The organism is Rhizobium rhizogenes NBRC 13257 (genome assembly GCF_000696095.1).
In the GTDB taxonomy this organism is placed as follows: Bacteria; Pseudomonadota; Alphaproteobacteria; order Rhizobiales; family Rhizobiaceae; genus Rhizobium; species Rhizobium rhizogenes.
In genome coordinates, this window is sequence record NZ_BAYX01000007.1 from 55,975 (window position 1) to 281,210 (window position 225,236).

At 60.8% G+C, this 225,236-nt stretch carries 219 protein-coding genes, 1 tRNA gene, 1 other RNA gene and 1 pseudogene (2 of these 222 only partly in view); 91 read left to right on the forward strand and 131 right to left on the reverse strand.

The genetic code is table 11. The features are described from left to right. Window positions 1–895, forward strand: the 3' portion of a protein-coding gene (preA, locus tag RRH01S_RS16605; protein ID WP_007689890.1) for an NAD-dependent dihydropyrimidine dehydrogenase subunit PreA. Its footprint begins 419 nt before the window's first position; only the last 895 of its 1,314 coding nucleotides appear in the window; its start codon lies off the left edge, out of view; its stop codon occupies window positions 893–895. Between the two features lie 62 nt (window positions 896–957). Here preA and RRH01S_RS16610 read toward each other — a convergent pair whose 3' ends face one another. After that, window positions 958–1,602: a TetR family transcriptional regulator C-terminal domain-containing protein gene (locus RRH01S_RS16610; RefSeq protein ID WP_007689892.1), complete on the reverse strand. Its 645-nt coding sequence runs from the start codon at window positions 1,600–1,602 to the stop codon at window positions 958–960. A gap of 301 nt (window positions 1,603–1,903) precedes the next feature. Here RRH01S_RS16610 and RRH01S_RS16615 point away from each other — a divergent pair, with 301 nt between their 5' ends. Together RRH01S_RS16615 and hydA are read left to right on the forward strand one after the other, a co-directional pair. Beyond that, window positions 1,904–3,157, forward strand: coding sequence for a Zn-dependent hydrolase (locus tag RRH01S_RS16615; RefSeq protein ID WP_034517747.1), 1,254 nt, complete (start codon window positions 1,904–1,906; stop codon window positions 3,155–3,157). A 49-nt stretch (window positions 3,158–3,206) separates the two neighbouring features. Next, complete coding sequence (gene hydA / locus RRH01S_RS16620; protein WP_012652095.1) at window positions 3,207–4,661, forward strand: dihydropyrimidinase; 1,455 nt, start codon at window positions 3,207–3,209, stop codon at window positions 4,659–4,661. A 30-nt stretch (window positions 4,662–4,691) separates the two neighbouring features. Here hydA and RRH01S_RS16625 read toward each other — a convergent pair whose 3' ends face one another. Further along, a complete protein-coding gene (locus RRH01S_RS16625; protein ID WP_012652096.1) occupies window positions 4,692–5,105 on the reverse strand; it encodes a cupin domain-containing protein in 414 nt (137 codons plus the stop codon). Window positions 5,106–5,228: 123 nt separating this feature from the next. On the opposite strand from RRH01S_RS16625, the gene RRH01S_RS16630 reads away from it, so the two are divergent. The 7 genes from RRH01S_RS16630 (at window position 5,229) to RRH01S_RS16660 (ending at window position 14,342) form a co-directional block, all read left to right on the forward strand. Continuing rightward, window positions 5,229–6,020, forward strand: coding sequence for an ABC transporter ATP-binding protein (locus RRH01S_RS16630; protein WP_007689899.1), 792 nt, complete (start codon window positions 5,229–5,231; stop codon window positions 6,018–6,020). Between the two features lie 9 nt (window positions 6,021–6,029). Beyond that, window positions 6,030–6,365 carry a membrane protein gene (locus RRH01S_RS16635; protein WP_012652098.1) on the forward strand — a complete coding sequence of 112 codons (336 nt, stop codon included), beginning with the start codon at window positions 6,030–6,032 and terminating at the stop codon, window positions 6,363–6,365. Window positions 6,366–6,367: 2 nt separating this feature from the next. Continuing rightward, window positions 6,368–7,255, forward strand: coding sequence for an ABC transporter permease (locus tag RRH01S_RS16640; protein ID WP_012652099.1), 888 nt, complete (start codon window positions 6,368–6,370; stop codon window positions 7,253–7,255). Further along, window positions 7,252–8,385 (forward strand): ABC transporter permease, encoded by a 1,134-nt coding sequence (locus RRH01S_RS16645; protein ID WP_042473180.1) that lies wholly within the window; start codon window positions 7,252–7,254, stop codon window positions 8,383–8,385. Before RRH01S_RS16640 ends, RRH01S_RS16645 begins: the two co-directional genes overlap by 4 nt. A 57-nt stretch (window positions 8,386–8,442) precedes the next feature. After that, the gene (locus tag RRH01S_RS16650; protein WP_012652101.1) at window positions 8,443–9,411 is read left to right on the forward strand and encodes an ABC transporter substrate-binding protein; all 969 of its coding nucleotides are present in this window, start codon (window positions 8,443–8,445) and stop codon (window positions 9,409–9,411) included. A gap of 396 nt (window positions 9,412–9,807) precedes the next feature. Beyond that, the gene (locus tag RRH01S_RS16655; protein WP_012652102.1) at window positions 9,808–10,998 is read left to right on the forward strand and encodes an efflux RND transporter periplasmic adaptor subunit; all 1,191 of its coding nucleotides are present in this window, start codon (window positions 9,808–9,810) and stop codon (window positions 10,996–10,998) included. Between the two features lie 14 nt (window positions 10,999–11,012). Then, window positions 11,013–14,342, forward strand: coding sequence for an efflux RND transporter permease subunit (locus tag RRH01S_RS16660; protein ID WP_034517742.1), 3,330 nt, complete (start codon window positions 11,013–11,015; stop codon window positions 14,340–14,342). 39 nt (window positions 14,343–14,381) lie between these two features. Here the strand turns inward: RRH01S_RS16660 and ureG are convergent, their stop codons facing one another. The 15 genes from ureG to urtA all read right to left on the reverse strand — a co-directional run bounded on the left by ureG (window position 14,382) and on the right by urtA (window position 27,884). Then, on the reverse strand, window positions 14,382–14,993 hold the full coding sequence (gene ureG / locus RRH01S_RS16665; RefSeq protein ID WP_012652104.1) for an urease accessory protein UreG: 612 nt from the start codon (window positions 14,991–14,993) through the stop codon (window positions 14,382–14,384). Between the two features lie 106 nt (window positions 14,994–15,099). Beyond that, on the reverse strand, window positions 15,100–15,786 hold the full coding sequence (locus tag RRH01S_RS16670; protein ID WP_037221157.1) for an urease accessory protein UreF: 687 nt from the start codon (window positions 15,784–15,786) through the stop codon (window positions 15,100–15,102). A gap of 6 nt (window positions 15,787–15,792) precedes the next feature. Next, entirely contained in the window at window positions 15,793–16,296 is a 504-nt protein-coding gene (gene ureE, locus RRH01S_RS16675; protein ID WP_012652106.1) for an urease accessory protein UreE, read from the reverse strand. Window positions 16,297–16,375: 79 nt separating this feature from the next. Further along, complete coding sequence (locus RRH01S_RS16680; RefSeq protein WP_012652107.1) at window positions 16,376–17,233, reverse strand: GGDEF domain-containing protein; 858 nt, start codon at window positions 17,231–17,233, stop codon at window positions 16,376–16,378. 339 nt (window positions 17,234–17,572) lie between these two features. Then, the gene (locus RRH01S_RS16685; RefSeq protein ID WP_042473186.1) at window positions 17,573–18,247 is read right to left on the reverse strand and encodes a TIGR02117 family protein; all 675 of its coding nucleotides are present in this window, start codon (window positions 18,245–18,247) and stop codon (window positions 17,573–17,575) included. Between the two features lie 7 nt (window positions 18,248–18,254). Next, window positions 18,255–19,964 (reverse strand): urease subunit alpha, encoded by a 1,710-nt coding sequence (gene ureC / locus RRH01S_RS16690; protein WP_007689915.1) that lies wholly within the window; start codon window positions 19,962–19,964, stop codon window positions 18,255–18,257. A gap of 3 nt (window positions 19,965–19,967) precedes the next feature. Further along, a complete protein-coding gene (locus RRH01S_RS16695; RefSeq protein ID WP_012652109.1) occupies window positions 19,968–20,591 on the reverse strand; it encodes a glycosyltransferase family 29 protein in 624 nt (207 codons plus the stop codon). A 43-nt stretch (window positions 20,592–20,634) separates the two neighbouring features. After that, entirely contained in the window at window positions 20,635–20,940 is a 306-nt protein-coding gene (locus tag RRH01S_RS16700) for an urease subunit beta (protein WP_007689919.1), read from the reverse strand. Window positions 20,941–20,962: 22 nt separating this feature from the next. After that, window positions 20,963–21,265: an urease subunit gamma gene (locus RRH01S_RS16705; protein ID WP_007689920.1), complete on the reverse strand. Its 303-nt coding sequence runs from the start codon at window positions 21,263–21,265 to the stop codon at window positions 20,963–20,965. Between the two features lie 31 nt (window positions 21,266–21,296). Then, complete coding sequence (locus tag RRH01S_RS16710) at window positions 21,297–22,118, reverse strand: urease accessory protein UreD (RefSeq protein WP_012652110.1); 822 nt, start codon at window positions 22,116–22,118, stop codon at window positions 21,297–21,299. A gap of 165 nt (window positions 22,119–22,283) precedes the next feature. Beyond that, window positions 22,284–22,979, reverse strand: a complete 696-nt coding sequence (urtE, locus tag RRH01S_RS16715) for an urea ABC transporter ATP-binding subunit UrtE (RefSeq protein WP_012652111.1) — start codon at window positions 22,977–22,979, stop codon at window positions 22,284–22,286. 1 nt (window position 22,980) lies between these two features. Beyond that, entirely contained in the window at window positions 22,981–23,736 is a 756-nt protein-coding gene (urtD, locus tag RRH01S_RS16720) for an urea ABC transporter ATP-binding protein UrtD (protein ID WP_007689924.1), read from the reverse strand. Window positions 23,737–23,740: 4 nt separating this feature from the next. After that, entirely contained in the window at window positions 23,741–24,901 is a 1,161-nt protein-coding gene (gene urtC, locus RRH01S_RS16725) for an urea ABC transporter permease subunit UrtC (RefSeq protein WP_012652112.1), read from the reverse strand. Further along, window positions 24,898–26,523, reverse strand: coding sequence for an urea ABC transporter permease subunit UrtB (urtB, locus tag RRH01S_RS16730; RefSeq protein ID WP_012652113.1), 1,626 nt, complete (start codon window positions 26,521–26,523; stop codon window positions 24,898–24,900). The genes urtC and urtB overlap by 4 nt, the downstream gene beginning before the upstream one ends. Before the next feature lie 71 nt (window positions 26,524–26,594). Further along, window positions 26,595–27,884, reverse strand: a complete 1,290-nt coding sequence (gene urtA, locus RRH01S_RS16735) for an urea ABC transporter substrate-binding protein (RefSeq protein ID WP_042473189.1) — start codon at window positions 27,882–27,884, stop codon at window positions 26,595–26,597. 229 nt (window positions 27,885–28,113) lie between these two features. Between urtA and RRH01S_RS16740 the strand changes: the two genes are divergently transcribed. Both RRH01S_RS16740 and RRH01S_RS16745 read left to right on the forward strand, forming a co-directional pair. Continuing rightward, complete coding sequence (locus tag RRH01S_RS16740; RefSeq protein ID WP_042473192.1) at window positions 28,114–31,503, forward strand: hybrid sensor histidine kinase/response regulator; 3,390 nt, start codon at window positions 28,114–28,116, stop codon at window positions 31,501–31,503. Continuing rightward, the gene (locus RRH01S_RS16745) at window positions 31,496–32,419 is read left to right on the forward strand and encodes a response regulator transcription factor (RefSeq protein ID WP_012652115.1); all 924 of its coding nucleotides are present in this window, start codon (window positions 31,496–31,498) and stop codon (window positions 32,417–32,419) included. The genes RRH01S_RS16740 and RRH01S_RS16745 overlap by 8 nt, the downstream gene beginning before the upstream one ends. A 139-nt stretch (window positions 32,420–32,558) precedes the next feature. Here RRH01S_RS16745 and RRH01S_RS16750 read toward each other — a convergent pair whose 3' ends face one another. From RRH01S_RS16750 to RRH01S_RS16800, 11 genes are all read right to left on the reverse strand, one after another. Beyond that, on the reverse strand, window positions 32,559–33,680 hold the full coding sequence (locus RRH01S_RS16750; RefSeq protein WP_007689933.1) for a branched-chain amino acid ABC transporter substrate-binding protein: 1,122 nt from the start codon (window positions 33,678–33,680) through the stop codon (window positions 32,559–32,561). A 179-nt stretch (window positions 33,681–33,859) separates the two neighbouring features. After that, window positions 33,860–34,213, reverse strand: coding sequence for a DUF6867 family protein (locus RRH01S_RS16755; protein ID WP_012652116.1), 354 nt, complete (start codon window positions 34,211–34,213; stop codon window positions 33,860–33,862). 24 nt (window positions 34,214–34,237) lie between these two features. Then, window positions 34,238–34,966: an ABC transporter ATP-binding protein gene (locus RRH01S_RS16760; protein ID WP_007689938.1), complete on the reverse strand. Its 729-nt coding sequence runs from the start codon at window positions 34,964–34,966 to the stop codon at window positions 34,238–34,240. Continuing rightward, a complete protein-coding gene (locus RRH01S_RS16765) occupies window positions 34,966–35,838 on the reverse strand; it encodes an ABC transporter ATP-binding protein (RefSeq protein ID WP_007689939.1) in 873 nt (290 codons plus the stop codon). The genes RRH01S_RS16760 and RRH01S_RS16765 overlap by 1 nt, the downstream gene beginning before the upstream one ends. Continuing rightward, on the reverse strand, window positions 35,838–37,229 hold the full coding sequence (gene livM, locus RRH01S_RS16770; RefSeq protein ID WP_007689940.1) for a high-affinity branched-chain amino acid ABC transporter permease LivM: 1,392 nt from the start codon (window positions 37,227–37,229) through the stop codon (window positions 35,838–35,840). Before livM ends, RRH01S_RS16765 begins: the two co-directional genes overlap by 1 nt. A gap of 4 nt (window positions 37,230–37,233) precedes the next feature. Continuing rightward, window positions 37,234–38,136, reverse strand: coding sequence for a branched-chain amino acid ABC transporter permease (locus tag RRH01S_RS16775; RefSeq protein WP_007689941.1), 903 nt, complete (start codon window positions 38,134–38,136; stop codon window positions 37,234–37,236). A gap of 306 nt (window positions 38,137–38,442) precedes the next feature. After that, window positions 38,443–40,869, reverse strand: a complete 2,427-nt coding sequence (locus tag RRH01S_RS16780) for a GcvT family protein (protein ID WP_012652119.1) — start codon at window positions 40,867–40,869, stop codon at window positions 38,443–38,445. 217 nt (window positions 40,870–41,086) lie between these two features. Then, window positions 41,087–41,641 carry a sarcosine oxidase subunit gamma gene (locus tag RRH01S_RS16785; RefSeq protein WP_034517732.1) on the reverse strand — a complete coding sequence of 185 codons (555 nt, stop codon included), beginning with the start codon at window positions 41,639–41,641 and terminating at the stop codon, window positions 41,087–41,089. A 7-nt stretch (window positions 41,642–41,648) separates the two neighbouring features. Continuing rightward, complete coding sequence (locus tag RRH01S_RS16790; RefSeq protein WP_034517730.1) at window positions 41,649–44,606, reverse strand: sarcosine oxidase subunit alpha family protein; 2,958 nt, start codon at window positions 44,604–44,606, stop codon at window positions 41,649–41,651. Then, on the reverse strand, window positions 44,603–44,878 hold the full coding sequence (locus tag RRH01S_RS16795) for a sarcosine oxidase subunit delta (protein ID WP_012652121.1): 276 nt from the start codon (window positions 44,876–44,878) through the stop codon (window positions 44,603–44,605). The genes RRH01S_RS16790 and RRH01S_RS16795 overlap by 4 nt, the downstream gene beginning before the upstream one ends. Before the next feature lie 13 nt (window positions 44,879–44,891). Then, entirely contained in the window at window positions 44,892–46,145 is a 1,254-nt protein-coding gene (locus RRH01S_RS16800) for a sarcosine oxidase subunit beta family protein (RefSeq protein ID WP_012652122.1), read from the reverse strand. Window positions 46,146–46,472: 327 nt separating this feature from the next. Here RRH01S_RS16800 and cysQ point away from each other — a divergent pair, with 327 nt between their 5' ends. The 3 genes from cysQ (at window position 46,473) to RRH01S_RS16815 (ending at window position 48,399) form a co-directional block, all read left to right on the forward strand. Continuing rightward, complete coding sequence (gene cysQ, locus RRH01S_RS16805; protein WP_042473196.1) at window positions 46,473–47,267, forward strand: 3'(2'),5'-bisphosphate nucleotidase CysQ; 795 nt, start codon at window positions 46,473–46,475, stop codon at window positions 47,265–47,267. A 231-nt stretch (window positions 47,268–47,498) separates the two neighbouring features. Next, window positions 47,499–47,774, forward strand: a complete 276-nt coding sequence (gene sciP, locus RRH01S_RS16810) for a CtrA inhibitor SciP (RefSeq protein ID WP_007533628.1) — start codon at window positions 47,499–47,501, stop codon at window positions 47,772–47,774. A gap of 343 nt (window positions 47,775–48,117) precedes the next feature. Next, on the forward strand, window positions 48,118–48,399 hold the full coding sequence (locus RRH01S_RS16815; protein ID WP_007703797.1) for a GNAT family N-acetyltransferase: 282 nt from the start codon (window positions 48,118–48,120) through the stop codon (window positions 48,397–48,399). Window positions 48,400–48,590: 191 nt separating this feature from the next. Here RRH01S_RS16815 and RRH01S_RS16820 read toward each other — a convergent pair whose 3' ends face one another. After that, complete coding sequence (locus RRH01S_RS16820) at window positions 48,591–48,947, reverse strand: hypothetical protein (RefSeq protein ID WP_007703800.1); 357 nt, start codon at window positions 48,945–48,947, stop codon at window positions 48,591–48,593. A gap of 440 nt (window positions 48,948–49,387) precedes the next feature. On the opposite strand from RRH01S_RS16820, the gene ctrA reads away from it, so the two are divergent. Continuing rightward, window positions 49,388–50,089 carry a response regulator transcription factor CtrA gene (gene ctrA / locus RRH01S_RS16825; RefSeq protein ID WP_007703801.1) on the forward strand — a complete coding sequence of 234 codons (702 nt, stop codon included), beginning with the start codon at window positions 49,388–49,390 and terminating at the stop codon, window positions 50,087–50,089. A gap of 136 nt (window positions 50,090–50,225) precedes the next feature. Here ctrA and RRH01S_RS16830 read toward each other — a convergent pair whose 3' ends face one another. Further along, on the reverse strand, window positions 50,226–50,588 hold the full coding sequence (locus tag RRH01S_RS16830) for a response regulator (protein ID WP_007703802.1): 363 nt from the start codon (window positions 50,586–50,588) through the stop codon (window positions 50,226–50,228). A gap of 207 nt (window positions 50,589–50,795) precedes the next feature. Beyond that, window positions 50,796–51,443 (reverse strand): histidine phosphotransferase ChpT, encoded by a 648-nt coding sequence (gene chpT / locus RRH01S_RS16835; protein ID WP_042473201.1) that lies wholly within the window; start codon window positions 51,441–51,443, stop codon window positions 50,796–50,798. Window positions 51,444–51,749: 306 nt separating this feature from the next. Between chpT and RRH01S_RS16840 the strand changes: the two genes are divergently transcribed. Together RRH01S_RS16840 and RRH01S_RS16845 are read left to right on the forward strand one after the other, a co-directional pair. Then, window positions 51,750–52,364, forward strand: a complete 615-nt coding sequence (locus RRH01S_RS16840) for a DUF1134 domain-containing protein (protein ID WP_229202536.1) — start codon at window positions 51,750–51,752, stop codon at window positions 52,362–52,364. A gap of 186 nt (window positions 52,365–52,550) precedes the next feature. After that, entirely contained in the window at window positions 52,551–53,717 is a 1,167-nt protein-coding gene (locus RRH01S_RS16845) for a hypothetical protein (protein WP_012652127.1), read from the forward strand. Between the two features lie 27 nt (window positions 53,718–53,744). Here RRH01S_RS16845 and RRH01S_RS16850 read toward each other — a convergent pair whose 3' ends face one another. Together RRH01S_RS16850 and RRH01S_RS16855 are read right to left on the reverse strand one after the other, a co-directional pair. Further along, a complete protein-coding gene (locus tag RRH01S_RS16850; RefSeq protein ID WP_012652128.1) occupies window positions 53,745–54,575 on the reverse strand; it encodes a TrmH family RNA methyltransferase in 831 nt (276 codons plus the stop codon). Window positions 54,576–54,585: 10 nt separating this feature from the next. Then, window positions 54,586–54,963: a hypothetical protein gene (locus tag RRH01S_RS16855; RefSeq protein WP_012652129.1), complete on the reverse strand. Its 378-nt coding sequence runs from the start codon at window positions 54,961–54,963 to the stop codon at window positions 54,586–54,588. Between the two features lie 49 nt (window positions 54,964–55,012). Between RRH01S_RS16855 and RRH01S_RS16860 the strand changes: the two genes are divergently transcribed. Together RRH01S_RS16860 and rpoH are read left to right on the forward strand one after the other, a co-directional pair. Further along, window positions 55,013–56,038: an RluA family pseudouridine synthase gene (locus tag RRH01S_RS16860; RefSeq protein WP_034519263.1), complete on the forward strand. Its 1,026-nt coding sequence runs from the start codon at window positions 55,013–55,015 to the stop codon at window positions 56,036–56,038. A 366-nt stretch (window positions 56,039–56,404) separates the two neighbouring features. Continuing rightward, window positions 56,405–57,313 (forward strand): RNA polymerase sigma factor RpoH, encoded by a 909-nt coding sequence (gene rpoH / locus RRH01S_RS16865; RefSeq protein WP_007703821.1) that lies wholly within the window; start codon window positions 56,405–56,407, stop codon window positions 57,311–57,313. 94 nt (window positions 57,314–57,407) lie between these two features. Here rpoH and RRH01S_RS16870 read toward each other — a convergent pair whose 3' ends face one another. The 4 genes from RRH01S_RS16870 to RRH01S_RS16885 all read right to left on the reverse strand — a co-directional run bounded on the left by RRH01S_RS16870 (window position 57,408) and on the right by RRH01S_RS16885 (window position 63,555). Further along, entirely contained in the window at window positions 57,408–59,708 is a 2,301-nt protein-coding gene (locus RRH01S_RS16870; protein ID WP_034517727.1) for a hypothetical protein, read from the reverse strand. Between the two features lie 61 nt (window positions 59,709–59,769). Beyond that, complete coding sequence (locus RRH01S_RS16875) at window positions 59,770–61,065, reverse strand: adenylosuccinate synthase (protein ID WP_007703827.1); 1,296 nt, start codon at window positions 61,063–61,065, stop codon at window positions 59,770–59,772. A 223-nt stretch (window positions 61,066–61,288) separates the two neighbouring features. Further along, on the reverse strand, window positions 61,289–62,140 hold the full coding sequence (locus RRH01S_RS16880) for a GNAT family N-acetyltransferase (protein WP_034519261.1): 852 nt from the start codon (window positions 62,138–62,140) through the stop codon (window positions 61,289–61,291). Window positions 62,141–62,256: 116 nt separating this feature from the next. Next, window positions 62,257–63,555, reverse strand: a complete 1,299-nt coding sequence (locus RRH01S_RS16885; RefSeq protein ID WP_042473206.1) for an amidohydrolase family protein — start codon at window positions 63,553–63,555, stop codon at window positions 62,257–62,259. A 280-nt stretch (window positions 63,556–63,835) separates the two neighbouring features. Here RRH01S_RS16885 and RRH01S_RS16890 point away from each other — a divergent pair, with 280 nt between their 5' ends. Together RRH01S_RS16890 and RRH01S_RS16895 are read left to right on the forward strand one after the other, a co-directional pair. Beyond that, on the forward strand, window positions 63,836–65,158 hold the full coding sequence (locus RRH01S_RS16890; RefSeq protein ID WP_012652134.1) for a UDP-glucose dehydrogenase family protein: 1,323 nt from the start codon (window positions 63,836–63,838) through the stop codon (window positions 65,156–65,158). A gap of 14 nt (window positions 65,159–65,172) precedes the next feature. Continuing rightward, window positions 65,173–66,177, forward strand: coding sequence for an NAD-dependent epimerase (locus tag RRH01S_RS16895; protein WP_042473210.1), 1,005 nt, complete (start codon window positions 65,173–65,175; stop codon window positions 66,175–66,177). A gap of 10 nt (window positions 66,178–66,187) precedes the next feature. On the opposite strand, the gene rutF is transcribed toward RRH01S_RS16895, so the two are convergent. After that, window positions 66,188–66,727, reverse strand: a complete 540-nt coding sequence (gene rutF / locus RRH01S_RS16900; protein WP_034517724.1) for an NADH-dependent FMN reductase RutF — start codon at window positions 66,725–66,727, stop codon at window positions 66,188–66,190. A 336-nt stretch (window positions 66,728–67,063) separates the two neighbouring features. On the opposite strand from rutF, the gene RRH01S_RS16905 reads away from it, so the two are divergent. Further along, on the forward strand, window positions 67,064–67,861 hold the full coding sequence (locus RRH01S_RS16905; RefSeq protein ID WP_012652137.1) for a creatininase family protein: 798 nt from the start codon (window positions 67,064–67,066) through the stop codon (window positions 67,859–67,861). On the opposite strand, the gene RRH01S_RS16910 is transcribed toward RRH01S_RS16905, so the two are convergent. Next, complete coding sequence (locus RRH01S_RS16910; protein ID WP_007703849.1) at window positions 67,849–68,817, reverse strand: LysR family transcriptional regulator; 969 nt, start codon at window positions 68,815–68,817, stop codon at window positions 67,849–67,851. The two genes, RRH01S_RS16905 and RRH01S_RS16910, sit on opposite strands and share 13 nt — an antisense overlap. Window positions 68,818–69,001: 184 nt before the next feature. Between RRH01S_RS16910 and RRH01S_RS16915 the strand changes: the two genes are divergently transcribed. The 6 genes from RRH01S_RS16915 to RRH01S_RS16940 all read left to right on the forward strand — a co-directional run bounded on the left by RRH01S_RS16915 (window position 69,002) and on the right by RRH01S_RS16940 (window position 75,156). Then, window positions 69,002–70,018, forward strand: coding sequence for an ABC transporter substrate-binding protein (locus tag RRH01S_RS16915; RefSeq protein ID WP_007703851.1), 1,017 nt, complete (start codon window positions 69,002–69,004; stop codon window positions 70,016–70,018). A 145-nt stretch (window positions 70,019–70,163) separates the two neighbouring features. Continuing rightward, the gene (locus tag RRH01S_RS16920) at window positions 70,164–70,988 is read left to right on the forward strand and encodes an ABC transporter ATP-binding protein (RefSeq protein WP_042473213.1); all 825 of its coding nucleotides are present in this window, start codon (window positions 70,164–70,166) and stop codon (window positions 70,986–70,988) included. After that, window positions 70,988–71,854 carry an ABC transporter permease gene (locus RRH01S_RS16925; protein ID WP_034517720.1) on the forward strand — a complete coding sequence of 289 codons (867 nt, stop codon included), beginning with the start codon at window positions 70,988–70,990 and terminating at the stop codon, window positions 71,852–71,854. Before RRH01S_RS16920 ends, RRH01S_RS16925 begins: the two co-directional genes overlap by 1 nt. Next, window positions 71,854–73,167, forward strand: coding sequence for a cytosine deaminase (locus RRH01S_RS16930; protein ID WP_034517718.1), 1,314 nt, complete (start codon window positions 71,854–71,856; stop codon window positions 73,165–73,167). Before RRH01S_RS16925 ends, RRH01S_RS16930 begins: the two co-directional genes overlap by 1 nt. A gap of 1 nt (window position 73,168) precedes the next feature. Beyond that, window positions 73,169–74,578: an FAD-binding oxidoreductase gene (locus tag RRH01S_RS16935; RefSeq protein ID WP_042473218.1), complete on the forward strand. Its 1,410-nt coding sequence runs from the start codon at window positions 73,169–73,171 to the stop codon at window positions 74,576–74,578. Continuing rightward, a complete protein-coding gene (locus RRH01S_RS16940) occupies window positions 74,575–75,156 on the forward strand; it encodes an NAD(P)H-dependent oxidoreductase (RefSeq protein ID WP_042473222.1) in 582 nt (193 codons plus the stop codon). Before RRH01S_RS16935 ends, RRH01S_RS16940 begins: the two co-directional genes overlap by 4 nt. A gap of 18 nt (window positions 75,157–75,174) precedes the next feature. Here the strand turns inward: RRH01S_RS16940 and RRH01S_RS16945 are convergent, their stop codons facing one another. Next, window positions 75,175–75,594 (reverse strand): cupin domain-containing protein, encoded by a 420-nt coding sequence (locus tag RRH01S_RS16945; protein ID WP_042473224.1) that lies wholly within the window; start codon window positions 75,592–75,594, stop codon window positions 75,175–75,177. Between the two features lie 59 nt (window positions 75,595–75,653). Here RRH01S_RS16945 and RRH01S_RS16950 point away from each other — a divergent pair, with 59 nt between their 5' ends. Then, a complete protein-coding gene (locus RRH01S_RS16950; RefSeq protein WP_007703504.1) occupies window positions 75,654–76,145 on the forward strand; it encodes a MarR family winged helix-turn-helix transcriptional regulator in 492 nt (163 codons plus the stop codon). A gap of 12 nt (window positions 76,146–76,157) precedes the next feature. Here RRH01S_RS16950 and RRH01S_RS16955 read toward each other — a convergent pair whose 3' ends face one another. From RRH01S_RS16955 to RRH01S_RS16970, 4 genes are all read right to left on the reverse strand, one after another. Beyond that, window positions 76,158–76,886, reverse strand: a complete 729-nt coding sequence (locus RRH01S_RS16955; RefSeq protein ID WP_034517713.1) for a class I SAM-dependent methyltransferase — start codon at window positions 76,884–76,886, stop codon at window positions 76,158–76,160. Between the two features lie 35 nt (window positions 76,887–76,921). Continuing rightward, a complete protein-coding gene (locus tag RRH01S_RS16960) occupies window positions 76,922–77,404 on the reverse strand; it encodes a VOC family protein (RefSeq protein WP_042473229.1) in 483 nt (160 codons plus the stop codon). 17 nt (window positions 77,405–77,421) lie between these two features. Further along, window positions 77,422–77,814 (reverse strand): RidA family protein, encoded by a 393-nt coding sequence (locus RRH01S_RS16965; RefSeq protein WP_042473496.1) that lies wholly within the window; start codon window positions 77,812–77,814, stop codon window positions 77,422–77,424. A gap of 62 nt (window positions 77,815–77,876) precedes the next feature. Beyond that, the gene (locus tag RRH01S_RS16970) at window positions 77,877–78,773 is read right to left on the reverse strand and encodes a DMT family transporter (protein WP_042473233.1); all 897 of its coding nucleotides are present in this window, start codon (window positions 78,771–78,773) and stop codon (window positions 77,877–77,879) included. A 218-nt stretch (window positions 78,774–78,991) separates the two neighbouring features. Between RRH01S_RS16970 and RRH01S_RS16975 the strand changes: the two genes are divergently transcribed. Together RRH01S_RS16975 and RRH01S_RS33155 are read left to right on the forward strand one after the other, a co-directional pair. Further along, window positions 78,992–79,417 (forward strand): hypothetical protein, encoded by a 426-nt coding sequence (locus RRH01S_RS16975; RefSeq protein ID WP_034517707.1) that lies wholly within the window; start codon window positions 78,992–78,994, stop codon window positions 79,415–79,417. A gap of 400 nt (window positions 79,418–79,817) precedes the next feature. Then, window positions 79,818–81,122 carry a COG3904 family protein gene (locus RRH01S_RS33155; protein WP_131597841.1) on the forward strand — a complete coding sequence of 435 codons (1,305 nt, stop codon included), beginning with the start codon at window positions 79,818–79,820 and terminating at the stop codon, window positions 81,120–81,122. Window positions 81,123–81,166: 44 nt separating this feature from the next. Here RRH01S_RS33155 and RRH01S_RS16985 read toward each other — a convergent pair whose 3' ends face one another. From RRH01S_RS16985 to RRH01S_RS17010, 6 genes are all read right to left on the reverse strand, one after another. Next, window positions 81,167–81,778: an alpha/beta hydrolase gene (locus tag RRH01S_RS16985; RefSeq protein WP_034517705.1), complete on the reverse strand. Its 612-nt coding sequence runs from the start codon at window positions 81,776–81,778 to the stop codon at window positions 81,167–81,169. 15 nt (window positions 81,779–81,793) lie between these two features. Further along, window positions 81,794–82,726 carry a VOC family protein gene (locus tag RRH01S_RS16990; RefSeq protein WP_042473237.1) on the reverse strand — a complete coding sequence of 311 codons (933 nt, stop codon included), beginning with the start codon at window positions 82,724–82,726 and terminating at the stop codon, window positions 81,794–81,796. A 143-nt stretch (window positions 82,727–82,869) separates the two neighbouring features. Then, window positions 82,870–83,571, reverse strand: a complete 702-nt coding sequence (gene ung / locus RRH01S_RS16995) for a uracil-DNA glycosylase (RefSeq protein WP_012652154.1) — start codon at window positions 83,569–83,571, stop codon at window positions 82,870–82,872. Between the two features lie 98 nt (window positions 83,572–83,669). Further along, on the reverse strand, window positions 83,670–85,211 hold the full coding sequence (locus RRH01S_RS17000; protein ID WP_034517703.1) for an FAD-dependent monooxygenase: 1,542 nt from the start codon (window positions 85,209–85,211) through the stop codon (window positions 83,670–83,672). 255 nt (window positions 85,212–85,466) lie between these two features. Next, window positions 85,467–87,914 (reverse strand): GcvT family protein, encoded by a 2,448-nt coding sequence (locus RRH01S_RS17005; RefSeq protein ID WP_034517701.1) that lies wholly within the window; start codon window positions 87,912–87,914, stop codon window positions 85,467–85,469. A 9-nt stretch (window positions 87,915–87,923) separates the two neighbouring features. Then, window positions 87,924–88,802 carry a choline/ethanolamine kinase family protein gene (locus RRH01S_RS17010; protein ID WP_034517700.1) on the reverse strand — a complete coding sequence of 293 codons (879 nt, stop codon included), beginning with the start codon at window positions 88,800–88,802 and terminating at the stop codon, window positions 87,924–87,926. Between the two features lie 332 nt (window positions 88,803–89,134). Between RRH01S_RS17010 and RRH01S_RS17015 the strand changes: the two genes are divergently transcribed. Next, window positions 89,135–89,938: a DeoR/GlpR family DNA-binding transcription regulator gene (locus RRH01S_RS17015; protein ID WP_007703447.1), complete on the forward strand. Its 804-nt coding sequence runs from the start codon at window positions 89,135–89,137 to the stop codon at window positions 89,936–89,938. A gap of 7 nt (window positions 89,939–89,945) precedes the next feature. On the opposite strand, the gene RRH01S_RS17020 is transcribed toward RRH01S_RS17015, so the two are convergent. Beyond that, complete coding sequence (locus RRH01S_RS17020) at window positions 89,946–90,827, reverse strand: LysR substrate-binding domain-containing protein (RefSeq protein WP_034517698.1); 882 nt, start codon at window positions 90,825–90,827, stop codon at window positions 89,946–89,948. Between the two features lie 115 nt (window positions 90,828–90,942). On the opposite strand from RRH01S_RS17020, the gene RRH01S_RS17025 reads away from it, so the two are divergent. Next, complete coding sequence (locus tag RRH01S_RS17025; protein ID WP_034517696.1) at window positions 90,943–91,965, forward strand: YeiH family protein; 1,023 nt, start codon at window positions 90,943–90,945, stop codon at window positions 91,963–91,965. Here the strand turns inward: RRH01S_RS17025 and RRH01S_RS17030 are convergent. The 7 genes from RRH01S_RS17030 to RRH01S_RS17060 all read right to left on the reverse strand — a co-directional run bounded on the left by RRH01S_RS17030 (window position 91,928) and on the right by RRH01S_RS17060 (window position 103,325). Continuing rightward, a complete protein-coding gene (locus tag RRH01S_RS17030) occupies window positions 91,928–93,805 on the reverse strand; it encodes a bifunctional diguanylate cyclase/phosphodiesterase (protein WP_153510598.1) in 1,878 nt (625 codons plus the stop codon). The genes RRH01S_RS17025 and RRH01S_RS17030 overlap by 38 nt on opposite strands. A gap of 101 nt (window positions 93,806–93,906) precedes the next feature. Beyond that, window positions 93,907–95,691: an IlvD/Edd family dehydratase gene (locus RRH01S_RS17035; RefSeq protein ID WP_034517695.1), complete on the reverse strand. Its 1,785-nt coding sequence runs from the start codon at window positions 95,689–95,691 to the stop codon at window positions 93,907–93,909. 7 nt (window positions 95,692–95,698) lie between these two features. Beyond that, the gene (locus RRH01S_RS17040) at window positions 95,699–96,583 is read right to left on the reverse strand and encodes an NAD(P)-dependent oxidoreductase (protein WP_034517694.1); all 885 of its coding nucleotides are present in this window, start codon (window positions 96,581–96,583) and stop codon (window positions 95,699–95,701) included. Next, window positions 96,580–97,566: a D-erythronate dehydrogenase gene (gene denD / locus RRH01S_RS17045; protein ID WP_034517692.1), complete on the reverse strand. Its 987-nt coding sequence runs from the start codon at window positions 97,564–97,566 to the stop codon at window positions 96,580–96,582. The genes RRH01S_RS17040 and denD overlap by 4 nt, the downstream gene beginning before the upstream one ends. A gap of 253 nt (window positions 97,567–97,819) precedes the next feature. Continuing rightward, the gene (locus RRH01S_RS17050; RefSeq protein ID WP_012652163.1) at window positions 97,820–101,017 is read right to left on the reverse strand and encodes an efflux RND transporter permease subunit; all 3,198 of its coding nucleotides are present in this window, start codon (window positions 101,015–101,017) and stop codon (window positions 97,820–97,822) included. Window positions 101,018–101,147: 130 nt separating this feature from the next. Next, complete coding sequence (locus tag RRH01S_RS17055; protein ID WP_034517690.1) at window positions 101,148–102,332, reverse strand: efflux RND transporter periplasmic adaptor subunit; 1,185 nt, start codon at window positions 102,330–102,332, stop codon at window positions 101,148–101,150. A 180-nt stretch (window positions 102,333–102,512) separates the two neighbouring features. Next, window positions 102,513–103,325: an alpha/beta hydrolase fold domain-containing protein gene (locus tag RRH01S_RS17060; protein WP_007703431.1), complete on the reverse strand. Its 813-nt coding sequence runs from the start codon at window positions 103,323–103,325 to the stop codon at window positions 102,513–102,515. 233 nt (window positions 103,326–103,558) lie between these two features. On the opposite strand from RRH01S_RS17060, the gene RRH01S_RS17065 reads away from it, so the two are divergent. Then, complete coding sequence (locus tag RRH01S_RS17065) at window positions 103,559–104,470, forward strand: LysR family transcriptional regulator (RefSeq protein WP_012652165.1); 912 nt, start codon at window positions 103,559–103,561, stop codon at window positions 104,468–104,470. Window positions 104,471–104,526: 56 nt separating this feature from the next. Here RRH01S_RS17065 and RRH01S_RS17070 read toward each other — a convergent pair whose 3' ends face one another. Next, window positions 104,527–104,985: a carboxymuconolactone decarboxylase family protein gene (locus tag RRH01S_RS17070; protein ID WP_034519248.1), complete on the reverse strand. Its 459-nt coding sequence runs from the start codon at window positions 104,983–104,985 to the stop codon at window positions 104,527–104,529. Window positions 104,986–105,102: 117 nt separating this feature from the next. Between RRH01S_RS17070 and RRH01S_RS17075 the strand changes: the two genes are divergently transcribed. Then, complete coding sequence (locus RRH01S_RS17075) at window positions 105,103–105,987, forward strand: sigma-70 family RNA polymerase sigma factor (RefSeq protein WP_034517687.1); 885 nt, start codon at window positions 105,103–105,105, stop codon at window positions 105,985–105,987. Between the two features lie 5 nt (window positions 105,988–105,992). On the opposite strand, the gene RRH01S_RS17080 is transcribed toward RRH01S_RS17075, so the two are convergent. Beyond that, complete coding sequence (locus tag RRH01S_RS17080; RefSeq protein WP_042473243.1) at window positions 105,993–106,769, reverse strand: AraC family transcriptional regulator; 777 nt, start codon at window positions 106,767–106,769, stop codon at window positions 105,993–105,995. A gap of 113 nt (window positions 106,770–106,882) precedes the next feature. Between RRH01S_RS17080 and RRH01S_RS17085 the strand changes: the two genes are divergently transcribed. Both RRH01S_RS17085 and RRH01S_RS17090 read left to right on the forward strand, forming a co-directional pair. Further along, the gene (locus RRH01S_RS17085; RefSeq protein WP_042473246.1) at window positions 106,883–107,854 is read left to right on the forward strand and encodes a DMT family transporter; all 972 of its coding nucleotides are present in this window, start codon (window positions 106,883–106,885) and stop codon (window positions 107,852–107,854) included. 128 nt (window positions 107,855–107,982) lie between these two features. After that, complete coding sequence (locus RRH01S_RS17090) at window positions 107,983–108,162, forward strand: hypothetical protein (protein WP_034517681.1); 180 nt, start codon at window positions 107,983–107,985, stop codon at window positions 108,160–108,162. A gap of 129 nt (window positions 108,163–108,291) precedes the next feature. Here the strand turns inward: RRH01S_RS17090 and RRH01S_RS17095 are convergent, their stop codons facing one another. Next, window positions 108,292–108,807, reverse strand: a complete 516-nt coding sequence (locus tag RRH01S_RS17095) for a MarR family winged helix-turn-helix transcriptional regulator (RefSeq protein WP_034517679.1) — start codon at window positions 108,805–108,807, stop codon at window positions 108,292–108,294. 324 nt (window positions 108,808–109,131) lie between these two features. Here RRH01S_RS17095 and RRH01S_RS17100 point away from each other — a divergent pair, with 324 nt between their 5' ends. The 3 genes from RRH01S_RS17100 to RRH01S_RS34440 are packed head-to-tail and all read left to right on the forward strand — an operon-like array spanning window position 109,132 to window position 110,241. Next, window positions 109,132–109,638, forward strand: a complete 507-nt coding sequence (locus RRH01S_RS17100) for a MarR family winged helix-turn-helix transcriptional regulator (protein ID WP_034517677.1) — start codon at window positions 109,132–109,134, stop codon at window positions 109,636–109,638. A gap of 31 nt (window positions 109,639–109,669) precedes the next feature. Next, window positions 109,670–109,942 (forward strand): hypothetical protein, encoded by a 273-nt coding sequence (locus RRH01S_RS17105; protein ID WP_034517676.1) that lies wholly within the window; start codon window positions 109,670–109,672, stop codon window positions 109,940–109,942. A 50-nt stretch (window positions 109,943–109,992) separates the two neighbouring features. Beyond that, window positions 109,993–110,241, forward strand: coding sequence for a hypothetical protein (locus RRH01S_RS34440; RefSeq protein ID WP_042473250.1), 249 nt, complete (start codon window positions 109,993–109,995; stop codon window positions 110,239–110,241). A 16-nt stretch (window positions 110,242–110,257) separates the two neighbouring features. Here RRH01S_RS34440 and RRH01S_RS17115 read toward each other — a convergent pair whose 3' ends face one another. From RRH01S_RS17115 to RRH01S_RS17125, 3 genes are all read right to left on the reverse strand, one after another. Then, on the reverse strand, window positions 110,258–111,469 hold the full coding sequence (locus RRH01S_RS17115; RefSeq protein WP_007703388.1) for an adenylate/guanylate cyclase domain-containing protein: 1,212 nt from the start codon (window positions 111,467–111,469) through the stop codon (window positions 110,258–110,260). Window positions 111,470–111,625: 156 nt separating this feature from the next. After that, a complete protein-coding gene (locus RRH01S_RS17120) occupies window positions 111,626–112,528 on the reverse strand; it encodes an SDR family oxidoreductase (protein WP_034517672.1) in 903 nt (300 codons plus the stop codon). Window positions 112,529–112,608: 80 nt separating this feature from the next. Further along, window positions 112,609–113,349, reverse strand: coding sequence for an SDR family oxidoreductase (locus tag RRH01S_RS17125; RefSeq protein WP_012652174.1), 741 nt, complete (start codon window positions 113,347–113,349; stop codon window positions 112,609–112,611). A 122-nt stretch (window positions 113,350–113,471) separates the two neighbouring features. On the opposite strand from RRH01S_RS17125, the gene RRH01S_RS17130 reads away from it, so the two are divergent. The 3 genes from RRH01S_RS17130 (at window position 113,472) to RRH01S_RS17140 (ending at window position 116,449) form a co-directional block, all read left to right on the forward strand. Continuing rightward, window positions 113,472–114,383: a LysR family transcriptional regulator gene (locus RRH01S_RS17130; protein WP_012652175.1), complete on the forward strand. Its 912-nt coding sequence runs from the start codon at window positions 113,472–113,474 to the stop codon at window positions 114,381–114,383. Window positions 114,384–114,525: 142 nt separating this feature from the next. After that, on the forward strand, window positions 114,526–115,872 hold the full coding sequence (locus tag RRH01S_RS17135; protein ID WP_012652176.1) for an LLM class flavin-dependent oxidoreductase: 1,347 nt from the start codon (window positions 114,526–114,528) through the stop codon (window positions 115,870–115,872). A 10-nt stretch (window positions 115,873–115,882) separates the two neighbouring features. Then, window positions 115,883–116,449 (forward strand): carboxymuconolactone decarboxylase family protein, encoded by a 567-nt coding sequence (locus tag RRH01S_RS17140; RefSeq protein ID WP_012652177.1) that lies wholly within the window; start codon window positions 115,883–115,885, stop codon window positions 116,447–116,449. A gap of 5 nt (window positions 116,450–116,454) precedes the next feature. On the opposite strand, the gene RRH01S_RS17145 is transcribed toward RRH01S_RS17140, so the two are convergent. Next, window positions 116,455–116,883, reverse strand: coding sequence for an OsmC family protein (locus RRH01S_RS17145; RefSeq protein WP_007703190.1), 429 nt, complete (start codon window positions 116,881–116,883; stop codon window positions 116,455–116,457). 154 nt (window positions 116,884–117,037) lie between these two features. On the opposite strand from RRH01S_RS17145, the gene RRH01S_RS17150 reads away from it, so the two are divergent. Beyond that, window positions 117,038–118,303, forward strand: a complete 1,266-nt coding sequence (locus RRH01S_RS17150) for a glycerate kinase type-2 family protein (protein ID WP_034517669.1) — start codon at window positions 117,038–117,040, stop codon at window positions 118,301–118,303. A 2-nt stretch (window positions 118,304–118,305) separates the two neighbouring features. Here RRH01S_RS17150 and RRH01S_RS17155 read toward each other — a convergent pair whose 3' ends face one another. Beyond that, window positions 118,306–118,503 carry a hypothetical protein gene (locus RRH01S_RS17155; RefSeq protein ID WP_012652180.1) on the reverse strand — a complete coding sequence of 66 codons (198 nt, stop codon included), beginning with the start codon at window positions 118,501–118,503 and terminating at the stop codon, window positions 118,306–118,308. 345 nt (window positions 118,504–118,848) lie between these two features. Between RRH01S_RS17155 and ggt the strand changes: the two genes are divergently transcribed. After that, the gene (gene ggt, locus RRH01S_RS17165) at window positions 118,849–120,594 is read left to right on the forward strand and encodes a gamma-glutamyltransferase (protein ID WP_012652181.1); all 1,746 of its coding nucleotides are present in this window, start codon (window positions 118,849–118,851) and stop codon (window positions 120,592–120,594) included. Between the two features lie 5 nt (window positions 120,595–120,599). On the opposite strand, the gene RRH01S_RS34445 is transcribed toward ggt, so the two are convergent. After that, entirely contained in the window at window positions 120,600–120,743 is a 144-nt protein-coding gene (locus RRH01S_RS34445; protein ID WP_153510596.1) for a hypothetical protein, read from the reverse strand. A gap of 191 nt (window positions 120,744–120,934) precedes the next feature. Here RRH01S_RS34445 and RRH01S_RS17170 point away from each other — a divergent pair, with 191 nt between their 5' ends. Next, on the forward strand, window positions 120,935–122,389 hold the full coding sequence (locus RRH01S_RS17170) for a DHA2 family efflux MFS transporter permease subunit (RefSeq protein WP_042473257.1): 1,455 nt from the start codon (window positions 120,935–120,937) through the stop codon (window positions 122,387–122,389). A gap of 72 nt (window positions 122,390–122,461) precedes the next feature. Here the strand turns inward: RRH01S_RS17170 and RRH01S_RS17175 are convergent, their stop codons facing one another. Next, a complete protein-coding gene (locus RRH01S_RS17175; protein ID WP_034517663.1) occupies window positions 122,462–122,896 on the reverse strand; it encodes a hypothetical protein in 435 nt (144 codons plus the stop codon). 408 nt (window positions 122,897–123,304) lie between these two features. Then, window positions 123,305–123,514 carry a cold-shock protein gene (locus tag RRH01S_RS17180; protein ID WP_007703204.1) on the reverse strand — a complete coding sequence of 70 codons (210 nt, stop codon included), beginning with the start codon at window positions 123,512–123,514 and terminating at the stop codon, window positions 123,305–123,307. 509 nt (window positions 123,515–124,023) lie between these two features. On the opposite strand from RRH01S_RS17180, the gene RRH01S_RS17185 reads away from it, so the two are divergent. Then, window positions 124,024–124,248 (forward strand): hypothetical protein, encoded by a 225-nt coding sequence (locus RRH01S_RS17185; protein WP_007703207.1) that lies wholly within the window; start codon window positions 124,024–124,026, stop codon window positions 124,246–124,248. Between the two features lie 139 nt (window positions 124,249–124,387). Further along, the gene (locus tag RRH01S_RS17190) at window positions 124,388–125,941 is read left to right on the forward strand and encodes a VOC family protein (protein ID WP_047524994.1); all 1,554 of its coding nucleotides are present in this window, start codon (window positions 124,388–124,390) and stop codon (window positions 125,939–125,941) included. A gap of 51 nt (window positions 125,942–125,992) precedes the next feature. Here the strand turns inward: RRH01S_RS17190 and RRH01S_RS17195 are convergent, their stop codons facing one another. The 3 genes from RRH01S_RS17195 to RRH01S_RS17205 form a co-directional block, all read right to left on the reverse strand. Beyond that, a complete protein-coding gene (locus tag RRH01S_RS17195; RefSeq protein ID WP_042473262.1) occupies window positions 125,993–126,742 on the reverse strand; it encodes a dienelactone hydrolase family protein in 750 nt (249 codons plus the stop codon). Between the two features lie 93 nt (window positions 126,743–126,835). Continuing rightward, window positions 126,836–128,113: an L-fuconate dehydratase gene (locus RRH01S_RS17200; protein WP_012652188.1), complete on the reverse strand. Its 1,278-nt coding sequence runs from the start codon at window positions 128,111–128,113 to the stop codon at window positions 126,836–126,838. A gap of 40 nt (window positions 128,114–128,153) precedes the next feature. Next, window positions 128,154–129,314 (reverse strand): CaiB/BaiF CoA transferase family protein, encoded by a 1,161-nt coding sequence (locus RRH01S_RS17205; RefSeq protein ID WP_042473264.1) that lies wholly within the window; start codon window positions 129,312–129,314, stop codon window positions 128,154–128,156. Between the two features lie 241 nt (window positions 129,315–129,555). On the opposite strand from RRH01S_RS17205, the gene RRH01S_RS17210 reads away from it, so the two are divergent. Further along, the gene (locus RRH01S_RS17210) at window positions 129,556–129,969 is read left to right on the forward strand and encodes a carboxymuconolactone decarboxylase family protein (RefSeq protein WP_037221179.1); all 414 of its coding nucleotides are present in this window, start codon (window positions 129,556–129,558) and stop codon (window positions 129,967–129,969) included. Between the two features lie 64 nt (window positions 129,970–130,033). Here RRH01S_RS17210 and RRH01S_RS17215 read toward each other — a convergent pair whose 3' ends face one another. Beyond that, window positions 130,034–130,423 (reverse strand): BRA0787 family protein, encoded by a 390-nt coding sequence (locus tag RRH01S_RS17215; RefSeq protein ID WP_012652191.1) that lies wholly within the window; start codon window positions 130,421–130,423, stop codon window positions 130,034–130,036. Between the two features lie 338 nt (window positions 130,424–130,761). Between RRH01S_RS17215 and RRH01S_RS17220 the strand changes: the two genes are divergently transcribed. The 4 genes from RRH01S_RS17220 (at window position 130,762) to RRH01S_RS17235 (ending at window position 134,151) form a co-directional block, all read left to right on the forward strand. Further along, complete coding sequence (locus tag RRH01S_RS17220) at window positions 130,762–131,250, forward strand: cupin domain-containing protein (protein ID WP_012652192.1); 489 nt, start codon at window positions 130,762–130,764, stop codon at window positions 131,248–131,250. Window positions 131,251–131,463: 213 nt separating this feature from the next. Further along, window positions 131,464–132,300: a MetQ/NlpA family lipoprotein gene (locus RRH01S_RS17225; RefSeq protein WP_034517656.1), complete on the forward strand. Its 837-nt coding sequence runs from the start codon at window positions 131,464–131,466 to the stop codon at window positions 132,298–132,300. Between the two features lie 119 nt (window positions 132,301–132,419). After that, on the forward strand, window positions 132,420–133,505 hold the full coding sequence (locus tag RRH01S_RS17230) for a methionine ABC transporter ATP-binding protein (protein ID WP_042473267.1): 1,086 nt from the start codon (window positions 132,420–132,422) through the stop codon (window positions 133,503–133,505). Next, window positions 133,495–134,151: a methionine ABC transporter permease gene (locus RRH01S_RS17235; RefSeq protein ID WP_042473270.1), complete on the forward strand. Its 657-nt coding sequence runs from the start codon at window positions 133,495–133,497 to the stop codon at window positions 134,149–134,151. Before RRH01S_RS17230 ends, RRH01S_RS17235 begins: the two co-directional genes overlap by 11 nt. 3 nt (window positions 134,152–134,154) lie before the next feature. Here RRH01S_RS17235 and RRH01S_RS17240 read toward each other — a convergent pair whose 3' ends face one another. After that, window positions 134,155–135,525 (reverse strand): LLM class flavin-dependent oxidoreductase, encoded by a 1,371-nt coding sequence (locus RRH01S_RS17240; RefSeq protein WP_042473273.1) that lies wholly within the window; start codon window positions 135,523–135,525, stop codon window positions 134,155–134,157. A 221-nt stretch (window positions 135,526–135,746) separates the two neighbouring features. On the opposite strand from RRH01S_RS17240, the gene tauA reads away from it, so the two are divergent. Genes tauA through RRH01S_RS17255 form a run of 3 tightly spaced genes read left to right on the forward strand, consistent with a single transcriptional unit; the run spans window position 135,747 to window position 138,448 of the window. Further along, complete coding sequence (gene tauA, locus RRH01S_RS17245) at window positions 135,747–136,754, forward strand: taurine ABC transporter substrate-binding protein (RefSeq protein WP_012652197.1); 1,008 nt, start codon at window positions 135,747–135,749, stop codon at window positions 136,752–136,754. A gap of 60 nt (window positions 136,755–136,814) precedes the next feature. Beyond that, window positions 136,815–137,612, forward strand: coding sequence for a taurine ABC transporter ATP-binding protein (locus RRH01S_RS17250; RefSeq protein ID WP_034517654.1), 798 nt, complete (start codon window positions 136,815–136,817; stop codon window positions 137,610–137,612). After that, window positions 137,609–138,448 carry an ABC transporter permease subunit gene (locus RRH01S_RS17255; protein WP_042473275.1) on the forward strand — a complete coding sequence of 280 codons (840 nt, stop codon included), beginning with the start codon at window positions 137,609–137,611 and terminating at the stop codon, window positions 138,446–138,448. Before RRH01S_RS17250 ends, RRH01S_RS17255 begins: the two co-directional genes overlap by 4 nt. A gap of 20 nt (window positions 138,449–138,468) precedes the next feature. On the opposite strand, the gene RRH01S_RS17260 is transcribed toward RRH01S_RS17255, so the two are convergent. The 4 genes from RRH01S_RS17260 to RRH01S_RS17275 form a co-directional block, all read right to left on the reverse strand. Beyond that, a complete protein-coding gene (locus RRH01S_RS17260; protein WP_012652200.1) occupies window positions 138,469–139,464 on the reverse strand; it encodes a prohibitin family protein in 996 nt (331 codons plus the stop codon). A gap of 94 nt (window positions 139,465–139,558) precedes the next feature. Next, window positions 139,559–140,590 carry a hydroxyacid dehydrogenase gene (locus RRH01S_RS17265; RefSeq protein ID WP_034517651.1) on the reverse strand — a complete coding sequence of 344 codons (1,032 nt, stop codon included), beginning with the start codon at window positions 140,588–140,590 and terminating at the stop codon, window positions 139,559–139,561. Window positions 140,591–140,647: 57 nt separating this feature from the next. Beyond that, a complete protein-coding gene (locus tag RRH01S_RS17270; RefSeq protein WP_042473281.1) occupies window positions 140,648–141,343 on the reverse strand; it encodes a DNA-3-methyladenine glycosylase I in 696 nt (231 codons plus the stop codon). Between the two features lie 121 nt (window positions 141,344–141,464). Further along, window positions 141,465–142,667: a multidrug effflux MFS transporter gene (locus RRH01S_RS17275; protein ID WP_012652203.1), complete on the reverse strand. Its 1,203-nt coding sequence runs from the start codon at window positions 142,665–142,667 to the stop codon at window positions 141,465–141,467. Window positions 142,668–142,890: 223 nt separating this feature from the next. On the opposite strand from RRH01S_RS17275, the gene RRH01S_RS17280 reads away from it, so the two are divergent. The 5 genes from RRH01S_RS17280 to RRH01S_RS17300 all read left to right on the forward strand — a co-directional run bounded on the left by RRH01S_RS17280 (window position 142,891) and on the right by RRH01S_RS17300 (window position 147,875). Continuing rightward, entirely contained in the window at window positions 142,891–143,559 is a 669-nt protein-coding gene (locus RRH01S_RS17280; RefSeq protein ID WP_012652204.1) for a TetR/AcrR family transcriptional regulator, read from the forward strand. Between the two features lie 141 nt (window positions 143,560–143,700). Beyond that, entirely contained in the window at window positions 143,701–143,961 is a 261-nt protein-coding gene (locus tag RRH01S_RS17285; RefSeq protein ID WP_007703267.1) for a DUF982 domain-containing protein, read from the forward strand. 283 nt (window positions 143,962–144,244) lie between these two features. Beyond that, window positions 144,245–144,544 carry a hypothetical protein gene (locus RRH01S_RS33515; RefSeq protein ID WP_080515863.1) on the forward strand — a complete coding sequence of 100 codons (300 nt, stop codon included), beginning with the start codon at window positions 144,245–144,247 and terminating at the stop codon, window positions 144,542–144,544. 993 nt (window positions 144,545–145,537) lie between these two features. Continuing rightward, entirely contained in the window at window positions 145,538–146,626 is a 1,089-nt protein-coding gene (locus RRH01S_RS17295) for a porin (protein WP_034517647.1), read from the forward strand. Window positions 146,627–146,921: 295 nt separating this feature from the next. Continuing rightward, window positions 146,922–147,875, forward strand: a complete 954-nt coding sequence (locus RRH01S_RS17300) for a glycosyltransferase family 92 protein (protein ID WP_034517646.1) — start codon at window positions 146,922–146,924, stop codon at window positions 147,873–147,875. A 196-nt stretch (window positions 147,876–148,071) separates the two neighbouring features. Here RRH01S_RS17300 and RRH01S_RS17310 read toward each other — a convergent pair. From RRH01S_RS17310 to RRH01S_RS17345, 8 genes are all read right to left on the reverse strand, one after another. Then, a tRNA-Met gene (locus RRH01S_RS17310) sits at window positions 148,072–148,148 on the reverse strand. A 164-nt stretch (window positions 148,149–148,312) separates the two neighbouring features. Further along, entirely contained in the window at window positions 148,313–149,512 is a 1,200-nt protein-coding gene (gene mnmA, locus RRH01S_RS17315; RefSeq protein WP_012652237.1) for a tRNA 2-thiouridine(34) synthase MnmA, read from the reverse strand. Window positions 149,513–149,702: 190 nt separating this feature from the next. After that, window positions 149,703–150,353: a CDP-alcohol phosphatidyltransferase family protein gene (locus tag RRH01S_RS17320; protein WP_034517641.1), complete on the reverse strand. Its 651-nt coding sequence runs from the start codon at window positions 150,351–150,353 to the stop codon at window positions 149,703–149,705. Window positions 150,354–150,356: 3 nt separating this feature from the next. Continuing rightward, entirely contained in the window at window positions 150,357–150,743 is a 387-nt protein-coding gene (locus RRH01S_RS17325) for a hypothetical protein (RefSeq protein ID WP_012652239.1), read from the reverse strand. Next, window positions 150,740–151,690 (reverse strand): phosphatidate cytidylyltransferase, encoded by a 951-nt coding sequence (locus tag RRH01S_RS17330; protein WP_007703294.1) that lies wholly within the window; start codon window positions 151,688–151,690, stop codon window positions 150,740–150,742. Before RRH01S_RS17330 ends, RRH01S_RS17325 begins: the two co-directional genes overlap by 4 nt. Then, complete coding sequence (locus tag RRH01S_RS17335; RefSeq protein WP_042473289.1) at window positions 151,687–152,376, reverse strand: lysophospholipid acyltransferase family protein; 690 nt, start codon at window positions 152,374–152,376, stop codon at window positions 151,687–151,689. Before RRH01S_RS17335 ends, RRH01S_RS17330 begins: the two co-directional genes overlap by 4 nt. A 135-nt stretch (window positions 152,377–152,511) precedes the next feature. Next, window positions 152,512–154,107 carry a phosphoglycerate dehydrogenase gene (gene serA / locus RRH01S_RS17340; RefSeq protein ID WP_012652241.1) on the reverse strand — a complete coding sequence of 532 codons (1,596 nt, stop codon included), beginning with the start codon at window positions 154,105–154,107 and terminating at the stop codon, window positions 152,512–152,514. 146 nt (window positions 154,108–154,253) lie between these two features. Next, on the reverse strand, window positions 154,254–155,432 hold the full coding sequence (locus RRH01S_RS17345; RefSeq protein WP_012652242.1) for a phosphoserine transaminase: 1,179 nt from the start codon (window positions 155,430–155,432) through the stop codon (window positions 154,254–154,256). A 280-nt stretch (window positions 155,433–155,712) separates the two neighbouring features. Between RRH01S_RS17345 and RRH01S_RS17350 the strand changes: the two genes are divergently transcribed. Continuing rightward, window positions 155,713–156,465, forward strand: coding sequence for a glycosyltransferase family 25 protein (locus RRH01S_RS17350; RefSeq protein WP_012652243.1), 753 nt, complete (start codon window positions 155,713–155,715; stop codon window positions 156,463–156,465). Window positions 156,466–156,473: 8 nt separating this feature from the next. Here the strand turns inward: RRH01S_RS17350 and RRH01S_RS17355 are convergent, their stop codons facing one another. Together RRH01S_RS17355 and RRH01S_RS17360 are read right to left on the reverse strand one after the other, a co-directional pair. After that, window positions 156,474–157,304 carry an outer membrane protein gene (locus tag RRH01S_RS17355; RefSeq protein ID WP_012652244.1) on the reverse strand — a complete coding sequence of 277 codons (831 nt, stop codon included), beginning with the start codon at window positions 157,302–157,304 and terminating at the stop codon, window positions 156,474–156,476. A 251-nt stretch (window positions 157,305–157,555) separates the two neighbouring features. Continuing rightward, complete coding sequence (locus tag RRH01S_RS17360; RefSeq protein ID WP_007703312.1) at window positions 157,556–158,410, reverse strand: outer membrane protein; 855 nt, start codon at window positions 158,408–158,410, stop codon at window positions 157,556–157,558. 359 nt (window positions 158,411–158,769) lie between these two features. Between RRH01S_RS17360 and RRH01S_RS17365 the strand changes: the two genes are divergently transcribed. Then, entirely contained in the window at window positions 158,770–159,285 is a 516-nt protein-coding gene (locus RRH01S_RS17365) for an SH3 domain-containing protein (RefSeq protein WP_007703315.1), read from the forward strand. A 22-nt stretch (window positions 159,286–159,307) separates the two neighbouring features. Here the strand turns inward: RRH01S_RS17365 and RRH01S_RS17370 are convergent, their stop codons facing one another. The 13 genes from RRH01S_RS17370 to ybgC form a co-directional block, all read right to left on the reverse strand. Then, window positions 159,308–159,658, reverse strand: coding sequence for a hypothetical protein (locus RRH01S_RS17370; RefSeq protein WP_012652246.1), 351 nt, complete (start codon window positions 159,656–159,658; stop codon window positions 159,308–159,310). Window positions 159,659–159,734: 76 nt separating this feature from the next. Next, window positions 159,735–160,193: a MarR family winged helix-turn-helix transcriptional regulator gene (locus tag RRH01S_RS17375; protein ID WP_042473295.1), complete on the reverse strand. Its 459-nt coding sequence runs from the start codon at window positions 160,191–160,193 to the stop codon at window positions 159,735–159,737. 170 nt (window positions 160,194–160,363) lie between these two features. After that, window positions 160,364–161,716: a phosphoglucosamine mutase gene (gene glmM / locus RRH01S_RS17380; protein WP_012652248.1), complete on the reverse strand. Its 1,353-nt coding sequence runs from the start codon at window positions 161,714–161,716 to the stop codon at window positions 160,364–160,366. A gap of 240 nt (window positions 161,717–161,956) precedes the next feature. Then, window positions 161,957–163,900, reverse strand: a complete 1,944-nt coding sequence (ftsH, locus tag RRH01S_RS17385) for an ATP-dependent zinc metalloprotease FtsH (protein ID WP_007703330.1) — start codon at window positions 163,898–163,900, stop codon at window positions 161,957–161,959. A 125-nt stretch (window positions 163,901–164,025) separates the two neighbouring features. Then, complete coding sequence (gene tilS / locus RRH01S_RS17390; RefSeq protein WP_034517635.1) at window positions 164,026–165,348, reverse strand: tRNA lysidine(34) synthetase TilS; 1,323 nt, start codon at window positions 165,346–165,348, stop codon at window positions 164,026–164,028. Between the two features lie 5 nt (window positions 165,349–165,353). Beyond that, on the reverse strand, window positions 165,354–166,424 hold the full coding sequence (gene ybgF / locus RRH01S_RS17395; RefSeq protein WP_012652250.1) for a tol-pal system protein YbgF: 1,071 nt from the start codon (window positions 166,422–166,424) through the stop codon (window positions 165,354–165,356). Window positions 166,425–166,585: 161 nt separating this feature from the next. Next, on the reverse strand, window positions 166,586–167,119 hold the full coding sequence (pal, locus tag RRH01S_RS17400; protein WP_007703336.1) for a peptidoglycan-associated lipoprotein Pal: 534 nt from the start codon (window positions 167,117–167,119) through the stop codon (window positions 166,586–166,588). A 155-nt stretch (window positions 167,120–167,274) separates the two neighbouring features. Further along, window positions 167,275–168,579: a Tol-Pal system beta propeller repeat protein TolB gene (tolB, locus tag RRH01S_RS17405; protein ID WP_034519245.1), complete on the reverse strand. Its 1,305-nt coding sequence runs from the start codon at window positions 168,577–168,579 to the stop codon at window positions 167,275–167,277. A 20-nt stretch (window positions 168,580–168,599) separates the two neighbouring features. Then, complete coding sequence (gene tolA, locus RRH01S_RS17410) at window positions 168,600–169,019, reverse strand: cell envelope integrity protein TolA (RefSeq protein ID WP_012652252.1); 420 nt, start codon at window positions 169,017–169,019, stop codon at window positions 168,600–168,602. Window positions 169,020–169,033: 14 nt separating this feature from the next. After that, window positions 169,034–170,266: a cell envelope integrity protein TolA gene (gene tolA / locus RRH01S_RS17415; protein ID WP_012652253.1), complete on the reverse strand. Its 1,233-nt coding sequence runs from the start codon at window positions 170,264–170,266 to the stop codon at window positions 169,034–169,036. Between the two features lie 9 nt (window positions 170,267–170,275). Next, window positions 170,276–170,734, reverse strand: a complete 459-nt coding sequence (gene tolR, locus RRH01S_RS17420; RefSeq protein WP_007703344.1) for a protein TolR — start codon at window positions 170,732–170,734, stop codon at window positions 170,276–170,278. A 27-nt stretch (window positions 170,735–170,761) separates the two neighbouring features. Next, window positions 170,762–171,484 carry a protein TolQ gene (tolQ, locus tag RRH01S_RS17425; RefSeq protein WP_007703346.1) on the reverse strand — a complete coding sequence of 241 codons (723 nt, stop codon included), beginning with the start codon at window positions 171,482–171,484 and terminating at the stop codon, window positions 170,762–170,764. Between the two features lie 417 nt (window positions 171,485–171,901). Further along, window positions 171,902–172,357, reverse strand: a complete 456-nt coding sequence (ybgC, locus tag RRH01S_RS17430) for a tol-pal system-associated acyl-CoA thioesterase (RefSeq protein WP_007703348.1) — start codon at window positions 172,355–172,357, stop codon at window positions 171,902–171,904. A 136-nt stretch (window positions 172,358–172,493) separates the two neighbouring features. On the opposite strand from ybgC, the gene RRH01S_RS17435 reads away from it, so the two are divergent. The 5 genes from RRH01S_RS17435 to bioB all read left to right on the forward strand — a co-directional run bounded on the left by RRH01S_RS17435 (window position 172,494) and on the right by bioB (window position 177,395). Beyond that, window positions 172,494–173,714: an NAD-dependent epimerase/dehydratase family protein gene (locus RRH01S_RS17435; protein ID WP_012652254.1), complete on the forward strand. Its 1,221-nt coding sequence runs from the start codon at window positions 172,494–172,496 to the stop codon at window positions 173,712–173,714. Beyond that, window positions 173,714–174,577, forward strand: a complete 864-nt coding sequence (locus tag RRH01S_RS17440) for a glycosyltransferase (RefSeq protein ID WP_042473507.1) — start codon at window positions 173,714–173,716, stop codon at window positions 174,575–174,577. The genes RRH01S_RS17435 and RRH01S_RS17440 overlap by 1 nt, the downstream gene beginning before the upstream one ends. After that, a complete protein-coding gene (locus tag RRH01S_RS17445; RefSeq protein ID WP_042473305.1) occupies window positions 174,574–175,494 on the forward strand; it encodes an NAD-dependent epimerase/dehydratase family protein in 921 nt (306 codons plus the stop codon). Before RRH01S_RS17440 ends, RRH01S_RS17445 begins: the two co-directional genes overlap by 4 nt. A gap of 342 nt (window positions 175,495–175,836) precedes the next feature. Continuing rightward, a complete protein-coding gene (locus RRH01S_RS17450) occupies window positions 175,837–176,412 on the forward strand; it encodes a biotin transporter BioY (RefSeq protein WP_042473308.1) in 576 nt (191 codons plus the stop codon). Further along, window positions 176,409–177,395 carry a biotin synthase BioB gene (gene bioB, locus RRH01S_RS17455; protein ID WP_012652258.1) on the forward strand — a complete coding sequence of 329 codons (987 nt, stop codon included), beginning with the start codon at window positions 176,409–176,411 and terminating at the stop codon, window positions 177,393–177,395. The genes RRH01S_RS17450 and bioB overlap by 4 nt, the downstream gene beginning before the upstream one ends. A gap of 4 nt (window positions 177,396–177,399) precedes the next feature. Here bioB and RRH01S_RS17460 read toward each other — a convergent pair whose 3' ends face one another. The 8 genes and pseudogenes from RRH01S_RS17460 to ruvC all read right to left on the reverse strand — a co-directional run bounded on the left by RRH01S_RS17460 (window position 177,400) and on the right by ruvC (window position 182,467). Then, window positions 177,400–177,963 carry a DinB family protein gene (locus RRH01S_RS17460; protein WP_012652259.1) on the reverse strand — a complete coding sequence of 188 codons (564 nt, stop codon included), beginning with the start codon at window positions 177,961–177,963 and terminating at the stop codon, window positions 177,400–177,402. Between the two features lie 14 nt (window positions 177,964–177,977). Beyond that, window positions 177,978–178,487: an NUDIX hydrolase gene (locus tag RRH01S_RS17465; RefSeq protein ID WP_042473311.1), complete on the reverse strand. Its 510-nt coding sequence runs from the start codon at window positions 178,485–178,487 to the stop codon at window positions 177,978–177,980. Continuing rightward, window positions 178,474–179,394: a metallophosphoesterase gene (locus tag RRH01S_RS17470; RefSeq protein ID WP_042473315.1), complete on the reverse strand. Its 921-nt coding sequence runs from the start codon at window positions 179,392–179,394 to the stop codon at window positions 178,474–178,476. Before RRH01S_RS17470 ends, RRH01S_RS17465 begins: the two co-directional genes overlap by 14 nt. Beyond that, on the reverse strand, window positions 179,391–180,434 hold the full coding sequence (gene ruvB / locus RRH01S_RS17475; RefSeq protein WP_007701367.1) for a Holliday junction branch migration DNA helicase RuvB: 1,044 nt from the start codon (window positions 180,432–180,434) through the stop codon (window positions 179,391–179,393). Before ruvB ends, RRH01S_RS17470 begins: the two co-directional genes overlap by 4 nt. Before the next feature lie 164 nt (window positions 180,435–180,598). Continuing rightward, window positions 180,599–181,213 carry a Holliday junction branch migration protein RuvA gene (ruvA, locus tag RRH01S_RS17480; protein ID WP_007701364.1) on the reverse strand — a complete coding sequence of 205 codons (615 nt, stop codon included), beginning with the start codon at window positions 181,211–181,213 and terminating at the stop codon, window positions 180,599–180,601. A gap of 12 nt (window positions 181,214–181,225) precedes the next feature. Further along, a complete protein-coding gene (locus RRH01S_RS17485; RefSeq protein WP_012652263.1) occupies window positions 181,226–181,639 on the reverse strand; it encodes a type II toxin-antitoxin system VapC family toxin in 414 nt (137 codons plus the stop codon). A 2-nt stretch (window positions 181,640–181,641) separates the two neighbouring features. Continuing rightward, a pseudogene (locus RRH01S_RS17490) lies at window positions 181,642–181,892 on the reverse strand (AbrB/MazE/SpoVT family DNA-binding domain-containing protein). Between the two features lie 62 nt (window positions 181,893–181,954). Further along, window positions 181,955–182,467 carry a crossover junction endodeoxyribonuclease RuvC gene (ruvC, locus tag RRH01S_RS17495; RefSeq protein ID WP_012652264.1) on the reverse strand — a complete coding sequence of 171 codons (513 nt, stop codon included), beginning with the start codon at window positions 182,465–182,467 and terminating at the stop codon, window positions 181,955–181,957. 196 nt (window positions 182,468–182,663) lie between these two features. Between ruvC and RRH01S_RS17500 the strand changes: the two genes are divergently transcribed. Then, a complete protein-coding gene (locus tag RRH01S_RS17500; protein WP_012652265.1) occupies window positions 182,664–183,662 on the forward strand; it encodes an LLM class flavin-dependent oxidoreductase in 999 nt (332 codons plus the stop codon). Window positions 183,663–183,783: 121 nt separating this feature from the next. On the opposite strand, the gene RRH01S_RS17505 is transcribed toward RRH01S_RS17500, so the two are convergent. The 8 genes from RRH01S_RS17505 to RRH01S_RS17540 form a co-directional block, all read right to left on the reverse strand. Continuing rightward, entirely contained in the window at window positions 183,784–184,530 is a 747-nt protein-coding gene (locus RRH01S_RS17505; protein WP_007701343.1) for a YebC/PmpR family DNA-binding transcriptional regulator, read from the reverse strand. 134 nt (window positions 184,531–184,664) lie between these two features. After that, on the reverse strand, window positions 184,665–185,507 hold the full coding sequence (locus RRH01S_RS17510) for an MBL fold metallo-hydrolase (RefSeq protein ID WP_012652267.1): 843 nt from the start codon (window positions 185,505–185,507) through the stop codon (window positions 184,665–184,667). A 127-nt stretch (window positions 185,508–185,634) separates the two neighbouring features. Next, window positions 185,635–186,459, reverse strand: coding sequence for a TIGR00282 family metallophosphoesterase (locus RRH01S_RS33985; RefSeq protein ID WP_007701336.1), 825 nt, complete (start codon window positions 186,457–186,459; stop codon window positions 185,635–185,637). A gap of 3 nt (window positions 186,460–186,462) precedes the next feature. After that, the gene (locus RRH01S_RS33990; protein WP_012652268.1) at window positions 186,463–187,050 is read right to left on the reverse strand and encodes a 5-formyltetrahydrofolate cyclo-ligase; all 588 of its coding nucleotides are present in this window, start codon (window positions 187,048–187,050) and stop codon (window positions 186,463–186,465) included. A 103-nt stretch (window positions 187,051–187,153) separates the two neighbouring features. Next, window positions 187,154–187,831: an HAD family hydrolase gene (locus tag RRH01S_RS17525; RefSeq protein WP_042473320.1), complete on the reverse strand. Its 678-nt coding sequence runs from the start codon at window positions 187,829–187,831 to the stop codon at window positions 187,154–187,156. A gap of 193 nt (window positions 187,832–188,024) precedes the next feature. Then, the gene (locus RRH01S_RS17530; protein ID WP_012652270.1) at window positions 188,025–189,422 is read right to left on the reverse strand and encodes a virulence factor; all 1,398 of its coding nucleotides are present in this window, start codon (window positions 189,420–189,422) and stop codon (window positions 188,025–188,027) included. Next, window positions 189,419–192,028: a bifunctional lysylphosphatidylglycerol flippase/synthetase MprF gene (gene mprF, locus RRH01S_RS17535; protein ID WP_012652271.1), complete on the reverse strand. Its 2,610-nt coding sequence runs from the start codon at window positions 192,026–192,028 to the stop codon at window positions 189,419–189,421. The genes RRH01S_RS17530 and mprF overlap by 4 nt, the downstream gene beginning before the upstream one ends. 342 nt (window positions 192,029–192,370) lie before the next feature. Continuing rightward, complete coding sequence (locus RRH01S_RS17540) at window positions 192,371–192,853, reverse strand: SRPBCC domain-containing protein (RefSeq protein WP_042473325.1); 483 nt, start codon at window positions 192,851–192,853, stop codon at window positions 192,371–192,373. Between the two features lie 73 nt (window positions 192,854–192,926). On the opposite strand from RRH01S_RS17540, the gene RRH01S_RS17545 reads away from it, so the two are divergent. Continuing rightward, on the forward strand, window positions 192,927–193,250 hold the full coding sequence (locus RRH01S_RS17545) for an ArsR/SmtB family transcription factor (RefSeq protein WP_034517616.1): 324 nt from the start codon (window positions 192,927–192,929) through the stop codon (window positions 193,248–193,250). A gap of 35 nt (window positions 193,251–193,285) precedes the next feature. Here the strand turns inward: RRH01S_RS17545 and RRH01S_RS17550 are convergent, their stop codons facing one another. Further along, window positions 193,286–194,149 carry a helix-turn-helix transcriptional regulator gene (locus tag RRH01S_RS17550; RefSeq protein WP_042473327.1) on the reverse strand — a complete coding sequence of 288 codons (864 nt, stop codon included), beginning with the start codon at window positions 194,147–194,149 and terminating at the stop codon, window positions 193,286–193,288. Window positions 194,150–194,250: 101 nt separating this feature from the next. On the opposite strand from RRH01S_RS17550, the gene RRH01S_RS17555 reads away from it, so the two are divergent. Together RRH01S_RS17555 and RRH01S_RS17560 are read left to right on the forward strand one after the other, a co-directional pair. Beyond that, window positions 194,251–195,069 carry an SDR family NAD(P)-dependent oxidoreductase gene (locus RRH01S_RS17555; protein ID WP_042473510.1) on the forward strand — a complete coding sequence of 273 codons (819 nt, stop codon included), beginning with the start codon at window positions 194,251–194,253 and terminating at the stop codon, window positions 195,067–195,069. A 46-nt stretch (window positions 195,070–195,115) separates the two neighbouring features. After that, window positions 195,116–195,832, forward strand: coding sequence for an SDR family oxidoreductase (locus RRH01S_RS17560; RefSeq protein WP_042473330.1), 717 nt, complete (start codon window positions 195,116–195,118; stop codon window positions 195,830–195,832). A gap of 42 nt (window positions 195,833–195,874) precedes the next feature. On the opposite strand, the gene RRH01S_RS17565 is transcribed toward RRH01S_RS17560, so the two are convergent. After that, a complete protein-coding gene (locus tag RRH01S_RS17565; protein WP_234711710.1) occupies window positions 195,875–196,312 on the reverse strand; it encodes a MarR family winged helix-turn-helix transcriptional regulator in 438 nt (145 codons plus the stop codon). A 130-nt stretch (window positions 196,313–196,442) separates the two neighbouring features. On the opposite strand from RRH01S_RS17565, the gene RRH01S_RS17570 reads away from it, so the two are divergent. Next, window positions 196,443–198,242, forward strand: coding sequence for a chloride channel protein (locus tag RRH01S_RS17570; RefSeq protein ID WP_012652279.1), 1,800 nt, complete (start codon window positions 196,443–196,445; stop codon window positions 198,240–198,242). A gap of 75 nt (window positions 198,243–198,317) precedes the next feature. Here RRH01S_RS17570 and ssrS read toward each other — a convergent pair. The 3 genes from ssrS to RRH01S_RS17580 all read right to left on the reverse strand — a co-directional run bounded on the left by ssrS (window position 198,318) and on the right by RRH01S_RS17580 (window position 199,252). Then, window positions 198,318–198,476: non-coding RNA, 6S RNA (ssrS, locus tag RRH01S_RS33525), on the reverse strand. A gap of 71 nt (window positions 198,477–198,547) precedes the next feature. Then, window positions 198,548–198,925 (reverse strand): cell division protein ZapA, encoded by a 378-nt coding sequence (locus RRH01S_RS17575; RefSeq protein WP_007701295.1) that lies wholly within the window; start codon window positions 198,923–198,925, stop codon window positions 198,548–198,550. 51 nt (window positions 198,926–198,976) lie between these two features. Beyond that, window positions 198,977–199,252 (reverse strand): DUF4164 domain-containing protein, encoded by a 276-nt coding sequence (locus RRH01S_RS17580; protein WP_007701292.1) that lies wholly within the window; start codon window positions 199,250–199,252, stop codon window positions 198,977–198,979. Between the two features lie 401 nt (window positions 199,253–199,653). Here RRH01S_RS17580 and tkt point away from each other — a divergent pair, with 401 nt between their 5' ends. The 7 genes from tkt to RRH01S_RS17620 all read left to right on the forward strand — a co-directional run bounded on the left by tkt (window position 199,654) and on the right by RRH01S_RS17620 (window position 209,374). Further along, window positions 199,654–201,636 (forward strand): transketolase, encoded by a 1,983-nt coding sequence (gene tkt / locus RRH01S_RS17585; RefSeq protein ID WP_042473336.1) that lies wholly within the window; start codon window positions 199,654–199,656, stop codon window positions 201,634–201,636. A gap of 64 nt (window positions 201,637–201,700) precedes the next feature. After that, the gene (gap, locus tag RRH01S_RS17590) at window positions 201,701–202,711 is read left to right on the forward strand and encodes a type I glyceraldehyde-3-phosphate dehydrogenase (RefSeq protein ID WP_007701286.1); all 1,011 of its coding nucleotides are present in this window, start codon (window positions 201,701–201,703) and stop codon (window positions 202,709–202,711) included. 2 nt (window positions 202,712–202,713) lie between these two features. Continuing rightward, window positions 202,714–203,298, forward strand: a complete 585-nt coding sequence (locus RRH01S_RS17595; protein ID WP_012652281.1) for a putative glycolipid-binding domain-containing protein — start codon at window positions 202,714–202,716, stop codon at window positions 203,296–203,298. A 337-nt stretch (window positions 203,299–203,635) separates the two neighbouring features. Beyond that, a complete protein-coding gene (locus RRH01S_RS17600; protein WP_012652282.1) occupies window positions 203,636–205,465 on the forward strand; it encodes a potassium/proton antiporter in 1,830 nt (609 codons plus the stop codon). A gap of 16 nt (window positions 205,466–205,481) precedes the next feature. Further along, the gene (locus tag RRH01S_RS17605) at window positions 205,482–206,741 is read left to right on the forward strand and encodes a phosphoglycerate kinase (protein WP_042473339.1); all 1,260 of its coding nucleotides are present in this window, start codon (window positions 205,482–205,484) and stop codon (window positions 206,739–206,741) included. 211 nt (window positions 206,742–206,952) lie between these two features. Beyond that, window positions 206,953–207,975: a class I fructose-bisphosphate aldolase gene (locus RRH01S_RS17610; protein WP_012652284.1), complete on the forward strand. Its 1,023-nt coding sequence runs from the start codon at window positions 206,953–206,955 to the stop codon at window positions 207,973–207,975. 481 nt (window positions 207,976–208,456) lie between these two features. Next, window positions 208,457–209,374: a PhzF family phenazine biosynthesis protein gene (locus RRH01S_RS17620; RefSeq protein WP_042473344.1), complete on the forward strand. Its 918-nt coding sequence runs from the start codon at window positions 208,457–208,459 to the stop codon at window positions 209,372–209,374. Between the two features lie 431 nt (window positions 209,375–209,805). On the opposite strand, the gene RRH01S_RS34450 is transcribed toward RRH01S_RS17620, so the two are convergent. Further along, window positions 209,806–209,967 (reverse strand): hypothetical protein, encoded by a 162-nt coding sequence (locus RRH01S_RS34450; protein ID WP_007701280.1) that lies wholly within the window; start codon window positions 209,965–209,967, stop codon window positions 209,806–209,808. A 225-nt stretch (window positions 209,968–210,192) separates the two neighbouring features. Between RRH01S_RS34450 and RRH01S_RS17625 the strand changes: the two genes are divergently transcribed. From RRH01S_RS17625 to RRH01S_RS17640, 4 genes are all read left to right on the forward strand, one after another. Next, window positions 210,193–211,467 (forward strand): MFS transporter, encoded by a 1,275-nt coding sequence (locus tag RRH01S_RS17625; RefSeq protein WP_012652287.1) that lies wholly within the window; start codon window positions 210,193–210,195, stop codon window positions 211,465–211,467. Window positions 211,468–211,496: 29 nt separating this feature from the next. Next, the gene (locus RRH01S_RS17630) at window positions 211,497–211,688 is read left to right on the forward strand and encodes a DUF1192 domain-containing protein (protein ID WP_042473347.1); all 192 of its coding nucleotides are present in this window, start codon (window positions 211,497–211,499) and stop codon (window positions 211,686–211,688) included. Between the two features lie 425 nt (window positions 211,689–212,113). Further along, window positions 212,114–212,626: a protease adaptor protein RcdA gene (rcdA, locus tag RRH01S_RS17635; protein WP_007701272.1), complete on the forward strand. Its 513-nt coding sequence runs from the start codon at window positions 212,114–212,116 to the stop codon at window positions 212,624–212,626. Window positions 212,627–212,734: 108 nt separating this feature from the next. Then, complete coding sequence (locus RRH01S_RS17640) at window positions 212,735–213,103, forward strand: YybH family protein (RefSeq protein WP_042473513.1); 369 nt, start codon at window positions 212,735–212,737, stop codon at window positions 213,101–213,103. A 61-nt stretch (window positions 213,104–213,164) separates the two neighbouring features. On the opposite strand, the gene rpmE is transcribed toward RRH01S_RS17640, so the two are convergent. Beyond that, a complete protein-coding gene (gene rpmE / locus RRH01S_RS17645) occupies window positions 213,165–213,386 on the reverse strand; it encodes a 50S ribosomal protein L31 (protein WP_007701269.1) in 222 nt (73 codons plus the stop codon). 174 nt (window positions 213,387–213,560) lie between these two features. Here rpmE and RRH01S_RS17650 point away from each other — a divergent pair, with 174 nt between their 5' ends. The 4 genes from RRH01S_RS17650 to RRH01S_RS17665 all read left to right on the forward strand — a co-directional run bounded on the left by RRH01S_RS17650 (window position 213,561) and on the right by RRH01S_RS17665 (window position 217,515). Further along, window positions 213,561–215,381 (forward strand): ABC transporter transmembrane domain-containing protein, encoded by a 1,821-nt coding sequence (locus RRH01S_RS17650; protein ID WP_374188757.1) that lies wholly within the window; start codon window positions 213,561–213,563, stop codon window positions 215,379–215,381. 108 nt (window positions 215,382–215,489) lie between these two features. Further along, window positions 215,490–215,678, forward strand: coding sequence for a YegP family protein (locus RRH01S_RS17655; RefSeq protein ID WP_007701263.1), 189 nt, complete (start codon window positions 215,490–215,492; stop codon window positions 215,676–215,678). A gap of 252 nt (window positions 215,679–215,930) precedes the next feature. Beyond that, entirely contained in the window at window positions 215,931–216,269 is a 339-nt protein-coding gene (locus RRH01S_RS17660; protein WP_012652291.1) for a YciI family protein, read from the forward strand. A 7-nt stretch (window positions 216,270–216,276) separates the two neighbouring features. Continuing rightward, window positions 216,277–217,515, forward strand: a complete 1,239-nt coding sequence (locus RRH01S_RS17665) for an RNA polymerase sigma factor (protein WP_042473350.1) — start codon at window positions 216,277–216,279, stop codon at window positions 217,513–217,515. Between the two features lie 43 nt (window positions 217,516–217,558). Here RRH01S_RS17665 and RRH01S_RS17670 read toward each other — a convergent pair whose 3' ends face one another. The 5 genes from RRH01S_RS17670 to RRH01S_RS17690 form a co-directional block, all read right to left on the reverse strand. After that, entirely contained in the window at window positions 217,559–218,590 is a 1,032-nt protein-coding gene (locus tag RRH01S_RS17670) for a peptidoglycan -binding protein (protein ID WP_034517588.1), read from the reverse strand. A gap of 3 nt (window positions 218,591–218,593) precedes the next feature. Next, window positions 218,594–219,640, reverse strand: a complete 1,047-nt coding sequence (locus RRH01S_RS17675) for a hypothetical protein (protein WP_007701252.1) — start codon at window positions 219,638–219,640, stop codon at window positions 218,594–218,596. 133 nt (window positions 219,641–219,773) lie between these two features. Continuing rightward, window positions 219,774–220,577, reverse strand: coding sequence for an inositol monophosphatase family protein (locus RRH01S_RS17680; RefSeq protein WP_007701243.1), 804 nt, complete (start codon window positions 220,575–220,577; stop codon window positions 219,774–219,776). Between the two features lie 225 nt (window positions 220,578–220,802). Continuing rightward, complete coding sequence (locus RRH01S_RS17685; protein ID WP_012652294.1) at window positions 220,803–221,450, reverse strand: NrsF family protein; 648 nt, start codon at window positions 221,448–221,450, stop codon at window positions 220,803–220,805. Continuing rightward, window positions 221,447–222,031, reverse strand: a complete 585-nt coding sequence (locus RRH01S_RS17690) for a sigma-70 family RNA polymerase sigma factor (protein ID WP_042473354.1) — start codon at window positions 222,029–222,031, stop codon at window positions 221,447–221,449. Before RRH01S_RS17690 ends, RRH01S_RS17685 begins: the two co-directional genes overlap by 4 nt. Before the next feature lie 173 nt (window positions 222,032–222,204). Between RRH01S_RS17690 and RRH01S_RS17695 the strand changes: the two genes are divergently transcribed. Further along, window positions 222,205–222,984: an alpha/beta fold hydrolase gene (locus tag RRH01S_RS17695; protein ID WP_042473356.1), complete on the forward strand. Its 780-nt coding sequence runs from the start codon at window positions 222,205–222,207 to the stop codon at window positions 222,982–222,984. 76 nt (window positions 222,985–223,060) lie between these two features. Here the strand turns inward: RRH01S_RS17695 and RRH01S_RS17700 are convergent, their stop codons facing one another. Together RRH01S_RS17700 and RRH01S_RS17705 are read right to left on the reverse strand one after the other, a co-directional pair. Further along, window positions 223,061–224,290 (reverse strand): tetratricopeptide repeat protein, encoded by a 1,230-nt coding sequence (locus RRH01S_RS17700; RefSeq protein ID WP_042473358.1) that lies wholly within the window; start codon window positions 224,288–224,290, stop codon window positions 223,061–223,063. Between the two features lie 9 nt (window positions 224,291–224,299). Then, window positions 224,300–224,953, reverse strand: coding sequence for a thiamine phosphate synthase (locus RRH01S_RS17705; RefSeq protein ID WP_042473361.1), 654 nt, complete (start codon window positions 224,951–224,953; stop codon window positions 224,300–224,302). 245 nt (window positions 224,954–225,198) lie between these two features. Here RRH01S_RS17705 and RRH01S_RS17710 point away from each other — a divergent pair, with 245 nt between their 5' ends. Then, window positions 225,199–225,236 carry the start of an ArsR/SmtB family transcription factor gene (locus tag RRH01S_RS17710; RefSeq protein ID WP_007701221.1) on the forward strand. 223 nt of this gene lie beyond the right edge of the window, so 38 of the gene's 261 nt are visible here — the first part of the coding sequence; it begins with the start codon at window positions 225,199–225,201; the stop codon falls past the right edge of the window.

Sequence of the window (225,236 nt, forward strand, 5' to 3'; positions counted from 1 at the left end):
GCACGGCATGTCGGAACGCGGCATGGGCGCCGCCGTCGGACAGGTGCCGGAATATATCGAAATGGTCGTGCGCTGGTGCAAGCAATATACCCGCATGCCCGTCATCACCAAGCTGACGCCGAATATCACCGACGTCCGCATGCCTGCCCGCGCCGCCAAGGCCGGCGGCACCGATGCCGTGTCGCTGATCAACACGATCAACTCGATCGTCTCCGTCGACCTCGACAATTTCGCACCGAACCCGACGGTCGGCGGCAAGGGCAGCCATGGCGGCTATTGCGGCCCGGCAGTCAAGCCGATCGCACTCAACATGGTGGCCGAGATCGCCCGCGATCCGCAAACCCAAGGCCTGCCGATCTCCGGCATTGGCGGTATCACTACCTGGCGTGACGCGGCCGAATTCCTGGCGCTCGGCGCCGGCAACGTGCAGGTCTGCACGGCGGCGATGACCTACGGATTCAAGATCGTTCAGGAGATGATTACAGGTCTCTCCGACTGGATGGACGAAAAGGGACATCGCACGCTGGACGACATTATCGCCCGCGCCGTGCCGAACGTCTCCGATTGGCAGTATCTCAACCTCAACTACATCGCCAAGGCCAAGATCGACCAGGACGCCTGCATCAAGTGTGGCCGTTGCTACATCGCCTGCGAAGATACCTCGCACCAGGCGATCACCAACATGGTGGATGGCGCCCGGCATTTCGAGGTGATGGACGAGGAATGCGTCGGCTGCAATCTCTGCGTCAGCGTCTGCCCGGTCGAAAACTGCATCACCATGGAAGAACTGCCGGCCGGCAGCCTCGACAAGCGCACCGGCAAGATCGTCGACCCGAACTACGCCAACTGGACGACCCATCCGAATAACCCGATGGCGCAGCAGGCGGCGGAGTAACACGGGGTCAGTTCCAAAGAGAGCCTTCGCACTTATGTCGACATAAGTGCGAAGGCTAAGAACTAAGGCCTCCGAATGCCGAGCCCGTCGACAAATAGCTTTTCCAGATAGCGCGCCGCATCCTCGAAGCGCCCTTCTCCCGAATGTTCCTGCCCAAGCACAGCGCGCACCTGCACATCGAAATCGGCATAATGCTGCGTCGTCGACCAGATGGAGAAGATCAGGTGGTAGGGGTCGCATTTGGCGATCTTGCCAGCCTTGGCCCAGGTGCGGATGACCTCGGCCTTTTCATCGACGAGACTCTTCAGCGGACCGCGAAGCTCGTCCTCGATATGCGGCGCGCCCTGCAGCATCTCGTTGGCGAACAGGCGGCTTTCGCGTGGGAAGTCGCGGGCCATTTCGAGCTTGCGGCGGATATAGGAGCGGATCTCGCTTTCGGGATTGCCATTGGCGTCAAAGGCACGCAACGGCTCCAGCCAGGTGAACAGCACGCGGTCGATCAGCGCGCGGTGCATGGCCTCCTTGGTGCGAAAATAATAGAGCACATTGGGCTTCGACATGCCGGCGACATCGGCGATCTGATCGATGGTCGAGCCGCGGAAACCGTGGACGGAAAATACGTCCAGCGCGGCCTCGAGTATCACTTCCTCTTTTTCTTCCTGGATGCGGGTGCGGCGCTGGGTCCTGGCGGCTCTGGGAATGGCCATGTCTGCTCTGTTTCTCCTTGAAATCCAAGCCCTTCGGCCAAGTTCTCATTGCACCCTGCCCGCGCTGTAAATTTGGGCAATTGCCTGAAATTTTATCGGGAATTTTCGCGCTTTTCGTCTTGAGCGCCGCCACGGAAGTTGTAATGTTTACCAATCGGTCAAATTATCTGTCAGATGTCTTACAAAGGCAACCGGCGATTTTCCGGGGCAAGAAAAACAAGCAAACGCTCCGGCAACGACCATCGGGAACAATTGGGCATGCGCCTTGCATGACCCGGCATAAACAGGTGAGGATTGCATCATGGTGGCAGCGCCAGGAGAAAACATGCGTATCAACGGCGATCGCCTTTGGGACGCATTGATGGACATGGCGAAAATCGGCCCCGGCATTGCCGGCGGTAATAATCGTCAGACGCTGACGGATGCCGACGCCGAAGGCCGCAGCCTTTTCAAAACCTGGTGCGAAGATGCCGGTATGAAAGTCGGCGTCGACAAGATGGGCACGATGTTCGCCACCCGCGCCGGCACCGATCCGGACGCGCTGCCGATCTATGTCGGCTCGCATCTCGACACCCAGCCGACCGGCGGCAAGTATGACGGCGTCCTCGGTGTCCTCGGCGCCCTCGAAGTCGTTCGCACGATGAACGATCTCGGCATCAAGACCAGGCATCCGATCGTGGTCACCAATTGGGCCAATGAAGAGGGTGCGCGCTTTGCTCCCGCCATGCTCGCCTCCGGCGTCTTCGCCGGCATGCATACGCTGGATTACGCCTATGGCCGCAAGGATCCAGATGGCAAGACCTATGGCGAGGAACTGAAGCGCATCGGCTGGCTTGGCGAAGAGGAAGTCGGCGCCCGCAAGATGCACGCCTATTTCGAATATCACATCGAACAGGGTCCGATCCTCGAGGCCGAGGACAAGACGATCGGCGTCGTCACGCACTGTCAGGGCCTTTGGTGGCTGGAATTCACGCTGACCGGCAAGGAAGCCCATACCGGCTCGACGCCGATGAACATGCGCGTCAATGCCGGGCTTGCCATGTCGCGGATCATCGAGATGGTGCAGGGCGTCGCCATGGAAAATCAGCCGGGCGCCGTCGGCGGTGTCGGACAGGTGTTCTTCTCGCCGAATTCGCGCAATGTCCTCCCCGGCAAGGTGGTCTTCACCGTCGACATCCGCACGCCCGACAAGGACAAGCTTGATCGCATGCGCGCCAAGATCGAAGCTGAAGCGCCAAAGATCTGCGACGCCCTCGGCGTTGGCTGCTCCGTCGAGGCCATCGGTCATTTCGAGCCGGTGACCTTCGACCCGAAGCTGGTAACCGCCGTGCGCAACGCCGCCGAGAGGCTCGGCTATAGCCACATGAACATCATCTCCGGCGCCGGCCATGACGCGTGCTGGGCCGCCAAGGTAGCACCCGCCACCATGGTCATGTGCCCCTGCGTCGGCGGCTTGTCGCATAACGAGGCGGAAGAAATTTCAAAGGAATGGGCGGCTGCCGGCGCCGACGTCCTGTTCCACGCGGTCGTGGAGACGGCGGAGATCGTGGCGTGATACCCGTCTTCGCCGAGCACCAGAATCTCACATATCGGGAGCAGACACCATGAGCACTGTCATCAAGGGTGGAACCATCGTTACAGCCGATCTGACCTACAAGGCCGACGTCAAGATCGAGGGTGGGAAGATCGTCGAGATCGGGCAGAACCTGTCCGGTAGCGAAGTGCTCGATGCCTCCGGCTGTTATGTCATGCCGGGCGGCATCGACCCGCACACCCATCTCGAAATGCCGTTCATGGGCACCTATTCCTCTGACGATTTCGAGAGCGGCACGCGAGCGGCACTCGCCGGCGGCACGACGATGGTAGTGGATTTTGCGCTGCCCTCGCCCGGCCAGTCGCTGCTCGAAGCGCTGACCATGTGGGACAACAAGTCGACACGGGCGAACTGCGACTACTCCTTCCACATGGCGATTACCTGGTGGGGCGAGCAGGTCTTCAACGAGATGGAAGCCATCGTCCGCGACAAGGGCATCAACACCTTCAAGCATTTCATGGCCTATAAGGGCGCGCTGATGGTGGATGACGACGAGATGTTCTCGTCCTTCCAGCGCTGCGCCGAGCTCGGCGCGCTGCCGCTCGTCCATGCCGAAAACGGCGACGTGGTGGCGCAGATGCAGGCAAAGCTGCTGGCCGAGGGCAATAACGGCCCGGAAGCGCATGCCTATTCCCGCCCCGCCGAAGTCGAGGGCGAGGCAACCAACCGCGCCATCATGATCGCCGACATGGCGGGCAGCCCGGTTTACATCGTCCACACCTCCTGCGAACAGGCCCATGAAGCCATCCGCCGCGCCCGCCAGAAGGGCATGCGCGTCTATGGCGAGCCGCTGATCCAGCATCTGACGCTGGACGAAACCGAATATGCCAATGCCGATTGGGACCATGCCGCCCGCCGTGTCATGTCGCCGCCCTTCCGCAACAAGCAGCATCAGGACAGCCTCTGGGCCGGCCTCGCCTCCGGCTCGCTGCAAGTGGTCGCGACCGACCATTGCGCCTTCACCACCGAACAGAAGCGTTTTGGCCTTGGCGATTTCACCAAGATCCCGAACGGCACCGGCGGTCTCGAAGACCGTATGCCGATGCTCTGGACCTACGGCGTCAACACCGGCCGCCTGACCATGAACGAATTCGTGGCGGTGACCTCGACCAATATCGCCAAGATCCTCAACTGCTACCCGAAGAAGGGCGCGATCCTCGTCGGTGCCGATGCGGATATCGTCGTCTGGGATCCGAAGCGCTCGAAGACCATTGCCGCCAAGACGCAGCAGTCGGCAATCGACTACAACGTCTTCGAGGGCAAGGAAGTGACCGGCCTGCCGCGTTATACCCTGACCCGCGGCGTAGTCGCCATCGAGGACGGCACGGTGAAGACGCAACAGGGCCACGGCGAGTTCGTCAAGCGCGAGCCCTTCACCGCCGCCAACCGGGCACTTTCGACCTGGAAGGAAGTCACCGCGCCGCGCAAGGTGCAGCGCAGCGGTATCCCCGCGAGCGGGGTGTAGCGCATGGCTCCGGCATTTCTGCCCATCAGCTCAAAGCGGCACCAATCGCTCCAGATCCGGCAGCAGGACGACGCTTTCCTGCTCGTTCGGGTCTGTGCGAGCGATGATGGCCGTCGCCGGCTGATCGCTGAGATTGGCGGGCAGATGCGGCACGCCGGCCGGAATGTAGAACATCTCGCCTTCGCGAACGATAACGTGCTCTTCCAGCTGGTCCCCAAACCAGCAATGTGTCTCGCCGGAGAGCGCATAGATCGCCGTCTCATGCGCGGCATGCAGATGCGCCTTGGCGCGGCCGCCCGGCGGGATGGTCAGAAGATGCATGCAGATGCCTGTCGAGCCAACCGTCTCGGCGGCAATCCCCTCGAAATAGCTAAAGCCCTGCTTGCCGGCATAGGTGCCGCCAGGCCGCACGACACGGCAGGTGGGCTTCGATGACATACTCATGGCATTGCTCCTCTGGATCGGGCAGCCGCGCCGCGGCCTTGCCTTCCAAAGTTACCGCAATGCCAAACAGGATAACAAGCAATCCGCCGCTCTACGCGGTGAAAACATGACTGGTAGGTGTTAATGACGTCGCCCGCTTCCTCCGTCGTCTCTGCGCGGAACCTCTGTCTCACCTACGAGACCAATGACGGGCCGGTGCACGCGCTGAGCAATGTCGATCTCGAGGTGAGCAAGGGCGATTTCGTTTCCTTCATCGGACCCTCCGGCTGCGGCAAGACCACGTTCCTGCGCGTCATCGCCGATCTCGAGCGCAAGACCTCCGGCGATATCACGGTCAACGGCATGACGCCGGACGAGGCTCGCGAGGCCCGCGCCTACGGCTATGTCTTTCAGGCGCCCGCCCTTTATCCCTGGCGCACCATCGAAAAGAACATCGCCTTGCCGCTGGAGATCATGGGCTATGCCAGGGCCGAACAGGCCAAGCGCATCGCCCAGACGCTCGATCTGGTCAATCTCACCGGTTTCGAGAAGAAATTTCCCTGGCAGCTTTCGGGCGGCATGCAGCAGCGCGCGTCGATCGCCCGCGCGCTCGCCTTCGATGCCGACCTGCTTTTGATGGACGAGCCCTTCGGCGCCCTCGACGAGATCGTTCGCGACCACCTCAACGAACAGCTGCTGAAGCTCTGGAAGCGCACGAACAAGACCATCTGTTTCGTGACACACTCAATCCCGGAGGCGGTCTATCTCTCCACCAAGATCGTCGTCATGTCGCCCCGCCCCGGCCGCGTCACCGACATCATCGAATCCACGCTGCCGCTGGAGCGCCCGCTCGACATTCGCGAAACGCCGGAATTCCTGGAGATCGCCCATCGTGTCCGCGAAGGGCTGAGAGCGGGGCATAGTTATGAGGAATAGGATCGCACCATGACCCCGCAATTCCTCCTCTGGCTCGTCGGCGCCATGGCGATCTTCATCGGCGGGGCAACCGCCTCGCGAACCTATATCGCCAACAACAACATCCTGGTCCTAGTATTCGCGCTCGTTCTCTATTGCATCGGCAATCTGATGATGATCCGGCTCATGCGCGAGGGTGGGTTGGGGCTGGCGATATCAGCCTCCTCCATCGCCCAACTCGTGGTCGTCAACATTGTTGCCTTCGTCGTCTTCGGCGAGCGGCTGAGCCTGCCGCAACTGGCCGGCGTCGGGCTCGGCATCGTCGCCATGGCGCTGATGCTGTTTCCAGCGCAAGGGAGGGCGTGAGCATGGAGAAGGAGCAGTTCTTCAAGCACAAGTTCCTGCCGGTGACGACCATCGTGCTGGCGATCGTCCTGCTGTGGTACGTCTTCGCCGTCATCCTCAATGCGCCGTTCCAGCGCGATCTCGACCGGCGCGGCAACGTCACCTCGACGACGATAGAATTCATCGGCAAGACGCTGGCGCAGCCGAAACCGATCCTGCCGGCGCCGCATCAGGTGGCGCAGAACGTCTTCGAAAACACGTTTCTGCGAGCCCCGACCAGCAATCGCAGCCTCGTCTACAATGCCTGGGTAACGCTCGCCCCCACCGCTGTCGGCTTTGCCTTCGGCACCGTGCTCGGTATTCTCTTTGCCGTTGGCATCGTGCATATGGTCGCGCTCGACCGCAGCCTGATGCCTTGGATCATCGCTTCGCAGACGATCCCTATCCTGGCAATCGCGCCGACGATCATAGTCGTCTTCAGTGCCTTGGGCATCGACGGGCTGATCCCCAAGGCACTGATTTCCACCTACCTGTCCTTCTTCCCCGTCACCGTCGGGATGACCAAGGGGCTACGCTCGCCGGAGGTCATGCATCTGGACCTGATGCGTACCTATAACGCCAGTGCGTCGCAGACCTTCTGGAAGCTGCGCGTGCCGGCCTCGATCCCCTTCCTCTTCACGTCAATGAAGGTGGCGATTGCCGCAAGTCTGGTTGGCACCATCGTCGGCGAACTTCCGACCGGAGCCGTCGCTGGCATCGGCGCCAAGCTGCTCGCAGGCTCCTATTACAGCCAGACGATCGACATCTGGGCGGCACTCGTCGCTGGCTCGGTACTTGCGGCGATCCTTGTCGCCATCGTCGGCATTGCCGCCCGCATCGTCAATCACTCAATGGGAGGGAGACCGGCATGAAACTACTCCAGCTCTCCTGGCAGGGTCTTCTTGCCCTCCTGCTCTGCCTTGCCGCCGCGCTCACGCTACCGCTGTTTGCGGATGGCGCGCCGGAGCCGATCCCTTCGAGCGTTGTAGTACTCGTCTTCTTTCTCATCGTCGTCACTGCGATTTTTTCCCAATCTACTCTGCCGGCGCCTATCACTGCGGCCATCCTGTTTCTGGGCGCGCACGAAACCGCCTGGCTGCTGTTGTCCCAGATCACCGGCAACGAGGGCAAGGCTCAGCCCTCCTTCTTCCTGCTGGTCGCGGCCGGCTGGCTTCTCGCCTGGCGCTGCGTCTCCGTGCTGTCATCAACCCGGCCGCACTCCACCGTCGGCAATTATGGGCTGCGGTTGCTGATTCCGGCGATTTTCGGCGTCTGGATTCTGATCATCTGGGAGGCGGTGACGCGCGGCGCCGGCGTCTCCCTGGTTCTGCTGCCGCCGCCGAGCGCCATCGGGGCAAGGATTGTCAGCTCGCTTCCAACACTTTGGACCGATATACAGCAGACCATCTTCAAATCGGTCCTGATTGGCTATATCATCGGCTGCGGCAGCGGTTTTATCGTCGCCATCCTCGCCGACCGCTTCGCTTTCCTGCGTCGTGGCCTGCTGCCGATCGGCAATTTCGTCTCGGCGATGCCGATCATCGGCGTCGCGCCGATCATGGTCATGTGGTTCGGCTTCGACTGGCAATCCAAGGCCGCCGTCGTCGTCATCATGACCTTCTTCCCGATGCTGGTGAACACCGTCGCCGGCCTTACCGCCGCCGGCAACATCGAGCGCGACCTCATGCGGACCTATGCGTCGAGCTATTGGCAAACGCTGTTCAAACTGCGCCTACCGGCTGCCGCTCCCTTTATTTTCAATGCGCTAAAGATCAACTCGACGTTGGCCATGATCGGTGCCATCGTGGCGGAGTTCTTTGGTACACCCATGTCGGGTATGGGGTTTCGCATCTCGACCGAAAACGGTCGGCTGAATCTCGACATGGTCTGGGCGGAAATAGCGGTCGCCGCAATTGCGGGGTCCGTCTTCTACGGCATCTTCGCCATTCTCGAGAGGATGACGACGTTCTGGCATCCGTCTATCCGCGGTGGAAAGACGTAGACTAAGATCCTGGGCAAGGGATCAGGGCATAACTTCAGAGGGAAAAGGGTGAAGATTATGAAAAGACTGATGCTTACACTGATGGCGAGCGCCATGGCGCTGACCATGGCTCAGGCCGCCAACGCCGCCGACAAGGTGACCCTGCAGCTGAAATGGGTGGCACAGGGCCAGTTCGGCGGCTACTTCGTTGCCAAGGACAAGGGCTTCTACAAGGAAGAAGGCCTCGACGTCGACATCAAGCCGGGCGGCCCGGATATCGCTCCGGAACAGGTGATCGCCGGCGGGGGCGCTGACGTGATCGTCGACTGGATGGGTGGCGCTCTGGTTGCCCGCGAAAAGGGCGTGCCGCTGATCAACATCGCCCAGCCCTTCGAAAAGTCCGGCCTTGAGCTGATTTGCCCGAAGGACGGCCCGGTCAAGACAGAGAAGGATTTCAAGGGCCATACGCTTGGCGTCTGGTTCTTCGGCAACGAATATCCCTTCTTCGCCTGGATGAACAAGCTTGGCCTGAAGACCGATGGCGGCAAGGATGGCGTTACCGTCTTGAAGCAGAGCTTCGACGTCCAGCCGCTCGTTCAGAAGCAGGCCGACTGCATCTCGGTCATGACCTACAACGAATACTGGCAGGCGATCGATGCCGGCTTCAAGGCGGAAGACCTCACCGTCTTCAATTACTCCAAGCTCGGCATCGACCTTCTGGAAGACGGTCTTTACGTCAACGAGGACAAGCTGAAGGATCCGAAGTTCAAGGCCGACATGGTCAAGTTCGTCCGCGCTTCGCTGAAGGGCTGGAAATATGCCGTCGAGCATCCGGATGAAGCCGCCGAAATCGTCATGGACAATGGCGGCCAGGACGAAAACCATCAGAAGCGCATGATGGGCGAAGTCGCCAAGCTGATCGGCAGCGGCAAGCTCGACACCAAGCTCTATGATCGCACGGTCGAGGCCCTTCTCGACCAGAAGATCATCAACAAGAAGCCGACCGGCGCGTACACGCACGAGATCACCGACGCCGCGCTGAAATAGTCTCGGCGCAAACAAATGACCGGAACGCGCGGGTTTCTTTACTCGCGCGTTTTTTTCATTTTGTAACAACCATCACAAAAAGCTGGCTTTATCCTCGCGCTTGCATGAAAAGCCAGACGTCGATCAAGTATCTGAATGCAGACATCACAATGCCGTGATTGATCCATAGCGTCTCTACCATTAGTATCATCCGACGATGGAAATCATTTTCTCGTGATCTTGCAGGATTTGGAAAACGTTCCCATGTAATGGGACAAATTGAGGATGAGGGGCTTTCTGGCATGACAGACGGATGTTGATCCGCCGGACGAAGCCGGCCCGCATGCATATCCCCCGTGTTCGCGACGGAAACAGCGAAATCCCCGTTACCCAAAATGCCGAACTGGAACCGGACGCATGGCCCTCACGCCGCATAGATTTCTGAGCACGACCGCAATCCTGCTTGCCCTTTTGTCAGCGCCCGCGGCCTTCGCGGAAGAGCCAGCCGTAACCGCTCCGAAACAGAATCTACCGGCCATCGTCGTCACACAGGCGCAAACGCGAAAGCTGGTCGACAAGGTGGTCGCCACCGGCACGGTGAAAGCCGTGGAAGAGGTTTATATTCAGCCGCAGGTCGACGGCCTGTCGGTTCGCTCGCTCAATGCCGATGTCGGCGACAAGGTCGAGGCTGACAGTACGCTCGCCACGCTGAACGACGACGCGCTGATCCTGCAGAAGAGCCAGATGGCGGCGACGAAGGCCAAGGGTCAGGCGACGCTTGCACAGTTACACGCGCAACTCACCGAAGCGCACGCCAATGCGGAAGAGTCTGAATTGCAGCGCCTGCGCGCCGTCTCCATGGGCGCCAAGGGCACTGTCTCGACCTCCTCGGTCGAGCAGGCGAACGCGACGGCCGCCGCCAACAAGGCGCGTGTGGCCTCGGCCGAACAGGCGATCGCCGTTGCCGAAGCCGATCTCAAGGTCACTGACAGCCAGATTGCCGATACCGATCTGAAACTTGCCCGCACCGGTATCAAGACGCCGGTTGCCGGCACCGTCGCCTCGCGCAACGCCCGCATTGGCGCCATCGCCAACGGCAGCAGCGATCCGCTGTTCACCATCATCCGCGACAGCAAGCTTGAGCTTGTGGTCGATGTTTCCGAAAGCGACATCACCAAGATCAGTATCGGGCAGAAGGCATTGATTTCACTGTCCGGCAGCCGCGAAAAGCTCTCGGGCACAGTGCGTCTGGTTGCGCCGATCGTCGATTCGGTGACCCGTCTGGGCGCTGTCCATATTTCCATCGATGAGGGCGACAAGGCTCGCGCCGGCATGTATGGCAGCGCCGAGATCGTCATCCGCGAGACCCAGGGCGTCGCCCTGCCATTGACCGCCGTCAACAGCGATGAGAATGGCTCCTCCGCCCGCAAGGTCGAGAGCGGCGTGGTCAAGTTCGTCAATGTCGAGACCGGCATCCAGGACGGCGCCTATGTCGAGATCGTCAAGGGCCTGCAGGATGGTGAGGAAGTCGTGGCCAAGGCTGGCGCCTATGTCCGCGACGGCGACCACATCACGCCCGTCAAACAAGCGCCGCAAGCGTCCAACTGAGCGAGAACGGCAAGATGAACTTTTCCGCCTGGTCCATCCGAAATCCGGTCGCGCCGCTTCTGGGCTTTTTCCTGCTGATGGTGGTGGGCGCGCACGCCTTCTTCAATCTGCCGATTACCCGTTTCCCGAATATCGACGTGCCGGTCGTCAACGTGACCGTGACGCAGAGCGGCGCATCGCCCGCCGAGCTCGAAATGCAGGTGACGAAGGAGATCGAAGACGCCGTTGCCAGCATCAACGGCATCGACGAGATCCAATCGACCGTCACTGACGGCCAGTCGCAGACCGTCGTGGTCTTCCGCCTCGAAGTGCCGACTCCGCAGGCTGTTCAGGATACCAAAGACGCGATCGACCGCATCCGCGGCAACCTGCCCTCTACCATCGATGAACCGATCGTCTCCAAGGTCGATGTCGAGGGACAGGCGATCCAGAGCTTCGCCGTCTCCTCACCGAACATGACGCTCGAGGAAATGTCCTGGTTCGTCGACGATGTCGTCAAGCGCGCACTGCAGGGCCAGTCCGGCATCGGCCGCGTCGATCGTTACGGCGGCGCCGACCGCGAAGTCCGCATCGAGCTCGATCCGAACAAGCTGAACGCCTATGGCATTACCGCGCTTTCGGTCAGCCAGCAACTGCGCGGCACCAATATCGATCTCGGTTCCGGCCGTGGCCAGGTTGCGGGCAGCGAGCAGGCAATTCGCGTCCTTGGCGACGCCCGCGAGGTTGCCCAGCTTGCCGACACCACGATCGCGCTGACCAACGGCCGCTTCGTCAAGCTCTCCGATCTCGGCGTCATCAAGGACACCTATCAGGAGCCGAAGTCCTTCTCACGCTTCAACAGCACGCCCGTCGTCACCTTCGGCGTGTTCCGCGCCAAGGGCGCCAGCGAAGTGACCGTCGCCAAGACAGTGGGCGATACGCTGGACAAGGTGCGCGCCGAAAACCCGAATGTCTCCATCGAGCTGATCGACGACTCCGTCTATTATACCTACGGCAACTACGAAGCGGCGATGCATACGCTGCTCGAGGGTGCGCTGCTGGCGGTCATCGTCGTCTTCCTGTTCCTCAGGAACTGGCGAGCGACACTGATCTCGGCCGTCGCCCTGCCGCTCTCGGCGATCCCGACCTTCTGGATCATGAACCAGATCGGCTTCTCGCTGAACCTCGTCAGCTTCCTGGCGCTGACGCTGGCGACCGGTATCCTCGTCGACGACGCCATCGTCGAGATCGAAAACATCGCCCGCCATATCAAGATGGGCAAGACGCCGTATCGTGCCGCGATCGATGCCGCCGACGAAATCGGCCTCGCCGTCATCGCCACCACCTTCACCATCATCGCCGTCTTCGTTCCGGTCTCCTTCATGCCGGGCATTCCTGGCCAGTATTTCATCCAGTTCGGCCTGACGGTCGCCTTCTCGGTATTCTTCTCGCTGCTGGTCGCGCGACTGATCACGCCGATGATGGCCGCCTATCTGATGCGTCCGGAAGACGCCGTTGACGACCATCACGATAATGATGGCCGCTTCATGCGTGGCTATAGCTGGCTGGTTCGGTTGACGACAAGAAAATGGTACACGCGCTACCCGACCCTGCTCGCGGCCTTCGCATTCTCCATCGCCTCCGTCTTCGCACTGATCATGTTCGTGCCCGGCAGCTTCATCCCCCCGGAAGATGCGTCCCGCATCGTGCTCTCGGCAGAGCTGCCGCCCAATGCCCGGCTCGACGACACAGAGCGCGCAACCAATGAAATTTACAGCCGCGTCAAGGACATCAACGGCGTTGCAAGCGTCTTCGTCCTCGGCGGCGCCTCGCCCAAGGGCGATCTGGAACTGCGCCGCGCAACGATTACACTGACGCTCGGCAAGCTCGACCAGTCACTCGTCAAGAAGCTGGTCAACGATGTGCTCGGCTCGTTGCCGGTCATCGGCCCCTATCTGCCGAAAGTGACCGTCCATGGCCGCGAGCGCCCACAATGGGATATAGAAAAGGAAGTCTTCGCCAAGCTGCGTTCGCTTCCCGACGTCCGCATTACCAAGCTCAACGATCGCGGCGATCGCGACCTAACCTACAACTTCCTCTCCCGCAACGAGAAGGATCTGAACCAGGCCGTCGGCATTCTCGAAGCCAAGCTGCGCAGCGATCCGGCCCTTGCCAATGTCAGCGCCGACGGTGCCTTGCCCCGGCCGGAGCTGCAGATCTATCCGCGCAAGGATGAAGCTGCCCGCCTCGGCATCACGCCACAGATGATTTCCGATACGGTGCGTGTCGCAACCATCGGCGATATCGACGCCTCGCTGGCCAAGATCTCGCTTGATGATCGCCAGATCCCGATCCGGGTGCAGGCATCGCTCGGCCTGCGCCGCGACCTCGCCTCGATCCGGGCATTACGCATCAAGACTGCCTCAGGTGCTTCCGTTCCGATGTCGAGCGTCGCCGACATCGACTATTCCGAAGGCCTGTCCTCGATCAAGCGCAACAACCGCTATCGCGTCGTCGCGATTGGCGCGGATCTGCCGCAGGGCGTGGCGCTGGATACGGCCTCGAGCCACTTCCTCAGCATCGTCAACAGCGCCCAGATCCCGGCCAGCGTCCATCTGGCGGAAAGCGGCGACACCAAGATCCAGAAGGAAATGCAGACAAGCTTCGGCAACGCCATGCTGATGGGCCTGCTGCTGGTACTGACGGTGCTGATCCTGCTGTTCAAGGATGTGATCCAGCCCTTCACCATCCTGCTGTCACTGCCTCTGGCGATCGGCGGCGTGGCACTGGCGCTGATCATGACCGGCAATGCCCTGTCCATGCCCGTCATGATCGGCATTCTGATGCTGATGGGCATCGTCACCAAGAACGCTATCCTGCTGGTCGATTTTGCCATCGAAATGATGCATCACGGCATGCCGAGGCTGGAGGCCGTGGTCGAGGCCGGCCGCAAGCGCGCCCGACCGATCATCATGACCTCGATCGCCATGTCCGCCGGCATGCTGCCATCGGCGCTTGGCGTCGGCGAAGGCGGTTCGTTCCGCGCGCCGATGGCAATCGCGGTAATCGGCGGCATCATCGTCTCCACCGTGCTCAGCCTGGTGGTCGTGCCGTCCTTCTTCCTGATCATGGACGACCTGTCGCGCCTGCTTGCCTGGCTCTTCGGCCGTCTGGTCGGCAAGAGGGATGCCGATGACGAGGTTTTGACGAAGGAAAGCCTAGCGGTCGCCGTCAACGAGAACCGCAAGTCGCTGACTGCGTTGGAAGAGCGCATCGACGCCGTAGAGCACAAGGACGCGCCGCAACATGGCAGCGCGCCGGCAAGGACGAATATCCTGAAGCTGCCGCCATTTGCCGCTGAATAGCCGCGGCCTGGCAGTAGAATTAACGAACGGCGGGGCGGCTTAAAGGCCGCCCTGTTCCTTTAGGAAGTCGACGATCGTTCCGACACCGTCACCGCGCTTCATGTCGGAGAAGACGAAGGGACGAGCCTGACGCATCCGCGTCGCATCGCGGTCCATCACGTCGAGATCGACGTCGACGAAAGGCGCGAGATCCTTCTTGTTGATGACGAGAAGATCGGACTTGGTAATCCCCGGACCACCTTTGCGCGGAATTTCCTCACCCTGGCAGACCGAGATCACATAGATGGTGATATCAGCGAGATCCGGCGAAAACGTCGCCGCCAGATTATCGCCGCCGGATTCGATGAAGACGACATCGAGATCGGGAAGCCGCTCGTTGAGGCCGGCGATGGCCTGCAGGTTGATCGTCGCGTCCTCGCGGATGGCGGTGTGCGGGCAGCCGCCAGTTTCGACGCCGACGATGCGATCCGACGTCAGCGCCTGCATCCGCACCAGCGCCTCAGCGTCTTCCGTCGTGTAGATATCGTTGGTGACGACGGCGACGGAATAATCGTCCCGCATCGCCTTGCACAGTTTCTCCGTCAGCGCCGTCTTGCCCGAACCGACAGGCCCGCCGATGCCGACGCGCAGAGGTCCATTTCTCGATTTCATGCTCAAAACTCCAATGAAAAATCAGGATAGCGAAGCGCGGTCCTGCCGCACAGAGGCGAATGACGTAGGAATGGCTTCGAATATAACATTTCCTCCCGCCGTTTCTTCATGAGCGAAAGAGGCGCGTGCCCTGCGTTTCATGACGAAGGCTCGCAATATCGGCCTGAACCGTCGCAGCGCCGAGATCATCGAGGCTTGAGCGCGCGGCACGTTTCGCCACATCGGCGATGACATCCTCCAGCGCCGCCAGGATTGCGACACCGTCCTTCTGCCCGCTCACCCCGAGACGGATGCCAGCAGACATCATCTGCGACGCCAAGGCATGCAGGAAGGCCGCCAGCGCTTCCTCGCAGGCGATCCCATGCGCGCGGGCAACGGCACCGACCGCGACAGGATAGGCCGTCTTTACGGGCAGTATCGAAAAGACCGGATGCGGCCAGGCAACGGCTGCGGAAAGAAAGGCCTCGCCGAGCAGCATGGTTTCCTGATGCCGCTCCTTCGAACCGGCGAGCGCCTCAGCAAGCTCGGCCACGTCTGCCAGCCGCACCGCATCCTCACCGGCGCCATGCGCCTCGGCCAGCAGGACGGCATCGTTCCAGGCAGAGCCATGGCGTATCAACGCTGTAATCCAGTCCTTGAGGCTTTCCGCATCCTGCACCAGCCCATCATGAGCGGCACGCTCCAGGCCGCCTGAATAAGCAAAGGAGCCGATGGGAAAAGCCGGTGACAGCCATGCCATCAGCCGCAGGAGCGCCTGCAGATCGCGATTGCCTGTCGCTGGAACCTCGGTCATCGACGGTCAGTCGTGCGAATGATCATGATGGTCGTGGCCATGGCTGTGCCCATGGTCGTGACCATGCGAATGACCGCCATGCGCGTGATAGGCGCCGCGTGCAGGCTGGAAGGGCTCGCTAACCTCCGTCACGGTAGCACCAAGACCTTCGAGCATGGCGCGGATGACGTGATCGCGCAGGATGAGGATGCGCTCCTCTTCGATCTGCGCCGAAAGATGCCGGTTGCCGAGATGCCAGGCGAGCTCGATCAGATGCAGGCGGTTACGCGGCTTGATCTCGAACAGCTTTTCCGGGGCGGCGACGATCTCGATCAACTCGCCGTCCTCGCGCACCAGCAAGTCGCCATTGGCGAACAGAACCGGCTCCTTGAGATCGAGCATGACCATCTCGCCATTTTCGAGATGCAGCAGCTTGCGGCGCAGATGGCGCAGATCATGCGGCAGCTCGACACGATCGATCGGATTGGAGGAAGGGGTGCCGGCTGGCAGATAGGAAGTGACGCGTTGCATGACGGATCCAATTCAAAGCTTTGTCAGACCATGCAAAATAGTCGCTTTCCGCGCAAGGACCAATGCCGGTTTCGCAGGCCTATATCCGGGTGCCGTATCGATATTGCTCGACATGATCCGGCACCGTCTCCTGCTCATCGGTCGAACAGCGATGCCAGGCCTGGTTCATCCATTCGCTCTCATGGACGATGCGATTGCGACCAAGCGCCTTGGCGAGATAAAGCGCCTTGTCGGCGGCGGCATAGGCGGCCTCTTTCCTGCGTGGCCCCCATATGTCGGCGATCCCTGCCGAAATGGTGATCGTCACCGCGCCACCTTCGACGGCAATGGCGTGTTCCGCAATCAGCGCCTTCACGTCCTCGATGCGGGCGATGCGCTCAGCCATATCATGGCCATGGACGATGGCGCCGAACTCCTCGCCGCCCAGACGGGCGACCACATCCCTGCCTCCGAAAATGCTGGAAAAGATCTGCGACACGGCGATGATAACGGCATCGCCCGAGGCGTGCCCGTAACGGTCATTGATCGTCTTGAACCGGTCGACATCGAAGATCACCAGCGAAGCATCGGCCTCAACCCTGTCCAGAGCCTCGGTAAAGGCGCGGCGATTCAACAGGCCGGACAGCATGTCCGTGCGGCTCAGTCGTTCGAATTCGGCATTGGAGAGCGCGAGCTTGTGAATTGCATGGCCGGCCAACAACGCCAACGCGGCGGACACAATGCCACCGATGAACGACGCGAGGAGAATGCAGAGGCGAACGGCATCCAGCATCGGCAACGGCAACAGACCAAACCACTGCACGGCCGGCAGCATCAGGAGAATGATAGCAACGGACAGAACGATGGCGGCGCAACTCATCTTTAGCGCGAAAAAGTATATCGTGCGGCGGCACTGAAAATCACCCAGTTCGGCCTGCAGCGAAATCCATTGTTTCATGCGAATCACCTTCCTCAGCCCACCGTGCCCATGAGGTGAGATAGGGGTGAAGGCTCTTCCAGGTCTTTAAGGCAATGATTAAAATGCGTAGCATTTCCCAACTTGTGAACGATTAGAAATAACTGCCGACGGCATGCACGGTACCGGGTGAGACAACGACTCCTGAGCTTGATTACGCAAGTCTCTGATAATGCTTCATTAGTTCGGCGGCCTTATAGAAAACCCCTGAAATCCTAGGGATGCAGCACTGGTCAATCGATAAAACGCAATGGGAGCGGCAGAAAACTGAGGATAAAAGTGGGCGACGGCCTGTAATCGCGCTCATCAATCGGAGACAGCTTAATTGTAAAGAGCGAGCGACAGTTTCAGCGTCTCCGGAACCGGATTCCACAGGCCGGTTTTGATCCCCGCGGTTCGCAAGGCAGCCGCCGTCCAGGTATTGCAGCCGAAGAGTAAATTGAAATGACCCTTCGCCTCGAAGAAGCGATCGGTAACACCATAGGCTGCATCGGCGACAGGCATAACCTCCCCGCTTTGTTCCTCAAAGCTACCCGCAACGAAGCCCAGTAGAGCCTTGAATTCCCCGGAGTTGATATCGAATGCCTGCACGGCAGGATGCTGCTCGGGAAGGTGTCCTGCGACATCGACGTGCAGCACCGAGCTATCCAGCGTCAGCGCCCGCAGCACCGGCATCGGCTTCAGGTCGGCCCAGTGTGGCGTTTCCAGATAAAAGGCGCGACCGCCCCAGCCGAAGATCAGCCATTCGGCATCAGGCGACGCCAGCGGAACGCCGGCCTGTCCAAGAAAGGAAAACGCCGCCCGGGTCTCGTCATTGAGCGGCACCGCAATGTCGGTGTGGATCGGGTTGGAAAGCACCAGAATGCGTCGCGTAGCCGCAACTTCGTCGGCCGCCTTGGCAGGCGTAAATAATGGTCTCGGAATGAAAGTTCCGCCCGCCACGGCCAGCACAGCCAGCAGCACCAGGCGAAACAACCAGCGGATGGCTTCCCCCATCAGGCGCTTAGAACAGGAAGTAACGCTGCGCCATCGGCAGCACTGTCGCCGGTTCGCAGGTCAGAAGCTCGCCGTCAGCCCGCACCTCGTATGTCTCAGGATCGACCTCGATATGCGGCGTCAGGCTGTTATGGATCATCGACGCCTTGGAGATGCCGCCACGGGTATTCTTCACGGCAAGGAGCTTTTTGGCAACGCCGAGCCTGCCGGCGAGACCGGCATCGAGCGAGGCCTGCGACACGAAGGTGACCGAAGAATTCGTCAGGCTCTTGCCATATGCGGCAAACATTGGGCGGTAATGCATCGGCTGCGGCGTCGGGATCGAGGCATTCGGATCGCCCATGGGCGCCGCCGCGATCGAACCGCCGAGCAGAACCATCTCCGGCTTGACGCCGAAAAAGGCCGGGTTCCAGATCACCAGGTCGGCACGCTTGCCGACTTCGATCGACCCGACCTCATGGCTGAGGCCCTGGGCGATCGCCGGATTGATCGTATATTTGGCAATGTAGCGCTTGACGCGGAAATTGTCGTTGTCGCCGGTTTCCTGGGCCAGACGGCCACGCTGGCGCTTCATCTTGTCGGCAGTCTGCCAGGTGCGGATCGCCACCTCGCCGACGCGGCCCATGGCCTGGCTGTCGGACGAGATGATCGAGAAGGCGCCGATATCGTGGAGGATATCTTCCGCCGCGATCGTCTCTTTGCGGATACGGCTTTCGGCGAAGGCGATGTCTTCCGGGATAGACGGCGACAGATGATGGCAGACCATCAGCATGTCGAGATGCTCGGCAATCGTGTTAACCGTATAGGGCCGCGTCGGATTGGTCGAAGACGGAATGACGTTCGACTGACCGCAGATCTTGATGATGTCAGGCGCATGGCCGCCGCCGGCACCTTCGGTGTGGAAAGCATGGATGGTGCGGCCCTTGATGGCGCCGATCGTGTCTTCGACGAAGCCGCTTTCATTCAACGTATCCGTGTGAATCATCACCTGCACGTCATACTCGTCGGCGACGGACAGGCAGCAGTCGATCGCGGCTGGCGTCGTGCCCCAATCCTCGTGGAGCTTCAACGAGCAGGCGCCGGCAAGCACCATTTCCTCAAGGGCGGCCGGCAGCGACGCATTCCCCTTGCCGGCAAGCGCGAGGTTCATGGGAAAGGCATCGAAGCTTTCGATCATCCGTTCGATATGCCATGCCCCGGTGCAGGTGGTAGCAAGCGTGCCATGCGCAGGCCCGGAGCCGCCGCCGAGCATGGTCGTCACGCCGCTCATCAGCGCCTCTTCGATCTGTTGCGGGCAAATGAAGTGGATATGTGCGTCCATGCCCCCCGCAGTCAGGATCTTGCCTTCACCGGCAATGATTTCCGTCGAAGGACCGATGATGATCGTGATCCCTGGCTGGGTGTCCGGGTTGCCGGCCTTGCCGATCGCGGCGATGCGGCCATTCTTCAAACCGACATCCGCCTTGACGATGCCCCAGGTGTCGACGATCAGCGCGTTGGTGATGACGGTATCGACGGCGCCGTTTGCCCGCGTCACCTGGCTCTGCCCCATACCGTCGCGAATGACCTTGCCGCCGCCGAACTTCACCTCTTCGCCATAGGTGGTGAAATCCTTCTCCACCTCGATGAAGAGCTCGGTGTCGGCAAGCCGTACCTTGTCGCCGGTAGTCGGCCCGAACATGTTGGCATAGGCGGCGCGGGAGATCTTGTAGGACATGAATCAGGCTCCTTGGGAGGAAAGAATGGATGTTGTGCTGGCGATGCGCCTGAGGCGGCCAAGGGAAATATAAAAGTCGACCAATCGCTTCTCAGCCGCGAAGGGGTGACCGTCCCAGCCGGTGTGGCTGAAGCCGGTGATGGCGATGTCGTCGTTGGGGTGGAGCAAAAGCAGCGCGCCGATCGCGACCAGGCCGCTGCTTGGTACGATATAAGAACCCGGTTCATGCGCAGAAAGCGCCTCGTCAAGACGCTCATGAACGGATTGGTCGATCACGACATGGCGCTTGCCGGTTGCGCGGCAAAAGGCGGTGAACTGATCGGTGTAATCGTCGCAGAAATCATTGAGTTCCGGATGCGACAGGGCAAGCGGCGCACGCAATACAGCGAACTTGCGGGGATCGCGCGCACTCCAGATCTCCGATGCTGCCGCAACTGGCGGGCTTTTGCGCCATTCGGCGGAGCCGAGCATGGCACGGGCGGGCCTGCCGGTATTGCAGACGGCGACGATATCGGTGCGGCTGCCACCTGCTCCGAAAGAACGGCAATCATTGAAGCGCACGACCATGTCGGCGGCGTCGATCTCACTCGCCGCCCCCTCAGCAACCTCGCCGTTGCCGACGATCATGATCCTGCGTTTCGCGCTCACTGTGCGCCCTCCCCGGCAAGCCTCAGAGCTTGCCCATGACCTGCTGGCGGAAGCCGTAGACCTCGCGTTTGCCGGACAGCGGGATCAGCGTCACCGAGCGCGTCTGGCCCGGCTCGAAACGCACGGCGGTTCCCGCTGGAATATCGAGCCGCATGCCCCTCGCCTTGTCCCGATCGAAGGACAGGCCGCCGTTCGTCTCGGCGAAATGATAATGGCTGCCGACTTGCACCGGCCGGTCGCCGGTATTGGAGACCTCCAACGTTACGGTTGGCGCGCCGACGTTGAGTTCGATATCGCCGCTCGCGGCAATGATTTCACCTGGGATCATGGTCTTTCTCCTCTGCCGTCGCTCAGCGGATCGGCTCGTGCACGGTCACCAGCTTCGTTCCATCCGGAAACGTCGCCTCGACCTGCACGTCATGGATCATCTCGGCAATCCCTTCCATCACCTGATCGCGGGTGATGACATGGGCGCCGGCCTCCATCAGCTCGGCGACCGGGCGGCCATCGCGGGCGCCTTCGACGACGAAATCGGAGATCAGCGCGATGGCTTCGGGATAGTTGAGCTTGACGCCGCGCTCCAGCCGCCGCCGCGCCACCATCGCCGCCATGGAAATCAACAGCTTGTCTTTTTCTCTCGGAGTGAGGTTCATCGCCTACCTATGTGATTGCTATGTTCTTGAACTAGAGATTCCAGACTTTCGGCACAGGCGCTCCGTTGCGCAAGGCGGAAATGACCGGGATCAGGATTTTTCTGAGTGCGAAGCCATCGGACGCCGCCAGCCGCACCACCAGCTTGTCGCGCCATTGGCTGGCACCGCCCATGTGCCCCTCGACGAGCGGCCGCACCTGGGCGAGATAAGTTTCCGCCAGCGGCCCGGCGTAAAGCAAAGTCGTAAAGGCGACCTGTCCGCTCAATACGGCATGCTCGGCGGTCAGGGCCGCGACATCACCATCGAGCCGCAATTCCTCGGCATGGATCAGCCGCCCAGCGCGACGGATACGCCAGCGATCGCGGAACAACCCCTGCCTCATCGCCTCGCCCATGGCCTTGCGGCCTAACAGGATCGCCTCCACAGCCAGGAATTCGGCCGTTTCATCGAGATCGACATCCAGCCTGCGGGACAGCGAGGCGCGATCAAACAGAATGGTCTCCTGCGGCAACCAATCGACGCGCGCGCCGGCGCCGGCTCTGATCGAGGTCACGACCTCGGCGGTGCTGGCGGATGCCTTGTAGATCTTCTCGCAGGCCTGCGTGGTCACGTCGATGCGTGTACCCGGCCCGGCGACGATACTCCAATCCATGCGGTCACCGCCGGTCAGGCCGCCGGCTGTGTTGATAATGACCGCTTCCATGGAATTGTCGAAGGTTGCGGGCAAGCGGATCTTCGCCGACCCCTCCTGAAAAAGCTCGGCAAGACGCGTACGCCCGTCAAGCGCCCTGGCCGCCAGATGGCCGCGTCCGCGCGCCCTCTGCGGTCTCGTGCTCGCCGCCGCCACTGTCATCCCGTTTCTCCACTCAACCCATCATGTCGTCGCAGGTCATTGAAACCCGCCAGGGAACAAACGCAAGCAATTTCTGTGCCTTATGCGATCGCCCTGAACCCCGGCTCGGAGCATCCCGGTAGCCGCCGCATTTTTCGCCAGACGATGAAAAGAACGGCAGCGGCCTCAGACCGTCAGATGCCGGCGTGCCTCGGGCGTGTCCAGCGTCTCCGCCAGCCCCTCATGGACGATCTCGCCACGGTCCATAATGTAGACGTAGTCGGCGAGCTCGCGGCAGAAATCGAGATATTGCTCGACCAGCAGGATCGCCATGCCGGTGGAATCCCGGAGGTAGCGGATCGCCCGGCCGATATCCTTGATGATCGAGGGCTGGATGCCTTCCGTCGGCTCGTCCAGCACCAATATCCTCGGCCGCGTCACCATCGCCCGGCCGATCGCCAATTGCTGCTGCTGGCCACCTGAGAGATCACCGCCACGGCGCGACAGCATGGATTTCAGCACCGGAAACAGGCTGTAGATGTCATCGGGAATAGTGCGATCACGGCGAGGCACGGGCGCAAAGCCGGTCTCCAGATTTTCCTTGACCGTCAGCAGCGGAAAGATCTCGCGGCCCTGCGGCACATAGCCGATGCCCTGCTTGGCGCGGGCAAACGGCGCCATGCCGTTCAGCGTCACGCCGTTGAAAGCAACGGTGCCCGCCGACAGCGCATGCTGGCCGGTGACGGCGCGCAGCAGCGAACTCTTGCCGACACCGTTGCGCCCGAGCACGCAAGTGATCTTGCCCATCTCGGCCTTGATCGAGATGCCACGCAACGCCTGTGCGGCGCCATAATGCAGATTTGCGTTTTCGACTGTCAGCATCTCATCGCCCCAGATAATTCTCGATTACCTTCGGATCGCTGCTGACGAAATCGATCGATCCCTCAGCCAGCACAGACCCTTCCGCCAAGCACGTCACCTTGACGCCGAGGTCGCGGATGAAGCCCATATCGTGCTCCACCACCACCACCGACCTCGTCTTGGCGATTTCCTTCAGCAGCAACGCCGTCTCCGCCGTCTCGGCGTCCGTCATACCGGCAACGGGCTCGTCGACCAGAAGCAGCTTCGGCTCTTGTGCGAGCAGCATGCCGATCTCCAGCCATTGCTTCTGCCCGTGCGAGAGATTGGCGGCCAGTTCATCGCGGCGATGCGAAAGCCGCACAGTGTCGAGGATTTCGTGGATGCGGTCGCTATCGGCCGGTGTCAGACGATAGAACAGCGTCGAGAAAACGCCGCGCTTGCGGTTGAGCGCCAGCTCCAGATTGTCCCAGACCGTATGGCTTTCGAAGACGGTCGGCTTCTGAAATTTGCGACCGATGCCGAGTTGGGCGATATCAGCCTCATCCTTCTTGGTGAGATCGACCTGGCCGTTGAAGAACACCTCGCCCTCATCGGGCCGCGTCTTGCCGGTGATGATGTCCATCATCGTCGTCTTGCCGGCACCGTTCGGGCCGATGATGGCGCGAAGCTCTCCCGGTTCGATGACGATCGACAACGAATTCAGCGCCTTGAACCCGTCGAAGGAGACGGAGACGTTGTTGAGATAGAGCATGCTGTTGGGTTTGATATCCGGGATCATGCTCTTACTCCGCCGCCTGAATGGTCTTGCTGGCTTCGTCTTCCTCGGCCTTCGGTTTCGGGCTGACGGGCTTGCGGCCATTGCCGATATACTGCGCCGCCGTCCCAACGATGCCCTTGGGCAGGAACAGCGTCACCGCGACGAAGAGGCCGCCGAGCGCAAAGAGCCAGAAACTCGGGAACAGGCCGGTAAAGATGGTCTTGCCGCCATTGACGAGGATGGCGCCGATGATCGGGCCGATCAGCGTTGCCCGGCCGCCGACCGCCGTCCAGATGACCACTTCGATGGAATTGGCCGGCGCGAATTCGCCAGGATTGATGATGCCGATCTGCGGCACATAGAGCGCGCCGGCAATGCCCGCCATCATCGCCGATACCACGAAGACGAAGAGCTTCATGTGCTCGACACGGTAGCCGAGGAAGCGCGTCCGGCTCTCCGCGTCACGCACGCCGACCAGCACCTTGCCGAATTTTGAGCGCACGATCGCCGAAGACAGCATCAGCGCCAGCGCCAGGAGCAGCGCCGTGATGGCAAAGAGCGTGGCACGCGTACCATCGGCCTGGATGTTGAAGCCGAGAATGTCCTTGAAATCGGTGAGGCCATTATTGCCGCCAAAGCCCATATCGTTGCGGAAGAAGGCAAGCAGCAGCGCATAGGTCATCGCCTGCGTGATGATGGAGAGATAGACGCCGTTGACGCGTGAGCGGAAGGCGAACCAACCAAAGATGAAGGCGAGCAGGCCGGGGGCCGCCAGCACCATGATCATCGCGAACCAGAAATGATCGAAGCCGTACCAGAACCAGGGCAGCTCCTTCCAGTTCAGGAAGACCATGAAGTCCGGCAGGATGGGGTTGCCATAGGTGCCGCGCGTGCCGATCTGCCGCATCAGATACATGCCCATCGCATAGCCGCCGAGCGCGAAGAAGGCGCCATGGCCGAGCGAGAGAATGCCGCAATAGCCCCAGACCAGATCGAGCGCCAGGGCGAGCAGCGCATAGGTCAAATACTTGCCGAACAGCGACATCAGATAGGTCGGCACATGCAGCGCGCTGGTTTCCGGCAACAGCAGGTTCGACAGCGGCACGAGAAAGGCGATCGCAATCAATATCGCGATGGCGATGCTGATGCGGCGGTCGAGCGAGCGGAGGATAAAGGCCGTGATCATGCTTCCACCGCCCTGCCCTTGAGGGCAAAGAGCCCGCGGGGACGTTTCTGGATAAAGAGGATGATGAGGACGAGCACCAGGATCTTGCCAAGCACCGCGCCTGCATAGGGCTCGAGGAACTTGTTGAGGATGCCGAGCGAGAAGGCGCCGACCAGCGTGCCCCAGAGATTGCCGACACCGCCGAACACCACGACCATGAAGCTGTCGATGATGTAGCTCTGGCCGAGGTTCGGTGAAACATTGTCGATCTGCGAAAGCGCGACGCCCGCCATGCCGGCAATGCCCGAGCCGAGCGCAAAGGTGAAGGCATCGACCCAGGGCGTACGAATACCCATCGAGGATGCCATGCGCCGGTTCTGCGTCACCGCGCGCATCTGCAGCCCGAAGGCCGAGCGCTTAAGCAGCAGCAACAGGGCGACGAAGACGCCAAGCGAAAAGACGATGATCCAGAGGCGGTTCCAGGTAAACGAGAGATAGCCGATATCGAAGGAGCCGGACATCCAGGAGGGATTGCCGACTTCCTGATTGGTCGGCCCGAAGATCGAGCGCACCGCCTGTTGCAGGATCAGTGAAATGCCCCAGGTGGCAAGCAGCGTTTCCAGTGGCCGGCCATAGAGAAAGCGGATAACGCCGCGCTCGATGACAAGGCCGACGGCACCCGTCACCACGAATGCAACGGGCAAGGCGATCGCCAGCGACCAATCGAAGAGTTCCGGATAGGACGTGCGAATAACGCTTTGCACCATGAAGGTGGAGTAGGCCCCGAGCATCACCATCTCGCCATGCGCCATGTTGATGATGCCCATGACCCCGAAGGTGATGGCAAGGCCGATGGCAGCCAGCAACAGCACCGAACCGAGCGACAGGCCGTACCAGACATTCTGCACCGCATCCCAGATCTGCAATTGATCCTGGATGCCGGCAATGGCGGCGGCAACATCGGGCTTCAGGCTGTCATCGACGGAAACGGAGGAAAGGATGCCGATGGCGTCACGTCCGCCCTCGGTCTTGATCGTTTCGATCGCGGCTCTCTTCTGCTCCAGCGGACGATCGGAGCTAAGGACGGCAACTGCGCGCGCCTTTTCCAGCACGCCGCGAATTTCGCCGTCCTTCTCATTCTGAAGGGCTGCCTCCAGCACTTCCAGCGAATCCGGGCTCGGCGACTTCAGCACCGATTGCGCCGCTTCCAGCCGGACGCCGCGATCCGGGCTCAACAGCGTCAAGCCGCCGAGTGCCGCGCGGACCGAGCGACGGAGATTGTTGTTGATCTTGATTTTCGTGAGGTTGCCCTTGGCTTCCTCGCCGGCCGCCTGCCCGGTGACCGGGTCGATCAGGCTCATGGCATCGCCGGAGGATTTGGCAATGAAGACCTGGTTGTCGGATTTCCTGACGTAGAGATCGCCATCCGAGAAAGCCTGCAAGGCCGGCACCACCTTGGGATCGCCGGTCTTGGCCAGGTTCTTGACGATCTCGTCGGCCTGCTGGAAGTTTGCCGGACCAAGCGCGTTGATGAGGCTATGTGCATCCTCCTCAGCGCGCAGCGCCGTGGCGGTCAGCACCAGCATCAGGCAAAAGCCGGCAACGAGCGCCAAGGCTATACGGTAAGCGAATTTGTCGATCATCGCGCTTGTCCCCTCAAGCTGTCGCGGGCAGAGAAGCCTGCCCGCGACGGTCTCACATCAGCAGGCGGAACTCAGGAACCCTTGCCGCCGCACTTGCCAGTGGCAACGTTGAAGTTGCCGCAGTTCATTGGCAGGCGCCAATCCGAGATCAGGTCCTTGCTGTCGGGCAGAAAGTCGGACCATTCGTCACCGACGACTTCCGGAGTCTGCGAAACGACGTCGAATTGACCGTTTTCCTGCACTTCACCGATCAGCACAGGCTTGGTGATGTAGTGGTTCGGCATCATGGTGGCGTAGCCGCCCGTGAGGTTCGGAACCGAGACGCCGACGAGCGCGTCGATCACCTTGTCCGGATCGGTCGTACCGGCCTTTTCGACAGCCTTCACCCACATGTTGAAGCCGATATAGGCGGCTTCCATCGGGTCGTTGGTGACGCGCTTGTCGTTCTTGGTGTAGGCGTGCCATTCCTTGATGAAGGCGGCATTGGCAGGCGTATCGACGGACTGGAAGTAGTTCCAGGCGGCGAGATGGCCGACCAGCGGCTTGGTGTCAACGCCGGCCAACTCTTCTTCGCCGACCGAGAAGGCGACGACCGGAATGTCTTCAGCCTTGACGCCCTGGTTGCCGAGTTCCTTGTAGAAGGGAACGTTGGCGTCGCCGTTGATGGTGGAGACCACGGCGGTCTTCTTGCCGGCGGCGCCGAAAGCCTTGATCTTCGAGACTTCCGTCTGCCAGTCGGAGAAGCCGAACGGCGTGTAATTGGTGATAATGTCTTCGTCCTTGACGCCCTTGGACTTCAGATAGGCTTCAAGGATCTTGTTGGTCGTGCGCGGATAGACGTAGTCGGTGCCTTCGAGCACCCAGCGCTGCACGCCTTCGTTCTTCATCAGGTAGTCGACGGCGGGGATCGCCTGCTGGTTCGGAGCAGCGCCCGTGTAGAAGACGTTGCGCTCGGACTCTTCACCTTCGAACTGGACCGGGTAGAACAGGATCGAATCCAATTCCTTGAACACCGGCAGGACCGACTTGCGCGATACCGAGGTCCAGCAACCGAAGACGGCCGAGACCTTGTCTTTCTGGATCAGCTCGCGCGCCTTTTCGGCAAACAGCGGCCAATCGGATGCCGGGTCGACGACGACAGGCTCAAGCTTCTTGCCGAGAACGCCACCCTTCTTGTTCTGCTCGTCGATGAGCATCAGCATGGCGTCTTTCAGCGTCGTTTCCGAAATCGCCATGGTGCCCGAAAGCGAGTGGAGAACGCCGACCTTGATGGTGTCGTCGGCAGCAAAGGCTCCATGGAATGCCGTTGTCGACATGATGGTGCCCAAAAGTGCGCCGGAGACGAGAGTCTTCAATTTCATGTTTAGTTCCCCTCTTTTTATCTGCCGCAACGGCTCGTAAACGAAGATTAACCGTTGCCTGCCCGGAATATCCGGCAGCAGCGGGGGAAACCACATACGTAATATGACGTAGATGCCGGGGCGAAATGTGCAGTCTATGCCCCTATCATGCCCTTAAGTGCCGTATCGATCCGTGTTACGACATCTCTGGACCGCCGGAATACTGTGGCGGAACTGCTGAAGGGTTGGCATGGCAGCGCGGCAACGCATCATCCCGGTAAGACGCGAATATAACCGCTGGGTCGCGAACCAGACGCTGGAAGACTATGCCCTGCGTTTTACCGCCAAGAGCGCCCGGCAATTTTCCTCGCAGCGCATCTCGCAGACGGCGATCGGCGCCATTTCCTTCCTGGCGCTGGAAGCGATCGGTGGCGCCATCACGCTCTCCTACGGCACCACCAACGCCTTTTATGCCATCATCGTCGCCAGCATCGCCATGCTGGCAATCGGCCTGCCCATCAGCCGCTATGCCATCCGTCACGGCGTCGACATCGATCTGCTGACCCGCGGTGCAAGCTTCGGCTATATCGGCTCGACCATCACCTCGCTGATCTATGCCAGCTTCACCTTCATGCTGTTTGCGATCGAAGCCTCCATCATGTCGGGCGCCTTGGAGCTGACTCTCGGTATCCCCTTGTGGATCGGCTACATCATCAGCGCCGTCATGGTCATCCCGCTGGTCACGCACGGCGTTAGTCTGATCAGCCGGTTCCAGCTGCTGACCCAGCCATTCTGGATCGTCCTCAACATCCTGCCCTTCGTCTTCATCGCCTTTTCCGACTGGGGCAAGTTCGACCTCTGGCGCGCTTTCGCCGGCATCCACCATGCCTCGGGCGTGCCCGGAAGCGCTGCTCCCTTCAATCTCGTCGAATTCGGAGCGGCCTCCGCCGTGATCCTGGCGCTGATGTCGCAGATCGGCGAGCAGGCCGACTTCCTGCGCTTCCTGCCGCCGGAAGGCCATCGCAAGTGGCGGCATCGTCTGGTCATCTTCCTCGCCGGCCCCGGCTGGGTGATCATCGGTGCGCCGAAGCTGCTGGCTGGCTCGTTTCTCGTCGTCCTGACCTTGAGCTCGGGCGTGCCTGCCGATCGCGCCGCCGACCCAGCGCAGATGTATCTCACCGCCTTCGGTTACATGATCCCCTGGCACAATGCGGCGCTGCTGCTGATGGCCGCCTTCGTCATGATCTCGCAGTTGAAGATCAATGTGATGAACGCCTATGCGGGGTCGCTTGCCTGGTCGAATTTCTTCTCCCGGCTGACCCATAGCCATCCCGGCCGCGTCATCTGGCTGATCTTCAACGTCGCCATCGCCCTGCTCCTGATGGAGCTTGGCATCTACAAGCTGCTGGAGGAGACGCTCGGCATCTTCTCGATCATCGCCATGGCTTGGCTCTGCACCATCTCTGCCGATCTCTTCATCAACAAGCCGCTCGGCCTTGCCCCGCCCGGCATCGAGTTCAAGCGCGCCCATCTCTACGACATCAACCCGGTTGGCCTCGGCACCATGGCGCTGTCGGCAACAATCTCGCTGATCGCCCACTTTGGCGTCTTCGGCGCGGTCGCCGCCTCGCTCGCCCCCTATATTACCCTAGTCATCGCGCTGATCGCCTCGCCCACCATCGCCTGGGCGACCAAGGGCAAGTTCTATCTCGCCCGCAAGCCTCGCCAGAGCTGGAAGAACCTCAGCACCATCACCTGCTCGATCTGCGAACATCCTTTCGAGCCGGAGGACATGGCCTGGTGCCCGGCCTATGCCGCGCCGATCTGTTCGCTCTGCTGCTCGCTCGACAGCCGCTGCCATGACATGTGCAAGCCGAAGGCGCGGCTCAACACGCAGGTCGGCACCGTCGCCAAGACATTGCTGCCAGCGACCATCGTCGCCAAGCTCGCCACCCGCCTCGGCCGCTACGGCATCGCTGTCGCCTTGGCCCTCACGGCTGTCGGCGCCATCCTCGCGATGATCGCGCATCAAGTGGGCTCTGCCTCGCCCGAGACCGCGCAAGTGGTCGACCGCACCATCCTGATCGTCTTCTTCGTATTTGCCGTCATCGCCGGCGTCGTCTGCTGGTTCTACGTACTTGCCCATGACAGCCGCGTCGTCGCAGAGGAAGAATCCTCGCGCCAGAACACGCTACTGCTCAAGGAAATCGCCGCACACAAGAAGACGGACGCCGCCTTGCAGAGCGCCAAGGAGGCGGCTGAGGCCGCCAACCGCGCCAAGAGCCGCTATGTCGTCGGCCTCAGCCACGAATTGCGCACGCCGCTCAACGCCGTGCTCGGCTATGCCCAGATCCTCGAGCGCGACGAGACCATTCCCGCGCCACGGCAATCCTCGCTGAAAGTCATCCGCCGCAGCGCCGAGCACCTGTCGGGGCTGATCGACGGGCTGCTGGACATTTCCAAGATCGAGGCCGGTCGCCTGCAGGTCTATTCCAACGAAATCAACATCAAGGACTTTCTCGACCAGATCGTCGACATGTTCCGCCCGCAGGCGCAGGCCAAGGGTCTTGCCTTCGTCTACGAGCCCACCGCTGCCCTGCCCGACTATGTCCGCACCGACGAGAAGCGGCTGCGACAGATCCTCGTCAATCTGCTCTCCAATGCGATCAAATTCACCGACACCGGTAGCGTTCGCTTCGAGGTCGGCTATCGCAGTCAAGTCGCGACTTTCACGATTGCCGATACCGGTCGGGGGATCGCCGAGAAGGATCTCACCCGCATCTACGAACCCTTCCAGCGTGGCGAAGCGGAGAGCATCCGCCCAATGCCGGGCCTCGGCCTTGGCCTCACCATCACGCAGCTGCTCACCAACACGCTCGGTGGAGAGATTGCCGTCGTCAGCGAGAAGGACAAGGGCTCGACTTTCAAGGTGCGCCTGATGCTGTCGGCGGTGCTCCGGCCGATGAAGCCGCCGGCACAGGAGCAGCGGATCGTCGGCTATGAAGGCCCGCGCCGCACCATCGTCGTCGTCGACGACAATGAGGATCATCGCGAGCTGATGCGCGAAGTGCTGTCGCCACTCGATTTCATTGTGCTGACAGCCACCGGCGGCCCGGACTGTCTGACGCTGATCGAGGGCATCAAGCCCGATCTCTTCCTCGTCGATATCTCCATGCCGGGCATGAACGGCTGGCAGCTGGTCTCGCGGCTGAGGGAAAGCGGTCAGACGGCGCCGATCCTGATGCTGTCGGCCAATATCGGCGACAGCGCCGCCGCCAAGGACAGCGACGACAGCCACAATGACGCAATCGCCAAGCCGATTGATATCCGCCAGCTGCGCGACAAGCTTGCCCTGCATCTCGGCCTGAAATGGGTCTATGTCGATGCCTCCGCACCCGTCCTGCCAAAGGCACCGCTGCCGATGAAGAGCCCGGGAATAGAGCATGTGCGCGAGTTGATACGGCTCGGCGAAATCGGCTATGTCAGAGGGATCGAGGCGAAGCTCGCGGACCTTGCCAAGCTGGATGAAAACCAACCCTTCACCGACGCCTTGCGCACCTATGTCCAGGCCTTCAACCTCGACGGCTTCCTGGATTTCCTGAGCAAATTCGACAACGAAAAGGTAGAACCGATTGGCTGAGCCCGCCCTTCCCCGCGATATAGTCTTGCTCGTGGACGACTCGCCGGAGGCACTCGGATTCCTGACCGATGCCCTGGAACAGTCAGGCTTCTCCGTGCTGATCGCCACATCGGGGTCTGCGGCGCTGAACATTGTCGAGCGCATCACGCCGGACCTGATCCTGCTCGACGCCGTCATGCCATCCATGGATGGTTTCGAGACCTGCCGGCGACTGAAGGCCAATGTCGGCGTCGCCCAGATCCCGGTCATCTTCATGACCGGGCTGACCGAAACCGAACATGTGGTGCACGCGCTGGAGTCCGGTGGGGTCGACTATCTCTCCAAGCCGATCAACGTCGATGAGCTGCGCGCCCGCATCCGTGTCCACCTGCGCAATGCTCGCTCCGCCCAGAGCGCCCGGGTGGCGCTCGATGCCGCCGGGCGGCACCTGCTGGCGGTCAAGGGCGATGGCGCGATCCATTGGTCGACACCGCAGGCAACCCGGCTGATCAACGCCGCCACCGGCAGCGACGATGGGCTAGAACTTGTCGTGAAGCACATCGCCACCTTCATGAGCGAGCGCGCCCGGCTCGGCCCGGCGCGCGACAACCTGGTCTCGATCAGCAATGGCGGCCAGGCCGCCCTGCAATTCTCCTTCCTCGGCGCAATCGGCGCGGACGAATATCTTTTCCGCCTGACCGCCACCAACCAGCGCGCCGACGACGGCGTGCTGCGCCAGCATTTCTCGCTCACCCAGCGTGAATCCGAGGTGCTACTGTGGATCGCCAAGGGCAAGTCGAACCGCGATATTGGTGAGATTTTGGGTCTCTCCGCCCGGACGGTGAACAAGCATCTGGAGCAGATCTATGTGAAGCTCGGCGTCGAGAACCGAGCGTCTGCCGCCGTCAAGGCGGCACATGTGCTGCATGAGATGTAGATAAGACTGTTCCCTCCTCCGCTTGCGGTGTGAAGAGACCTCCCCCGATACGGCAGTTCGCAGCCCCGAACGAAAGAAGCCCGGCCAATGGCCGGGCTCCCTAGATCGAACGCATCGCCGGAAACCGGCGTCGCGAAGATTACTTCGAGATTTCGTCGTAGGTGTACTTGCCGTCGGCACCCTTGGACCACTTGTACATGACGTAGTCCGGACGGGTGATGTCGCCCTTCGCGTTGAAGCCGAGTTCGCCGATGGCGGTCTTGAACGGACCCTTTGCCTTCAGCGCGTCGGCAACAGCCATCGGGTCGTTGGAGCCGGCAGCCTTGGCGGCGTCGGCAATGACCTGAACGGCAGAGTAGGCGTAGAGCGTGTAGCCTTCCGGCTCGTAGCCTGCAGCACGGAACTTGGCGACGAGATCGGTGGAAGCCGGGTTCTTGCGCGGATCCGGAGCGAAGGTCATCAGCGTGCCGTCAACAGCGTCGCCGGCGATCGAAGCCAGCTCGTTCGAGACGATGCCGTCACCGGACATGAAGTGTGCCTTGACACCCTGGTCGGCCAACTGACGCAGGATCAGGCCAGCTTCGGTATGCAGGCCGCCATAGTAGACGAAATCGACGCCGGCATCCTTCATCTTGGCGATGAGGGCTGAGTAGTCCTTGTCGCCAGGGGTGATGCCTTCATAGAGAACTTCCTTCACGCCAGCGGCGTTGAGGTTCTTCTTGGTTTCGTCGGCAAGACCCTGGCCATAGGGGGTCTTGTCGTGAACGACAGCAACCTTGGCGCCCTTGAAGTTGTCGGCGATGTACTTGCCGGCGACTGCACCCTGCTGGTCGTCGCGACCGCAGGTACGGAAAGTGTTCCACAGGCCGCGCTCAGTAAAGGTCGGATTAGTCGAAGCAGGAGTGATCTGCAGAATGCCGTTTTCAGCGTAGACTTCCGAAGCCGGGATGGAAACGCCCGAGTTGAAGTGACCGACCACGAACTTCACGCCGTCAGCGACGAACTTGTTGGCAACCGAAACGCCCTGCTTGGCGTCGGAAACGTCGTCGCCGAGTTCGAGCTTGAGCTTTTCGCCATTGATGCCGCCGGCTGCATTGATGTCGGCAACAGCCTGTTCAGCACCCTTCTGGAGCTGAGCACCGAAGGCAGCATTCGGGCCTGTCAACGGACCGCCGACGCCAAGGAGAATGTCAGCCTTCGCAACGCCGCTGAAAGCGATCATCGCCGACAGAGCCACGGCCGACATGAGATACTTCTTCATATTGTTACTCCCAATTTTTTAAGCGGGTTCCGTTTGCTTTGCCCTGCGCAATACCCACCAACCATCGCGCCGGTATATTTGCCTCTTAACGCCTGGAAAGTATGTTCCCGAAATATGTTAAGCGATTTCGCGAGCATTTCCAGCTTGGTATTCAGACTGTGCCCAGTTTCAGCGCGGTGTCAATTCTTCTTCTTCCATGAAAAGGCCGAGGTCTTTTCATAGAGCCAATAATAATTATTCACCATCTGGTCCGTACGCCGGTAACGATATCCGGCGGTGGCGAAGACGAGCAGAAGAACCACGTCGACGATATAGTTGAGAAGGTCGAACACCGGTCCATTGAACAGCGCGTGATGCAGGAACTGCAGCGCAAGCCCGATCATGAATGTATAGATGACCGCCAGCGGATAAGAGTTCCAGTTGGACGCCACGGCGCGGCCGGCACGCCATGCGGTCCAGAAACCCAGAAGCACGATGACCGCGCGGATGATCATACGGCCGCCGGTATCGCTATCGATGAAAAGTCCCTGCATATCAAATTCTCCGCGAAACGGGGCTCAATGGTGGCCACCTTCGAGATAGGCCGCGCGCACTTCGGGATTGGCAAGCAACTCCCTGCCCGAGCCGCTCATTGTCACCCGGCCATTGACCATGACATAGCCGCGATCGGAGAGCTTCAGCGCCGCAAAGGCGTTCTGCTCGACGAGGAAGACGGTCAGCCCCTGGGTTTTGTTCAAAACCTTGATGGCCTCGAAGATACCCTTGACGATCAACGGTGCGAGGCCCAGCGAGGGCTCATCAAGCAAAAGCAGCTTCGGACGCGCCATCAATGCGCGGCCGATCGACAGCATCTGCTGCTCGCCACCCGACAGCGTGCCGCCGCGCTGCGACTGACGCTCCTTCAGGCGCGGAAACAGGGTGAAGATCTTCTCGACGTCCTCATTGAAATATTTAAGCTTGTCGAGGCTCGCGCCCATCTGCAGGTTTTCATAGACCGTCATGCGCGGAAAGATGCGCCGTCCTTCCGGTGACTGCGCAATGCGCAGCCGGGCGATCTCATGCGTCGGCATGCGGGTGATGTCCTGGCCGTCGAAGGTCACCGAACCAGCGCGGGCCTGCGGGCTGCCGCAGATCGTCATCATCAGCGTCGACTTGCCGGCACCGTTGGCGCCGATCAGGCTGACGATTTCGCCACTGTTGACTTCAACATTGACGCCGGCAAGAGCGCGGATATTGCCATAATAGGTTTCGACGCCGTCAACTTTCAGAAGCGGTTGGCCCGTCATCAGTGTTCACCCTCCTGGAGGTGCTCGACTTCGGCGATAACCTCTTCCACTTCTTCATCCTCGACGCCGAGATAGGCCGCGATCACTCTTGGATCGTTCTTGACCTGGTCCGGCGTGCCGTCGGCAATCTTTTGTCCGTATTCGAGCACGACCACATGATCGGAGATTTCCATCACCACCGACATGTCGTGCTCGATCAGGAGGATCGACGTGCCGGCATCCTTGCGGATGTTGCGCAGAAACTCGTTGAGCACCAGCGATTCGCGCGGGTTGAGACCGGCGGCCGGCTCGTCCAGGCACAGGAGTTCCGGACCGGTGCACATGGCGCGGGCGATTTCCAGGCGGCGCTGCGCGCCATAGGGAAGATCGCCGGCCGGATCATCGGCGCGATCGACGAGGTCGGCCTTCTCCAGCCAGAACCGTGCCAGCTCGATGGCATTCTTGGCCTCAACACTATACTTGCCGATACCAAGCAGGCCGAGCACCGTATAGCCGGATGCTTTCATCAGCTTGTTATGCTGCGCCACCAAAAGGTTTTCGAGCACGGTCAGGCCGGAGAACAAACGGATGTTCTGGAACGTACGCGCCACCTTGGCTTCGCGGGTGATCCGGAAATCCGGCAGCCGCTCAAGGAGATATTCCTTGCCGCTCTTCTGGTGGAGCGTGATCATCCCCATCGTCGGCTTGTAGAAGCCGGTGATGCAGTTGAACACGGTGGTCTTTCCTGCGCCATTCGGTCCGATCAGCGCGGTGATATCGCCGCGCTTGGCCTCGAAGGAGAAGTCGTTGATGGCCATCAGGCCGCCGAAGCGCATCGAAAGATGATCGACCCTTAGCAGGACGTCGTCGGGGGTTGTGGTCACAGCGTTCATCAGCCGTGGCCCTCCTTGGTAAAGCTGCCGGACACCGCTCTTCGCTCCTTGAGGAAGGCGGTCGGCTCACGAGTTCCGACAAAGCCGCGCGGTTTCACCAGCATGACGACCACCATGGCGAGGCCGAAAATCAGCATGCGGTAAAGCTCCGGCGTAAAATCGGCACCGAAGATAATCTTGAGGAAGCCCATGCTGCGCAATAGTTCGGTACCGCCGATCATGGCGATCGCGGCAATGGCGATGCCCTTTAGCGAACCCATGCCGCCGAGAACGACGATGGCAAGGATGACCGCCGATTCAAGGAACACGAAGGATTCCGGCGAAACGAAGCCTTGGCGGGCAGCGAAGAAGGAGCCGGCAAAGCCGCCGAACATAGCGCCGGTGGAAAAGGCCGTCAGCTTGGTCGTCACGGTGTTGATGCCGAGCGAGCGGCAGGCGATCTCGTCTTCACGCAACGCTTCCCAGGCACGACCGATCGGCATGCGGCGCAGCCGGATCGTCACATAGGCGGTCAACGCGCAGAGCGCCAGGATGACGTAGAACAGGAAGATCTTGTACCAGGCCGACGACGTCGACAGGCCAAAGGTCCTGATGACGTTGTGCGGATCCTTCATATCGAAGGTGTAGAGGCCGAACAGCGATGCCTTGGTGATGTTGGAAATACCGAAGCTGCCCTTGGTGACATCGGTCCAGTTGGTGAGCACGATACGAATGATTTCGCCGAAAGCCAGCGTCACGATCGCCAGATAGTCACCGCGCAGGCGCAGCACCGGAAAGCCGAGGACCATGCCCCATAGGGCGGCGAAAATGCCGGACAACGGCAACAGGATCCAGAAGGACAGGCCGAAATGCGTCGACAGCAACGCGTAGGAATAGGCGCCGACGGCATAGAAGGCGACATAACCAAGGTCGAGCAGACCGGCAAGGCCGACGACGATGTTCAGGCCCCAGGCGAGCATCACATAGATCAGGATCTGGATGCCGAAATTGTCGACATAGGTCAGCGATCCCTGCGGGCCGAAGAGCGCCAGCGCCAGCATCGGATAGACGAGCAGGAAGGCCAAGGCCATCTTGTTGAAGTTCTTCGAGACGAAGCCTGGCTCGGCCACGACCGGCGGCGCCTTCGCCTTGGTTGCCTTCCGTGCCGCCAGTTGAGGCTGGATGAAGACCGTAACCAAGAAACGACCGACCGTCGCAATGGCGACGATGGATGCCAGAAGGCCCCAGCGCTGAACGATAACCAACTGGTTGTCGATGTTCTGATCGGTCTTTAGGCCGATATAGAGCACGAACATGCCGAAGGTGATGAGCGCCGTCCAGAGAGCGTCGGTAAGCCCTTTCCGGACAAGGCCGGGCGCGGTCTTGCCTGCAACGAAATTTGAATTTGCCATGGCGTTATACCTTCTCGACTTCCGGCCGTCCGAGGATACCGGTCGGCTTGAAGATCAGCACGTAGGCGAGGATGGCATAGGTCGCGACATCCTTATACGCGATGGCGAAATTGCCCGACCAGAACGATTCGATGAAGCCGATCATCAGGCCGCCGAGAACGGCGCCCGGCAGCGAGCCGATGCCACCGAGAACGGCCGCAGTGAACGCCTTGACACCGGGGGTGAAACCATCGGTGAAATTGGCGACGCCATAATACATCAGGTACATCGTGCCTGCGACAGCGGCGAGTGCCGCGCCCATGATGAAGGTGACGGAAATGGTCCGGTCGACATTGATGCCAAGCAGCGCCGCCATCTTGCGGTCCTGCTCCGTGGCGCGCTGGGCGCGGCCAAGTGCTGTCTTGTTAACCAGGTACCAGAAGGCCGCGAGCAGGACGACCGTGATGACGAAGATGATGATCTGCTTCAGCGACAGCGATACACCGTCGAAATTATACACATCGCCCACCAGCGTCGGGATCGGCTTGTTGCGCGGGCCCTGAGCGACCTGGATGAAGTTCGACAGCACGATCGACATGCCGATTGCAGTAATCAGCGGCGCCAGGCGGAACGAACCGCGCAATGGCCTGTAAGCGATGCGCTCGATCACCCAGTTCCACAGGCTCGTCATCAACATGGCGACAATGAGCATGACCAGAAGCAAGACCGCCACCGGCAGACCGGCGAAGAACGATACAAGAACCAGATAAGTGATGAGAGCGGCGAAGCCACCGAGCATGAAAACGTCGCCATGGGCAAAGTTGATCATGCCGACGATGCCGTAAACCATGGTATAGCCAATGGCGATCAGGCCATAAATAGACCCGAGAGTCAGCCCGTTTAGGAGCTGCTGGATAAAATAATCCATATGTCATTTCCCCTGGATGCGGAGTCTATGGACCGCATCTCTTATTGATTGAGGTTCCTTTCGAGAGGGCCCTTGGGCGCGATTCCATACTGCTTTCGAAGGAAATGTGAAGCCAAAAAGGCAGGAAATTGACAAATTCTTTTCAAATGACTGTGCAATGGCGCAAATCGAACCAGAAATGGTAGAAAAACGGCATGTTCCAGCTCAAAAAACAGCCAGGACAGCATAATAGATGGTTTAGGCCGAAAATATCTCTTCGGGAACAGGCTCTCCAGCGAGCCCGTTCCATTCGCTAGAGGCTGATGTTCAGGAGCGCATGCGCGCACCGTCGGGATCGAACAGCGGCAGTGGCTGCAGCGTTGCCGGCACTATGTCGCCGAGCAGCTCGATCGACCATCCTGGCATTTCGTCGGCAATCTCCTTAGGCACGTAGCCGACGGCAACCGAGACGCCCGAGGCGTGCGCGTAGCCGCCAGAAGTTACCCAGCCGCAAACGGCACCATCATGATAGATCGGCTCATCGCCGATGACGTCGGCATCCTTCACGGCCAGAATGAAGGTGCGTAGCCTCATTACTCCACCCTCGGCCTTCTCCTTGGCGGCCGCTGCCTTGCCAATGAAATCCGTCTCCTTGGAAAGCGCGACGAATCGGCCGAGCCCTGCCTCCAGCGGTCCATAAAGCGGACGATATTCTCGTGCCCAGCTGCCATAGGATTTGTCGAGGCGCAGCGCGTTCAGGGCTCTCAAGCCAAAGAGTTTGATGCCGAATTCGGCACCCGCCTGCATCAGCAGGTCGAAAAGATAGCGCTGATGCTCCGGCTTCATCCAGATCTCATAGCCAAGATCGCCTGTATAGGAGACACGGCCGACAATAGCGGGCGCCATGCCGAGATCCATGCGCCGGATGGACATGAAGGGGAAAGCGGCTGAGGAGACATCCTGATGCGTCAGCTTTTCCAGGAGCTTGCGCGCATTCGGTCCGGCGATGGAGAGGCCGAGCAGCGACAGGCCGAGCGCCTTCAGCTCCACCGAGCCATCCTTCGGCAGCAGGGTTTCGAACCAGCGCATGTGATAGGCCTCCGCGATGCCGGAACCGATGACGAGGAAATCCCCCTCGCCCAGTTTGGCAAGCGTGAAGTCGCCGATCAGCTTGCCGTCATGTTTCAGCATCGGCGCAAGCGTCATGCGGCCGATAGCCGGAATGCGGCAGGCAAGTAGCCGGTCGAGAAAGGCTTCCGCACCCGATCCCTTGACCGAATATTTGGCAAAACCGGAGGTCTCCATCAGCCCGACGCTGTCGCGGACCGCCTTGGCTTCCGCACCGACGACATCGAAATCGTTGGACCGCCGCCAGGAGAATTGGTCGACCTCACCCTCGGGCGCGAACCACAGCGCCTGCTCCAGCCCATAATATGCCCCGAAAACACCGCCCACCGCCTTGAGCTTGTCATAGATCGGCGTCGTCAGCAGCGGCCGCGCCGCCGGCAACTCCTCGTTGGGATAGCGGATGGAGAAGCGGCGAGTATAATTCTCGCGCACCTTGGCGTTGGTGTAGGCTAGTGTCGCGTAATCGCCGTAGCGCGAGACATCCATGGCGAAAACATCAAAGCCCGGGTCGCCATGGATCATCCAGTTAGCGAGCGCCAACCCGACGCCGCCGCCCTGGCTGAAGCCGGCCATGACGGCGCAGGCCGACCAGTAATTCGTCAGTCCTCGCACCGGCCCGACCAGCGGATTGCCATCCGGCGAGAAGGTGAAAGGCCCGTTGATGATCTTCTTGATGCCGGCATTGTTGAAGGCGGGGAAATGGCGGAAGCCGACTTCCAGTTCCGGCGTGATGCGCTCGATATCCTCGGCCAGCAGCTCATGGCCGAAATCCCAGGGCGTGGTCACCGGCGACCATGGGCGACAGGCCTTTTCATAGGTGCCCATCAGCATGCCCTGCCGCTCCTGGCGCAGATAGATCTCGCCATCGAAGTCGACGCAGTGCATCAGCTCCTTGCCAGTGGATTTGTTGAAGTCCATCACCTCGGGCATATCCTCGGTGATCAGATACATGTGCTCCATGGCAAGCACCGGCAGCTCCAGCCCGACCATGCGGCCGACCTCGCGCGCCCAGAGGCCACCGGCGTTGACGACATGCTCGGCGATGATCTCGCCCTGATTGGTGATAACCCGCCAGGAGCCGTCCTCACGCTGCACCAGATCCTCGACCTTGGTGTGCAGATAGATATCGGCGCCGTTCTTCTTGGCAGAGCGGGCATAGGCATGTGTGGTGCCGTAAGGGTCGAGATGGCCCTCGACGGGGTCGTAGAGAGCGCCGACGAACTGGTCAGGGTCGAGAAGCGGCATCATCTCGTGCGCTTCCTTCGGCGTCAGCAATGTCGCCTCCAGACCGTTGTAACGTCCCTTGGCGAGGATCGACTTCAGCCAGTCGAAGCGCTGCGGCGTCGCAGCCAGCATAAGGCCCGAGGTCATGTGCAGGCCGATATCCTGGCCGGAATACTCCTGGATCTCTTTATAGAGCTCGACCGTATATTTCTGCAGCTTGGCGACATTCGGGTCGCCGTTGATCGTGTGCATGCCGCCGGCCGCATGCCAAGTTGAGCCCGACGTCAGCTCGGATCGCTCAAGCAGGACGACATCCGTCCAGCCGAATTTCGTCAGGTGATAGAGTACCGAACATCCGACGACACCGCCACCGATGACGACGACCCTGGCATGGCTTTTCATCTGGAAATCCCCTGTTTTCGGCTCGAAGTCGCAAGGGGTTTTCCCTGCAACCGGCCGCATTTGCAGGGCAGCCTAGAGACTATCCAAGAGGCCAAATAGCCCGAACTGCGAAACCGATATGTCTGTTTGCGCCATAGCGATTGTTCGGATCGCGCCATTCGCTTTCGGGCTTATGGACCCGTCGGAAAACCGCGTCACACCGCTCAGGATTGCAGTCTCAATCGGCGAAGCCGGCCGTCAACGCAAACTCGCGCCCCATCTCCATCACCTCCTCGAAAACACTGCCGGCATAGGAGCGCGGCACGATGATTTCGAAACGGTCGGGGCCGGTGCGGGCGAGATTGGCGCTGACATGGCAGCACAACATGCTGGCCGACTGACCCTCGGCGAAGACCTGCGGATGCAGATCGACCGCCACGCATTTCGCCAGGATGCGGCGAACGCTCGGCCCGGAAAGGCGCAACACCACGCGACCGTCACTCTGCTCGAAAAAGGAAGCACGGGCCGCATCCAGCATGGCGAGGTCCCGCGCCAGGCTCTCCGCCGCGAGCGTCTCGGACACCGCCAGCCACTCGCCAGGCCCGACATGGCGCACGGAAATATCCGGCATCGCCTTCAGCGCCGCCAGCGTCCAGCCCTCCTGCCCAGCATGGCCAAGGACGGAGAAGATGACCGGGCGACGGACGACGGCGAGATGGTTCGGATTGGGCTCGGCCTCGAAACCGGAGATATGATCTTCCAGAACGTGCCTGTTTTGATATGCGGCGCTCATCAGACCCTCACCCTAAAAGCTTCTTGTTGTCGGGATCGACGAAGACCGGATTGCAGACCTCGGCAACAACCTCCTCGCCGCGTAATCCGTCCCAGACGATCACATGTTCGCCGATCCGCTCGCGACCCGATTTCAGAAAGGCGAGCGCGATGAAATGATTGAGAACCGGCGAGAAGCAGGCCGAGGAGACATGCCCCTGATCATTCGCGGTCGACGGCTTGGCGCCCTCCCTCAGGAGGTGCGCGCCAGCCCGGATTTCCTTGCTGGCCTCAAGCGGCTTCAACCCGACGAGCTGGCCACGATCGGCGGCGGTCAGGCCGAAGCGGGTCGAGAGACGCTTGCCGATGAAATCCGGCTTCTGCGTCGACATCATCCGGCCGAGACCGACATCGTCGGGCGTGGTGCGGCCATCGAGTTCGTTGTGAGTGACATGGCCCTTCTCGATGCGCAGCACATTCAGCGCCTCGACGCCGTAGGCGCAGATACCATGCGCCTTGCCCGCCTCCATGACCGCGTCCGCCACTGCCTCGCCGTAACCGGCGGGAACGGCGAGCTCATAAGCCAGTTCACCGGAGAAGGAGATTCGGAACAACCGCGCCTTCAATCCGCCCTTCAGCATCACCTCCGAAGCGGCGAGGAATGGGAAGAACGCGTCGGAAATATCGTCCTCGACGATCTGTTCCAGAACCAGCCGCGCCTTCGGTCCGGCAATCGCCATCTGTGCCCATTGATCCGACGAGGAGACGAAACGCACGTCGAGTTGCGGCCAGAGGTTCTGGGAGCAGAACTCCATATGCGTCATCACCTCGCCGGCCATTGCCGTCGTGGTGGTGAGGAAGAAGTGATTCGGCGACAGATGGCTCGTCGTGCCGTCGTCGAACACAATGCCGTCTTCACGCAGCATCAGCCCGTACCGCGCCTTGCCGATCGGCAGCTTCAGGAAGGCATTGGAATAGAGCCGGTTGAGAAATTCGGCGGCATCCTTGCCGAAGATTTCGATCTTGCCGAGCGTCGAGACATCGCAAAGGCCGACATTGCTGCGGACATTCAGCACCTCGCGGTCGACGCTATCACGCCAAGTCCTTTCGCCGCCGCGCGCAAACCAGGCGGAGCGGTACCAAAGGCCGGATTCGACGAAAACAGCGCCATTTTTCTTCGCCCAGCCATGCAACGGCGATTCCCGCACCGGATGCGCATGCTTGCCACGCGACGTGCCCGCCAGGGCACCGAAGGAGACAGGCGTGTAGAAAGGCCTGAATGTCGTCGTTCCCACAGCCGCCGGACTGACGCCACGCATGCCGGCGATGATGCCCGCGGCGTTGACATTGCCGAGCTTGCCCTGATCCGTCGCCATGCCGCTGGTCGTGTAGCGCTTGGCGTGCTCGGCATGGCCGAAGCCTTCGCGCAGTGCCAGACCCAGATCCTTGGTGTGCACGTCATTCTGGAAATCGACGAAGGCCTTGTCCTTGGCGCCCGGCAAATGCCAGGTCGCAGCAAAGGATGCATCGTAATCGCCCTCGACCTCCGGCACTTCCGCCGCATGCGCCTTGCGGCCAAGGCTTTCGATCACCTGCCGCGCCTTTGCAGCGCCATCGGCAAAGCAGCCCGAGACGTCCTCAATGCCGGCCGCAGAACCGGCAATCTCCAATTCGCCGCCGACCGTCGGCGCCATGAAGGCCTGCTTCTCCTCCGACCACACCGGCTTTGCGCCGCGCTGGCAGGCAAGATGAATGATCGGCGACCAGCCGCCGGACATGGCCAGCGCATCGCAGGCGATCAGCTCGTCCAGGCCACCGCGATCGGCGATGATGCCGCTGACGCGATATTTGCCCTTCGTCGCCTGCACGGTGCCGCCATGGATGACCCGAACGCCCTGCGGCGCTGCATCCGACGCATCACTGCGCGTATCGATAATGGCCGATATCTCGACACCTTCGGCGGCCAGATCCTGCGCCGTGCGATAACCGGAGCCGCCATTGGTGAACACCGCCACCTTCTGGCCCGCCACCACACCATAGCGATTGAGATAACTGCGCATCGCGCCCGCCATCATCGCGCCCGGCTTGTCGTTGCCGCCGAACACCAAAGGCCGCTCTTCCGCGCCCGTGGCAAGAATGGCGCGTTTGGCCGCAATGCGCCACAGACGCTCCATCGGCAGATCGGGCGACGGCATTGCCACATGCTTCTGCACTTTTTCGACCGCGCCGAAGACATTGTCATCGTACCAGCCAACCACCGTTGTGCGCGGCATCAAGGTGACATTCTCGTAGCTCTGAAGTTCCTTGAGCGCGGTATGCAGAAAGGCATCGGCGGAAACGCCGCCGATCGACAGCCGTTCAGACAAAAGCGATCCGCCCAGACGAAATCCCTCATCGGCAACGACGACACGCAGACCGGCACGCGCCGCCGTAATCGCCGCCATCAGCCCGGCCGGGCCGGAGCCGATCACCAGCAGGTCGCAATGCGCCCAGGCTTTCTCGTAGCGATCCGGATCGGGCTCCATCACCGCCTTGCCGAGACCGGCGGCGCGGCGGATCAGCGGCTCGTAAACCTTCTCCCAGAAGGCTGCCGGCCACATGAAGGTCTTGTAGTAGAAGCCGGTGCCGAGGAAGGGTGACAGCAGCCCATTGATCGAGGCGACGTCATATTTCAGCGACGGCCAGCGATTCTGACTGACGGCGGTAAGGCCCTGATAGAGTTCGGCAACAGTCGCCCGCGTGTTCGGCTCCGTGCGCCCATCCTTGCCGATCGTCACCAGCGCGTTCGGCTCAGCCGAGCCCGCCGTCAGAATGCCGCGTGGCCGGTGATATTTAAAACTACGACCTACGAGCAGCTGGTCATTGGCAAGAAGGGCGGCGGCGAGCGTATCGCCCTCCAAACCCTTCATATCCTTGCCGTCGAACTTGAACGAAAGCGGCCGGCTGCGATTGACGAGACCGCCAGCGGCGAGACGATAGGCCGTCATTGCGCCGCCTCCCGCGCCTTGTCCGCCGCATCCGTGACGGAAAAGACCTCGTGGGTGACATTGCTGCGCTCGACGATCAGCCAGCGGCGGCAACCGGCCGCATGATGCCAATCTTCAAAAATGCGCCCGCGCTCGTTGTCGCGGATATAGACGTAGCGATGCCAGTCTTCATCCGGCGCCGACGGTGCCGGGCGGACGACCGAGGCGCCGCGAATGGTGAACTCTTCTTTCGGGCGCGTGCCGCAATGCGGGCAGTTGATCAAGCTTGCCATTGGTTTCGTGCCCTCAATGCAGATTCGGCTGCGGACCCTTGCCGCTTTCGTCGATCACAAAACCGCGCTCGAAGCGATCGAGACGCATGAAGCGGCTGACCTCGTGGCTCTCGCCTTTGGCGATCAGGTGCGCAAAGCAGAAACCAGAGGCCGGCGTCGCTTTGAAGCCGCCATAGTTCCAGCCGCAGTTCAGATAGAGATTGTCGATATGGGTGCGATCGATGATCGGCGAGCCGTCCATGCTCATATCCATCACCCCGCCCCAGGTGCGCAGCACGCGAACGCGCGACAGGCCGGGGATCAGCGACACTCCCTCCTCCATCGTGTGCTCGACGGTGGCCAGATTGCCGCGCTGGGCATAGGAGCTGTAGTAATCAATATCGGCGCCGAAGACCAAACCGCCCTTGTCCGACTGCGATATATAGAAATGTCCGGCGCCATAGGTGATGACGTGGTCGATCACCGGCTTCAGCCCTTCCGAGACGAAAGCCTGCAGCACATGGGTTTCGATCGGCAGCTCCAGATCCGCCATTTGGCCGAGGATCGAGGTGTGGCCGGCCGCCGCCAGCGCCAGCTTGCCGCAGCCGATGAAGCCGCGCGTCGTCTCGACGCCAGTCACTGCTCCGCTCTCGTCACGGCGTATGCCGATCACCTCGCATTGCTGGATGAGATCGACGCCACGGCTGTCGGCGCCGCGTGCATAGCCCCAGGCGACGGCATCGTGCCGCGCGGTGCCGCCACGCTCCTGCAGCAGGCCGCCGAGGATCGGAAAGCGCGCGTGATCGAAATTGAGATAGGGCATCATCTTGCGCACCTGATCCCGGTTCAGCAGCTCCGCATCGACCCCATGCATACGCATCGCGTTGCCGCGCCGGGCATAGGCATCGCGTTGCCCGTCGGAATGGAACAGGTTGAGGACGCCGCGCTGCGAGACCATGGCATTGTAATTGAAGTCCTGCTCCAGCCCTTCCCAGAGCTGCATCGAGAATTCGTAGAAGGGCTCGTTGCCCGGCAGCAGGTAGTTGGAGCGGATGATCGTGGTGTTGCGGCCGGCATTGCCGGAGCCGAGATAGCTCTTTTCGAGCACAGCGACATTGGTGATGCCGAACTCCTTGGCGAGATAATAGGCCGTCGCCAGCCCGTGCCCACCGCCGCCAACGATGATCACGTCGTAATGCGGCTTCGGCTCCGGGGTTCGCCACACAGGTTGCCAATGTCGGTTTCCCGAAAGCGCCTGTTTTAGAAGCTGATATGCCGAATAACGCATAGACTAATCCCGATCTCTACCCGGCCGCACATTCGCATATGCAATAAAAACGACAAGTCCCGAAAGGACGGAAAATCTTCGCAAACAGGACATGTTCTTTCCCGAATGCGCTACGGCGGCAAACCGCTGTATTCCAAAAAGCACGCAGTTCTGTGGATGCTGCCAGGATCGGCGCAGAGCTGCAAAGCCCTCTTGCCGAGTCACAATCCGATAGCTAGGCGGTAAAAACGTGATCAACGCTGGGTCTACACTTCATAGTGAAGACCTCTTAAGTATTATAGTTCCCTACTTGCAACGCAGACGAGCTGCGGAAAGACGAACAGGCAAATGCTCGCGACATTTGAAAAAGCAGCCCTAGAGGCGGGTAAGGCCATTTTGGAGGTCTACCGCGCGGGCTATGCTGTCGCCTTGAAGCAGGATCAGAGCCCCGTCACCCTCGCCGACGAACGCGCCGAATATATCATCCTCGATTACCTGACGCGCGATTTCCCCGACATTCCGGCAATTGCCGAGGAATCGGTGGCCGCCGGCAGGATTCCCGACATTCGCGGCCGCTCCTTCTTCCTCGTCGATCCGCTCGACGGCACGCGCGAATTCATCGAGCATCGCGACGAATTCACCGTCAACATCGCCTATATCCACAACGGCGCTCCCGTCGCCGGGATCGTTTTCGCGCCGGCACTCGGCATTGCCTTTACCGGCGAAGGCGGCGAGGCGCGCAAGCTCGTCATTTCGGACAATTTCACCGTCTCCGACCGTTCGATCATTGCCGTGCGCGGGCGACCCGACAGGCTGCTGGCGCTTGCCAGCCGCTGCAACAGCAGCCCGAGGACAGACAGCTTCCTGGCGGAAAACGCCGTCTCCGCCTGCACGTCGATCGGTTCTTCGCTGAAGTTCTGTCTTCTCGCCGAAGGCAAGGCCGACGTCTATCCGCGCTTTACCCGCACGATGGAGTGGGACACTGCGGCCGGCGATGCCGTATTGCGCGCTGCAGGCGGCTCGACTGTCACGCTCGACGGCCATCCCCTCGCCTACGGCAAGACCGACCAGAGCGAAGATTCCGATTTCGCCAATCCCAATTTTATCTGCTGGGGCGGAAAGAAAAATCTCGTCGACGCCTAGTTTTTGATCCCGAAACGTAAGTTTTCACTGACAAAAACTAGTAGCGCAGCCTGTTTTCTCCTACGAATTATAGGGGCTTGCTTGACTTGTGGCGGCGCTGCGCCGGCTGCAAATCAGTCCGCTGCCGTTTTTCTTAAAATTCTTAGCAAAGTGTTACTAAGCGCTTAGGCAATTTTTAAATGTGGCAAGCTAGAGTGGCTCTTGTGGTCTTGAGTATGTGTAGAGAGTCCAATGACCGAAATGATACGTCCCCGAGTAAAGTATGTCATCGGCCCCGATGGCAGCCCGCTGACGATAGCCGACCTGCCGCCGCCGAACACGCGCCGCTGGGTTATCCGTCGTAAGGCCGAGGTTGTCGCCGCTGTGCGCGGTGGCCTGCTGAGCTTGGAAGAAGCCTGCGAACGTTATACGCTCACTGTCGAAGAGTTCCTTTCCTGGCAGTCTTCCATCAATTCCCATGGCCTCGCCGGCCTGCGGACGACCCGCATACAGCAGTATCGTCACTGACGATTGCAGCAGCCGCGATATCCGTTTGATCTTCAATTCGGGCCTCCTTCCCTCCTCTCCAGGACAAGAAGAAGGCCCGAAATCATGATGCAGCCAGCGTAAAAACCACAGACCTGGCTGCATGGACGTCGCGGCAAACCCGCCTGTTTTGGCGATGGCCAAACGGCCGTTGGTAGCCGAGTTGGCACACTAAATATAAAATCCGTCCAACTGGACTGTTTAATATTCTCCTTGATGTCGAAGCGATATTCGAAAAGGAGACGATGCCTTGCCGATTTCACCGGTTGGCAGTTCGCCTTCCACATGTCAATCTTCCCAATACGCAACATTTGGGAGGCTGATCATGGATATTCGCAACGAAAACAATGCGTCAGGCGGCCGCTATGTCGCGACGGTCGAAGGCCACGAGGCCGAGATGACCTTTTCCCGCGCCTCCCCAAACCTTATCATTATCGATCATACCGGCGTTCCGGATGCGCTTCGAGGCAAGGGCGTCGGCCAGGCACTCGCCCTTCATGCCGTCGAGGAAGCCCGCCGCGGCGGCTGGAAAATCATTCCGCTCTGCCCCTTTTTCAAGGCGCAGTCTCTACGTCACAAAGAATGGCATGACGTTGTGAATATGTAGGCGTCTCCTCAGCAAAGACGATCCACTTCTTCTCCAGAAAACACCAAAAACCGTGCATGGCCGGCCCAATCATGGCCAGTCATGCACGGCTCTCGTGCCGTTCCCGCCGCTTCCCGTATCCCCCTGGAAAACATTCCGATTTCGGAACACAGTCGGCTTGGGGGGCAACAGCTGGCGACGGAATGGTTACATCAGGCGCGCGCCCTTACTGGACCCGAACCGTCACGCTCTTCCAAGGCTGCTGCCTTGGCATATTCGGCCTGCATTTCTTCCAGCGATGTCTCCAACGCCTCTTCCTGCACCTGCAATTCCCGGATCGACACCTGCAGGTTGTCCGCACGCTGGCGCGCGGCCTTGGCAAAGGTCGGGTAGGCAAAGTGGCTCGGGTCAACAATGCCGGACTTTTTCTCTTCCAGCACGATCTGGCTCTCCAGATCCTTTGTCATACGGTCGAATTCCGCCATCATCATCTGCAATTGCTGCAACTGACGGCGTTTTTCGTTCACCTGAAATTCTTTCAGGCGCGTTAGGCTCTCACGTGACTTCATACGCATTACTCCCGTGATGCGAGACCCCGGCTCTCGATAAAATGACCCGCCGCGCCGCTTTGAGACGGTTTGGTTAAAAAAATTTCCAGCGATCTTAATAAAAACCTACCGCTGGTAACCTTTCGTTTACGGGCATCGTTAATGATAGGGACAATGATTTAAGGGTCAGTAAATGCCGCAGTCGGAATTCGATATGTCGGCATAGGCGAGTCGAATGAATCACTTGGCGTGTCTTCTTAATGCAACACTTTAGGATTGATATTTGCCGATTGTCTTTGGAAAACAGTGCAATGGAAAAATTATTTAATAAATTCGATACGACTTGCCAGAGTGAATCAGAATTTGTTAACCATTCCATGGCAGCTTCCAAATCAGGCAGTGATTTGTTCGGTATCGCGTAGGGGGCTGACGACCTTTCGGCGGCGGTAAAGGGGATAATTATGCGGGTTCTACTAATTGAAGACGATAGCGCGACAGCGCAGAGCATCGAGCTGATGCTCAAATCCGAGAGTTTCAACGTCTACACCACCGATCTCGGTGAAGAAGGCGTGGATCTCGGAAAGCTCTACGACTACGACATCATTCTGCTCGATCTTAACCTTCCCGACATGTCCGGCTACGAAGTGCTTCGCACGCTGCGCCTGTCGAAGGTAAAGACACCGATCCTCATCCTCTCCGGCATGGCCGGTATTGAAGACAAGGTTCGCGGTCTCGGCTTCGGTGCAGACGACTATATGACCAAACCCTTTCACAAGGATGAATTGGTCGCACGAATTCACGCCATCGTCCGCCGTTCCAAGGGCCATGCCCAGTCGGTGATCATGACCGGCGAACTGATCGTCAATCTCGACGCCAAGACCGTCGAAGTCGGCGGCCAGCGCGTGCATCTGACGGGCAAGGAATACCAGATGCTGGAGCTGCTTTCGCTCCGCAAGGGCACCACGCTCACCAAGGAAATGTTCCTGAACCACCTTTATGGCGGCATGGACGAGCCGGAACTGAAGATCATCGACGTATTCATCTGCAAGCTGCGCAAAAAGCTCGCAAATGCCGCCGGCGGCGCCAACTATATCGAAACTGTCTGGGGCCGCGGCTATGTGCTGCGCGAGCCCGACAACAACGAGCTAGCCGAAAGCGCCTGAGCCGCCTACCCCACAACCGCCACACCAATCAAAATCCCGCCGCATCAGGCGGGATTTTTTGTTGTCGATGTTACTACAACAAAAAGCCGCCTGGAGAGGCGGCTGTCATCCATAGACTGGGACGGCTTGGCTAGGATCAGGCCGCGATGGCACGATTGCCGAAAACGGCGGTCAGGATCTTGCGGTCGAAAGGCTTCAGCAGGAAGTCGGTGGCGCCGGCCCGCTTTCCGGCCATCAGCTTGCGCAGATCCGCCTCGATGACGCAGTAATAGATCTTCACATCCTTGCCGTTCGGCATGGCGCGGATGCTGGAGATCAGCTCGAGAGCGCCTTCCATGCCGGCATCGACGATCAGATAGTCGGGAATTTCGGCCTGGCAGCGCGCCAACGCCTCACGGGCATCGCCGGCTTCGCTCACGAGAAAATCCAGCTCCGACAGAATGCGCTTGCCGACCTTGCGTACGACATCCGACGTATCCGTAATCATGAACCGCTGCATTATCCGCTCCTTCGCGCCCGGTCGCCATCGGTCGGGCACCAACCTCAAATTGGAACGATAGGGGCGCGAGGCTAAGGATTCGTTACCGTTATATTGTCAATTGCGCGAACGGTCGAAAGATTGTGCGGAGGTGTTTTGATACACGCACAAATACCCCCGCAACCGGTTCCGTTGCGGGGGTATCAAAATGGAGTCTGCGAAAACCGACTATTCGCCGCGCATAGTGGCGATGAAGGTCAGCTCTTCCGGCGTGGCCTTGTAGGAAAGTTCCATGCCGCTCTCGTCAGCCAGAAGCACGGTGTAATAGGGCTGGATCGAATGGGCATCGACCGCCTCTTCCAGCGTACCGGAGCAGATTTCGGCGAATTTCGGCGGCACGCGCATCAGCCGGCCCTTGGTAGTGATCATGAACTTGGCGTCGAGATCGGGATTTTCCAGCACCACGTCGATATTGCCGCCGCGCGGGATCGAGCCATAGGCGACGAGAAAGAGATTAAGCAGCAGTTTGACCCGGTTCTTGGGGATGATGGCGCGCGGGCCGGTCCAGCTCACCTCGGCCTTCTTCTCGGCGGCGGCGAAATCCTTGGCGGCACGCTCGGCCTCGCCCGTATCGATCGAGGCGCCGACGGAACCGGAGGCGCCGAAGGCAAGGCGCGCGAACTTGAGGCGGACCGAAGCGTTGAGCGCGCTGGTGCGGATCAGGTCCATGGCATCGGCATCGGCACCGCCCTCGTCGAGCAGCTCCAGGCCGTTATTGATCGCACCGACCGGCGAGATCACATCATGGCAAACGCGGCTGCATAGCAGCGCGGCCAGATCCGGTCCGGTCAAGGTGAGGTTCGGATTCTTCGACATTCATTGTCTCCTGAATGCTGACAAGGCGGAACGCCGTATGATTTTACGTTGCCACGGCAAGATTGCTCGAGGATTGCCGCAGGCGGCGTACCACTCGCCATAAAGACACCATATTTGGTAAACCGATTGTTAAGATGATCGACGCAAAATGCATTCATCACCACCAGACTTTTTCGCGCGCGAATCGCTCTGCGGAAATCGGGCGGAACAGTCTGGAACGGGGAGCAAGGCATATTGGGCGCGTTCATGCGAATGCGCCAGACGCCCGCTCTCAATCGCACCGACCATGATGAACGGATGACTGACATGCGCTATCAACTCCTGAAGAGAATGCCCAGCCCCGGCTCTAGAACGGTAGGCCTCGGCCTGATCTTGGCCATCGTTGCATTCGTGAGCTTCGCATTGCCGGTTCGTCAGGCGGCGGCTGCGCCGACCAACCAACATTATTCGATGCAGGAAATCGTCGACGCCGGGCATTCCTTCTTCGGCTCCACCAGCGGCGGCCTCGCCAAGGTGGTCGAGCGGGCCTTCCAGCAATATGGATTGCCGAACGGCTACATCCTCGGCCAAGAAGGCTCCGGCGCCTTCATCGCCGGCCTGACCTATGGCGAAGGCCAACTCAACACCAAGAATGCCGGCGAGCACCCGCTCTATTGGCAGGGACCGTCCCTCGGCCTCGACTATGGCGGCCAGGGCGCCCGCGTCATGATGTTGGTCTACGACCTGCCGAGCATCGACAGTGTCTATACCCGTTTCGGCGGCGTCAGCGGCCAGGCCTTCGTCGTCGCCGGCTTCGGCATGACGGTGCTGAAGAACAACAACATCGTGCTGGTGCCGATCCGCACCGGCCTCGGCGCCCGCCTCGGCGTCAATCTCGGCTACCTCAAGGTCACGCCAAGCGCGACATGGAATCCCTTCTGAGGTTTCGAGCAATATCGCCTCCAATGCCTTCGATCTCCTGGCCCGCGCCGATCGCGGGCCTTTTCTTGTCCGGGAACGTCGGCGCGCCGGTAAACCATATCCGATTTAAACCCTTGCTCGTCGGCCTGCCCCCATGCTTAATCAATTTACCGATATCGCAAACAACTCCCAGATGCAGGCAGTGCCGTGATTGAATTTGCTCTGTTGTTCGGATTGGGCTTTCTGACCGCAGCCTTTCTGGCTTTCCTAATCGCGCCCGCGATCCACCGCCGCATTGTCTGGTTCACGGAAAAGCGGTTGAAGGCCACGATGCCGCTGAGCCCGCAGGAAGTGCGGGCGCAGAAGGACATGGCACGCGCCCTCTTCGCCGCCGAGAACGCCAAGACGGAACAGCTGCTCACCCAGGAACGTGACAAGGGTGTCGCCCTACAGATAAACAACGGCAAGCTTCTCCAGGAAGCCAGCCGCTTTGCCGCCGAGAGCAGCGAGTTGCAGACCCGTATCGACGATCTGGAAACCGAGGCTGGCGAACTGCGCTCACGCCTGCGCCGTGAGGAACGCGATATCAGCCAGCTCAAATCCGGCGTGCACGCGGCGGGACAGGCAAGTGCCGAAAAAGACGCCGATATCGACAGCCTGCGCAAGCGGATGACCAAGATGGCCGCCGACGCCGACAATCTGAAGATCGATCTGGCGGCGCGGGAAACCGAAGTCGAAAGCCTGAAGCTTCGCATCAACACGTTGCGGGACGAACGCGACACGCTGCGCCAGGATCTGAACCAGGCAAGCCAGCGCGCCAGGGATGCCGAATTGCGTCTCGGTCAGGAGAGCGATAGGGCTCGGCGGCTCGACGAGCGGCTGAATCGGGAGATTGCGGGCAATGCCGACAAGGAAACCTCGATAGCGAGCCTGAAGGAAAAGCTGGAAGCCGCCAACGGTGGGACGCGTCCAACCGCTCGGGCGCCCCGCGCCGCCAATCTCGTCTCATCCGCCAAGCGGGCCAATGGCGCCAAGCCGATGGCCGAACCGGCAATCACGGCGGCCGCCGACAATGACGCCAACGCCTCTAAACCGGAGCGCACCGTGGAAGACGACATCGCCCATTTGACGGAAGAAGTGCGCAATCGCGCCGCGGCGCTTTCGGATCGTCTGTCCAAATCCCGCTCGCCGGCGCATGATCAAGCCATGCGCGAGGAAATCGCCGTTATCGGCGCCAACATGGTGGCCCTGACCGCCCGCCAGGAAGGCGATCAATCGCCGATCTTCGATCTATTGCCAAAGGAAACGACCCCGGCCGAACAGGGTGCGCGCCTCAGCCTCGCCCATCGCGCCGCCGCCCTCTTGCGGAAATAGCCGCAAGGGCTCGGCAAAGGCGGAAATTCAGACCCGCTTTAGCAGCGATGCCATCTCGAAAAGCGCGATGCCGCTTGCCGTTGCCACGTTGAGGCTGTCCAGGCCCGGCGCCTGAGGTATCCGCACGCTGCCGAAGGTTGACAAGATCTCCTGCGGCAGCCCTTCTCCCTCGGTGCCGACCACCAGTGCGATGTGATCCGTCGGAGGAACGGCGCGGATATCGGTCTTTCCGCGCGGCGACAGGCTCCAGATGGCAAAGCCGCGCTCCGCCAACGCCGTGAGCAGATCGACATCTCTGAATTCACGGCGATAGGGCATGGTCAGTACCGAGCCGACAGAGACGCGCAGCGCCTTGCGGTAAAGTGGATCACAGCAGGTCTCGTCGAGTAGCACGGCATCAGCGCCGAAGGCCGCCGCGTTGCGGAACATCGAGCCGATATTGTCGTGGTTGGAGATGCCACAGCCGACAAGAACGAGCGGGCGTTTCGGCAGCCGTCCGAGAAAGGCGTCCATACCCGTGTCCGCCGTCCGCCGTCCAAGCGCCAGGACACCCCGATGCAAATGGAAGCCGACGATGCCGTCCAGCACCGAACCGTCCGCGACATAGATCGGCACGTCGGGTGGAAAGGCCGTGATGATCTCTTCCAGCCCGGCGGCGCGATTGCGTAGCAGCAGCACCTTTTCGGCGACGAAATCGCCGCCAGCCGCATGCGCTCCGGCCAGAAGCCGCAGCACCACCGTACCCTCGGCGATAAAGCGGCTCTCGCGGCCGGTCAGGTCACGCTCGCGGATATCGCGGAACTCAGCGATGCGCGGATCGTCGGGATGCGTAATCTCGATCAGCCGGTCGCCCGTCATCGCCAAGCCGTCAGTTCGGGAGCGATATCGTCGCGACGATGCGGCCGATGCCGTAATCGAAGACGATGGCCTGACGCTGGCCGCTGGCAAGCGTGCCGTAGAACAGCACCTGATTGCCGGAAAGCGCCGTCGACTGGACGGTAAATCCCTGCGGCAGCGCAGCGGTCACGGAGACCGGAGCATCCGAAGGAATATTCGAGGCAGCAGCGCCCGCCGGCTTTACCGGAGCGCGCATCGTCTTATAGACAACGGCGCCGAACACGGCCATAAGGCTCACCACCATGACGGCCGCCGAGACGATCTGCAGGCGGACCATCTTGCGTCGGACACTTTCCAGGGCCGGATCGAGGGGCTTCTCCTCTTGATCGTCTGGCTCGAGATTCGTCATCGATGCGTCCTTATTTCCTGAAGAGCGCCTGTGCGCCGGAGAAATGCGTTTGAGCGACCCCTTTAAAGAAGCCGCGGGCAATAGAAAAGTCCTAACTGCCGATGAAACCGCCGAAGGCCGGCTGGATGCATGGCTGACAGCGCAAATGGACGAGGAATTGTCCCGCAGCCGCGTCCAGGCACTGATCAAGGCCAATGCCGTCCTGCTCAACGGCACCCCGGTAACTGACGCCAAGCGCAAGGTGCGTCCGGGTGACATCTATGAGATCTCCATGCCCGAGCCGGAGGATCCGACGCCGCAGGGCGAGGACATCCCGCTCGACGTGCTCTTCGAGGATGACGACGTCATCGTCATCTCCAAGCCTGCCGGCTTGGTCGTCCACCCCGGCGCCGGTAACTGGACCGGCACGCTGGTCAACGCGCTCATCCATCATTGCGGCGACAGCCTCTCCGGCATCGGCGGCGTGCGCCGGCCGGGCATCGTCCACCGGCTGGACAAGGACACCACTGGCGTCATGGTCGTTGCCAAGAACGATATCGCCCACCGCCACCTGTCGCTGCAATTTGCCGATCATGGCCGCACCACGCCGCTGGAACGCGCCTATCAAGCGATCGTCTGGGGTCGTCCGCGCCAGCTCGTCGGCACCGTCAACGCGCCACTCGGCCGCGCCACCGGCGACCGGACACGACGTTCCGTCAAGCGCCCCGGCAGCCCGGACGCCGATGAGGCCATCACGCATTATGAAGTGATAGAGCGCTTTCATGAGGCGCCTGATGCCACAGCGCTCGCCTCGCTGATCGACTGTCACCTCGAAACCGGCCGCACCCACCAGATCCGCGTCCACATGGCGCATATCGGCCATCCGCTCCTCGGCGACGCCGCCTATGGCGGCGGCTTCAAGACCAAGGCCAACCTCCTGCCGGATGCGGCAAGGGAAGCCGTCAACCGCTTCCCGCGCCAGGCGCTCCACGCCTACCTGCTGCAGTTCGAACATCCGCGGACCGGCGAAGTGATGCATTTCGAAGCGCCCTTGCCGGACGACATGGAAGAGCTGGCGGCCATACTGCGGGGGTGAGGATCAGCGCCCCCTAAAATCAGACGGCTGGACGCCGGCCTCTCCCGCGCCTATAATGTTGTCTGGAACCGATCTCCGGTACATCCCTCATCCGCCGAGAACGCAATGTGTTTGTTGTTCAAGTGGTTGGATCCCTAGGGCTGGAGCACTCGGGAGGATAGTCACAAGGGCGAATGTCACGGCGTGGTTAGCGTTCACGCCGGGTAACAGCTGCGTGACCATGTTCTTGAATCACTGTTTGGCCGTACTTATCTACATATTGGTTTAGTGCGGGGTCTTCAGACCTGCGCGCCTTGGTCAGCTTCGCAAAGAGCGTGCAATGCGCCCCCAGAAGGGACCAAATCTCGAATAGGAGGGTGCACATTCATGGCCCGTAATACCTTACCGTCCATCGCCGCCGGGGAAGCCGGCCTTAACCGTTATCTCGACGAGATCCGCAAGTTCCCGATGCTGGAGCCGCAGGAAGAGTATATGCTCGCCAAGCGCTACGCGGAACATGCCGACCGCGAGGCCGCTCACAGACTCGTCACCAGCCATCTGCGCCTCGTGGCGAAGATTGCCATGGGCTATCGCGGCTACGGCCTGCCGATCGGCGAAGTCGTATCGGAAGGCAATGTCGGCCTCATGCAGGCCGTCAAGAAGTTTGACCCGGAACGCGGCTTCCGTCTGGCGACCTATGCCATGTGGTGGATCAAGGCTTCGATCCAGGAATATATCCTGCGCTCGTGGTCTCTGGTGAAGATGGGCACGACGGCTAACCAAAAGCGCCTGTTCTTCAACCTGCGCCGCCTAAAAGGCCGTATCCAGGCCATCGATGAAGGTGACCTGAAGCCGGAGCATGTCTCCGAAATCGCCACTAAGCTGAAGGTCTCCGAGGAAGAGGTCATTTCGATGAACCGCCGCCTCTCGGGCGACGCTTCGCTGAACGCGCCGATCAAGGCATCCGAAGGCGAGTCCGGCCAGTGGCAGGATTGGCTGGTGGATGATCATGAAAGCCAGGAAGCCGTGCTGATCGAACAGGATGAGCTTGATACGCGCCGCCGCATGCTGGCGCGTGCCATGAGCGTCCTGAACGACCGTGAACGCCGCATCTTCGAGGCTCGTCGCCTCTCGGAAGATCCGGTGACGCTGGAAGATCTCTCGTCCGAGTTCGACATCAGCCGCGAACGCGTTCGCCAGATCGAAGTCCGTGCTTTCGAGAAGGTTCAGGAAGCCGTGCAAAAGGACGCGCTGGAACGCGCCAAGGCGCTGCGCGTTGTCGAGGCCACCGCTTAAACGGACCGAATCTCGGATCGTCAAAACCAAATATTTCAAACAAAAAGGCGGGCTGCAAAGCCCGCCTTTTTTGATTCCAGTTGCTTGAAACCGATTACTGGCTGCTCGCAGCAACGCCGCCAAGCGCCTGCCATTCGGCAATCGCCTTGTTGAAGGCGTCGCTGCCGGTCGGACCCTTTTCCATGGTCAGCAAGGCGCGGCGGCCATTGCGGTAGACCACGGGAATGTCGATCCAGTTGCGGGTTTTCAAGAGATCGAGGTTGGTCTTGCGCGCATCCGGGAAATCGTTGAGCGCGACCATGTAGACATCGTCGGTAACCTTGGCCGGCACGGCGATCAACGCATCACCACGATCCTGCTCGGTCGACTTCAGCGCAATGCGCTGCACATTGTCGATGGCGCCGCCCTCGAAATTCGGCGGAACCTGGAAGGCCAGCTCAACCAGATGGCTTGCCGGCAGCGAGGAGTCCGTATTGCGCGACACGGTGATCGTCGCCGTCAACCCACGCTGGGGCACATTGATGAGGCCCTGGACGGACGGCTCCGGACGGCCGTCGGCGCCCTTGCCTTCCTGCAGCGACCAGGTGACTGTACCTTCGAAAGCTGTCGGCGATGTCTGGCCGAGACGTTCCTCATAGAGGAACACTTTCTGGCCATCTGCGACCGGTGCTGTCTGCTGAGGCGTGGCGGAAGCCTGCTGATCGGCGGCAGCCGGTGGTGGCGCGGCGGGTGCGGTCGCGGCGGGGCTCTGCGTCGCCTGAGCGGCGTCCGCATTGCCGGCGGGGGCAGTCGCCGGAGCAGCTGCGGCACCTGTCGCCGGGGCTGCGGAGGCGACGTTCTGTTCGGCAACGGACTTGCCTTCGGCCACGCCGGGCTGTCCGCCGGCCGCCGGGCCTTCATCCTCTTCCGTGCCGTTCGCCAGCAGGCGCTGCGTGAACTTGGTATTGACCGTATTCGGATCGTTGTCGAGCGAGGCGACATTGGTATTGCCGGCTGCCGGCGGCGTTGCGGCGGCGTTGCCATTTTGCGCTGGCGTGGTCGCAGGCGAAGCCGCTGGAGGAGTGGTGGCCGGCGCAGTATTGTTGCTGGCGGTGTCGGAAGATGGCGTGCTGGTCGCTGTCTTCGGCGCCGAGCTGATGAGATCCGTAACCATCTTGTCGAGCGCTTCGCGGTTCAGCCAGGCGGCATAGCCGCCACCGGCAACGGCCGCAACACCGATAAGCGTCAAGATAGCCGCAGTCGCGCCGAAACGGCGGCGCTTCGGCTCCATGCGGAAGCTCTTGCCTTGCAGCCTCGACGCCATGTCCCGATCGACATCCGGCGGAATGGAGGAGCCGTTACCGCTATCCCCATTTTCAGCGAGCTTGTCGAAACCGGCAAGTTCCTTGAGCTCGCGCCAACCGTCACCGTCAGCCTCGTTCTTTGGCGCAGCTTTCGGCGATGAATGCACGTCGGCAAAAAGATCGACATCGTCAAAGGCATTATCCGGCACCTGCCGTGCGGGCTGCACCGGCTTGGCGGCCGGGGCCGACTGCAGCTCCCCGAAGACATCCGCGTCCCAGGCAAAACCGTTATCGGCCGTCGGCGTCTTCGCGACGACAGGCTCCTCGACGGGATGACCGAAGGGAGCCGGCGTGAAGGCGGCGGCGGGCATGACCGGCTCGGGCGCGGCCTGCTTCGAAGGCGTGCCAACCTCGGCCCAAATCTCCTCGACCTGACTGATGACGTCATCGGCGGACGAGTGAATGACATGCGGCCGTTGCGGGGCCGGCTCAGGCTCTGCGGCAACGGCCGGCTGTTCCTCAGCATAGTGCTGCGGCTCTTCGTGGGCAGGCTCTACATAGTCTTCGACAGGCTCGACATGGGCCTCGGCGTGATGAGCCGCCACGGGCTCCGGCTCTTGCGGCGCGTCGTGCCATGCTTCTACCGGCTCGCGTTCATCCACCACCTCGTGCTGGACATGCACGGGCTCTTCTTGATGGATGGGCTCTTCTTCATGGACGGGTTCTTCATGCGCCGGAACGTAAGCGACTACTTCCTCTTGCGCATGAACCTCCGCAGGAGCCGGTTCCGGCTCCTCTACGACATGCTCGTCCTCGACATGGTGCTCTTCGGGAAGTGCTGCCTGCGGTTCTTCATGCACAACAGGCACTTCCGCGACGGGCTCCTCGGCCGCCGGCAAGGCTTCGGCGTGCTCCGCCTCCACCTCGACGATCGCGGTTTCGAGCTTGTCAAGCTGGCGGCGCAGCATCTCCTCCGGCGGACGCGGCTTCATGCTCTCGAGCTGCCGCTGCACGGCACCACGAGCTCGCTCGTAAACCTTGACCCGCATCTCGGGAGTGTTTTCGGTCAGGCCATCCACGGCCCGCCGAATGACTGCTACAAAATCCGCCATCAGTACTTTCTCATGATGCCCGCCACACAGCCGGACCGGGATTCGTCATTATTTCGTGACATTAGCCCTCAAACGGATCAGTCACAAGTATGGTGTCTTCGCGTTCCGGGCTGGTCGAAAGCATCGCCACGGGCGCACCGATCAGCTCCTCCACCTGACGGACATATTTGATCGCCTGCGCCGGCAAATCGGCCCATTTGCGGGCGCCGACGGTCGATTCCTTCCAGCCTTCGAGCGTTATGTAGATCGGCTCGACGCGGGCTTGCGCCGCCTGGCTCGACGGCAGGTAGTCGATTTCCTTGCCGTCCAATCTGTAGCCGATGCAGATCTTCAGCTCGTCGAGACCGTCGAGCACATCAAGCTTGGTCAGCGCAATACCGGTAATGCCGGAGGTCTTGACGGTCTGGCGAACCAGCACGGCATCGAACCAGCCGCAGCGGCGCGGACGGCCGGTGTTGACACCGACTTCGCGACCGACCGTCGATAAGTGCTTGCCGATCTCGTCATGCAGTTCGCAGGGGAAAGGTCCTTCGCCGACGCGCGTCGTATAGGCCTTGGTGATGCCCAACACATAGCCAAGCGCCGTCGGTCCGAGACCGGAGCCGGCTGCCGCCTGTCCCGCCACCGTATTGGACGAGGTTACGAAAGGATAGGTGCCATGGTCGTTGTCGAGCAGCGCGCCCTGCGCACCTTCGAACAGGATGCGGGCACCCGCCTTGCGCTGCTCGTCGAGCAGCCGCCAGACCTGGTCCATATAAGGAAGAATGTGCTCCGCAACCGAGGTCAGTTCCTCGTGCAGCGCGTTGAAGGAGATTTCGCTGAGACCCATGCCGCGACGCAGCGCATTGTGGTGCGTCAGCAGCCGGTCGATCTTGGCGGGCAGCGTTTCCGGCTCGGAGAGATCGATAACGCGGATAGCGCGGCGGCCGACCTTGTCTTCATAAGCTGGGCCGATGCCGCGGCGCGTCGTGCCGATCTTCGTGCCGCTGTTGGAGGCAGCGTCTTCGCGAAGCGCGTCGAGATCACGGTGCAGCGACAGGATCAGCGGCGCGTTTTCGGCAATACGCAGCACGTCGGGCGTGACCGCGATGCCCTGGGCGCGCAGCTTCTCGACTTCGGCGACGAAATGATGCGGATCGACGACGACGCCGTTTCCGATGACGCTCAGCTTGCCGCGAACCAGCCCGGAGGGCAGCAGCGCGAGCTTATAGCTGACACCATCGACAACCAGCGTATGACCGGCATTGTGGCCACCCTGAAAGCGCACGATCACGTCGGCGCGTTCCGAAAGCCAGTCGACAATCTTGCCCTTGCCTTCGTCACCCCATTGCGAACCGATCACAACTACGTTCGTCATTTCTCCATTCCCGCTTCCTGCGCGCAGAGACGCGCCTTGCTCAAACCCGCGCATCTATAAAGCTTTGTTTTTCGGAAAGCGACCCTGTTGTCTCAGGAGAATCGGCTTTTTACGTGACGAATCAGCGCCTCCAACAGGATTCTTCCTGTCGGCGCGCACCGGCGAAAGCCTAACCTTTCCCGGATCTGCCTAATTTCAGGAGCAAAAGCGCAAAAACCGAGAGCTAGCCGAGTTCGAGCGTGGTGACGGCAAAGATGCGATTGAGCGGCATGTTCGGGGCAGCGCCGCGATACATCCGCGCCGTTTCGAACAGCGGCGAGAGCCCGCAGGCTTCGGCAAGCCCGATTGCCTCGGCATTTTCAACGGGCACGTCCAGATACACCGGCCTGCCCTTGGCCTCCGACAGCAGCGTGGCCAGCAGCGCCGCCGCGACATCGGGGCTGTTTGCAAATAGCGGGCCGACCTTGAACCCCTCGAAACAGCGCCGGATGGTGCCGTAGCCACGAATTCTGTCACCGCTGCCGACCATGAAGGATTTTCGCCTCTCGGGCGCGCCACACCAAGCGGTGAGGAAAGAATAGCGCAACCCCGGGAAAATGCCGGCATCGTAGCGCAGCAGCGCCTCGAGCCTGCCCTGCGTGACCGGCACGACCTCCACGGCCTTGTCTATGTCGGGCACTTTGGCGACACCGCCATAGCGCAGCGTACGATAGGCCGCCTCGAAACCGTGACGGCGATAGTTTTCCTGCTGCCCGACGACGCCGTCGAGGCCGACGGTGCGATTGCCCGCGAAGGTCATGACCTTGTTCCACAGCGCCTTGCCATAACCCTTGCCGCGAAATTCCGGATGGACCATGTAGAGGCCGAGAAAGGCGAAGCTTTCACCATAGCGCACGAGGGAGATGCAGCCGACCGGCACCTCGCCGATCGCGCCGACGAAGAAGCCGGAAGGATCCGCTTCCCAGAATGCCGGGGCATCGTCGACACCGGGATTCCATCCCTCCTGTCGAGCCCATTCGAGAGCGAGCTCCAATTCCCCGGCTCGCATTGTACGCACGGCGAAAGTCGACTTCATGCAAACGCCCCACATCGCCCATTCCGCGCCGTTCTCGTTGGAACGGTCGCGCCCCGCCCATCATGGTGCAATGCAATGGCAATCACAAGCGATACGGGGCGACACGCCCGGCCGCTTCAGCCCTCGGCTGCATTTGGCGCATAAGTGGCCGGGTCGACCGATCTCGGCCTGCCTACAAGCGACAGCGCTGCGACACGCGGCGGCGTCTCGCTGATCACCTTGCCGCGCCGGACCACAAAGAGCCGGCCGGCGCGCATCCTGATAGCCTCGATCGTATCCCGGGCCTGCAGCACGACGAGATCACCGTTGCAGCCTACCTCCAGCCCGTAACCGTCGATGCCCATCACTTTGGCCGGATTGGCGGTGACGGCGTCGAAGCAGAACCGCATGGCTTCGCGCGACGCCAGCTGCCCGACATGCAGCCCCATATGGGCGACATCCAGCATGTCGGCGCCGCCGAGCGAATACCAGGGGTCCATGCAGCAATCCTGGCCGAAGGCGATATTGATGCCGAATTCACGCATCTCCTTGACCCGGGTCAACCCGCGCCGCTTGGGATATGTGTCGTGCCGTCCCTGCAGCATGATGTTGATCAGCGGATTGGGAATCGCATGCACCCCTGCCTCCGCGATTAGCGGTAGGAGTTTAGAGACATAATAATTGTCCATCGAGTGCATCGAGGTCAGATGCGAGCCGGCCACCCTGCCCTGAAGACCGAGCCGTGTCGTTTCAGCGGCCAATGTCTCGACGTGGCGCGACAGTGGATCGTCGGTCTCGTCGCAATGCACGTCGACCATCAGGCCGCGCTTCTCGGCGATCTCGCAGAGTGCGCGCACCGAACGTGCGCCATCCTCCATCGTCCGCTCGAAGTGCGGAATGCCGCCGACGATATCGACGCCGAGATCAAGCGCGCGCTCCAGATTCTGTGCCGCCGTCGGCGATCGGTAATAACCGTCCTGCGGGAAGGCCACGAGCTGCAGGTCGAGATAGGGCGCGACCTGCTTCTTCACCTCCAGCAGCGCCTCGACGGCCAACAGTCGGTCATCGCAGATATCGACATGGGTACGCACGGCCAAAAGACCCTGCGATACCGCGAGATCGCAATAGCGCAAGGCCCGCTCCGCCACCGCCTCGTGCGTCAACAACGGCTTCAGCTCCCCCCAGAGCGCAATGCCCTCCAGCAACGTGCCCGACGTATTGAGCCTCGGCAGGCCGAGCGACAGGGTCGCGTCCATGTGAAAATGACAATCGATAAAGGGAGGCGACACCAGATGGCCGCCGGCATCGATCACACGTTCCGCCTCCGCCTTCAGTCCAGGCTCGACAGCCACGATCTTGCCACCGGCAATGGCAATATCCTGCCCCTTGCGGCCGTCAGGAAGGTTGGCATTGCGGACGATGAGATCGAATGTCATGGAGAATTGCCTTCGGATCGGTGGGAGATGCTTCTATCGTGAATGTCTAGCATGCCTCCGAAGGCTGGCAAGTCGTTCAACGGTTTGGAACTGTAGCGATCCACGCATGTCACATTGCCTTTATCTTTATGGTCTTTATGACACCTCTATCGCAGTGCCCTGGATAAGCACCGCAACGTATAGGCGTCCCCGGCGATCCTGTGTATAAGCGCAGGCGACCGCCAATGAAGGGATCGCGCCGCAGCGCTGAGCCCACTGCAAGCAAGAGGATTGAAGTTCCATGCACATCACAATGATCGGTTCGGGTTATGTGGGTCTTGTGTCTGGTGTCTGCTTTGCGGATTTCGGCCATGACGTCATTTGCGTCGACAAGGATGTCGGCAAGATCGAGGCGCTGCTGAAAGGCGAAATCCCGATCTTCGAGCCCGGCCTGGAACAACTCGTCGCCGACAATGTCCGCGCCGGCCGCCTGTCCTTCTCGACCGATGTCGAAACCAGCGTTGCCGCCAGCGACGTCGTCTTCATCGCTGTCGGCACGCCGTCGCGTCGCGGCGATGGCCATGCCGATCTCTCCTACGTCTATGCCGCCGCCCGCGAGATAGCCGAACACGTCAAGGGCTTCACCGTCATCGTCACCAAGTCGACCGTACCGGTCGGCACCGGCGACGAGGTCGAGCGCATCATCCGCGAAACCAATCCGAATGCCGATGTCGCCGTTGTCTCCAATCCGGAATTTTTGCGCGAGGGTGCGGCCATCGAGGACTTCAAGCGTCCCGACCGCATCGTCATCGGCCTCAACGACGATCGCGCTCGCGGTGTCATGACCGAGGTCTACCGGCCGCTCTATCTCAACCAGGCGCCGCTGCTCTTCACCGCGCGGCGCACCTCCGAGCTGATCAAATACGCTGCCAATGCCTTCCTCGCCATGAAGATCACCTTCATCAACGAGATGGCCGATCTCTGCGAGAAGGTCGGCGCCAATGTGCAGGAAGTGTCGCGCGGCATCGGGCTCGACGGCCGCATCGGCGCGAAGTTCCTGCATGCCGGCCCGGGCTATGGCGGCTCCTGCTTCCCGAAGGACACGCTGGCGCTCGCCAAGACCGCGCAGGATTTTGACAGTCCCGTGCGCCTCATCGAGACGACGATCTCGATCAACGACAACCGCAAGCGCGCCATGGGCCGCAAGGTGATCGCGGCCATGGGCGGCGACGTCAGGGGAAAGACCGTTGCCGTGCTCGGCCTGACCTTCAAGCCGAATACCGACGACATGCGCGACAGCCCGGCGATCTCGGTCATCCAGACGCTTCAGGACGGCGGCGCCACCGTGACCGGCTACGATCCCGAGGGCATGGACAATGCCCGCCAGGTGATCGACGATATTACCTATGCCGCGGACGCCTATAGCGCCGCGCAGGGCGCCGACGCTCTTGTCATCGTCACCGAATGGAACCAGTTCCGCGCGCTCGATTTCGCCCGGCTGAAGGCCGTCATGAACGCTCCGGTCCTCGTCGACCTCAGAAACATCTATCGCCATGACGAGGTCACAAAGCACGGCTTTGTCTATACGAGCATCGGCAGACCCATGAACGGGGCCGAACTGTAAGCAAGGGCCGACGAATGCGCTATCTCATCACCGGAACCGCCGGCTTCATCGGCTTTCATCTCGCCAAGCGCCTGCTCGACGACGGCCACTTCGTCGTCGGCTTCGACGGCATGACGCCCTATTACGACGTCAAGCTCAAGGAAAAGCGCACCGCCATCCTCGCCCGTTCCAACGGCTTCAAGGCCGTGACCGGCATGCTTGAGGATAAGGCGGCGCTGGATCATGCCGCTGAACTGGCCGAACCCGACGTCATCGTCCATCTCGCGGCCCAGGCCGGCGTGCGCTACAGCCTGGAAAATCCGCGCTCCTACGTGGATTCCAATCTCGTCGGCTCCTTCAACGTGCTGGAACTGGCGCGAAGCATTCAGCCGAAACACCTGCTGCTCGCCTCCACCTCCTCGGTCTACGGCGCCAACGAGAAGATCCCTTTCGCGGAAAGCGACAAGGCCGACGAGCAGATGACGATCTACGCGGCAACGAAGAAGAGCATGGAGCTGATGGCGCATAGCTACGCCCATCTCTTCCACATCCCGACCACCGTCTTCCGCTTCTTCACCGTCTACGGTCCCTGGGGCCGGCCGGACATGGCGCTGTTCAAGTTCGTCGAGGCTATCAAGCACGACCGCCCGATAGAGATCTACGGCGAAGGCAAGATGAGCCGCGACTTCACCTATATTGACGATCTCGTCGAAGGCATCGTCAAGCTGATCGGCGTCATTCCGTCAGAAGAAAACCGGGTCGTATCGGACACGATCAGCGATACGCTGTCGAAGAACGCCCCTTTCCGCATCGTCAATATTGGTGGCGGCCAGCCGGTCGGGCTGATGGCCTTCGTCGAGACCATCGAGGCGATGCTTGGCAAAAGGGCGATCCGCCACATGCTGCCGATGCAGCCGGGCGACGTGCATAATACCTATGCCGTGCCGGACCTTCTGGTGGCGTTGACTGGTTTCAAGCCGCAGATCGAGGTCGACGCGGGCGTACGCCTCTTCGTCGAGTGGTATCAGGAAAACTACTGAAAAAGCCGACCTATTCGGCCTGACCCGCCGGATGATAATTCCGGTCGAAGTAAACCAGCCCCTGCCCGCCATCGCGCTGGCGGATGGCGTCGACTTCGCACATCAGGATATCGTGCGTGCCGCCATCGGCGCGGCGCACGATGCGGCAGTCGAAGGACACGAGTGCGTCCTCCAGCGCCGGCGAGCCGGTGGATAGTTCCGACCATGCGGCCGCGGCGAAACGCTCGGCAACCGGCGTCTTGCCGCCGAAGAGGCGCGAGAGGTCCTGATGCCCTTCCGACAGCACGTTGACGCAAAGCACGCCGTTTTCCGTCACCGCAGGGTGAACGGATGCGCTGCGATTGAGACAGACAAGCAGGGTCGGCGGGCTGTCGGTGACGCTGCAAACGGCGGTCGCGGCAAAGCCCGCGAGACCCGCCGGTCCATTGGTGGTGACGATGTTCACGGCAGCGGCCATGCGCGCCATGGCGTTGCGAAACTCGGCTCGTACCACATCGGGATCGGCGACGGGTATCGCCTTCTCGATCGCCACGGATGTCTTCATGTTCATTCCCATTGTCCCCGCGTGTCGCGCCGAAATCTGGATGCAAGCAACGTACCAAGTCAAACCGCGCATCTCAAGCAGCCGCATTTCACGGAATCGCTATTCGCAGGGCAATTAGTTTTCTATAAAATCTATCAACAAAAGCAAAAACAATCCTGTCCATACGCCTTTGGGGCATTTCCTCCCACCTTCCTAGAGCGAAGCAACATGGCCGGCAATCGTGACGACCCTTACCGTCTGCGTACGCAAAAAGGCAGCGGCACGACCGCAAATTGATGCTTTCCTCCGTCATCATCCTTGCCGTATCCGTTAAAGGAGAGACGCACATGAGAGGATACGGCCATGGCCAAGCCCTTCTACTGGAATGAACTGAACACTTATGATTTCGCCGGCCTTTCGCCCGATACCACCATCGCGATCCTGCCGATCGCCTCGACCGAACAGCACGGCCCGCATCTGCCGATCGCAACCGACGTCGCCATCGCCACAGGCATGCTGGCGGAGCTGAAGGTCCAGCGCCCCAACGATCTCGATTTCCTTGTGCTGCCGACCCAGGAGATCGGTAAGGCCAATGAACATGTCTACGGCCCAGGCACGCTCTCCCTCAGCGCCGAGCTGTTGATTCCGGTCTGGACGGCGATCGGCGCCAAGGTTGCCGAGGCCGGCATCCGCAAGATGGTCATAGTCAACTCCCATGGCGGCAATCTCGACATCATGGGCATTGTCGCGCGCGAATTGCGCGTGCGCTACCAGATGGCCGTCGTCGCCACGCAATGGATGCGCTTTGGCACGCCTGACGGCATGATCAGCGAGCACGAGCAGTGCTACGGCATCCATGGCGGCGACGTTGAGACCTCGTTGATGCTGCATTTCCGGCCCGAGCTGGTGCGGATGGACAAGGCCGAGAACTTCGCCTCCAAGGCGGAATGGATGAAGGAGCGCTCAAACTACCTGCAGCCGCTGCCGCCGCACTCGCTCGCCTGGATCGCCCATGATCTCAACCCCAACGGCGTCGTCGGCAATGCCGCCAACGGCACGGCGGAAAAGGGCGCGCTCATCTGCAGCCACCAGATCAACGGTTTCATCGAGATGCTACGCGATCTCAGGGACTATCCGCTGTCGAACCTCTATTCGAAATAGGCGTCAGACCGACGACGTTCCGACGGCATCAGGATATGTCCTTTTGCCTGTAGCTCCTCCACAAGGCCGGCCAGTTCCGCGAGCAGATATTCCACGAACAGGCTCGTCGCCGCATCCAGCGGCGCACGCGCCCGCGCAAAGAGTTTCAGCGGCTGATGCCGCGAATGCGGCTCCGCGATCGGCCGAAACACTAGCTCGCCACGTCGGCAATCGGTGATGACGTCGAGCGGATTGAGCAGCGTCAGTCCCGCCCCGCATTTCACCAGCTGCTTCAGCATCTCCGATGCATTGCTTTCCAGCACCGGCTCGACCTGCACCGATAGCCGCGCCAGAGTCAGGTTGATGATGTCACGCAGGCTGGTGCCCGGCTGCGCCAGAAGCAGCCGCTCCTCCACCACATCGGCGAGATTGATCGGCCCCGGCTCGATCAGCGGATGCCCCGGCGGCAGCACGACACCGATCGGAATGTCGAAATTACCAAGCGACCGGATGCCCGGCGTCGCCGGGATATTGAAACCGAGGCCGATATCCACCTCGCCTGACAGCACCGGCGCGACTGTCGTCGAGCCGGAATCGTTGCGCAACTGGATGAAGACGCGCGGATGCTCGGAGAGGAAGCGCGCAATGATCTCCGGCAGCGGTCCGGCAGCAAGGCCGACCGTCGTCACGATCCTGACCTTGCCGGCCTGCTGCATCTTCAGGCTGCGGATGCGCCCTTCCAGCCGTTCGTAATTCTTCAGCACCTCGCGGATATGCTCGATGCAGAGCTCGCCCGCCGCCGTCAGCCTGAGGCCACGCGGCAGCCGCTCGAACAGCGGCGCTCCCATCTCCTCTTCCAGCGCCAATATCTGCCGGTTGATCGCCGAGGACGCCACGTTCAGCCGCGCCGCCGCCTTGCGGATCGAGCCGCAGCGGGCGATCTCGTTGATGTAGAGCAGTCGTCTCGAATGCAGCATAGGTGTCCCCATTGCATAAATTTTGCCCAGGCCGCACAATTTAGGCACAGACCCGAGTTGAGATGCCTAAAAGGCATCAATGTGCACGAATTTTGATGCTTTTCAAAGCGCAACGCAATCGCTCAAATGCACAAAATGGGCGTCACTGGTGGCGTCTCATGGCGAATAAGGGGAACAACCAGCCATGTTCAATGCATTGAAGTCCAAAGCATTTCTTACCGCCATGGGCCTGATGGCCGCCATTGCCATGGCCGAGCCCGCAAGCGCCCTCGACAAGGTGACCTACGGCACCAACTGGCTCGCCCAGGCCGAACATGGCGGCTTCTACCAGGCAGTGGCCGACGGCACCTACAAGAAATACGGCCTCGACGTCACCATCGTCCAGGGTGGCCCGAATGCCGCCAACTCGGCGCTGCTGATTTCCGGCAAGATCGATTTCTACATGGGCGGCCCGCAGCAGGAAATCGACGCCGTCAAGCAGGGCATCCCGATCGTCGATGTCGCCGCCATCTTCCAGAAGGACCCGCAGGTGCTGATCGCCCATCCGGACGCCGGCGTGGAGAAATTCGAGGATCTCGCCAAGTTGCCGACCCTGTTCATGAGCAAGGACGGCTACGTCACCTATTTCGAGTGGATGAAGGCGAACTTCCCCGGCTTCAAGGACGAACAGTTCAAACCCTACAATTTCAGCGCGGCGCCGTTCCTTTCCGACAAGCAGTCGGCCCAGCAGGGCTATCTGACCTCCGAGCCCTATGAGATCGAAAAGCAGGCCGGCTGGAAGCCGAAAGTCTTCCTGATCGCCGACGCCGGCTACTCGCCCTATTCGACGATGATCACTGCCCAGACCGCAATGGTCCAGAAGAATCCGGACCTGGTGCAGCGCTTCGTCAACGCCTCCATAGAGGGCTGGTACAACTATCTCTACGGCGACAACAAGGCGGCCAACGATCTGATCAAGAAGGACAATCCCGACATGACGGACGGCCAGATCGCCTATTCCATCGCCAAGATGAAGGAATACGGCATCGTGGAATCCGGCGACGCCATCGACAAGGGCATCGGCTGCATCACCGACGCGCACTACAAGAAATTCTTCGACGAGATGGTGCAGATCAAGATCTTCGACGCCGACACGGATTACAAAAAGGCCTTTGACCCGCAGTTCGTCTGCAAGGGCTTTGGGATGACGTTGAAGAAGTAAGCCTTAGCACCTCCCCCTTAAGGGGGAGGTCGCCGCAAAGCGACGGGTGGGGGTGACACCCCGAGATTTCGAAAGATCACCCCACCCCGGAGCTGCGCTCCGACCCTCCCCCTCAAGGGAAGGGTGGATCAACAAAGAGCCGAACATGACCCTGTCCGAAGCCACCACGATCATCCAAACCGAACCGCGCAAGCGGCCACTGGTCGTCATGGAGCAGGTCTCGAAGGTCTTCTCCAACGGCACGCTGGCGCTTTCCGGCATGTCGCTCAACGTCGAAAGCGGCGAGTTCATCAGCCTGCTCGGCCCCTCCGGCTGCGGTAAGTCGACGGCACTGCGCATCATCGCCGGCCTCGGCGGCGCCTCCAGCGGCCGGATCGACTGGCCGAGCTCGCGCATCAATTCGAAGGGGCTTCCCGACGGCGATATCAGCTTCGTCTTTCAAGAGCCGACGCTGCTGCCCTGGAAAACCGTCTTCGGCAATGTCCACCTGCCGCTGAAACTGCGCGGCGTCTCCGAGGTGTCGGCCCGCGACCAGATCATGGCGACGCTCGCGACTGTCGGCCTGCAGGATTTCGCCGGGGCCTATCCGCGCGAATTGTCGGGCGGCATGAAGATGCGCGTCTCCATCGCCCGCGCGCTGGTCACCAAGCCGAAGCTGCTCTTGATGGATGAGCCCTTCGCCGCCCTCGATGAGATTACCCGCCAGAAGCTCAACGACGATGTTTTGCGGCTATGGCAGACCACCGGCATTACGGTGATCTTCGTCACCCACTCCGTCTACGAGTCCGCCTATCTTTCCAACCGCATCGTCGTCATGAAGGCCCGCCCCGGCCGCGTCCACACCGACTTTCCCTTGAACACCAGCGGCGAGCGCGATCCTCTCTACCGATCCTCCGAGGAATATCGGCAGGTCTGCGAGAAGGTGTCCCGTTCCCTGATCGAGGCCATTGGCTGGCCGGAGGCCCATTGATGAGCGACAGCACCAGCCTCTCCGCAAACCTCTCCACAGAAGCAGCCGACGCCCCACCGAAGCCGGCCGTCCGCACCAGAAATGCCGAGCGCTCCCTCGGTATCATCGTGCCGATCCTGACCGTCGTCGTCCTGATCGTGCTCTGGCAGCTTCTCGTCGTCGGCGCCGATATTCCGCAATATATCCTGCCGAGCCCCCTCGCCGTTGCAAAGGCGCTGGTCTCCGACTGGGGAATTCTCTGGCCGGCGCTCTGGGTTACCACGCAGATCACCTTCATATCCCTGATGCTGGCGCTGATCGGCGGCGTCGGTTTCGCCATCTTCCTGGTGCAGTCGCGCTGGATCGAGCTTGCCTTCTATCCGCTCGCCGTCATCCTGCAGGTGACGCCGATCGTGGCGATCGCGCCGCTCATCCTGATCTATGCGCCGACCCGCGAATCCGCGTTGTTGATCTGCGGCTTCCTCGTCGCCTTCTTCCCGATCCTTTCCAACATGGTGCAGGGCCTGAAGAGCGTCGACCACAATCTCCTCAACCTCTTCGATCTCTACGGCGCCTCGCGCTGGCAGATGCTGCTGCATCTGAAGCTGCCGGCGGCCCAGCCCTATTTCATGACCGGCCTTCGGATCGGCGGCGGCCTATCGCTGATTGCCTCCGTCGTCGCCGAATTCGCCGCCGGATCAGGCGGCCCCAATTCCGGCCTCGCCTTCCGCCTGCTGGAGGCGCAATACCGCCAGAACATGCCGCGCCTGTTCGCAGCCCTGCTGCTGCTCTCGGCGCTCGGCGTCGCGATCTTCGCCCTCACCTCCTTCATCTCATGGCTGAGCCTGCATCGCTGGCACGAAAGCAGCCTCAAGCGGGAAAACTGATGTCCTATTCCTTCATGTCCCCGCCAAACGCCGCGCGTTTCGTGCTGAGCAACGCCACCGTCCCCACGGTCACGCTGACCGGCTTTACCGGCCCGTCCAGCGAAGGTCTGATGAAAGCTGACATTGTCGTCGCGGATGGCCTCATCAAGGACATCCTGCCCGCTGGCACAGCCCCTGCGGAATTCGCCAAGGCCGACATGAGAGACGGCATGGTCTGGCCGACCTTCGCTGACATGCACACGCACCTCGACAAGGGCCATATATGGGAGCGCCGCGCCAACCCGGACGGCAGCTTCATGGGCGCGCTTGACGCCGTCCGTTCCGACCGCGAGGCCAACTGGTCAGCCGCCGATGTCCGCAAGCGCATGGAGTTCTCGCTGCGCGCCGCCTATGCCCACGGCACCAGCCTGATCCGCACGCATCTGGATTCACTGGCGCCACAGCACCGCATTTCCTTCGAGGTCTTCTCGGAGGTGCGCGAGGCCTGGAAGGACAAGATTGCGCTGCAGGCCGTCGCCCTCTTCCCGCTGGATTTCATGGTCGATGATGCCTTCTTCACCGATCTGGTGACGGTTGTCCGCGAAGCTGGCGGTCTTCTCGGCGGCGTCACGCAAATGAACCCCGATATTGACGCACAGCTCGACAAGCTGATCCGCGCCGCCGCCGACAATGGTCTCGATATCGACCTGCATGTCGACGAGACCGAGGACAGAGAAGTGCTGACGCTGAAGGCGATCGCCGAGGCCGTGCTGCGTAACGGCTTCACCGGCAAGGTTACCGCCGGCCATTGCTGCTCGCTTGCTCGACAGGATGAGGATGTCGCTCGCGCTACCATCGATCTCGTCGCCAAGGCAGACATCTCGATCGTGTCACTACCGATGTGCAACATGTACCTGCAGGACCGCCATCCGGGCCGCACGCCGCGCTGGCGTGGCGTCACATTGCTGCATGAACTGGCGGCGGCCGGCGTGCCCACCGCCGTTGCCTCCGACAATACCCGCGACCCCTTCTACGCCTATGGCGACCTCGACCCCGTCGAGGTCTTCCGCGAGGCTGTTCGCATCCTGCATCTCGACCATCCTCTGGATACCGCCGCCCGCGTCGTCACTACCTCACCGGCCTCCATCCTCGGCCGCCCCGAGATCGGCCGCATTGCCGTCGGCGGCCCGGCCGATCTCGTCCTCTTCAGCGCCAGGCGCTGGAGCGAATTCCTCTCCCGTCCGCAGTCCGACCGCGTCGTCCTTCGCAAGGGCAAAGTCATCGACCGCAGCCTGCCGGATTACCGTGAACTCGATACCGTTATTGGAGCCTGACATGCCGGATTATCAGCTCATCAAGAAAGAACTCGAAGGCATCGCCATCGAAGACAATCCGGCGCTGGTGCGTCAGAAGAGCCGCGATTTCTACTGGTACTCGCCGATCCTGAAGGCGCAGCTCGACAATGTCACTGCCGATCTCGTCGTCACCCCGAAGACCGAGGAAGAAGTGATCCGCACGCTGAAGGTGGCCTATGCCCATGATGTGCCGGTCACCCCGCGCGGCGCCGGCACCGGCAATTACGGCCAGGCCATGCCGCTGTCCGGCGGCATCGTGCTCAACCTCGCCGCTATGAACAAGGTCAAGGAAATCCATCCCGGCCGCGTCATTTGCGAGCCCGGCATCATCATTGCCGAGCTCGACCGCCAGACCAAGGCCCATTCCGGTCAGGAACTGCGCTTCCATCCCTCGACGGCACAGACGGCAACCATCGGCGGCTTCATAGCCGGCGGCTCCGGCGGCGTCGGCTCGATCACCTGGGGCGGCTTGCGCGATATCGGCAATATCCTGCGCCTGCGCGTCGTCACCATGGAAGCCGAACCGCGCGTCCTTGATCTCACCGGCTGGGACCTGACCAAGGTCAGCCATGCCTACGGCACCAACGGCATCATCACCGAGATCGAAATGCCACTCGCGCCGGCCTACGACTGGGTGGACGTGCTGGTCGGCTATGACGACTTCATGGATGCCGTGCGCTTCTCCGATGCGCTGGCCAAATGCAACGGCATCCTCGTCAAGGAAATCGCCCCGATCGCAGCTCCCATCCCGCACGAGTATTTCACCCGCCATAAGCCTTACATCCGTCACGGCCAGTCGGTCGTGGCGCTGATGATCGCGCCGCATTCGATGGAGCCATTCGTCGCCTTTGCCAGCCAGCAGAAGGGCGAGATCACCTTCCGCTCCGACAAGGTGGAGAGCATGAAGGGCATCCCGCATGCCTATGAGCTCGCCTGGAACCACACGACGCTACGCGCCATCAAGGTCGATCCCTCAATCACCTATCTGCAAGTGCAGTATCCGGGGCCGGACCATGTGGCCAAGGTCCAGAAGATGGTGGAGATCTTTGGTGACGAAGTGCCCGGCCATCTCGAATTCATCAAGTTTGACGGCCAGATCCAGTGCGCCGGCCTGCCGCTGGTGCGCTATACCTCCGAGGCCCGTCTGGAGGAGATCATCAAGATCCACCAGGATCACGGCTGCCCGATCTTCAATCCGCATCGCTATACGCTGGAAGAAGGCGGCATGAAGCAGACAGACACCGTCCAGCTCGCCTTCAAGAAGGAGACCGATCCGAAGGGCCTGCTCAACCCCGGCAAGATGATCGCCTGGGACAATCCGGACTTCGATTTCAAGGCCGGCAAGAACTATCTCTTCCCCGGTCTCGCGGCGCTGATGGAGGCCTCATGAGGGTTCTCGTCCTTCATTCGCATCCCGTCGAGGAGAGCTATAGTGCTGCCCTGCACCGGCAGACGATCGAGAGCCTGCAAGCCGCCGGCCACGAGGTCGACGACTGCAATCTCTATGCCGAGGGCTTCGACCCCGTACTCACTAGGCACGGGCGGATGATCTATCACGATTACCCCGAGAATACCGAGGCGGTGAAATCATACGTCGAACGGCTCCAGCGCGCCGAGGCGCTGGTCATCGTGACGCCGGTCTGGAATTTCGGCTTTCCGGCGATCCTGAAGGGCTATTTCGATCGCGTCTGGCTGCCCGGTGTCACCTTCGAGCTGGTGGACGGCAAAGTGACCTCGAAACTGCGGCATATCCGCAAGCTCGGCGCGGTACTGACCTACGGCGCCGATCCCTTCCGCGCCTTCATCGTCGGCAACCCGCCGAAGAAGATCATCAAGCGCATGCTCCGCGCCATGATCAAGCCCTTCGCCTCGGTCGTCTTCCTCGCCCATTACGACATGAACCGCTCGACCGACGAGACGCGCAAACGGTTTCTGGAGAAGGTGAAGCGGGAGATGGAGCGGTTTTAAGCGCTTCGGAATTCGGACTTAAGCCGGGATGAGCCCGTGGCGCAGCATGACCTCCTGCGCCTTGGCGAGGTCAGGTTTGCAGGGCACATTGACCACTTCCGCAATCTCTTCGAAGTAGCGGCGTCGAATGGAGCCAGGCGTGATGACGACCAAGGCCCGTGCGCTGCCCTCATGCAGGTTCTCATGATGATGGATGCTGCCGCGCGGGATAAAGACAGCGTCGCCAACACCCAGTTCCTGCTTTCGACCATCCACGGTGATCGTCACAATACCCTCGATCCCATAGAGGATTTCGTCCGCATCCTTGTGATAGTGGGGCGCGGGTACCCGGGCGTGGGACGGAACAATGAACTCGAATACCGTAGCGCCTTTGTCGTTCACCAGGAAGCGCAGTTCCAACTCCCCGATGCGTACGACATCATGTCCATTCGCTTCCATTGGGCTGATCCTTACTGTAAAGTGACTTTACAAACAAAACGTAAAGCGACTTTACAAACATGTCAATATTCGATGAGCTGACAAAGCAACCCAACACGAGCGAGGAATTGCAACCGCCTTTCTTCGGCGCTCTGCTACGCATCGTCTGGCAGGACGTTCGCAATCGGATGCACAAAGCTATTCACGACGCCGGTTTCACGGATTTTCAGGACGCTCACTTCGCCGTGTTCTCCTATCCCCTGCCGGACGGCATCAGACCATCCGAATTGGCACGGCAGAAGAGAATGTCGCGGCAAGCGATCAATTATCTAATCATCCAGCTCGAAGAGCTGGGATATGTCGAGCGGCGGGCTCCTGAGAGCAGCGATCGGCGTCTTATATATCTCAGTGCGCAGGGACAGGAGATAGCCGAAACGATCTTCACCTGCCTACGCAAGCTGCACGCGGAATGGGCCGAAGAGATTGGTCACGAACGGTTCGATGTCTTCCTTGACGTGCTGAAACAGCTGTCCCTCAAAGCGCAGGAAAGCACGCCAGAGGCTGGCCCATAAGCCATCCGCACGTCACTTCGTCGTGGATATCAGCAGGAACATCGGACGCTCGCGCTCGATTGCCCAATCCGGATGCGCGGCCAGATCGCCATCCGTAGGCGTCCACTCCTCGACATGCGCGATCGTAAAGCCCGATCTGATCAGCAGGTTGAGCGTCGTCCCCATGGTGCGATGCTGTTTCACGACGCCTTCGGCGAGCCAGTTCGTCACTCGCGGCCCTTCCATCTGATAGCTGTCGAGCGGCCATGTCTTGCGACCCTCGGCATCCGCCAGCCAATTCGGCCGTCGCGGCGCCATGTAGATCGGGTGTTCGATGGAGAAAATCAGCCATCCACCGGGCTTCAACGCCTGATGGATCGTCGCCAGAAGCCCGGAGACATTCTGGATGTAGTGAAAGGCGAGCGAACTGTAGACGAGATCGAAAGCGGCCACCGGAAGCTGGAGATCTTCCAGATCGGCCTTGCCATAGCGAATAGCCATGTCAGCCGTCTCACTCTCGGCGCGGGCGAGCATATTGTCGGAGACATCGAGGCCCAGCACATTGGCCGCACCCTGCTCCCTTGCCCAGCGGCAGAACCAGCCGAAGCCGCAGCCGAGATCGACAATATCCAGACCGTGCAAGTCGGGCAGCAACGCCCGCATCGACGGCCATTCCGCCGCACCCGCCAGCCCATCGATCGATCGTTGCAGCTGGCTGTAACCTTGGAAGAAGGCAGGATCGTCGTAGATATTCTGCGTCATGCTCGCCTCCCAAGGCTCGACACTGCTTATAACCGTCAGATCGCCTGCGTCGGTCGCGCCAGCCACTGCGAATAAGGTTTCACGCCGAAGCCCGGATCAGCGGCCTCGTCAAGCACGTGGATAAACTCGATCGAATGCCCATCAGGATCGGAAAAATACTGCGAAACCGCCGGCATCCAACCGGCAACGACCGGCTCATCACGCGGCTCGCCATGAAAACCCTTCGGCTGAACGCCATGCGCCTTCAATGCGGCAGCGGAGCGAACCACGTCATCGAGAGTGGTTCTGAACGCAATGTGGAGACGCATGCGCAGAGGCGCGCTGCCCGTTTCCCAGAGGCCCAGCATGCTCGTGCGTTTGTCCCCGATCCAAAGGAAGGCGACATTCCTATTCTCGATGATGGTCGCAACTTCAAGCTTCAGGATATCGCGATAAAATCCGATAGAGCGCTGAAGATCGGCAACCGTCAGATGCGTTTCGTAAAGGCCCAGGATTTGCGGCATCGGCACATCTACCATCTCTTTTGAAGCTCCAGTCATCGCACTACCTTTGCTGCGGTCACCTCGACCTCCACCAGAAACTCCGGCCGCGTAAACCCGCCGACGATGATCAGGGTCGAGACGGGCTTCGGATCGAGTGTATAGCGGTCGCGGACAGCCATGTAGGCGGGAAAATCCTCGCGCTTGGTCACAAAACCGGAAATGCGGATGACGTCGGCAAAGCTCATGCCCGCCTCCTCGAGGATCGCCTTGATCGCCTCGAAGCAAAGCTCCGCCTGGCCGGTCACGTCGGAGGGGATGCTCTCATCGAGAGCGATCCCGACCTGACCCGAGGTCACCAGCAGGCTGGCGCCCGGCGGCACCAGCAGGCCGTGATTGTAGTTGCCGAACGGGCGGCGGACGGAGGGCGGATTGAACGTCTTCTTCATCGGCATCGGTTCCTCGTTTGTAGGGCCGATTTCAGCATTTCGACAGTCGGTGGACAAGCCGCTCAGAGCACCTGAACCGGCTCCTTCACCCGATTTCTCCGCACTTCCAGGAGGATATGCCCGAAGAGCGCGGCAAGCACGATCGGCCCGCCGACCAGTGTCGCCTTTGAGGGCAGTTCGGCCAGGAACATCCAGGTCCACAACGGCGTCAGCGGCACTTCGAGCGCCGTCAGCAGGGTGGCGTCGGCAGCCGGGATCAGCCGCGAACCGAAGGTATAGAGGCTGAGACCCATGGCGCTCTGGACGAGGCCGAAGGCGACGATCAAGCCCAGATCGTGTCCCGACACCATGGATGGCGAAGCAAACCAGAAGGTGACGAAGGAGCAGAGCCATGCGGACAAGGCCATCGCCGGCAGCATCGGCACATCGCGGTGCTGGCGCATGATGACGGCAAGACCGGCAACAGCCAGGGTCATGATGACGGCAAGCCCCTTGCCGAGCCAGCTTCCGTCACCGGCGGACTCGCCGGAAAGCATCACCAGCACCCCGGCCAAGGCGACGACGCTGGCAACGAGCGTCGTGGCACTCGGACGCTCCCGGATGAAGACATAGGCGACGCCGGCCGTAACGAAAGGCACGGTCGCATAGATCACCATCGCATCGGCAATCGAGGTGTAATAGATCGAACCGATACCGCCGATCATGGCGGTGGTGGAGAAAATCGTCGCGGCCAGCGACGGCCAGCGCATCGAGCGAATAATCCGCCAGCCATTACCGCGCTCAATGTAGAAAAACAGTGCAAAGACGCCAAGGCCGGCGACGATGCCACGGCAGAAGAGAATAGTCATCAGATCGGCATGGATCGAGCGCACGAACAGGCCGGATGTCGACCACGCCAGGGCCGAAAGCGCTACATAGATCACACCCAGCCGATATTGCTGCTGCTCCGCCAGCGTCACGACGAATCCCTCCCAACGTCCTTATGTTTTATGGCGCGACTATTAGCGAGTGCAGGAACAGCCTACAAGCCATGCTTGCGACCTGCATGTCGCGGACGCGAGAAGAAAATGCAGCGGTTGCAGAACCGCCACGGCTGCTTCAATCCAAACCGGCCCATCCGTCTTGCGGATATTTCGGGCGCCTTTAGGGTATGGATGATTCGGCAGAGGGAGAGACAATGCAGCTATTGCTGGCAGGCCTGTTTGCATGCGGCTGCGTGAGCCTGGTCGATGCCGTGCCGTGGCCCGTCGCCGAAAGCTATATCAACCCCGCCGTGGAATGCAGCCAGAGCGCCAATCCAGGGGCCTGTCGATATACGCGCAACACCTGGAAGACAGAGTACAGCGATGCCATCGCGGGGAAATATCAAGAGCAGCGGAACGTCGCAATCTGCCTGAGCACTGGCTGCGATAAAGCCATCCAGCCCGACAAGATTCTCGGCTGTGCCTGGCGCATCGTCATCGCGAAATCCGGACACGCGGAGTTCGATGACACGGATGTTGCGAACCTCAAGCGCTTCTGTGGGCCGGACTATGTTGCCCAGGCGGACAGGCGGGCGGCAGAAGCCCAGGCGAGAACCATGGTGATGATGATTGGGAAATAGGTGGACGCTTCGCGGCCATCGACAGCCATGCGCCCGGAGCTTTGCTCCTATTCAGGTGGAGTTAGGTGGCAGATGCCTCCGAGGGGAGCTTGCGGCCCGAAGCGGTCATGGCATGGCTCAACTGGCTCGGCGGAAACCTCGCAACGTGTGCCGACCGGGCTGTGACAAGAGTGGCCGCTGGATCTCTTCGTGGGCCAATTCTTCCATATCGTGTACACGTCTCAGCCTCTCACAGCCACAAAGGTCAGAAGCAGCGCGGGATGCCCAATCCTCGACCTGTCGACCAGAGAGCGCCAATTTCGAGGGATTTCCACTATCTCCAACTGTCGGGATTCTAAAAACGGTTGTATCAGAGACGTCCGAGGCTATAGCAATTATTATGCTATTCGTGGGGCTTTTCATGAAAATTCGCTTAGGCTTTCTGATGTCCTTTTGCTTGATCATCGTAGGCTTTTTTCTGCCCTTGGTTGCTACTGTACCGGCGGCCGCAAACGAACAGACACCCGAAGAGTGGCCGATGAATTTCGCTTTGGTTCGGAACGGCAATTGTAAGGAAATCTGTATCCAATGGATATCTGCCGAAGGCAAGATAACGGCTGACACGCCCCAACGATTTAAAAAGCTTCTGAGGAGCCTTAAAGGCCGAAAGCTTCCTGTTGTGTTTCAGTCTCGCGGCGGAGATGTGGATGCCGCGCTCTCGGTTGGACGTATGATCCGAGCTGCCGGCCTAGAAACCGCTGTGGGCAGGACGCAGTTGAACGACTGCCCGATGCTGGTGCCGCGCTGTGCGCAAAAAATCGTCAGGGACGGCTGGTCGGAAGGCGAAGTTCGCGCTGGAGGGGCGTACTGTTTCTCAGCTTGCCCACTCGCTTTGGCTGGGGGCAAGGTGCGGGCTGCGGCTGCTAATGCCTATATCGGCATTCATCAGATAACAAACGGCCCAAATCGTCCGGCGACGGGGAGAAGAAACCTTGATGCGATATCAACGAAGACCGATCCGGCGCTGAAGCGGATGCTTTCCATTTATCTCGACGAAATGAGTGTCAATAGTGATGACGTGTTCGCCATGATGGGACTAGCAACACCGGAGGGGCTCTACTATGTCCAAAGCGCCGAGGCGCTCAAGTCAGGCGTCGTTACGAAAATCTTCTCGGACGCCGACGAACCAGGCTATGTCGTCCGTGGAACCGGTTTCAAAACATCCACGCCCCTCCCGCTGGATTCTGACTCCTCGTTGGACTTTAGAAGGCCCGATGACATGTGTCACATCATCAATCAAGCGTATGTAAACACTAGAAAGACCGCTATCTATAGGGAAACTGTCAACTTCGTCGAGCCTGATGGCCTAAGATTGTTAGCGGAAAGCCTCATGACCGTTGCGGGTGCTTTTGAGAGATGGGGAAGCCAATCAAAATGGGCTAGAGCGACAGCCCCGTATGCTGTCGAAGCTTATGCCAGATTTACGTCCTGCACGTACGTTGACAGCGGTGAGGGGCCACACTTTCGTGCGTACTGGCACAACCAACACCCCTCTCAAACAGCCAATGCCGACGTTTGGTTGACTCCAGACCTTCAAAGGCTGAGTAAGGTTCTTCGTCATTTTCCTAACGACGACATTCGGTATCCCTCCAAAACCTTATTGGCGACTATGGATTATAATGCCACGCGCGCAGTCGTTCCTTCGGACAAAGACCTCGCGCAATGAAGGGTTTCGAAGAAGCCGGTGGCCTTTGCCACCGGCTTTTCTGTTTACGCGTACTGTGCGAGAAACCCGCGGATCGCCTCAATCTCGTTCGGGCGGATATCGTGGCCGCCCGGATGCCAGTCGAGCGTGACCTCAGCCTTCTGCTGCGTGAAATAATCCGCCAGTGCCTTGGTCACCGGCGCCGGCGAGATCGGATCGCGTTCGCCAGCGGTGATCAACACACGCCGACCGTCAAGCTCGGCATTGTCGCGCGGCTGGAACGGGATCAGCGGATGCATCAGCACGGCGGCGTCAAAGAGACCACCATGCTCGATCAGCACATTGGCGAGAATGTTCGCGCCATTTGAAAAGCCGAGACCGAGCACCTGCGCGGCACCGTGGTCGATGGCGAGGCTTTTGACATAGGTCGCCATTTTTTCCGTCGCGCGGGCAAGGTCGGCCATATCGTAGACGCCCTCGCCCGCGCGACGGAAGAAGCGCGCGGCGCCATGTTCCGAAACGTCGCCGCGCGGCGAGACGATGGTCGCGTCCGGCAGCAGGCGGCTGCCGAAATCGAAGAACTGGTTCTCGTCACCGCCGGTCCCGTGGAAGGTGAAGAGGATGGGCTTGCCGGGTGCACCGGGCTTTACCCGGTGCACATAGGTCGTATCCGTCATGATCTTATCCCTCGCTTACACGTCTAGCGGTTCGAGATGCTGCTCGAGCAGCGAACGCAGATGCGTATGCTGTTCCGGCAGCTTCAGTGCCTCGCCGAGATGGGCCGTGTCCTCGTCGCGGTTGAAGCCGGGCTCGTTGGTGGCGACTTCGAACAGCACGCCGCCCGGCGTGCGGAAATAGATCGCCCAGAAGTAGTCGCGGTCGATGACCGGGGTCACCTGATAGCCCGTCTCCATCAACGCCTTGCGCACTTCCAGCTGCTTGGCGCGGTTCTCGACGGCGAAGGCGACGTGGTGGACGGAACCGGCACCGGGAAGCGCACGATTGATGTTCGGCATGGTTTCGAGATCAACGACATCGGCACCATTGCCGCCGGGAATGGCAAGCCGCTTGACGCCTTCATGCGTATCGACGACTTCATAGCCCATATATTTCAGCAGCTCAGCCGTGGCGCCCTCGTCCCGCAGCCGCATGGCGACGGAATGAAAGCCCCTGATCGCGTGTTCGGCATCGACGCCGCCATGGGTCCAGGGATCACGCTCGTCGTCCTTGACCTCGACGAGCGCGAAACCATCACCATCGGGACCGGCGAAATGCAGGCGCTTCTGACCGAAGGATTCATCCGCCTTCAGCCCCTCGACGCCCTGCTTGCCGAGCCGATCGGTCCAATAGCCGATGGCACCTTCCGGAATGGAATAGACGGTATTGCCGACTTCGCCGGTGCCCGGACGGCCACGCGCCATTTTTGGGAACGGGAAATAGGTCATGATGGTGCCGGGCGTACCGATCTCGTCACCATAGTAGAGGTGATAGACATCGGGCGCATCGAAATTGACGGTCTTCTTGACACGGCGAAGGCCGAGCGTGTTGGTGAAGAACTTGTTGTTGGTACGGGCGTCTTCCGCCATCGATGTAACGTGGTGAAGACCCTTGATCTGATTGAGCATCTCTAACCCCTTGTCTCGCCCGCAACGGCAGGCGTTTTCCATGAGCAGAAGATGGTCCGAGAGCGTGCGTTTCGATAGCCCTCAAGTGCCAAACGGATTGTCTCTAATTATTGAACGATGGAAGATCGTCGTTCAATATGGGACTAGTTATTGCCCGGATTACTCGGCAGAGCCCATTCGATCGGCTCCCGGCCATGCTCAACCAGATAGGCATTGGCCTTAGAGAAATGCCGGCAGCCGAAGAAACCGTTATGGGCGGAGAGCGGCGACGGGTGCACGGACTTCAGCACCAGATGCCGATCGGTGTCCACGAAAGCCGCCTTCTTCTGCGCATAGGAACCCCAGAGCATGAAGACGACACCGTCGCATTCGTCGTTCACTTGACGGATGACGGCGTCGGTGAAGCGCTCCCAGCCCTTACCCTGATGCGAGGCGGCTTGCGATTCCTCGACGGTCAGCACGCTGTTCAGCAGCAGCACACCCTGCTTCGCCCAGCTTTCGAGAAAACCGTGACGCGCCGGCGGAATGCCGAGATCGGTCTCCAGCTCCTTGTAGATATTGACCAGCGACGGCGGGATACGGACGCCAGGGCGGACGCTGAAGCACAGTCCATGGGCCTGGCCGGCGCCGTGATAGGGGTCCTGCCCGAGGATCACCACCTGCACCTCATCCAGCGGCGTCAGGTCGAGCGCCCGGAAATATTCGCTGCCGCGCGGAAAGATCACCTTGCCGCGCTGCTTCTCCTCGACGAGAAAGGATTTGAGCTGCTGCATGTAGGGACTGTCGAATTCCGGCGACAACGCCTCCTTCCAGCTCTCCTCCAGCTTGATGCTCGCTTCCGCCATTGGCTTACGCCTCCATCTTTTATCAGCATGTCGATTGAGGATGAAAGTGACGGCGTGTCAAGAAAATGGCGGATGCTGCGACAAGCAGATCACAGTTTTTAGGCTTCGCCGAACCATCGCGACGCGGCCTGTGCAACCTCCTCCTGGTTGGGAGCATCCTCACCAACCCAGGCGACGATGCCGTCAGGCCGCACGAGCAAGGCGCTCAGGCCAAGCCTGTCCTTGGCATCGCTTGCGACATAGACGATACGACCCTTCCAGCGGCTCGCCAGCGCTTGAAGCGGCGCATCGGCCTCAAAGTCCAGCAACAGGCCTTTCCCGTTTTGGAGGTGATCACCGAGCTTCGTCCCGTCAGCCAGCTCGAAATCGGGAGCGCTGCGGCCCACGAGCGGGTGACTGCCTCCAAGCTCATAGCGGAGAGACACTCCCCAGACGCGCTCGGCGAAATAGGTCGCGCCGTCGCGTGTGTCGATGAGATCACGAATAATGGCTTCGAGCGCGCGTGAGCTCCTGCTCGGCCGCATGAGCGCCACCTGGGCGCGCGACCAGTCGAGAACCTGCGCTCCGACCGAATGACGTTCGCTGACGTAGCTATCAAGCAGATCGGCTGGCGCGTTACCGTGGATCGTCGCAGCCAGCTTCCATCCCAGGTTCATTGCGTCGCCAAGTCCGAGGTTAAGCCCCTGACCGCCCAGCGGAGAGTGGATGTGGGCGGCATCGCCGGCAAGCAGCACCCGCCCGTTGCGATAAGCCGTCGCCTGGTAGGCGCGATCCGTCCAGGTGGTCGCAAGCCGGAGGGCCGTCAGTGTGACCTCGGTGCCGGAGATATGGCGCAATACCGCCTGCACATGTTCGAGCGTCATCGGCTGCGCCCGGTGGAAAGCACCCCCGTCGAAATCGACCATCGCGATGGTCCCCGGCTTTTGATAAGTATACATGCCCGTCGGCGTGTAGTGACGGCCTACGCGGAGCTTGTCAGGGTCGGCCATCTCGACGTCAGCGGAATAGCCGGTGAACTCGGGATCTGTGCCGACGAACGCAAATCCGGCTGCCTTGCGTACAGTGCTGCGGCCGCCATCGCAGCCGACGAGCCAGCGTCCGCGAAAAATCTCACCACCGGCGCAAATAGTCACGCCGTCGCCCGACTGTTCGAGGCCCTCGACGCCAAGGCCGCGCCTGATCTCGACGCCCATCGCGCTTGCGCGAGCGACCAGGACGGTTTCGAGATACTCCATCTCGACCGCCATGCCAGTGCCGGCCGGACTTGGCAGACGATACGGCCATTTCGAGGTGTCGACGTTGTCCAAATAGAACTGAATTCCGGCGAAATGGCCGCCCGGGCGGCGCGACTGTTGCATCCAATGCGGGGTAGCCGAAGCACTGCCGTCAGCCGTTTGATCTTTCGTGCGCTGCGGTTTCGTGATGTCGTCCAGCAACCCGCGACGGTAAAAGGCTTCGATGGTGGGCGCGGAAAGGCCACGCATGCCAAACGGAAGCCGCTTCAAGGGTGAATGCGGGTCTTCGGCTTGCTCCAGCACCAGCACCGAGAGGTCTGCCATGCGCAGCTCACAGGCGAGAAACAGACCTACGGGGCCTGCACCGGCAATCACAACATCATGGATCATAGGAAGGTCGGTCATGAACTACTCCTTGTGGCCGTTCGGCCGGAGCGGTTCGTCGATTTGAGAACCACACGGACGAACAATATGGACGCGCGAGCGTCCGTTGTTCGTCGTGGGACTCATGCATTGCGCATGGACAGAGCTTCCGTTTCCGAAAGGACTTGGGCTAGACCACACCAAGTCGTGCCTTTTTCGACAGAGGCAACATAGCGTCTGGCCGGCCGATCGGCAAGAGAAGACGTTTTGTCGAAGACCGCGTCGCGTCTTTCGGCGTCACGCTTTGATCCGCACCATCTGCGGATCGTAAAGCGGCTTCAGCGACACCTGGCATGGCACGCGGCGCTGCGCGACATCGAGTTCGTAGCGGCCTCCAAGCACGAAATCCTCGGTAACCCCGCCGGAATCGCGGACATAGCCGTAGCCGATCGGCTTGCCGATCGTGTAGCCATAGCCGCCGCTCGACAGCCAGCCGACACGCTGGCCGTCGCGATAGATCGTCTCGCGGCCGAGAAGCACGGTCTCGGGGTCATCCGGCACAAAGCAGGCAAGCATCTTCTTCACCCCCGAGGCGAGCTGCCGCTCGATGGCCTCACGGCCCCGGAAAGCGGTACCCTTCTTCATCTTCATCGCCCAGGCCAGTCCTGCCTCGACCGGCGTGTGGTCGGCGCCGATGTCCGAGCCCCAGGCGCGATAGCCTTTTTCCAGCCGGCAGCTTTCGATGGCGCGATAGCCGGCATTGACGAGGCCATGGTCGCGGCCGGCGGCCATCAGCGTGTCATAGACCGTGGTGGCATATTCCACCGGCACATGCAGCTCATAGCCCAGTTCGCCGACATAGGTGATGCGCAGCGCCCGGACCGGGCAGCCGTCGATGCCGACGGTCTTCACCCGGCCGAAAGGGAATGCGGCGTTGGAAACATCGGCCGACGTCACAGCCTCCAACACGGCGCGCGAATGCGGCCCCATTAGCGATAGCACCGAATAGGCCGACGTCACGTCCACCAGCTCGGCATGCATCTCGGACGGGATGCTTTTCGCGATCCAGTCGAAATCATGCGTGGCAAAGCCCGTTCCCGTCGTGATGTAGAATTCGTTCTCGGCAACACGCGCCACGGTGACATCGCATTCGATGCCGCCCCGGTCGTTGAGCATCTGCGTATAGGTGAGCGCCCCCACCGGCTTGGCGACGTCGTTGGAGGCGATCCACGAGATCGCCGCCTCGGCCTCGCGGCCCTTGAGCACGAATTTGGCAAAAGAGGTCTGGTCGAAGATGACGGCCGCCTCGCGCACCGCCTTGTGCTCACGTCCCACAGCATCGAACCAATTCTGCCGTCCGTAGGTATAGACGTCATTCGGCTCCTCGCCGGCAAAGAGGTCGGCGAACCAGTTCGGCCGTTCCCAGCCGAGCTTTTCGCCGAAGCAGGCGCCCTGCGCCTTCAGCCGATCATAGAGCGGCGACTTGCGGCAGGGGCGGCCGCTCGCATACTCCTCGAAGGGCCAAGCCATGGTGTAGTGCTTGCCATAGGCTTCGAGCGTGCGGGTGCGTACCCAGTCCGTGTCGAAATGCGGACGGCCGAAGCGGCGGATATCGACCGGCCAGAGATCGTATGGCGGCTCACCCTTCGCCACCCATTCGGCAAGCGCCATGCCCGCTCCACCGGCAGAGGCAATGCCAAAGGCGTTGAAACCGGCGCCGACGAAGAAGTTCTTCAGTTCCGGCGCCTCACCGAGAATGAAATTGCCATCAGGCGTAAAGCTCTCTGGGCCGTTCAGAAGCTGCTTCACACCCGCCGTCTGCAGGCCCGGCACGCGCGCAAGCGCCTGCTCCATGATCTGCTCGAAATGATCGAAATTGCTGTCGAGCAGCGTGTAGTGAAAGTCCCTGGGAATGCCGTCGACCGCCCAGGGGACCGGGTTCGGTTCATAACCGCCCATGACCAGCCCACCGACCTCTTCCTTGTAATAGGTCAGCCTGTCGGGATCGCGCAGCGTCGGCAGGTTCGAGGGAACGCCGAAGGATTCGGTGATGAGATATTGATGCTCGACGGAGACGAGCGGCACGTTGACGCCGAAGCGCGCCGCGAAAGCCCGCGTCCATTGCCCGGCGCAGACGACGACGCGCTCGCATTCGATGCTGCCTTTGTCGGTGATGACGGCACGGATCCTGCCCTTGTCGATCTCCAGATCGAGAACTTCGGTATCCTCGAAAATCGAAACGCCGGCCATGCGGGCGCCCTTTGCCAGCGCCTGGGTGATATCGGAGGGATTGGCCTGTCCATCTGTTGGGAGAAAAGCTGCGCCGACCAGATCGTCTATGTCCATCAACGGCCAGAGGTCGAAGGCTTCCTGCGGCGTCAGGAGATGCATTTGCAGCCCGAAGGATTGCGCCGTCGTCGCCTGCCGCTTGACCTCCGTCCAGCGTTCCTCGTTGCAGGCGAGGCGCAAACCGCCATTCATCTTCCAACCGGTGGCAAGCCCCGTCTCGGCCTCCAGCCTCTTGTAGAGATCGACGGAATAGCCGAGCATCTGCGTGATATTGGCGCTGGTCCGCAATTGTCCGACCAGACCGGCAGCGTGGAATGTTGTGCCCGACGTCAATTTCTTGCGCTCCAGCAAAACCGTATCGGTCAGCCCGAGCTTGGCGAGATGATAGGCCGTCGAGCAGCCGATAATGCCGCCGCCGATGACGACCGCCTTGGCTGTTTTGGGCAGTTCCTTCATCGCATCACCTCAAGAATTCCGGAATGATTGATAGACGCATTCAAACCGCGCCAGATTTTCGCTCGTATAGGCTGAATAATCGAAGTCGATGTCGGAGTGGATTTCTGAGACCATGCTCCACATCGTCTCGCGCAACAATGACGCGCATTTCATCGCCTGATAGCGCCGCCGGAGATCGTCACGCACCGGCGCCTCGAAATAAGCCTCCAGCATCGCGGTTTCTTGCCCCTCGGAGAAAGCATTGTTGGAGGCGAGACCGCCGAGATCGAAGAGTGGCGTGTTAAAGCCGGCATAGTCCCAATCGATCAGCCAGAGCCTTTTGCCATCGTCGAGGAAATTGGCGGCGAGCAGATCATTATGGCCGAAAGCGATTTCGAACGGACCGGCCGCTTGCTCCAGCCGCGCGGCGATATCGAGAAAGGAAGGCAGCAATGCTCGATGCCGGCTTCCCCCTTCGTCGAGAAGGGCGGCATAGTCACGCACGACATGGAAAACCCAGAAGATTGCGGCCGCACCGCGAAAATGCTTGGAAACATCCCGGTGGCAGGAGCGAACGAGCGGCACTATGCGCGCCAGCATCGACGGCGCGCGGATATCCTCGGCCGTAAGCGCCTTGCCGTCGACATAGTCGAGCACGAGGATGCCGGGCTCATGATGGATCACCGCGGGCGACAACCCGGCCGCATGCGCAGCCCTGCTCGCCGCCACCTCATGAGCCCGGCTGATATGATGAACCGGAATATCTGTTCCGAGCCTGACGACGAAACGCCGCCCGCCGTCCGTGACCAGAAAATTGCGATTCGTGATGCCGCCCACCAGCGGAGCGATCTCGATCGGCCCGCGCCAGATGCCAAGAGCATGTATTCTGTCTTCGGGTGTTGCGGCCATCCCTACCCCAGCGCGGCGATTGCGCATCTCTTGGATGCAAGAGGTTCCCCACAAACGGAGAACTGTCAAGAACCGGCCACAAAATGAAACGGCCAAGAGGCTTTTTGTTGGGTTATGTCAGTCAAGAAAGTTTGCCGCATATTAGGTTATGGACGGCGACAATAGAAAGCTTCATCGCCAGCGGGATTTGGCCTAAAAATTAAATCTCGGGATGATTGCAGCAAGAGCGCTTGTCTTCGCGGCATTATCCCGCTCTAGATGTTCGCAGGCATGGCCTCCTCCGCAAGCCAGTTTCAACGTTTTCGGATCATGCCCCAGATAGGATCGAAACCATGACGGGCATCTCGCCGACGCCGCTTCATTCGAACCATCGGGAACGCGAGATCCTGGAGGAGCTCCGGCTCGCCGGCGGGGCTAGCCGCATCCAGTTCCTCGCCGAGCGGCTGGACGTCTCGGAAGAGACCATCCGGCGCAATATCCGCAGCCTGGAGGCCCATGGCCTCGTCACCAAGGTCCATGGCGGCGTCCACATCAAGGACTCGTTCATCGAACAACCTCTGCATTTCCGCATGAACGAGAACGCGGAAGCCAAGCGCGTCATTGCAGCCCGTGTCGCGATGATCATACAGGACGGCGACACGATATTTCTCGATATCGGCTCGACCACAGCCTTCATCGCCGTGGCGCTGCAGAAGCATCAGAACCTCTTCATCGTCACCAATGCGGTCTCGGTGGCGCATGCGCTGGCAACCCGCAACGGCAACCGCATCTTCTTTGCCGGCGGCGAACTGCGCAGCCACGATGGCGGCGCCTTCGGTGCTGAGGCGACCAACTTCCTGCGCCGCTTCAATGTCCGTCATGCAATATTATCCGTCGGCGCCGTCAACGCCACCTCCGGCTTTATGCTGCACGATCTGGAGGAAGCGGAATATTCCCGTGAGGCGGCGCGGCGTGCCGAAAACCGCATCATCGTCGCCGATAGCGCCAAATTCGGCCGCAGCGCGCCCATCATCATCGACGATCCCTCCATTTACGACATGATGGTCACTGACGACGTGCCGCCGCCGGATATCCGGGCCATGCTCGAGCGCAACAACATCGACCTCGTCGTCGCCGGCCAGCGCCGCGCGGAGTAGCGCGGGGCTAACCCTTACACATGGCTTCCAGCGTCAGCGCCGCCTTGCTGGCATGGCGCTCCTTGTGGCGCAGCAGGCGGAAGCTGCGGACGGGCAGATCGAAGGCTGCTTGCACCAGCAAACCCTGTCCGAGATAGGCCCCGGCCGCCGCACTCGAGATTGCCGCGGCACTCTGCCCGGAGCAGACCGCCGACAACACGGCCTCGTTCGACGGCAGGACGAGCGCCACGCCGAGATCTCGCGGCGAAGCACCAAGCTTTGCGATGGCATTTTCGAATTCGGACCGCGTGCCCGACCCTTCCTCGCGCATCACCCAGGACGTGCCGCTGGCAAGATCGGAAACAGAAAGTTGCCTGCCGTCCGCCCAGGGATGAGCCGGCGGCACGACGATCACCAGCGCGTCCTGCGCGACCACCTTCATCGACAGGGCCGGCACATCCACCTCGCCTTCGACGAAGCCCAGTTCGGCAGTCCCCTCGATCACCGCTTCGGTGACCGTGCGCGTATTGCCGATCGTCAGATCGAGCTCGATGCCGGGGTATTCCTTGTGGAACCGCATCAGTATGGGCGGCAGCCAGTAGCTGGCGATAGTTTGGCTGGCGCAGAGGCTAAGCCGGCCGCGTTGCAGGCCACCGAGTTCGGAGAGCATGAGTTCGGCAGACCGCACGCGTGCCAGCGTCGCCCTGGCCTCACCGAGAAAGGTGCGGCCGGTCTCCGTCAGCTCGATGCGCCGGCCGACACGGTGAAACAGTTCGACGCCATAATAGGCTTCGAGGTTCTTGATCGCCGAGCTGACCGCCGACGGCGTCAGGTGGATGGCCTCGGCCGCATGCGTCAAATGCTCCCGCTCGGCGACGGCGACGAAAATGGCGAGTTGCTCGAAGGTCATGGGAAATCATTCTAATTTATCGAACGAAACATAGGATAATATTCGATGGATGTCGACATCAGGAGATGAGACTTTCCCGGCACAACAATTCTTCATAGCCGAATGGCGGTGCCGCATGCCCATCTTTCAACGAACCGCGATCATCCTTCCAGGCCTCGCCCTCACCAGTGCAGTCGCGCTTCTCGCCTATGCCGGCGAACGCGTGGAGATCGGTATCTTCGGCGGCAGGTGGATCGAGAGCCTGGTACTCGCCATTGCGCTCGGCATTGTCGTCTGCACCGTCGGCCCCCTGAAGCCCAGCCTGCGCCCCGGCATCGATTTCAGCGCCAAGATCCTGCTGGAAATCGCCATCGTGCTGCTGGGCGCCTCGATCAGCCTCTCGGCAATCGACCAGGCCGGTGTCTGGCTGATCGCCGGCATCGCCATCGTCGTCGTCATGTCGATCGCCGCGACCTATGCCATCAGCCGGCTGCTCGGACTGCCGCCGAAACTCGCCACACTGATCGCCTGCGGCAACTCCATCTGCGGCAACTCGGCCATCGTCGCCGTCGCCCCCGTCATCGAGGCGGGCTCCGAGGAAACCGCCGCGGCCCTTGCCTTCACCGCCGTGCTCGGCATCGTTGCCGTCTTTCTGCTGCCGCTTCTCTATTTCCACGTCGGCATGAGCGTGGGGCAATATGGCGTGTTGGCGGGGCTGACCGTCTATGCCGTGCCGCAGGTGCTTGCCGCCACCGCGCCGGTCGGCCTGCTGGCCGTGCAAACCGGCACGGTGGTCAAGCTCATCCGCGTCCTGATGCTCGGCCCGGTCATCTTCCTGCTCGGCATCATCACCAAAACCGAGACGGCAGCCACGGATAGCCATCCGAGCCACCGCCGCTCGCTGGTCCCCTGGTTCATTTGCGGCTTTCTCGGACTGATGGCCTTGCGCTCCTTCGGCCTGATCCCGGACACGCTGGTGGCGCCGATGGCACTCGTTTCGAACATATTGACGGTGATTGCGATGGCAGCACTCGGCCTGTCGGTGAATATCCGCTCCGTCGCCCATGCCGGCGGTCGGGTGATCGCGGCAGCCACGCTGTCACTGATGGCGCTCGGCCTTATCAGCTATGCGCTGATTGCCGTCCTGCAGATCCACTAACTCCGCCCTTGCCTTGGGCGGCAACAGGGCTCCGCGCCGCAACCGGCCTCTGAGCCGACGCCAGCAGCGCGGCAATCTCACTCGCGGGCGAAGGATATCCGAACGCGTAGCCCTGAAGTCCGTCGCAGCCGGCATCCGCCAGGAGCTGCGCATGTTCCTCGGTCTCCACGCCTTCGGCCATGACCTCGACGTTAAGCGCTCTTGCTATCTCGACGATCGAGCCGACAAGGCGGCGCTGCTCGTCGGAAACGGTAATTGCCGTCACCAATTGCCGGTCGATCTTCAGCCGTTTCGGCTTCAGCTTCACCAGGCCGATGAGCGAGGCATGGCCGGAGCCGAAATCATCGATCTCGATATCGATATCCATCCTTTTGATCGCATCGACATTGGCGAGCACTCTATCGTCAGGATCGTCGAGGAAGATCGTCTCGATCAGCTCGAAGACGATCGCATGGCGCGGTATGTTCAGCATCTGCAACCGCTCGACCAGGCCTGGATCGGCCAGGCGGCTTGCGGAAATATTGACGGAGATGCGCGGCGGCATCAGGCCTTGTAGAGCCCAGGCAGCACGGTCGGAGAGCGCACGATTGAGGATGGCCGCATCGATCTCGGCCGTCAGGCCGTATTCTTCGGCCACCTTCAGGAAGGCTGCCGGCGGCAACAGTCCCTTCCCCGGATGCCGCCAGCGGGCCAGAGCCTCAAGCCCAACGATCCGCCGGCTGCACGCATCCACCTGGATCTGGTAGAAGGGCACGATTTCGTTCCGCATCAGCGCCAGCCGCAATTCCTCCGCCAGCCGCCGCTCGCCCTGCAGATCGGATTGCAGCTTCGGCGTGAAGAACTCGACACGATTGCGGCCTAGCTTTTTGGCCTGATAGAGGGCTATGTCGGATTCCGCCAGCAGATTGGCGGCACCGTCGGCGACGCTCCAAGCCGCACCGATCGAAGCGCCCACCTGCAACATTTCGTGGCCGAAGCGTATATCGCGCCGCAGCCGCCACAGAATATCCTCGGCAATGGTTCCAACTTCGTCTGAAGTCGCAATATTGACCAGCACCGCAACGAACTCGTCGCCACCGACGCGGGCGACCATGTCGCCGGCTGCGATCCCTCCCAGGATCCGTGCCGCAGCCGTCTGCAACGTCGCATCGCCAGCCGCATGGCCCCATTTGTCGTTGATCTGCTTGAAGCCATCGAGATCGATATGGAGGATGGCCAGTGTCTCCACCGCCTGATCCGCACACAGCTCCGCCAGCCGGCGGTCGAAGTAGCGGCGGTTGGGAAGGCCGGTCAGATAATCATGATCAGCGGCATGCTCGATGCGCGCGCGGCTTTGCTCCAAAGCGATCGCGCGCGCTTCGGCAACAGCCTTCTGCTCCGTCAGCTCGCGGTTGAGCAGGACATCGGCGGTGACGTCCCATTCCGCCCCGATGAAGGACGGCGCGCCATCTGGCCCCTCAAAGAAATGAGCGCGCGAGCGCAGGTAGCGAACATCGCCGTTCGGCAGGAAAATGCGAAACTGCGAATTGTAGAAGCCTTTCTCCGCGATGGCCGCGTCGAAATCGGCGACGGCCTGCGCGACATCATCGGGATGCAGGGCATTCAACCAGACCTCCGATGACACTTTACGGTCGCGGAGGCCCGTCTGATAAAGCTTGTGCATCTGCATATCCCAGAGCATTTCCTCCCCATTGAGATTATGCTCCCAGACCCCGATTTGCGACGTCTCCAGCGCCAGCTCCAGCCTCCTCAAAAGGTTCTGGAACTCCAGCTCGGATCGCCCTGATATCGCCTCTCCCACCGAGTTCGGACCCCCTGCGGACACATGGAAAGCTTGCATAGTCTCGGCGATATCCTGGCAGCACTCCCTTTCGCGTTATTTAATAACGTCCGCCTGGTTGCGGACTTTTGCCCGCAACCATCATTGCGATGGTTTTTTGGTTAATGATTGTGACGTGGCGGATTGGCCGCGAGATCGCGGAAATCCGCCGCGCCATCGAGCACCGCACCGTCGGAAAGCTGTGTGACCGAGCGGCGGTAGATGCGCTGCCAGGGCGTCGCGTCCGGCGGGACGGCGGGAATGCCGTCACCCTTGCGCCTTTCGATCTCGGCCTCCTCCACCAGCATGTCGCAGCGGCCATGATTGAAGTCGATCCGGATGGTATCGCCGGTTCTCAACCAGGCAAGCCCGCCGCCTGCCGCACTTTCCGGCGAGGCATTGAGGATCGACGGACTGTCGGCGGTGCCTGACTGACGGCCATCTCCAATCGTCGGCAGGCTGCGGATGCCACGCTTCAGCAGCGCATCCGGCGGCTGCATGTTGACGACTTCGGCCGACCCCGGCCAACCGATCGGCCCCGCGCCGCGGATGACGAGAATGGTATTCTCATCGATGCCCAGATCGGCGTCATTGATGCGTTTGTGATAGTCTTCCGAGCCGTCGAAAACCACCGCCCTGCCCTCGAACACGCCCTCGCGTCCCGGTTCTTGCAGATAGCGGCTGCGAAAATCCTCCGACACGACGCTCATTTTCATGATGGCGAAATCGAAGAGATTGCCCTTCAGCACTAGGAAGCCCGCCCGCTCCTTCAGCGGCGCGGCGAAGGGAAGGATGACTTCACGGTCCGTCGCCTCGCGCCCCTTCAGGTTCTCCGCCATGGTCTTACCGGTCACCGTCGGACAGTCGCCGTCGAGCTTGCCGACCTGCAGCAGCTCCCACATAATGGCCGGCACGCCGCCGGCGCGGTGGAAACGCTCGCCGAGATAGGCGCCCGCCGGCTGCACGTTGGCAAGCAGCGGAATGTCGAAGCCGTGCACCTGCCAGTCCTCGGGATGAAGCTCGACACCGGCATGTTTGGCCATGGCCGCCAGATGCGGCTGTGCATTGGTCGAGCCGCCGATCGCCGAATTGACGCGGATGGCATTGAGGAAGGCCTGCCGGGTCAGCACGTCAGACGGCTTGATATTCTCAAGCACCAGTTCGACAGCCCGCCGTCCGGTGCGATAAGCCATCTGCCCGCGCTCGCGATAGGCGCCGGGGATGGCAGCGCAGCCGGTGAGCGACATGCCGAGCGCTTCGGCCATGGCATTCATGGTCGAGGCCGTGCCCATGGTGTTGCAATGACCAATCGAGGGCGCCGAGGCGAGTGATGCCTCCATGAACTCCTCTTCGTCGATCTCTCCGGCCGCAAGCTTGCGGCGCGAGCGCCAGATCACCGTGCCGGAGCCGGCCAGTTCGCCGTCGTGCCAGCCATCCAACATCGGACCGCCGGAGAGCACGATTGCCGGAATATTGACGGTGGATGCCGCCATCAGCGCCGATGGCGTGGTCTTGTCGCAGCCGGTCGTCAACACGACACCGTCGAGCGGATAGCCGTAGAGCACTTCGACGAGGCCGAGATAGGCGAGATTGCGGTCGAGCGCCGCCGTCGGGCGCTTGCAGTTCTCGAAGATCGGATGGGTCGGGAACTCGATCGGAATGCCGCCGGCATCGCGAATGCCGTCGCGGACGCGCTTGGCAAGATCGATGTGGTGTCGGTTGCAGGGCGTCAGGTCGCTGCCGCTCTGGGCAATGCCGATGATCGGCTTGCCGGAGCGCAGCTCCTCCGGCGTGATGCCGTAATTCATGAAGCGCTCGAGATAGAGCGCGGTCATGTCGATATGATCGGGATTATCGAACCAGTCCTGCGAACGCAGACGACGTTTGGATGGGCTGTTGTCGCTCATGTCTTTCTCAAGCCTTTCCTCGGCCATTCTTGTTTTCCAGATGCAGCAACAGGCCGCTGTGATCGCTCTCCGCGCCACCATTTTCGACGAATTCGGCGAATTCCGTCCTGACGGTTTCGGTCAGCGGCAAATGAAGCGACAGGCTTCGGGCAGCGGCCAGAACCGCATCGAGATCCTTCAGCTGATTGCGGGAGGTGCCGCCAGGCTCGAAATTGCGGTCGATCATGCGTTGGCCGTGCAGCTCGAGAATCCGGCTTTCGGCAAAGCCGCCGCGAATGGCAGCGCGAAAAGCCTCGCGCGAACCGCCGCCAGCCTCCACCAGCAGCATGGCCTCGGCGATCGCGCCGATGGTGACGGCGACAATCTGCTGGTTGCCGAGCTTGGCGAGCTGGCCGGTGCCGCTCGGTCCGACATGGGTGACGCGGCCGAGCGGGGCGAGCACATCGCGGACGCTATCGATAACATCGGCGTCGCCGCCAGCCATGATCGCCAGCGTGCCTGCCGCCGCCCCGACCACGCCGCCCGAGACAGGCGCATCGATATGGCGAAAACCGCGCTCGGCCAGTTTCGCCGCATGCTCGCGGGCCATCGGCGGTGCGATCGAGCTATTGTCGATGACGACGGCGCCAGGCGCCAGCGCGTCCGTCACTCCGCTCCCGAACAGGACTTCGCTCACCGCGCCACCATTGGTCAGCATGGTGAAAAGCACCGATGCGCCCTTCGCCGCCTCCGCTGCCGTCGCGGCAACGGTCGCTCCGTCGGCCACTAGTGCATCCGCCTTGTTCCGGTCGCGGTTCCAGACGGTGACGGCAAAGCCGGCGCCAAGCAGACGCCGCACCATCGGAGCCCCCATCAATCCGGTCCCGAGGAAAGCGATCTTCCGACCGGTCATGGCAGTTGCCCTCCCAATTCGTCTTCGATATGAACACGGATAATTTCCTCGAAGGATTTTTCGGCCACGAAGCCGAGCTTCTTCGCGCGCTTGGCGGTAAAGCCCTGCGCCCAACCGGAGACGATCCGCATCACCAGCTCGTCGGGCTCACGGCGGATGAGCTTCACCGCCTTGTCGCCGGCAATGCGGCGGAGCGCCTCGATCTGCTCGCCGACCGTGGCGCTGACGCCGGGCATGGAGAGGCTGCGATCCGCGCCGAGCGGCGTCAGATCGACCGTCGCACCGTGAACGAGGAAGCCGACCGCCGAACGCGGCGAGGCATGCCAATGCCGCACCTCTTCCGGCACCGGCAACACGGCCTCCATGCCGACGAGCGGCTCGCGCAATATGCCGGAGAAGAAGCCAGAAGCGGCACGGTTCGGCTTGCCTGGACGGATGCAGATGGTCGGCAGGCGAATACCGATGCCATCAAGAAATCCACGGCGCGTATAGTCAGCCAGCAGCAGCTCGCTCATCGCCTTCTGCGTACCGTAGCTGGTGAGCGGCACCAGATGGAAATCGTCCGGAATGGGCGTCGGGAAAGGTGAGCCGAAGACAGCGCAGGACGAGGTGAAAACGACGCGAGGCCTATATCCATCCTCGCTATTGGCAGCCCGGATCGCTTCGAAAAGCTGTCGCGTGCCGTCGAGATTGATGCGGTATCCCTTGTCGAAATCCAGCTCCGCCTCGCCGGAAACGATGGCGGCAAGATGGTAGATCACATCCGGCCGGCGGGCCACGATCTTCTCGGCGGCACCGGGCGCAGACAGATCCCTGGCGCGCGCCTTGACCTTGCCTTTGAACCCTTCCGGTTGCGGCGGCTCGATCACATCGACCAGCGTCAGCCGCGTGATCTCACGGCCACCGAGGCCGCCATCGGCCACCAGCCGCGCCGTCAGTTTTCGGCCGATCATACCGGCTGCTCCGATAATGGCGATATGCATGCGTTCTCCCTCGCAATGACGCTCATCAGGACAGCTCCTCCAGCCCGATGTACGTCAGTCAATATGACTATGTGCTTGATAAACCCATGGCGTCCGCATGCAAACGAAATTGGCAGACGAGCGGCAAAATCTTCGAAAAACAGATTGGCCGAAATGGAAAATATCGAAGTGGCGCAAGCACAGAAAAGGGCGGGACCTTGCGGTCCCGCCCATGTCATATCGGGCACTGGGGGTGCTACCCGATACGGCAGTCCTATTCGGCGGCGATAGGGAGAACCTCCGCCGAATGGTTATTGTCGTTGCTGTGATGCTGCTTCAGCGGACGGTTGCCCGCCATTCTGCGAATCAGCACGTAGAACACCGGCGTCATGAAGATGCCGAAGAAGGTCACACCGATCATGCCGGCAAACACCGCGACACCCATGGCAGCGCGCATCTCCGCACCGGCACCGGTCGAGGTGACCAGTGGCACGACGCCCATGATGAAGGCCATGGAAGTCATCAGGATCGGGCGCAGACGCAGGCGGCTGGACTCGATGGCGGCCTGGATCGGCGTGCGGCCCTCGAATTCCAGCTCGCGGGCGAATTCCACGATCAGGATCGCGTTCTTCGCCGACAAGCCCACCAACACCATCAAGCCAATCTGCGTGAAGATGTTGTTGTCGCCCCCCGTTAGCCAGACACCCGTCAGGGCAGCGAGCACGCCCATCGGCACGATCATGACGATCGCAAGCGGCAGGGTGACGCTCTCATACTGGGCGGCCAGCACGAGGTAGACGAGCAGCAGGGCCAAGGGGAAGATCAGGATGCCTGAACTGCCGGCCAGGATCTGCTGATAGGTCAGATCGGTCCATTCGTAACCAATGCCTTTCGGCAGGGTTTCGTTGGCGATGCGCTCGATGGCGGCCTGGGCCTGGCCGGACGAGAAGCCCGGAGCCGGGCCACCGTTAATATCGGCGGCGAGGAAGCCGTTATAGCGCGTCGTCCGTTCCGGACCGGTGCTGGCTTCGACCTTCAGGAGCGCCGATAGCGGGATCATCTGGCCCGATGCCGACCGGACCTTCAACTGGCCGATATCGCTTGCATGTGAGCGGAACTTGGCGTCCGCCTGCACACGCACGCTGTAGGTACGGCCGAAGGCATTGAAGTCGTTGACATAGAGCGAACCCAGATAGATCTGCAGCGTGTCGAAAACGTCGGTCACCGAAACCCCCAGCTGCTCAGCCTTGGCGCGATCGAGATCTGCGAAGAGCTGCGGCACGTTGATCTGGTAGCTCGAGAAGATGCCGGCTAGTTCCGGCGTCTGATAGGCCTTGGCAATGAACGCCTTGTTGGCCTCGTCGAGCGCCTGGTAACCAAGACCGGCACGGTCCTCGATCTGCAGCTTGAAGCCGCCGGTCGTGCCGAGACCCTGGACGGGCGGTGGCGGGAACATGGCAATGAAGGCATCCTGGATCGCCCCGAACTTCTGGTTCAGCTGCATGGCGATGGCGCCGCCCGAAAGGTCCGGCGTCGTGCGCTCCTCGAAAGCCTTCAGGGTCACGAAGACGATGCCGGCGTTGGAAGAGTTGGTGAAGCCGTTGATCGACAGGCCAGGGAAAGCTATGGCATGTTCGACACCCGGCTGCTCCAGGGCAATCTTGCTCATCCGCTGGATGACGTCATCCGTGCGGTCGAGGGTCGCGCCATCAGGCAGCTGCGCGAAGCCGATCAGATACTGCTTGTCCTGCTGCGGCACGAAGCCGCCGGGCACGGTTTGGAACAGGAAGTAGGTCGCACCGATCAGCGCGAGATAGATCACCATGACCAGGCTCTTCAGTGACAGGATGCCGCCGACGCCCTTACCGTAAGCATGCGAGCCGCGGTTGAACACCTTGTTGAAGCCGCGGAAGAACCAGCCGAAGACCGCGTCCATCACCCGCGTCAGCATATCCTTCGGCGCATGATGATCCTTCAGGAGAAGGGCCGCCAGAGCTGGAGACAGCGTCAACGAGTTGAAGGCAGAAATGACCGTCGAAATCGCGATCGTCAAGGCGAACTGACGATAGAATTCGCCCGACAGGCCGGAGATGAAGGCGAGCGGCACGAAGACGGCGACCAGCACCAGCGCGATCGCGATGATCGGGCCGGACACTTCCTTCATGGCGCGATAGGTCGCATCGCGCGGACTGAGGCCGTTTTCGATATTACGCTCGACATTTTCGACGACCACGATGGCATCGTCCACCACGATACCGATTGCCAACACCAGGCCGAAGAGGCTGAGCGCATTGATCGAGAAGCCGAAGACATACATCACGGCAAAAGTGCCGATGATCGAGACAGGAACGGCGATCAGCGGGATGATAGAGGCACGCCATGTCTGCAGGAACAGGATGACGACGATGACGACCAGCGCGATCGCTTCCAGCAGCGTATGCACAACCTTGTCGATCGACGAGCGCACGAACTGCGTGGTGTCGTAGACGATCTCGTACTTCACGCCGTCGGGCATCGCCGCCTGCAGCTCGTTCATTGTCTTGACGACATCGTCCGAGATGGTGATGGCGTTGGAGCCCGGAGCCTGGAAGACCGGAACAGCCACCGCCGGCTTGCCGTCGAGCAGTGAACGCAACGAATAGTCGGCGGCACCGAGCTCGATACGCGCGACATCGCGCAGGCGCGTGATCTCACCGTTGCTGCCGCTCTTGACGATGATATTGCCGAACTCCTCCGGCGTCGTCAGGCGGCCTTGCGCGTTGACGTTGAGCTGCACATCAATGCCGGGAACGCTTGGTGATTGGCCGATGATGCCAGCGGCAGCCTGGATATTCTGTGCACGAATGGCATTTGCGATGTCGCTTGCGGCAAGGCCGCGTTCCGCGGATTTCTGCGGATCGACCCAGACGCGCATGGAATAATCGCCCGATCCGAACACGCGAACCTGGCCGACACCCTCGATGCGGGCGAGCCGATCCTTGATGTTCAAGGTCGCGTAATTGCGCAGATAGGTGATGTCGTAGCGGTTGTCCGGCGAGATGAGGTTGACCACCATCATCAGGTCAGGCGAGCTCTTGACCGTGGTGATGCCGAGATCGCGCACGTTCTGCGGCAGGCGCGGCTCGGCCTGCGAAACGCGGTTCTGCACCAGCTGCTGCGCCTTGTCCGGATCGGTGCCGAGTTTGAAGGTGACCGTCAGCGTCATCAGACCATCGGATGTGGCCTGGCTGTTCATATAGAGCATGCCTTCGACGCCGTTGATCTGCTCTTCGATCGGCGTCGCCACGGTTTCGGCGATAACCTTGGGGTTGGCGCCGGGATATTGCGCGGTGACGACGATCGAGGGCGGCACGACTTCCGGATACTCGGAAATCGGCAGCAGCCGAAGACCGATCAGGCCGGCGACCACGATGAGGACCGATAGCACTCCGGCAAACACCGGACGGTCGACGAAAAATCTTGAGATGTTCATGGCAGAACCCTCTCCAGGGGTGAATGTAAGAGGACACGGAGTCCAGGCCCGTCCGCGATATGCGCCACGAGCATTCCAAAATCAGAGCATTGGGACGACCGCCGGGAGAGTTGCCTCCCGGCAATGTCAATTACTGAGCGGCCGCGACTTTTTCTTCCAGCTTCGGATCGACCACGGCGCCCGGGCGAACCCGCTGCAGGCCGTTGACGATGACCCGATCGCCGGCGTTGAGGCCGGATTCGACGATGCGCTGGCCATCGGCAGTGTCGCCAAGGCTGATCTGGCGATAGACCACCTTGTTGTCGCCATCGACCACGAAGACGAACTTCTTGTCCTGATCGGTGCCGATCGCCCGCTCACTGATCACCAGTTTGCTCTCGGCCTTCGGCTGGCCCATGCGGACGCGCACGAACTGGCCGGGAATGAGACGTCCGCCCGGATTGTCGAAGACGGCGCGCACGGTAACGGTGCCGCTTGCCGCATCGACTTCATTGTCGATCAGTTGCAGCTTGCCGTTGATCGGCGTGCCGTTGTCACTGGTGGTGCCGATTTGCACGGGGATCTGCTCGACCGGGGGTACTGCGCCATCGGTGACCGGAAGCTCAGCCAGCGCCTGGGTGACGGTCTGTTCACTCGCATTGAAGCTGGCATAGATCGGATTGACCGAGACCAGCGTCGTCAGCGCCGGCGAAGCCGAACCGCCGGCAACAAGGTTGCCGACCGTAATAGCGATCTTGCCGACACGGCCGGCGATCGGAGCGTGAACCTCGGTATAATCAAGGTTCAACTGCGCCGTCTGGAGCGATGCCTGCGCAGCCTTTAGATTGGCTTCCGCTTCCGCATAGTTGCTGGAGCGCGTATCCATGTCGCTCTGCGAGATCGTCTTGTTATCGAAGAGCTTCTGGCCGCGGTCGACTTCGACCTTGGCGAGATCGAGCTTGGCCTTTGCCGCGCCGACTTGTGCCTGCGCCTGGGCGACGGCCGCCTGGAAAGGCGCCGGATCGATCGTCACCAGCAGGTCGCCCTGCTTGACCAGAGCGCCTTCACGGAAATGCACCGACTGGATGGCGCCGGCCACACGGGGGCGGACCTCTACCCGGTCGATGGCTTCGAGCCGGCCGGAAAATTCCTGCCAAGCGGTGATATCGCGCGCCTGCACGGCCGCGACGGTGACTGGGATCGCCGGCATTGCCGCCGCTTTCTCCGTCGCTTGCGCGCCGCGCGGCAGATCCAGATAGAAGGTCGCCCCTGCAACAGTCGCAGCAACACCCATACCGGCGCCCCACAGGGCCCAGCGCTTACCGTTGGACGTCATGTTAGTCTCTCCTTGTGGTCCCGGCTTGGGACACGGGACCGAAAATTCCTATCGACTCGCTATCGTCAGGCTCCAGGCATCGCAGGTTCAAACGAACGCCCGCGGTCGCTCTCATTTCTGCGCCCAGAGCATTCTATCCGCTTATGGCGGCTCCACTCGAAAGTGGCATGCTCTGATCGATCAAGCCTGCACGTCTTCGACAAAACCCTTGAAGGAACAGCAGACATCCTGCTGCCACGACGGCTTGTCCTTCGACTGCCCGCCGTAGAGGGTGGGCCAGCCTGTCCCGGCGGGGAGGACGTGCTGGCGAACACGGACGCCTGCCTCCTTGAGGCGGCGGCCATATTCCATGCTCTCGTCGCGGAGCGGGTCGTCCTCGGCCGTGAGCACCAATGCCGGCGCGAGGCCCGAAAGCCGCGAACAGTATCGAGGCGCCGCATAGGGATGACAGACACCACCCAGGAAACCCAGGTAGCGATTCCAGCCTTCCGTCCAGCGCTCGCGCATGCCGCTTTCCTCCGCCTGGAGGAAAGATTTTGATCCCATGAAGGGATCAAGAAGCGGCGATATCAACACCTGTCCGTCCAGCGAACCGGGCATCTGATCGCGCGCCTTTAAAGCAACACCCGCTGCAACGTTGCCACCCGATTCCTCACCGGCCACAAACAGCAGCGACTTTTTCGCTCCGCCCAGCTCAAGCATGTTGCGCTTGTTGCTGAGGTAGGCGAAAATCCCGTAGGCGCATTCCAGCACCTGCGGAAAGGCATTCTGATTGCCGCTGGTATAGTCGGCGGCAACCACAATCACACCGGCCTCCGCAAGACTGGCGGCGACGGGCCGGACGGTTGCATGCTCGGTATCGAGAAAGGCGCCACCATGCAGATAAAGCACGATGGGTGCTGCCTTCTTGAGACCCTCGCCGTTATAGATCCGCGCTGCGACCGGTCCCGTAGGCACGTTTTCCAGCACAACATCTTTCCACGGCGCGCTCATGAACCCATATCCTTGTCTATTCTGTCGAACATGCCCCTTTCCTAAAGCCATTTCACAGGCTTGGCGACCATGTTCAGGATAATGCGGCTTCTAGCGCCCCGTGCCGCATTGCAACAATCATGAAGACAACATATTGTTATTCCGTTCTGAGAATAAGTGGCCTATATTCGACTAGACTATTCACGAATAACAAACAATCGACCGCTTTCTCTACGGTCGAAGGGCACCCTGAAATGGACCAGCTATCAGCAATGCGGGCATTTGCACGCGTGGTGGAAACGGGCAATTTCACCCGCGCCGCCGCAACCCTCTCGATGCCGAAGGCGACGGTGACGACGCTCATCCAGTCGCTCGAGGCACATCTGCACGCCAAGCTTCTGAACCGCACCACACGGCGCGTCATGGTGACAACCGACGGCGCGCTCTATTACGAACGTGCTATCCAGATCCTCTCCGAGATCGATGAACTCGACGGCAGCATCAGCAATTCGCAGAGCCTACCGAGCGGCCGCCTGCGCGTCGAAATGGCCGGCGCCTTCGCCGAAAAGATCATCATGCCGGCGCTTTGCGATTTCTACCAACGCTACCCGGACATCCATATCGATCTCGGGGTCGGCGACCGGCTCGTGGATTATCTCGCGGAGAATGTCGACTGCGCGCTGCGCGCCGGCATGCCGAGCGACCAGTCGCTGATTGCCCGGCGGGTGGGCGAGATATCTCTCATCACCTGTGCCGCTCCCCTCTATATCGAGAAATTCGGCCTCCCCGAACGACCGGACGAACTGGAGAGCACGCACTATGCCGTCAGCTATTTTCGCGCGCAAACCGGGCGGGTCATCCCGTTCGAATTTCAGCGCGGCAATGAATCGCTGGAAATCAACCCGCGCTACATCCTCTCGGTCAACGACAGTCGCAGCTACGTCAACGCCGCAATGGCCGGCCTCGGCATCGCCCAAGCCCCTGCGTTCATGATTCGCGACGAACTCGCCAGGGGCGATCTCATCCCCGTCCTCCCCGGCTGGACCCGCAGCCCCATACCGCTGCACATCGTCTATCCCCCGAACCGGCATCTGAGCAACAAGGTGCGCGTCTTCGTCGACTGGCTGGCAAAGCTGCTGGTGACGTCGAAAGTAAGCGAAGCCTGACATGTGAACCAACCGCCTCCCTGTCGGGAGACGGTTCCTCCTCGACACGATCCGGGTCAGCTCCAGGATGCTCCTGCCTGCTGCCGGACTGTCGCGTTCAGCCTGTTCCAGACGTTGTCGACCGCGATAGAGACAATCAGCGCGGACAGTGCGGTCTCGTCGTAGTGCCGGGCGGCCTCGTTCCAGATTTCGTCGCTCACGGCCTCCGGCCGGTCGGCAAGCCGGGTTGCCGCTTCGCCAAGCGCAAGGGCCGCCCGTTCAGCCTCGGTGAAATAGGGCATCTCGCGCCAAGCGGAAACGCCGACGATACGCTCGATCGTTTCCCCGTCCTTCTGCAGCTTGCGGAACCCCATGTCGGTGCAGACGCTACAGCCGTTGATCTGGCTGACGCGCAGATGCACGAGGTCCATTGTGTTTTCGGACAGGCCGCGATCCCTCAGCGAGGCGCTGAGCGCTAGCAGTGCCTGCAGGGTTTCCGGCAGGATAACAGCGGGGTTCTTCATACGAGCTTGCATCATTCTCTCCTTGGATGTTTTGGTCTTGACGATGTCGCCCCCGTGCCGATCCATTGTCACACCAGCCGGACCTCGTTCGTCATAGGCATGACGGAACAGGATGAGGGAATGTGACCGATGGACGAAAAAAAGTGGCAGGCGGAAAAATTCGAGGCCAACCGGCCGCATTTACGCGCCGTTGCCTATCGCATGCTGGGCTCACGGACGGAGGCGGAGGATGCGGTGCAAGAGGCATGGCTGCGGCTCAATCGCGCCAACACGTCAGAGATCGACAATCTCGGCGGCTGGCTGACGACGGTTACCGCCCGCATCTGCCTCGACTGGCTGCGCAGCCGCAAATCCCGGCGCGAGGAGCCGCTGACCATCCGCGTCCCCGAACCGGTCGTCAGCCATGAGGCAGGAAACGGCACCGATCCCGAACAGGAGGCATTGCTTACCGATTCAGTCGGCCTTGCGCTGCTGGTGGTACTCGAAAAGCTGACGCCGGCTGAACGGCTGGCATTCGTGCTGCATGATATGTTCGACATGGCCTTCGACGATATCGCCCCGATCGTCGGCCGCAGCACGGTCGCCACGCGCCAACTCGCCAGCCGCGCTCGCCGACGGGTGCAGGGAGTGCCGGTCGCCGCGGAGGCAGACCTCAGCCGTCAGCGCCATGTCGTCGATGCCTTCTTCGCGGCATCGCGCAACGGCGACATGACTGCCCTTCTCACGGCTCTCGATCCGGACGTTGTCTTCCGCGCCGATGCGGTGGCGACGCGAATGGGTGCGCTGGCCGAAATCCGCGGCAACTCCGCCGTTGCCGAAACCTTCCGCGGCCGCGCCCAGGGCGCCCGGCTTGCCGTCATCAATGGTGCCGTCGGCGCCGTCGTCATCCTCGGCGGGCAGTTGCGCATCGCGCTTCGCATCACAATGGCCGATGATGGCAGGATCATCGGCATTGATGCGATGGCCGATCCCGAACAGTTGCGCAAACTCGAGGTGCTGCTGATCGATCCGTGAGGGCTTCACCCCAGCCGCGTCGGGCTCGTCCCCGTCAGCCGGCGAAACATGGCGATGAAGGCAGAGGCGCTGCCATAGCCGAGCTGCGTCGCGATCCGCCGCACCGGTTCGCCGGCCTCGATCAGCGCCAGCGCCTTGACCAGCCTCAGCCGCTGGCGCCACTCGTTGAAAGAAATACCAAGGTCATCGTTGCAGCGGCGGGACAGTGTTCGCTCGGTCGTTCCCATGCGGCGCGCCCATTCCGCCAGCGAATGGCGATCGCCGGGATTGGCCTGCAACGCCCTGAGCACAGGCTCCAGCAACGGGTCGTCGGACAGCGGCAGATAGCTTTCTCTGCGCGGGGCAAGGCGAATCTGGTCGACCAGGACTTGCGCCAGCCGCAAATCATCCTCCGTTTCGGGAAGCGAAATATCGCGGGCGGCGAAGTCCGCCAGGATCGCCTTCAACAATGGGCTGATGCTGAGCGTCGAAGGCTCGGCCGGCAGGTCGGCGCAGAGTGCGCGCTCGACATAGACTGTGACATAATGCAGGTCATGCAGGTTCCATGCGCCATGCATCGTGTCGGGCGGTAGCCAGATGGCGTAATGGGGTGGAGACAGATAGCGCACGCCTTCGATGACGAACTCGGCGACGCCCGCAAGGGCATAGTTGAGTTCGCCCCATGGCTGGCTTTTGGCCGGGAAGACCGTGCCGCCCTTGTAATGCTCCGTGCGGAAGGAAACCGGACGCGGCGGATCCCCCTCGATGCGTGGTTCGCGCGCCGCCATCCCCTGCTCCGACATGTCCGCAATCCGCTACCTGTGTCTGAAACTCGCTATATACTGGAAATCAGACAGCCAGTAAAAGCAACATCAACATAACCCCGACCCGGCCGACCATCCGACAGGAGGACGCCATGAGCAGCAACCCGACTTCTTCGACCAACGACACCGCCGCCATCATGACGAGCGCGGCGCTGGCGCCCCTGCTCACCGTCCTTATCTGGTCCGGCAACACCGTCGTCACCAAGGCCGCCGCCGGCGTCATTTCGCCCGGCTCGATCTCCTTTTATCGCTGGCTGCTGGCCTTTCTCATCCTGCTGCCCTTCGTCGGCCCGGCCGCGTGGCGGAACCGCGCGCTTCTCAGCCAATACTGGCTGAAGATCGCCACCCTCGGGGCGCTCGGCATGGTGATCTACCAGAGCCTTGCCTATGAGGCGGCCAAGACCACCTCGGCGGTCAATATGGGTGTGATCGTGGCATTGATGCCGCTGCTGTCGACATTGCTGGCCGGAGTGTTGGCCTGTGAAAGACTGACGGCGACCACACTTGCCGGTGGGGTCATCTCCCTGATCGGCCTGATCTACCTCACCTCGCACGGTGATCCCGCAACCCTGCTGAGCGGCGGCTTCCATATCGGTGACGGCTTGATGATCGTCGCCGTACTCTCAAACTCGCTCTATGGTGTGATGCTGAAGCGCTGGGCGATGCCGCTTCCCATGTGGCAGCAGCTTTTCTGGCAGATCGGCTTTTCGACCATCCTGCTGATCCCGGTCTTCCTGATGGGCGATATCTCACCCATCACGTCAGCCAACCTGCCGCTGATCCTCTATGCGGCCATTCCAACATCGCTGGTGGCGCCTCTTTGCTGGATGATCGGCATTCAGAAGCTGGGCGCGGCGCGAACTTCCCTGCTCATCAACCTCCTGCCGATCGTCGTCGCGGCCCTTGCCTGGGCCGTCCTCGGCGAACAGCTACGCGCCTATCACGCCATCGGCGGCGCACTTGCCCTTATCGGCGTCGGCATCGGCCTTCGCCAGACAAAAGTCGCCAAGGGTGAAGAGGAGCCCGGCGCCGATCAGGCGGCTTGGGAAACCGAAGAGGTTTGACACGACTGCCCTTCGCTTTACGATATCCGGCATGACTGGAATCGCCCAAGCGTGAGGGAAACGAGCGTGCACATGGCCCTGGAACCGGTGTCATCGAGAACGACCATCCAGGAGAGCATTCCGCCGAGATGGGCGAACCCGGCATCGGGCTGCGCGACGGCCATATGTTCACCCCGCGCCTGATAAAGCGTCTCGGCCTTTCAATGGAAACAAGCGCAATCCGCTTTTCTCTGGTACACTACGGTAAGCTCGAAGAGATCGCCCGCTTCGAAAAGGTTCATACCGAGGTCATGGCGCGGCACAGATAAGCCGCGTGTGAGCGGTGGCGGCGCCCGAACAACTCCGCCACCGCAATGCCTCCCCGCCTCAATCCTGGCCGACGCCTTGATGGTGCTCGAAAAGAGATCAAGAGCGAGCAGGCGCAATAGCCCCCGCTATCAATCGAAGGCGGCGCCCGAAAGGTGATTGTTGACCGACGATTTTACCTCGCCGATATCCTTCCAGAGCCCGGCGATGATGATGGGCTCGACATCGGCCATCAGTTCGCGCAGCCAGCCCTCATGGGCCGCTGCCATGGTGGTGAAAATCTCGTCGCCCTTCTTCGTCAGCTTGGCGACGGTCACGCGCCGGTCGCCTCCCGGCGTCACGCGCAGCACCAGACAGTCGGTTTCCAGCCGTTCCACCAGACCCGTGACATTGCCGTTGGTGACCATCGTGCGCTTGGAAAGCTCACCGAGCCGCAAACCGCCGTGCTCGCGATAAAGTTGCGCCATCAGATCGAGCTGCGGTAGCGTTGCGCCGAACTCATTGCGCAGACGGCGGCGGATTTCCCGGGATATCAGCTTTGTGGTCGATAGCATCCGCAACCAGAGCCGCAGCTCCTTCTTGTTGCCCTCCTGGGCTCCCTGGACGATGACTTCCAGATCGACGGTTCCGCTCTCGGATTCTGCCATGATTTCAGCTCTGATCGTGACGTTGCTATCTCATATAGGAAGGGTCTGCGGAGCAATATTTGAAATGTCAAAGGTTTAGCGGTTAAGCCCGGAGGCCATCACTTCGCCAGCATTTCCCCAGCATGAGCGTCCCGAACCGCAATGACGACGGCAGGCTAGGCCGGCTTTTCCTCTGGCGCCCCTTCACCTCCTCTGTTAACCACCGCCCCCATGTAGCAGCTCTATGCTCAAAGGTGCCTGCGACGGGTCCGGGTCTTGGCGGAGACTCAGATTCTTGCTCGCGTCATCACTGAAATAGCAAGATCCCACGAGGAGATATCGTTCATGGAGGAACGGTTTTCAGGCGCCGTTTTGCGGCATAACCATAATGGCTCCGAGAAACGCCCGACCATGGGCGAAATTGGGCTCAACCACTTCGCTCCCTATCTGATGAACCGGCTGATAGCCCGCTGGAACAACAACATCTCGGAGGAGCTGCGCGAATACGACATGACGACCACGAAGATGCGCGCGCTCGCCATCCTCAGTGTCTCCTCGTCGATCACCATCAACGAGCTCTCCGTCTTCGCCGTTACCGAGCAATCGACCATGAGCCGAACCCTGGACTCGCTCGAGCAACAGGGCCTCATCCGCCGCCAACCCCGCGCCGAAGACATGCGCGTGCGCGACGTCTCCATCACTGAAGACGGCCGCGCCGCCTTTGAAAAGGTCTGGCCGACCCTATACGATCTGTTCCTGCAGATGTTCGACGGCGTGGAAGAAGCCGAATACCGTGCCTTCATCGCGACGCTGCATAAGGTGCTGAACAATATCAGGAAGCATGCGATCTGAAGGACGAACTCGTACTAGCTGGGCCAACTCGATGACAAAGACAGTGATTCTGGGTCAGGAACACGATCAAAAACTTCGAGACACCGTCATGGACGTTGTGCGTCAACTCGGAGCGTCCGTCATAAGTCGGAACTGGGCAGTCGCTGGCTCGCAAGAAATCGAGACAGTTCTGCTGCAACTGGCTGGGCAAGAAATAACCATTGAGGCAGAAACTTACGCTGGACTTTCCATCACCGGCGACGAGAAAACGATCAAAGAGATCTCGGAGCGCGTAAAGCAAACCACTCACAGCATCCCAAGCTGATCTTCTCCGATCTTTATGGGGCGGCTACAGCGATCAATCTTCGGGAAAATTTGCCGACCATAAAGCACACGCAAAATGCGTACGGTGTCGACTTCGACCGTAAACGCAATCGATACTCGACGCCCGAAACCTATGATCCTGATACCGGGAACAGATCAGCGGCGCAGCCCGATGAAGGCAATGCTCTTCTCGTGGAAGACATCGCCGCCCGCGCCAACGAGATCGACCTGGTGATGATCAACGGCTACGGTTTTCCATCGCACAAAGACGTGCCGATGTTTGCCGCAGAACAGCGCTGAAAGCCGTCACGCCCCCTCACGCAGCCGATGACAGCAGCGTGAACAGTTCCTGCGGCCGGTTGACGCCGCGCAGCGCATAACGGCCGACCGAGACCAGATCGTTGCTCTGATCCGCCGCCAGGGTCTCGACGAAATTCGACGACATCAGAATATTGCGGTCAGCCGAACGGCACATGGAAGCGATGCGGCTGACCTCGTTGACAGCAGGGCCGATGACAGTGAAATCCAGGCGGTCCATGCTGCCGATATTGCCGTAGAAGACATCGCCGATATGCAGGCCGAGATAGACTTCCGTCACCGGTCTGCCCTCGATCTGCCGCTGAGAATTGAGGTCACGCAACCGCTGGCGCAGCAGCGATTCCGCCATCAACGCAGCCGCGCAGGCATCAGCGGCGTCCCTGGCCTTGAAGATCGCCAGTGTACCGTCACCGATCAACTTCAGCACATTGCCGCCAGCTTCGTGGATCGAGGAAATCACCGCATCGGCATAGGCATTCAGCATCGGGATGATTTCATCCGGCTCGGCCGTGTCCGAGATGCGAGTGTAGTTGGCAAGGTCGGAAAACCACAGCGCCGCCGAGATGCGCTCGGCCTTGCCGCGCGTGATCTTGCCCTCGAGAACATGCCGGGCGGCATCCTCACCCAGATAGACCTCGGCAATGGTGCGGGCGATGCGGCTGGTGCCGGTGCATTTGATCGCCAAGGCGAGCGCCGGCGTCAGCTTGCGCAGCACGCGCAGGTCCTCGTCGCAGAAACCCATGGCGGCGGCGGTGGCGAAGTTGGAATAGAAACAATCCATCTCCCCAATCGTGCCGCCCTCTTCAAAGCGGTGCACCATGGCGATGTAGTCCGTGTGACCATCGGCGTGCAGCGTATCAAGACCGTAGAAATCGATCGGATCGCCAAAACCGATCCGTCGGCGCACCTCATCCGTGTCTGTCGTCAACATGTGATGGAAGGAGGTGCGCTGCCAGTTCTCGGCGGCGATCCCCTGATGCGACGGGCCATATTCGAACTCGCGCTCGATCGCCTGGCTGCCGTCCCAGCGGAAGGCACGGCCTTCGTAGACCGGATGCAGCGTGTCCATCAGCGCCATGGCGCGATCGAGATTGAGACCATGCTGGCGGCAGGCCTCGCAGAAGCCCGTCAGGATATCGGCTTCTCCCATGCCCTTGAGGCCGGCCTGCATGAGCCAGCTGGCGATTTCGCCAATGTCCTTCGCGTCCATGGATATCTCCCGACCCTCTAAAGGATTCGCTTTAATACGAAACTTATAGGCTTGGAATGCCAAGCAACACAAAATAGTCCCGACGGACGCAAGTGATCGCCGCTCCTGTGGCACAGAAGCGGCGATTTGACACGCTGGAAGAGTATCGGCGAAGCTTCAGCCCCTTACATGCGGCTTCAGCAGATCCTCCAGCCCGATTCGACGAAAGAGTTCGGCGCGGACGCGATCGGCGACACCATTGACGATTTCCGCGCCATCCTCGGACGGATCGATATGGATGCGGAAGGGACGTGTGCCGAAAGGCATGTTGACGACATCAACAATAGCGACGGCAACAGAAGCAGCATCCGCGTCGGCAGGCTCGAGCGAGGCCAGCCCCTTCAAAGCCTGGTCTGGAACGCCGGCATAGGGACCATCGTCATATTCGGCAGCGCGAGCCTTGTCAGCGGGCGAGCCCGAATGAGCAAAATGGTTGGTACCCTTGGTGAAGGCGCCGGGCACGATGATGGCAGTCTCGATCCCCCAGCGGGTCAGCTCGGACGCATAGGAGACGGCGAGCGAATCCATGGCGGCCTTGGCGGCGAAATAGGGCGAGAGGTAGGGCGGCGTGCCGCCGCGGGTGCTGGACGAGGACACCCAGACGACAAGGCCTTTGCCCTGCTGGCGCAGATGCGGAAGTGCTGCACGGTTGACGCGCTGGGTGCTGAGCACATTGATATCGTAGAGCTCGGCGAACTGTTCCGGCGTGAAGGCCTCGGCTGGGCCGAAGGACATGTGGCCGGCATTGTGGATGATGGTGTCGATGCGGCCTTCCTGCTCGATGACCTTGGCAATACCGGCTTCGACTGAGGCGTCCGAGGCGACGTCGAGTTCGACCGACTTCAGGTCGACGCCGTTCTCCCTGGCGAAGGCGGCGGCTTCAGCGACTTGGGGCGCGTTGCGGCCTTCGGTTTGGCGCATGCCGGCATAGACGGTGTGGCCGGCCTTGGCGAGAGCGCGGGCGGTCAAGGCGCCGAAGCCGCTCGATGCGCCGGTGATGACGATAACTTGCTTGCTCATGATCCTGTTCCTTGTTGGATGATTATGGTGAGGGTGAAGGGTGGTGAGCGGCGGGCAAGGCCCGCCGCCGATCCGGAAACTCAGACCATGCCGCCATTGGCGCGCAACGTCTGGCCGTTGATCCAGGAACCATCGGGGCCGGCGAGGAAGGAGACGGTGGCGGCGATGTCCTCAGGCGTGCCGAGGCGCTCTAGCGGGTTCATCTTGGCCATGCGGTCGATCAGCTCGTCGCTCTTGCCGTTGAGGAAGAGATCGGTGGCGGTCGGGCCGGGCGCGACGGCGTTGACCGTGATCGAGCGGCCGCGCATCTCTTTAGCCATAATGCCGGTCAGCGTTTCGACGGCAGCCTTGGTGGCGGCATAGACGCCATAAGCCTCGAGCTTCAGCCCGACGACGCTGGTCGAGAAGTTGATGATGCGGCCGCCGTCACGCAAGCGCTTGCCGGCTTCGCGCAACGTGTTGAAGGTTCCCTTCAGGTTGATGGCGATCTGACGGTCGAAGTTGGCATCATCGGCATCGGTGATCTTGGCGAGCTGCATGATGCCGGCATTGTTGACGAGGACATCGACACCACCAAAAGCAGCTTCAGCTGCATCGAACATGCGACGCACGGCTTCGGCATCGGAAACATCGGCCTTGGCGGTCAGTGCCTTGCCACCCTTTTCTTCTATTCTGCGGGCCAGTTCCTCGGCGGCGGCTTCACTGCCGGAGTAGTTGACGACGACGGTGAAGCCGTCCTTTGCGAGGCGTTCCGCGATTGCGGCGCCAATGCCGCGAGATGCACCGGTAACGATGGCTACTCTGTTGGAATTGTTGGTCATTGTCTTCATCCTTCATATCTCTGCGCCGTGGCGCGTTTCGATAAAGGGAAGATGCCTCTTTTCAATCGGCGGATAATCATCCATTAATCGGCATCACTATCCGAAATTAGCGAACAAACAAAATGGACAGATTCGATGCCATGCGGGTGTTTTCCCGCGTCGTGGAGCGGCGCAGCTTCACGCTGGCCGCCGAAGACACCGGCCTGCCGCGCTCGACGGTGACCGATGCCGTCAAGCAGCTAGAGGCGCGGCTCGGCGTTCGCCTGCTGCAGCGAACCACACGGCATGTCAGCCCGACGCTCGACGGCGAGGCCTACTACCAGCGCTGTCTGCGCATCCTGTCGGATATTGAAGACGCAGAGGGTGCCTTTGCCGGCGCCAAGCCGAAGGGGCTGTTGCGCGTCGATGTGCATGGGACGCTCGCCCGGCATTTCGTTCTGCCCAACCTGCCCTCCTTCCTCGAAACCTACCCAGAGATCGAGCTTTACATGAGCGAGGGCGACCGTTTCGTCGACCTGATCCGCGAAGGCATCGATTGCGTACTGCGCGTCGGCACGCCGCAAGACAGCGACATGATCGCCCGCCGCGTCGCCATGCTGGAGGAGATCACACTGGCCGCGCCGGCCTATATCGAGCGCTTCGGCATGCCGACGCACCCGGAAGCTCTCGACGGCCACCGCATGGTCGGCTTCCGCTCCTCGGCGACGGGCGGATTGCTGCCGCTGGAATTCACCGTCGACGGCGCGATCCGTAACATCACCTTGCCCGCCACGGTCTCCGTCAACGCCGCCGAGAGCTATTTTTCGGCCGCCAAGCTCGGCCTCGGCCTGATCCAGGTGCCGCGCTATCACGCTGAGGAAGCCCTGAAATCCGGCGAACTGGTTCATGTCCTCAAGGACTTTCCGCCGACCAGGACACCGGTCTCAATGCTCTACCCCCGCAACCGCCAGCTCTCGCCGCGCGTGCGCGTCTTCATCGACTGGCTCGTCCGGGTTTTTGCCCGACAAACTGAGGCTGAAGGCAGTAGTGGATGAATATTTCCCCGAACCGATCAAATAAATGAAACCAGCTCTTTGAATGCGCCGACTGTGCTCCTACGTCGAAGGGGATAGTCTCGCCGGCGCCCGTCCGCGCACGCCGCCATGACCCCTGTGATTTTCTTGAGGGACTGGATCCATGACTGAACAGAAGCAATTGAAGCTCGGGGCCTTCATGCGTCCCGTCAGCCTGCATACCGGCGCATGGCGCTATCCCGGCGCCTACCCGGATGCGAATTTCAATTTCCAGCATATCAAAGGCTTCGCCCAGGAGCTGGAAAAGGCGAAGTTCGATGCCTTCTTCATGGCCGATCACCTTGCCGTGTTGAACATGCCGGTCGAGGCGTTGAAGCGCAGCCATACCGTGACGTCGTTCGAGCCGTTCACGCTGCTCTCCGCACTTGCCGCCGTCACCGAAAGGATCGGGCTCGTTGCCACAGCGTCGACCACCTTCGACCAGCCCTATCACATCGCCCGACGCTTCGCCTCTCTCGACCATATCAGCGGCGGCCGCGCCGGCTGGAATATCGTCACAACCTCCAACCCGGACGCAGCGCTCAATTTCGGCCTCGACGAGCATATGGAACATGGCGAGCGCTATCATCGCGCCCGCGAATTCTACGATGTCGTCACCGGCCTCTGGGACAGCTTTGCCGACGATGCCTTCATCCGCGATGCCGAAAGCGGCATCTTCTTCGATCCGGACAAGATGCATGTGCTTGCGCACAAGGGCGAGGAACTGAGCGTGCGCGGGCCGCTCAACATCGCCCGCCCGCCACAGGGCTGGCCGGTGATCGTTCAGGCCGGGCAATCCGACGTTGGTCGTCAGCTTGCCGCCGAAACGGCGGAAGCGGTTTTCGCCGCTCCACGCAATCTCGCCGATGGCAAGGCGATCTTTACCGACATCAAGGGCCGGATGAAAAAGATCGGCCGCAACCCGGATCATCTGAAGATCCTTCCTGCCGCCTTTATTGTCGTCGGCGATACCGTCGAGGAGGCCAAGGCCAAGCGCGCCAAGCTCGATAGTCTGGTGCACTACGACAGCGCCATCGCCTCCCTGTCGATCTCGCTCGGTCATGACGCTTCCGGCTTCGACCCAGACGGCCCCTTGCCGGCAACGCCGGAAACCAACGCCAGCAAGAGCGGCCGCGAACGCGTCATCGCCTTGGCCGAAGAGGAAAAGTTGACCGTGCGCCAGCTCGCCCAGCGCCTCGGCGGCTATGCCGGCCTCGCCTTCGTTGGCACGCCGCAGACCATCGCCGACGAGATGGAGCAATGGCTGCACGAGGAAGGCTCCGACGGCTTCAACGTCGTCTTCCCCTTCCTGCCGCAGGGCCTGCTCGATGTCACCACCCGCCTCGTTCCAGAACTGCAACGCCGCAGCATCTTCCGCCGCGACTACGAAGGCACGACTTTACGCGAACATCTCGGCCTGCCGCGCCCAGACAATCGCTTCTTCCCATCGCTTTCCGAAGCGGCGCAATAAGAGACAACCGATGAGCCATATCACGCCGATCGACTACGAGACCGCCTCCGACGCCGTCCGCGCCGAGCATGACCGCGAGGTCGCGCTGCGCGGCCGCATGACCAACATGAAGCGCACCCTGCTGCATTCGCCGGTGGCACATCGCATCTATGCCGAATGGTTCTCGTTGCGCGAAGAGCTACGTCCGGCGCTGGACGACCGCGCCGTCTGGCTCTTCTGCCAGGCCATTTCGCTGGAAAGCCGAGCGATCATTCCCGTCGGCTTCTTCCGGCGAGCGCTGATCAATGCCGGCCTGACGCCGGAGACGATCATACCAACCGAAGACGAAGCCCTGCTAATCGATTTCGGCAAGGCCATCGTCAAGGATTCCAACGCTATACCGGAGGAGCTCTGGGAGCGGTTGAAGGCGCGCTATGACGAACCGACACTCGTCAACCTCGTCGCTTTCGCCGGCATGATGATCGCCACGGCGGTCTATACCAATGTGGTGAAGGTGGATATCGATCCGGAGCTTGGGGCATATCTGGGTGGGTTTGAACTGCCGCCTACACCTTCTCCCCTCGGGGAGAAGGTGTAATTTGCTCACCCCGAAATCACCGTCTCAAACTTCGGATTGCCACGGATCGTATTGCTGACCGTGCAGATCTCATCCTCGGCGGCGTGCGCGATCGCATTGCGGATCTCATCGCCGAAATCGCCCTTGATGGTGAAGGCGATGTTGAATTTTTCGACGCGCGACAGCCCTTCCGTCGCCTTCTCGCCAGTCACGACGGCGGTGACTTCGGTCAGCTTGTCGAGCACGCCGAGGCTGCTTGCGGCCATGCGGGCGCTGAGCACGAGGCAGGCCGACAGCGAGGAATAAAGCAGGTCGAGCGGGTTGAACCCCGGCTGCGATGGCGAGGTGACGATGTCGATCTCGCCGCCGGTGACCGAGGTCACATGCGGAAAGCCGGTGCGGCCGACGGTGGCGGTGGCGCCCGTCTGTCTGGTCTTCACTCTCAATTCCGCCATGTCGAAAATCCCTCAAATTAAAAGGTTGAAACTGTTGTTTGAAACATAGGGATTCACCTTGCCGGACACAATCGGCCATCTCCACCCTTGCGCGCCGACGCCAGTTGAGCCACCAAATGGTTACGAGCTCATCGCAGACAGGCAGAATTCCGATATGACCGTTTCCGATCCCCGCGCCTTCCTCACCTCCCTCTTTGACGCAGCCGTCCGCGCCGCCGATCCAATGACCGGCATTCGCGCGCACCTGCCTGCAAAGCCGAAAGGGCGCACCATCGTCATCGGCGCCGGCAAGGGATCGGCGCAGATGGCGGCCGCGTTGGAGCAATGCTGGGACGGCTCGCTGGAAGGGCTGGTGGTGACCCGCTACGGCTTTGCCGCCCCCTGCCGCCACATCGAGATCATCGAAGCCGCCCACCCCGTTCCCGACGAGGCCGGCCTTGTCGCCTCCGGGCGGTTGCTGAAGCTGGTGGAGGGCCTGACGGAGGATGATCTGGTGATCGCGCTGATCTCCGGCGGCGGCTCGGCACTGCTGCCGTCGCCTGCAGGTGGTCTGACCCTTGCTGACGAGATCGCCGTCAACAAGGCGCTGCTCGCCTCCGGCGCGCCGATTTCGGTGATGAACGTCATCCGCAAGCATCTGTCGACCATCAAGGGTGGCCGTCTGGCCACTGCGGCCTATCCGGCCAAGGTCGTTTCGCTGGTGGTCTCCGACATTCCGGGCGACGATCCGGCGCTCGTCGCCTCTGGCCCGACCGTGCCGGGAGCCGGCACCCGCGCTGAAGCACTGGACCTCATCCGCCTCTACCGTATCGACCTGCCCGCCGCCGTCCTCGCGCATATCGAAAAGCCGGAGGCCGATGCGCCACGGCCGGGCGATCTGCGCTTTGCCCGCAACGAAGTGCATCTTATCGCCTCGGCCGGCGTCTCGCTGGAGGCTGCCGCCCACGTCGCGCGCAACGCCGGCATCGAGGCCGCCATCCTTTCGGATGCGATTGAGGGCGAGGCCCGCGAAGCGGCGCACATGCATGCCGCCCTCGCTCGTGAGATCCTGCATCGCAACCGGCCCTTCGCCAAACCGATCGTGCTGCTCTCCGGTGGAGAGACGACGGTGACCCTGACAGGCAAGGGCAAGGGTGGGCGAAACTCCGAATTCCTGCTGTCCTTGGCGATCGACATCGACGGCCATACTGGCATTCATGCCATGGCGGCGGATACGGATGGTATCGACGGCAGCGAGGACAATGCCGGCGCCTTTACCGATGCCAGCACGGTGGCGCGCTTGCGCAAGGCCGGGCTGGTGCCCGCCGAAATGCTCAGAAACAACGATGCCTGGACGGCGTTCAACACGATCGGCGATCTCTTCGTCCCCGGCCCAACCGGCACGAACGTCAATGATATCAGAGCTATTCTGATCGCCTGACGTCAGGATTGAACGAGATCGGCGGTTTGCGCGCAATCCTCGCAGCGCCAATAGGCCGGCGCCGTCGATATCCATCGAAAGAAATGCCGGCGGCAATGCGCGCATTCGATTTCGACGACATGCGTCTTTTCGGCAACGACGACGGGCCTGGGTTTATTCTTGCGTTCGTTCTTCCACTGCTCAAGTTTCGTGACGGCCATCGTTACTCTCCACGCAATACTTCGGCCTCGATATACACACACCTAAAGTAGACTGCTCTGATGAATAAAATATTGCGAGTGAGGAAAGCGCCTGTCTCCTACATTTTGCGGCGGCATTAATACGAAAGCGCGATCGCGCGATTTGCATTTAATACTCGGCGGTTTCAAAGGTCGACAATGGCTCCGAGTATCGCGGCCGGAAGGCCGCCTTTTGCCGAGCCGTTCCTACGCCGGCGGCCGCACAGACCGGTGCATTGACCCGGTCGGAAATCGCCTCCGTCATACTGGACACCCTGTCCGCGATGCGCTCCTTTATCCCGATAACAAACTCCAAGAGGGACCATCATGCGCCATTACCGCCAGCGGGCGATATCCTCGGCAACCATCCTTGCCTTCGGGCTTTTCTCCATCACCACAGTTCAAGCCGCTGCACCGCAGCCGGTCGAAGCGGAGCATGGGATGGTGGTGACCGCCCAGCATCTGGCGACCGATATCGGCGTCGAGGTACTGAAGAGTGGCGGCAATGCCGTCGATGCGGCAGTTGCGGTCGGCTATGCGCTTGCCGTGGTCTATCCGACCGCCGGCAATATCGGCGGCGGCGGCTTCATGACCATTCGACTGAAGGACGGCAAGACGGCCTTCCTCGATTTCCGCGAACGCGCGCCGCAGGCTTCGACCAAGACCATGTACCTCGATGACAAGGGCAACGTCGTCAAGGGCGCCAGCACGGACGGCTATCTCGCCGTCGGCGTCCCCGGCTCCGTCATGGGCTTCGAGACTGCCCGCGAGAAATACGGCACGAAAACCCGCCAAGAGCTGATGGCGCCGGCGATCCGCTACGCCAAGGAAGGATTCACGCTCAACCAGGCCGATGCCGCCGAGCTGAATGAGGGCAAGAAATGGCTGTCGCGCGATCCGGCAACCACCGCGATCTTCACCAAGCCGAACGGCGCTCCCTTCTCGACGGGCGACCGGTTCACCCAGCCGGACCTCGGCGCGGCGCTGTCAAGCATTTCGGAACAGGGGCCGGATGGCTTTTACAAGGGGCCGACCGCCGATGCCATCGTCAAGGCCAGCCAGGACAAGGGCGGCATCTTGGCGAAGGTTGACTTCGAGCAGTACAAGGTTCGGGAACTCGATCCGGTGAAGTGCAATTACCGCGGCTACGAGATCATCTCCTCGCCGCCACCCTCCTCCGGCGGCGTGATCATCTGCGAAATCCTCAATGTGCTGGAAGGCTATCCGCTTTCCTATACAGGCTATGCCTCGGCCGACACCGTGCACCTGATGACCGAGGCCATGCGCCACGCCTATGTCGACCGCAACTCCACGCTGGGAGACCCCGATTTCGTCGACAATCCCGTCAGCAAGCTGCTGGACAAGGACTATGCCAGAAAGATCCGCGACAGCATCGACCCTTATCGCGCCGGCGTCTCCAAGGATCTGATGCCGAAGGGTCTCGGCGAAAGCCATGAGACCACGCATTATTCGATCATCGACAATGACGGCAATGCGGTGGCTGTCACCTACACGCTGAACGGCTCCTTCGGCGCCGGCGTGGTTGCGCCCGGTACCGGCATCCTCCTCAACAACGAGATGGACGACTTTACCTCGAAGCCCGGCGTACCGAACCTCTACGGCCTGGTACAGGGCGAGGCCAACGCCATCCAACCAAAGAAGACGCCGCTCTCCTCCATGAGCCCGACCATCGTCGCCAAGGATGGCAAGCCCTTCATGGTGATCGGCAGTCCCGGCGGTTCGCGCATCATCACCATCACGCTCGAAGCGATCATCAACGTCATCGATTTCGGCATGAACATCCAGCAGGCGATCGACGCGCCGCGCATCCATCATCAATGGCTGCCGGATAAAATCTATACCGAGCCCTATGCGCTCTCGCCAGATACGATCAAGCTGCTGAGCGGCATGGGCTATAATGTCCAGATCGGCGGCGACTGGCCGGTCTGGGGTCAGGCGGCAGGCATCCTCGTCGGCGGCAAGAGCCTCAGCGATATCGCCAAGGGCGGCGGTGCCCGCTACAACGGCGCGATGGACAGCCGTGCCGGCTCGGGCCTCGCCGGCGGCTACTGACCCCCTCAGTTAATCCTGCCGGCGATGGCTTCGATAGCGGAGCGCATTTCCGGCAGGAAACCACCGATGAAAACACACCATCTTACACGGGAAAACAGGCCGTGATCGGCGCAACCACGCTCGATCACGGCCTTCTGTTCATCTGGCATTCATCGGCTGTGGCATTCCTGCCCACCTGCGTCACTTTTTCCATTTCGATCAATAAGATTTGCGATTTCTGATATAGTCATCGCGCGTAAGCGGGAGTATACAACCCGCATTCCAATCGGCCTTTGCGCTGTTGTCAGACTTGCGGTTCTGTCTTTGGACCCCTCCGCACCATCGAGAGCGATCCCCGACAATGTCGGATCAGATTTTCCAGGCCGCCCCAACCCGGCGGGCCGCACCGAATTTTCGTGTAGTAGCGCTTATCGTCGCAAGCGCCATGTTCATGGAGCAGCTTGACGCAACCGTGCTCACCACGGCCCTGCCGACCATGGCGAGGGACTTCGGCGTTAGTGCACCGGCGATGAGCATCGCGCTCACCTCCTATCTGCTTAGCCTTGCGATCTTCATTCCGGCCAGCGGCGCCATTGCCGACCGCTTCGGCTCGCGCACCGTCTTCCGAACGGCGATTGCCATTTTCGTCGTCGGCTCGATCCTCTGCGCCCAGGCGCCGAACCTGTTTCTCCTCGTCATCGCCCGTCTGATACAGGGCCTCGGCGGCGCCATGATGCTTCCAGTCGGCCGCCTGGTGCTGATGCGCAGCGTTGCGCGCAAGGATATGGTGAACGCCATGTCCTGGCTGCTCATTCCGGCACTTGTCGGCCCGATCCTCGGCCCGCCGGTCGGCGGCCTGTTCGTCACCTATCTCGACTGGCGCTGGATCTTCTACATCAACGTGCCAATCGGCATCATCGGTTTCATCCTGGTATCGATGTTCATCGAGGAGGTGAAGGGTCCGAGGAATGGTCGTTTCGACCTCTCGGGCTTTATCCTCTCAGGCATATCGCTCGGTTCGCTGCTGTTCGGCTTCGAAATGTCGAGCCGCGAGGGCGAAGGCTACATGGCCATTTTCCTGATCGCGATTGGCCTGCTGTTCGGTATCGCTTACCTGCGCCATGCCCGCAAGCACCCCTCGCCGATCATGGATTTCTCGCTGATGAAGGTACCGACCTTCCGCACGTCCGTCATCGCCGGCTCGCTGACCCGCATCAGCCAGGGCGCGCATCCGTTCCTTATTCCCTTGATGCTGCAGCTTGGCTTCGGCATGTCGGCTGCCGCCGCCGGCCAGATCGCGATTGCAACCGCGCTCGGCTCGATGGCGATGAAGCCGTTGCAGGTCAGGATCCTGCGCACGCTCGGCTTCCGCACTGCCTTGCTGATCTTCGGCGTGATCGGCACGCTCGGCTATGGGCTTTGCTCGATCTTCCAGCCCGACTGGCCCCTGCCGGTGATTTTCGCGATCCTGTTCTTCTGCGGCTTCTTCATGTCGTTCCAGTTCACCGCCTACAACACCATCGCCTATGACGAGATCGAACGCGACCAGATGAGCTCGGCGACGAGCTTCTACTCGACGTTCCAGCAGTTGATGCTGTCGCTCGGTATCTGCATCGCCGCCCTTGCCCTGCATGGTTCGACGCAGCTGCGCGGACACGCGACCGCCGAAATGAGCGACTTCTCCGTCGCCTTCATCGTCGTCACCGCAATCGCGCTTCTCGCCGGGATCTGGAATGCCCAATTCTCGCGCACGGCCGGCTCCGAAATCAGCGGTCACCGCAAGAAGGCGCCCGAGGATATGCTCAACGGGCACTGAGAGCCGTAAGTGCCAAAATTGTGTCCCGCCCGAAGAGGACGGGGATTTGCGATGGCCCAGCGTATGAAGGGTTCATGCTTCGTTGCTGTCATCGATCTCCGCACATTGAGTCTTATAGTCCGCAGACTCCTCCCTCGCGGCGACGAGCCATTCCTCAAAGTCGTTGTAGCTCAGGTTGTCCCACGGTCCCTTTTTCGGGTTGCTGTAGTCGTAGATTCGAACGCGAGGACTGTCACTGATGTCGCTTCCGTCAAATAGCGCCAAAGTCACATAGCCGTCGTTGTGCAGCCCGGTCTCATCGCAGATGATCGCAAACGGAACGAGGGGGCCTTCCTTGAATTTCTCGAGCATCGCGCCGTAATAGGACAGAGACTGTGGCATGTTATCGGCCAACCAAGTCCATGGCTCGATATCGGGCCTAGAATTGCTTTCCACCAGCTGTCTGTAGGTTTCGGGAAATCTAAAGCCGTCTGGCAGAATCGGCGATTCAAACAAGAATTTTTTCACTCTGATCGTCCGGTTATTTTGGGGTACCTTTAGCCCGCTATTTCAGCCAGTCTGAGCCCGTTTTAATATCGCCCACAGCTACAATATAGCGTCCCCGGAACATACCGCCATGCCATGGCAGAAAATGAAGCCGCTTCCGTCCACTACAGTATTTTTATGTGCAGAATGCTTCACGAAGACATTTCCGGCAAGAAGAATGCCCGCAATGCCCATACCGCAAGCGGATTCGGCACCATCATTCGCCTTGATCCACATCTCAGCTAAGAGCTGGCTCTTAGGCCAGGGCTTTTCGTTTCACAGCTTGCCTGAATCAAGACAACAAAAAAGGCCGGGCTAACCCGACCTCTTCCTTCATCGCCTCAACGATCTATGCCAGTACATCCGTGGTCAAAGACCGGAGGCAGATGCTTACAGAGATTCCAGCTGATCAGCCGACATCTTGCCCGAACGCTTGTCCTTGACAAGCTCGTAGGAAATCTTCTGGCCGTCACGGAGGCTGCTCATTCCAGCGCGTTCAACAGCGGAAATGTGCACGAAAACGTCCGTTGCGCCGTCGTCAGGCTGAATGAAACCAAAACCCTTGGCGGCATTGAACCACTTTACAGTACCTGTGCTCATAACGATGACCTTTCAATCACTCATATAAAGATCGCATTCCAGGCAACCGCCCGGGTGCAGTAGACCGATTTTGAGAGGAAGTTCGTCAGTGTCGCGCAGAGTGCGTCGAGGCAAAGTTCATTCAGCAATATCGATGCACGGCTTATAACGGAGGATCTAATCCTCCACAAGGAAAAACATATAAAACACCGAAAACGACCAAATATTTCATAAAAATCAGCCCGTGCGACATAAAATCATCACGTCTTGAGAGCCAAGATTCGCTAGTCGTTTTCTAGATATCTTCCTGATTCTCGGGTCGATTTCCGCAAGATTTATCGGAGTTTTTCTTTCCGTTTCGCCGGTTTTAACGGCAAGTTCTCGCCTTATTTCTTAGGAAACGGCAGAATTATATCGCCAATACGGACGTCATCCGATACAGGATGGGATTTCTCGCCTTGCGAGCGCGGAAACGACCCCGCGCAAGTCGGCAAGCACCGCCAACGCCGACACGAACCCTGGAGGCCAACATGGCGCCCAACAAAGACAACCTATTCGGATCCAAAAAGCAGGCATCCCTAGTCAAGGCCAGCCAGCTCGACTCCACCGTCAGGGATATCCTGGCCAGCGAGCAGACGAGCCGCGAGAAGAAGACGGCACGCCTGCGGGAGCTTCGCCTGCAGCAGGAAGCACTGCTACCGCCAGAGGAACCGAAGACAAAAGCCAAGAAGAAGACCGCCAAGACATCCGGATAGGCAAGACCGAATCCGATCTGTGACGTCGCGACGGACGTTACGTGTTTGGTGAACACTGTCTCCATGGACTGCGCATTGAATTGACGGCGGCTTCCGCCCTAAATAGCGACCAATTGCACAATCCGTTCTGGAGCATCCCATGGTCGCCGGCATTCACCACATCACGCTGATCACCCGCAAGGTACAGGCGAATGTCGATTTCTATGCAGGCTTTCTCGGCCTGCGGCTCGTCAAGCGCACCGGCGGCTTCGAGGATGCGACGCAACTGCATCTCCTCTACGGCGATGCCAAGGGATCGCCGGGATCGCTGATCACTTTCCTCGTCTGGGAAGACGGTGCCCCCGGCCGCGCCGGCGTCGGTCAGGTCGGCGAAATCTCGCTTGCCATCGACCCGATGAGCATCGGCTTCTGGTTGACGCGCGCGCTGAGCGCCGGCCTCAAGCCGGAAGGCCCCTCCGAGGAATTCGGCGAACCTGTCCTGCGCCTGAAGGATCCCGACGGCGTCATCGTCAAGCTGGTCGGCGCGGCAGAGCTGCCATCGGCCGCCCCCTGGGCCAGCGACAAAATCCCGCCCGAACACGCCATCCGGCGCATTCGCGGCGCAACGCTGTTCAGCGAGACGCCCGAACAGACGCAAAGCCTCCTGGTCAAACACTTCGGCTACCGGCCGCAGGTGGTCAACGGCGCGATCAGCCGCCTCGTCGCCGAGCCTGGTGATATCCTCGACATCCGTGATGCCAGCGGCTTCTGGGCAAGCGCGCCGGGAACGGGAACGATCGACCATGTGGCCTTTCGCGCCGCCAACGATGCTGAATTGCAGGCAGTGCACGACGGGCTGCAGGCGCTCAACTCCTCGCCGACGGTAACGCATGACCGGAAATATTTCCGCTCGCTCTATGTCCGCGAGCCCGGCGGCATCCTGTTCGAGCTTGCCACGGATGCGCCGGGGCCGCTGGTGGATGAGGACGAGGCGACGCTCGGCACGCGCCTGTTTGCGCCCGACGACAATCCGGAGCGACTGGCGGAGCTGAATGTCATCCTGCCGCAATTCTCAATGCCCGGTGAGCCGCGCGTCATCTATCGCGACCTGCCCTTCATCCATCGCTTCTTCACGCCGCCAGAGCCGAACGGAAACACCTTCATCCTGCTGCATGGCTCCGGCGCCAGCGAGACGACAATGCTACCGATCGCCCACAAGGTCGATGCACAGGCGACCTTGCTCGGCGTACGCGGCCGGGCGCTGGAGGAAGGCTCACCGCGCTGGTATCGCCGCATCACGCCCTTCTCCTTCGACCAAGCGGATATTGCCAGAGAGGCGGAAGCCTTCGCCGCCTTCATCGACGGTGCGATTCATGCCTATGGCCTCGACCCGGAGCGCATCGTCTATATCGGCTATTCGAACGGCGCCAACCTGCTCAACGCCATGCTGTCGCTGCAACCGCACGTCATCCGCCGCGCTGTGCTGCTGCGCTCCATGGCCGTACTCACCGACCCACCGCCAGCCGACATGTCGGGCGCCGACGTGCTGATCATTGCCGGTGAGAAGGACATGTACGGTCCATACTCCCAACCCCTCGCCGAACGCCTGCGGACCGGCGGCGCAACGGTGAACCTGCAAACCATCCCCTATGGCCATGAACTGGCCGACGCCGACGTGCCGCTCATCCAGGCCTGGTTGAAGCGCGCGAACTGAGCGCTTCAACGGTGGCAACAGGAACATGTGCCTTCCTGCATCGGATAAGGATTACTTCGAAAGCTGCGATAGGAAGAAATCGGCGGCGCCCTGATGAGCCGCCGCCGCTTGCGGACCCGATTTCAGGAAGAAATTATGCGCGCCGCCCTGATAGACATTCAGGCTGACTGATCCGCCGAGACCCTGTGCCATCCGCTGCAATTGCCGCGCGGTTGCGACGGGAAAGACTCGATCGGCGCTTCCCCAGACCATGTAGAGTGGCGGCAAGGAGCGTACCAGCTGCGAGTAGCCATCCGGAAAGCCGCCGTCGACCAGCACCAGCGCGCCAAAATCGCGCCTGTCAGCCGAAGCAGCGGCGGCCGCCTGCGCTCCCAAGGATATGCCAAGCACGCCAACCTTGCCGGCATAGCGTGGCTGATTGTTGAGATAGGAAACCACACCGCGAACCATCGCGATCCAGTCCTGCCACCGCGTCGCATAATAGGCAATGCGAACGGGTGCACTGCCGGTGCGGGCAATGGCCAGCTGATCGGTCGGTGAGAGCAGATGGACGAGATAGGCATCAAGACCGGCAGCATTGAAGCTCCGCCCGAGTTCATCATAGGCGGGCGGAGCAAAGCCATGGCTGCCGCTCAGGATGATCACAGCCGGACGCGCGGCACCTGAACTGCTCGCGAAGGCCTCGACCAGAACATTGCCGCCGGGTGTCGCCACGTTGAACTGGCTGCGGCCGGCGGCTTCGGCCTTTCCGCATGCGAGGAATAGCAAGAACGTCAAGACGACGGCAAAAGTGGCTCGCATGCACCAATACTCCGACAAAGGTGCGCGGATATTGCACAGCTTCTACCGCTGAATAAAGGGCGGCGGATGACCGATACCAACCGAACGCAGAGATCACCCCTTGAACGTATACTCCACGATCGATTCCGGCTTCATCTCGATCGAGAAGCCCGGCAGGCTTGGCGGCATATAGGCGGCGTCGCGGATCACGCAGGGGTCGATGAAATGTTCGTGCAGGTGGTCGACATATTCGATCACGCGGCCGTCCTTGGTGCCGGAGACGGCGATATAGTCGATCATCGACAGGTGCTGCACATATTCGCAAAGCCCGACACCACCAGCATGCGGCCAGACCGGCAGGCCGTATTTCGCGGCGACCAGAAGCACGGCCAGAACTTCGTTCAGTCCGCCCATGCGGCAGGAATCGATCTGCACGATGTCGATCGCACCTTCGGCAATGAACTGCTTGAACATGATGCGGTTCTGGCACATCTCGCCGGTCGCGACCTTCACCGGACCGATCGCCTGACGGATCTTGCGGTGGCCGGCGACATCGTCGGGGCTGGTCGGCTCCTCGATGAAGAAGGGTTTGGCGAAGGCGAGCTTGTTGACCCAGTCGATCGCTTGCCCGACTTCCCAGACCTGGTTGGCGTCGATCATCAGGTAGCGATCGGGGCCGATCACTTCGCGGGCGATGGTGAGGCGGCGGATATCGTCCTCGAGATCGCGGCCGACCTTCATCTTCACATGGTTGAAGCCGGCATCGATCGCCTCCTGGCATAGGCGGCGCAGCTTGGCATCCTCATAACCGAGCCAGCCGGCCGAGGTCGTGTAGCAGGCATAGCCCTCGCGCTCGAGGGTGGCGATGCGCTCGGCCTTACCGGCCTCGGCTTTTTTCAGGATAGCCACAGCCTCGTCGCGGGTGAGCACATCCGTCAGGTAGCGATAGTCGACAATATCGGCGATCTGCTCCGCATCCATCTCAGCCACCAACCGCCAGACCGGCTTGCCGGCTTCCTTGGCAAGCAGATCCCAGACGGCATTGACGACGGCGCCGGTGGCCAAATGCATCGCGCCCTTCTCCGGACCGATCCAGCGGAGCTGACTGTCGCTGGTCAGGTGCCGCCAGTATTTGCCGGGATTGTCCAGCACGGTCGCAAGCTCGGTGCCAACCACCAGATGCCGCATCGCCTCGATCGCCATGCAGCAGATGTCATTGCCGCGACCGATGGTGAAGGTTAGGCCGTGGCCCGCGAGCCCAGGCTTGTCGGTGTCGAGAATGACGTAGGCGGCGGAATAATCCGGATCCGGGTTCATCGCATCCGAGCCGTCGAGACTCTGCGACGTGGGGAAGCGCAGGTCGAATACGCGGAGATTGGTGATGCGTGTCATGGGAAACTCCTTCTAAATCTCTCGGGCGATCCCTCGGTCGTCAACCGAGATCGAATTCCTCCCAGATCGCCGCATTATGCTCGCCGACCTCGGGGGCCGCACGCTCGAATTTCGGTCTCTGTCCATCGATCCGGATGGGAGAACGCGTCGTCGCCAGGGAAACGCCATCGCCGCGCCCAACTGTCTGCAACATATCTAGCACTCCGAACCCTTCGCTCTGCAACAGCTCCGGCCAGTCCAGCACTTTGGCGCACCAGATATCCGCCGGCTCCAGGACGGACAGCCATTCATCGACCGTGCCGGTAGCAATGCGCGCCGCAATCAGCGCCTTGATCTCGTCACGCGCCATGAACCAGCTTTTAGGATCGTCGCGATAGGGCGCAAGTTCGTCCATGCCGAGCAGGTCGGCAAGTTTCGAAATCGGCGTCATGGCAATGGCAAGATAGCCGTCGCTGGCCGGATAGACGCCGTAGGGTGCCGAGAGATAGGCGTGGGCGCTGCGAAAATCGGAGCGCTGCGGCAGTTTATTGCCGCTGTTCATGTGGACGGTCAGAACCTCCACCTGCAGATCGACCAGCGCCTCCAGCAGGCTCGTCTCTACCAGCCCGCCCTTGCCGGTAATGCCGCGACGCACCAGTGCCGCCAGAATACCCTGCGCCGCGGCAGCCCCCGCCAACATATCGCCGATCGCCAGACCGAACGGCACCGGCCCCTGCCCTTCATCGCCGTTCAGCCACATGACACCGGAGCGCGATTGTGCCAGCAGATCCTGCCCGGGGCGGGAGACCCAGGGACCCTCCTCGCCATAGCCGCTGATCGAGCAATAGACGAGCCGCGGGTTGATCTTGCTCGCGGTCTCGTAACCCAACCCAAGCCGCTCGATTACACCCGGCCGAAAGTTCTGCACCAGGACATCGGCCTGCGAGAGCAACCGGCGCAGCGCCTGCATGTCGCGCTCGCTCTTGAGGTCGATCGCCAGGCTTTCCTTCGAACGGTTGATGGCATGGAAGATGGTCGAATCGCCGCTCTCATTGTCGCTGAGATAAAGCCGGCGGGAGAGATCGCCGCCTTCCGGCCGCTCGATCTTGATGACCCTGGCGCCGAGATCCATCAGTCTGAGGGTGCAATAGGGTCCGGACAGGAACTGGCTCATATCCACGACCAGCAGGCCGGCCAGCGGCAATTCCTTTTCCACCACCATCGCTATTCCCGCTTCCCCGACATCGCTCCCGGCAGGCCGCACACCCAGATCGATCGGCACAATCGCCAGCCGAATCCCTGCGTCCGCAGCCTCTAATTTTCTTATGTAAATAGTATTTTCACATATGGATAAATTTTGCAAACAAAAAGAGGCGACATAATCGACCCCCCACTCGACCCAGACCGCCCGAAAATGCGTTATAGCTTTCACAGCAACGCGAATTGTTGAGAGGAGATTTGAGATGACGACAGTCAAATTGCTGAATGATGCGGAGGCCGAGGCGATCCCGGCGGTCAAGGCCGTGTTCGACGACATCCGCACCGTCAGAAAATCCGATTTCATCAATAATTTCTGGCGTGGCCTTGCCAATGATCCCACACTTCTGAAGCGCACCTGGAAAGGGCTGAAGGCAGTGATGATGGCCGAAGGAGCGCTTGATCCGCTGGTGCGCGAGATGATTTATATTGCCGTATCCACGGCCAACGGCTGCACTTACTGCGTCCACTCGCATACCGCAGCCGCCAGGGCAAAGGGCATGACGGACGCGCAACATGGCGAATTGCTGGCTGTCATCGGCCTTGCCGGACAAACCAACCATCTGGTGACGGCGATGCAGATCCCTGTCGATCCGGAATTCGACGTCAGCCGCGGCTGATATCGCAAAAAGAAAGCCCGCCGGACATCAGCCGGCGGGCTCTTCGATAGATCACATGCTGTGCTTAGCGATCCGACTTTTCCGTCGCTTGCCCCTTTACAGCAACGGCGACGACATCGACACCATTGCTGACGGCCAGGAGCCGTTTGCGGACGAGAACGCCCATCACCCGGGCAGCCGTCGAAAAGGTCATCGTGTCCAGCGGACCTTCGCCTGCCCAAGGCTTGGTCAGGCGTTCGGTGACCGCCGAAACGATATTGTTCGGCACGATGTCCGTGCATTCGCGCATGGCTTCAAAAACGACGCTGACGGGGAAAATCCTCCCGTCGAACGTTACGATAGGTTCAGTGACCTCCGCGTCCCATTCCTCGAATGCATAGAGCGCTTCCCGGAAGAGCTGCTGCAAGGTAATGGGGGCATGACCCTCATGAAGGGGCGGCAAGGCATTCGACATGTCTGTCTCCTTTCAAGTGGAAGTCCGGCGCATAATGTAGAAACTAATCGGCCTCCCCCGAGGCCCACGCGCTGCTTCTGGGTTTGGCGCACCCCGAAACATTGGATCGGACAGCGGCGCGGCAAACCATCTTCTGTAACCGGCGCAACGCGGGAGCACACGAAATGTTCCCACCGGTCACTTAACTTGATCAAGTCTATAGATTAATCTCGACTTGAAAAGCCTCTTTCGGAATTTTCTGTAATTATCTATATTTTTGAATGGCTTCGTCGTAGACTGAAATCAGACTTCGCCTTCGGGAGAGATGCGAATCTCCTCCAGGTAGTGAAAGGACCGTCATGAGCAACGACCACGGACATGATCACGACCACCCTCATTCCGACCACTGGCGCGACAATGGCGTGAAGGTCATTCCGGGCAATTCGCTCGATCCGAACACGGCGCAGACGCCGGGCATGAATCGCGCGACCGCCATCAGCAATGCCCGCGCCGGCGCCGAGAAGATCTGGGCCGGAACGGTGACGATCCACGCCAACGCCAAGACCGGCGCCCATCATCACGGCGATCTCGAAAGCATCATCTATGTCGTCAAGGGCAAGGCTCGGATGCGCTGGGGTGATAACCTCGAATTCGTTGCCGAAGCCGGTCCCGGCGATTTCATCTTCGTGCCGCCCTATGTGCCACATCAGGAGATCAATGCCAGCCGCGACGAAACGCTGGAATGCGTGCTAGTTCGCTCCGGTCAGGAACCCGTCGTGGTCAACCTCGATATCGAACCGGTGGAAAAGCCGGAGGAAGTGCTCTGGATAGATCCAATCCATCGCTGATATGCACAATTCGCATGCAATCAGATTCCTCGATGCACAATAATACATCATATCCATAGAAAATTAGTTCTCTATCTGGCATGGCTCAAAAAGAGTTTTTCAGAAGTGCGGTACACAACAAATGTTCCTGCTTCGCGTGATCGGCGGCCGTCTGAAATGATTGAGGCTGTCAACGAGACAATGGCGTCTCAATCACATGGAACAGGATTTCCCATGACGAAAAAGTCTTCTCAGGGTCTCGAGACGCTGCGCTTCACCCGCCGGACCGGCCTTGCAGCTCTCATTGTCGCCGTTGTTGGCTTGACGGTCGCCACCCCCTCCTTTGCCGCCGACAAGACGATCAAGGTCGGCATCATCAGTGGTGAAGACGAAGACGTCTGGCGCGTGGTCACCACGGAGGCCGCCAAGAAGGGACTGAAGATCGAAACAGTCGTCTTCAACGACTATACACAGCCAAACGAAGCCCTTGAGCGCGGCGAAGTCGACGCCAACGCCTTCCAGCACCAGCCCTATCTCGACAACCAGATCAAACAGCACGGCTATCACATCGTCCGTGTCGGCTATACCGGCGTCTGGCCGATCGGCCTCTATACCAAGAAATACAAGACCGTCGCCGAGCTGCCGAAGGGCGCCGTCATCGGCGTGCCGAACGATCCGTCCAATGAAGGCCGTGCGCTCCGCGTGCTGCAGAACGAGGGCGTCATCAAGCTCAAGGACGGCACCGGCATTCTCGCCACCATCGCCGACATCGTCGGGAACCCCAAGAATGTCGAAATCAAGGAACTTGACGCCGGCATCGTCGGCCGCTCGATCGAAGACCTCGACGCCGCCGTCGTCAACACCGACTGGGCACTGAAGAGCGGGCTTTCGCCAAAGGACCGCATCGCGCAGGAGCCGATCGACGGCAACCCCTACCGCAACTTCATCGCCGTCAAGCAGGGCAACGAGAACGAAGCCTGGGTAAAGACGCTGGTCTCCGCCTACCAGAACGATACCGTCAAGGCCGAATTCGAAAAGGTCTACAAGGGCACGGGTCTCAGCGCCTACTAACAGCAATTCAGCGCCGGGGGCTGCGCTGAAAACCAAGGCGGCCTGGGCATTTTGCTCGAGCCGCCTTCGGTGTTTTCAGCAGATCGGCACCCGACGACACAAGCCGAGAGAAGATTGACATGAATTCCTTCGTTTCCGCCACTGCCATCGAGGGGCATGCGCCGCCCGGCTCACCGGGCAATGACGAGATCATTCGCCTCGTCGATGTCCGCCGCCGGTTCGGCACGACGCCGGCGCTCGATGGTATTTCGCTGACTGCCCGGCGTGGCGAAATCGTCGGCATTATCGGCCGCAGCGGCGCCGGCAAGTCGACGCTGATCCGCTGCCTGAACGGGCTGGAGCGCGCCGATAGTGGCGAGATCCATATCGAAGGACGCGACATCGTCGGCCTGTCGGAAAACGAGCTGCAGCCGCTGCGTCGCCGCATCGGCATGATCTTCCAGCATTTCAATCTGCTGTCGGCAAAGACGGTGGAAGAGAACGTCGCCCTGCCGCTGAAGATCGAAGGTGTGGCCAAGGCCGAGCGCCTAAAACGCGCCCGCGAGTTGCTCGACCTCGTCGGCCTTGCCGACAAGGCGAAGGCCTATCCCGCGGCTCTCTCGGGCGGCCAGAAACAGCGCGTCGGCATTGCCCGGGCGCTTGCTGCCCGCCCCGCTCTTCTCCTCTCCGACGAAGCCACCTCTGCCCTTGATCCCGAAACGACACGGTCGATCCTGGCACTGCTGAAGGATATCAACCGCAAGCTCGGGCTGACCATCCTGCTCATCACCCATGAAATGGAAGTGGTGCGCTCGGTTGCCGATCGCGTCGCCGTCATCGATGCCGGCAGGATCGTCGAAGAAGGTGCCGTCTGGTCGGTGTTTGCCAATCCGCAGACCGAGATCACCGCAAGCTTGCTCAGCACGATCCGCCCGCAACTCCCCGACCATATTGCCGAACGGCTGTCGCAGACACCGGGTGTCGAGGCTATTCTCAGCATCGACCTCGCCGGCCCGGCCGCGCAAGGCGCGCTGTTTGCCGAGCTCTCTGCGGCGCTGCCGCATTCCTTCCGCCTCGTCCATGGCGGCATCGATCATATTCAGAACCAGCCCGTCGCCCGCTTTTTCATCGCTGTGCCGACGCGCGCCCCAGCGCTGCCGGCGCAGGTGACTGATTTTCTGACGGCCCGGTCTGCCCGGGTGGAGGTTCTAGGCTATGACAACTGACATCATCCTTAGCCTGCTCTGGCGCTCCTTCTGGGAAACCATCTGGATGACCGGCGCATCCGGCCTGCTCTCGCTTGTCATTGGCCTGCCGCTCGGTCTCGCTTTGGTCGTCACCGGCCGCGACGGCATCGCCGAGCAACTCACCGTCAACCGCATCCTTGCAGCCCTGGTCAACGGCTTCCGCGCCGTGCCCTTCGTCATCCTGCTGATTGCCCTGATCCCGCTGACGCGGCTGATCGTCGGCACGGCACTCGGCACCACAGCAGCCATCGTACCACTCACCATCGCGGCCATCCCCTATTACGCCCGCATCGCTGAGGTATCGCTGCGCGAGGTCGATCGCGGCCTGATCGACGCCGTGCGCGCCATGGGCGGCAATCGCTGGACGATCATTCGCGAAGTGCTGGTGCCGGAAGCACTGCCCGGTATCGTTGCCGGCTTTACCGTGACGCTGGTAACCCTAATCGGCGCCTCCGCCATGGCCGGCACGATTGGCGGCGGCGGACTGGGTGACCTTGCCATCCGCTACGGCTACCAGCGCTTCGAGACCGGCGTAATGATCGCGATCGTCGTCGTGCTGATCATCCTCGTCTGCGGCATGCAATGGCTCGGCGACCGCCTCGTCGCCAAGCTCGATCATCGCTAGAAGCTAGTCGTGGAGACGGAATGCGGCTGCCGGATGACTTGACGGCAGCCGCCCGTCGCCTCGGCCAAACAGCTTCTGGCGCAGCGTGCCCTCGGCATAATCCGCCTTGAACAGCCCGCGCTCCTGCAGCACGGGAATGACGAGATCGACAAAATCGTGCAGGCTTTCCGGCGCCACCGTGCGCGCCAGATTGAAGCCGTCGATCCCGCCCTCCTCCATCCATAGCTGAAGGCGATCGGCAATTTGCTCCGGCGAACCGACCATCGGCTTCTGTCGGCTGCCGAGCACCATCTGGTCGATGATCTCTCGTGGGGTCATCGCGGGCTTGCCGCTCGCCTTGCCGGTAACGACGGCAAGAGCCGCCTGTTGCGCATTCGTCGTCTTCTGTTCGATCGGCTCGTCAAGGCTGAACTTCGAGAGATCAATGCCGATCGAGCTGGAATAATGCGCGAGCGACGCCTCGACGCTGGCATGGCGGCGATAATCCTCCAGCTTGTCCTCGGCCTCCTTCTCCGTTCGCCCGACGACGACGGTGATGAGATTGAGGATACGGAGATCGTCAGCACGCCTGCCGAAATCCACGGCCCGCTGCCGCAGCGCATCCGTCATCGGCTTGGCGCCCTGCGGCACCGGGCTCGCAATGAACACGCATTCGGCATGCCGCGCGGCAAAATCCTGGCCGCGTGCCGAAGCACCCGCCTGGAACAGCAGCGGCGTCCGCTGCGGCGACGGCTCGCTCAGATGAATGCCCTCCATCCGGTAGTGGCTGCCCTCATGCCGGACGGCGCGCACCTTGGAGGGATCGGCAAACAGTCCGCCCGCCTTGTCGCGCTTGACCGCGTCATCGTCCCAGCTTCCCTCCCAGAGCTTGTAAACAACCTCGAGATACTCTTCGGCGGCATCGTAACGGGCATCGTGATCCGGCTGACGCTCCATCCCCATGCTGCGGGCGGCACTGTCGAGATAGCCGGTGACGATATTCCAGCCGATGCGGCCCTTAGTCAGATGGTCAAGCGTCGACATCCGTCGTGCGAACAGAAACGGTGGCTCGTAGGTCGTATTGACGGTGACGCCGAAGCCGAGATGCTTGGTCACATAGGCCATCGCAGAGAGCGGGATGATCGGGTCGTTGACCGGTATCTGCGCACCCGTGCGGATCGACGTCTCGGGGCTGCCCTTATAGACATCATAGACACCGACGATATCGGCGAGGAAAATGCCGTCCAGCTTGCCGCGCTCGGCGGTGCGGGCGAAATCCACCCAGTAGTCGAGATCGGTATAATTCAGCGACAGATCGCGCGGATGTGTCCAGAGGCCGTGATTGATATGCCCGACGCTGTTCATGTCGAAGGCGTAGATTTGCATCGGCTTCATTGCACGGCCCTCACCCCTTGAATTCATCGTCCCGCCTATTTTCCTTCAGCGACCGCAAAAAGATCCGGAGTTTCGCGATATTTGGAAGCAGGTTGCGGCGGATGACCCGAATCCGGAATTTTGTATCTCTATATTTTCTATCAATTTCACGATCATTAGTGCGGATCAGCTGCCATGTCAGCGATTAAAGACCATTTCGAAGCACCATGCCCGGGGGAAACATGACCATCAATCGACGCAATCTTCTTACCACCACGGCCGTCACCGTTTTTGTCGCAACTTTCGGTTCTTACGCAAGTGCTGCCGACGTAACGCTCAACATCGGCTACCAGCCGATCGTCGAGCCTTCGCGCGTGCCGCAGGCCGATGGCGACTATGAAAAGGCGACCGGCGCGAAGATCAGCTGGCATAAATTCGACGGCGGCGCCGACGTCGTTGCCGCCATCGCCTCGGGCTCGATCGATATCGGCTATGTCGGCTCCTCGCCGCTCGCCGCCGCCGCCAGCCGCGAATTGCCGATCGAAGCCATCTACGTCGTCGGTAATATCAGCGATGCTGAAGCACTCGCCGTCAAGGGCATCGACAAGCCGGAAGATCTGAAGGGCAAGAAGATCGCCACGCCCTTCGTCTCTACTTCGCACTACAGCCTGCTGACCGCGCTGAAGCATTGGAACATCGATCCCAAGACGGTGCAGATCCTCAACCTACGCCCGCCGGAAATCGCTGCCGCCTGGGAGCGCGGCGACCTCGATGGTGCCTATGTCTGGGATCCGGTTCTGTCGCAGATCAAGAAAAACGGCAAGATCCTCGCGACCTCGGGCGATGTCGCCAAATGGGGCGGCCCGACCTTCGACGCCTGGATCGTCAGCAAGAAATTCGCCGATGCCCATCCGGAGATCGTGACCAGCTTCGTTCAGGTCACCGGCAAGGCTTACGCGTCCTACCATGCCGATCCGGCAAGCTGGAACGCCTCGTCGCCGCAGGCCGCCAAGATCGCCAAACTCACCGGCGCGAAACCGGAAGAAGTGCCGGAATTGCTGAAGGGCTATTATTTCCCGACGCTCAAGGAACAGGCGAGCGCCGAATTCCTCGGCGGCGACACGGTAAAGGCAATCGCCCAGACCTCCGCCTTCCTGCTGGAGCAAGGCAAGGTTCCGGCAGTGCTGAAAGACTACGCTCCCTACGTCAACGCCAAGTTCGTCACCGACGCGGCCAAGACCGGCCTGTGATCCACGCTTTCGGCGCAGACAGGGCTTCTTGCCTGCGCCTATTTATTGGAGTCCCCACATATGAGCATCCTCTCCCTGCAATCCGTCTCGCTGAATTTTCCCGGCGACCGCCGTCGGCAGGATGCCCGCCGTGTCCTCGATAATCTGACGCTGCATATTGCCTCCGACGAATTCGTCACCGTCATCGGCCGCTCCGGCTCTGGCAAGACCAGCCTGCTCAATCTCGCCGCCGGCTTCCTCGCGCCCACCGAGGGGCGCATCCTTGTCGATGGCAAGGAGATCGACGGACCGGCAGCCGACCGTGCTGTCGTCTTTCAGGACGATGCGCTCTATCCTTGGCTCAATGCCCGCGACAACATTGCCTTTCCATTGCGCCTGCACGGCATCGCGAAGGAAGAGCGCCGCCGCCGCGCCGAAGGGCTGCTGGCCAAGGTCGGCTTGGAAGGTGCCGGCGATCGCAATATCTGGGAGCTTTCCGGCGGCATGCGCCAGCGGGTCGGCATCGCCCGGGCACTCGCCTCAGATCCTCGCTTTCTGCTGATGGACGAACCGCTCGGCGCGCTGGATGCGCTGACCCGCACCCGCATGCAGCAGTTCCTGTTGAAGGTCTGGTCGGAGAGCGGCACCGGCGCCTTGCTCATCACACACAGCATCGACGAGGCCCTGCTGCTCGCCACACGCGTCATCACCTTGACGCCCAATCCCGGCCGCATCACCGCCGATATCCCCCTGTCCTTCGGCAAACGCTACCTTGCCGGCGAACCGCTTGCCGAGATCAAAGCGTCCGCCGAATTCAAGCGGCTGCATGATGACCTGACCGGCCTGATCCATGACGAGAATGAGGAGGAGGCAGCTTGACCGCCGATATCGAAAAGATCGCGACCGTCGCCACCAAATCCGATGCCGTGCCCGCAACCAAGAACAGTTCGTCCGGCTCGACGCTGTGGATCTCGCTCGCAACCGTGCTGGCACTGCTGGTGATTTGGGCTATTGCGGCGGCCTATAGTGTCGTCTCGCCGGTCTTCCTGCCCTCGCCCTTAACCGTCGCCAAGGCGCTCTACGCGCTGAACGTCACCGGCTTCGTCGATTCGACGCTGCTCGAGCACGCCTTCGCCAGCCTGCTCAGGATCTTCGGTGGTCTCGCCGTCTCACTGGTGATCGGCATTCCGGCCGGACTGGCGATCGCCAGCAGCCGTGTCGGCAAGGGCATCCTCGACCCGATCGTCGAATTCCTGCGGCCATTGCCGCCGCTTGCCTATCTGCCGCTGGTCATCATCTGGGTCGGCATCGGTGAGGCTTCGAAGATCACTGTCATCGCGCTCGCCATGCTGCCGCCGATCATCCTGTCGACCGCTGCCGGCGTGAAGGCCGCTCCCGTCGACTATGTCAACGCTGCCCGCTCCTTCGGCGCCGGCCGGCTACAGGTGCTGCGCCACGTCATCCTGCCGGGCGCCATCCCCTCGATCCTCACCGGCATCCGCATCGCGCTCGGCGCCGGCTGGTCCACCCTGGTCGCCGCCGAATTGGTCGCGGCGTCACAGGGCCTGGGCTTCATGATACAGTCAGCCGCGCAGTTCTTGGTGACCGATATCGTCATCAGCGGCATCATCGTCATCGCGCTGATCGCCTTCCTGTTCGAGATCACCGTCCGGCTGATCGAACGCCGCCTCGTGCCCTGGTCGGCGCATCGCTGAGCCGATCGAGGGAACTCAGCTTATTCCTGTGCCGCCGGCGCGGCGGAATTCTGCCGCGCATCGAGATTGAGCATCGGCACAGAGCCGTTCGGCAACATGGTGGTCGGCAACTGCCCATTCCACTTTTCCGCCTGCGTCAGGAAGATCAGGTTCGGATTATCGCGGAGCGCATCGCCGCGTGCCTTGATCGCCTTCGCCTCGGCATCGCCGCGAAGCTGGATCGCCTGTGAATCGGCTTCAGCCTGCAGCCGCACGGCATCGGCCTGCGCCTGTGCATCGGCGCGGCGGGCATCCGCCGCCGCCTGGGCCTGCGTCACGGTAATCTGAGCCTGCACCTTCTCACGCTCGGCATTCTGCCGCAGCTTCTGCACTTCGACTTCGGCCAGCATGCGTTGCTCGATGCTGTTCTCATAGGCATCGGAGAAATCGATATTCTCCACCTGAACACTGTCGATCTGCACCGGCCCTTGAATGCCGGCCTCGATCGCCGCCTGAACGTCGGTGTTGAACTGCGCCCGATTCTGGATGACGGAAGCGGCGGTGAACTTGCCGAACACCGTTTTTACGTCCTGCGGCGCACGCCGCGACACCAGCCGCGATTCCAGGTTACCGAGCGAGCCGAATTCGGAATAGACCTTCTCGACCGCATCCGGCGGCACATGCCAGGAAATGGTCACGCGCATGTCGGCCGGCTGCTGGTCCTGCGAATAGGCCTGCATCTGCGGATGTTCGCCCGCCTCGCAGCTCGCGCCGTTCTGGCAGGTCCAGTAGGTCACCTGCTGCGTCACGGGGATTTTGACGACGGTTTCGATCCACGGCAGCTTGAAATGCAGGCCCGGCTCAGCCGTGCCGACCATGGCGCCCGTGCGCAGAATCACGCCGCGCTCGCCCTGATCGATCGTGTACCACGAGCTGAGGACGAGCATGATGATAGCAATGACGGCGGCAATGCCTAGAAAAGCTGGCAGGCGACCCCTAGTTGCCGCATATGCTAGGTCGATTTCCCGATTCGCCATCTCTGTCCCCACCACTTTCTCGATGGCCGAGACATAGATGAGTCGGAGTAAGAATGCACCCGTCCAGGTTTAGGCGGCAAATCCGCAGCGCTTGTCAGTTCCGGGTGACCGGCTTCGAGCGCATCCGCGACACCGTCTCGCGCTCCGCCCGCTTGCAGCGCATCGGCGGCAGGCCGCGATCCATCAGGTCCATATCCTCGAGCACCATATCGCCCATCTTCTTGAAGGCGCTGTCGAGCGCGCCGGCGCGGTGCGCCGATCGGATGAAGCCCTTGAGACTGCGCACCGGGTGATCTCCGCTGAGCGGCTCCTCTGGATAGACATCGCTCGCCGCAACGATATGGCCGGACGCGACGGCCGCCATCAGCGCTTCGAAATCCACGACATCGGCGCGGCTGAGCAGTATGAAGGCCGCGCCCTTGCGCATGCGAGCGAAGGCCGTTCCGCCGAGAAACCCCTTGTTCTCGCTGGTGACAGAGGCGACGACGAAAATGAAATCGCTGCCCGACAATACCTCGTCGAGACCAGCCGGTTGGACGCCATGTTCCTTGAGAATAGATGGCGGCATCCAGGGGTCGAACACCCTGACTGTCGCGCGGAATCCGGAGAGCAGCCGGTTCAAGGCCTTGCCGAGATCGCCGAAGCCGACAATGCCGATATCGCTGCCGGAAAGCAGCCGGGCGCTGGCATTGCCGTCCCCACCCCAAAGCTCCTTGCCCTGACGAAAATCGACATCGGCATCGACGATGCCGCGCGCAAGACTGAGCGCGAAACCAAGCCCGATCTCCGCCACCGGCTCGGCGAAGACCTGCCCGGTGGTGACGACATGAATGCCGCGCTCGAAGAGCACATCATAGGGCATGTTGTTGATGAGATTGCTCTCGACATTCAGGATGCAGCGCAGGCGCGGCATGCGGTCCAACACCTCTTTAGACAGCGGCGGCTGGCCGATGATGTATCGTGCCTCACCAAGAATATCGTCGCCAAGCCCGGCGATATTCTCCGGATCCGCCTCGACGACCCGATATTTCGAATGGAGGAGCGACAGCGCATCCTTGCTGAAGATAAGCTCAAGCGAGCGCGGCTCGGGCGCGCTGATGGCCAGAGGCCTGTTGTCGGTCAACATGATCGTTTCCTCCCTATTTCGAGGCGCGATCCAATATCATTCAGCGGACCAAATCAATCAGTCCTCCGCCTCTTCCCCCGGCATTCCGACGGAGAAGGCGCAGATGCGCGAGAGGTAGGTTTGCGGCAGGCCGGTTTCGGCGCCCCAGGCATTGAACTGGTCCTGGATCAGGCGCAGATCCTTTTTGCCCGGCTTGGTCTCCGAGATCGGCAGACCGGAGAGGCGCAGGCAAACGAGCACGTCATGGCTCATCACGAAACTGTCGCGGCCGATAGCGCGCAGGAAATATTGACCACTCATGCCGCCGAGCCGATCTGCACGCTTATCGAGAATGGCAAGCAGGCCGATGTGATCCTCCACCGGCCAGTCCGCGAAGAAGCGCCCGGCGCTGCCATGCTCCTCGGCAAGCTGACGAATGAAGTGCGCGTTGGCCCTGACCGACATGATCTTCGCGCCATTGCGCACCACGCGCTTATCGGAGGTCAGGTCGTGCCAGTAATCATCGGGCGCGAAATTGAGAAAGGCGGGATCGAAGCCGGAAAAGGCCGCTTCGAAACCCGGCCATTTGGAATCGATGACATTGCGAACGAAGCCGGCATAGAAGACATAGCGCGTCATATCCGACAGCAGCCGATCGTCCGGCATGACGCGCAAGGCTCCATGATCCGGCGCCTTGGGCATAAGCGCCTTCAGCCCTTCGGCCCCACCCTTGCGCTTCTCCGCCCGCTCCAGAATCTCCGCGAAGCTACCCATCCACCTCTCTCCCTTTTGGGTTCGAAGTCTTCATGATCTTGGCCCACTCCGCAAGATACGAGTGCCGGAATCGAAAAGGCCGGAGCAATGCCCCGGCCTCTTTCTTCTCCCTGTAAAGGCGTTATTCCGCGGCGGCTTCCACCACCGGCCGGCGCGCGATCGTCGCCTGTGTCAGCAGCAGGGCTGCGACGGCGCAGAGTGCGATACCGGCAACCATGGGCAAGGCAGTGCCATCGAAGAATACGGCCGCAATGATCATGGCGATGGCGGCCGTGACAAATTGCAGTGTGCCCATCAGCGCCGAGGCCGTGCCAGCAATTGCGCCGTGATCCTCGAGCGCCAGCACCGCCGTCGTCGGGATGACCAGGCCGAGGAAGCCGTAGCCGACGAAGAGGAACACGACCAGGACCGGCAACTGATTGAAGCCAAGACTCATGACGATGGCAAGCAGCGCCATCGTGGTGGCAAAGCCGGTGACGGCGATCCGCATCACCCGCACTAGGCCGAAACGCTCACCGAGCCAACCGGTGAGCTGCGACACGGCGAAGAAGGAGACGGCATTGACCGAGAAGGCAAAGCTATATTCCGTCGGCGTCAGGCCGTAATGGTCGATCAGGATGAACGGCGAATTGGCGAGATAGACCAGGAAGCTCGAAATGCCGAGGCCACCAATGAAAGTCAGCGTCAGGAAATTGCGGTCACCGAGCAGCAGGCGATAGGCCGCCATGGCGCTGCCCAGGCCGCTTTCAGAACGCTCCGCCTTCGTCCGGGTCTCCTCAAGCTGCGTCGACAGCAGGATGAGGCCGATGATGGCCGCAATCGTCACGGCCCAGAACACGCCGCGCCAGCCATAGAAGGCGATGACGGCGCTGCCGGTCAGCGGTGCAAGAATCGGCGAGATGCTGAACACCAGCATCAGCAGCGACATCAGTCGCGCCGCCTGAACGCCGGTGTGCATGTCGCGCACGATGGCGCGCGGCACCACCATGCCGGCCGCACCGCCGATGCCCTGCAGGAAGCGGAAGGCGATCAGCGTCTCGATATTGCTGGCCGTGGCAGCGCCGACGCTTGCCACCGCAAACAGGCCGATGCCGATATAAAGCGGCGCCTTGCGGCCCCACATGTCCGACAATGGCCCATAGAGAAGCTGAAAGATGGCGAAGGGAATGAAGAAGAATAGCAGGCTGAGCTGAACGACATTGTTCTCCGCGGCAAGATCCTTGCCGATCGACGGCAGCGCGGGGAGATACATGTCGATCGCAAAGGGACCGATGGCCGACAGCAGGCCGAGGATGATCGCATAGCGAAGGAAAGACGTCGTCATGATGATGATCTTTCAGAAAGTTTCGAGCGCGAAAGCCGGATTGCCGTCGCGCCGCATCTCCCTTGAGGGGAATTCAAATCTAGGTGGTCACCGGAACGCCACACGGCCTTGGGAGGAAAACGCGGGTTCCGAATTGCGCTTAACAGTCTCGTCCATTTTTTTGGACACAGATGTCAAATTAGACACTATTGTCCAAATCGTCAATACGCATTATCTTCAACCCATGAACAGCCGAAACGCCGCCGCCTTGCAGACAAGAACTGCAAGACCAGCCCAATGCCTGAAACGTGTCCCCATCCTCGATGCCGCGGCCGACGTCTTCTGCCGCGAGGGATTTTCGGGCGCGAGCATTGACGAGATCGCGGCGCAGGCCTGCGTCTCCCGCCAGACCATCTACAATCACTACCGTGAAAAAGAGACGCTGTTCATCGCCGTCATCGCCGACGTGACCGCGCGGGCCAATACCGCCATATTCGCCGCACTGGCCGCTTTTCCCGACAAGCCGCAGAACCTGCGGGAAGATCTGGCCGCCTTCGCCATCAATCTGAACCGTAATTGCCTCTATAATCAAGACGGAAAATTCCTGCGTAAGCTCGTCCAGTCCGAAGGCCCCCGCTACCCGCACCTCTTCGAAGCCTGGCGTGAGCACGGCCCCTGCAAAATTGGCACGGCAATCGGCGCCATCTTCGCCCGCCTCCATCATCAGGGCCTGCTCCATGTCCCTGACTGTGACATTGCCGCCCGGCAATTCACCGCGCTGATCAATGCCGACCTGCAGATGACGACACTCTTCGGCGAAACGCCAACCGAGGCGGACATCGAGATATCAGCCCAACAGGGCGTGGATATGTTCCTGCGAGGCTATGGAGTTCAAGCGAAAGCCCTCGCCTGAAACCTGCCTCATGTCTTTCCTGGAGCTATTTTAACGATGGCTTCAGTACCTTCGATGCGCAACAAACATTACTTCGAAATTTACTTGTGCCTTTGCATGCCAAGGCGCTAACGTGCGCGACATGGGTCGGAGCTTCGAAAAATGAGCAATAGACGTTGGAATTACCCCGTGCAGGTGATCTGCACACGCACCGGGACAACCTACACCGTCAGCACCACGAAAGAAGCATTGGACATGCTGCTGAATGCATGGCCGGTCGCCGAAGGCAAGGCGTTCCTGCGCGCCATGCTCGTCTGCGCCGACGTTGAAAGCGGGCTGAGGCAGCCGCTCGAAGCCCGCAGCAGCTTCATCGCCGCCGCCATGGAAGCCGGTGTTCCGATCGAGACCGTGATGGCCGACTAGGCCACTGGCGTCTCTTGCGCCATGTCCATCCGCAAAGCCCTTTCATTCCGATCGGATGCCCTTCAGCCAGGCTTCAGCTTATGGTGGTAGACCTTTGTCGTGCGGACGAGATCGCCGCCCCCCAAAAAAGCTCGTTCGCACTCGAGCCAGTGCCTGGCCTCCCGGCTCTGCCTTTCCCTCGGAAGGCAGAGCCGATTTCTTGAGGCGAATTGAATGCTCGGCAACCATTCATCCCCCGTTCAGCCCCTTGGTTTCAGGATGAAGAGGATGAAGGAGGTTCATCATGAAAATCTTTAAAACTCTACTTGCTGCAATCCTTGGTATCGGCCTGCTTATCGGCGCCGGTGCGGCGTCGGCTACGCCGATGATGAATATGACGAAGCCGGAAGTTCAATCGTCCGTCCAGACGGTCGACTATCGTCATCATCGCCATCATCGTAATTGGCACGGTCAACGCCATCACAGGCATCACTGGAAATCGCATCGCAGCCACCGGAGCCACTACTGGCGCGGTCATCACCGCGGCTGGCACAAGCATCACCGGCCCCATCGGCATCATCGGCACCACTACTATCGAGCCTGAAACCAGCTCCCGACACAGCTTAATGTCGGCGTGAAATGGCAGCGCTCCACCGGGCGCTGCCTCCAAAAATGTGTTGCGCGTTTATCGACGCCCTGAGTTTATCAGGAACGCGTCCTCACAACGCCGTAGGTAATATTCGAAACCCAATAAATCACCACACCAGCGGCCTCGGTCACTCACAAGAACCGGCTCGATCAATCGCCTTAAAAGCTGGATCTGGGTTGATGGCCGCGCGCCTGAAGGTGGCGGCTCGTTCCGCTCTCTTCATCCATGGATGCCCGTCCCACCCATCAATGGAAATATCGCTCGGGGCATGCCAATGATCGTCTCAAGACATGTGGCTTGCCGGAGCGTGAGCTTGCTCTCGATGCCTGGAAATGAAAGCCTTGATCGCTGGCGCAGCCTCACCTTTCCTATAGGCGATGGCGACGCCCGATGTCGTTGTTAGCCCTTCAAGTGGCCGGTGGCCAATGTGCGGCAGGGCAGCGACGCACATCGGCGTTCCCGTCATGCTTGCCTGGAGGGAGGCCGGCCTCGATTAGCGCGATTTCCATGGGAACAGATGCGCTTGATTCTTGCCGCAACGAACCAAACCCTGCATTCATCCTTCAAAATTTGCGCTGCCAAATGTGGCATTCGCCAGGCGGAAAGCAGATGCCCTTTTGGTGAACATACATCCACCAAAAGGAAAAGCGCGAATCATCGCAATAAATGTCCAAACCAAGACATACGTTTCTCAACTTTTCTTGAACTATAATGAAGTTTAAACCACGAAACAATACATTGAATATCGAGATATTTTGGCAACACACCCTTGAATCACTTCAATTAACTAAGTCGTTGCTTGGTAAATATTCGAAACTCCAAAAGTTTTCACAGCTAGATATAGCGCGGAAGCCAATCAGCTTTCAGCCGGAAACCATAAAGCTAGCACGAGGCATCGCCAGGTCGCTTCGCGATGTCCCTAGGTAGCCAAAACCAAATGGAGCCAGAATGAATATCAAGAGCCTTATGCTCAGCTCTGCAGCCGCTCTCATCGTCGCATCGCAAGCCAGCGCTGCCGATGCCGTTGTCGCAGCCGAGCCGGAGCCGCTGGAATATGTAAAAATATGCGACGCATATGGCGCCGGATACTTCTTTATCCCCGGCAGTGAGACGTGCCTGAAGATCGGCGGCAAGGTTCGCACCGAAGGTGAATGGGGCAATGCCTACAATCCGAGCAGCAAAAACGGAACGCTCTGGCATACGCGTGCAGAGCTGCAGCTGCAGACCGCGACCGACACCGAATACGGTCCGCTGAAGACCAACACCGAACTGCGTTGGGATTGGCAGGAAGGTGCTTCGACGACAACCAACTTGCTGCACGCCAGCATCAGCCTCGGTGGCTTCACCGTCGGCAAGGAAGATTCGCAGTACAACGTCTTCACCGGTTATGCCGGCGACGTCATCAACGACGACGTCGTCTATGACGGCCCGTACGAACTCAACCAGTTGACCTACAACTATGACGCCGGCAACGGCTTCACGGCCGTGATCTCGCTCGAAGACACCAATTCATCCGATGATGCGAGCAGCTACGACGGCGCCTGGGTCACCTCGGAATCCAATCACTATGCTCCGAACGTCGTTGCCGGTGCCGGTTACAAGGCTGGCGCATGGGGCTTCAAGGTCGTCGGTGGTTATGACTCCATCGTCGAGGAAGGCGCGGTCAAGGCTCGCGTCGATGCCGATTTCGGCGTTTTCTCGGCCTTCGTCATGGGCGGCTACAACACGGACGGCAGCAAGCTGAACCAGTATGCCGGCTCGAACAACGATGAATCGACTTGCCCGACCAACCAGGGCTACCTTTGCGGCTGGGGCGACTGGGCAGTCTGGGGCGGCGCAAGCGTTCCGATCAACGAAAAGCTGAAGTGGAACTTCCAGGTCGCCTACACCGACTCGAAGATCTTCGCCGCGACCACGAACGTCAAGTTCAACCCGGTTAAGAACCTCCTGATCGAGCCGGAAGTTTCCTACACCAACTGGGATTCGGTCAACGAAGACCAGTGGGCCGGCATCCTCCGCTTCGAACGCAGCTTTTGATCTGATCTGAATTTGACCTCCGATCAGTGACAGGAAGGTCCGGCTTCCCCTGCCGGGCCTTCTTCTGGCTAATTTTCGAGCCAGCCAAACGGATCAGCGACGCCAGATCAGCGGCAGCGATGGGCGGGGTACGATCACCCGCGCGTGACGTCCGCCACCCGAAGTCCAATGAATTCATCGCCCCTGGATGGCGATCATAGTGCTAACGCCTGCCAAACCGAGCGGGTGAACAGATTTTCGATCTCTTGCGGCTGGATTCGGTTTCGGTTGGGCTGCTTCGACAGTGGGAACATCAATGCGGTGGTTCGGACGCGGAAAGTCATCAATCAAAAAACTCGCAATACAGCCGCCGGCGCCGCTTCCTGAAAGGCACGGTATCGCCATCGTGGTGTGCGTGAAGGACGAGGGAGCCTATATCGGCGAATGGGTTCGCTTTCACCAGGCTGTTGGTATACGCCATTTCATCCTCTACGATAACGGTTCAGCGGATGACACCTGCACGATCTTGCGACAGATCCTCACGCCGGACGCCCTGACAATCGTGCCCTGGGCGGGACGGATGACCTATGGTGAGGACGAACGCTTCCTCGATTGCCAAGTGGTTGCCTTCGCCCACGCAATTCTCAACTTCGGCAGCGCATTTCGGCGCATGGCTTTCATCGACGCCGACGAGTTCCTCCTCCCGAAAAAAGGCACGACGGTCGAGGAGGCGCTCGTCGCCACCCAGAATTTCCCCAATATATCTCTGCCCTGGCATATGTTCGGCACCAGCGGCCACAAGACAAAGCCGGAAAGACCCGTCCTGTTGAGCTACACTAGGCGCAGCGCCGATCCACTGAGCCGCAAAGAGCATTCTACCAATTTCAAATGCATCGTCGATCCGTGCGAGGTCGTCGAAGTCAGCATCCACCAGTTCAAGACACGCGAATTTGGGGATCTGACGGTAAACGATGGCGGGCATCGCTTTACGCGCAGAGGCCGCAAATCAGCCGCCTTCTATTCAAACCTGTTCCTGCAGCTCAACCATTATTACAGCAAATCCGAAGAGGAACTGCAGGCGAAAATTCAACGGGGCTCGAACTTTGCGACTTCGCACCAGAAGCTTGAAGCGAAGGTGCGAACAACGATTGCGAATATGGAGGCTGACGAGATCGAAGATCACGCCATGGAGGACTTCGTGATCCGCAACGCCATTGAACTTACGGATGACGACCGCAGTCAGGACCGCGCTGTGGCTCACTCCCGGTGAGCCTCGTTGGTATGCAAGGCATCCTGTCCGCAAATTCAGCCATGCGGCTATAGAGCAAAGGCGATCCACTGATGGAGTTCGGTCTTGGCTCTCCGTCCAATCATCGTTTGGAAACAATCAATCAGATTGCCGGCCTCGATCAAGGCAGGAACACAGGCCTCTATGGCCATGATCGTAATTATGTCAGCTTTTTGAATGGTAGCGGAGGAGGGATTTGAACCCCCGACACAAGGATTATGATTCCTCTGCTCTGACCTACTGAGCTACTCCGCCACATCTGCGCATAGTCATTACTTATGCACAAGGGCCAAACGAAACCGCCGCTCGAGGAGCATTGGCTCGTCGGTTGAGCGGCTTATAAGGTGCGGTTCGGCTTTATGTCAAGCGGATGATTTGGAAAAATCAACGCTTTCCCCTGCCCCGGTCGTCAGCTGCCTTCAAGCCGCAACCGGGCTTGCCAGCAATGCCTTCAGCGACGCCTCAGCCATCGGCTCGCGCTCGGAACGTTCGATGAAGCCGCCGCCATAGACGCGGGCGTCGTCGCCGGGGGCGGAATAGAGGGCGCAGGCCTGGCCGGGCGCGACGCCGGCTTCGCCGATCGTCAGGTCGACATAGATGCCGTCCTTGTCGGCGCGCAGCACGGCGGGCTCCGGCGGCCGGGTGGAGCGGACCTTGGCGTAGCAGGCAAAGCCTTCACCGGAGGCGGCTTCCAGCAGCGGTTCGTCGCCGAGCCAGTTGACGTCGCGCAGATAGACGCGGTGCGTTTCCAGCGCTTCCTTCGGGCCGACAATGACGCGGCGCGAGCGGGCGTCGAGAAAGACCACATAGAGCGGATCGCCGGTGGCGACACCGATGCCGCGGCGCTGGCCGATCGTATAATGCAGGATGCCTTCATGCCGGCCGAGCACGCGGCCATCGAGATGGACGATCTCGCCGGCAAGCGCCGCATTCGGCTTCAGCTTGGCGATGACATCGGAATATTTGCCCTGCGGCACGAAACAGATGTCCTGGCTGTCGGCCTTCTTGGCGACGACAAGGCCCATCTCTTCCGCAAGCGCGCGTGTCTCCGCCTTCGGCATGCCACCGAGCGGAAAGCGCAGATAGTCGATCTGTTCCTGCGTCGTCGCAAACAGAAAATAGCTCTGGTCGCGATCGGCATCGGCAGGGCGATAGAGCGCGCGGCGGCCGGGATGATCCGCAGACGGATTCGGACGCGAGCGGATATAGTGGCCGGTCGCCAGCGCATCGGCGCCGAGTTCCTTGGCCGTTGCCAGCAGATCGGCGAACTTGACGGTCTGATTACAGGAGACGCAAGGGATCGGCGTCTCGCCGGCGACATAGCTTTCGGCGAAGGGATTGATCACCGTCTCGCGGAAACGCTTCTCGTAGTCGAGTACATAATGCGGAATGCCGATCGTCTCGCAGACACGGCGGGCATCGTCGATATCCTGACCGGCGCAGCACGAGCCGGCGCGATGGACGGCGGCACCGTGATCGTAAAGCTGCAGCGTTATGCCGAGCACATCATAGCCCTGGCGCTTCAAAATGCCGGCAACGACCGAGCTATCGACGCCGCCCGACATGGCGACGACGACGCGGGTGTCTTCCGGCTTCTTGTCAAAATCCAGTGTGTTCACGGTCTTGCCGCCAATCTCAGTCGATCTTCGGTGCTGTCTTCTTTCCACCGGTTGCCATGCAAAAGCGGCGGATTTTTATCATCTGGGGGCACACGGCGGCTTTAACCGCCCGGCCTCAATCGATCAGGGATATAGAAAGGATTACCGCCGGACGCAAGGGGCGGCGAATCAAGCCGACCGCGAGCGACGCTCAATGCTTCGCCTTCAGCTGCCGAACGAGGTTCAGCCCGCGCCGCAGCGCCGTCACCGCAGCCCCGACTGCGACGATCCAGAGTGCGATGGTCAGCACCCAGCTGCCGCCGGTCCAGAGCACTTCGAGAATGGAAAGCAGTGCTGCGGCCGTGATTGTCGCCATACGATGCTGCTTGGCCATCGGCCCACCGAAATCGCTGGGATTGCCGGTGGCGCGGCCGAGCTCGCGGACATAGGCGGTGAGAACGGCAAAGGCGGCAGCAGCCCAGCCAAGGCCGGGCGTGGCGATACCATAACCGAGACCGGCAAAGATCAGGATATCGGCGACGCGGTCCGGGAATTCATTCCAGAACGGCCCATCCGCCTCACCCTTGCCGCCCTCGACGGCGACCATGCCATCAAGCAAATTGCACAGCAGTCGAAGCTGGCAGAAGAGCGCCGCAAGGATCAGAAACAGGACGCGCAACCCGACATCCTCCTGCCCCGACAACCAGAACGAACCGCCCGCCAACGCCGCCATGACCATGCTCGCCTGCGATATCTGGTTCGGTGTCACCGACAGCGCGGTCATCCACCGCGCTAATCCCTGCGCCCAGCGCGTGTTGCGGCTTGCCAATGGCCGCCTGTCGCCCGTCCCTTCGCCGACCATGATTTAACGCCTCCTGCCGGAAATCGAATAATTATAGATCGCCGCATAGCTGGTCGACACCAGCAGCGGCACTGCGATAGTCTTCAAGATCTCCGGCGTGCCGCTGAGCGTATGGATCGTCACCAGTATGCCGGTGGAGCCAAGGCAGGCGATCAAGGGTGGCGCCCAGAGAGCGGCAAGACCACGGAACCGTCTCGACAGCGCCTCGATCACCGATTTGAGGAATAGCGTCAGGCAGGCCGAAAGAATGCCCTGGACAAGACCTGCGATTACGGGCCGCGGCATCGGATGCATCCGGTTGGCAAAAACGGCCCAGCCGCCCATGGCGACGAAAGCGAAAAGCACATGCACGGCGCTACTGCCGGCAAGCGCCCTCACCCGCCCGGTCATGACGCCACCCACCAATAGCGGACAAGATGAAAGAAGATTGGCGCGGAGAAGACGACGGAATCCAGACGGTCGATCAACCCGCCATGGCCTTCGATCAGGTGGCCCCAATCCTTGACGCCGCGATCGCGCTTGATCGCCGACATCACCAGGCCGCCGAAGAAGCCCATAATGGTAATGACGAAGGCAAGCAGCCCCGCTTGCAGCGGGGTAAATGGCGTGATCCACCAGAGCGCCGCGCCGATCAGCGTCGCGCTGGCGACGCCGCCGACAAAGCCTTCCACCGTTTTCGACGGCGACAGTTTCGGCGCGATCTTGTGGCGCCCGAACAACTTGCCCCAGACATATTGCAGCACATCGCTGAGCTGCACGACGATGACGAGGAAGGCGATCAGAAGGACGTTGCGGCCTTCATAGCCGGGAATATGCAAGGTCAACAGCGCCGGCACATGCGAGGCGCAGAAAACGCAGATCATCAGCGCCCATTGCACTTCGGCGATGCGGATCAGGAAGCGCTCGGTGTCGCCGCGCAAGACCGCGATGATCGGCATCAGCAGGAAGGCATAGACCGGGATAAAGATCGCGTAGATGCCGTATTGCTCGGCCCATAGCAGATAATACTGCACCGGCAGAGCGACGAAGAATGCGGCGGCGAGCGCCCAATGGTCGGCACGCCGAGTGCTGATCAGCGTGACGAATTCGCGCAGCGCCGCAAAGGAACAGAAGGCAAAGAGCAGGATGACGCCGGCGCGGCCCGCCAGAAAGGCGAGACCGATCAGGATGACCATCACCCACCAGGCCTTGATGCGGGCATTGAGGTTTTCGATCGCCGCGTTCGATCCATCCGGCGACAGCCGCTGCTGCAACACATAACCGATGACGGACGCGATGATCAGCACGCCGAAAATGCCGAGAACGAGATGGATCAGATCGGAGCTTGCCGCACTCATTCGCCATGCCCCACTTGCTTGGGCGATAAAGCCAGCAGCGCCGATTGCGTCCGTGCCAGAAAGTCCGCCTTCTCCTCGTCCGCGCCGATATGCAGCGCCTCGCCGAAAGTCACCGTGCAGATCAGCGGAATGGGCACGAACTCACCCTTGGGCATGACGCGGTTGAGATTGTTGATCCAGACGGGAATGAGATCGATATCGGGACGAGCCATCGCCAGATGATAAAGCCCGCTCTTGAACGGCTGCAACGGCGCATCCGTCAGGTTTCGCGTACCCTCAGGAAACAGGATAAGCGAGGAACCGGCGTCGATCGCCGCAGCCATCTGCTCGACCGGATCTTCCGTTCGCGCTTCGCGATCGCGCTCGATCAAGACGGCGTTGAAGACGTCGCGGCCGATGAAGCTGTTCAATTTCGACTTCAACCAGTACTCGGCACCAGCGACGGGCCGTGTGCGCTGACGAAGCCGCGGCGGAAGCACGGTCCAGATCAGGATGAAATCGCCGTGACTGGAATGATTGGCGAAATAGACGCATCGGCCGGACGGAACACCACTCTCCGGCCAGATCGCCCTGACTGCGGTAACGGCCCGCGCGAACAGCACGATGGCAACGGATGCCGGTTTCGCAAGCCATTCGACCGGCTTGCCCAGCGTGTCCCCGAAAATGCTGTTTTGCAACTCCCCCATGACAAAGAGATAGGCGTGTTTGAACGGACCCGATAGCCTGATGCGTGGACTTATCCACAGCCGTAGAAGGTAAAGAAAAGCCCGGCACAACTGAGGTTACGCCGGGCTCTTCGGATAGCTCTTGGGAGGAGCGATTTAGTCGACGTTGAACACCAGCGGCTTGGCCTGACGGATCGCCTGATGCGCGGTCAGTTTGCCCAGAACCTCGTCGTTGATCGGGCCATCGACATAGAGCAGCGCGATGGCGTCCCCGCCCTGCTTGTCGCGGCCGAGCTGGAAGTTGGCGATGTTGACGCCGGCGGAACCGAGCGTCGAGCCGATGAAGCCGATCATGCCGGGAACGTCGGTATTGGCGAGATAGACCATGTGGTTGCCGACATCGGCATCGAGATTGATGCCCTTGATCTGGATGAAGCGCGGCTTGCCGTCGGAGAAGACAGTGCCGGCGACCGAGCGGCTCATGCTGTCGGTGGTGACCGTCAGCTTGATGTAGCCGTCATAGACGCCGGTCTTGTCGCGCTTGACTTCGGCAAGGACGATGCCCTTTTCCTTGATCATGATCGGCGCCGAAACCATGTTGACGTCGGCAACCTGGTTGCGGATGAGACCGGCCAGCAGCGCACTCGTCAGCGCCTTGGTGTTCATGCCGGCGGTGACACCATCATAGAGGATCTCGATTTCCTTGATCGGATCGTCCGTCACCTGACCGACGAAGGCACCGAGAACATCGGCAAGCTTGATGAACGGCTTCAGAAGCGGTGCTTCCTCGGCGGTGATCGACGGCATGTTGATGGCATTGGAGACCGCGCCCTTGACCAGATAGTCCGACATCTGCTCGGCCACCTGCAGAGCGACATTTTCCTGCGCTTCCGTGGTCGATGCGCCGAGATGCGGCGTGCAGACAACGTTCGGCAGGCCGAACAGCGGGCTTTCCTTGGCGGGCTCGACCTCGAAGACGTCGAAGGCGGCACCGGCGACATGGCCGGACTTGATGGCGGCGGCAAGCGCTGCCTCATCCACCAGACCGCCGCGGGCGCAGTTGATGATACGAACGCCCGGCTTGATCTTGGCGAGTGCATCGGCGTCGATGATGTTGCGGGTCTTGTCCGTCAGCGGCACATGCAGCGTGATGAAGTCGGCGCGGGCGAACAACTCGTCGAGCTCGACCTTGGTGACGCCCATTTCCTCGGCGCGTTCCTTCGACAGGAACGGGTCATAGGCTACGACATGCATCTTCAGGCCGATGGCGCGGGCAATGACGATCGAGCCGATATTGCCGGCGCCGATGACGCCAAGCGTCTTGCCGGTGATTTCGACACCCATGAACTTCGACTTCTCCCACTTGCCGGCCTGGGTCGAGGCGTCGGCAGACGGAAGTTGGCGGGCAACGGCGAACATCAGGGCAATGGCGTGCTCGGCCGTGGTGATCGAGTTGCCGAAGGGTGTGTTCATGACGATGATACCGCGGCGCGAGGCCGCCGGAATATCGACATTGTCAACGCCGATACCGGCGCGACCAACGACCTTGAGGTTCTTCGCCGCTTCGATGATCTTCTCGGTCACCTTGGTGGCGGAACGGATGGCGAGGCCATCATAATTGCCGATGATTTCGAGCAGCTTGTCCTTGTCCTTGCCAAGCTGCGGCTGAAAATCGACTTCGACGCCACGATCGCGGAAGATCTGAACGGCGGTTTCCGACAGTTCGTCGGATACGAGAACGCGAGGTGCCATGGGAGGCCTCCTGAAAAAGGGTCAGCGATGATGGGCAATTCCAAGAAAAGTGCGAAACGGCTTTCCGTCCGGAATTGCGTGAAAGCAAACAGAGAGTTCGGAATGCTGGGCTCCGCCCTTTTGGCGGAGCCGGGAACGCTTAAACCTCAGGCAGCGGCCTGAGAGAGCGTTGCCTTCTGCGTTTCGAAAGCCCAGGAAAGCCAGGGCATCAGCTTCTGCATGTCGGCCGCTTCGATCGTCGCGCCCGCCCAGATGCGCAGGCCCGACGGCGCGTCGCGATAGTGGCCGACGTCGTAGGCGACGCCTTCCTTTTCGAGAAGAGCGACCAGACCCTTGGCGAAGTTCGCTTGACCGTCTTCGTCGAGAGCGGCGACATCCTTGTCGACGATCTTCAGGCAGACGGAAGTGTTGGACTGCGTCTCAATTTTGTTGGCCAGATTGGCAATCCAGCCGTTGGCAGCGACAAAGTCATGGATGACCTTGGCGTTGGCATCGGCGCGACCGATCAGAGCGTTCAGACCGCCGAGGTCCTTGGCCCAGAGCAGAGCGTCGATATAGTCCTCAACGCATAGCATCGACGGCGTGTTGATCGTCTCGCCGGTGAAGATGCCTTCAATAAGCTTGCCGCCGCTGGTCATGCGGAAGATTTTCGGCAACGGCCAGGCGGGCTGATAGGTGGTCAGACGCTCGACGGCACGCGGCGACAGGATAATGACGCCATGCGCTCCCTCGCCGCCCAGAACCTTCTGCCAGGAGAAGGTGACGACATCGAGCTTGGCGAAGTCGAGGTTCTGCGCGAAAGCGGCCGAGGTGGCGTCGCAGATCGTCAGGCCCTTGCGGTCGGCCGGGATGAAGTCGGCGTTCGGGACGCGGACGCCGGAGGTGGTGCCGTTCCAGGTGAAGACCACGTCGCGGTCGAAATCGACAGCGGAAAGATCGGGCAAATCGCCGTAACCGGCTTCGAGCTTGCGGACGTCCTTGAGCTTCAGCTGCTTGACAACATCGGTGACCCAGCCGGCACCGAAGCTTTCCCAGGCGAGCATGTCGACGCCGCGCTCTCCGAGCAGCGACCAGAGCGCCATTTCTACGGCGCCGGTATCGGAAGCGGGAACGATGCCGATGCGGTAATCCGCAGGCACGTCCAAAATATCACGGGTAAGGTCAATGGCCTGCTTCAGCTTGGCCTTGCCGACTTTCGCACGGTGCGAACGGCCAAGAGGCGCGTCGGAAAGAGCATCGAGCGTCCAACCGGGGCGCTTCGAGCAGGGGCCAGAAGAGAAATGGGTATTGTTCGGACGGAGGTCCGGCTTGGCGAGCTTAGTCATGATGCTATCCTCTCAGATAGAAAGCTCCTCGTTGGGGAGGAGTGTCCCGCCGCCGGATATATTGGAAGCCGAGCTTGGGCGCAATAGGCAAAAAGTGCGGGTGGACAGAGCTTCACGAATTCGTGCAGGAACGTGCTGGCGAAGATGCTGAATTAGCCACACAAAAGCTCGCTTCTTTGCGGACACGCCACCATATGATATGGCGTTTCATGGATTTGCGCCGACCGATGAAGAACAAATGTCCCTAATACATCAAGCCGCATTGTCCGAAAGCCCTCGCATGCCCGCGCAGCCGCTGCCCGTTTACCTCATCAACATTGATCGAGCGACGGACAGATTGGCGGAAGTTCAGCGGCAGAGCGATGAATTCGGCATCAGGATCGAGCGCGTTAACGGCGTCGACGGTGCTCTATTACCGCAGGAGCAATGGGTCGACGTCGATCACGAGCGATTCCAGCGCCGACATGGCAGGGTCATCCTGCCCGGTGAATATGGCTGCTATCGCAGTCACCTTCTGGCGCTCCGGCAATTTCTGGCGGGCGACAGCCAATCGGCCATCATCATCGAGGACGACATAGCACTGGATGGCAACTTCCTCGCCCGCGCTGTCGCGGCGCAAGAGGCAGTACCGAATGCCGAGGTCATCAAGCTCGTCAATCATCGCTGGGGCGGCTTCTATGCCACGGCCCGCAGCCCCAAGGGAGACGTTATCGGCCGCTGCCTCTTCGGCCCGCAGGGCTCGACGGCCTGCTACCTCGTGACGCGCCGCGGCGCGGAAAAGATCGTCAAGTCGCTCGCCGTCATGTCCCTGCCCTGGGATGTCGCCATCGAGCGCGGCTGGGACATGCGGACGTCCATCTTTACGACGCGCGCCAATATCGCCGGCTTCAGCCCGTTGCAGAGAACCACGATGATCGGCTGGCGCCGCGACTATCACGCCGCGAAGTCCACCGCTTTGCGGCGCATCCCGGCGCATCTTTTCCGCACTTTCGATTTCTTCCGCCGCATCGGCTACGTTCTCACGACACCGTAGGAGACGGCCTACCAGGTGGTGATTCGCAAACCGACGCGGATTTCATGACGTGACAGCGCGCCATCGCGGCCCATCGTGCCGCCGGCGCCTGCCGCCGAATCGGCCGCGGAATAGCCGAACATGTCGCCGCCGGCGACATGCGAGAAACGATAGCCAAGATCCAGCTTCACATTCGGCGCCACCTCATAGGCAACGCCGGCCATCAAGGCGTAGGTGAAACGCCAATCGCTGTCGCCGGGATAGCGGGTGCTGACCGAGCTGCTGCCACCACAGCTAGAAGAGCCGTCGACACAGGAGCCGACGGCATTGACGCTGCTCCAGGAAATCCTGGTCGCTCCGAGCCCGGCGCCGACATAGGGCGTGAAACCGGCAAGCGTGCCGAGATCGACATAGCCGTTCACCATCAGGCTGCCTGCCTTGAAGGAGGAGCGGGCCTTGGTGGAGCAACCCGTGCCGCCTGCACTGCCCGAGCAGGGCGATGCGCTCGAGGTTCGACCTTCGTAGTCGCCGCTGAAGTAATCGCCAGTGAGATCGGCGCGGAACAGGTCGTTGAATTGGTAGCCGACACCCAATCCGCCGGAGAAATCGTCGCTGAAGCGATCCGAATCGAATCGACCGGAGCTGTAGTCGCCATCGGCGGGATCATAGGTGCGGAAACTCGTATCGCCGTGACTGGCGTTGATGGCATAACCGAAATCGCCGCGCACATACCAACCCTGGGCGTCCTTGACGCTGACTTCCGGCATCTTGATTTCCGGCGGCAGATCACTCGCAAAGGCAGTGCCCGCACATGCGCTCGCCATCATCGCAGCCAGCGCCAAAGCGTCGAAACGGATCATTACCCCTCGCCTTCCATCCTCGGGCAGGCGCCCGCACTCCGAGCCCGGCCGGCTCTTGTCGTTCCCACACTCCGGCTCTCCGGGAGGAAAGGCCGGGACCGAGCCGCTGCCATTGTTATTTCGTTAACCATAGGGAATTCATGGTTAATGAAGCTTTAAGATGCGGCGGAATTGCTTAACGGCGGTGATGAAAACGCAAAAGCCGCCCGGAGTAACCGGACGGCTTTTCAATGGCTTGGAGCGAAAGACGCTTACTTGTAGACCGGCTGCGGCTGGACCGGGATATCGGCCGGCGGCATGTAGCTGGCGGTCTGGCAGCCGCCGAAAGTATAGCGGGCGCCGATGCGTGCTTCGTGCAGGTTGATGCCCTTGTCGTAACCGGGACCGCCGTTTTCCGCATAGCCGAACATGTTGCCACCCTCGATATGGCGATAGCGATATCCGACATCGGCCTTGAGGTTACACGAGAGGTCGATGGAGGTACCGGCCATTAGCGCGTAGGTGAAGCGCCAGCTGCCGCGGCCCTTATGCGAGACGGTGCCATCGCAGGAGTCCGGATTGGCGTCGGAGCAGGAAGTATTCTTCAGGTCGCTCCATTTGACGTAAGTGCCGCCGAGACCGCCACCCACATAAGGCGTGAAGATGCTGTATGTGCCAAGATCGACATAGGCATTGGCAAGCAAGCTGTAGGCCGTCAGCGATGCGCGATCGCGCGAGGTCGCCGGCACGGCCGTGAAGCCGGGGCCGCAGCCACCGCAATCACCAGTCGTCGAGCCTTTGAAATTGGATTTGAAGAGATAATCCAGCGTCACGTCCGTGCGCAGGTAGTTGTTGATCTGATAGCCGACACCGCCGCCGAGCGTCATATTGCCGTTGAGCTTGGCGCTATCGAAATCCACCAGGCTGGAATTGGAACCCTGGAAGTAATTGGAGCCGCGCAGTTTGGTGAAGGCGTAGCCGACATCGCCGCGCAGATACCAGCCGCTGGATTGGCTGACCGCCACTTCCGGCGTCTGCTGCGCCGGTTCAGGCGTATAAAGATCAGCAGCAAAGGCAGACGTGCCAACCAACAGAGCGGCAACTGCCCCAATCAAGGTTTTCATCATGGATTTGGCTCCAAAGTTATTGCCATTGGCACGACAAACGCTTGCCAATTGAAAAGACATGACATGGATAATGGTTGATAAGAGTTAAAACCCGATTAACTACGAATATTTACTCTATTTGGTTGCAGGATATACTTTATTTTATACATTAGTAATTAATAATTATTGTGCTTTAACAGCAGGATAACTTGATCGGCCAGATCCTTGTGTTCCAGGCCGAGATGGCTTGAAGCCCATGCCACCGACGGCCTTTAAACCAATTGGCAAGAATCGAGCCGTTACCATGATGCCCACCGGGGCCTGAACCAAGGAGGAAGTCGCTGACTTACTTTCGCAAGCTATGTGCCGGCTTCTGCCTGATGTTGGGCTTCCTGACCTCCGCTGCGCTCGCCACACCGATGCCAGCCCAGCCCGTCGCGGCCACGGCCTGGAACAAGGGGCGGGAGACTGGGCTGCCGATCCCCCGCTACGTCTCGCTGAAAGCACATAAGGCACGCATGCGCGTCGGACCATCGACGATCTACGCCACCAAATGGATCTATATGAAGCCCGGCCTGCCGCTGGAAATCATCGACGAATACGGTCGCTGGCGGCAAGTACGCGACGACACTGGCACCACTGGATGGATGCACGGCGCGCTGCTTTCGGGACAGCGGACAGCGGTGGTCGCGCCCTGGCTGAAGACGAACGCCATGCTGCATGGCGGCCCGGAAAAGACAGCCAACCTCATTGCTGAGCTGCAACCCCGGGTGCTGCTTTCGTTGCATTCCTGCACCGGCGCATGGTGCAACGTTTCCGTACGCGAGCATTCCGCGCGCGGCTATATCAGACAGGACTTGCTATGGGGTGCCTATCCCGGCGAAATGTTCCAATGATATCGGCTTGATAGCGTTTCAACTATAAAACTATTCGCTTGCCATCAGTGTTCCCGGGGGTGTTGCCGCCGTGAAAGCGACCGAAGTGCCGTGCCGAGAATAAAGCGATGAGGACAGCACCCAAGCCGACTGCCAGGACGTCGGGCAAGTTGTGCAGCGAAAAATCACCGACGTCGCAGAGCAGAAGATAGGCAATGATCAGATTGGCGAAGCCCCAAAGCACGTTGACGCTCGACGAGGACAGGCCTTGTCCCGGTGGCTTGGCGAAGGGGGTCTGGAACGGTCGACCCATGACCCCGCTGACCGCATGCGGCACGGCGTTCATGAGAACCAGACCACCGAAGAAATACGATAAAAGATAGAGCCATTGCATATCAGGTAGTCCTCGATGCAAGCGGGTTTACGATATCCCCGGCGGCTGGCCGATCTCGGGATTGAAATCTGTGAAGTCAGTCGTCGGCAAGCCGCTGGAGCAGTTTGACAGCACACAGAAGATGGTCCTGCTCCTCGCTGGAGAGCCGTGTTTCTATCGCACGCGAAAGCCAGTCCTGCCGCGCCGCCCGGCCTTCCTCGATCCATCTGCGGCATGCTTCGGTGATCGACAGGATCGTTTGCCGCCCATCATTTGGATCGGCTGCTCCCCTCACAAGCCCAGCTGCGTCCAGGGCCGCGATGATGGCTCCCATCGATTGCGGTCGCATGCCCTCGGCTCTGGCCAGGCTCGATGTCGTCATCGGACCGTCTTTCTCAAGACGAAGAAGCACCGATACCTGCGCCGGCGTCATGTCTCCCACATCAGCCTGTTCGCGCAGTCGGCGCTTGAGCTTACTCACGACGCTGCGCAGGTCCTGCGCGATAGTGGCGGCAACAGCGAGCTGCGGTCTATGCGATTGGTCGTTCATACGCATGACTTAGCATATAGGAAGCTAAACTACAAAGGTAATCTTCATATATGGAATCAGGCTTGCCATCTCCAACGCATCTCTGAACCTTGCAGCGCAACCTTAAAACGACAAGGCCGCCCTCAATGGGGCGGCCGCAGGTCCAATACTTGGATATCAATAACGGATTGCCCGGATCAGGCCGCGTTGCGAACGCTCGAAATCACGTCGATCAGGCCGCCGACGATGCGCTCGATCTGGCCGCGATCGTCACCTTCCGCCATGACGCGGATCAGCGGCTCGGTGCCCGAAGGGCGGATCACCAGGCGGCCGTTGCGGGCAAGCTCGCTCTCCGCATCGGCGATTGCCTTGCGCACCTGATTGTCCTCCAGCGGCTTGCCGCCGGAAATGCGGACATTGCGCAGCAGCTGCGGCACCGGCTCGAAACGCCGGCAGACTTCGCTGACCGGCTTGCCGGTGCGCTTGACCACGGCGAGGATCTGCAACGCCGCCACGAGGCCGTCGCCGGTCGTACCATAGTCTGAGAGCACGATATGGCCGGACTGCTCGCCGCCGACATTGAAATTGTGCTGGCGCATGTGCTCGACGACATGACGGTCGCCGACCGCGGTGCGCGCAAGCGCCATGCCCCGGTCTTCCAGGAAGCGCTCAAGGCCGAGATTGGACATGACGGTAGCGACGATGCCATTGCCACGCAGCGACTGGTTTTCCGCCCAGCTCTCGGCGATGACGGCCATCAGTTGGTCGCCATCGATGATGGTGCCGGTCTCGTCGACGATGATGACGCGGTCGGCGTCTCCATCAAGCGCGATGCCGATATCGGCCCGCACTTCGTCCACCTTCTTCTGCAGTGCCACCGGGCTGGTGGAACCGCAGTTGAGATTGATGTTGGTGCCGTTCGGCTCGTTACCGATGGTGACGACCTCCGCGCCGAGTTCCCACAGCACGGCCGGTGCGACCTTGTAGGCAGCGCCATTGGCACAGTCGATGGCGATGCGCAGGCCCTGCAAGGTCACGTCGCGCGGCAGCGTGCGCTTGGCATGTTCGATATAACGGTCATGCACGCCATCGACACGCTTGGCGCGGCCGATATTCTCCGACTTGGCAAGATGCGCCGTCATGTCCTTCTCGAGCAGATCCTCGATCTTCATCTCGAGATCGTCGGACAGCTTGTAGCCGTCGGGGCCGAAAAGCTTGATGCCGTTGTCTTCGTAAGGATTATGCGAAGCGGAGATCATCACGCCGATATCGGCGCGCAGCGACCGCGTCAGCATGGCAACGGCGGGCGTCGGGATCGGGCCGAGAACAAAGGCATCGACGCCCGCGGCGGTAAAGCCCGCCACCATGGCGTTTTCCAGCATATAGCCGGAAAGACGCGTATCCTTGCCGATGACCACGCGATGGCGATGGCTGCCCCGATGGAAGATCGTGCCAGCAGCGATACCCACGCGCATGGCAAGATCCGGCGTCATCGGATAGATGTTGGATTGTCCGCGGATTCCGTCCGTTCCGAAATAGCGACGTTTCATATGCACTCCCGTGATTGCGGCGTCCCACTGTGGGACCGCGGCATCCCGTTCAGCTCCCGTGAAGTCCATGGGCGGCGCGAACATCGATGCTTGAGGCTCATGCCACAGATTGCAAAACTCGGCACTTAAATTACCGAGAATGCCTATTACACCGCGTTACCGTTAAAAAGCACTAAAAAAGGCCAGTTCCCGGTTGCAAGGGAGCTGGCCTCTTCATTTAGGCTGGATTGCCTTTGCCGTTTAGTGCGGCTGCGGCTCCAGATCGCCCTCGGGCTCATCGCCCTTGTTGCCGAGCGAACCGTCCTTCTTGGCGCCGGTCTTCGGCACAGCCGAACCACGGCTCGGCGGCGTGTCGTCGCCAAGATCGCGGGCGGGCTTTTCGCCGCGAATAAGCGCCTTGATCTCTTCGCCGCTCAGCGTTTCGTATTCGAGCAGGCCTTCGGCGATCGCCACGAACCCGTCATGCTGTTCGGTGAGGATATCCTTGGCTTGACGGTAAGCCTGGTCGATCAGGCGGCGGACTTCGTTGTCGATCTTCTGCGCGGTCGCTTCCGAAACGTTCTTCGACTGCGAGACGGAGTGACCGAGGAAGACTTCCTGCTGGTTTTCGCCATAGGCAACCAGGCCGAGTTCATCGGAGAAGCCCCATTGCGTGACCATGGCGCGGGCAAGCTTGGTGGCCTGCTCGATATCCGAGGATGCGCCGGAGGTGATGTTCTCCTTGCCAAAGGTCAGTTCTTCCGCAACGCGGCCACCCATCATGATGCAGAGGCGCGATACCATCCACTTATAGCTCATCGAGTAACGGTCGCCCTCGGGGAGCTGCATGACCATGCCAAGCGCACGGCCGCGCGGGATGATGGTCGCCTTGTGCAGCGGGTCGGCAAGGGCGACATAGAGCGCCGTGATCGCGTGACCGGCTTCGTGATAGGCGGTGAGCTTCTTTTCCGCTTCGGTCATGGCCGAAGAGCGGCGCTCGGCGCCCATCATGATCTTGTCTTTGGCGTCTTCGAATTCCTGCATGGTCACCAGACGCTTGTTGCGGCGGGCGGCCATCAGGGCAGCTTCGTTGACGAGGTTCATCAAATCGGCACCGGAGAAGCCGGGCGTGCCACGGGCAAGCGTCTTCAGATCGACGTTCGGAGCCAGCGGAACATTGCGGGCATGCACCTTGAGGATACGCTCGCGGCCGATGATATCGGGGTTCGGCACGACAACCTGACGGTCGAAGCGGCCCGGACGCAAGAGCGCCGGGTCGAGAACGTCAGGACGGTTGGTGGCGGCAATGAGGATGATGCCCTCATTGGCTTCGAAACCGTCCATCTCGACCAGCAACTGGTTCAGCGTCTGCTCGCGCTCATCGTTGCCGCCGCCGAGACCGGCACCACGATGGCGGCCGACAGCGTCGATTTCGTCGATGAAGATGATGCAGGGCGCGTTCTTCTTGGCCTGCTCGAACATGTCGCGGACGCGGCTTGCGCCGACGCCGACGAACATTTCCACGAAGTCGGAACCCGAAATTGTGAAGAACGGCACGTTGGCTTCGCCGGCGATGGCACGCGCCAGAAGCGTCTTACCCGTGCCGGGAGGGCCGACGAGCAGGACGCCGCGCGGAATGCGGCCGCCAAGGCGCTGGAACTTCTGCGGGTCGCGCAGAAATTCGACGATTTCTTCCAAGTCCTGCTTGGCTTCGTCGACACCGGCGACATCGTCGAAGGTGACGCGGCCATGCGCTTCAGTCAGAAGCTTGGCCTTGGATTTACCAAAGCCCATCGCGCCGCGTGAGCCACCCTGCATCTGCCGCATGAAGAACAGCCAGACGCCGAGGATCAGAAGCATCGGCAGCAGCGTGCCGAGATAGCTCAGGAAGCTCGAAGAGCCATCCGATTCCGGACGACCGACAATGTTGACGTTCTTGCTTTGCAGGCGATCAAGCAGGCTGTCATCCACGACCGGGGCATAGGTCTGGAAGGGTGTTCCATTCTCGACATAGCTGCCGACCACGCGATTGCCCGTGACGGTAACGTCGCGGACACGGCCGGAATCAACTTCCCGCAGGAATTGCGAATATGGAATTTCCCTGGAGCCTGTTTGTGCCGGCGCGTTCTGGAACATACTGAACAAGGCAATCAATAGCAGAGCTATGATTGCCCATAGAGCGAAATTACGAAAATTAGGGTTCATCGAACTCCCCAGCACTGAAACTTCCACCGTTAAACGGCGGCATTACTTGATCCCTAACATAGGGTTGCGCCAAGCCGTTGCCAAGGCAAACCACACCGACACATGCTTTATTCCGTCAATAAGTCTCAAAGCGGCGGCGGCACATAGGGTTCGCGGCCGAGGCAAGCCGCCAACCGGTTGGCGAATGTGAGATTGAATCGTGTCAAAAAGCGGTCGAAGGGCGCCAGATAGGGCGCAATCGTGACCGACGCGGCAGCGCCCTCGTCACCCGCGACGACTTTCGGCAGCACGGCACCCGCCCGCTGCACCGCACCTTTCGGCAACCCTTCCGGAAATTCCATTGCTCCCGTTGTACCCGTAGCTTCGACGCAAATGGCGGCGGCTCCGTGATTGCCGATCTGGAAGCGGCCATCCCAGATACCATCAGCTCCGGCGGCAAGCACCAGCGGCCGGATATCGCGGCTCTCGCGCATGAGGTAAAGCCCGTCCCGGCGCAGATCGAAGACGACACCGCCGGCCGTACGCCGCCCCGGCCTGCCCTCGCCGATAAAATCCAGGATGCGGCGCATCCGTTCGCGACCAGGCCCATAGGGTTCGCCACCGAAGACGGCGGCGAGATAAGAGAGTGCATAGGCGATGACGCCTTCATCGGCCGAGAGCGCTTTGCGGCTGATGGCGCAGAGGACGCCCGCGTGAACCGCAACATGTTCCCCCAGCCACGCCGCAGCGTCGGCCGACAGCGCCGCGCGCGCAGCCGCTGCGTCCGGTGCAGGGAACAGCGCCGGTTCCTGCAACAGGCTTTTGCGCGTGCGGATGCGCTCGTAGCGGACATCTTCGTTGCTGGGGTCGTTCAGCCAGGACATGCCACGCCCATTGAGATAGGCGCGAATATCCGCGCGACGGCAAGCAAGAAACGGCCTGGCGATCCAGATGCGCCGGTCGAACAGCATCGCCTCGGAAATACCCGTTCCCGCCCCAGCCTCACCTTCGTTCAGGCGTGCCGTTCGCATAGCCAGCGTCTCGCGCTGATCGTCGATTGTATGGGCGGTGACGATGACATTGGCCGAGATTTCGGCGGAGATTTCGGCGAGCAGCCCATAGCGCGCTTCGCGGGCGGCGGCCATGATGCCGCTTTTCGGCTTCTCGCCCTCCCATCGCCGCGCAACATGCGCAATTCCAAGCGATGCGCAGAAAGCGGCGACTTCGCGCGCCTCCTCGGCGGCTTCGGCGCGCAGCCCATGATCGATGGTGGCGGCGGAGAGGGTGACGTCGGAATTCGGAAGGGATTTCAGATGCTCTGCAAGAGCGGCCAGGAGGCCGGTGGAATCGCTGCCGCCGGAAATGGCGACCAGAATATGCGCAGGCTTGAAAAGGGAATGAATGAAATCGGCCGCTGCGGCTTCGGGCATTTGCACTGTGGCAGCACCGTTCGCAGCGTCAGCAGACATGGCAATCAGCAGGCAAGACGTTTTTCTTCGCTGGCCACCTTGTTGGTAACGGGCTTCGAAGCCTTCGGATAACGCTTGGTCACTTCGCGCAGCGTCGCGCAGGCCGTGTCCTTGTTGTCGAGGGCGGCGAGCGACATGCCAAGCTTCAGGAGCATCTCCGGCGCCTTCTCGGACGTGCTGTATTTTTGATGCGCGTTCAAGAAGGTCTTGGCGGCATCATTGTACTTGCCCTGCGAATAGAGCGCTTCGCCAAGCCAGAAATTGGCGTCCGCCGAACGGCTGCTGCTCGGATAGCTGTCGATATACTGGCGGAACTCCTGTTCGGCGACGCTGTAGTCGCCGGACAAGACGTGGCCATAGGCGGCCTTGTACTCATCGTTCTCGCTGCCGAGCGAAGCCGTCTGCGTGCCGGAACCCGCGCTCGGCGGTGCGCCGGAGCTATTATTCGCACGCGACGCCGTCGCGCCGATCTGCTTGCCATTCTGATCCAGCTGGATCGAGCCGAGCTGGGTCGGCGGTTTGCCGGAGCCACCGCCCTGCTGAGCCGTGGCCGGCATGTCGCTGCCTGAATCGCCGATGACGCCGGCGATATCGTCCTGCTGGCCGCCAGTCGGTGCCTGAGCCGGAACATCGGCTTCGCTCTTCTTCATCGAGCCACCGCCGATCGTCGTGGTGCCACCGCCGGGGGGATTAGCCGAACCGCCGCCGCTGCTGTTACCACCACCACCGCCGCCGCGCTTTTCAAGCTGCTGGAAGCGGAATTCATTGTCTTCCTGCGTCTTGCGAATCTGCTCCTGCATCTGCAGCAACTGATAGCTCATCTCCTCGACGCGGCCGTTCAACTGGCGCATCTGGTCCTCGAGTTGCTGCAAACGGACTTCCGCATTGCTGCTCTGAATTTTGATGACAGGCGCTTGTTCGGCCTGGCCCAGACGAGCGGCATTGCTCGGAGCGGCTTGTTCCGAAGCGCCACGACCGCCTAGATGCAGTCCGAAAAGCGAAAGGGCCGAGGCATCACGCTCACTGCCGACAATAGCAACGAGGCAAAGTACGCTCGCCACGACAAGTTTTCTCATATGGATCTATCCTGTTCCATTGATTCTTCGCGCCTTGGGCACAACACAGGAGATTTTTACAATTACTCTCAAAAAGCAACGGAGTTCGGCCAAAGTGTGGTCAAAAAAACAAAGGCGGCCACGGGGGCCGCCTTTGCACGTTTTGAGCGGAATTTCGGCTATTAGGAACCGGCGCCGTTGAGCACGGTGACAGCGCGACGGTTCTGCGACCAGCAGGAAATATCGTCGCAGGTCGCAACCGGGCGTTCCTTACCGTAGGAAATCGTCTTCATGCGCTGAGCCGGAACACCACGCGAAGCGAGATAGTCCTTGGTAGCGGCAGCACGACGTGCGCCGAGAGCCAGGTTGTATTCGCGCGTGCCGCGTTCGTCAGCATGGCCTTCGACGGTGATTGCGTAGTTCGGATAACGGGCAAGCCACTGAGCCTGACGGTCGAGCGTCTGGGAAGCGTCAGAACGGATCGACGTGCTGTCGGTGTCGAAGAAGATGCGATCGCCGACATTGACCGTGAAGTCCTGCGGCGAGCCCGGAGTAGCACTGCCGGCGCCATTGAGGCCAAGGCCGTTGGCATCGTTCGGCAGGCCCTTCTTGGAGGCGCAGCCAGCCAACGAAAGGCCGACGAAAAGCGCGATCATGATCGGGTTGCGTGCGAGGGTCTGCATGTGGCCAAGGGCCGGGGTAGCGATGCGGCTCATGGCCGGTCTCTCCTTAAACATCTCTATCAGGGTTGCCAGACTGTAACCGGATGCGGTTAATCCGATTTCAACAAATATGGTTAATGCTGTCTTAAAATTGTCCTTAACAGGTCCAGTCACAGGACTTTGCGGCGATAACGTGGCGCGCGCCTTCCCTACTCGAGAAGCGGCGACCAGGCCGGGTCGGAAGCGAAGCCCGGAGTCGGGATCTTCTGCTCGTTGTAACCGGTCAGATCGATCGAATAGAGCTGCGGGCCGCTGGAGCCGGCAGGCTCGCGGAAGAACATGATGACACGGCCGTTCGGCGCCCAGGTCGGACCTTCATTGTGGAAGCCCGTGGTCAACAGGCGCTCACCCGAACCGTCCGTCTTCATCACGCCGATCGAGAAGCTCCCGCCCGACTGCTTGGTGAAGGCGATGAGGTCGCCGCGCGGCGACCAGACCGGTGTCGAATAGGAACCGTCACCGAACGAGATACGGCGTTGGTTGGAGCCATCGGCGTTCATGACATAGATCTGCTGCTTGCCGCCGCGATCGCTTTCGAAGGCGACCTGCGTGCCGTCGGGCGAATAGGACGGCGAGGTGTCGATGGCAGCCGTCGACGTCAGGCGCGTCGTGGTGCGCGAGCGCAGATCCATCGTATAGATGTTGGCATTGCCTTCCTGCTGCAGGCTCATGATCACCCGCTGCCCATCCGGCGAGAAGCGCGGCGAGAAGGTCATGCCGGGGAAGTTGCCGACGATTTCGCGCTGGCCCGTCTGCAGCTGCAGCAGATAGACGCGCGGCTGCTGGTTGGCGAAGGACATATAGGTCACTTCCTGCCGGCTCGGCGAGAAGCGCGGCGTCAGCACGAGGTCGCTGCCGTTGGTCAGCATGCGGACATTGGCGCCGTCCTGATCCATGATGGCGAGCTGCGTCTTGCGGGCAGTCTTCGGACCGCTTTCGGCGACGAAGACGACGCGGGTGTCGAAGTAGCCCTTTTCACCGGTGATCTTCTCATAGATCGCGTCAGCGATGATATGGGCGACACGACGCCAGTTGTCCGGCTGGGCATAGAACTGCTGGCCGATCATCTGGCTGTTGCCAAAGGTGTCCCACAGGCGGAACTCGGCGCGGAGGCGGCCTCCGTCCTGTGTCACGCGACCGGTCACCAATGCCTGAGCATTGATCGACGTCCAGTCCGGGAAGCGCGGGGTCGAGTCCGGATTGCTGATCTTCTCGATGAAGGCCTGCTTGTTGATCGGCGCGAACAGGCCAGACCGCTGCAGGTCGGCGGCAATGACGCCTGAGATCTGTGCTCCGAGACCATCATTCGACAGCAGATCGGTAATGGCGATCGGCATGGGCTGGACATTGCCCTTGTTGATGTTGATCTCGACCACGGCGTAAGCGGGCGAAGCATAGGCTGCCACCAGGCCCGCCAGCACCAGCAGGAGACGGATGAAGGGTTTTTTGAACATGTGTGCCAAGCCTTTCAGCATTAATGCGCCAGGTTGCTGGTGTCGAAGTTGATGATGACTTCTTTCCAGGCATCGTATTTATCGAGCGGCAGGTTCTTGAAGGGGGCGGATCTGAGAACAGCACGAGAGGCGCTCTTCGCGACCGCGTTACGCGTCTGTTCCGGCCCACCGGTTGCCGTCACCTCGGGGCTGCCAATAATTTGGCCGGATCGATCGAGTTTCATGTGCACAGCGACACGTACTTTGTTAGCATGAGGCAAATCAGCTGGGATATTCCAATTCCTTGTGACCTGCTCATGAAGCGCGAGCATTTCAGCTTGACTGAAACCCGTCTTATCGGCGCCATCGACCGTTTGGCTTCCGGCGATGGCCGGAGCAGCGACGGCGACAGCCAGCGTCAGCAGCGACGGACAGGCGAGGTGACGCCAGACCTTATTCATCAAGCTCTTCCGCATCACATTCCCAGGTCCGCTGCACTGAAATTAACGACGACTTCCTGCCAGTCGTCATACTTGTCCACCGGCAGGACCTTCAGATAATCCGACTGCGCCCGCATCACAGCGCGCACGGCAGCGCTCTGCATTGCCGACTGCGTCGAAGCCGGCCCGCCGCTCGTCGTCGCCTCCGGTTCGCCGACGATCTGCCCGGACTTGTCGAGCCTGAAGTGCACCTTGATCCGCACATCGCCCGCGCCTTCCAAACCTGGCATCAGGTTCCAATATTTGGCGATCAGATCGCGCAAGCCGTCCTGCTGGCTCTGGCTGAGTTTGCCACCGCCGAGCGATTTCATGCCGCCGCGAGTGGAGACCTGAGTATCGGCGCCGGCTGAAGCCTGCTGAGACGAGCGCTTTGCGCCGCCCTTCGATGACGTGTTGCTCAGAACGTTGGCGATCTCGTCGGCGAGGCCGTCGTCCAGACCCTTGTTAGAGCCTTTGGCACTCTCGCGCTTCTTGTCAGCATCCTTCTTGCCATCGTCCGCCGAGGTGGTCTTGCTGGTACTCTGCGTCGTCGTCTTGTCCGTCGGCTTGGCGTCGGCCACCTTCACATCCGGCTTCGGCGCAGGTTTGACCTCAGGCTTTTGCTCGGCGGTCTTCGGCGGCGTGGGCTGCGGCTTGACATCCGGTACGGGAACGTTGTTCGGCACAGGTATTTCAGCCTGCTGCGTTGGCTGCTCGGTCGGAGGCGGCGTCGGCGTCACATCAGCCTTCGGCGTCGGCGGCGTAGGATCGGTCTTCGGTGTCGGAGTGGGCGTCACGTCCGGCTTCTGCTGTGGAACAGCAGCCACTTCCTTCGGCGCAGCCTCGGTGTCCTTCTGCTCGATCGTCTTGACGTCGTTCGGCCGCGGATCGTTCTGCGGAACGGGCGCGTCCACCTTCTTCGGTGCTAGCGCCGCCGTGTCGCTCTCCGGCCGTTGCGTCGGCACCACCGGGTTTTTGATATCCACGTTGTTCTCGCCAACGTTCTGAGCATTGGCGACCTGGTCCTGCTTCGTCGTCTGCTTGCGCGAGACGTGATCCGTCACCGGCGCCTTCTTCTCACCCTGCTGGAGCTGGTCTGCCGTCACGATGTCGACATCCATCGCCGTGCTTTCCGGCGTCTCCAGCGGTGCTGGCGCGGTCAGCGTCAGCATGGCGCCGACCAGCACCAGGATATGAAAAACCGCCGATGTGACGAGACTGCGCTTCATGTCGATCCGTCAGTGATCCGTTGTCTGCTGCGTGACCAGGCCGATATTCTTGTAGCCGGCCTCCTGAATGCGCGACATCACGTCGGCGATCACGCCGTAAGGCGCTTTTGCATCGCCCTTCACGAAGATGCGCTCGCTGTAGCCGGTCGTGGCAATCGCCTGCAGTTTGGCCGCTATATCGGTCGCCTGTATCTCGGATTCCCCGATATAGACCTGACCATCGGCCTTGATCGAAATCGTGATGGGCTGGGTCTGGGCATTCAATGCACCTGCCTGCGTCTGCGGCAGATCGATCGGTACGCCAGACGTCATCATCGGCGCGGCCACCATGAAGATGATGAGCAGCACGAGCATGACGTCGACCAGCGGCGTCACGTTGATCTCGGAGATCGGGCCGCCCCGGCCTCCGCCGCGACGACCGCCCCGGCGGCCACCGCCGCCACCATTGCCTCCAACAGACATTCCCATATGAGTTACTCCGGTTCCGTCTGTGCTTTACTGAGCAGCCTGGCGAGGCTGCAGCTTCTCGTCGATCTGGCGCGACAGGATGGCGGAGAATTCATCCGCAAATCCTTCCATGCGCGCCGACAGCTTGCCGGCATCGGCCGAGAACTTGTTGTAGGCGATAACCGCCGGAATAGCGGCGACGAGGCCGATGGCGGTTGCGAGCAGAGCTTCGGCGATACCCGGAGCGACGACCGCGAGATTGGTCGACTTCGAACCGGCGATCGCCTGGAACGAGGTCATGATACCGACAACCGTACCGAACAGACCAATGAACGGGCCAGCCGAGCCGATGGTCGCCAGCGATCCGAGGCGGGCGCCCAGATGCTCCGATTCACGCGCCAGCGTGACGTCCATGGCGCGGTCGATACGCATCTGCAGACCGATCGGCGACCGTGCGCCGCGCTCGAACGACTTCTTCCATTCACGCATCGCGGCGACGAAGATGGCGCTGAGGCCGGTATTGGTGCGCTCCGAAAGCGTGCGGTAGAGCTCTTCGAGCGACTGGCCGGACCAGAAGACCTGTTCGAAATGATCGAACTGCCGGCGTGCCCGGGCAAAGCTCAGATATTTGTCGATGACGATCGCCCAGGTCCAGACGGACGCCGCGAGCAGACCGAGCATGACGAGCTTGACCACCAAGCCCGCCTGCATGAAGAGTGACCAGAGTGTGATGTCCGGTGTGGTGGCCGCGGCCAATGCTACTTGTTCCATTGATCCAAAATCCCCGAATCCAAACGCCCGGTGCTAGACCGGGCGGCTAAAAGTGATCTCACAAGAATTGTTTGGCAGCCGCCGCTGAACGCCCTGGTCAAGCCTTCCAAGCTATACTGCCTTCTTGCCGTCAAATTTGGTCAAAGGAAGGCGTGCACCGCACAAACTCTGACGCGATCAGTAAGACACTATTATGGTTAAAAGAATGTTAGCGTCGAAACATGAAAGATTTAACAGTGAAGGCTATTCTAGCTCCTGGAAAGAAATGACCGGGCTGTGCCGGCGGCGGACGCAAACAGATCTTGCGCGCGGCAATTCCTTCACACAAAACTCATGTTTAAGCAAGAAGGCTTTTGGGCGCCGCAGCATTGTCCCGCATGACGCCTCCTAAATCCGCAAGCAATCGCTAATGCGACACTAAAGCGCAGCCTCCGACGCCACCAGCATCTGCGCAGCCAGTTTCTCCGGCAGCCGTCGCGGCCGCCCTTTGGCGTTGATCACCGCGATAATGACCTTGGCTGCGATCAGCAGCGTGTCATCGCGCCGGATTTCCTGGGAAAGCACCATCTTGGCGCCCCCGGCCTTCTCGGTCACGGTGCGGATCGTCAGAATATCGTCCATCCGCGCCGGTCCCTTGAAGTCGATCTCCATGCGGTGGACGACGAAAACCAGCCCTTCTTCGTCGGCATTCAGGAGTTCGCGCTGCTCCACGCCGAGGCAGCGCAGATAGTCCGTACGCCCCCTTTCGAGGAAATGTAGATAGCGCGCGTGATAGACGAGGCCGGAAAAATCCGTATCCTCATAATAGACTCGCTGCACCAGCCGGTGGCTACCGGCTTCCAGTTCCCCGGCAATCAGAAAGGGGCTGTTCATCGTTGCCGCTTCTCCAAAAAATTATCGGGCTCTCTTTGGCCGAAGTTCTGCCATCAAGCAAGCTTTGAACAATTGTCACAGATTCTGACTATCCGGGATGGTGCCGGATAGCGAACGATGCAGAAGGAACGATCTCATGAAAATAGCGGTAATGGGCGGCGACGGTTTCATTGGTTGGCCAACCTCGCTGCATCTTTCCGATGCCGGTCATGAGGTCCATATTCTCGATAATCTCTCCCGCCGCTGGATCGACACCGAGCTAGGCGTGCAATCGCTGACCCCGATGGATTCAATCCAGGAGCGCACCCGCATCTGGCACGCCGAGACCGGCCGCCGCATCCACTTCAACCTCATCGACCTTTCCAAGGACTATGAACTTTTGAAGAAATGGCTTGCCGAGCATCGCCCGGATGCCATCGTGCACTTCGCCGAGCAGCGCGCCGCGCCCTATTCGATGAAGAGCGACCGCCACAAGAACTACACGGTCAACAACAATGTCAGCGCCACGCACAATCTGCTGAATGCGCTGGTCGAGCTCAACCTCGACGCCCATCTCGTCCATCTCGGCACCATGGGCGTCTACGGCTATTCGACGGTCGGCGCCGCCATTCCGGAAGGCTATCTGCCGGTCGGCATCGAGACGGCCGACGGGCGCAGCGTCAGCCAGGAAATCCTCTATCCTGCCAATCCGGGCTCGATCTATCACATGACCAAGTGCCTGGATCAGCTTCTCTTCCAGTTCTATGCCAAGAATGACGGGCTTAGGATCACCGACCTGCATCAGGGCATCGTCTGGGGCACGCATACGGAACAGACCCGCCGTCACGAACAATTGATCAACCGTTTCGACTATGATGGCGACTATGGCACGGTGCTCAACCGCTTCCTCATCCAGGCGGCAATCGGCTATCCCCTGACGGTACACGGCACCGGCGGCCAGACCCGCGCCTTCATCCATATTCAGGATTCGGTACGGTGCATCGAGCTGGCATTGAAGAACCCGCCGGCACGCAATGCCCGCGTCGAGATCTTCAACCAGATGACGGAGACGCATCGCGTCCGCGATCTCGCCGAAATGATCGCCAAGATGAGCGGCGCGGAGATCGTCCGCCTGCCCAATCCACGCAAGGAAGCCCCGGAGAACGACCTGATCGTCAAGAACGACAAGTTCCTCGGTCTCGGCCTGGCGCCGACTACGCTGCAGGCGGGGCTCCTGAGCGAGATCGTCGATGTCGCCAGGAAATACGCCTATCGCGTCGACCGCTCGCGCGTCCCGGCCGTTTCCGCCTGGACCAAGGATATTGCGACGACGGTCAATCACGATCCCGAAGGCAAGCGATTGAAGTCCGTCTCATGATGTTCGGGAGCGAACAGCTGCTGGGGGTGCGGCCGCGCAACAGATCACGGGCGCGGCAAGCCTTCGTCACGCTCGTCACCAACGCCGACTATGCCATGGGCGCGTTAGCGTTGGCGCGCTCGATTGCGCGCACCGGCACCAAGGCGGATATCGTCGTGCTGCACACCGCCTGCGTTGATGAAAGCGACCTGGTGCCGTTGGAAGAACTCGGCTGCCGGCTGGTGGATGTGGACCACCTGCCGCTTTCCGACGAATTCAACGAGCGCCACGCACGCGGTAATCTCCACGCCAATGCGCCCTTCACCAAGGGCCGCAAACCGTCCTTCCATTCGCCGCTCGACAATTTCTGCAAGCTGCGGCTCTGGCAGCTCATCGACTACGACACCTGCGTCTTCATCGATGCGGATGCGCTGGTATTGAAGAACGTCGACAAGCTCTTCGACTATCCTGAATTCTCCGCCGCACCCAATGTCTATGAAAGTCTTGCCGATTTTCACCGGATGAACTCCGGCGTCTTTGTTGCCAAGCCTTCGCTCGCGACCTTTAAGGACATGCTGACGCTGCTGGACAGTCCCGGTGTTTTCTGGCGGCGTACCGACCAGACCTTTCTCGAGACGTTCTTCCCGGACTGGCATGGTCTACCGGTCTTCATGAACATGCTGCAATATGTGTGGTTCACCATGCCTGCGCTTTGGGATTGGAGCAGCATTTCGATCCTACACTACCAATATGAAAAGCCTTGGGAGGAAAACCATCCGAAGGCCGACAAACTGAAACCGCTGATCGATCTGTGGCATGATTTCCATGCCGGGCGCGAGGTGCCCGACATCTCCGCCTTCGCCAATCCGGAAGAGGCCGCATGAAAGTCCTGGTATCGGGCGGAACAGGTCTCGTCGGCCGCTACATCGTCGAGGAACTGCTTTCCGCCGGATACCAGGTCGCCGTCGGCAGCCGCAGCCCACCGCAACCCGGTCTCTTTGCCCAGCCCGTCACCTTCGTGCCGCTGAGCCTCGACCCTTCCGAAAACCAAAGCGATGCTTTCGACGACGCCTATTTCTTCGTTCATGCGGCTTTCAGCCATGTCCCTGGCAAATATCGCGGCGGCGAGGGTAAGGATGCCAAAGGTTTTCGCCGGCTCAATCTGGATGGCACCGTCAAACTGTTTGAGACGGCAAAGCAGGCCGGCATCCGCCGTTGCATCTTTCTGTCATCACGCGCCGTCTATGGCGACCGACCGGCCGGCGAGGTGCTGACGGAGACAAGCAAACCAGCGCCGAACACGCTGTACGGCGAAGTGAAGCGCGACGCCGAGCATGCACTCTTCTCCCTCTCCGTTCCCGGTTTCGCCACGGCAAGCCTCAGAGCCACCGGCGTCTATGGCGACCTTCGTCCGAACAAATGGGACGAAATTTTCGCCGATTATCTTGCCGGAAAACCCGTTGCCTCGCGCGCCGGAACCGAAGTCCACGGCCGCGACCTCGGCCGCGCCGTTCGCCTGCTGCTGGAAACCGAAGCAGGCCGCGTCGATGGCCGGGCCTTCAATCTCTCCGATGTCCTGACCGACACGCATGAGATTCTCGGGTATCTGCAAAGAGCAACCGGCTGTCCGCACGCCCTGCCCTCTCCGGCCCCGCACAGCGGCGTCGGCGAGATGGACACATCGAAAATCCGCGCACTCGGCTGGCGCGGCGGCGGGATCGAAGCACTGAAAGAAACTATCGAGAGCTTGGCGAAAACCGCGACGCAACAGCATCCGTCTTTCGACGCCTTGGGCTTATGAAAGCAGCACGCTGAAGGCCAGCGTACAGCTCTGTAAATTATCTATAAAAATAAAACAACAATAGAACGCGACGGCGATCGGCAAAAGCTCTTGCCATCCGATCGTGACTATCGCTCATTTCCGGTGATATTATTGCATATTTGGAGCAAAATAACCGTTTTTTTGCCTATCGCAGATGCCCAGCGAAACAGCAGAGGACCTCCGAATTCCAGCGTCCAGCACGCCGGTTTCCCCGTCGATTAGATTTTGCGTGATCCGCTATTGCCATCGCGGCAATTTTGTAGATTATTTTAGCGATAGAATCGCAACATTATCTATAATTTGACACTGAGGAGCGACAGCATGACTCATCCCACCGCCAGCCCCGTCGAGAGCCGGCTTACATCTCCCGTGCGAACCGCGCTGACAATCATTGCCGGCGCGGCGCTGATGACGATTGCCGCCAAGACGCAGATTCCGTTCTGGCCTGTACCGATGACCCTGCATACGCTCGCCGTCATGGCATTCGCGATCGCCTTTGGGCCGCGCATCGCCGTCTCGATTTTCCTGACCTATCTCGCAGCCGGCGCCGCGGGGCTGTCCGTCTTCTCCGGCTCGCCGGAGCGCGGCATCGGGCTTGCCTATATGGTCGGACCAACAGGCGGCTATCTCGCCGGTTATCTTGCCGCCTCCTGGCTGGTCGGCACACTGGCGCTTGGCAAAGGCACCTTCGGACGGGTGAGCGCGATGCTCATCGGTCTCGTGACTGTCTATGCACTCGGCGCGGCATGGCTCGCGGCCTATGTGCCACTCGATCGCCTGCTGAGCGTCGGCGTCGTGCCGTTCCTACTCGGCGACCTCATGAAAATCGGCCTTGTTGCGGCAGGTGCAGCGACGCTCCCGGCCACGTTCACACAGCTGCGGGGTAAGCGCCCATGATGGCGGCGGACGGTACGATCCGGCATGACTGGGCCATCGACGAAATCGTCGCTCTGCACAATCTGCCTTTGCTGGAGCTTGTCGGGCGGGCCAATGCCGTGCACCGCATGCATCACGACCCGAACAAGGTTCAGAAGGCCAGCCTGCTGTCCATCAAGACCGGCGGCTGCCCGGAAAATTGCGCCTATTGCCCGCAATCGGCGCATCATCGCGAGGTGGATCTGACCCGGGACAGGCTGATGGATCCTGAAAGCGTGGTGGCGATGGCTGCGACCGCCAGGGCGGCGGGAGCGGAGCGCTTCTGCATGGGTGCGGCCTGGCGCCAGGTCCGCGACGGCCGCGAGTTCGATGCCGTCATCGAAATGGTCAAGGGCGTCCGCGCACTCGGCATGGAGGCTTGCGTCACGCTCGGGATGCTGAAACCCCATCAGGCCGAACGGCTCGCCGCCGCCGGTCTCACCGCCTATAACCACAATCTCGATACCAGCCCGGAATTCTACGGGCAGATCATCACGACGCGCACCTATCAGGACCGGCTGGATACGCTGGCGACGGTGCGATCCTTCGGCATCGACCTGTGTTGCGGTGGCATTATCGGCATGGGCGAAACGATCCGTGACCGCGCATCGATGCTGCATATCCTTGCGGCAATGGAGCCGCACCCCGAAAGCGTGCCAATCAATGCGCTTGTTCCCGTCGAGGGCACGCCTCTGGCAAAGCGACCGGTGATAGCCCCCCTGGAGCTGGTACGTATGGTAGCCACGGCCCGCCTCGTCATGCCGGCCTCAACGGTACGGCTTTCAGCCGGCCGGTCGAACCTCAATCGCGAAGCACAGATCCTGTGTCTCGTCGCAGGCGCCAACTCCGTCTTCTACGGTGATACGCTGCTGACGACACCCAATGCCGGCATTGGCGAGGATGCCGAACTCTTCGCCGCGATCGGGGAGCTGGATTGCGACCACGTTTCCGCTTCCGCGGCGTGAATGATTAACGCATCAGCATCGTCTCGTCCCAGCCAAGCGCCATCAGTTCCTCGCCGCGAAACCTGGCATCATCTGCAACGATGAATTCATCCAGTTGCGGCGGGGCAATGCTGCTGCCAGCGAGCATGGCATGCACCTGGCCACGATGATGGGTCTGGTGCTGGAAAAGATGGCTGAGCACGTCCTCGGCCCGCTCGCGCTGGATACGATTGCTGCGATGAAGGTCGATCACCCTTGCCAGCGCGTCAGAATCGAGGGCCCCGCTGAGAACAACAAGTCGCCGGTCAACGCTGCCCTGCTCGACCGACAGGGCCTCGAGCGTGTCGAACGGCTCTTCAATATCGAAAGCCTTCATGCCGAGCGTGCCGCCTTCCAGCGCATCGACGTAAAACCAATCGACGATCAGGATATGATTGAGCGTCGCCTTGATCGATGGGAAGAAACTGACACGTTTCGCCTCGAACTCGCCGGGCTGCAGTGCCGCGCAGGCCCGATATAGCCGGGCGTTCGCCAGGGCATTGTTGTAAGCCAGCTTGCGGAAGACACGGGTCGGATCGAAAGCGGACATGTGGCATTCCCCCTCTAGGCTTTGTCCAGATCGCCATCCCGCCAGACCAGATGACGCGGCGCAGGCGGCAGGTTCTCGATCTCGTCAGCGATGAAATAGGGAGGGATATCGAGAGCGACCAGCGCCTCTTTCGTCGCTCGCACCCATTTGAATTCGAGATGGTTGTCGCCATCCTCGATACGGTGGACGATCCCCTCCGGGCGGAACGGAAAACTCTGCGGGATGTTCATCAAATAATAGAGCCCCAGTTCGTGCCAGTCGCGCTGCTCGTAGTGGAAGAAATTCTCCACCATCCAGAGCAGTCGCCCGACGGTCACCTCGACACCAAGCTCCTCGACCATCTCCCGCTGCAACGTCTCCTCCGACGTCTCGCCAATCTCGGCCCGGCCGCCCGGAAAGGTCCAGAACGGCTCGTGCTCGGCGCGATGGACCAGCACATGCCCCTCGCGAAAACCGAGACCCGCCACGCGTATCTGAAAGCGCGATTGACCGGCGTTTAGCCTGATAAGCCTACGTTTCGGCATTGCCCTCACCCAGATCGACCACGACGATTTCCGGCGGTACGCCGAAGCGAACAGGCGCTACCGAACAGCCAAGGCCGCCGGAGACGATGAGATGGCGGCGCTCCTCGATGATATGACCATAGACGTACCGATCGCCATAGCGAGACGGTAGATAGGGCGACCAGCCGAGAATCCGGACCTGCCCGCCATGCGTATGGCCAGACAACGTCACCGACACCCGCGACGGCACGGTCGGGAAGATATCAGGCTCATGAGCAAGCAGGATAATGGGCGCGGCGTCATTGACCTGCGCCAGCGTGCCATCGAGATCGTCAAGCCCCGTGGTCACCGGACGCCTCCAGCGGATGCTCCGACGCAGAGCGAGCTGATCCTCGAGACCCGCCAGCCAAAAACCGTATCCATCCTTTTCCAGGCGCGCCGCGCGATTGGAATAGACCGGAATTCCGACATCGGCCAATGCCTTGTGGCTGAAGGTCGGGCCATGGCCGCTCTTCTGCGCGGTCGCGTCGTGCCACCAGTCATGATTGCCGATGATGGCGTGCACGCCAAGCGGTGCCTTCAAGGCCGCCAGTTCCGCCGCCCAAATGCGATGGTCGACGCGGCCGGTCACAAACTCCGTCCCGGATGTATAATCGCCGAGCAAGACGATAATGTCGCCGCCCAGACTATTGGCATGTTCGCAAATGGAAGCGATGCGACCGGCCGTCATCCACGGCTCACAGGCATGAAGATCCGTCAGCACGACGATTTTCAGCCTCAAGCCCGACGTCCAGCCCGGCGGCGTCAACTGGTAGCGGGTCACGTTCAGACGGACGATGGGCTCAAATCCGAAGGCGTAGCCGCCGAGTGTCATCAGCCCGGCGATACTGCCGCCGAAAAGTTTCAGGAAACCGCGACGGCTGATCACTCAGCATCCCCTTGGAACAGCCCGAATTGCGCCGCCTCCAGCTCCTTCGGCGGCTGCAAGCCAAGATGTTTCCAGGCAATCGCCGTCAGCACGCGGCCGCGCGGCGTACGCTGGATGAAACCCTGCTGGATCATATAGGGCTCGATAATATCCTCGATCGCGTCCCGCGGTTCGGAAAGACCCGCGGCGATGGTTTCGATACCGACCGGCCCGCCGCCGAAATTGACGGCGATCATGTTGAGATAGCGTTTGTCGAGCTGATCAAAGCCGACATTGTCGACCAGCAATCGTGTCAGCGCCTCGTCGGCGATCTCACGAGTTACCGCCTCAGCCTTTGCAACCTCGGCAAAATCGCGCACGCGGCGCAGCAGGCGACCGGCGATGCGCGGCGTTCCACGGGCGCGCCTAGCAATCTCCCGCGCGCCCTCTTCGGTGATGCCGAGCCCCATCAACCGCGCGCCGCGCCTGACGATCAGCTCCAGCTCCTCGACCGTGTAGAAGCTCAGACGCACCGGAATGCCGAAACGATCGCGCAGCGGCGTCGTCAGCAGGCCGAGACGGGTGGTGGCAGCGACCAGCGTGAATTTCGCCAGATCGATCTTGACCGAGCGCGCCGCCGGACCTTCGCCGATGATCAGATCGAGCTGGAAATCCTCCATGGCCGGATAAAGGATTTCCTCGACCGCCGGATTGAGACGATGGATTTCATCGATGAAGAGCACATCGCGCTCTTCGAGATTGGTGAGAAGCGCGGCAAGATCGCCGGCCTTGGCAATGACAGGACCGGACGTCGAGCGGAAGTTGACGCCGAGTTCCTTGGCCATGATCTGCGCCAGCGTCGTTTTGCCTAGACCGGGCGGCCCGACGAACAGCACATGGTCCAGCGCCTCGCCACGCCCCTTGGCGGCTTCGATGAAGACCTTCAGATTGGCACGAGCCTCCGCCTGGCCGGTGAACTCATCCAGCGACTGCGGCCGGAGCGTCACATCCAGATCTTCGCCCCGCTTTTCCGGCGATATCAGGCGCGCGGCTTCACTCATGTCAGACGTTCCATTCCCGGTATGCGTTTCGCGGTTTTGCTATCGAGGATCACGACGACGACGCCATGGTCTGCCCCTCCGTGATCATCGTTCTGCGGAAGAGCAGCACGAGTCGATCCCCTTACTTTGAGACAATAGTAAGGAATGGGAAAAGGTGCAAAGAATCACCGCGACAGTTCCTTCAAACCCAGACGGATCAGCTTGGCGCTATCGGCCTCGTCTCCGGCCACCTTCATCGCTGCCGCGATGGCATTCGCAGCCTGATCGCGGGAATAGCCGAGATTGGTGAGCGCCGAGACCGCATCGGATACTGGCGCCGGGGCAACGCCCTCGCCCAATTCCTGCTTGAAGCCGATGTTCGTCGCCTCGCCGGCAAAGGCGGGCACCTTGTTCTTGAGTTCGGTGACAATCCGCATCGCTACCTTCGGCCCGACGCCCGGTGCCCGCGATACGGCAGTGCGATCCTGCAGCGCGATAGCGTTGGCAAGTTCGGATGGCGTCAGCGTCGACAGCAAAGCCAGCGCCACCTTGGCGCCAACGCCCTGCACGGTCTGCAGAAGGTTGAACCATTCCCGCTCCAGCACCGCCATGAAGCCAAAAAGCCGGATTTGGTCCTCGCGGACATAGGTCTCGATGAAGAGAATACAGGCCTCGCCGACCGAGCCGAGCCTCGACAGGGTCCGCGCCGAGCAATAGGCGACGTAGCAGACACCATGCACATCCACGAGCGCATAGTCCTCGCCGATCTCTTCGATAGTGCCTTTCAGCTTGCCGATCATGAATGATGTCCGTCAGGGGTGGGTTTCGGGAGTGATGAGGTCAAGCGAAGGAAAGTATGAGCGATACCCCTTTGGGTCTCGCGTCAGTATGGAATAACCGCGCACCGCAGCATGCGCGCCGATCAAAAAATCAGGAAGAATGCGCTCTCTCCCGCCGCCAACCTGACGGTAAACCCTAAAAGCCGCAGCCGCTGCAAAAGCTGCCGACCAAGGCAGGCTCTCCCGGCGAAATTCGCTCTGCGGCAACAGTTCGTCCACACGATCCATGCTGCTGTAACGCACCGAAAATTCCGCATAGATGATGGGATTGATAACGACCGGCCCCTGCTTGAAAGCGGAGAAAACCTGACCGCTGGACCAACCATGCCAGGCAGAACCGGGTATGGCCAAATCAACCAGCACATTCGTGTCGACGATCGTGACCATGATTACCGGTCACGCGTCAGCGACATCAGCGCTTCGGCATCGATATCCTGATCGCCGGTGCCTTCCAGGCGTTTAAGAGTAGCCATGAACCGATCAAGCCGTGCCGATCCTCGATCTCTCGCTTGCCGTTCTTCGGCGAAACAACCAGCTTTCCGTCCTCGACGGAAAATATGACTTCGCTATTGAGCTCTATGCCAGCCAACTCGCGCAAATCGCGGGGGATGGTCACCTGCCCTTTGGATGTCACACGCATTCTTGTTCTCCAGATCTCCGCAGTAAGAATTATCATTACCACGAGAACAAGTCAAGAACAAACTACCCCGCCAATGCCGCTTGCCGCAGCCGGTTGGCACCGCGATTGTGGGCGTGACAGATAGCGATGGCGAGCGCGTCGGCGGCGTCATTGCCTTTGAACTCCGCCTTCGGCATCAGGATCTTCAGCATCATGTGGATCTGCTGCTTCTCGCCGTGGCCGACACCGATCACCGCCTTCTTGACGGCATTCGGGGCATACTCGGCAACCGGCAAGCCGGCGCGGGCCGGCACCAGCATGGCAATGCCGCGCGCCTGGCCGAGCTTAAGCGTCGCCACCGCGTCCTTGTTGACGAAGGTCTGCTCGACCGCCGCCTCGTCCGGCTTGTAGCCATGGACGATATCGGCAAGCCCGTCGTGAAGCTGGCAGAGGCGGGAAGCTAGATCCATATCGCCATCCGAGGTCACAGTTCCCGAGGCAACGAAGCGCAGGGAGTTGCCAAGCGTATCGATCACGCCCCAGCCGGTGCGGCGCAGGCCCGGATCGATGCCGATGATGCGAATCGTGTTTTGCATAGGCTCAACCTATCTTTCGACGTTGAGATGTGCCAGCAAAATGTGAACAAAACAAAAACATCTCACAGCCGAGTGCCCATTTCCGGCACTTTGAAAGCGCGGCGAGAAAATCGCCAAGGCGGGGGTTTGGAATGACGTGTCCGCGCTCCTACATGGGAAGCATCAAACCTCCCTTTCACCACGCAGGTCTCTTGCCATGGTCCCCTTTTCCATTCTTGATCTTTCGCCCGTTGCCGAAGGCAGCACCGTCAGCCAATCCTTCGAAGGCTCGAAGCGTATGGCACAAAAGGCGGAGGAGCTTGGCTACACGCGATTCTGGCTGGCCGAGCATCATGGCATGCCGGGCGTTGCCAGCGCTGCCACGGCGGTCGTCATCGGCCATGTCGGGGCTGCGACCTCGCGCATCCGCATCGGCTCGGGCGGCGTCATGCTACCCAACCATGCGCCGCTGGTGATCGCCGAGCAGTTCGGCACGCTGGAAGCCCTGTTTCCCGGCCGCGTCGATCTCGGCCTCGGCCGGGCTCCGGGCACAGATATGCGAACCGCCCAGGCGCTGCGCCGCAATCTCGACGCCGGCGCGCAAAGCTTCCCCAACGATATCATCGAGCTGCAACATCTGTTTAGCCCGGCCGACGAGAACCAGTCGATCCTCGCCGTGCCCGGCAATGGCGCGAAGGTGCCGATCTGGCTGCTCGGCTCGAGCCACTACAGCGCCCATCTCGCCGCCATGCTCGGCCTGCCCTATGCCTTCGCCTCACATTTCGCTCCGGAAGCCCTGCTCGACGCTGTCGCCATCTACCGCGATCGCTTCCAGCCCTCGGCAACCCTCGACAAGCCCTATGTCATGGTCGGCGTCATGGGCTCAATGGCGGACACGGACGAGGAAGCGCAATATCACTTTACCTCCGCCGAGCAGCAATTCGTCAATCTGCGCCGCAATGTCCGCGGCCCCTTCCCGCGTCCGCGCAAGGACATGGACGATTTCTGGACGCCGATGGAGAAACTGAACGTCGAGCACACGCTGCGCTACGCCGTCGTCGGCTCACCCGCGACCGCAGAGGCAAAACTCTCGCAGTTCATCAAGGATACGGAAGCCGACGAGGTCATCATTTCAATGCCGATCCACGACATCGAGGCGCGGCTGAAGTCGGTGGAGCTGTTCGCCACGCTGCCGAGCTTCCAGAAGGCAGCATAACCACCTCCCCTTGATGGGGGAGGTCGCGCGGAACGCGCGGGTGGGGGTGACGCTCGGTATCCACAGAAATCACCCCACCGCGGACCTTTGGTGCGACCCTCCCCATCAAGGGGAGGGTAGGTCAAGCCGAAAGCTTGGCCATGACCTCTTCGGAAACTTCGAAGTTCGAATAGACGTTCTGCACATCGTCATCGTCTTCCAGGCTGCCGATGAGCTTCATCAGCGACTGTGCCTTTTCTTCGTCGACCGGCACGTTGTTCTGCGCACGCCAGATCGCCTTCACGGTTTCAGCTTCGCCGAGCGTTGCTTCCAGCGCCTTGGCGACTTCGTTCATAGCCTCGAAACCGCAGATGATGGTGTGGCCGTCTTCGTCGCTCTCGACATCATCAGCGCCGGCTTCGATTGCCGCTTCCATCACCTTGTCGGCATCACCGACTGTCGGCTTGTAGGTGATCTCACCGACATGGTCGAAGGAGAAGGAGACGGAACCGGTTTCGCCGAGAGCGCCACCAGCCTTTGTAAAGATCGAGCGGACGTTCGAGGCGGTGCGGTTGCGGTTGTCGGTCAGCGCTTCGACGATGATCGCGGTGCCGCCAGGACCATAGCCCTCATAGCGGACTGCATCATAGTTTTCCCCGTCACTGCCGGCCGCCTTCTTGATGGCGCGGTCAATATTGTCCTTCGGCATCGACTGTGCCTTGGCGTTCTGGATCGCCAGGCGCAGGCTCGCGTTCATGGTCGGGTCGGGCAGGCCCGCCTTGGCGGCGACGGTGATTTCACGCGCCAGCTTGGAGAACATTTTCGAACGCACCGAGTCCTGACGACCCTTGCGGTGCATGATGTTTTTAAACTGTGAATGGCCAGCCATGGCACCCCTGTTCACGTCTTTTGTTGGGAATGGGCCGCCTTATAAGAGCGAAGCCGCTTTCATTCAAGCAAAAAGCCCGCAAAGGCGGCTCGCCCGGCTGTGATCCTCCGCAAGCATGAGCCATGCTGATCGGCTCAAAGCCCCTTCAGCACATAGATCAACGGCTTCCGAGGCAATGTTTTCAACGACACCGTGGTCGTCGCGCCTGGCGCATAACCGATGTCAAATTCTGGACCAAAAAGCGCCAGGAACTGATCGACCGGCGGTCCCCAGCGATGCATCGGCAGGATCAGCGAGGAACGCAGCCGCTTCACCACGCGGCTCATGCTGTCCGCGCCCATGGTCAGCCCGCCGTCGACCGGCACCATGACGACATCGAGCCGACCGATCTCGGCATATTGCTTGTCGTTGAGCTCGAAGTGCAGGTGCCCCAGATGACCGATGCAGAGACCGGCCACTTCGAAGATGAAGATGGAATTACCGTTGGGCTCGATGCCACCGGACCACGAGCGGATGTCGGTCACCACGTTGCGGATCAGCGTATCACCGACGGTCAGATGAACCTTCGCCGGCTCGCCCGGCACCTCGCTCCAGCCATGCAGCACGTATTTGATCGCCGGATCCGGCGTCAGCGTGTAGTGCGTCGGATGCGCCTTGTTCATGGTGACGGCGGTTGGCGTATAGGGCGGCGGATAAGTGCCGCTGAAATCCGTCGCGATCGAGACGCCGCCAGGTGTTTCGATGAAGAAGGTGGCGTGGCCAAGGAAGGTGATCTTCACATCACCGTTGACGGGATCCTTTGCAAGTGTCGGGCCGGGAGGCGAGAAGCTCGCAAAGGTCGCCTTTGGCAAAGACTGTGCAATCGCCTGGCATTGGCTGGGCTGGGGGCGAGAAGGTTTCTCCTGCGCATCCGCGACACTCCAGCCCGCCAGAGCCAGCAGGAAGAACACGGCGAAGACCGGAAATCGCACCATCATGCCACCCCCTCAAGCCTTACGGAAACGGGGAGGATGCGGCACGGTTAGAGGCAGGTCCAGCGGCAATCCGATGAGGATTGCTCACAATCGCGTCATTGCCACTGGGCGATGAATGATTGGGCAGCCGCTACCGCCAGAACTCCGGAATGGTCTCGGCCAGACGCGGCCCGAGTCGCAGCGGCGCGATCTTTTCCGCAAGCCCGGTCGCATCCGAAATCTCCACGCCGACACCGCAGATGGTGGCTGGGCCGGAGGCCGCCTCAAAACGGCCCTTCGGCATTTTCGAGATGAAGCGGTTAAGCGGCTCTTCCTTCTCCATGCCGAGCGAGGAATCGTAGTCGCCGCACATGCCGGCATCCGACATATAGGCGGTGCCGCCGTTCAGGATCTGCGCGTCGGCGGTCGGCACATGCGTATGCGTACCGACGACCAAGCTGGCGCGGCCATCGACGAAATGGCCGAAGCACTGCTTTTCGCTGGTCGCCTCCGCGTGGAAATCGAAGATGATGGCGTCCGCTTGTTCCTTCAGCGGGCAGGCATCGAGGATCGCTTCCGCCGCCTTGAAAGGATCGTCCAGCTCCGGATGCATGAAGACGCGGCCCATGATGTTGGCGACGAGGACGCGGGCGCCGTTGCGGGCATAGTAGATGCTCGAACCACGGCCGGGCGTCCCGGCGGGATAATTGGCGGGGCGCAGGAACTGGTCGTGGCGCTCGCAGAACACCACCGCTTCCTTCTGGTCCCAGACGTGATTGCCCGTGGTCACCACATCGGCACCGGCATTGATGGTTTCGAGAAAGATATCCTCGGTGATGCCGAAGCCGCCGGCGGCGTTCTCGCCGTTGACGATGACGAAGTCGAGCTTCAGATCGGAAACCAAGCCCGGCAAGCGATCCCATACCGCAACCCGTCCGGTCTTTCCGACCATGTCACCCAGAAAAAGCAGCCGCATTCCCTATCCAATCTCCACGGAAACAAAATTGAGCCCGCTCTCGGTCAAAATCGCGTCCAGACGGACATCATGCGGCTCAGCCGGTACTGATGGCACTTCCTGGCAGTCGAATGCAATGCCGATCAGCCGCGGATTCAAGCCTTTTTGATGCAAACGATCGATGGCGCGGTCGTAATGGCCGGCGCCGTAGCCGATGCGATGGCCGGTGCTGTCGAAAGCCGAAAGCGGCACCAGCATGACCTCGGGGTCCAGAACGGCGGCATCAGGCCCGGGCCCCGCCGTGCCGAAACCGCTGGGGACCAACGGCGCACCGGGCACGAGTTCGCGAAAGACGATGGTGAGCTTGTCGAGAATGACCGGCACGCAGAGCCGCGCCCCTCGCTCCCGCAACCGCGCCATCAACGGCCGAATGTCCGCTTCCGACCGGATCGGCAGGAAGCCGGACACGATCATCCCCGGCTCAACCTCGATCGCATCGCCAGCATGGGCAAGCATCGCCAGCCCCTTTTCGATGCGCTCATCGGGCGCAATCGCGTCGCGTGCCGCCAGACGCTCGTTACGATATTGGGCTTTCAGCTCTTTGGGGGTCATCAGGCTTTCATACATTGGGACAATATCAGGAAAGCATAATGAGCCTGCAGCCCAATGCAATGCGTGAAAGCGACATGAGGTTATCGCTTAACTGCCAACGGCTTCAGCCGGCCTTGCATTCCACCGAAATATGGCCATTCCCGTCGATATGCGCCCGAACATGCTTATAATTGGGCAACGTCGGATGACTGGTCTCGAGCGGATGGGAATGCGTCGCCGTGATCACCACGACATCGGCGCCAGCGGCCTCGCCCGCCTTGATGCCGGCCATCACATCCTCGAAAACCAGGCAGTCGGAGGGCCGCAGACCAAGCCGCTCGGCACCGAGAATGTAGCATTGTGGATCCGGCTTGCCGACCTTGACGTCTTCGGCCGTGACGATGAAGCGCGGAACCGGAATGCCGGCCGCGGCAAGGCGCGCATGGGCAAGCCGGAGCGGCGAGGAGGTGACGATCGCCCAGCGCTCCGGCGGCAGCGAGGCCAGGAATTCGATGGCGCCCGGCAGCGGCACGACGCCTTCCAAATCGGTAATTTCCGCCTCCATGATCAGTGCCGATTCCGTGACCGGATCGACGCCGGGCAGGTTGAGCTTGCCGATCGTGTCGATGCCGCGCGCGCCATGCATGGTCGGCATGAACTTCTCGACATCCAGCCCCTTACTTCGCGCCCAATCGCCCCAGACACGCTCGGCGGCGGCGATCGAGTTGATGATCGTGCCATCCATGTCGAACAGGAATCCGGAATAGCTTTTATCGAAGATGGAAGACGATATGGCGGACAAGGTTCAGTCCCCTCTCGGGTTGGCGGAATCGGGTGGGCGAGCCGGGATCGACTCGTGCCGTCTTTCTTCCGACTACCGGCAGCCACGCCAAGAAGCAAACGAATGCTGGGCGGCGGACATGGAAAACAGCGGCGCGTATGGCTGAATAGCTGTTGGAATGCGCGGCGGAACAAGCCGCCGCGCGATCAGTGCGTCACTCGCCGAGCCTGCTCTTCAGGCCGTTGATGATGTGATTGGCCAGAGCCTGGTAATCGTCGTCGAAATGATGGCCGCCATCCATGGCGATGACTTCGGCACCCGTACCGGTCAGGACCGGGCAGGCAACATCCTCGTCGTCGTCCTTGCCATAGATGCACTGCACCATCTTCGGATTGATCGACTTGAGGTCATTGGTGGGATCGCCGCCCTTGCCGGCGCTTGTAGCGCCCAGCCAACCCATGACCGAGATCACATAGTCGACCTTGCGCGACAGCGACAGCAGAGAGATCTGCACGATCTTATCCTTGTCGGCCTGTTTCAGACGATTATAGCTCGCCGGCAGCACGTCGGCGCCGAAGGAATAGCCGATCAGCACCACATGCTTCACTTTGAAGCGCTTGGTGTAGTATTGGATCATGCGACCGAGATCGTCGGCGGTCTGCTGTGGGTCGCGCTCCGTCCAGAAGTAGTGCAGCGTATCGACACCGACGACAGGGATGCCCTGGTCCTGCAGATAGCTGCCGACTTCCTTGTCGATATCGCGCCAGCCACCGTCGCCGGAATAGACGATCGCCAGCGTGTCTTCGGTGGGCTTGGTGTCCATGACATCGACAGGCAGACCAAGTGGCGATTTTTCGCTGTCGATCGTCTTCATCAGATCCGCCAACCCGGTGCTGAGGGTGGCATAGGTGTCGTCATCGTCGGAATCAGTAACCTGAACATCAGGGTGATCCTTCTGGATCTCCTCGACATGGTCGCGTCCGTCCTTGGGAGCGTTCGACGTGAATGTCGCGACGATCGGGTTCGGCAGCGCGCCTTCCTGCAAGCCGAAGGACACCATGTCACCATCGCTCTTCTTCTCGGCGGGCGTGCAAAGCTCCTGCTTCAGCGCAATACCGGAGGTCGGATCGACGGCAAGCGTGCCGGCAACGGTGGCATCCGGGGTCTGCGCGGCAATCGTCAGCGCCATAGCGCCGCCCGCGCCGACACCGGCGATGATCGGCAGCTGATAGGTGCTGTCGGCAAAGGAGCGCTGCACCTGCTGGCTAAGCGATTCCAAGTCCGAGACCATGTAGATGCAGCCATCATTCTGGCTGACGTCGTATTTGTTGAGCGACGCCAGGAAGGACGGATAATCGATGCCGATGACCAGCGTGCCGTTGGCGACGAGCTTGTCAGCGACGCCCTTCTCCTTGTCGCCCCAGCCGGCGACGTCGGAGATCAGGATGACCTCGCTGGTCACCTTGCCTTGCGGACGCAGGATATGCGGCGGCGAAATCATGCCAAGATCGTATTTGGTATCATCCTCGTCCGCCCGCGCCGCGCCTGATACCAGCAGGCCCGCTGTCAGCAGCAATGCGGAAGCCAAGGATGTTGCGTATTTCAAGATCATTTCCTCACGACCCCCTTAAGTCCGCCCCCGATGAGGAATGTGGCATCCATCAACGCGATCATTGGGCTGACACCTCCTGAAACGGCCAGATAGCGTGGCTGCCAATCGGGATGAAATTTGGATTTGAAGGCACGAAGCCCTTTGAAATTGTAATAGCGTTCGCCGTGTTCAAACACGGTTCCCCCTACCCTGTCCCAAACCGGCGCCGATTCCCGTCTCGACATGCCCGACAGCGGCGCCATGCCCAGATTGAAGCGCTGGAAACCCTGCTCCTTCAGATATTCGAGGATCTGCACGAACAGAAAATCCATCGAGCCCTTCGGGGCATCCGGTGAAAAGCGCATCAGATCGACAGAGCCCTCCTCCTTGGTCTCCGTCATCAGGATATTAGCGAAAGCGACGATCTTACCATCCTTTTTCAGCACGCCAACCGATTGCGAGGCAACATAGTCGGGATCGAAGGCCCCCAGCGAGAAGCCTTTTTCCTTGGCGTTATGATCGGCAAGCCACGATTCCGAAACCTCGGCAAGCTGATCCATGATATCAGGCACATGCTGCGGCTCGATAACGGCAAATTCTAGTCCGTCGCGCACCGCGCGGCTCGCGGTCTGGCGAAGATTGGCCCATTTGCCGCCCTTCAGCTCGAAATTGGTGAGGTTGACCACCGCCAGCTCGCCGAGCTTGAAAGCGCGCAAACCGGCATCGGCGCAATAGGACAGAAGCGCCGGCGATATCTGATAGAAGACCGAGCGGCAGCCCGCCGCACGAGCGGTTTCGACAAAGCGCCAGACAAGCTCAGGCAGGGCGTGCTTGGGGCCGATCGGATCGAACAGCGCGATCCACGAGCGGCCCTGCTTGCCGTACATGATGAAGGCATCGCCCTTTTCCGAGAACATGATGCTCTTGTCGCCCATCCGCACCAGATTGGCGTCGGCGACGCCCTGGTTGCGAACGATCTCGACAGCCCGCTCCACGGCATCTTCGGAAACCGGGTCCAATCGCGGCGTCGCCGGTCGCAACAGGCTGAAGATCGCGATCGCCGACGATACGATGGAAATACCGAGCACGGCGCGCAGCCCGCGCGGCGCCTCACCGGTAAATTCGAACTCCCACCAAAGCTGGTTGCTGTATTCGACGTCACGATAGACGAAGAACAAAATGACGATGGCGCCGATGCAGATCACCGCGATCGCCGTCAGCCAGCCGCCTGTCAGGGCCTGGTTCAGCAGCGATGCCGGCCGGGTAAAGAGCTGACGGCTGACGACGAGGCCGAAGATGAGGAAGCCGAGCAATCCGGCCTCGACAATGGCGATGGCCTTCAGCAGCGACAGCAGCAGCGCGAGGACCGCCGAGAAGATCGAGACCCACCAGGCGCCGTCTAGGCGCTGGCCAAGGCCGCGGGCGGCAACGATCATCGCAAGCCCAAGAAGGCTGGACAGGAAATGTGCTCCTTCGACGATCGGCAATGCCAGGTAGTCGCGGAGAAATTCGAGATTTTGGTCCGGTGTCGGCGTCACGCTCGAAAAGACCAGCATCATGCCGAGCAGCAGCGCGAAGGTCGACAGCAACTGCGGCATGAGGCGGCCGCCGATGCGGCGCATGCTGGAGGCGGCCGGATGATCGACGAAGCGACGCAGTTCGGCCACGGAGACGGCGAGGATCGCGATCGCCAGCGGAATGACGTTGTAGATGACGCGATAGAGAACCAGCGAACCGAGGACCGCGTCGGCATTCACCGAGCTGCCGAGCCAGGCGATGATGATCGTCTCGAACACGCCGAAGCCGGCCGGAACGTGGCTCAGCACGCCGAGACCGACGGCGATGGCATAGATGGCGAAGAAGCCGGGCCAGCCGATGGCCGTATCCGGCAACAGCACGTAGAGCACCGAGGCCGAGGCGGCGATATCGAAGGCCGTCACCAGGAATTGCCGCGACCAGGTGCGCGAATCCGGCAGGCGAACGGCGATCGGCCCGATCTGCACCTCGCGGCCGTTGCGGCCGATGACGATCACCACGGCGAGCGCGGCGAGAATGGCGCCGGCGATCAGGCGCAGCCACAGGCCATTAACATTGATCAGCGGGCCGATCTCGTCGGCGATGACCAGCAGCGCGATGGCACCGACGGCGGCAAGGCCAAGGCCGAAGGCCAGCGTGACGAAGGCAATGACGCGGGTGATGTCATCGGGCGACAGGCCCATCCTCGTATAGGCACGATAGCGGATGGCGCCGGCGCTGAGCGCACCGAAGCCAGCCGTATTGCCGACCGCATAGGCGCTGAAGGAGGTGAGTGCCACATGCGGAAACGGCAGGCGCTTGCCGATATAGTCCAGCGCGTTCTGGTCGTAGAAGATCAGCGAGGCGAAGCTGAGGCCGGTAAAGAACAGGGCCAGCAGGATGGACGAGAGCTTGGTCGTCTCGAGCGCGTGCACGACATCGTCATAGCGGACTTCGTTCGTCAGATCGAAGATCGCATAGGCGGCGATACCGAAGACGGCGACGGTGAGGACGGCAACGATCAGCGTGCGGTTGCTGTTCAGGAACCCGCTTATCCCACCGCGTTCCTTCAGTTCCTCATCGGCTTTTTCCAGATCGATTGGGGTCGACATGCTCTACCTGTTTGAATTGGCTTTCGCCGGTCCCGTTTGCTCGGATGTGCAGTAACGCTAATATTGCATCTTTATGGTGTCGCCTGCACTTCTGTCCACGGGCTCTTTTTCTCGAGCGCTCCCATGTTTCTGAATTTGGGCAATTTTGGCGCAGGCCGCGTTCCTCTAACAAGGAATCCGTTATTATTAAAAGGAATTTGTCATTCACCAGGAATTTGAGCTTATCCACACAGAAAAGTGAACTGCGTCGCCCGCAAGCCACACAGTTCACTATTAGGACATTCCGACGGGGTCATATTCTCTCGGCAAGTGCCTGCGGACGCATATCCTCGCCCGACCTTCTCAGCGATCCGGCGCCTCGGCGGGCACGCCGCGCATTTCGCTCAGAAAGAACCCTTCCCGCAGATTGATGCCATATTCGACGAAGGCCTTCATGCAGCAGAGCATCTGAGTCCAGCCTTCGCAATTGAGATAGGTGCCGCGACGGCCGGCCGTATCCTCACGCCAACCGGATTCCGCGATCGTCACCAAAGTACCGCCATCATCGAGCGCTTCGAACGTCATCTCCACCTTGGTCCTGTAGCGCGCGCCCTCCTCATCGGCGCCGCCATCCCAATGAAAGACGATGCGGCGACCGGGCTCGATCTCACTGACCTCGACCGGCGCCTTCTCCCACCAGATGACCGTTGTCCCGGCCACCAGCGGCGCGCTGGCGCCGCCGACGGTAGTGAAATAGCCCGAAAGCTTCTGCGGATTGACGACAGCATCGAAGACCTCTTCTACCTTGCGGCCGATGCGGCCCGAAATACGGATATCCAGCGTCATGGCTTCTCCTCCTCTTTCCGATCGCAGCATTCTCTCCATTGCGATCGGTAGCATTATGTTATAAAAATATAACATGTCAAGCGAATCGGATAATGACCTAATTTTCAAGGCCCTGGCGCATCGCCGCCGGCGCGAAATCCTCGACCTCCTGAAGGAGGCGCCGAGAACCACCGGCATGCTCTGTGAGACCTTCCCGGATATGGACCGGTGCACGGTGATGCAGCATCTGAAAGTGCTGGAGGAAGCCAGACTGGTGATTGCCAAAAAGGAGGGGCGCGAGCGCTGGAACCACCTGAACAGCCTGCCGATCAAACAGATTCACGATCGCTGGATCAGCGCCTATGCCGGCCACGCCCTATCCATTCTCGATAGGCTCAGGAGCGATCTCGAAGGCTGAGATGACGAGAATTCTCGACACCGCTGAACCGGGCGCTATGCTGCGCGGCTCCGCCCCAGCAACACCCTGAGCTTCTCGCTAGCCCCATCCTCGTCGAGCGGCGTGTAGACCACCAGCTTCATGTCGGGCCGGTCGATGACGGCGAGTGCGGTATATTCGAAATTCATCAGCCCGCCCAAGGGATGGCGCAAGCGCTTGTGGCCCGCCAGCGGCCGCAATACGTCCTGTCTCGGCCACCAGGCGCGAAATTCCGGGCTTGCCTGCGTCAATGTCGCGATCAGCCGCTCGAAGTCGGGATCGCCGGCATAGCGCGCGCTATCGGCGCGGAACATAGCGAGCGAGTTCGCCGCCACGATCTCCCAATCGACCAGGAGCTGCCGGTGTGCGGGATCGGTGAACACCCGATGGACAGTGTTGCGCGCATCGCCCTCAAGCAGGCCGTAATCGCCGAAAAGCGCGACGGACGCCGCATTCCAGGCGAGCACATCCCAGCGGCGGCCAAGGACATAGGCCGGTTGGCCGGTGAGGCTCGCCAGCATGCGCCGCAGCGCGTCCGGCACGTCCTCTGGCCCATGTATCGGAAGTTCCGTCGACGGCCGATCGCTCAAAGTGAAGAGATGCCGTCGTTCGGCCGGATCGAGCAGCAGGGCATCGGCCAGCGCCGACAGCACCTCCACCGAGGCGCGCACGTCGCGCCCCTGCTCCAGCCATGTGTACCATGTGGTGCCGACACCGGCGAGAAGCGCTACCTCCTCACGCCGCAGTCCCGGCGTCCGGCGGCGAAACCCGTCCGGAAGCCCGACGCTTGCCGGCGTCAGCTTCTCCCGGCGAGAGCGCAGGAAAGCCCCGAATTCACGGCGCCGGGCGTCTAGAATGGTCTGGTTCTGGCTGACGGTCATAGCTTATCATAGCAGGATGAATACTAGGATAAAGTCAGAACTGTTTGCCGCTTTCGCAAACTGCCAAATATCACTCCAGAGACGAGATTGAGGCGATTGCGATGAACATGAGCAACAAGACGATCCTGATCACCGGCTCGACCGACGGCGTCGGCCGCCGGGTTGCCGAGAGGCTCGCGGCAACGGGCGGCAAGGTGCTGGTGCATGGCCGCGACCAGGCGCGGGCTGAAAGCCTGCTTGCCGGCATTCACGACGCGGGTGGGAAAGCAGTCTTTTACCCAGCCGATCTTTCATCGCTGGACGAGACTCGCGCACTCGCCGATGCGATCGAACGCGATCACGACTGCCTCGACATTCTGGTCAACAATGCCGGCATCGGCACGAGCGGCGGCAACGCAGGGCGTCAGGTGAGCCGCGACGGACACGAACTGCGCTTTGCGGTGAATTACCTTGCCGGCTTCCTGCTGACGCGCCGCCTGCTGCCGCTGTTGAAGGCGAGCGGCCCCGCCCGCATCGTCAATGTTTCCTCGGCCGGCCAGCAACCCATCGACTTCTCAGATGTCATGCTGACGCGCGGCTATAGCGGCGTGCAGGCCTATTGCCAGAGCAAGCTGGCGCAGATCATGTTCACCTTCGATCTCGCTGAGGAACTGGCTGGCTCCAACATTATCGCCAACTGCCTGCATCCCGCGACCTACATGAACACCACCATGGTCCGCCAGGCCGGTGTCGCCCCGATGAGCACGGTCGATCAAGGTGCCGATGCCATCCTCAATCTGGCCGTGGGTGCCGATCTCGAGGGACGCACCGGCCTTTATTACAACGGGACGCACCCTTCCCGCGCCAATGCGCAGGCCTATGATGCGACTGTGCGTCAACGCCTTCGCTTCCTTAGCCAGAACCTTGCCGGCTTGAGCTGACCCCCTCCACAACTCCATCAATATCAACTCAACAAGGAGACAGATCATGTCATCCCAACACGCCACCATTGTCGGTGGCTCCTCAGGCATTGGCCTTGCGACCGCCGCCCATCTTCTCGATAAAGGCTATCGGGTCACCATCACCGGCCGCGATGAGGCAAAGCTGAACGCGGCCGCGAAGAGGCTCGACGGTGATGTCACCATGATCGCCATGGATGCGGCCGATCTCAACAGCCTTGCTAAGGCCTTCGAAACGATCGGACCCCTCGATCATCTGGTTCTGGCTCTCGGCGGCGGCAATGGCGGCGGTCCCTTCGCCACCGTCGATCTGGCCGATCTCAGGAAGGGCTTCGAGCAAAAGACGATGGCGCATTTCGCCTGTGCCCAGGCCAGCCTCCCCTATCTCTCGAAAGACGGCAGCATTACCTTCGTCTCCGCCGTCTCGGCGCAGGCAGCCATGCCGGGAACGGCGGGGCTCGGCGCCATCAACGCGGCAATAGCCGCCCTCGCCCCAATCCTTGCGGTGGAACTGAAGCCGATAAGGGTGAACTGCGTCTCGCCTGGCGTCGTCGACACGCCCTGGTGGGATTTCCTCGGCGAGGATCAGAAAGCATCCGCCTTTGCAGGCTTTGCCGCACGCACTCCGGTCGGGCGCATCGGCCGACCGGAAGACATTGCGGATGCCATCGGCTTCCTGATCGGCAACGGCTTTATGAGTGGCCACACGCTGATCTGCGACGGCGGCATCCGGCTCGGCCAATAATCCGCAATACGCCATTGCCGGTCATCGCCGGCAGTGGCCTCTTCATTTGCCGCCAACGCCTGCCTGCAAATGCGTCAGGATATCGATCAACTCCGGCGCCATGTCCCGGATTTCCTGAAGGTGAATGGCGCTAAGTCTGCGAAGGACATCCTCGGATTTTTCCGCCAACTGCAGCGTCTGGCGGCGTTTGTCGACCGGATCGGGATGGCGGGTGACATAGCCAGCGTCGATCAGCCGACCGACCAGCTCGGTCGTCGTGTGCGGCGCGATCAGCAGGCGTTCGGCCAGCATGCCGATGGTCATTGCCTCGCCGGGCGGATTGCCCTTGATCGCCAGCAGCGCCTGATGCTGCTGCGGCGGCAATCCCTCCTGATGGGCGGCAGAGGTGCTGAAATCCATGAATTTTCGGAGCGTATAGCGCAGCGTCGCCAGTGCTTCATAGTCCGCCTGCGACAGCGTCTCCCCCAAATTCTGCGTCACGCTCATCGTCCTCATAAACACAGTTTGTCTTTTGTTTTCTGTCGTTGATTTATATCGTGTTACGATATAATTGCCATGGCAGCACAATTCCAGCCACTTTGCCGCCGCGCTTTAACACAGAAAGCATCCCATGCAGGATATCAACGCACATCATCGGCCCGCCCATGATTTTTCGGGCGGGGCCTCTCGCAAAGACAATGGCGACTTCACAACGGACAGGCGCGTTCTGGTTCTGGCAGTCATGGCGCTGGTCGTCGGCACCGGCGGCGCCTTGTCCGCCTGGGTGCTGATCAACCTCATCGCGCTCGTCACCAACGCCGTCTGGCTGTTCAAGATCAGTGTCGAACCGCTGTCATTAGGCACTATCGCACGCTCGCCCTGGATGGTGGCCGCGCCCATTATCGGCGGCATCGTCATTGGCCTGATGGCCCGCTTTGGCTCGGAAAAAATCCGCGGCCATGGCATTCCCGAAGCGATCGAGGCGATCCTGATCGGCGGCAGCCGCATGTCGCCGAAGGTGGCGATCCTGAAACCGCTCTCCTCCGCCATCTCGATCGGCACCGGCGGCCCGTTCGGCGCCGAAGGGCCGATCATCATGACCGGTGGCGCCATCGGTTCCCTCTTCGCACAATTCTTCCACATGAGCGCCGCCGAACGCAAAACCCTGCTGGTCGCGGGCGCCGCCGCCGGCATGACCGCGATCTTCGGTTCGCCCATCGCCGCCGTCATGCTCGCGGTCGAACTGCTGCTGTTCGAATGGAAGCCGCGTAGCTTTATTCCGGTGGTGATCGCATCCTGCGTCTCCATCGCCTGGCGACCCCTGCTGATCGGCAGTGGCCCTCTCTTTCCGGCCCATTTCGATATGCAGATGAGCTGGTGGGGCATCCCGCTCGCCGCCTGTCTTGGCATCCTATCCGGCCTGCAATCCGGCCTGCTGACGACGCTGCTCTACCGCATCGAAGACGCCTTCGAGAAGCTGCCTATTCACTGGATGTGGTGGCCAGCACTTGGTGGCCTCGTCGTCGGTCTCGGCGGGCTGATCGAGCCACGCGCGCTTGGCGTCGGCTACGACATCATCTCCGATCTGCTGAACGACCATATCGTCGCGAGCGCCGTGCTCGCCATCCTCCTGGTCAAGGCTGGCATATGGCTGGTGGCCCTGTCGTCGGGAACCTCGGGCGGCGTGCTTGCGCCGCTACTCATCCTCGGCGGCGCGCTCGGCTGGCTGGTCGGCTTCGTCCTGCCCGGCGATCCCGGATTCTGGGCGCTGCTCGGCATGGCCGCGATGATGGGCGGCACGATGCGCGCGCCGCTGACCGGCACCTTCTTTGCCATCGAGCTCACCGGCGACATGCAGGCGCTGGTGCCACTGCTTGCCGCTACCGTTGCGGCCTATGCCGTCACCGTGTTGCTGTTGAAGCGATCGATCCTGACCGAAAAGATCGCCCGCCGCGGCCAGCATATCACCCGCGAATACGGCATCGACCCGTTCGAACTGACCCGCGTGGCCGACATCATGATCGCCAAGGTGGACACGCTGCCCGCCACTATGCCAGCCGGCGAGGCATTGGCGCAATTGACCGAGAAGATGGATGCCCATCGCTTCTATCCGATTGTCGAAGCTGACGGCCGTCTGGTCGGCATGATCTCGCGGGCCGATGCGCTGCGCTGGCAACATGGGACCGACCTCGCCGGCCAGACGCTCTACGACCTGATCTCGGATACGTCCATTCCGGTTGCCCATCCGCAAGACACGGTCGGCCGCGTCGCCGACATCATGATCCAGGCCGATACCGGCCGCGTTCCCGTCGTCGACGAGCGGACCGGCGTTCTCATCGGGCTCATTGCCCGCAAGGACCTGCTGCGCCTGCGCAGCGCCGCCAACCGCTCGGAATTCGAGCGTGGCGCCTATCTCGGAGCAAAACGTTAAGGGGAAGAGGAGCCGCGTCAGCGGGGCAACAATAATCCCGCGACGCTGTCTTTCTTTACTCAGCCGGAAAAGAAAGAGCGATCCACAACGACCGATGGATGTTTACGATCCTGGGTGCCTACAAACGTAGGTGGGCGCCATATGTCCAAGCCCACGGGCCTGGCCAGGGACAGCTCCCTTTGGATCGAGTATGGCCCCAGGGATTGTGGTTCCTGTCGGGAAGCGCAGACCGCACCTCTATATAAAGAGAATTCTCGCCTTGTACCAGTGGCTGCGGTGCCCAGTCCGAGAAATAAACGAAAGTCTCAGGTCGGCTCAGTGCCCGGACGAGCCGTTAGCTTCTCGGTGATGCCGCGAATGCGGGTCGCCACCTCGTCGATCACGGTCGCCAGCGTCTCTTCGTTGCGGGTATTGGCCGCAAGCACAGTGTCACGATTGCTGCGCAGGGTTTCGAGTTCGGCTTCGAGCGCCGAGACACGCCGCGTCAATTCCGACACTTCGTCCATGATCATGATGCCCGCCATCACGGTGACGCGCAGATCGCCGATTTCGCCGAACTGGCTCTTCAGATGCATGACATAGCGGTCGAAGCGGGTGGCGAGATCCGTCAGATGCGCTTCCTGGCCCTCTTCGCAGGCCATCCGGTAGGCTTTGCCGTCGATCGTTACCGTTACCTGCGCCATTCGACTTTCCGATCATTACCGCTGAACGCGACGACTGCATCCCCAAGGGGATCAGCGGTCGAGCACGGCTCTTATGGTTTCCATCGCCGTCACAAGCCGGCGCGACACTTCGCGATTGACTTCTTCGAGCCGGTTCGCTCGAAACTCCGCCTGGTCGAGTTCCTGGGCCAGCCGCGAGCGATCAGCATGCACCCGGCGAACTTCGCCTTCGACATCGCTTTGCGCGCGCTCGCGTTCAAACCGTCCATCGACGGCACTCTCCAAAGTCGAAAGCGCCTGGCGCAAATGAGTGAGCGCCGCATCCACCGTTTTGCCTGAGGGCTCCATGCCTTTCGAGTCTCCGCGCAAGGACCGAATCAGAATATCCGGCCACTTGTCTGATTTCCCAACAATATTCAACTCAGCAACTGAACGTCAATAAAGGCGGCCATGCGGCAGGTGGCCTAATCTGTGGATGACGGTCACCTTTGCGGCTTACACAGGCTTTGTCTTACCATTGTCGTCTTTTGTCAAAGTCGACAGGCAAATGTCAAAAAAATGCCAAACCACCCCCGGATCGGCCTGTGGATTTATTGACTTGCGCGCCCTAACTGCTATGTCTCAGCCGCCTGAGGCAGCGCTGAAAGTGGAGTTGGCAGAAGCTTCTCCGCTGCAGCCGCCTTTCAACCGGTGACCCTGCTTTTCAAGCGTGTGGCCATCCCCCGAACCCGGAACACTGCGGAAAAACCATGATCTCTCGCGAACAACACGACCGGATGGCGAATGCGATCCGTTTCCTTGCCATGGATGCTGTCGAGAAGGCCAACTCCGGTCATCCCGGTCTGCCGATGGGGATGGCTGATGTCGCCACGGTTCTCTTTAGCAAATATCTGCGTTTCGATCCGAAGAACCCGCGCTGGCCGGACCGCGACCGCTTCGTGCTGTCGGCTGGCCATGGCTCCATGCTGCTCTATTCGGTTCTGTATCTGACCGGCTACCCGGATATGACGGTCGAGGAACTCTCGCGCTTCCGTCAGCTCGGCTCCAAGACCGCCGGCCATCCGGAATATGGTCACGCCACCGGCATCGAAACCACCACGGGGCCGCTCGGCCAGGGCATTGCCAATGCCGTCGGTATGGCGATCGCCGAGCGCAAGCTGCGCGAGGAGTTCGGCTCCGAACTGCAGGATCACTACACATATGCGATGTGCGGTGACGGCTGCCTGATGGAAGGAATCAGCCACGAAGCCATCGCGCTCGCCGGCCACCTGAAGCTCAACAAACTCATCCTCTTCTGGGACAACAACTCGATCACCATCGACGGCGCTGTTTCGCTCTCGGATTCGACCGACCAGGTCGCCCGCTTCAAGGCCGTTCACTGGAACACGATCGAAGTCGACGGCCACGACCAGGCTGCGATCGCCGCCGCCATCGAAGCCGCCCATAAGTCGGACCGCCCGACGATGATCGCCTGCAAGACGATCATCGGCTTCGGCGCCCCGAACAAGCAGGGCACCCACAAGGTCCACGGTTCGCCGCTCGGTGCCGAGGAAATCGCCGCGACCCGCGTCGCACTGAACTGGCCCTACGAGCCCTTCGTCATTCCGAACGACGTTCTTGCCGATTGGCGCGCCGCCGGCGAACGCTCGGTCGGCACGCGCGAAGCCTGGGAAGGCCGCCTTGCCGCTGCCGAAGCGGGCAAGAAGGCTGAATTCACCCGCCGCTTCGCCGGCGAATTGCCTGCCGGCTTTGACACCGCCATCAGCGACTACAAGAAGAAGCTTGCCGAAACCAAGCCGACACTTGCAACCCGCAAGGCATCGGAAGACGCGCTCGAAATCATCAACGGCTTCATTCCGGAAACGATCGGCGGCTCCGCCGACCTGACGCCGTCGAACAACACCAAGACCAGCCAGATGAAGTCGATCACCCCGACCGATTTCTCCGGCCGTTACATGCACTGGGGCATTCGCGAGCACGGCATGGCAGCAGCCATGAACGGCATCACGCTGCATGGCGGCCTGATCCCCTATTCCGGCGGCTTCATGATCTTCTCGGATTATTGCCGTCCGCCGCTGCGTCTGGCTGCCCTGATGGGCATCCGTGCCATCCACGTTCTGACGCACGACTCGATCGGCGTCGGCGAAGACGGCCCGACGCATCAGCCCGTCGAGCAGGTCGCCAGCCTGCGCGCCATCCCGAACTTCATGCTGTTCCGTCCGGCTGACGCCACCGAAACGGCGGAATGCTGGCAGATCGCAGTCAAGACGGCCAATCGTCCGTCGGGTCTCGCGCTTACCCGCCAGAACTTGCTCGCAGCGCGTACCGAATACAGCGAGAAGAACCTCTGCGAACTCGGCGCCTACACGCTGGCCGGCAATGCCGACGCCAAGGTGACGATCTTCGCTTCGGGCTCGGAAGTCGAACTCGCCGTTGCCGCCCGCACGGACCTCGAAGCCAAGGGCGTTTCCACCCGCGTGGTTTCCGTTCCCTGCACTGAGCTGTTCTTCGAGCAGCCGGACGCCTACCGCAAGGAAGTGCTCGGCAACTCGCCGGTCAAGATTGCCGTCGAAGCCGGCGTTCGCGAAGGCTGGGATGCATTCATCGGTCCGGAAGGTGCCTTCATCGGCATGAAGAGCTTCGGCGCTTCTGCACCGTACAAGGATGTCTACAATCATTTCGGCATCACCAAGGAAGCGGTTGTCGCCGCCGCCGAGGCAAAGCTTTCCTGAGGGCGCTGACAAGCGCTCTCATTTCCGCTAGATAACCGCCCTGAGTGAACGGGAGTGAATTTCAATGACTGTAAAAGTAGCAATCAACGGCTTCGGCCGTATCGGCCGTAACGTTCTGCGCGCCATCGTCGAATCCGGCCGCACCGACATCGAAATCGTTGCCATCAACGACCTCGGCCCGGTCGAGACCAATGCCCATCTTCTGCGTTACGACTCGATCCACGGCAAGTTTCCAGCCGAAGTGAAGGTCGAAGGCGACACGATCATCGTTGGCGGCGGCAAGCCAATCAAGGTCACAGCCATCAAGGATCCGGCAACGCTGCCGCATCGCGATCTCGGCGTTGACATCGCGATGGAATGCACCGGCATCTTCACGTCTCGCGACAAGGCTGCCGCACACCTGACGGCCGGCGCCAAGCGCGTCATTATTTCGGCTCCTGCTGACGGCGCCGACCTGACCGTCGTTTTCGGCGTCAACCACGACCAGCTCACCAAGGAGCACCTGGTCATCTCCAACGCGTCCTGCACCACGAACTGCCTGGTGCCGGTCGTTAAGGTTCTCGACGACGCCGTCGGTATCGACCATGGCTTCATGACGACCATCCACTCCTACACCGGTGACCAGCCGACGCTCGACACCATGCACAAGGATCTGTACCGCGCCCGCGCCGCAGCCCTGTCCATGATCCCGACTTCGACGGGCGCTGCAAAGGCCGTTGGTCTCGTTCTGCCGCACCTGAAGGGCAAGCTCGACGGCACGTCGATCCGCGTTCCGACCCCGAACGTCTCGGTTGTCGACTTCAAGTTCGTGGCCAAGAAGGCAACGACGGTCGGAGAAATCAACGAAGCCATCAAGGCTGCATCGAACGGCAAGCTGAAGGGCATCCTCGGCTACACCGACGAGCCGCTGGTTTCCCGCGACTTCAACCATGACAGCCACTCGTCGATCTTCGCGACCGACCAGACCAAAGTCATGGAAGGCAACTTCGTGCGTATCCTCACTTGGTACGACAACGAATGGGGCTTCTCCAGCCGCATGTCCGACACGGCCGTCGCGTTTGCCAAGTTGATCTGATCATGGCCTTCCGCCCTCTCCTTCCGACGACAGTCCGCTGGCGTCCGCTGGAAGGAGACGGGCTGGAGCATCTGACGATCACTCCCATCAATACTGCCGCCGGCGCAGCCATTCGCGCCTGTGGCACCATTATCGGCGGCCGTGGCGGCTCGCCCTACGGCGTCTTCTACCGTATCGACTGCACGGCCGACTGGACCGTCCTCTCCTTCTCGGTCGAAACCACCGACGGCCGGCGTCTTGCCCTCTTCTCGGACGGCAACGGCCATTGGCAAACCGAAGACGGTCTTGCCCTGCCGCAATTCGACGGCTGCATCGACATTGATCTCTATGGTTCGCCCTTCACCAACAGCCTGCCGATCCGCCGGCTTAAGATGACGCCGGAAGACGGGACCGTGAAGCTCTCGATGCTCTACATCCCCTTCGACAGCTTCGAGCCCGTGCGCGACGGCCAGCGCTACACTTGCATCACCCCGGAAAAGCTCTATCGCTACGCTGCCGAAGACAGGATTTTCACCGTCGATCTGCCGGTCGATGCGGACGGCCTGGTGATCGACTATCCGATCTATTTCAGACGCGTGGATCTTTGAGCCTCTGCGGATATCGCAGGTAGCGGCGCATGGCCCGCATTATTCCTCCGATCCGCCCAAATCTTTCCTTCTCCTGCCCTGCTATGGTCCAGATTTACCTATAAATTTTTGATAGGAATTCTCCCTAGGCATTCCGGAATCGATTCGTCGTTCTGGCGAAGCGCATCACACCATGAAGTCGCAGTCATCGGAGCGGGTTTCGATCCTAGCGGCCTCCCCGACAATATTTGTTTTACTAATTTCAAACTGCGCGACAGCATACTGGATGGTGGGGGAGAATTGCGATCGATCCGGGCTTTCAGCCCGAGCAGGGGCATACGGGAAAGGGGAAGACCGAGTGGAGGCATTTTACGTCATCGTGCTGGTGTGCACGGTTCTGATCCTGATCGCGGCCTTCTCGAGCCTGCTCGCCTTCCGTTTCGGCGCACCATTGCTGCTGCTCTTCCTGGTGATTGGTCTGCTGGCCGGCACGGACGGGCTCGGCATCGAATTCTCCAACAACTATCTCGCCTATATTCTCGGCTCCCTCGCCCTTGCCGTCATCCTCTTCGATTCCGGCTATGGCACGCCGATCCAGGCCTTCAAGCTCGCGGCCGCCCCGGCATTGACCATAGCGTCCCTCGGCGTTCTCGTGACCGCGGCCCTGTTCGGCCTCGCGGCCACCTGGCTTCTCGGCTTTACTTGGCTGCAGGGCCTGCTGCTGGGCTCGATCGTCGCCTCGACGGATGCCGCCGCCGTCTTCTTCCTGCTGCGCATCGGCGGCATCAACATCCGCGACAAGGTGCGCTCCACGCTGGAGGTCGAATCCGGCACCAACGATCCGATGGCGATCTTCCTGACGCTGGCGCTCGTCGAAGTGCTGGCAAACGGCGAAGGCTATGGCGGCATCAATCTCACCATGCTCGCCACCTTCATCCAGCAGATGGGCCTGGGCGTCATCCTCGGCCTGCTCGGCGGCATGATGATCGTGCTGATCGTCGGTAATCTGGAGACCGATCGCGGCCTGACGCCAATCTTCGTGCTGGCGCTCGCCCTCCTGGTCTTCTCCTTCACGGGTGCTGTCGGCGGCAGCGGCTTTCTCGCGGTCTATGTCGCCGGCATCTATGCCGGCAATCGCAAGATGCCGGCCTCGGCCTCGATCAAGCGCTTCCAGGACGGCATGACGTGGCTGGCGCAGATCATCATGTTCCTCGTTCTCGGCCTGCTCGCCACGCCGTCGCAATTTCCAGCGATCGCCATTCCCGCCGTAGCGCTGGCCCTGTTCCTCATCTTCGTCGCCCGCCCGATCGCCGTCTGGCTCTGCCTGCTGCCCTTCGACTACACACAGCGGGAGACCGGCTTCGTCGCCTGGGTCGGCCTGCGCGGCGCCGTCTCCATCCTCCTTGCCATCATGCCGATCCTCGGCAATCTCGAAGCCGGCCAGACCTATTTCAACGTCGCCTTCATCGTCGTTCTGGTGTCGCTGCTCCTCCAGGGCTGGACGATCAAGCCGATGGCGCGGCGCCTCGGCCTCATCGTGCCGCCGCGCATGGGCGCGGTCGACAAGGTCGAGGTCGACCTGCCAGGTGCGGCCAATCATGAACTGCTCTCCTACCGTGTCGTCAAGGATAGCCCGGTCCTGCGTGGCGAGCGCATTCCGCGCTGGGCCATGCCGTCGCTCGTCGTGCGCGACGGCAAGTCGATGCGCTATCAATATGCCGGCCGCCTGCGGGAAAACGATCTGGTCTATCTCTTTGTCACCCCGAGCTATTCACGCCTGCTCGACCGTCTCTTTGCCAGCCGCGCGCCGGTCGATCCGGAAGACACCGATTTCTTCGGCGCCTTCTCGATCTCGCCACTACGCCCGGCCTCCGACCTCGACGCCGCCTACGGGCCGGGGCTTCTCAGCGAACAGGAAAAGGGACTGACGATCGCGGAACTGATGCGCCAGCGCCTCGGCGGCAAGGCCGACTACGCCGACCGCGTCCGTCTCGGCGAGATCATCCTGATCGTCCGCGATCTCGACGAAAACGACCATATCCAGTCCGTCGGCATGTCGCTGGAAGCACTGGAACCGGCAACGGCTCTGCCGATTTTCGTCAATCTGCACGACATCCTCAACGGCGTTCGCGGCTACCTGCGCAAGCGCCGGGAGCGCACCGAAGAGGTCGGCAAAAACGACGCCTGACCGCCTTGCGTCTCCGATCATCCGTAGTATGGTCGGCGCACTTTACGCCACCAACAACATTGGATTCCTACCCATGGCAGCCTTCAAAACCCTCGACGATCTCACCGACATCACCGGCAAGCGCGTGCTCGTGCGCGTCGACCTCAATGTGCCGCTCAAGGACGGCAAGGTCACCGACGCAACCCGTATCGAACGCGTGGCTCCGACGATCCTCGAATTGTCCGGCAAGGGCGCCAAGGTCATCCTGCTTGCCCATTTCGGCCGCCCGAAGGATGGCCCCTCGCCGGATCTGTCGCTGTCCCTGATCATCCCGGCGGTCGAGGAAGTGCTCGATCACGCCGTTCTCTTCGCCTCCGATTGCGTCGGCGCGCCGGCAGCCGAAGCCGTCGCCAAGATGGGCAACGGCGATATTTTGCTGCTCGAAAACACCCGCTTCCACAAGGAAGAAGAAAAGAACGACGCGGCCTTCACCAAGGCGCTGGCCGCCAATGGCGATATCTACGTCAACGACGCCTTCTCGGCTGCCCACCGCGCACACGCCTCGACCGAGGGTCTCGCCCACCTCCTGCCCGCCTATGCCGGCCGCACCATGCAGGGTGAACTCACGGCGCTGGAAAAAGGCCTCGGCAATCCGGTCCGTCCGGTCGTCGCCATCGTCGGCGGCGCCAAGGTCTCTTCCAAGATCGACCTCCTGAAGAACCTTGTGCATAAGGTCGATGCGCTCGTGATCGGCGGCGGCATGGCCAACACCTTCCTTGCCGCCAACGGCATTGATGTCGGTAAGTCGCTCTGCGAGCATGATCTCGCCGAAACCGCCAAGCAGATCATCGCGGAAGCCAAAGCCTCGAACTGCCAGATCGTCTTGCCGACAGACGGCGTTGTCGCCCGTGAGTTCAAGGCAGGTGCCGCCAACGAGGTGGTCGCGATCGACGCCATTCCGGCCGACGCCATGGTGCTCGATGTCGGCCCGAAGTCGGTTGAAGCCGTGAAGAAAATCATCGAAGGGTCCACGACGCTGGTCTGGAACGGCCCGCTTGGCGCCTTCGAAATCACCCCCTTCGACGCCGCCACTGTTGCAGCTGCCCAATATGCGGCCGAACGCACCAAGGCCGGCAAACTGACATCCGTCGCCGGCGGCGGCGATACCGTCTCCGCGCTGAACCATGCCGGCGTTGCCGACGATTTTACCTATGTTTCGACGGCGGGCGGCGCCTTCCTCGAATGGATGGAAGGCAAGGTTCTGCCGGGCGTTGCCGTCCTTCAGGCCGCCAAGTAAGCAGCAGCATTTGACGACAGGAAGAGCCGCGAAAGCCAAAACTTTCGCGGCTTTCCACAAGATGGTAGGATCAACATACAAACTTTCAAACGTTTGAAATCAATTCAATCGTTTCAATAGCTTAGCTGAGCATTTCCCTCCTTATATACTTCTGTTATCGCCGACCTATATTGATCTCGTCGCCGACAGAAAACGCCTTGGAGAACGAAAAATGAGCGAAAGACTTGAAGACATTGCAGTAAAGATGGTTGCCGATGGCAAGGGCCTGTTGGCGGCTGACGAATCCACCGCCACGAACAAGAAGCGCTTCGACACGATCGGTCTCGTTTCCACCGAGGAGAGCCGCCGCGACTACCGCGAAATGCTCTTCCGCTCCGACGACGCGATGAAGAAATACATCTCCGGCGTCATCCTCTATGAGGAAACCCTCTTCCAGAAGGCTGCAAACGGCACGCCCTTCGTCGACATCATCAAGGCCGCCGGCGGCATTCCCGGCATCAAGGTCGATACCGGCGCCAAGCCGCTGGCCGCCTTCCCGGGCGAAACCGTCACCGAGGGCCTCGATGGCCTCGCCGACCGCCTGGCGAAATATTATGACGCCGGCGCCCGCTTCGCCAAATGGCGCGGCGTGATCTCCATTTCCGACACGCTGCCGACCTACGGCGCGATCAAGGCCAACGCCCATGCGCTCGCCCGCTACGCCGCCCTTTGCCAGCAGGCGAAGATCGTGCCGATCGTCGAGCCAGAAGTGCTGATGGACGGCGTTCCGGGCACACAGGACCTCGACCGCAGCGAGGAAGTCACCCGCTGGACGCTGCAGATCGTCTTCCAGGAGCTCGCCGAAGCCCGCATCAGCCTCGAGGGCATGATCCTGAAGCCGAGCATGGTCATCGACGGCAAGAAGCTGCGCAAGGCATCGGTCGAGCAGGTTGCTGAGCGCACCGTCAAGGTGCTGAAGGAAACCGTTCCTTCCGCCGTTCCGGGCATCGCCTTCCTCTCCGGCGGTCAGACGTCGGAAGAAGCGACCGCGCATCTCTCCGCCATCAACGGCTACGACCTGCCTTGGGACGTCACCTTCTCCTACGGCCGCGCCCTGCAGGACGCAGCACTGAAGGCATGGGACGGCAAGCCGGAAAACGTCGCCGCCGGCCAGCGCGCCTTCACCCACCGCGCCGAGATGAACTACCTCGCCGCCAAGGGCAGCTGGACCAAGAACAGCGAAAAGGCTGCTTGATTTCAGCAAATAGCCTGAATTGATTGAGAGCCCCGATCGCGATGCGGTTGGGGCTTTTTTTGTTTTTCATATTCCTTCTGAGCTCAAAGTTCACGATTCCTACCGCCAAACCATCTTCCTCACCGTCATCCTCGGGCTTGACCCGAGGATCCAGGCACAAGCCTTTCGGGGCGGCACATGGGGACAGCAACACGGAGAGGACGCAGCAGAAGCGTTTTTTTAAGATGACCGAATGTCGGCCAAGTGCAAAACAAAACACAAAGCTTGTGCGTGGATCCTCGGGTCAAGCCCGAGGATGACGGAGCATCGGAGAGCCTAAAGCTCCAGGCCCCCTACTCTACAGCTTCTCGAAGAGGGCCATGGTGATATTATCGGCCTCACCCCAGCGCCCCAACTTGTCACCCGCACAAGTTCCAGCTTCCAGCCGCAAACATCCTGCGGCTAAATCCTGCAAACCTATCCAAACTCGCAGGAGCCACCCATGAACACCGTCGCTTACGTCACCACCGACGTCTTTACCTCCGAGCGTTTCGCCGGCAATCCGCTGGCCGTCATTCCCGATGCGCGCGGCCTGAGCGATGAGGCGATGCAGAAGATCGCGACGGAGTTCAACTATTCCGAAGTGACTTTCGTGCTGCCGCCGGAAAATCCGGAGAACACGGCGCGCGTCCGCATCTTCACCCCCACCGCGGAAATCCCCTTCGCCGGCCATCCGAATGTCGGCACGGCCTTCGTGCTTGGTCAGCAAGCGAAGATCTTCGGAAAAATACCGGGCGACGGGTTGATCTTCGAGGAGAAGGCCGGGCTGGTAAATGTGCAACTTCTTAGCACTGGCGACCACGTCAGCGGCGCGAAAATACGGGCGCCGGGCAAGTTACAAGTGGGAGACACCGTCGCAGGCGACCTCATCGCCCGCTGCATCCAGCTCGATCCCACATCCATTCGACACGCGACACACGCCCCGACCTTCGCCTCAGTCGGTTTGCCGTTTGCCTTCGCGGAATTGGATAATCTCGAAACACTCGGCAAGGCACGCCCAAACGCCGCCATCTTCGCGGAAGCGGCAGTCCTTCATAAGGAAGACAAGACCGGCTTCTCGCTCTTTGTCTACACCCGCTCGGCCGATAACCCCTGGCATATCCGCGCCCGCATGTTCGCACCGCTGGACAATGTCATCGAAGATCCGGCGACGGGCAGCGCCTCGGCTGCCCTCGGTGCCTATCTCACCTCGCTGCTGCCCGAACACACCGTCGAGAAGCAGATCACCATCGAACAGGGCGTGGAAATGGGCCGGCGCAGCCTCATCGGGCTCGATGTCAGGAAATCCGACGGCATTGTTACGGACGTCTTCATTTCCGGCCAGTGCGTCAGCGTCATGCGTGGCGAAGTCGCATTTTAAGCCGTCAAATATAGCGTAGCGGGTAAAAACACGGCGAATGCGTCCGAGGTTTAAAAAACACTCAACCGCGCGCCATTTAAGCTCGTGTCAGTATTCCTCCTGCTTTCTCGCACAGGAATACTGCCGCGCGATGAGCGAGATCCTCACGCTCCGACCGTATCGACAATACGAGCGTCCCGGCAGAGCTTATCGGATCAATATCAATTCGCTCAGTCTCGCATAGCCTCAAGCGCAGCGTCAGCTGGGTCCAATCCGCAGCATCCGGATCAGAGCTATCACCATCAGAATCCACGTTGCAAGCGGCACCCCACAGATGCTCAGCTAAAGTGTAGTAAGGAGGACGGCGACCGGGCGAAGTGAGAAGAAAGATATACATCTTGCTACGGTAGACAACCAACGCTGGGCCGTCTCATATTTTATGAACTCACAGCCTAAAACGTCTCGTTGATGATCAGCGCGATGGTCCAGACCGCGAAGGCGATAATGGCGATCTTCCAGAAATCAACACGCCGCTTGAGGCCGGGCAGCCCGAGCGGCTTGATGATCTGCACCGCCATGGCCAGCATCAGCAGCACCGCGATCACTTTTGTCACGGTATTTTTCCCCGTTTGCGCAAGAGTGAGCAGGACCCCTTCAAAAACCACTGCGCAGTTTTCGCGATCATGCTCTATTCGTCATAGGACGGACATCTTTCCGCGCCAACAGACTGTTTCTACACGCCGATAGCGGCAATCCGGGGCACAATCAATAGCGAAAACTGGCGGGAACCCATTCCTGCCTTATCGGTTCTTTAAGCGGAGCCGCATGAAAGTAGGGACATGAAAAGAAATATTCTGCCCGTTCTCGCCCTGCTTTTCGGCACGCTGTTCCTGTTTACGGGAAATGGCCTGCACGGCCTGTTGCTGCCGGTGCGCGGCACCGCCGAAGGCTATGCCACGACGACGCTCGGCCTTTTGGGCACGACCTGGGCCACCGGCTTCGTTCTCGGCTGCCTGACGGCACCGAAACTCGTCCGGCGCATCGGCCATGTTCGCGCCTTCTCCGGCTTCGTCTCCGTCATCGCCATCATCGCGCTTCTGACCGGCATCATCGTCGATCCCGTCTGGTGGGTGGCCTTGCGCGCCGTTACCGGCTTCTGCACGGCCGGCACCTCGATGATCATCGAAAGCTGGCTCAACGAACGCGCCACCAATGAGAGCCGCGGTGCGATCTTCTCGCTCTATATCGGCATCACCCTGATCGGCGCCGTTGCCGGCCAGATGATGGTCCCCTTCGCTGACATTCACACGCCGATCCTCTTCATGGTCTGCGGCATCTGCTACTGCGTCGCCATGCTGCCGACGACGCTGTCGACCGCCGCATCGCCGCAGCCGCTGAAAACCGTCAGCCTTGACCTGAAGGCTCTCTATCGCAATTCGCCAGTCGCCTCCCTCGGCATCCTGCTGGTCGGCATCGCCAACGGTGCCTATGGCACGCTCGGCGCAGTCTTCGGCGCCAATGCCGGTCTCTCCGATAGCAATATCGCCTTGATGATGAGCTCGACCATCTTTGCCGGCGCCGTGATGCAGTTTCCGGCCGGACGCCTCTCCGACCGCATCGACCGCCGCTACGTGCTGGCCGGTATGGCCGCCGTCGCCGCGCTCGACGGCCTGCTGCTCTTCCTGGTGAAGCCGGGCAACCCGCATTTCCTGATTGCCATGGTGATAATCTATGGCGCCGTCGCCAACACGCTCTATCCGATCGCCGTTGCCCACGCCAACGACTTCGCTGCGCCGGAGGAGTACGTCAAGGTCTCCGGCGGCCTGTTGCTGCTCTATGGCATCGGCACGATCATCGGCCCGACGCTCGGCGGCCCGGTCATGTCGATCATCGGCCCCTACGCACTGTTCTTCGTCACCGCTGTCGCGCATGTGCTGATCACGGCCTATGCGGTCTTCCGCAGCCGACAGCGCGCAGCAAAGCCGGCGGGTGATCGCGATGCCTACACAACCATGCCGTCGGCGAATGCGCAGATGATCACGCCGGAGAGCATGTCGCTTGCACGCAGTGAGGCTTCAAAAAAGGATGATAACACTGTAAATTACGGCACCTGAGCCCAAAGACAGGGCAAGGAGGAGCCGAAATGAGCATTTTCGACGACGACCAACCGAAGCAGCCGTCCGCCCACGAGATCGGCAGCGATCTTTCGCTGCTCTCCGTCGATGAGCTCAAGTATCGCATGACGTTGCTGCAAGCGGAGATCGCTCGCCTCGAAGACGAGATCACCGCCAAGGCATCCGGCCGGAAAGCCGCTGAAAACCTCTTCCGCTTCTAGAGCAATTCCAGGAAAAGCACGCAGCGGTTTTTCGTCCGGAATTGTGCAAGAACAATCGCCCGCCATCGGCGCAGAACCTGCACGCTTGAGACAGGCGGACGGGTATGCTCAACGGAATATTAAGCTTTACGACATATTACTATGATCATCCAGATTTGCTCTGGACTCAGACAGTTCCTCCACTTGTCGAATTGGTCTGATTTTTCTCCCTGTTTTACCTTGAGAGCCGCTTTTGCGGCTCTTCTTTTTCCCTGTCCCGCGGGGCTTTCGACGAAACTGTGGAGATTAACCCTTTCTTAAGAATCGTCTTGCGGATTTCAGTTAAAATCATCATCTTGAAGTCATAAGAACGGATGCCGAGAGTCCTTCTGGACTTGCCCGGTCTTTCCTGAACAAAAGTGTTGCGTGAAGCAGGGATTTCTTCGATGTCAGAACTTGGGTTGAACACGATCAGCTTTGCTGGCCATGCAGCGTCGTCGGCACAGTTCAGGATGCTGTATTCCGAGGGCATGTCGCTGGTCGAGGAAACCGCCGGCTATCTCGATGGCCAGGGCCGCACTGCCTCCAAGGTTCTGCCGCGCATGGCCTCCGTGCTCTACGCTGCCGAATCCATGCGGCTTACCACCCGTCTGATGCAGATGGCCTCCTGGCTGCTCCTGCAGCGCGCCGTCAACAATGGCGAAATGTCGCGCGATCAGGTGCTGGCCGAAAAGAACAAGGTTCGCCTCGACGGCTTCAACGTCGACCGCAACGCGCCCGGCTGGAACGACTTGCCGGAAGCCTTCCGCGACCTCGTCGAACGCTCGCTGCGCCTGCAAAACCGCGTCGCCCTGCTCGACCGCGAAATCTACCGCCCGACCGAACCCCAGATCGTTCCGGACAACCAGAACAGCGTCAAAGCGCAGCTCAGCCTGCTACAGACAGCTTTCGGGGAATAACCGAGAAGCATCATTTTGCGGACGAATTGAACCGGTCGTGCCCTGCGCGGCCGGTTTTGTTTTGCCGGAAAAAGCGATACCGTGCAACGGCGTCCTAGCGAGGTGATCATGCGTCCCGATGACCTTCTGAAGCTCTACGAGAGCAAGATCAAATCACAGCGTTTCGATGAATTGGTGCCGCTCATAGCCGACGACGCCGTATTTTGGTTCTCCGACGGCTCGAATTACGGCCTCGACGAGATCCGGGCAGCGTTCGAAAGAACCTGGGAAAAAGCTAAGGATGAAGTCTATTGGCTTGAGGATCTCAGATGGATTGCTGTTGGCGACGACGCCGCAAGCTGCATCTACACTTTTCACTGGAAAGGATTGTGGGACGGCAAAGCCTTTGAAGGCAAAGGCCGGGGGACGACGGTTCTCCAGAAAAGATCCGGCGAATGGAAAATCACCCACGAGCATCTGAGTCATTTCCCGCGTTAGCAGACAACAAAAAAGCCCGGCAAAAACCGGGCTCTTGTCAAAACGTCGGACCGCGAAGCGATTAAACGCCGAGGCTGCCGAAGCGCTTGTTGAACTTGGAAACGCGGCCGCCGCGGTCCATGAGCTGCTGATTGCCGCCAGTCCAAGCCGGATGCGACTTGCTGTCGATTTCGAGATTCATGGTGGCGCCTTCAGAACCCCAGGTCGAGCGGGTTTCGTATTCGGTGCCGTCAGTCATGACTACCTTGATGGTGTGGTAGTCGGGATGGATGTTGGCCTTCATAACAATCTTCCTGTCATGCCAGGGTCCATTTGTCGCAAGCCATTGCGGCAACCGAACCGATTGAATAAATGAAGCCGCAGTCCGATTAGGCTACGGCTTCCAATTAAGATGGCGTGCCTATACATGAAGGCGGCAAGGATAACAAGGGGCGAAAAAGCGAAGTCCCTTGCTGATATGGGGATTGGAGACGACTTGTCAGAGACTGGCCAGACAGACGACAAAAAACGCGGATCCATCCGCCCCCTCGGGCGGCTGACGCCCTATCTCAAGCGCTATCGCGGCATGGTGGCAGGCGCCCTCATTGCCCTGATCGCTGCCGCCGTCACCTCGCTCGCCCTGCCGCTTGCCGTCAGGCGCATGATCGACCATGGCTTCGATCAGGCCGACCGTGGTCTTATCGACAGCTATTTCGTCGCGATGATGCTCATGGCCGTCGTCCTCGCTGTGGCAAGCGCGATGCGCTATTATTTCGTCATCACCATCGGCGAGCGCATCGTCTCGGACATGCGCCGCGAGGTCTTTGACCACGTAACGCGGCTGTCGCCCTCCTTCTTCGACGTCAACCAGTCCGGCGAGATCGTCTCGCGGCTAACGGCCGACACGACGCAGATCAAGTCCGCCGTCGGCGCGACCGCCTCCGTGGCATTGCGCAATCTCATCCTCTGTCTCGGTGCTGTGGGGATGATGATCGTCACCAGCCCGAAACTGTCGAGCATCGTGCTCATCGCCATCCCGATCATCGTGCTGCCTCTCGTCAGCTTCGGCCGCTCGGTGCGCAAGCGCTCGCGCGCAGCGCAGGATACGCTCGCCCAAGCATCGGCCTATGCCAACGAAACCATCGCCGCCAGCCGCACCATTCAAGCCTTCAACGGCGAGACCACCGCCGCAGAGCGCTATGGCGCATCGGTCGAAGATGCCTATCAGGCAGCACGCGCCGCGATCAAATCCCGCTCGCTGCTCACCGGCTTTGCCATCACCATGATCTTCGGCAGCATCGTCGCCGTGCTCTGGGTCGGCGCCGAGAACGTGCTGGCCGGCACGATGACGGCCGGAACGCTCGGCCAGTTCCTGCTCTATTCCGTCATCGCCGGCACATCGCTCGGCTCCCTGTCCGAGGTCTGGGGCGAACTGTCGCAAGCAGCTGGCGCTGCCGACCGCCTGGGCGAGCTTCTGGCGGAAGTATCGCCGATTGCCGCTCCCTCCGATCCCCTGCCCTTGCCCCAGCCGCCGCAAGGCCGGGTGGACTTCTCGGACGTGCATTTCTCCTATCCGTCGCGGCCTGGCAGGTCGGCGCTGCATGGTCTGTCGCTGTCCGTCAAGCCAGGCGAGACGGTCGCGATCGTCGGCCCTTCAGGGGCCGGTAAGAGCACGATCTTCTCGCTGCTCCTGCGCTTTTACGATCCGCAACAGGGCAGCGTCGCCATCGACGGCATCGACGCCCGCCGTGCCTCCCCGGACGACTTGCGCGACCGCATCGCCATCGTGCCGCAAGACACGACGATCTTCGCCGCCTCGATCCATGACAATATCGCCTTTGGCCGACCCGGCGCGTCGCGCGACGAAGTGCGCGCCGCAGCGATCGCCGCCCAGGCGGATGAGTTCATTCTGCGCCTGGATCAAAGTTACGACACGCAAGTGGGCGAACGCGGCATTACCCTTTCCGGCGGCCAGCGCCAACGCGTCGCCATTGCCCGCGCCATCCTGAAGAATGCGCCGATCCTGCTGCTCGACGAAGCGACATCGGCGCTCGACGCCGAAAGCGAGACGCTGGTGCAGAAGGCGCTCGACGGCCTGATGGAAACGCGCACCACCCTCGTGATTGCCCATCGCCTGGCGACCGTGCTCAAGGCCGACCGCATTCTGGTGCTCGATCAGGGCCGCATTGTCGAGGAGGGCACGCACCAGAGCCTCATCCATCACGGCGGCATCTACGCCAAGCTGGCGCGGCTGCAATTCGATGCCGGCGTCGAAGATCGCATGCTCGTTGTGAAGTAACGACAGATTGATCAAGTCATTACGAATGCAACAGGTGGAAATGGCTTTGAAGTTGCGCTAGATTTCCGGTGTTATCTCGCACTGATGCGATTCTAGGAGACGGGAACGATGTATAAATTTGAAGTCTACAAGGATAAGGCTGGCGAATTCCGATTCCGGTTCAAGGCCTCGAACGGCGAAACCATGTTTGGCTCCGAAGGCTACAAGGCGAAGGCTTCGGCCCTGCACGCCATTGAATCCATCAAGGCCCATGTTGGCGCCGCCGTCATCGACGACCAGACCACCGCCACCGCTTAAGACTTCACGTCGAGCGTCTGCTACAACAGCCTTCTACGGCCGGCCGCCTTTGGGTGTGCCGGCCGTTTTTGTTTGACCGCCGGAAAACTTCGAAAGTTTCGTTGCACTCTGTCGAAATCGGCCCGGCTCGCGGCTCATTGTATCGGAGCGGCCTGAAGCCGCTTCACCGGCGGCGTTGCGCATTTTGAGATTTGCTTCTTAGATGCGGCATCCGGCCCGGAAAACCGTCAACACAGCGAGCAGGAGTTTCCCATGCAATACGCCTTGATCATCCGAGAATCGGCCGAGGACTTTAAGCGGCGCGAGGATCCCGCCTACAGGAACGGCTGGATCGCCTATACGCAGGCGCTCGTCCAGGCCGGCATCATGACCGGTGGCGCCGGACTGACCGCGCCGGAAACAGCAACGATCGTCCGACTCCGTGGTGACGATCACCATGTCCAGGACGGCCCCTTTCCGGACGGCAAGGAGCAGCTCGGCGGCTTCTACCTGATCGACGTGCCGGATCTCGATGCTGCCCTGGAATGGGCCATGCGCGTGCCGGTTTCCCCGCAGGGCTCCGTCGAGATACGGCCGCGCCTATTGGTATGAGACAGCAATGAGTCTCCAGGCCGGGCGCGCTGCCGAGCGGGTGGCGCGCCAATCCTACGGCAAGCTGATCGCTTTTCTCGCGGCACGCTCAGGTGATGTGCCGTCGGCGGAGGATGCGCTCTCCGAGGCTCTGACTGCCGCGCTGAACAGTTGGCCGGAGCGGGGTATCCCGGATAATCCCGAAGCCTGGCTGCTGGTCGCCGCGCGGCGTAACCTTTATCGCGCGGCAAGGCATGCGAAAGTCAAAGTTGCCGCTCGCGATACGATCGCCGCAGCATTCGAGGAGGCGGAGGAACGCATGAATGCGGATGGCCCAACCTTCCCCGATGAGCGGCTGAAGCTGTTGTTCACCTGCACCCACCCCGCCATCGACCGCTTGGCGCACACCCCGCTAATGCTGCAGACAGTCCTCGGCATCGACGCCAAAACCATCGCGCGGGCCTTTATCGTCTCACCCGAAACCATGAGCCAGCGGCTGGTGCGGGCAAAGGCCAAGATCCGCGAAGCGCACATTCCTTTCAGCGTTCCCGATCGCTCCATGCTGCCGGGACGACTGTCGGGTGTGCTCTCGGCGATCTATGCCGCTTACGGCCTCGGCTGGGACGGGCTTGACGGCGAAGACGGCAAGCGTAGCTCGCTGGCGGACGAGGCCATCTGGCTCGGCCGCGCCCTGCTCGCCATCCTGCCGGAGGAGCCGGAGGCAGCCGGTCTGCTGTCCCTGATGCTCTATTGTGAAGCCCGGCGCAACGCTCGCCGCGATGCCGAAGGCTGCTATGTACCGCTCGACGAACAGGACACCACACGCTGGAACGCCATCATGGTCGCCGAAGCCGACAATCTGCTGCGGCAGGCAGGCGCTGTCGACCGTTTCGGCCCGTTCCAGTGCCAGGCGGCAATCCAGTCCGTCCACGCCCAACGCCGCCGCTCCGGCGTTACCGACTGGGCGGCGCTCGCAATGCTTTATGACGCGCTCGTTCAGATGACACCAACCGCCGGCGCCCACGTCAGCCGAGCCGCCGTCATCGGCCGGGCACAAGGCGCAACCGCGGGATTGCATCATCTGAACCAGATGGTCGATCGCGATATCACCAGCTACCAACCCTATTGGGCCGTCCGCGCACATCTGTTGGCAGAGGCGGGGGATACGGAAGGTGCCGCCACGGCCTATCGGACAGCGATCGGTCTCAGCGACAGCGAAGCTGTTCGCGAATTTCTTTCAGAGCGGCTAGTTGCTCTCAAGAGATAATGACGTTGAGCATGCACCTTCTCCATGCCCCGGCAGGAGCCTCTCACTTCTCCGTCAGCTTCAGCTCAATACGCCGGTTGGTGGCGCGAGCCTCCGGCGTGTCGCCCGGCGCAATCGGCTGAAACTCGCCGAAGCCTGCTGCAACGAGCCGGTCTGCGGGAACGCCCTGGGCAATCAGGAACTTGACGACGGCGATGGCGCGGGCCGACGACAGCGCCCAGTTATCCGGATAGCGGCCATTGCCCGAGAGCGGCACATTGTCTGTATGTCCGTCGACGCGTAGCACCCAGTTGATCTCCGGAGGAATTTCCTTGGAAAGGTCGATCAGCGCGGCGGCGAGCTTGGCCATCTCCGTCTGGCCGGCCGGATTGAGATCAGCAGCCCCCGAGGGGAACAGGACTTCGGACTGGAAGACGAAACGGTCGCCGACGATGCGGATATTGTCGCGGTCCGAGAGGATTTCTCGCAGACGCCCGAAGAAGTCGGAGCGATAGCGATTGAGTTCCTGCACGCGCTGCGCCAGCGCCACATTCAGCCGTCGGCCAAGGTCAGCGATCTTCACCTGCGACGACTGATCCTTGCTCTCCGACGCCTGCAGAGCGGCCTCGACAGCGGCAATCTGGCTGCGAAGGGCAGCAATCTGCTGATTGAGGAGTTCGACCTGGCTGAGCGCCCGAGCGCTTGCTTGCTTCTGTTCGTCAAGCTCCTGCGTCAGCGTACCGACCTGCTGCTGCGCGGCTTGCCCATTGCCCGAACCGGCGGTGAGCAAGGCCTGCAGGCGCGAACGTTCATTCTCCGCCATCGACAGCGACGCTTGCAGATTGGCGACAGAATCCTCGAGATCCTGCTTGCCGTTCTTCTCCAGCGCCAGTTGCTCCACCAGATCGTTGATGCGGCTGTTGAGGCGATTGAGAGCCTCGTCCCGGCCGGTAATCTCACGGCTCAGAATGAACTGGCCGAGGACAAACACCGTCAGCAGGAACATGATCGCCATCAACAGCGTGGACAACGCATCGACGAAGCCTGGCCAATAATCGACCGTTCGCTGATGGCGGCGGTTTCGCGCGAGCGCCATGGCTTACTTGCTCCCGGTCTTCTCGGTATGGCTGATGCGGTCGGCAAGACGATCGAGCGTTCGACGCATCGACTTCGCCTCCTCCTGCTGCGCCTCGATCCAGTCGCGAAGCATCTGCTGCTCGTTGCGCATATTCTTGACCAGGCCCTGAATGCCTTCTGCGAGGTTCGCCATCGCCGTCACCGAACGCTGGCCGCCACCCTCGTCGGCGATCTTGCGCAGGTAGTCCGACAGCGCACGCACATCCTCCGACGATGCACCACTGGTGCCGTCGATGACCGGACCGAGATCGGAACCGACATCCGTCACCGAGGAAAGCCAGTTTTCCAGCTCCGTATAAAAACGGTTCTGCGCACGGCCAGCCTGCAGGTCGAGAAACCCGAGGATCAGCGAGCCGGAAAGACCGAGAAGCGATGAGGAGAACGCCGTGCCCATGCCGACCAGTGGACCGGAAAGGCCGGATTTCAGAGAACCGAGAATGTCGCTGCTGTCGCCCGAACCGACATCGAGGCTCTGGATAACGTCGTTGATCGAGCCGATCGTACCGATCAGGCCCCAGAAAGTGCCGAGCAGGCCGAGGAAGACCAGCAAGCCGATGAGATAGCGCGAGGTGTCGCGCGACTCGTCGAGGCGGGTGGCGATGGAATCGAGGATCGAGCGCAGCGTCGCCGTTGAAAGCTGCATGCCGCGGCGGTTGCCGATCAGCGCCCGCATCGGCGCCAGGAGCCGGGGATTGCGGCCGACCTTGTCGGCGGCATTGCCGACGGCGCGGAAATGATTGAACCAGCGAACTTCCGGCCGCAGCATCAGCACATGGTTGAAGACCAGCAGGATGCCGACGGCGAGAACGCCGAGGATCAGCCCGTTGAGGCCGGGATTGTGCATGAAGGCGACTTGAGCCTGGCGAAACAGGATCGCCACGATAAAGCCGACGATGACCAGGAAGAGGATCATCGTCCAGAAGAAGGCCATTGGGCTGGAGAGCTTGTACGTATATCCGCCCGACGCATTGTCGGTCGACCCCAGATCCCCCAGGTTCACATTTTCCATCGCACACTCAGCCTCCGGAGTTTCCGCAGGCGGAGACTAGAGCAACATTGAGCCGAATTGAAGAGACGGACATCACAAAACGACCTGTTGGCAACAGGCAGTTTTGCCACAGGCGATTGGGCTAGGGTCGACCTTATTTCGTTGGGATCGGCCGCTTGACGACCTCGGCGAGCGCCTTGTGAATATGCTCGTTGCCGCAGATGATCGAGCTTGTGGCGAGCATGTCGTTGCCACCGTCGAAATCCGACACGAAACCACCGGCTTCGCGTACCAGCAGAATGCCGGCTGCCATGTCCCAGGGCGACAGGCCCACTTCCCAGAAACCGTCGAAACGGCCGGCGGCGACATAGGCGAGATCGAGGGCTGCCGAGCCGACGCGGCGAACGCCAGCGACTTCGCCCATGACATGGCGCAGCTCGACGAGGAACTTGCCGTGATTGCCACGGCCAAGATGCGGAACGCCGCAGCCGATGACGCAATCCGACAGCACGCGGCGCGAAGCGACGCGCAGGCGGCGGTCATTGAGGAAGGCGCCACCGCCGCGCTCGGCGGTGTAGAGCTCGTCGGTTGCCGGATTGAAGACGACACCGCCGACGATCTCGCCGTTGCGCTCGAGCGCGATCGATACGGAGAACATCGGAATGCCGTGCAGGAAGTTGGTCGTGCCGTCGAGCGGATCGACGATCCAGCGATGTGCGCCGTCGGTGCCCTTGATCTCCTCATCGGCTTCTTCGCCGAGGAAGCCATAGGTGGGGCGGGCCTTCAGCAGCTCGTCGCGGATGATCTTCTGCGCCTTCAGATCGGCCTGGCTGACGAAATCGCCCGGTCCCTTCACCGAAACCTGCAGGTTCTGCACTTCGCCGAAATCGCGGCTGAGCGACTTGCCTGCCTTGAGGGCAGCCTGAACCATGACATTGAGAAGAGCAGAACGGGCCATCGGTTTTCCTTGGGTAATATAGAAGGCACTGACCGGACCCGAAGAAGGCCCCGGCGGAGCGGGATCGGCAGCGCAATAAAGATTGGCGGCCTCAAGACCACAAAATCGGGGGAATTTCAAGTGCTGAAGCGTGGCAGGGGGCGCGCTGGTGGTTCGAGGCTTCGCCCTATGGGCCGCGCACCTCACCATGAGGGCGGGTGGTGAGGTGCGAAATCCAGGCGGATATCACCAAGCCAGCGCGCGCTTGCCGACAAAGGCGCCTAAGCCCATCACGATCACGATCGAGACGCTGTACCAGACCGCCACGAACAACCCGCCGTCATTCTTGCAGACGAAAGCATAGGCAGCAGCCCCGAGGGCGCCCGCAAGAATACCGGCCGCAGCACCGGCCATCGCCGGTCGGGTGGTAACGCCCGTCCGCAGCGCCGCGATAATCAGCACAAGCGGCGCAAGCGAAAGCAGGACCATGGCGGTCAGGCAGCTCGGAACGGAGACGCCGGACCGGCCCATCAGCGGAAAGCCCGAAGCATCCGAGGCGGCACCGATCAGCAACAGCGCCAGTCCCGGCAACAGCATGGCAAGCGAGAATGCTGCGGAGCCCGGCTTGCCGGCATGACGCACGGCCAGAATGCCACCTCCGGCCAGCATCAGCATGCTGATGATCTTGTGATGGAATGGCGCGCTCCGCAACGTCGCCTGGAGTTCGGGCTGAAAGCCGAAAGTGGCGAAGACCAGGACAATCGCGCAGGCAAGCGAAAGGATCGTTGCAAGCAGCAAAGTGCGTTCAAAGGAAAGAGTGGAGCGCCGCTGCCCTGCCCCGGCCTCGCCCGCCAGATTTCGGATCACGAGGTCCGTATCACCCGCCGTCTTCATATCTTGCCCTTGCTTGGTTTGGGTGGAGCAACGCCGGCCACCGAGGCCAGGCGTTGCAATGCCCGGTGCAGCGTCACTCGCACAGCACCTTCGCTGGTCTGGAGCTTCTCGGCCGTCTCGCGCACCGATGCACCCTCGATCGTCAGCGCCTGGACGACAGTGCGCTGACCGAGGGAGAGGCCGCTCAAATGATGGTCGAGATCGACGAGCGCCCGGTCGGCATCTTCGCACGGCGCTTCGACCACATTGGACCATTCCTCCAGCGTCAGGTCGCTGCGATACCGCGCCTCGCGGCGACGGCGGCGCATCGCGTCGGACAGCTTGTAACGCGCAATGGCATAGAACCACGGCAGAAAGGCACGATCCGCGTCCCATCGATGCCGCATCGTATGCAGGCCGATCAATATTTCCTGAACGATATCTTCCGTCTCATGCGCGCTCATGCCGAGCCGCGACAATCGTCCGCGAACCAATATGCGCAGCGATTTCGCGACGTCGCCCAGCAGCCATTCATAGGCAGCAGCGTCGCCCCGCCGCTCGGCCTTCATGGCATTGGCCCAAATTTGTTCGCGCGATTCCATAACTACCTATTCGCCGCGAAAGCGCGTTTGTTACAGCTCAACTCGGATTTTTTATCGCGACATACCAAACGCCAACACGTTTCCGTGATGATGTTGCGCCGCACCCGAGCCGGGCGAATTGAGTTTGAGGAGCGTGAAGCATCCTCCCCAGACTCAACCAAGGAAATCGATCGATGAAAACGATACAAAGGCTTGCCATTGCCGCAGCCGCATTATTGGCTGCCTTCGCAGCGCAACCGACCTTCGCCGCAACCACGCCGACACTCAAGGCGCACAACGTTGTCCTCGTCCATGGCGCCTATGCGGATGGATCGAGCTGGTCCGAGGTGATCCCGATCCTCCAGCGCACCGGCCTGCATGTCACTTCGGTGCAGAACCCGCTGACGTCCTTCGCCGATGATGTTGCCGCCACCAATCGGGTTCTGGCGCTGCAGGACGGCCCGACCGTGCTCGTTGGCCATTCCTATGCAGGCATGGTCATCAGCGAGACCGGCGTCGACCCGAAGGTCAGCGCCCTCGTCTATGTTGCCGCCCGCGCACCGGACGCCGGCGAAGACTATGCCGCCCTCGCCGCCAAATTCCCTGCTCCGCCCGCAAACAAGGGGCTCGTCCATTCCGGCGGCTTCGCTCAACTCAACGAGGACGCTTTCGTCCATGACTTCGCCGGCGACCTGAACCCCACCAAGGCCCGGGCGCTCTACGCGGTGCAGGGGCGGATCTCCGATACGCTGTTCGCCTCGCGCACCACGCAGGCCGCCTGGAAGACCAAGCCGAGCTGGTACGCCATCTCCAAGAACGACCGCACGACATCGCCCGAGCTGGAACACTTTCTCGCCAAGCGCATGAATGCGACCACCGTCGAACTTAACTCCAGCCACGTCTCACTGATTTCCCACCCGCGTGAAATCGCCAACATGATTCTTGCCGCCGCAGGCTACCCCGTGGGGAAGTAGCCGGCGCCGATCATCGGATGCATTTTCGGGATGGATTGGACGATCTGTCTCGGAAAACCGCAACACACCGGGCTTGTTACCGCGCCCGGCGGAACTTGTTGGCCGCGTCGATCGCGGCCTTCTGCTGATAATCCTCGATGCCCTGGTAGAAATCCTCAAGCTCCGGATCCTTCAGGCCGGCCCGGCGGGAAATGACATACCATGTGGCCGCCGCCACCGGATCCTGCTTCGTGCCGAGCGCATTGATATAGAGATGCGCCAGCTTGTTCTGGGCGACGACATTGCCGCGATAGGCGGCAACCCGCATCCAGTTGAAACCGTTTTCCAGGTCCTGCTTGCCACCGGTGCCGTTGATCAGCCAGACGCCCATGTCGAGCTGCGCGGTGTCAAAGCCGGCATTGGCGGCACGCGACAGCCATTCTCGGGCGCGTGCTTTCTTTTCCGGAGGCAGGTCGGGCATATTGAGATAGAGCTGTGAGATGGCATATTGCGCGTCGGCAATGCCTTGCTCGGCGGCCTTCTCATAATAGGGAAGAGCCATTTGCAGGCCCTTGAGACCGGGATTTTCGGCCGTCAGCAGCTGTCCCAAGTTGAATTCGGCGGATGCCTGGCCGGCATCGGCCGCCTTCCTCATCCATTCGTCCGCCCTCTTCCGGTCGCGCGGCACGTCACGCCCTTCTATCAGGACGAGAGCATATTTGAACATTGCGGTGGCGTCACCGCCCTCGGCTGCCTTGCCATACCAGAAGGCAGCATCCTTGGTGTCGCGCTTGACGCCGAGACCTTGGCTCATCAATTCCGCAAGCAGGGTCTGCGCGGCTGGATCGCCGAGCTGCGCCCGCGGCAGGGCTTTCTGGAACGCGGTCAGATAGTAGCCGCGCTGGAATGCACCATAGGCTTCGTCGACCTTGCCCTTGAAGGGCTTTTCCTTTGGCAGGTCGGGCAGATTCGCGCCCATGCGCTCGAAGACCCCGACACCTTCGGACGGCTTGACATTATCGGCCTTCGGCTCCGCGCCAGGCTGGATCTTCTCGGTCTTGAAGGTGTTCGTGCCCGCATCCAGAGGACGCGTCACGACGCTTTCGCCGCGCGTCGAGGCATCGTCCGGCGGCACGTCAGTATCGTCGGCAAGCCCGCCTTCGGCAGGTTTGGCATTCTGGTCCGGGTTATCCGGCTGCGCGGTGATGCCGGGCAGCGCCGTATCGCCCTTGCTCGACTGCGCCACCGCCAGCAGCGGCAATGCCGTCAGCCCGACGGCGAGAGCGGCAAGAAAGGAACGGTGACTGAATCGAGGCGTAAACGACATGGTTTGCTATCAATCTTCAAACCGTGGCGCTTTTTCGTCGAGAAGTGCATTCACTTCCGCGACGATGGAAGCGGCAGCCGCGGGATCGGCAAAAACTGCCGTGCGCAGCGCCACGAATTCAGCACCCGACAAAGCCACCTCCAGCGCCGATTCCGGATCGGTGCCACCCATGACGATGCAGGGGATAGCGATCATCGAGGCCCACCATTCGCCGAGCGCCACATTTTTCGGATGCGCCTCCGGCTTGATATCGCCGTCGAGCTTGCCGAAGAAAATATAGTCGGGCCGCAATTCGCCGATCTCCAGCGCATGGTGCCTGTCGGTGGCATTGCCGCCACCGACGATCAGCTTCGGCACATGTTTTTCCACCGCCTCGGTGAATTCGGCAAGATTGCCGGTGATGTGCAGGCCGTCGGCCTTGGCGCGGCCGGCCACGCGGCTGTCGCCGGCGATCAGTGCTGCGGCACCCGCCTCCTGCACCAGAGGCACCAGCTTTTCCGCGTGCTTCTGGAAAGTGCTGTCATCGAGCCCGTATTGCGGGAGAATGACCGAGGCCACGTCCCCGCCCCTCAACGCATCGGCCACCACCTTCGCCTGCTCATCGACATCGGCAATATCGGGAACGATGAGAACGAGGCGGCAGCGATCTTCGGGCACGGTCATTGTGAATTTCCATATTTACGGGTTCATTCGTCAGGGATGGCGCACCCGTTCGATGCTTGTGAGTAAATCCGTTAGGACGGTCTGACAAGGGGCAGGTCGGCGAAACCGCTCCACACCATGAACACCATATCTCTTACGAGGACCCTGCGGAACCTTCCGGCTGGGATGTCGGAAACAAAGCGCAATCCGTCATTGCATTGCACAATTGACTTGCCGCCCCCCTAGGTTTGACGTAGCTTTTTGCCATGTCGACCATGGACCCCTTCGCTGCCATCGCGGATCC

Excerpts from the sequence above, each read along its gene's own strand:
- RRH01S_RS33985 (WP_007701336.1), bottom strand. The coding sequence starts at position 186,459 with ATGCGGCTGCTTTTTCTGGGTGACATGGTCGGAAAGACCGGACGGGTT.
- RRH01S_RS16710 (WP_012652110.1), bottom strand. The coding sequence starts at position 22,118 with ATGACAGTGGCGGCGGCGAGCACGAGACCGCAGAGGGCGCGCGGACGC.
- RRH01S_RS17610 (WP_012652284.1), top strand. The coding sequence starts at position 206,953 with ATGAGCGAAAGACTTGAAGACATTGCAGTAAAGATGGTTGCCGATGGC.
- RRH01S_RS17650 (WP_374188757.1), top strand. The coding sequence starts at position 213,561 with ATGGGGATTGGAGACGACTTGTCAGAGACTGGCCAGACAGACGACAAA.
- RRH01S_RS16645 (WP_042473180.1), top strand. The coding sequence starts at position 7,252 with ATGAAACTACTCCAGCTCTCCTGGCAGGGTCTTCTTGCCCTCCTGCTC.
- tolR (WP_007703344.1), bottom strand. The coding sequence starts at position 170,734 with ATGGGAATGTCTGTTGGAGGCAATGGTGGCGGCGGTGGCCGCCGGGGC.
- RRH01S_RS17285 (WP_007703267.1), top strand. The coding sequence starts at position 143,701 with ATGAGCAATAGACGTTGGAATTACCCCGTGCAGGTGATCTGCACACGC.
- RRH01S_RS17640 (WP_042473513.1), top strand. The coding sequence starts at position 212,735 with ATGCGTCCCGATGACCTTCTGAAGCTCTACGAGAGCAAGATCAAATCA.
- rpmE (WP_007701269.1), bottom strand. The coding sequence starts at position 213,386 with ATGAAGGCCAACATCCATCCCGACTACCACACCATCAAGGTAGTCATG.
- RRH01S_RS17105 (WP_034517676.1), top strand. The coding sequence starts at position 109,670 with ATGACAAAGACAGTGATTCTGGGTCAGGAACACGATCAAAAACTTCGA.
- RRH01S_RS16975 (WP_034517707.1), top strand. The coding sequence starts at position 78,992 with ATGCAGCTATTGCTGGCAGGCCTGTTTGCATGCGGCTGCGTGAGCCTG.
- RRH01S_RS17130 (WP_012652175.1), top strand. The coding sequence starts at position 113,472 with ATGGACAGATTCGATGCCATGCGGGTGTTTTCCCGCGTCGTGGAGCGG.
- RRH01S_RS17025 (WP_034517696.1), top strand. The coding sequence starts at position 90,943 with ATGCCCATCTTTCAACGAACCGCGATCATCCTTCCAGGCCTCGCCCTC.
- ruvC (WP_012652264.1), bottom strand. The coding sequence starts at position 182,467 with ATGCAAAACACGATTCGCATCATCGGCATCGATCCGGGCCTGCGCCGC.
- RRH01S_RS17010 (WP_034517700.1), bottom strand. The coding sequence starts at position 88,802 with ATGGCCGCAACACCCGAAGACAGAATACATGCTCTTGGCATCTGGCGC.
- gap (WP_007701286.1), top strand. The coding sequence starts at position 201,701 with ATGACTGTAAAAGTAGCAATCAACGGCTTCGGCCGTATCGGCCGTAAC.
- RRH01S_RS16985 (WP_034517705.1), bottom strand. The coding sequence starts at position 81,778 with ATGACGGATACGACCTATGTGCACCGGGTAAAGCCCGGTGCACCCGGC.
- RRH01S_RS17485 (WP_012652263.1), bottom strand. The coding sequence starts at position 181,639 with ATGGTCACGATCGTCGACACGAATGTGCTGGTTGATTTGGCCATACCC.
- tolA (WP_012652252.1), bottom strand. The coding sequence starts at position 169,019 with ATGAATAAGGTCTGGCGTCACCTCGCCTGTCCGTCGCTGCTGACGCTG.
- RRH01S_RS17295 (WP_034517647.1), top strand. The coding sequence starts at position 145,538 with ATGAATATCAAGAGCCTTATGCTCAGCTCTGCAGCCGCTCTCATCGTC.
- RRH01S_RS17630 (WP_042473347.1), top strand. The coding sequence starts at position 211,497 with ATGAGCATTTTCGACGACGACCAACCGAAGCAGCCGTCCGCCCACGAG.
- tolQ (WP_007703346.1), bottom strand. The coding sequence starts at position 171,484 with ATGGAACAAGTAGCATTGGCCGCGGCCACCACACCGGACATCACACTC.
- RRH01S_RS33155 (WP_131597841.1), top strand. The coding sequence starts at position 79,818 with ATGAAAATTCGCTTAGGCTTTCTGATGTCCTTTTGCTTGATCATCGTA.
- RRH01S_RS16870 (WP_034517727.1), bottom strand. The coding sequence starts at position 59,708 with ATGGCGGATTTTGTAGCAGTCATTCGGCGGGCCGTGGATGGCCTGACC.
- RRH01S_RS17100 (WP_034517677.1), top strand. The coding sequence starts at position 109,132 with ATGGAGGAACGGTTTTCAGGCGCCGTTTTGCGGCATAACCATAATGGC.
- RRH01S_RS17555 (WP_042473510.1), top strand. The coding sequence starts at position 194,251 with ATGAACATGAGCAACAAGACGATCCTGATCACCGGCTCGACCGACGGC.
- RRH01S_RS17140 (WP_012652177.1), top strand. The coding sequence starts at position 115,883 with ATGAGCCATATCACGCCGATCGACTACGAGACCGCCTCCGACGCCGTC.
- RRH01S_RS16820 (WP_007703800.1), bottom strand. The coding sequence starts at position 48,947 with ATGAAGTCACGTGAGAGCCTAACGCGCCTGAAAGAATTTCAGGTGAAC.
- RRH01S_RS17510 (WP_012652267.1), bottom strand. The coding sequence starts at position 185,507 with ATGATGGTGCGATTTCCGGTCTTCGCCGTGTTCTTCCTGCTGGCTCTG.
- RRH01S_RS17015 (WP_007703447.1), top strand. The coding sequence starts at position 89,135 with ATGACGGGCATCTCGCCGACGCCGCTTCATTCGAACCATCGGGAACGC.
- RRH01S_RS16775 (WP_007689941.1), bottom strand. The coding sequence starts at position 38,136 with ATGGATTATTTTATCCAGCAGCTCCTAAACGGGCTGACTCTCGGGTCT.
- RRH01S_RS17180 (WP_007703204.1), bottom strand. The coding sequence starts at position 123,514 with ATGAGCACAGGTACTGTAAAGTGGTTCAATGCCGCCAAGGGTTTTGGT.
- chpT (WP_042473201.1), bottom strand. The coding sequence starts at position 51,443 with ATGTCGAAGAATCCGAACCTCACCTTGACCGGACCGGATCTGGCCGCG.
- RRH01S_RS16615 (WP_034517747.1), top strand. The coding sequence starts at position 1,904 with ATGGTGGCAGCGCCAGGAGAAAACATGCGTATCAACGGCGATCGCCTT.
- RRH01S_RS16950 (WP_007703504.1), top strand. The coding sequence starts at position 75,654 with ATGTCAATATTCGATGAGCTGACAAAGCAACCCAACACGAGCGAGGAA.
- RRH01S_RS17210 (WP_037221179.1), top strand. The coding sequence starts at position 129,556 with ATGACGACAGTCAAATTGCTGAATGATGCGGAGGCCGAGGCGATCCCG.
- RRH01S_RS17365 (WP_007703315.1), top strand. The coding sequence starts at position 158,770 with ATGTTGGGCTTCCTGACCTCCGCTGCGCTCGCCACACCGATGCCAGCC.
- RRH01S_RS17220 (WP_012652192.1), top strand. The coding sequence starts at position 130,762 with ATGAGCAACGACCACGGACATGATCACGACCACCCTCATTCCGACCAC.
- urtC (WP_012652112.1), bottom strand. The coding sequence starts at position 24,901 with ATGATCACGGCCTTTATCCTCCGCTCGCTCGACCGCCGCATCAGCATC.
- RRH01S_RS17065 (WP_012652165.1), top strand. The coding sequence starts at position 103,559 with ATGGACCAGCTATCAGCAATGCGGGCATTTGCACGCGTGGTGGAAACG.
- serA (WP_012652241.1), bottom strand. The coding sequence starts at position 154,107 with ATGGCACCTCGCGTTCTCGTATCCGACGAACTGTCGGAAACCGCCGTT.
- ftsH (WP_007703330.1), bottom strand. The coding sequence starts at position 163,900 with ATGAACCCTAATTTTCGTAATTTCGCTCTATGGGCAATCATAGCTCTG.
- RRH01S_RS17325 (WP_012652239.1), bottom strand. The coding sequence starts at position 150,743 with ATGACCGGGCGGGTGAGGGCGCTTGCCGGCAGTAGCGCCGTGCATGTG.
- urtD (WP_007689924.1), bottom strand. The coding sequence starts at position 23,736 with ATGATCCCGGATATCAAACCCAACAGCATGCTCTATCTCAACAACGTC.
- RRH01S_RS16765 (WP_007689939.1), bottom strand. The coding sequence starts at position 35,838 with ATGAACGCTGTGACCACAACCCCCGACGACGTCCTGCTAAGGGTCGAT.
- RRH01S_RS16640 (WP_012652099.1), top strand. The coding sequence starts at position 6,368 with ATGGAGAAGGAGCAGTTCTTCAAGCACAAGTTCCTGCCGGTGACGACC.
- RRH01S_RS17440 (WP_042473507.1), top strand. The coding sequence starts at position 173,714 with ATGTTCGGGAGCGAACAGCTGCTGGGGGTGCGGCCGCGCAACAGATCA.
- tkt (WP_042473336.1), top strand. The coding sequence starts at position 199,654 with ATGATCTCTCGCGAACAACACGACCGGATGGCGAATGCGATCCGTTTC.
- RRH01S_RS16795 (WP_012652121.1), bottom strand. The coding sequence starts at position 44,878 with ATGGCAAGCTTGATCAACTGCCCGCATTGCGGCACGCGCCCGAAAGAA.
- RRH01S_RS16700 (WP_007689919.1), bottom strand. The coding sequence starts at position 20,940 with ATGATCCCAGGTGAAATCATTGCCGCGAGCGGCGATATCGAACTCAAC.
- RRH01S_RS17095 (WP_034517679.1), bottom strand. The coding sequence starts at position 108,807 with ATGGCAGAATCCGAGAGCGGAACCGTCGATCTGGAAGTCATCGTCCAG.
- RRH01S_RS17705 (WP_042473361.1), bottom strand. The coding sequence starts at position 224,953 with ATGACCGTGCCCGAAGATCGCTGCCGCCTCGTTCTCATCGTTCCCGAT.
- RRH01S_RS17270 (WP_042473281.1), bottom strand. The coding sequence starts at position 141,343 with ATGGGTAGCTTCGCGGAGATTCTGGAGCGGGCGGAGAAGCGCAAGGGT.
- RRH01S_RS17250 (WP_034517654.1), top strand. The coding sequence starts at position 136,815 with ATGAGCATCCTCTCCCTGCAATCCGTCTCGCTGAATTTTCCCGGCGAC.
- RRH01S_RS16960 (WP_042473229.1), bottom strand. The coding sequence starts at position 77,404 with ATGGTAGATGTGCCGATGCCGCAAATCCTGGGCCTTTACGAAACGCAT.
- RRH01S_RS17185 (WP_007703207.1), top strand. The coding sequence starts at position 124,024 with ATGGCGCCCAACAAAGACAACCTATTCGGATCCAAAAAGCAGGCATCC.
- RRH01S_RS17445 (WP_042473305.1), top strand. The coding sequence starts at position 174,574 with ATGAAAGTCCTGGTATCGGGCGGAACAGGTCTCGTCGGCCGCTACATC.
- RRH01S_RS16790 (WP_034517730.1), bottom strand. The coding sequence starts at position 44,606 with ATGACGGCCTATCGTCTCGCCGCTGGCGGTCTCGTCAATCGCAGCCGG.
- RRH01S_RS17075 (WP_034517687.1), top strand. The coding sequence starts at position 105,103 with ATGGACGAAAAAAAGTGGCAGGCGGAAAAATTCGAGGCCAACCGGCCG.
- RRH01S_RS17060 (WP_007703431.1), bottom strand. The coding sequence starts at position 103,325 with ATGAGCGCGCCGTGGAAAGATGTTGTGCTGGAAAACGTGCCTACGGGA.
- RRH01S_RS16940 (WP_042473222.1), top strand. The coding sequence starts at position 74,575 with ATGAGGGTTCTCGTCCTTCATTCGCATCCCGTCGAGGAGAGCTATAGT.
- RRH01S_RS33515 (WP_080515863.1), top strand. The coding sequence starts at position 144,245 with ATGAAAATCTTTAAAACTCTACTTGCTGCAATCCTTGGTATCGGCCTG.
- RRH01S_RS17265 (WP_034517651.1), bottom strand. The coding sequence starts at position 140,590 with ATGTTGACCGACAACAGGCCTCTGGCCATCAGCGCGCCCGAGCCGCGC.
- RRH01S_RS17000 (WP_034517703.1), bottom strand. The coding sequence starts at position 85,211 with ATGACCGACCTTCCTATGATCCATGATGTTGTGATTGCCGGTGCAGGC.
- hydA (WP_012652095.1), top strand. The coding sequence starts at position 3,207 with ATGAGCACTGTCATCAAGGGTGGAACCATCGTTACAGCCGATCTGACC.
- RRH01S_RS17695 (WP_042473356.1), top strand. The coding sequence starts at position 222,205 with ATGAAAACGATACAAAGGCTTGCCATTGCCGCAGCCGCATTATTGGCT.
- RRH01S_RS16830 (WP_007703802.1), bottom strand. The coding sequence starts at position 50,588 with ATGCAGCGGTTCATGATTACGGATACGTCGGATGTCGTACGCAAGGTC.
- RRH01S_RS17020 (WP_034517698.1), bottom strand. The coding sequence starts at position 90,827 with ATGACCTTCGAGCAACTCGCCATTTTCGTCGCCGTCGCCGAGCGGGAG.
- RRH01S_RS17545 (WP_034517616.1), top strand. The coding sequence starts at position 192,927 with ATGTCAAGCGAATCGGATAATGACCTAATTTTCAAGGCCCTGGCGCAT.
- RRH01S_RS16925 (WP_034517720.1), top strand. The coding sequence starts at position 70,988 with ATGAGCGACAGCACCAGCCTCTCCGCAAACCTCTCCACAGAAGCAGCC.
- glmM (WP_012652248.1), bottom strand. The coding sequence starts at position 161,716 with ATGAAACGTCGCTATTTCGGAACGGACGGAATCCGCGGACAATCCAAC.
- RRH01S_RS17145 (WP_007703190.1), bottom strand. The coding sequence starts at position 116,883 with ATGGCGGAATTGAGAGTGAAGACCAGACAGACGGGCGCCACCGCCACC.
- RRH01S_RS16915 (WP_007703851.1), top strand. The coding sequence starts at position 69,002 with ATGTTCAATGCATTGAAGTCCAAAGCATTTCTTACCGCCATGGGCCTG.
- RRH01S_RS16650 (WP_012652101.1), top strand. The coding sequence starts at position 8,443 with ATGAAAAGACTGATGCTTACACTGATGGCGAGCGCCATGGCGCTGACC.
- RRH01S_RS16905 (WP_012652137.1), top strand. The coding sequence starts at position 67,064 with ATGGCCAAGCCCTTCTACTGGAATGAACTGAACACTTATGATTTCGCC.
- RRH01S_RS16890 (WP_012652134.1), top strand. The coding sequence starts at position 63,836 with ATGCACATCACAATGATCGGTTCGGGTTATGTGGGTCTTGTGTCTGGT.
- RRH01S_RS17540 (WP_042473325.1), bottom strand. The coding sequence starts at position 192,853 with ATGACGCTGGATATCCGTATTTCGGGCCGCATCGGCCGCAAGGTAGAA.
- RRH01S_RS17040 (WP_034517694.1), bottom strand. The coding sequence starts at position 96,583 with ATGACCGGTCGGAAGATCGCTTTCCTCGGGACCGGATTGATGGGGGCT.
- RRH01S_RS16610 (WP_007689892.1), bottom strand. The coding sequence starts at position 1,602 with ATGGCCATTCCCAGAGCCGCCAGGACCCAGCGCCGCACCCGCATCCAG.
- RRH01S_RS17350 (WP_012652243.1), top strand. The coding sequence starts at position 155,713 with ATGCCCGCGCAGCCGCTGCCCGTTTACCTCATCAACATTGATCGAGCG.
- rcdA (WP_007701272.1), top strand. The coding sequence starts at position 212,114 with ATGTCAGAACTTGGGTTGAACACGATCAGCTTTGCTGGCCATGCAGCG.
- RRH01S_RS17235 (WP_042473270.1), top strand. The coding sequence starts at position 133,495 with ATGACAACTGACATCATCCTTAGCCTGCTCTGGCGCTCCTTCTGGGAA.
- RRH01S_RS34445 (WP_153510596.1), bottom strand. The coding sequence starts at position 120,743 with ATGCCAGATGAACAGAAGGCCGTGATCGAGCGTGGTTGCGCCGATCAC.
- RRH01S_RS16840 (WP_229202536.1), top strand. The coding sequence starts at position 51,750 with ATGCGCTATCAACTCCTGAAGAGAATGCCCAGCCCCGGCTCTAGAACG.
- RRH01S_RS17465 (WP_042473311.1), bottom strand. The coding sequence starts at position 178,487 with ATGCCGAAACGTAGGCTTATCAGGCTAAACGCCGGTCAATCGCGCTTT.
- RRH01S_RS17625 (WP_012652287.1), top strand. The coding sequence starts at position 210,193 with ATGAAAAGAAATATTCTGCCCGTTCTCGCCCTGCTTTTCGGCACGCTG.
- RRH01S_RS16685 (WP_042473186.1), bottom strand. The coding sequence starts at position 18,247 with ATGGGGGAAGCCATCCGCTGGTTGTTTCGCCTGGTGCTGCTGGCTGTG.
- RRH01S_RS17460 (WP_012652259.1), bottom strand. The coding sequence starts at position 177,963 with ATGTCCGCTTTCGATCCGACCCGTGTCTTCCGCAAGCTGGCTTACAAC.
- RRH01S_RS16990 (WP_042473237.1), bottom strand. The coding sequence starts at position 82,726 with ATGCTCAATCAGATCAAGGGTCTTCACCACGTTACATCGATGGCGGAA.
- denD (WP_034517692.1), bottom strand. The coding sequence starts at position 97,566 with ATGCATATCGCCATTATCGGAGCAGCCGGTATGATCGGCCGAAAACTG.
- RRH01S_RS17660 (WP_012652291.1), top strand. The coding sequence starts at position 215,931 with ATGCAATACGCCTTGATCATCCGAGAATCGGCCGAGGACTTTAAGCGG.
- RRH01S_RS17360 (WP_007703312.1), bottom strand. The coding sequence starts at position 158,410 with ATGATGAAAACCTTGATTGGGGCAGTTGCCGCTCTGTTGGTTGGCACG.
- RRH01S_RS17580 (WP_007701292.1), bottom strand. The coding sequence starts at position 199,252 with ATGGAGCCCTCAGGCAAAACGGTGGATGCGGCGCTCACTCATTTGCGC.
- RRH01S_RS17500 (WP_012652265.1), top strand. The coding sequence starts at position 182,664 with ATGGTCCCCTTTTCCATTCTTGATCTTTCGCCCGTTGCCGAAGGCAGC.
- RRH01S_RS17085 (WP_042473246.1), top strand. The coding sequence starts at position 106,883 with ATGAGCAGCAACCCGACTTCTTCGACCAACGACACCGCCGCCATCATG.
- RRH01S_RS17190 (WP_047524994.1), top strand. The coding sequence starts at position 124,388 with ATGGTCGCCGGCATTCACCACATCACGCTGATCACCCGCAAGGTACAG.
- ybgC (WP_007703348.1), bottom strand. The coding sequence starts at position 172,357 with ATGAACAGCCCCTTTCTGATTGCCGGGGAACTGGAAGCCGGTAGCCAC.
- RRH01S_RS17675 (WP_007701252.1), bottom strand. The coding sequence starts at position 219,640 with ATGGAAAATGTGAACCTGGGGGATCTGGGGTCGACCGACAATGCGTCG.
- RRH01S_RS17345 (WP_012652242.1), bottom strand. The coding sequence starts at position 155,432 with ATGACTAAGCTCGCCAAGCCGGACCTCCGTCCGAACAATACCCATTTC.
- RRH01S_RS17690 (WP_042473354.1), bottom strand. The coding sequence starts at position 222,031 with ATGGAATCGCGCGAACAAATTTGGGCCAATGCCATGAAGGCCGAGCGG.
- RRH01S_RS17070 (WP_034519248.1), bottom strand. The coding sequence starts at position 104,985 with ATGCAAGCTCGTATGAAGAACCCCGCTGTTATCCTGCCGGAAACCCTG.
- RRH01S_RS17320 (WP_034517641.1), bottom strand. The coding sequence starts at position 150,353 with ATGGTCGGCGAAGGGACGGGCGACAGGCGGCCATTGGCAAGCCGCAAC.
- RRH01S_RS16785 (WP_034517732.1), bottom strand. The coding sequence starts at position 41,641 with ATGAGCGCCGCATATCAAAACAGGCACGTTCTGGAAGATCATATCTCC.
- ruvA (WP_007701364.1), bottom strand. The coding sequence starts at position 181,213 with ATGATCGGCAAGCTGAAAGGCACTATCGAAGAGATCGGCGAGGACTAT.
- RRH01S_RS17330 (WP_007703294.1), bottom strand. The coding sequence starts at position 151,690 with ATGAGTGCGGCAAGCTCCGATCTGATCCATCTCGTTCTCGGCATTTTC.
- RRH01S_RS16850 (WP_012652128.1), bottom strand. The coding sequence starts at position 54,575 with ATGACGGGCGACCGGCTGATCGAGATTACGCATCCCGACGATCCGCGC.
- RRH01S_RS17335 (WP_042473289.1), bottom strand. The coding sequence starts at position 152,376 with ATGGGGGAGTTGCAAAACAGCATTTTCGGGGACACGCTGGGCAAGCCG.
- RRH01S_RS16630 (WP_007689899.1), top strand. The coding sequence starts at position 5,229 with ATGACGTCGCCCGCTTCCTCCGTCGTCTCTGCGCGGAACCTCTGTCTC.
- RRH01S_RS17230 (WP_042473267.1), top strand. The coding sequence starts at position 132,420 with ATGAATTCCTTCGTTTCCGCCACTGCCATCGAGGGGCATGCGCCGCCC.
- RRH01S_RS17030 (WP_153510598.1), bottom strand. The coding sequence starts at position 93,805 with ATGCAAGCTTTCCATGTGTCCGCAGGGGGTCCGAACTCGGTGGGAGAG.
- sciP (WP_007533628.1), top strand. The coding sequence starts at position 47,499 with ATGACCGAAATGATACGTCCCCGAGTAAAGTATGTCATCGGCCCCGAT.
- RRH01S_RS16780 (WP_012652119.1), bottom strand. The coding sequence starts at position 40,869 with ATGAAAAGCCATGCCAGGGTCGTCGTCATCGGTGGCGGTGTCGTCGGA.
- RRH01S_RS16705 (WP_007689920.1), bottom strand. The coding sequence starts at position 21,265 with ATGAACCTCACTCCGAGAGAAAAAGACAAGCTGTTGATTTCCATGGCG.
- RRH01S_RS16660 (WP_034517742.1), top strand. The coding sequence starts at position 11,013 with ATGAACTTTTCCGCCTGGTCCATCCGAAATCCGGTCGCGCCGCTTCTG.
- tolB (WP_034519245.1), bottom strand. The coding sequence starts at position 168,579 with ATGTTCAAAAAACCCTTCATCCGTCTCCTGCTGGTGCTGGCGGGCCTG.
- RRH01S_RS17200 (WP_012652188.1), bottom strand. The coding sequence starts at position 128,113 with ATGACACGCATCACCAATCTCCGCGTATTCGACCTGCGCTTCCCCACG.
- tilS (WP_034517635.1), bottom strand. The coding sequence starts at position 165,348 with ATGTCTGCTGACGCTGCGAACGGTGCTGCCACAGTGCAAATGCCCGAA.
- livM (WP_007689940.1), bottom strand. The coding sequence starts at position 37,229 with ATGGCAAATTCAAATTTCGTTGCAGGCAAGACCGCGCCCGGCCTTGTC.
- RRH01S_RS17225 (WP_034517656.1), top strand. The coding sequence starts at position 131,464 with ATGACGAAAAAGTCTTCTCAGGGTCTCGAGACGCTGCGCTTCACCCGC.
- ruvB (WP_007701367.1), bottom strand. The coding sequence starts at position 180,434 with ATGAGTGAAGCCGCGCGCCTGATATCGCCGGAAAAGCGGGGCGAAGAT.
- RRH01S_RS17370 (WP_012652246.1), bottom strand. The coding sequence starts at position 159,658 with ATGCAATGGCTCTATCTTTTATCGTATTTCTTCGGTGGTCTGGTTCTC.
- RRH01S_RS17115 (WP_007703388.1), bottom strand. The coding sequence starts at position 111,469 with ATGGACGCGAAGGACATTGGCGAAATCGCCAGCTGGCTCATGCAGGCC.
- RRH01S_RS16625 (WP_012652096.1), bottom strand. The coding sequence starts at position 5,105 with ATGAGTATGTCATCGAAGCCCACCTGCCGTGTCGTGCGGCCTGGCGGC.
- RRH01S_RS16935 (WP_042473218.1), top strand. The coding sequence starts at position 73,169 with ATGCCGGATTATCAGCTCATCAAGAAAGAACTCGAAGGCATCGCCATC.
- RRH01S_RS16910 (WP_007703849.1), bottom strand. The coding sequence starts at position 68,817 with ATGCTGCATTCGAGACGACTGCTCTACATCAACGAGATCGCCCGCTGC.
- ureE (WP_012652106.1), bottom strand. The coding sequence starts at position 16,296 with ATGCAACGCGTCACTTCCTATCTGCCAGCCGGCACCCCTTCCTCCAAT.
- RRH01S_RS17120 (WP_034517672.1), bottom strand. The coding sequence starts at position 112,528 with ATGAGCAAGCAAGTTATCGTCATCACCGGCGCATCGAGCGGCTTCGGC.
- RRH01S_RS16760 (WP_007689938.1), bottom strand. The coding sequence starts at position 34,966 with ATGACGGGCCAACCGCTTCTGAAAGTTGACGGCGTCGAAACCTATTAT.
- RRH01S_RS17530 (WP_012652270.1), bottom strand. The coding sequence starts at position 189,422 with ATGATCTTGAAATACGCAACATCCTTGGCTTCCGCATTGCTGCTGACA.
- RRH01S_RS16880 (WP_034519261.1), bottom strand. The coding sequence starts at position 62,140 with ATGAAGTCGACTTTCGCCGTGCGTACAATGCGAGCCGGGGAATTGGAG.
- RRH01S_RS17155 (WP_012652180.1), bottom strand. The coding sequence starts at position 118,503 with ATGGCCGTCACGAAACTTGAGCAGTGGAAGAACGAACGCAAGAATAAA.
- RRH01S_RS17080 (WP_042473243.1), bottom strand. The coding sequence starts at position 106,769 with ATGTCGGAGCAGGGGATGGCGGCGCGCGAACCACGCATCGAGGGGGAT.
- tolA (WP_012652253.1), bottom strand. The coding sequence starts at position 170,266 with ATGAAGCGCAGTCTCGTCACATCGGCGGTTTTTCATATCCTGGTGCTG.
- RRH01S_RS16930 (WP_034517718.1), top strand. The coding sequence starts at position 71,854 with ATGTCCTATTCCTTCATGTCCCCGCCAAACGCCGCGCGTTTCGTGCTG.
- RRH01S_RS17550 (WP_042473327.1), bottom strand. The coding sequence starts at position 194,149 with ATGACCGTCAGCCAGAACCAGACCATTCTAGACGCCCGGCGCCGTGAA.
- RRH01S_RS16800 (WP_012652122.1), bottom strand. The coding sequence starts at position 46,145 with ATGCGTTATTCGGCATATCAGCTTCTAAAACAGGCGCTTTCGGGAAAC.
- rutF (WP_034517724.1), bottom strand. The coding sequence starts at position 66,727 with ATGAACATGAAGACATCCGTGGCGATCGAGAAGGCGATACCCGTCGCC.
- RRH01S_RS16695 (WP_012652109.1), bottom strand. The coding sequence starts at position 20,591 with ATGATCGTCGGCAACGGCGAGGTTGCTGAGGGGGCGGCGAGTGAGATC.
- RRH01S_RS16655 (WP_012652102.1), top strand. The coding sequence starts at position 9,808 with ATGGCCCTCACGCCGCATAGATTTCTGAGCACGACCGCAATCCTGCTT.
- RRH01S_RS16740 (WP_042473192.1), top strand. The coding sequence starts at position 28,114 with ATGGCAGCGCGGCAACGCATCATCCCGGTAAGACGCGAATATAACCGC.
- RRH01S_RS16750 (WP_007689933.1), bottom strand. The coding sequence starts at position 33,680 with ATGAAGAAGTATCTCATGTCGGCCGTGGCTCTGTCGGCGATGATCGCT.
- RRH01S_RS17505 (WP_007701343.1), bottom strand. The coding sequence starts at position 184,530 with ATGGCTGGCCATTCACAGTTTAAAAACATCATGCACCGCAAGGGTCGT.
- RRH01S_RS17125 (WP_012652174.1), bottom strand. The coding sequence starts at position 113,349 with ATGACCAACAATTCCAACAGAGTAGCCATCGTTACCGGTGCATCTCGC.
- RRH01S_RS16670 (WP_037221157.1), bottom strand. The coding sequence starts at position 15,786 with ATGACCGAGGTTCCAGCGACAGGCAATCGCGATCTGCAGGCGCTCCTG.
- RRH01S_RS17685 (WP_012652294.1), bottom strand. The coding sequence starts at position 221,450 with ATGAAGACGGCGGGTGATACGGACCTCGTGATCCGAAATCTGGCGGGC.
- RRH01S_RS17700 (WP_042473358.1), bottom strand. The coding sequence starts at position 224,290 with ATGTCGTTTACGCCTCGATTCAGTCACCGTTCCTTTCTTGCCGCTCTC.
- urtA (WP_042473189.1), bottom strand. The coding sequence starts at position 27,884 with ATGAAATTGAAGACTCTCGTCTCCGGCGCACTTTTGGGCACCATCATG.
- RRH01S_RS17680 (WP_007701243.1), bottom strand. The coding sequence starts at position 220,577 with ATGGCCCGTTCTGCTCTTCTCAATGTCATGGTTCAGGCTGCCCTCAAG.
- bioB (WP_012652258.1), top strand. The coding sequence starts at position 176,409 with ATGATGGCGGCGGACGGTACGATCCGGCATGACTGGGCCATCGACGAA.
- RRH01S_RS33990 (WP_012652268.1), bottom strand. The coding sequence starts at position 187,050 with ATGACCCCCAAAGAGCTGAAAGCCCAATATCGTAACGAGCGTCTGGCG.
- RRH01S_RS17260 (WP_012652200.1), bottom strand. The coding sequence starts at position 139,464 with ATGGCGAATCGGGAAATCGACCTAGCATATGCGGCAACTAGGGGTCGC.
- cysQ (WP_042473196.1), top strand. The coding sequence starts at position 46,473 with ATGCTCGCGACATTTGAAAAAGCAGCCCTAGAGGCGGGTAAGGCCATT.
- RRH01S_RS16680 (WP_012652107.1), bottom strand. The coding sequence starts at position 17,233 with ATGAAACAATGGATTTCGCTGCAGGCCGAACTGGGTGATTTTCAGTGC.
- ureG (WP_012652104.1), bottom strand. The coding sequence starts at position 14,993 with ATGAAATCGAGAAATGGACCTCTGCGCGTCGGCATCGGCGGGCCTGTC.
- urtB (WP_012652113.1), bottom strand. The coding sequence starts at position 26,523 with ATGATCGACAAATTCGCTTACCGTATAGCCTTGGCGCTCGTTGCCGGC.
- RRH01S_RS16875 (WP_007703827.1), bottom strand. The coding sequence starts at position 61,065 with ATGACGAACGTAGTTGTGATCGGTTCGCAATGGGGTGACGAAGGCAAG.
- ung (WP_012652154.1), bottom strand. The coding sequence starts at position 83,571 with ATGGCGGAAGCGAGCATCAAGCTGGAGGAGAGCTGGAAGGAGGCGTTG.
- RRH01S_RS16920 (WP_042473213.1), top strand. The coding sequence starts at position 70,164 with ATGACCCTGTCCGAAGCCACCACGATCATCCAAACCGAACCGCGCAAG.
- RRH01S_RS17275 (WP_012652203.1), bottom strand. The coding sequence starts at position 142,667 with ATGACGACGTCTTTCCTTCGCTATGCGATCATCCTCGGCCTGCTGTCG.
- RRH01S_RS16885 (WP_042473206.1), bottom strand. The coding sequence starts at position 63,555 with ATGACATTCGATCTCATCGTCCGCAATGCCAACCTTCCTGACGGCCGC.
- RRH01S_RS17300 (WP_034517646.1), top strand. The coding sequence starts at position 146,922 with ATGCGGTGGTTCGGACGCGGAAAGTCATCAATCAAAAAACTCGCAATA.
- RRH01S_RS16855 (WP_012652129.1), bottom strand. The coding sequence starts at position 54,963 with ATGACGAATCTCGAGCCAGACGATCAAGAGGAGAAGCCCCTCGATCCG.
- RRH01S_RS17135 (WP_012652176.1), top strand. The coding sequence starts at position 114,526 with ATGACTGAACAGAAGCAATTGAAGCTCGGGGCCTTCATGCGTCCCGTC.
- RRH01S_RS17670 (WP_034517588.1), bottom strand. The coding sequence starts at position 218,590 with ATGGCGCTCGCGCGAAACCGCCGCCATCAGCGAACGGTCGATTATTGG.
- ureC (WP_007689915.1), bottom strand. The coding sequence starts at position 19,964 with ATGTCCTACAAGATCTCCCGCGCCGCCTATGCCAACATGTTCGGGCCG.
- RRH01S_RS17665 (WP_042473350.1), top strand. The coding sequence starts at position 216,277 with ATGAGTCTCCAGGCCGGGCGCGCTGCCGAGCGGGTGGCGCGCCAATCC.
- RRH01S_RS17620 (WP_042473344.1), top strand. The coding sequence starts at position 208,457 with ATGAACACCGTCGCTTACGTCACCACCGACGTCTTTACCTCCGAGCGT.
- RRH01S_RS17170 (WP_042473257.1), top strand. The coding sequence starts at position 120,935 with ATGTCGGATCAGATTTTCCAGGCCGCCCCAACCCGGCGGGCCGCACCG.
- urtE (WP_012652111.1), bottom strand. The coding sequence starts at position 22,979 with ATGCTGACAGTCGAAAACGCAAATCTGCATTATGGCGCCGCACAGGCG.
- RRH01S_RS17375 (WP_042473295.1), bottom strand. The coding sequence starts at position 160,193 with ATGCGTATGAACGACCAATCGCATAGACCGCAGCTCGCTGTTGCCGCC.
- RRH01S_RS17595 (WP_012652281.1), top strand. The coding sequence starts at position 202,714 with ATGGCCTTCCGCCCTCTCCTTCCGACGACAGTCCGCTGGCGTCCGCTG.
- RRH01S_RS16635 (WP_012652098.1), top strand. The coding sequence starts at position 6,030 with ATGACCCCGCAATTCCTCCTCTGGCTCGTCGGCGCCATGGCGATCTTC.
- RRH01S_RS17575 (WP_007701295.1), bottom strand. The coding sequence starts at position 198,925 with ATGGCGCAGGTAACGGTAACGATCGACGGCAAAGCCTACCGGATGGCC.
- rpoH (WP_007703821.1), top strand. The coding sequence starts at position 56,405 with ATGGCCCGTAATACCTTACCGTCCATCGCCGCCGGGGAAGCCGGCCTT.
- RRH01S_RS17090 (WP_034517681.1), top strand. The coding sequence starts at position 107,983 with ATGGGCGAACCCGGCATCGGGCTGCGCGACGGCCATATGTTCACCCCG.
- RRH01S_RS17450 (WP_042473308.1), top strand. The coding sequence starts at position 175,837 with ATGACTCATCCCACCGCCAGCCCCGTCGAGAGCCGGCTTACATCTCCC.
- RRH01S_RS17570 (WP_012652279.1), top strand. The coding sequence starts at position 196,443 with ATGCAGGATATCAACGCACATCATCGGCCCGCCCATGATTTTTCGGGC.
- pal (WP_007703336.1), bottom strand. The coding sequence starts at position 167,119 with ATGAGCCGCATCGCTACCCCGGCCCTTGGCCACATGCAGACCCTCGCA.
- RRH01S_RS17655 (WP_007701263.1), top strand. The coding sequence starts at position 215,490 with ATGTATAAATTTGAAGTCTACAAGGATAAGGCTGGCGAATTCCGATTC.
- tauA (WP_012652197.1), top strand. The coding sequence starts at position 135,747 with ATGACCATCAATCGACGCAATCTTCTTACCACCACGGCCGTCACCGTT.
- RRH01S_RS17215 (WP_012652191.1), bottom strand. The coding sequence starts at position 130,423 with ATGTCGAATGCCTTGCCGCCCCTTCATGAGGGTCATGCCCCCATTACC.
- ggt (WP_012652181.1), top strand. The coding sequence starts at position 118,849 with ATGCGCCATTACCGCCAGCGGGCGATATCCTCGGCAACCATCCTTGCC.
- RRH01S_RS17055 (WP_034517690.1), bottom strand. The coding sequence starts at position 102,332 with ATGACGTCCAACGGTAAGCGCTGGGCCCTGTGGGGCGCCGGTATGGGT.
- ybgF (WP_012652250.1), bottom strand. The coding sequence starts at position 166,424 with ATGAGAAAACTTGTCGTGGCGAGCGTACTTTGCCTCGTTGCTATTGTC.
- RRH01S_RS16755 (WP_012652116.1), bottom strand. The coding sequence starts at position 34,213 with ATGCAGGGACTTTTCATCGATAGCGATACCGGCGGCCGTATGATCATC.
- RRH01S_RS17560 (WP_042473330.1), top strand. The coding sequence starts at position 195,116 with ATGTCATCCCAACACGCCACCATTGTCGGTGGCTCCTCAGGCATTGGC.
- RRH01S_RS17005 (WP_034517701.1), bottom strand. The coding sequence starts at position 87,914 with ATGAAGGAACTGCCCAAAACAGCCAAGGCGGTCGTCATCGGCGGCGGC.
- RRH01S_RS16945 (WP_042473224.1), bottom strand. The coding sequence starts at position 75,594 with ATGGAAGCGAATGGACATGATGTCGTACGCATCGGGGAGTTGGAACTG.
- RRH01S_RS16965 (WP_042473496.1), bottom strand. The coding sequence starts at position 77,814 with ATGAAGAAGACGTTCAATCCGCCCTCCGTCCGCCGCCCGTTCGGCAAC.
- RRH01S_RS17240 (WP_042473273.1), bottom strand. The coding sequence starts at position 135,525 with ATGAAGCCGATGCAAATCTACGCCTTCGACATGAACAGCGTCGGGCAT.
- RRH01S_RS16815 (WP_007703797.1), top strand. The coding sequence starts at position 48,118 with ATGGATATTCGCAACGAAAACAATGCGTCAGGCGGCCGCTATGTCGCG.
- RRH01S_RS17150 (WP_034517669.1), top strand. The coding sequence starts at position 117,038 with ATGACCGTTTCCGATCCCCGCGCCTTCCTCACCTCCCTCTTTGACGCA.
- RRH01S_RS17355 (WP_012652244.1), bottom strand. The coding sequence starts at position 157,304 with ATGATCCGTTTCGACGCTTTGGCGCTGGCTGCGATGATGGCGAGCGCA.
- mprF (WP_012652271.1), bottom strand. The coding sequence starts at position 192,028 with ATGTCGACCCCAATCGATCTGGAAAAAGCCGATGAGGAACTGAAGGAA.
- RRH01S_RS17035 (WP_034517695.1), bottom strand. The coding sequence starts at position 95,691 with ATGAGCGACAACAGCCCATCCAAACGTCGTCTGCGTTCGCAGGACTGG.
- RRH01S_RS16955 (WP_034517713.1), bottom strand. The coding sequence starts at position 76,886 with ATGACGCAGAATATCTACGACGATCCTGCCTTCTTCCAAGGTTACAGC.
- RRH01S_RS17050 (WP_012652163.1), bottom strand. The coding sequence starts at position 101,017 with ATGAACATCTCAAGATTTTTCGTCGACCGTCCGGTGTTTGCCGGAGTG.
- RRH01S_RS17205 (WP_042473264.1), bottom strand. The coding sequence starts at position 129,314 with ATGGTGGTGGAAAAGGAATTGCCGCTGGCCGGCCTGCTGGTCGTGGAT.
- RRH01S_RS17195 (WP_042473262.1), bottom strand. The coding sequence starts at position 126,742 with ATGCGAGCCACTTTTGCCGTCGTCTTGACGTTCTTGCTATTCCTCGCA.
- RRH01S_RS17280 (WP_012652204.1), top strand. The coding sequence starts at position 142,891 with ATGAACAGCCGAAACGCCGCCGCCTTGCAGACAAGAACTGCAAGACCA.
- ctrA (WP_007703801.1), top strand. The coding sequence starts at position 49,388 with ATGCGGGTTCTACTAATTGAAGACGATAGCGCGACAGCGCAGAGCATC.
- RRH01S_RS17435 (WP_012652254.1), top strand. The coding sequence starts at position 172,494 with ATGAAAATAGCGGTAATGGGCGGCGACGGTTTCATTGGTTGGCCAACC.
- RRH01S_RS16895 (WP_042473210.1), top strand. The coding sequence starts at position 65,173 with ATGCGCTATCTCATCACCGGAACCGCCGGCTTCATCGGCTTTCATCTC.